General features: G+C 40.7%; 200 protein-coding genes, 3 tRNA genes and 1 other RNA gene (1 of these 204 cut by a window edge). 98 read left to right on the forward strand and 106 right to left on the reverse strand.

Annotated features, from left to right (window positions below; all coding sequences use genetic code 11):
• Positions 1–1,436 precede the first annotated feature (1,436 nt).
• Positions 1,437–1,898 (forward strand): hypothetical protein, encoded by a 462-nt coding sequence (locus H3V00_RS01020; protein ID WP_198206656.1) that lies wholly within the window; start codon positions 1,437–1,439, stop codon positions 1,896–1,898.
• Positions 1,899–2,004: 106 nt separating this feature from the next.
• On the opposite strand, the gene H3V00_RS01025 is transcribed toward H3V00_RS01020, so the two are convergent.
• The 7 genes from H3V00_RS01025 to H3V00_RS01055 form a co-directional block, all read right to left on the reverse strand.
• The gene (locus H3V00_RS01025) at positions 2,005–2,628 is read right to left on the reverse strand and encodes a riboflavin synthase subunit alpha (protein ID WP_198206655.1); all 624 of its coding nucleotides are present in this window, start codon (positions 2,626–2,628) and stop codon (positions 2,005–2,007) included.
• A 20-nt stretch (positions 2,629–2,648) separates the two neighbouring features.
• Positions 2,649–3,146, reverse strand: a complete 498-nt coding sequence (locus H3V00_RS01030) for an acyl-CoA thioesterase (RefSeq protein WP_025330379.1) — start codon at positions 3,144–3,146, stop codon at positions 2,649–2,651.
• Between the two features lie 81 nt (positions 3,147–3,227).
• Positions 3,228–4,304, reverse strand: coding sequence for a magnesium/cobalt transporter CorA (gene corA / locus H3V00_RS01035; RefSeq protein ID WP_198206654.1), 1,077 nt, complete (start codon positions 4,302–4,304; stop codon positions 3,228–3,230).
• A 25-nt stretch (positions 4,305–4,329) separates the two neighbouring features.
• Positions 4,330–5,829, reverse strand: a complete 1,500-nt coding sequence (ppx, locus tag H3V00_RS01040) for an exopolyphosphatase (protein WP_174831374.1) — start codon at positions 5,827–5,829, stop codon at positions 4,330–4,332.
• A 351-nt stretch (positions 5,830–6,180) separates the two neighbouring features.
• Positions 6,181–7,599, reverse strand: a complete 1,419-nt coding sequence (glnA, locus tag H3V00_RS01045; RefSeq protein WP_025330382.1) for a type I glutamate--ammonia ligase — start codon at positions 7,597–7,599, stop codon at positions 6,181–6,183.
• Positions 7,600–8,030: 431 nt separating this feature from the next.
• Positions 8,031–9,161, reverse strand: coding sequence for a P1 family peptidase (locus H3V00_RS01050; protein ID WP_198206653.1), 1,131 nt, complete (start codon positions 9,159–9,161; stop codon positions 8,031–8,033).
• Positions 9,162–9,234: 73 nt separating this feature from the next.
• Entirely contained in the window at positions 9,235–10,710 is a 1,476-nt protein-coding gene (locus H3V00_RS01055; protein ID WP_198206652.1) for an MFS transporter, read from the reverse strand.
• Between the two features lie 463 nt (positions 10,711–11,173).
• Here H3V00_RS01055 and aroE point away from each other — a divergent pair, with 463 nt between their 5' ends.
• Both aroE and mtgA read left to right on the forward strand, forming a co-directional pair.
• Positions 11,174–11,983: a shikimate dehydrogenase gene (gene aroE / locus H3V00_RS01060; RefSeq protein WP_198206651.1), complete on the forward strand. Its 810-nt coding sequence runs from the start codon at positions 11,174–11,176 to the stop codon at positions 11,981–11,983.
• Entirely contained in the window at positions 11,980–12,675 is a 696-nt protein-coding gene (gene mtgA, locus H3V00_RS01065; protein ID WP_084547417.1) for a monofunctional biosynthetic peptidoglycan transglycosylase, read from the forward strand. Before aroE ends, mtgA begins: the two co-directional genes overlap by 4 nt.
• Before the next feature lie 34 nt (positions 12,676–12,709).
• Here mtgA and H3V00_RS01070 read toward each other — a convergent pair whose 3' ends face one another.
• Positions 12,710–12,976: a chaperone modulator CbpM gene (locus tag H3V00_RS01070; protein ID WP_078475325.1), complete on the reverse strand. Its 267-nt coding sequence runs from the start codon at positions 12,974–12,976 to the stop codon at positions 12,710–12,712.
• Positions 12,977–12,991: 15 nt separating this feature from the next.
• Complete coding sequence (locus H3V00_RS01075; protein WP_198206650.1) at positions 12,992–13,960, reverse strand: DnaJ C-terminal domain-containing protein; 969 nt, start codon at positions 13,958–13,960, stop codon at positions 12,992–12,994.
• Between the two features lie 951 nt (positions 13,961–14,911).
• Here H3V00_RS01075 and aceE point away from each other — a divergent pair.
• From aceE to H3V00_RS01105, 6 genes are all read left to right on the forward strand, one after another.
• Positions 14,912–17,620 carry a pyruvate dehydrogenase (acetyl-transferring), homodimeric type gene (gene aceE / locus H3V00_RS01080; protein WP_370385963.1) on the forward strand — a complete coding sequence of 903 codons (2,709 nt, stop codon included), beginning with the start codon at positions 14,912–14,914 and terminating at the stop codon, positions 17,618–17,620.
• 109 nt (positions 17,621–17,729) lie between these two features.
• Positions 17,730–19,370, forward strand: coding sequence for a dihydrolipoyllysine-residue acetyltransferase (aceF, locus tag H3V00_RS01085; protein WP_198206649.1), 1,641 nt, complete (start codon positions 17,730–17,732; stop codon positions 19,368–19,370).
• A gap of 112 nt (positions 19,371–19,482) precedes the next feature.
• Positions 19,483–21,234, forward strand: a complete 1,752-nt coding sequence (lpdA, locus tag H3V00_RS01090) for a dihydrolipoyl dehydrogenase (protein ID WP_025330390.1) — start codon at positions 19,483–19,485, stop codon at positions 21,232–21,234.
• A gap of 273 nt (positions 21,235–21,507) precedes the next feature.
• Positions 21,508–22,635 (forward strand): AI-2E family transporter, encoded by a 1,128-nt coding sequence (locus H3V00_RS01095; RefSeq protein ID WP_198206648.1) that lies wholly within the window; start codon positions 21,508–21,510, stop codon positions 22,633–22,635.
• Positions 22,636–22,756: 121 nt separating this feature from the next.
• Positions 22,757–23,023 carry a 30S ribosomal protein S20 gene (rpsT, locus tag H3V00_RS01100; protein ID WP_025330392.1) on the forward strand — a complete coding sequence of 89 codons (267 nt, stop codon included), beginning with the start codon at positions 22,757–22,759 and terminating at the stop codon, positions 23,021–23,023.
• Positions 23,024–23,055: 32 nt separating this feature from the next.
• Positions 23,056–24,009 (forward strand): bile acid:sodium symporter family protein, encoded by a 954-nt coding sequence (locus tag H3V00_RS01105; RefSeq protein ID WP_198206647.1) that lies wholly within the window; start codon positions 23,056–23,058, stop codon positions 24,007–24,009.
• 150 nt (positions 24,010–24,159) lie between these two features.
• On the opposite strand, the gene recX is transcribed toward H3V00_RS01105, so the two are convergent.
• The 4 genes from recX to H3V00_RS01125 all read right to left on the reverse strand — a co-directional run bounded on the left by recX (position 24,160) and on the right by H3V00_RS01125 (position 27,863).
• On the reverse strand, positions 24,160–24,630 hold the full coding sequence (gene recX / locus H3V00_RS01110) for a recombination regulator RecX (protein ID WP_037391581.1): 471 nt from the start codon (positions 24,628–24,630) through the stop codon (positions 24,160–24,162).
• The gene (locus tag H3V00_RS01115; protein WP_100125302.1) at positions 24,627–25,334 is read right to left on the reverse strand and encodes a phosphoglycolate phosphatase; all 708 of its coding nucleotides are present in this window, start codon (positions 25,332–25,334) and stop codon (positions 24,627–24,629) included. The genes recX and H3V00_RS01115 overlap by 4 nt, the downstream gene beginning before the upstream one ends.
• 158 nt (positions 25,335–25,492) lie before the next feature.
• Positions 25,493–26,563: an aldose epimerase family protein gene (locus tag H3V00_RS01120; RefSeq protein WP_198206646.1), complete on the reverse strand. Its 1,071-nt coding sequence runs from the start codon at positions 26,561–26,563 to the stop codon at positions 25,493–25,495.
• Complete coding sequence (locus H3V00_RS01125; RefSeq protein ID WP_084586654.1) at positions 26,550–27,863, reverse strand: replication-associated recombination protein A; 1,314 nt, start codon at positions 27,861–27,863, stop codon at positions 26,550–26,552. Before H3V00_RS01125 ends, H3V00_RS01120 begins: the two co-directional genes overlap by 14 nt.
• A gap of 168 nt (positions 27,864–28,031) precedes the next feature.
• On the opposite strand from H3V00_RS01125, the gene H3V00_RS01130 reads away from it, so the two are divergent.
• Both H3V00_RS01130 and thrC read left to right on the forward strand, forming a co-directional pair.
• Positions 28,032–28,379 (forward strand): hypothetical protein, encoded by a 348-nt coding sequence (locus tag H3V00_RS01130; RefSeq protein WP_198206645.1) that lies wholly within the window; start codon positions 28,032–28,034, stop codon positions 28,377–28,379.
• 38 nt (positions 28,380–28,417) lie between these two features.
• Positions 28,418–29,833 carry a threonine synthase gene (thrC, locus tag H3V00_RS01135; RefSeq protein WP_198206644.1) on the forward strand — a complete coding sequence of 472 codons (1,416 nt, stop codon included), beginning with the start codon at positions 28,418–28,420 and terminating at the stop codon, positions 29,831–29,833.
• A 65-nt stretch (positions 29,834–29,898) separates the two neighbouring features.
• On the opposite strand, the gene H3V00_RS01140 is transcribed toward thrC, so the two are convergent.
• Together H3V00_RS01140 and H3V00_RS01145 are read right to left on the reverse strand one after the other, a co-directional pair.
• Positions 29,899–31,401 carry a sodium:proton antiporter gene (locus H3V00_RS01140; RefSeq protein WP_078475313.1) on the reverse strand — a complete coding sequence of 501 codons (1,503 nt, stop codon included), beginning with the start codon at positions 31,399–31,401 and terminating at the stop codon, positions 29,899–29,901.
• Positions 31,402–31,505: 104 nt separating this feature from the next.
• Positions 31,506–32,444 carry a Dyp-type peroxidase gene (locus H3V00_RS01145; RefSeq protein WP_198206643.1) on the reverse strand — a complete coding sequence of 313 codons (939 nt, stop codon included), beginning with the start codon at positions 32,442–32,444 and terminating at the stop codon, positions 31,506–31,508.
• A 332-nt stretch (positions 32,445–32,776) separates the two neighbouring features.
• On the opposite strand from H3V00_RS01145, the gene H3V00_RS01150 reads away from it, so the two are divergent.
• Positions 32,777–34,507 carry a cation:proton antiporter gene (locus tag H3V00_RS01150; protein ID WP_198206642.1) on the forward strand — a complete coding sequence of 577 codons (1,731 nt, stop codon included), beginning with the start codon at positions 32,777–32,779 and terminating at the stop codon, positions 34,505–34,507.
• 135 nt (positions 34,508–34,642) lie between these two features.
• On the opposite strand, the gene H3V00_RS01155 is transcribed toward H3V00_RS01150, so the two are convergent.
• The 11 genes from H3V00_RS01155 to H3V00_RS01205 form a co-directional block, all read right to left on the reverse strand.
• Positions 34,643–36,028 carry an MFS transporter gene (locus tag H3V00_RS01155; RefSeq protein WP_232335902.1) on the reverse strand — a complete coding sequence of 462 codons (1,386 nt, stop codon included), beginning with the start codon at positions 36,026–36,028 and terminating at the stop codon, positions 34,643–34,645.
• Between the two features lie 95 nt (positions 36,029–36,123).
• Complete coding sequence (gene cyoE, locus H3V00_RS01160) at positions 36,124–37,014, reverse strand: heme o synthase (RefSeq protein WP_084585577.1); 891 nt, start codon at positions 37,012–37,014, stop codon at positions 36,124–36,126.
• A gap of 9 nt (positions 37,015–37,023) precedes the next feature.
• A complete protein-coding gene (cyoD, locus tag H3V00_RS01165; RefSeq protein ID WP_025330405.1) occupies positions 37,024–37,356 on the reverse strand; it encodes a cytochrome o ubiquinol oxidase subunit IV in 333 nt (110 codons plus the stop codon).
• Positions 37,353–37,964, reverse strand: coding sequence for a cytochrome o ubiquinol oxidase subunit III (locus H3V00_RS01170; RefSeq protein WP_025330406.1), 612 nt, complete (start codon positions 37,962–37,964; stop codon positions 37,353–37,355). The genes cyoD and H3V00_RS01170 overlap by 4 nt, the downstream gene beginning before the upstream one ends.
• Positions 37,964–39,949, reverse strand: coding sequence for a cytochrome o ubiquinol oxidase subunit I (gene cyoB, locus H3V00_RS01175; RefSeq protein ID WP_198206641.1), 1,986 nt, complete (start codon positions 39,947–39,949; stop codon positions 37,964–37,966). The genes H3V00_RS01170 and cyoB overlap by 1 nt, the downstream gene beginning before the upstream one ends.
• Positions 39,950–39,968: 19 nt before the next feature.
• Positions 39,969–40,859, reverse strand: coding sequence for a ubiquinol oxidase subunit II (cyoA, locus tag H3V00_RS01180; protein ID WP_174831361.1), 891 nt, complete (start codon positions 40,857–40,859; stop codon positions 39,969–39,971).
• Positions 40,860–41,878: 1,019 nt separating this feature from the next.
• Positions 41,879–42,886 carry a porphobilinogen synthase gene (gene hemB / locus H3V00_RS01185; RefSeq protein WP_078475310.1) on the reverse strand — a complete coding sequence of 336 codons (1,008 nt, stop codon included), beginning with the start codon at positions 42,884–42,886 and terminating at the stop codon, positions 41,879–41,881.
• A gap of 365 nt (positions 42,887–43,251) precedes the next feature.
• Positions 43,252–43,854 carry a LysE/ArgO family amino acid transporter gene (locus H3V00_RS01190; protein ID WP_198206640.1) on the reverse strand — a complete coding sequence of 201 codons (603 nt, stop codon included), beginning with the start codon at positions 43,852–43,854 and terminating at the stop codon, positions 43,252–43,254.
• Positions 43,855–44,086: 232 nt separating this feature from the next.
• Positions 44,087–44,842 (reverse strand): endonuclease/exonuclease/phosphatase family protein, encoded by a 756-nt coding sequence (locus H3V00_RS01195; protein ID WP_038648768.1) that lies wholly within the window; start codon positions 44,840–44,842, stop codon positions 44,087–44,089.
• Positions 44,843–44,864: 22 nt separating this feature from the next.
• The gene (gene nudB / locus H3V00_RS01200) at positions 44,865–45,308 is read right to left on the reverse strand and encodes a dihydroneopterin triphosphate diphosphatase (RefSeq protein ID WP_038648771.1); all 444 of its coding nucleotides are present in this window, start codon (positions 45,306–45,308) and stop codon (positions 44,865–44,867) included.
• Positions 45,295–46,734 (reverse strand): mechanosensitive ion channel family protein, encoded by a 1,440-nt coding sequence (locus H3V00_RS01205; RefSeq protein WP_198206639.1) that lies wholly within the window; start codon positions 46,732–46,734, stop codon positions 45,295–45,297. Before H3V00_RS01205 ends, nudB begins: the two co-directional genes overlap by 14 nt.
• 318 nt (positions 46,735–47,052) lie before the next feature.
• On the opposite strand from H3V00_RS01205, the gene rpsF reads away from it, so the two are divergent.
• From rpsF to mltB, 5 genes are all read left to right on the forward strand, one after another.
• Positions 47,053–47,436 (forward strand): 30S ribosomal protein S6, encoded by a 384-nt coding sequence (gene rpsF / locus H3V00_RS01210; protein WP_025330414.1) that lies wholly within the window; start codon positions 47,053–47,055, stop codon positions 47,434–47,436.
• Positions 47,437–47,455: 19 nt separating this feature from the next.
• A complete protein-coding gene (priB, locus tag H3V00_RS01215; RefSeq protein ID WP_037394077.1) occupies positions 47,456–47,752 on the forward strand; it encodes a primosomal replication protein N in 297 nt (98 codons plus the stop codon).
• Between the two features lie 5 nt (positions 47,753–47,757).
• Positions 47,758–47,988, forward strand: a complete 231-nt coding sequence (rpsR, locus tag H3V00_RS01220) for a 30S ribosomal protein S18 (RefSeq protein WP_025330416.1) — start codon at positions 47,758–47,760, stop codon at positions 47,986–47,988.
• Between the two features lie 15 nt (positions 47,989–48,003).
• Entirely contained in the window at positions 48,004–48,459 is a 456-nt protein-coding gene (rplI, locus tag H3V00_RS01225; protein ID WP_025330417.1) for a 50S ribosomal protein L9, read from the forward strand.
• 116 nt (positions 48,460–48,575) lie between these two features.
• Positions 48,576–49,655 (forward strand): lytic murein transglycosylase B, encoded by a 1,080-nt coding sequence (mltB, locus tag H3V00_RS01230; protein WP_025330418.1) that lies wholly within the window; start codon positions 48,576–48,578, stop codon positions 49,653–49,655.
• Between the two features lie 348 nt (positions 49,656–50,003).
• On the opposite strand, the gene H3V00_RS01235 is transcribed toward mltB, so the two are convergent.
• Positions 50,004–51,161: a hypothetical protein gene (locus H3V00_RS01235; protein ID WP_025330419.1), complete on the reverse strand. Its 1,158-nt coding sequence runs from the start codon at positions 51,159–51,161 to the stop codon at positions 50,004–50,006.
• A 675-nt stretch (positions 51,162–51,836) separates the two neighbouring features.
• On the opposite strand from H3V00_RS01235, the gene dnaX reads away from it, so the two are divergent.
• From dnaX to recR, 3 genes are all read left to right on the forward strand, one after another.
• A complete protein-coding gene (dnaX, locus tag H3V00_RS01240) occupies positions 51,837–53,795 on the forward strand; it encodes a DNA polymerase III subunit gamma/tau (protein WP_198206638.1) in 1,959 nt (652 codons plus the stop codon).
• A 57-nt stretch (positions 53,796–53,852) separates the two neighbouring features.
• A complete protein-coding gene (locus H3V00_RS01245) occupies positions 53,853–54,194 on the forward strand; it encodes a YbaB/EbfC family nucleoid-associated protein (RefSeq protein ID WP_025330421.1) in 342 nt (113 codons plus the stop codon).
• 386 nt (positions 54,195–54,580) lie between these two features.
• Positions 54,581–55,186, forward strand: coding sequence for a recombination mediator RecR (recR, locus tag H3V00_RS01250; RefSeq protein WP_025330422.1), 606 nt, complete (start codon positions 54,581–54,583; stop codon positions 55,184–55,186).
• Positions 55,187–55,347: 161 nt separating this feature from the next.
• On the opposite strand, the gene ilvA is transcribed toward recR, so the two are convergent.
• On the reverse strand, positions 55,348–56,880 hold the full coding sequence (gene ilvA, locus H3V00_RS01255; protein ID WP_025330423.1) for a threonine ammonia-lyase, biosynthetic: 1,533 nt from the start codon (positions 56,878–56,880) through the stop codon (positions 55,348–55,350).
• Positions 56,881–57,079: 199 nt separating this feature from the next.
• On the opposite strand from ilvA, the gene H3V00_RS01260 reads away from it, so the two are divergent.
• Positions 57,080–58,222, forward strand: a complete 1,143-nt coding sequence (locus tag H3V00_RS01260; protein ID WP_232335901.1) for a D-alanyl-D-alanine carboxypeptidase family protein — start codon at positions 57,080–57,082, stop codon at positions 58,220–58,222.
• A gap of 135 nt (positions 58,223–58,357) precedes the next feature.
• Here H3V00_RS01260 and H3V00_RS01265 read toward each other — a convergent pair whose 3' ends face one another.
• The 16 genes from H3V00_RS01265 to purL form a co-directional block, all read right to left on the reverse strand.
• On the reverse strand, positions 58,358–59,650 hold the full coding sequence (locus H3V00_RS01265; RefSeq protein ID WP_198206637.1) for an adenylosuccinate synthase: 1,293 nt from the start codon (positions 59,648–59,650) through the stop codon (positions 58,358–58,360).
• 36 nt (positions 59,651–59,686) lie between these two features.
• Positions 59,687–60,838, reverse strand: coding sequence for an ATP phosphoribosyltransferase regulatory subunit (locus H3V00_RS01270; RefSeq protein ID WP_100125313.1), 1,152 nt, complete (start codon positions 60,836–60,838; stop codon positions 59,687–59,689).
• A 151-nt stretch (positions 60,839–60,989) separates the two neighbouring features.
• A complete protein-coding gene (locus H3V00_RS01275) occupies positions 60,990–61,808 on the reverse strand; it encodes an undecaprenyl-diphosphate phosphatase (RefSeq protein ID WP_198190153.1) in 819 nt (272 codons plus the stop codon).
• A 98-nt stretch (positions 61,809–61,906) separates the two neighbouring features.
• A complete protein-coding gene (locus H3V00_RS01280; RefSeq protein ID WP_025330427.1) occupies positions 61,907–62,602 on the reverse strand; it encodes a thiol:disulfide interchange protein DsbA/DsbL in 696 nt (231 codons plus the stop codon).
• A 29-nt stretch (positions 62,603–62,631) separates the two neighbouring features.
• Positions 62,632–63,342: an SPOR domain-containing protein gene (locus H3V00_RS01285; protein ID WP_025330428.1), complete on the reverse strand. Its 711-nt coding sequence runs from the start codon at positions 63,340–63,342 to the stop codon at positions 62,632–62,634.
• A 98-nt stretch (positions 63,343–63,440) separates the two neighbouring features.
• A complete protein-coding gene (locus H3V00_RS01290; protein ID WP_198206636.1) occupies positions 63,441–64,937 on the reverse strand; it encodes a YifB family Mg chelatase-like AAA ATPase in 1,497 nt (498 codons plus the stop codon).
• Between the two features lie 11 nt (positions 64,938–64,948).
• Positions 64,949–65,254 (reverse strand): accessory factor UbiK family protein, encoded by a 306-nt coding sequence (locus H3V00_RS01295; RefSeq protein WP_078475299.1) that lies wholly within the window; start codon positions 65,252–65,254, stop codon positions 64,949–64,951.
• Between the two features lie 89 nt (positions 65,255–65,343).
• Positions 65,344–65,784: a hypothetical protein gene (locus H3V00_RS01300; protein WP_198206635.1), complete on the reverse strand. Its 441-nt coding sequence runs from the start codon at positions 65,782–65,784 to the stop codon at positions 65,344–65,346.
• A gap of 87 nt (positions 65,785–65,871) precedes the next feature.
• Entirely contained in the window at positions 65,872–66,663 is a 792-nt protein-coding gene (locus H3V00_RS01305; RefSeq protein WP_198206634.1) for an NUDIX domain-containing protein, read from the reverse strand.
• Entirely contained in the window at positions 66,660–67,046 is a 387-nt protein-coding gene (acpS, locus tag H3V00_RS01310) for a holo-ACP synthase (RefSeq protein WP_025330433.1), read from the reverse strand. The genes H3V00_RS01305 and acpS overlap by 4 nt, the downstream gene beginning before the upstream one ends.
• Positions 67,047–67,075: 29 nt before the next feature.
• A complete protein-coding gene (pdxJ, locus tag H3V00_RS01315) occupies positions 67,076–67,807 on the reverse strand; it encodes a pyridoxine 5'-phosphate synthase (RefSeq protein WP_084551631.1) in 732 nt (243 codons plus the stop codon).
• Positions 67,808–67,886: 79 nt separating this feature from the next.
• Positions 67,887–68,198 carry a class I ribonucleotide reductase maintenance protein YfaE gene (gene yfaE, locus H3V00_RS01320; RefSeq protein ID WP_025330435.1) on the reverse strand — a complete coding sequence of 104 codons (312 nt, stop codon included), beginning with the start codon at positions 68,196–68,198 and terminating at the stop codon, positions 67,887–67,889.
• A gap of 55 nt (positions 68,199–68,253) precedes the next feature.
• The gene (nrdB, locus tag H3V00_RS01325; protein ID WP_025330436.1) at positions 68,254–69,387 is read right to left on the reverse strand and encodes a class Ia ribonucleoside-diphosphate reductase subunit beta; all 1,134 of its coding nucleotides are present in this window, start codon (positions 69,385–69,387) and stop codon (positions 68,254–68,256) included.
• Between the two features lie 86 nt (positions 69,388–69,473).
• Entirely contained in the window at positions 69,474–71,753 is a 2,280-nt protein-coding gene (gene nrdA, locus H3V00_RS01330; protein ID WP_025330437.1) for a class 1a ribonucleoside-diphosphate reductase subunit alpha, read from the reverse strand.
• Between the two features lie 386 nt (positions 71,754–72,139).
• Positions 72,140–72,646 (reverse strand): S-ribosylhomocysteine lyase, encoded by a 507-nt coding sequence (gene luxS, locus H3V00_RS01335; protein ID WP_084563444.1) that lies wholly within the window; start codon positions 72,644–72,646, stop codon positions 72,140–72,142.
• Between the two features lie 19 nt (positions 72,647–72,665).
• Positions 72,666–76,601: a phosphoribosylformylglycinamidine synthase gene (gene purL / locus H3V00_RS01340; protein ID WP_198206633.1), complete on the reverse strand. Its 3,936-nt coding sequence runs from the start codon at positions 76,599–76,601 to the stop codon at positions 72,666–72,668.
• Between the two features lie 166 nt (positions 76,602–76,767).
• Here purL and H3V00_RS01345 point away from each other — a divergent pair, with 166 nt between their 5' ends.
• Entirely contained in the window at positions 76,768–77,106 is a 339-nt protein-coding gene (locus H3V00_RS01345) for a P-II family nitrogen regulator (protein ID WP_078475291.1), read from the forward strand.
• Positions 77,107–77,209: 103 nt separating this feature from the next.
• On the opposite strand, the gene H3V00_RS01350 is transcribed toward H3V00_RS01345, so the two are convergent.
• From H3V00_RS01350 to dapA, 12 genes are all read right to left on the reverse strand, one after another.
• Positions 77,210–77,797: a biotin transporter BioY gene (locus tag H3V00_RS01350; protein WP_198206632.1), complete on the reverse strand. Its 588-nt coding sequence runs from the start codon at positions 77,795–77,797 to the stop codon at positions 77,210–77,212.
• Between the two features lie 87 nt (positions 77,798–77,884).
• Positions 77,885–79,222 (reverse strand): ATP-dependent protease ATPase subunit HslU, encoded by a 1,338-nt coding sequence (gene hslU / locus H3V00_RS01355; RefSeq protein WP_198206631.1) that lies wholly within the window; start codon positions 79,220–79,222, stop codon positions 77,885–77,887.
• Between the two features lie 57 nt (positions 79,223–79,279).
• Positions 79,280–79,813: an ATP-dependent protease subunit HslV gene (hslV, locus tag H3V00_RS01360; RefSeq protein WP_025330443.1), complete on the reverse strand. Its 534-nt coding sequence runs from the start codon at positions 79,811–79,813 to the stop codon at positions 79,280–79,282.
• A gap of 231 nt (positions 79,814–80,044) precedes the next feature.
• Positions 80,045–80,593, reverse strand: coding sequence for a hypothetical protein (locus H3V00_RS01365; RefSeq protein WP_025330444.1), 549 nt, complete (start codon positions 80,591–80,593; stop codon positions 80,045–80,047).
• Between the two features lie 257 nt (positions 80,594–80,850).
• Positions 80,851–81,669: a symmetrical bis(5'-nucleosyl)-tetraphosphatase gene (locus H3V00_RS01370; protein WP_198206630.1), complete on the reverse strand. Its 819-nt coding sequence runs from the start codon at positions 81,667–81,669 to the stop codon at positions 80,851–80,853.
• 60 nt (positions 81,670–81,729) lie between these two features.
• Positions 81,730–82,116, reverse strand: coding sequence for a RidA family protein (locus tag H3V00_RS01375; RefSeq protein ID WP_025330446.1), 387 nt, complete (start codon positions 82,114–82,116; stop codon positions 81,730–81,732).
• Positions 82,117–82,146: 30 nt separating this feature from the next.
• Positions 82,147–83,346: a radical SAM family heme chaperone HemW gene (hemW, locus tag H3V00_RS01380; protein ID WP_198206629.1), complete on the reverse strand. Its 1,200-nt coding sequence runs from the start codon at positions 83,344–83,346 to the stop codon at positions 82,147–82,149.
• Positions 83,339–83,950 carry an RdgB/HAM1 family non-canonical purine NTP pyrophosphatase gene (rdgB, locus tag H3V00_RS01385; RefSeq protein ID WP_084563437.1) on the reverse strand — a complete coding sequence of 204 codons (612 nt, stop codon included), beginning with the start codon at positions 83,948–83,950 and terminating at the stop codon, positions 83,339–83,341. The genes hemW and rdgB overlap by 8 nt, the downstream gene beginning before the upstream one ends.
• Entirely contained in the window at positions 83,943–84,182 is a 240-nt protein-coding gene (locus H3V00_RS01390) for an NGO_0222 family membrane protein (RefSeq protein ID WP_025330449.1), read from the reverse strand. Before H3V00_RS01390 ends, rdgB begins: the two co-directional genes overlap by 8 nt.
• 192 nt (positions 84,183–84,374) lie before the next feature.
• Positions 84,375–84,617 (reverse strand): hypothetical protein, encoded by a 243-nt coding sequence (locus H3V00_RS11360; protein ID WP_025330450.1) that lies wholly within the window; start codon positions 84,615–84,617, stop codon positions 84,375–84,377.
• A gap of 745 nt (positions 84,618–85,362) precedes the next feature.
• The gene (gene bamC, locus H3V00_RS01395) at positions 85,363–86,511 is read right to left on the reverse strand and encodes an outer membrane protein assembly factor BamC (RefSeq protein ID WP_198206628.1); all 1,149 of its coding nucleotides are present in this window, start codon (positions 86,509–86,511) and stop codon (positions 85,363–85,365) included.
• Between the two features lie 46 nt (positions 86,512–86,557).
• Positions 86,558–87,433: a 4-hydroxy-tetrahydrodipicolinate synthase gene (dapA, locus tag H3V00_RS01400; protein ID WP_025330452.1), complete on the reverse strand. Its 876-nt coding sequence runs from the start codon at positions 87,431–87,433 to the stop codon at positions 86,558–86,560.
• Positions 87,434–87,657: 224 nt separating this feature from the next.
• Between dapA and H3V00_RS01405 the strand changes: the two genes are divergently transcribed.
• Entirely contained in the window at positions 87,658–89,052 is a 1,395-nt protein-coding gene (locus tag H3V00_RS01405; protein ID WP_037394020.1) for a nucleobase:cation symporter-2 family protein, read from the forward strand.
• A 252-nt stretch (positions 89,053–89,304) separates the two neighbouring features.
• Here H3V00_RS01405 and H3V00_RS01410 read toward each other — a convergent pair whose 3' ends face one another.
• From H3V00_RS01410 to H3V00_RS01445, 8 genes are all read right to left on the reverse strand, one after another.
• Positions 89,305–90,705 carry a DHA2 family efflux MFS transporter permease subunit gene (locus tag H3V00_RS01410; RefSeq protein WP_198206627.1) on the reverse strand — a complete coding sequence of 467 codons (1,401 nt, stop codon included), beginning with the start codon at positions 90,703–90,705 and terminating at the stop codon, positions 89,305–89,307.
• A 784-nt stretch (positions 90,706–91,489) separates the two neighbouring features.
• Positions 91,490–92,236 carry a phosphate/phosphite/phosphonate ABC transporter substrate-binding protein gene (locus H3V00_RS01415; RefSeq protein ID WP_025330455.1) on the reverse strand — a complete coding sequence of 249 codons (747 nt, stop codon included), beginning with the start codon at positions 92,234–92,236 and terminating at the stop codon, positions 91,490–91,492.
• Position 92,237: 1 nt separating this feature from the next.
• The gene (locus H3V00_RS01420) at positions 92,238–92,735 is read right to left on the reverse strand and encodes a PAS domain-containing protein (protein WP_025330456.1); all 498 of its coding nucleotides are present in this window, start codon (positions 92,733–92,735) and stop codon (positions 92,238–92,240) included.
• A 445-nt stretch (positions 92,736–93,180) separates the two neighbouring features.
• A complete protein-coding gene (locus H3V00_RS01425) occupies positions 93,181–93,543 on the reverse strand; it encodes a roadblock/LC7 domain-containing protein (protein WP_025330457.1) in 363 nt (120 codons plus the stop codon).
• A 608-nt stretch (positions 93,544–94,151) separates the two neighbouring features.
• Positions 94,152–96,128: a DNA topoisomerase IV subunit B gene (locus H3V00_RS01430; RefSeq protein WP_198206626.1), complete on the reverse strand. Its 1,977-nt coding sequence runs from the start codon at positions 96,126–96,128 to the stop codon at positions 94,152–94,154.
• A gap of 127 nt (positions 96,129–96,255) precedes the next feature.
• Entirely contained in the window at positions 96,256–96,795 is a 540-nt protein-coding gene (locus H3V00_RS01435) for an RNA pyrophosphohydrolase (RefSeq protein WP_025330459.1), read from the reverse strand.
• A 1,277-nt stretch (positions 96,796–98,072) separates the two neighbouring features.
• The gene (locus H3V00_RS01440; protein WP_157785008.1) at positions 98,073–98,213 is read right to left on the reverse strand and encodes a hypothetical protein; all 141 of its coding nucleotides are present in this window, start codon (positions 98,211–98,213) and stop codon (positions 98,073–98,075) included.
• A gap of 297 nt (positions 98,214–98,510) precedes the next feature.
• Positions 98,511–99,842, reverse strand: a complete 1,332-nt coding sequence (locus H3V00_RS01445; RefSeq protein WP_198206625.1) for a DEAD/DEAH box helicase — start codon at positions 99,840–99,842, stop codon at positions 98,511–98,513.
• A gap of 425 nt (positions 99,843–100,267) precedes the next feature.
• On the opposite strand from H3V00_RS01445, the gene H3V00_RS01450 reads away from it, so the two are divergent.
• The 5 genes from H3V00_RS01450 to hisC all read left to right on the forward strand — a co-directional run bounded on the left by H3V00_RS01450 (position 100,268) and on the right by hisC (position 106,208).
• Positions 100,268–101,215 carry a class I SAM-dependent methyltransferase gene (locus H3V00_RS01450; protein ID WP_198206624.1) on the forward strand — a complete coding sequence of 316 codons (948 nt, stop codon included), beginning with the start codon at positions 100,268–100,270 and terminating at the stop codon, positions 101,213–101,215.
• Between the two features lie 28 nt (positions 101,216–101,243).
• Positions 101,244–101,834: a ricin-type beta-trefoil lectin domain protein gene (locus H3V00_RS11615; protein WP_198206623.1), complete on the forward strand. Its 591-nt coding sequence runs from the start codon at positions 101,244–101,246 to the stop codon at positions 101,832–101,834.
• A gap of 480 nt (positions 101,835–102,314) precedes the next feature.
• The gene (locus H3V00_RS01460; RefSeq protein ID WP_198206622.1) at positions 102,315–103,502 is read left to right on the forward strand and encodes a 5-(carboxyamino)imidazole ribonucleotide synthase; all 1,188 of its coding nucleotides are present in this window, start codon (positions 102,315–102,317) and stop codon (positions 103,500–103,502) included.
• A 30-nt stretch (positions 103,503–103,532) separates the two neighbouring features.
• The gene (locus tag H3V00_RS01465; protein ID WP_198206621.1) at positions 103,533–105,068 is read left to right on the forward strand and encodes a SulP family inorganic anion transporter; all 1,536 of its coding nucleotides are present in this window, start codon (positions 103,533–103,535) and stop codon (positions 105,066–105,068) included.
• An 81-nt stretch (positions 105,069–105,149) separates the two neighbouring features.
• On the forward strand, positions 105,150–106,208 hold the full coding sequence (hisC, locus tag H3V00_RS01470; protein ID WP_198206620.1) for a histidinol-phosphate transaminase: 1,059 nt from the start codon (positions 105,150–105,152) through the stop codon (positions 106,206–106,208).
• A gap of 75 nt (positions 106,209–106,283) precedes the next feature.
• On the opposite strand, the gene H3V00_RS01475 is transcribed toward hisC, so the two are convergent.
• Entirely contained in the window at positions 106,284–107,252 is a 969-nt protein-coding gene (locus H3V00_RS01475) for an FAD:protein FMN transferase (RefSeq protein WP_198206619.1), read from the reverse strand.
• A gap of 24 nt (positions 107,253–107,276) precedes the next feature.
• Positions 107,277–110,054 carry a flavocytochrome c gene (locus H3V00_RS01480; protein ID WP_198206618.1) on the reverse strand — a complete coding sequence of 926 codons (2,778 nt, stop codon included), beginning with the start codon at positions 110,052–110,054 and terminating at the stop codon, positions 107,277–107,279.
• Between the two features lie 470 nt (positions 110,055–110,524).
• Here H3V00_RS01480 and H3V00_RS01485 point away from each other — a divergent pair, with 470 nt between their 5' ends.
• From H3V00_RS01485 to sbmA, 5 genes are all read left to right on the forward strand, one after another.
• Positions 110,525–111,775, forward strand: a complete 1,251-nt coding sequence (locus tag H3V00_RS01485; RefSeq protein WP_078475273.1) for a lipoprotein-releasing ABC transporter permease subunit — start codon at positions 110,525–110,527, stop codon at positions 111,773–111,775.
• Positions 111,768–112,463: a lipoprotein-releasing ABC transporter ATP-binding protein LolD gene (gene lolD / locus H3V00_RS01490; RefSeq protein WP_025330469.1), complete on the forward strand. Its 696-nt coding sequence runs from the start codon at positions 111,768–111,770 to the stop codon at positions 112,461–112,463. Before H3V00_RS01485 ends, lolD begins: the two co-directional genes overlap by 8 nt.
• A 35-nt stretch (positions 112,464–112,498) precedes the next feature.
• Positions 112,499–114,280, forward strand: a complete 1,782-nt coding sequence (gene recD, locus H3V00_RS01495) for an exodeoxyribonuclease V subunit alpha (RefSeq protein ID WP_084564710.1) — start codon at positions 112,499–112,501, stop codon at positions 114,278–114,280.
• Between the two features lie 145 nt (positions 114,281–114,425).
• Positions 114,426–115,154 carry a 5'-methylthioadenosine/adenosylhomocysteine nucleosidase gene (locus H3V00_RS01500; RefSeq protein WP_084551613.1) on the forward strand — a complete coding sequence of 243 codons (729 nt, stop codon included), beginning with the start codon at positions 114,426–114,428 and terminating at the stop codon, positions 115,152–115,154.
• A gap of 482 nt (positions 115,155–115,636) precedes the next feature.
• Positions 115,637–116,839 carry a peptide antibiotic transporter SbmA gene (gene sbmA, locus H3V00_RS01505; RefSeq protein WP_100125337.1) on the forward strand — a complete coding sequence of 401 codons (1,203 nt, stop codon included), beginning with the start codon at positions 115,637–115,639 and terminating at the stop codon, positions 116,837–116,839.
• A gap of 199 nt (positions 116,840–117,038) precedes the next feature.
• Here the strand turns inward: sbmA and H3V00_RS01510 are convergent, their stop codons facing one another.
• Entirely contained in the window at positions 117,039–118,808 is a 1,770-nt protein-coding gene (locus H3V00_RS01510; protein ID WP_198206617.1) for a sodium:proton antiporter, read from the reverse strand.
• A gap of 371 nt (positions 118,809–119,179) precedes the next feature.
• Between H3V00_RS01510 and fumC the strand changes: the two genes are divergently transcribed.
• Positions 119,180–120,568, forward strand: a complete 1,389-nt coding sequence (fumC, locus tag H3V00_RS01515; protein WP_025330473.1) for a class II fumarate hydratase — start codon at positions 119,180–119,182, stop codon at positions 120,566–120,568.
• Between the two features lie 135 nt (positions 120,569–120,703).
• On the opposite strand, the gene H3V00_RS01520 is transcribed toward fumC, so the two are convergent.
• From H3V00_RS01520 to H3V00_RS01545, 6 genes are all read right to left on the reverse strand, one after another.
• Positions 120,704–121,138 (reverse strand): META domain-containing protein, encoded by a 435-nt coding sequence (locus H3V00_RS01520; protein ID WP_080690442.1) that lies wholly within the window; start codon positions 121,136–121,138, stop codon positions 120,704–120,706.
• Positions 121,139–121,228: 90 nt separating this feature from the next.
• The gene (locus H3V00_RS01525; protein ID WP_198206616.1) at positions 121,229–122,071 is read right to left on the reverse strand and encodes an RnfABCDGE type electron transport complex subunit B; all 843 of its coding nucleotides are present in this window, start codon (positions 122,069–122,071) and stop codon (positions 121,229–121,231) included.
• 145 nt (positions 122,072–122,216) lie between these two features.
• Positions 122,217–123,611, reverse strand: a complete 1,395-nt coding sequence (locus tag H3V00_RS01530; protein ID WP_198206615.1) for an efflux transporter outer membrane subunit — start codon at positions 123,609–123,611, stop codon at positions 122,217–122,219.
• Entirely contained in the window at positions 123,608–124,867 is a 1,260-nt protein-coding gene (locus H3V00_RS01535) for an HlyD family secretion protein (RefSeq protein ID WP_198206614.1), read from the reverse strand. Before H3V00_RS01535 ends, H3V00_RS01530 begins: the two co-directional genes overlap by 4 nt.
• 17 nt (positions 124,868–124,884) lie before the next feature.
• A complete protein-coding gene (locus H3V00_RS01540) occupies positions 124,885–126,618 on the reverse strand; it encodes an MFS transporter (RefSeq protein ID WP_198206613.1) in 1,734 nt (577 codons plus the stop codon).
• A gap of 442 nt (positions 126,619–127,060) precedes the next feature.
• Positions 127,061–127,136 (reverse strand) — tRNA-Thr (locus H3V00_RS01545).
• A 201-nt stretch (positions 127,137–127,337) separates the two neighbouring features.
• Between H3V00_RS01545 and H3V00_RS01550 the strand changes: the two genes are divergently transcribed.
• Positions 127,338–128,558, forward strand: a complete 1,221-nt coding sequence (locus H3V00_RS01550) for a uracil-xanthine permease family protein (protein WP_078474813.1) — start codon at positions 127,338–127,340, stop codon at positions 128,556–128,558.
• Positions 128,559–128,866: 308 nt separating this feature from the next.
• Here H3V00_RS01550 and H3V00_RS01555 read toward each other — a convergent pair whose 3' ends face one another.
• Positions 128,867–129,070: a cold-shock protein gene (locus H3V00_RS01555; RefSeq protein WP_025330479.1), complete on the reverse strand. Its 204-nt coding sequence runs from the start codon at positions 129,068–129,070 to the stop codon at positions 128,867–128,869.
• Between the two features lie 226 nt (positions 129,071–129,296).
• Here H3V00_RS01555 and clpS point away from each other — a divergent pair, with 226 nt between their 5' ends.
• Positions 129,297–129,602, forward strand: coding sequence for an ATP-dependent Clp protease adapter ClpS (gene clpS, locus H3V00_RS01560; protein WP_025330480.1), 306 nt, complete (start codon positions 129,297–129,299; stop codon positions 129,600–129,602).
• A 145-nt stretch (positions 129,603–129,747) separates the two neighbouring features.
• The gene (gene clpA / locus H3V00_RS01565; RefSeq protein WP_198206612.1) at positions 129,748–132,042 is read left to right on the forward strand and encodes an ATP-dependent Clp protease ATP-binding subunit ClpA; all 2,295 of its coding nucleotides are present in this window, start codon (positions 129,748–129,750) and stop codon (positions 132,040–132,042) included.
• Between the two features lie 222 nt (positions 132,043–132,264).
• Here clpA and H3V00_RS01570 read toward each other — a convergent pair whose 3' ends face one another.
• From H3V00_RS01570 to H3V00_RS01580, 3 genes are all read right to left on the reverse strand, one after another.
• On the reverse strand, positions 132,265–133,848 hold the full coding sequence (locus H3V00_RS01570) for a phosphoethanolamine transferase (RefSeq protein WP_198206611.1): 1,584 nt from the start codon (positions 133,846–133,848) through the stop codon (positions 132,265–132,267).
• 7 nt (positions 133,849–133,855) lie between these two features.
• On the reverse strand, positions 133,856–134,857 hold the full coding sequence (locus H3V00_RS01575; protein ID WP_084585835.1) for a 2Fe-2S iron-sulfur cluster-binding protein: 1,002 nt from the start codon (positions 134,855–134,857) through the stop codon (positions 133,856–133,858).
• A gap of 183 nt (positions 134,858–135,040) precedes the next feature.
• Positions 135,041–135,838 (reverse strand): basic amino acid ABC transporter substrate-binding protein, encoded by a 798-nt coding sequence (locus tag H3V00_RS01580; RefSeq protein WP_198206610.1) that lies wholly within the window; start codon positions 135,836–135,838, stop codon positions 135,041–135,043.
• A 243-nt stretch (positions 135,839–136,081) separates the two neighbouring features.
• Here H3V00_RS01580 and panC point away from each other — a divergent pair, with 243 nt between their 5' ends.
• The 3 genes from panC to H3V00_RS01595 all read left to right on the forward strand — a co-directional run bounded on the left by panC (position 136,082) and on the right by H3V00_RS01595 (position 141,812).
• On the forward strand, positions 136,082–136,921 hold the full coding sequence (gene panC, locus H3V00_RS01585; RefSeq protein WP_037391876.1) for a pantoate--beta-alanine ligase: 840 nt from the start codon (positions 136,082–136,084) through the stop codon (positions 136,919–136,921).
• A 53-nt stretch (positions 136,922–136,974) separates the two neighbouring features.
• Entirely contained in the window at positions 136,975–140,661 is a 3,687-nt protein-coding gene (locus H3V00_RS11375) for a DNA translocase FtsK (protein ID WP_232335900.1), read from the forward strand.
• A 773-nt stretch (positions 140,662–141,434) separates the two neighbouring features.
• Positions 141,435–141,812, forward strand: a complete 378-nt coding sequence (locus tag H3V00_RS01595) for a DUF805 domain-containing protein (RefSeq protein WP_198206609.1) — start codon at positions 141,435–141,437, stop codon at positions 141,810–141,812.
• 362 nt (positions 141,813–142,174) lie between these two features.
• Here H3V00_RS01595 and H3V00_RS01600 read toward each other — a convergent pair whose 3' ends face one another.
• The 3 genes from H3V00_RS01600 to H3V00_RS01610 all read right to left on the reverse strand — a co-directional run bounded on the left by H3V00_RS01600 (position 142,175) and on the right by H3V00_RS01610 (position 143,724).
• Positions 142,175–142,516, reverse strand: coding sequence for a hypothetical protein (locus tag H3V00_RS01600; RefSeq protein WP_198206608.1), 342 nt, complete (start codon positions 142,514–142,516; stop codon positions 142,175–142,177).
• 469 nt (positions 142,517–142,985) lie between these two features.
• Positions 142,986–143,339: a hypothetical protein gene (locus H3V00_RS01605; protein WP_198206607.1), complete on the reverse strand. Its 354-nt coding sequence runs from the start codon at positions 143,337–143,339 to the stop codon at positions 142,986–142,988.
• 10 nt (positions 143,340–143,349) lie between these two features.
• Positions 143,350–143,724, reverse strand: a complete 375-nt coding sequence (locus H3V00_RS01610) for a tlde1 domain-containing protein (protein WP_198206606.1) — start codon at positions 143,722–143,724, stop codon at positions 143,350–143,352.
• 202 nt (positions 143,725–143,926) lie between these two features.
• Between H3V00_RS01610 and H3V00_RS01615 the strand changes: the two genes are divergently transcribed.
• From H3V00_RS01615 to tssE, 20 genes are all read left to right on the forward strand, one after another.
• On the forward strand, positions 143,927–145,858 hold the full coding sequence (locus H3V00_RS01615; RefSeq protein WP_198206605.1) for a histidine kinase: 1,932 nt from the start codon (positions 143,927–143,929) through the stop codon (positions 145,856–145,858).
• A 17-nt stretch (positions 145,859–145,875) separates the two neighbouring features.
• Complete coding sequence (locus H3V00_RS01620) at positions 145,876–146,529, forward strand: response regulator transcription factor (RefSeq protein WP_174830023.1); 654 nt, start codon at positions 145,876–145,878, stop codon at positions 146,527–146,529.
• 189 nt (positions 146,530–146,718) lie between these two features.
• On the forward strand, positions 146,719–147,942 hold the full coding sequence (locus H3V00_RS01625; RefSeq protein ID WP_084564566.1) for a nitrate/nitrite transporter: 1,224 nt from the start codon (positions 146,719–146,721) through the stop codon (positions 147,940–147,942).
• Positions 147,943–147,954: 12 nt separating this feature from the next.
• Positions 147,955–149,325: a NarK family nitrate/nitrite MFS transporter gene (locus H3V00_RS01630; RefSeq protein WP_198206604.1), complete on the forward strand. Its 1,371-nt coding sequence runs from the start codon at positions 147,955–147,957 to the stop codon at positions 149,323–149,325.
• 98 nt (positions 149,326–149,423) lie between these two features.
• On the forward strand, positions 149,424–153,119 hold the full coding sequence (locus H3V00_RS01635) for a nitrate reductase subunit alpha (protein ID WP_198206603.1): 3,696 nt from the start codon (positions 149,424–149,426) through the stop codon (positions 153,117–153,119).
• Positions 153,120–153,132: 13 nt separating this feature from the next.
• A complete protein-coding gene (gene narH, locus H3V00_RS01640) occupies positions 153,133–154,686 on the forward strand; it encodes a nitrate reductase subunit beta (protein WP_037488730.1) in 1,554 nt (517 codons plus the stop codon).
• Positions 154,687–154,695: 9 nt separating this feature from the next.
• On the forward strand, positions 154,696–155,331 hold the full coding sequence (gene narJ, locus H3V00_RS01645; RefSeq protein WP_037488732.1) for a nitrate reductase molybdenum cofactor assembly chaperone: 636 nt from the start codon (positions 154,696–154,698) through the stop codon (positions 155,329–155,331).
• A gap of 12 nt (positions 155,332–155,343) precedes the next feature.
• A complete protein-coding gene (gene narI / locus H3V00_RS01650) occupies positions 155,344–156,033 on the forward strand; it encodes a respiratory nitrate reductase subunit gamma (protein ID WP_025330500.1) in 690 nt (229 codons plus the stop codon).
• A gap of 553 nt (positions 156,034–156,586) precedes the next feature.
• Positions 156,587–157,345 carry a DUF3304 domain-containing protein gene (locus H3V00_RS01655; RefSeq protein WP_198206602.1) on the forward strand — a complete coding sequence of 253 codons (759 nt, stop codon included), beginning with the start codon at positions 156,587–156,589 and terminating at the stop codon, positions 157,343–157,345.
• Positions 157,346–157,368: 23 nt separating this feature from the next.
• Positions 157,369–161,772 carry a DUF2235 domain-containing protein gene (locus H3V00_RS01660; protein ID WP_198206601.1) on the forward strand — a complete coding sequence of 1,468 codons (4,404 nt, stop codon included), beginning with the start codon at positions 157,369–157,371 and terminating at the stop codon, positions 161,770–161,772.
• Between the two features lie 536 nt (positions 161,773–162,308).
• Positions 162,309–164,738 (forward strand): type VI secretion system Vgr family protein, encoded by a 2,430-nt coding sequence (locus H3V00_RS01665; RefSeq protein WP_198206600.1) that lies wholly within the window; start codon positions 162,309–162,311, stop codon positions 164,736–164,738.
• A 3-nt stretch (positions 164,739–164,741) separates the two neighbouring features.
• On the forward strand, positions 164,742–165,515 hold the full coding sequence (locus H3V00_RS01670; RefSeq protein WP_198206599.1) for a DUF4123 domain-containing protein: 774 nt from the start codon (positions 164,742–164,744) through the stop codon (positions 165,513–165,515).
• 13 nt (positions 165,516–165,528) lie between these two features.
• The gene (locus H3V00_RS01675) at positions 165,529–166,167 is read left to right on the forward strand and encodes a tetratricopeptide repeat protein (RefSeq protein WP_025330509.1); all 639 of its coding nucleotides are present in this window, start codon (positions 165,529–165,531) and stop codon (positions 166,165–166,167) included.
• On the forward strand, positions 166,154–167,275 hold the full coding sequence (locus tag H3V00_RS01680) for a hypothetical protein (protein ID WP_084585987.1): 1,122 nt from the start codon (positions 166,154–166,156) through the stop codon (positions 167,273–167,275). Before H3V00_RS01675 ends, H3V00_RS01680 begins: the two co-directional genes overlap by 14 nt.
• A 21-nt stretch (positions 167,276–167,296) precedes the next feature.
• On the forward strand, positions 167,297–170,539 hold the full coding sequence (locus H3V00_RS01685) for an ImcF-related family protein (RefSeq protein WP_198206598.1): 3,243 nt from the start codon (positions 167,297–167,299) through the stop codon (positions 170,537–170,539).
• The gene (tssA, locus tag H3V00_RS01690) at positions 170,529–172,106 is read left to right on the forward strand and encodes a type VI secretion system protein TssA (protein ID WP_198206597.1); all 1,578 of its coding nucleotides are present in this window, start codon (positions 170,529–170,531) and stop codon (positions 172,104–172,106) included. Before H3V00_RS01685 ends, tssA begins: the two co-directional genes overlap by 11 nt.
• 9 nt (positions 172,107–172,115) lie before the next feature.
• A complete protein-coding gene (tssF, locus tag H3V00_RS01695; RefSeq protein ID WP_198206596.1) occupies positions 172,116–173,876 on the forward strand; it encodes a type VI secretion system baseplate subunit TssF in 1,761 nt (586 codons plus the stop codon).
• On the forward strand, positions 173,873–174,835 hold the full coding sequence (locus H3V00_RS01700; RefSeq protein WP_198206595.1) for a type VI secretion system baseplate subunit TssG: 963 nt from the start codon (positions 173,873–173,875) through the stop codon (positions 174,833–174,835). The genes tssF and H3V00_RS01700 overlap by 4 nt, the downstream gene beginning before the upstream one ends.
• Positions 174,836–175,555, forward strand: coding sequence for a type VI secretion system lipoprotein TssJ (tssJ, locus tag H3V00_RS01705; RefSeq protein WP_025330515.1), 720 nt, complete (start codon positions 174,836–174,838; stop codon positions 175,553–175,555).
• Positions 175,556–175,683: 128 nt separating this feature from the next.
• Positions 175,684–176,091, forward strand: a complete 408-nt coding sequence (gene tssE / locus H3V00_RS01710) for a type VI secretion system baseplate subunit TssE (protein ID WP_198206594.1) — start codon at positions 175,684–175,686, stop codon at positions 176,089–176,091.
• A gap of 75 nt (positions 176,092–176,166) precedes the next feature.
• Here tssE and H3V00_RS01715 read toward each other — a convergent pair.
• The 9 genes from H3V00_RS01715 to thrS form a co-directional block, all read right to left on the reverse strand.
• Positions 176,167–176,243, reverse strand: a tRNA-Pro gene (locus H3V00_RS01715).
• Between the two features lie 35 nt (positions 176,244–176,278).
• Positions 176,279–176,605, reverse strand: a complete 327-nt coding sequence (locus H3V00_RS01720; RefSeq protein ID WP_025330517.1) for a hypothetical protein — start codon at positions 176,603–176,605, stop codon at positions 176,279–176,281.
• Positions 176,589–176,891 carry an integration host factor subunit alpha gene (locus tag H3V00_RS01725; protein WP_025330518.1) on the reverse strand — a complete coding sequence of 101 codons (303 nt, stop codon included), beginning with the start codon at positions 176,889–176,891 and terminating at the stop codon, positions 176,589–176,591. The genes H3V00_RS01720 and H3V00_RS01725 overlap by 17 nt, the downstream gene beginning before the upstream one ends.
• A gap of 102 nt (positions 176,892–176,993) precedes the next feature.
• Positions 176,994–179,351 (reverse strand): phenylalanine--tRNA ligase subunit beta, encoded by a 2,358-nt coding sequence (gene pheT, locus H3V00_RS01730; RefSeq protein WP_198206593.1) that lies wholly within the window; start codon positions 179,349–179,351, stop codon positions 176,994–176,996.
• Positions 179,352–179,693: 342 nt separating this feature from the next.
• Positions 179,694–180,683: a phenylalanine--tRNA ligase subunit alpha gene (gene pheS, locus H3V00_RS01735; protein WP_078474578.1), complete on the reverse strand. Its 990-nt coding sequence runs from the start codon at positions 180,681–180,683 to the stop codon at positions 179,694–179,696.
• A 276-nt stretch (positions 180,684–180,959) separates the two neighbouring features.
• Positions 180,960–181,316 carry a 50S ribosomal protein L20 gene (gene rplT, locus H3V00_RS01740; RefSeq protein ID WP_025330521.1) on the reverse strand — a complete coding sequence of 119 codons (357 nt, stop codon included), beginning with the start codon at positions 181,314–181,316 and terminating at the stop codon, positions 180,960–180,962.
• 12 nt (positions 181,317–181,328) lie between these two features.
• Positions 181,329–181,526, reverse strand: a complete 198-nt coding sequence (gene rpmI, locus H3V00_RS01745) for a 50S ribosomal protein L35 (protein WP_025330522.1) — start codon at positions 181,524–181,526, stop codon at positions 181,329–181,331.
• A 287-nt stretch (positions 181,527–181,813) separates the two neighbouring features.
• Positions 181,814–182,332, reverse strand: a complete 519-nt coding sequence (infC, locus tag H3V00_RS01750) for a translation initiation factor IF-3 (protein ID WP_096765434.1) — start codon at positions 182,330–182,332, stop codon at positions 181,814–181,816.
• A 22-nt stretch (positions 182,333–182,354) separates the two neighbouring features.
• Complete coding sequence (gene thrS / locus H3V00_RS01755; RefSeq protein ID WP_025330524.1) at positions 182,355–184,262, reverse strand: threonine--tRNA ligase; 1,908 nt, start codon at positions 184,260–184,262, stop codon at positions 182,355–182,357.
• 240 nt (positions 184,263–184,502) lie between these two features.
• On the opposite strand from thrS, the gene tgt reads away from it, so the two are divergent.
• Together tgt and argH are read left to right on the forward strand one after the other, a co-directional pair.
• Complete coding sequence (gene tgt / locus H3V00_RS01760) at positions 184,503–185,618, forward strand: tRNA guanosine(34) transglycosylase Tgt (RefSeq protein WP_198206592.1); 1,116 nt, start codon at positions 184,503–184,505, stop codon at positions 185,616–185,618.
• Positions 185,619–185,741: 123 nt separating this feature from the next.
• Entirely contained in the window at positions 185,742–187,124 is a 1,383-nt protein-coding gene (argH, locus tag H3V00_RS01765; protein WP_084552748.1) for an argininosuccinate lyase, read from the forward strand.
• A 169-nt stretch (positions 187,125–187,293) separates the two neighbouring features.
• On the opposite strand, the gene H3V00_RS01770 is transcribed toward argH, so the two are convergent.
• From H3V00_RS01770 to H3V00_RS01790, 5 genes are all read right to left on the reverse strand, one after another.
• Entirely contained in the window at positions 187,294–188,028 is a 735-nt protein-coding gene (locus H3V00_RS01770; protein WP_084552749.1) for a hypothetical protein, read from the reverse strand.
• A 234-nt stretch (positions 188,029–188,262) separates the two neighbouring features.
• The gene (locus H3V00_RS01775; protein WP_198206591.1) at positions 188,263–188,511 is read right to left on the reverse strand and encodes a hypothetical protein; all 249 of its coding nucleotides are present in this window, start codon (positions 188,509–188,511) and stop codon (positions 188,263–188,265) included.
• Between the two features lie 395 nt (positions 188,512–188,906).
• The gene (locus tag H3V00_RS01780; RefSeq protein ID WP_078474571.1) at positions 188,907–189,128 is read right to left on the reverse strand and encodes a hypothetical protein; all 222 of its coding nucleotides are present in this window, start codon (positions 189,126–189,128) and stop codon (positions 188,907–188,909) included.
• Between the two features lie 443 nt (positions 189,129–189,571).
• Positions 189,572–190,249, reverse strand: coding sequence for a LexA family transcriptional regulator (locus H3V00_RS01785; protein WP_078474570.1), 678 nt, complete (start codon positions 190,247–190,249; stop codon positions 189,572–189,574).
• Between the two features lie 680 nt (positions 190,250–190,929).
• Positions 190,930–191,547 (reverse strand): LexA family transcriptional regulator, encoded by a 618-nt coding sequence (locus H3V00_RS01790; RefSeq protein ID WP_084552753.1) that lies wholly within the window; start codon positions 191,545–191,547, stop codon positions 190,930–190,932.
• Positions 191,548–191,925: 378 nt separating this feature from the next.
• On the opposite strand from H3V00_RS01790, the gene H3V00_RS01795 reads away from it, so the two are divergent.
• Positions 191,926–192,354 (forward strand): hypothetical protein, encoded by a 429-nt coding sequence (locus tag H3V00_RS01795; protein ID WP_084549689.1) that lies wholly within the window; start codon positions 191,926–191,928, stop codon positions 192,352–192,354.
• 490 nt (positions 192,355–192,844) lie between these two features.
• Here the strand turns inward: H3V00_RS01795 and H3V00_RS01800 are convergent, their stop codons facing one another.
• Positions 192,845–193,435, reverse strand: coding sequence for a LexA family transcriptional regulator (locus H3V00_RS01800; protein ID WP_084549710.1), 591 nt, complete (start codon positions 193,433–193,435; stop codon positions 192,845–192,847).
• Positions 193,436–193,797: 362 nt separating this feature from the next.
• Here H3V00_RS01800 and H3V00_RS01805 point away from each other — a divergent pair, with 362 nt between their 5' ends.
• From H3V00_RS01805 to H3V00_RS01820, 4 genes are all read left to right on the forward strand, one after another.
• Entirely contained in the window at positions 193,798–194,700 is a 903-nt protein-coding gene (locus H3V00_RS01805; RefSeq protein WP_198206590.1) for a phage antirepressor N-terminal domain-containing protein, read from the forward strand.
• Between the two features lie 302 nt (positions 194,701–195,002).
• Positions 195,003–195,491, forward strand: coding sequence for a hypothetical protein (locus H3V00_RS01810; RefSeq protein ID WP_078474179.1), 489 nt, complete (start codon positions 195,003–195,005; stop codon positions 195,489–195,491).
• Between the two features lie 3 nt (positions 195,492–195,494).
• Positions 195,495–195,836, forward strand: a complete 342-nt coding sequence (locus H3V00_RS01815) for a hypothetical protein (RefSeq protein ID WP_078474178.1) — start codon at positions 195,495–195,497, stop codon at positions 195,834–195,836.
• Between the two features lie 53 nt (positions 195,837–195,889).
• A complete protein-coding gene (locus H3V00_RS01820) occupies positions 195,890–196,324 on the forward strand; it encodes a M15 family metallopeptidase (RefSeq protein WP_078474177.1) in 435 nt (144 codons plus the stop codon).
• 466 nt (positions 196,325–196,790) lie between these two features.
• Here H3V00_RS01820 and ssrA read toward each other — a convergent pair.
• Positions 196,791–197,151: a transfer-messenger RNA gene (ssrA, locus tag H3V00_RS01825) on the reverse strand.
• Between the two features lie 311 nt (positions 197,152–197,462).
• Here ssrA and H3V00_RS01830 point away from each other — a divergent pair.
• The 24 genes from H3V00_RS01830 (at position 197,463) to H3V00_RS01940 (ending at position 215,044) form a co-directional block, all read left to right on the forward strand.
• The gene (locus H3V00_RS01830) at positions 197,463–197,861 is read left to right on the forward strand and encodes a BPSL0067 family protein (protein WP_198206589.1); all 399 of its coding nucleotides are present in this window, start codon (positions 197,463–197,465) and stop codon (positions 197,859–197,861) included.
• Positions 197,848–198,204, forward strand: coding sequence for an STY0301 family protein (locus tag H3V00_RS01835; RefSeq protein WP_198206588.1), 357 nt, complete (start codon positions 197,848–197,850; stop codon positions 198,202–198,204). Before H3V00_RS01830 ends, H3V00_RS01835 begins: the two co-directional genes overlap by 14 nt.
• Positions 198,205–198,266: 62 nt before the next feature.
• Entirely contained in the window at positions 198,267–198,614 is a 348-nt protein-coding gene (locus H3V00_RS01840; RefSeq protein ID WP_198231789.1) for an STY0301 family protein, read from the forward strand.
• Positions 198,615–198,706: 92 nt separating this feature from the next.
• The gene (locus H3V00_RS11620; protein ID WP_370570094.1) at positions 198,707–199,027 is read left to right on the forward strand and encodes an STY0301 family protein; all 321 of its coding nucleotides are present in this window, start codon (positions 198,707–198,709) and stop codon (positions 199,025–199,027) included.
• A gap of 62 nt (positions 199,028–199,089) precedes the next feature.
• A complete protein-coding gene (locus tag H3V00_RS01845; protein ID WP_198206586.1) occupies positions 199,090–199,440 on the forward strand; it encodes an STY0301 family protein in 351 nt (116 codons plus the stop codon).
• 945 nt (positions 199,441–200,385) lie between these two features.
• Complete coding sequence (locus H3V00_RS01850; protein ID WP_198206585.1) at positions 200,386–200,883, forward strand: DUF1841 family protein; 498 nt, start codon at positions 200,386–200,388, stop codon at positions 200,881–200,883.
• A 111-nt stretch (positions 200,884–200,994) separates the two neighbouring features.
• Positions 200,995–201,450 (forward strand): DUF441 domain-containing protein, encoded by a 456-nt coding sequence (locus tag H3V00_RS01855; RefSeq protein WP_037475441.1) that lies wholly within the window; start codon positions 200,995–200,997, stop codon positions 201,448–201,450.
• A 67-nt stretch (positions 201,451–201,517) separates the two neighbouring features.
• Positions 201,518–201,608, forward strand: a tRNA-Ser gene (locus H3V00_RS01860).
• Between the two features lie 256 nt (positions 201,609–201,864).
• Positions 201,865–202,242: a hypothetical protein gene (locus tag H3V00_RS01865; protein ID WP_198206584.1), complete on the forward strand. Its 378-nt coding sequence runs from the start codon at positions 201,865–201,867 to the stop codon at positions 202,240–202,242.
• A 248-nt stretch (positions 202,243–202,490) separates the two neighbouring features.
• Positions 202,491–202,997 carry a Gp37 family protein gene (locus H3V00_RS01870; protein ID WP_198206583.1) on the forward strand — a complete coding sequence of 169 codons (507 nt, stop codon included), beginning with the start codon at positions 202,491–202,493 and terminating at the stop codon, positions 202,995–202,997.
• Between the two features lie 8 nt (positions 202,998–203,005).
• The gene (locus H3V00_RS01875) at positions 203,006–204,409 is read left to right on the forward strand and encodes a phage tail sheath subtilisin-like domain-containing protein (protein WP_025330544.1); all 1,404 of its coding nucleotides are present in this window, start codon (positions 203,006–203,008) and stop codon (positions 204,407–204,409) included.
• Positions 204,410–204,418: 9 nt separating this feature from the next.
• Positions 204,419–204,934 carry a phage major tail tube protein gene (locus tag H3V00_RS01880; RefSeq protein WP_025330545.1) on the forward strand — a complete coding sequence of 172 codons (516 nt, stop codon included), beginning with the start codon at positions 204,419–204,421 and terminating at the stop codon, positions 204,932–204,934.
• Between the two features lie 121 nt (positions 204,935–205,055).
• Positions 205,056–205,340, forward strand: a complete 285-nt coding sequence (locus tag H3V00_RS01885; RefSeq protein WP_025330546.1) for a phage tail assembly protein — start codon at positions 205,056–205,058, stop codon at positions 205,338–205,340.
• Positions 205,282–205,488 (forward strand): GpE family phage tail protein, encoded by a 207-nt coding sequence (locus H3V00_RS01890; protein ID WP_078474951.1) that lies wholly within the window; start codon positions 205,282–205,284, stop codon positions 205,486–205,488. Before H3V00_RS01885 ends, H3V00_RS01890 begins: the two co-directional genes overlap by 59 nt.
• A gap of 165 nt (positions 205,489–205,653) precedes the next feature.
• Positions 205,654–208,179 (forward strand): phage tail tape measure protein, encoded by a 2,526-nt coding sequence (locus H3V00_RS01895; RefSeq protein WP_198206582.1) that lies wholly within the window; start codon positions 205,654–205,656, stop codon positions 208,177–208,179.
• Positions 208,179–209,075, forward strand: a complete 897-nt coding sequence (locus tag H3V00_RS01900) for a phage tail protein (RefSeq protein ID WP_078474949.1) — start codon at positions 208,179–208,181, stop codon at positions 209,073–209,075. Before H3V00_RS01895 ends, H3V00_RS01900 begins: the two co-directional genes overlap by 1 nt.
• 2 nt (positions 209,076–209,077) lie before the next feature.
• Positions 209,078–209,299, forward strand: a complete 222-nt coding sequence (locus H3V00_RS01905) for a tail protein X (protein WP_025330549.1) — start codon at positions 209,078–209,080, stop codon at positions 209,297–209,299.
• Positions 209,287–210,384 carry a phage late control D family protein gene (locus H3V00_RS01910; RefSeq protein ID WP_198206581.1) on the forward strand — a complete coding sequence of 366 codons (1,098 nt, stop codon included), beginning with the start codon at positions 209,287–209,289 and terminating at the stop codon, positions 210,382–210,384. The genes H3V00_RS01905 and H3V00_RS01910 overlap by 13 nt, the downstream gene beginning before the upstream one ends.
• Complete coding sequence (locus tag H3V00_RS01915; protein ID WP_037475427.1) at positions 210,368–210,997, forward strand: phage baseplate assembly protein V; 630 nt, start codon at positions 210,368–210,370, stop codon at positions 210,995–210,997. The genes H3V00_RS01910 and H3V00_RS01915 overlap by 17 nt, the downstream gene beginning before the upstream one ends.
• Before the next feature lie 82 nt (positions 210,998–211,079).
• Positions 211,080–211,451, forward strand: a complete 372-nt coding sequence (locus H3V00_RS01920) for a GPW/gp25 family protein (protein ID WP_198206580.1) — start codon at positions 211,080–211,082, stop codon at positions 211,449–211,451.
• Positions 211,448–212,593, forward strand: coding sequence for a baseplate J/gp47 family protein (locus tag H3V00_RS01925; protein WP_100125632.1), 1,146 nt, complete (start codon positions 211,448–211,450; stop codon positions 212,591–212,593). Before H3V00_RS01920 ends, H3V00_RS01925 begins: the two co-directional genes overlap by 4 nt.
• Entirely contained in the window at positions 212,586–213,164 is a 579-nt protein-coding gene (locus H3V00_RS01930; RefSeq protein ID WP_100125631.1) for a phage tail protein, read from the forward strand. The genes H3V00_RS01925 and H3V00_RS01930 overlap by 8 nt, the downstream gene beginning before the upstream one ends.
• Complete coding sequence (locus H3V00_RS01935) at positions 213,164–214,390, forward strand: phage tail protein (protein ID WP_198206579.1); 1,227 nt, start codon at positions 213,164–213,166, stop codon at positions 214,388–214,390. The genes H3V00_RS01930 and H3V00_RS01935 overlap by 1 nt, the downstream gene beginning before the upstream one ends.
• Before the next feature lie 9 nt (positions 214,391–214,399).
• Positions 214,400–215,044 (forward strand): hypothetical protein, encoded by a 645-nt coding sequence (locus tag H3V00_RS01940; protein WP_198206578.1) that lies wholly within the window; start codon positions 214,400–214,402, stop codon positions 215,042–215,044.
• A gap of 354 nt (positions 215,045–215,398) precedes the next feature.
• Here H3V00_RS01940 and H3V00_RS01945 read toward each other — a convergent pair whose 3' ends face one another.
• Positions 215,399–216,721: an N-acetylmuramoyl-L-alanine amidase gene (locus H3V00_RS01945; protein WP_078474941.1), complete on the reverse strand. Its 1,323-nt coding sequence runs from the start codon at positions 216,719–216,721 to the stop codon at positions 215,399–215,401.
• A 3-nt stretch (positions 216,722–216,724) separates the two neighbouring features.
• Positions 216,725–217,195: a tRNA (adenosine(37)-N6)-threonylcarbamoyltransferase complex ATPase subunit type 1 TsaE gene (gene tsaE / locus H3V00_RS01950; protein WP_198206577.1), complete on the reverse strand. Its 471-nt coding sequence runs from the start codon at positions 217,193–217,195 to the stop codon at positions 216,725–216,727.
• Between the two features lie 235 nt (positions 217,196–217,430).
• Between tsaE and murI the strand changes: the two genes are divergently transcribed.
• From murI to upp, 6 genes are all read left to right on the forward strand, one after another.
• Positions 217,431–218,240, forward strand: a complete 810-nt coding sequence (gene murI, locus H3V00_RS01955; RefSeq protein WP_100125627.1) for a glutamate racemase — start codon at positions 217,431–217,433, stop codon at positions 218,238–218,240.
• A gap of 23 nt (positions 218,241–218,263) precedes the next feature.
• The gene (gene purN / locus H3V00_RS01960; protein WP_198206576.1) at positions 218,264–218,905 is read left to right on the forward strand and encodes a phosphoribosylglycinamide formyltransferase; all 642 of its coding nucleotides are present in this window, start codon (positions 218,264–218,266) and stop codon (positions 218,903–218,905) included.
• Between the two features lie 17 nt (positions 218,906–218,922).
• Positions 218,923–219,597: a DUF3108 domain-containing protein gene (locus H3V00_RS01965; protein WP_146207619.1), complete on the forward strand. Its 675-nt coding sequence runs from the start codon at positions 218,923–218,925 to the stop codon at positions 219,595–219,597.
• Between the two features lie 9 nt (positions 219,598–219,606).
• Complete coding sequence (locus H3V00_RS01970; protein ID WP_198206746.1) at positions 219,607–220,869, forward strand: RsmB/NOP family class I SAM-dependent RNA methyltransferase; 1,263 nt, start codon at positions 219,607–219,609, stop codon at positions 220,867–220,869.
• Between the two features lie 22 nt (positions 220,870–220,891).
• Complete coding sequence (grxD, locus tag H3V00_RS01975) at positions 220,892–221,203, forward strand: Grx4 family monothiol glutaredoxin (RefSeq protein ID WP_025330563.1); 312 nt, start codon at positions 220,892–220,894, stop codon at positions 221,201–221,203.
• Between the two features lie 75 nt (positions 221,204–221,278).
• Positions 221,279–221,911: a uracil phosphoribosyltransferase gene (upp, locus tag H3V00_RS01980; RefSeq protein ID WP_025330564.1), complete on the forward strand. Its 633-nt coding sequence runs from the start codon at positions 221,279–221,281 to the stop codon at positions 221,909–221,911.
• Between the two features lie 267 nt (positions 221,912–222,178).
• Here the strand turns inward: upp and H3V00_RS01985 are convergent, their stop codons facing one another.
• From H3V00_RS01985 to arsC, 6 genes are all read right to left on the reverse strand, one after another.
• Positions 222,179–223,588: an ATP-binding protein gene (locus H3V00_RS01985; protein ID WP_198206575.1), complete on the reverse strand. Its 1,410-nt coding sequence runs from the start codon at positions 223,586–223,588 to the stop codon at positions 222,179–222,181.
• On the reverse strand, positions 223,564–224,226 hold the full coding sequence (locus tag H3V00_RS01990) for a response regulator transcription factor (RefSeq protein ID WP_084551581.1): 663 nt from the start codon (positions 224,224–224,226) through the stop codon (positions 223,564–223,566). The genes H3V00_RS01985 and H3V00_RS01990 overlap by 25 nt, the downstream gene beginning before the upstream one ends.
• A gap of 128 nt (positions 224,227–224,354) precedes the next feature.
• Positions 224,355–224,615 carry a hypothetical protein gene (locus tag H3V00_RS01995; protein WP_198206574.1) on the reverse strand — a complete coding sequence of 87 codons (261 nt, stop codon included), beginning with the start codon at positions 224,613–224,615 and terminating at the stop codon, positions 224,355–224,357.
• Positions 224,616–225,049: 434 nt separating this feature from the next.
• Positions 225,050–226,339 (reverse strand): glutamate-1-semialdehyde 2,1-aminomutase, encoded by a 1,290-nt coding sequence (hemL, locus tag H3V00_RS02000; protein WP_084586295.1) that lies wholly within the window; start codon positions 226,337–226,339, stop codon positions 225,050–225,052.
• Between the two features lie 400 nt (positions 226,340–226,739).
• On the reverse strand, positions 226,740–227,399 hold the full coding sequence (locus H3V00_RS02005; RefSeq protein WP_025330569.1) for a YdcF family protein: 660 nt from the start codon (positions 227,397–227,399) through the stop codon (positions 226,740–226,742).
• Positions 227,400–227,756, reverse strand: coding sequence for an arsenate reductase (glutaredoxin) (gene arsC, locus H3V00_RS02010; protein WP_025330570.1), 357 nt, complete (start codon positions 227,754–227,756; stop codon positions 227,400–227,402). It lies immediately after the preceding gene.
• Positions 227,757–228,024: 268 nt separating this feature from the next.
• On the opposite strand from arsC, the gene H3V00_RS02015 reads away from it, so the two are divergent.
• The gene (locus tag H3V00_RS02015; protein ID WP_084586296.1) at positions 228,025–228,543 is read left to right on the forward strand and encodes a TlpA disulfide reductase family protein; all 519 of its coding nucleotides are present in this window, start codon (positions 228,025–228,027) and stop codon (positions 228,541–228,543) included.
• Here H3V00_RS02015 and nadB read toward each other — a convergent pair.
• Together nadB and nadA are read right to left on the reverse strand one after the other, a co-directional pair.
• Positions 228,538–230,076 carry an L-aspartate oxidase gene (gene nadB, locus H3V00_RS02020; protein ID WP_084586297.1) on the reverse strand — a complete coding sequence of 513 codons (1,539 nt, stop codon included), beginning with the start codon at positions 230,074–230,076 and terminating at the stop codon, positions 228,538–228,540. The two genes, H3V00_RS02015 and nadB, sit on opposite strands and share 6 nt — an antisense overlap.
• A protein-coding gene (gene nadA / locus H3V00_RS02025) for a quinolinate synthase NadA (protein ID WP_084586298.1) crosses the window boundary here: on the reverse strand, positions 230,048–230,686 show its 3' portion. The gene runs 585 nt beyond the window's last position; the window shows 639 of its 1,224 coding nt (coding positions 586–1,224); its start codon lies beyond the right edge, outside the window; it ends in the stop codon at positions 230,048–230,050. Before nadA ends, nadB begins: the two co-directional genes overlap by 29 nt.

A 230,686-nucleotide genomic window follows, 5' to 3' on the forward strand; every position in this document is an offset into this window, starting at 1 on the left:
AAAGCAGACTCATAAATTAATTCTGCATGTTCAGATTAAAGTGGAAATTTTTTGAAAGTAACGACAGAATGGTATGGTAAATAATGTTACGTGGTATATAAAAAGATGTTTATAAAGGTTTCTGCTTATGATTGCATGAGTATATGGCGGAATATCTCTATAAGATGTTTTGAAAACTGATTGATTGTAGAAGGGTAGATAAATACAGACTTGGCGGAATAGCTTTTATCATCGAGATAAAATAATATTTAATTATATTTTCTATTCTTTTAATTAAATATCTTGTAGACAAGGATTTTTTTAATCAGCTGCACTATATGGAAAACAGTTTCGGGAATAAATTTTGAGCCAGATTTTACCTGATAGATATCTATACAAAACCAGTGATTGACTCATTTGATTTAATTCGATATCAATATTATTTCTGAACTTTAATAGTATAGATTTTTTTAAATTTGCTTTCCATACACATCGTGCCGTAAGCAATATCTGCAAGCTCAATAGTGATTGTCCCAGTCATTTCTTATTTATATAGTCAGAATAAATAAATCTTATAATTACAAAAAATAAAGTATCCGATAAATTTGTTAGCTATTAAATTCAATTTTTTAATAAAAATTTTATTCCAGATATAAATTGTCTGAATATATGTATGTATCTAAAAAAAATTAATCTGGATTTGTCTGAAATAATAAAAAATTAAATTGTAGTTTTTAGAATAAAAAAATTGAAAATCTAAGTTATTAAAGTTATAATTTGTTTATAAATGTAAAGAAAAGTTTATTTATGAAAATATAGGAATAGTAATGAGCTCTTTTACACCAACAGTATTTTTTTCGCGTTTATGTTTTTCTTTAGCAATTATAATTTGCTATGGATATCCAATATTGTTGTATATCGGATTAATTTATAAGGATAACAAAAATAATGATTTTATTCTGCTTTTGTTATCAGTCTACTTTATACTTACTATACTTGTTTTAATGATTTTAGGATGGGCTTTTAACTGTAAATCAAATATTTGGATTAAGACAGTTGTGATCATCGCGTCATGTTGTGCTATTCCTCATTTATTATTCAGTTTGGTATTTTTGCTAGGTATTTTATGCCTCCCTTTATACATATTTACTTATTACCTAGCTTATTGGTATTTGAAAGGTGGTGCAAATTACCAGCCCACAACAAAGCCAAAGAGAATTAGATTAAAGGTAATCAGCTAAAATATGTCATCAATAAAGTTATAGTATGATTTAGTTTTTATATTTAAAAAATATCTATTAAAAAAATATAAAATATCAGTATGATAAATGGCCGTAAAATATTTCATTAATTAAAACTAACTGTCACATCTGCTCGTATTGAGTTTGTTAAATAAGTTAATAAATTTAATAAATATATTGTATTTTAAATCAATATTATTACAGAGGATAACTATTATGGATAAAGAATATACTATGGCTACATTTCTACGTCGTTTTATTATTTCTGTCATGTGTCTGATTATAGGGTTACCATGTTTCTTTCTAGGTATTGTAGGTGAAAATGAAGCATTTCCGTTTTTACGTTTATTGCATATTATGCCTATGCCGGAAAATATGAGCGGTAGTGAGGTTTTTTATTTCACATTGGGAGTAATGGCTTTTCTAGCCACAGTAATATTATTAATTATGATGTTCGGATGGATATTTGATATTTCTACTAATCGTTTTCTGAAAATATTGGTGCTTATTGGCTTTTGCTGTGGTTTTCCTAACACTGTATTGTGTTTGAGTTTTAGTGACCTGCTAGGAATAGGATTATTGATTTTACCTGCAACAATATTATCTATATATCTGTCACTTTGGTACTTTAATATTTATGATAAGACTCAGTTTAAAGATAAAATTAATAACTTATAATTATTTATAGCCGAATATTTTGAAACTGATTAATACTTATTTGGATAAATAGTAATCAGTTTCTGTATATTTATATAACATATTTTGTATATAAGCAAATTTATAATTAATTTTTTACTTTATTTATATACTGTTGCATATATTTCTGCGCGGTATCAACAATTGCCTGTGTCTGAGCATCCACTTCGAGATTGATGCGATCATTTACCTGACAGCTTCCAAATAAAGTCCGGTTCATGGTTTCGGGAATCAGATGAACGTTAAATTCAGTAGTGGTTACCTCGCCGATGGTCAGGCTGCAACCGTTCAGCCCGATAAAACCTTTAGTAAGGATATAAGGGGCTGCACTTTCAGGGAGATTAAACCAGACAGTACGATTATCAGGGGTGTCTTCAATTTTATTAATGGTGGTCGTAGTAAAAATATGACCACTCATAATATGACCGCCAATTTCATCCCCATAGCGTGCAGCACGCTCAATATTTACCGCATCACCTACTTGTAATTGTCCTAAATTGGTTTTGGCCAGACTTTCCGCCATGACATCAAAACATACTTCATCACCTTTAATAGCTGTAATGGTCAGGCAGCAGCCATTATTGGCAATAGAAGCACCGATAGTCAAGTTGTCACAGGCTCCCTCAGGAAGACGTACCTGTATTGTGCGCAATTGTTCATACTCTTGAATAGAGGTAACGGTACCTAAACCGCAGACAATTCCTGTAAACATTTATATTCCCTTTAAACAGATCAGGCAGATTGTGTATGTCTGGTTTTTGCAGCCTTTAACCGGGCTTCTTTGCGAATGGCTCCTTCCTGAAAACGACGAGCCTCTTCTTCGCTGGCAATACATAGCGGCGGTACAACTGTAGGTTTGCCGTTTTTATCTACAGCAACCATGCTGAAATAACAGCTATTAGTGTGACGTGCACTGCGATGCTGGATATCCTGTGCTTCCACGCGAATACCAACTTCCATTGAAGTTCGGCCGACATGGTTGACTGACGCATAAAAAGTAACGAGTTCGCCCACGTGAATTGGTTCTTTGAATATTACCTGATCAACTGATAATGTTACTACATATTCGCCAGAATAACGACTGGCGCAGGCATAGGCTACCTGATCCAGTAGCTTGAGTAAATCTCCGCCATGTACATTTCCGTGAAAATTTGCTAATGCTGGAGTCATAAGTACAGACATGGAAAGCTGATGCTGCGCACCTTGCGGTGGTAAAGGTGTAGGTTTCATGGACTAGCCTCTGATGTGTGTTTCTGTGTTAATTATTGTCTTTCTATGAAGACTGATTGTTATTATAGAAGCTATTGATAGTTATAACCAGCGACGTCTGTAGAAATAAATTAATAAGCTAATAATTATAGTCGCCATAAGACCGAGTACCACAAAATAACTATAATGCCAGTGTAATTCAGGCATGTTATCAAAATTCATCCCATAGATACCGGTAAGGACATTCAGTGGCATGACGATGATAGTGATAACGGTAAGCATGCGCATTTGTTCATTCAGATGGTTTGACTGATAGGATAAATGCACATCCATCATGCCCATTACAGTATCTCGTGCACTGTCGAGCGTTTCCATTAATTGCTGGGTATGGTCATACACGTCAAGTAAATAAACATGGGTGTTCTGACTGAACATGGAAAATTCTCCATGTACAATTCGGCCGACAATATCACGAATAGGGGAAAGGGTACGGCGCAGATTACTGGCATCACGTTTTAACTGATGGATCAGAATCAGTAAGTTTTTATTACTGTTGCTAAACAGGCGTTTGTCAACACCTTCAACCCGATTGTCAAATTCATCTACAGTAACGAAATAATCATCAATGATACGATCCAGCAATGAATACGCCAGAAAATCAATTCCTTTGCGGTAGATATCGCTGTAATTATGCTGAATATATTTACGGATAATATGCAGTAATCCGAGCGGTTCAAACTGGAAAGTAATAATATAACTCTGACCAATGATGATATAAATCTGGTTATATTGCAGTTTTTGTTTTTTATAAACAAAAACTCGTGCGGCTACAAACAGATAATGTCCGTAGTCTTCAATTTTCGGACGCTGCTTGCGACTAAGCATGTCTTCCATGGCCAGTTCATGGATATTAAAAGGCTGTAATAGCTGATGCAGCTGTTCGTTATCAGTAATACCAATCAGGTGAATCCATGTAAGACAGTCTGTATCAGGTGCCGGTATGTTTTTACTGCATATATCGTCGCCGGTGAAGCTATGATTGATTAGTTGCTTTTCTTTAATCCGGATAATAGTCATGGATTGTGCCGGCATGTTGCTGACATTGCTGCGATGTACCAGACTAGGCAGATTATGGGTCTGAGCCAGTTTGTTACTGGAAACATTCGGCGTTGTACTCATGGGACATCCTTGACTGAATTATGGTTTACATGGCTTTGATTTCTAACTGTAATCCAATTTTCTGCCATAAAACAGATTCCTGCAATAAGACACTATCTGTAAGCGGATTGTGTTTTAACCATTCTTTACTCAGGCTGATGGTCAGTTTCCTTAACTGTTGGTCATAGTGAATGTCACAATGATTTACCGGTATCTGAATGTCTTGCCGTGCCCGGCAGAACAGTGCAGCCAGCCGTAATGACAATATACCCAGCCAGAGCATTTCCTGCTGACTGAATTCGGCTATTTTCCGTAGGTCGCCGCGCTGTCCTAATACCATTGTGGCCAGAATATGCTGTTCTTTACGTGAAAAACCGGGCATATCAGCCTGATCGAGGATATAGGCTGCATGCTTATGAAAACCAGTATGGGAAATATCCAGACCAATTTCATGTACCAGCGCAGCCCAGTGTACATATTGCTGCCATTGTTCCGGATGATCAGGAGAGACGGAGGCGGACAGATGATTGAATATCATTTGAGCCAGCACGGCTACCCGTTCTGCCTGGATGGTGTCAACATGATAGCGCTGCTGAAAATCAGCTATAGTCTGGTTGCGCATATCATCACCAAGTTGTCGTCCGATCATGTCGTAAAACACACCATCCCGCAGTGCGGCATCGGTTACTGTCATTTCGCTGATATTCAGTTCGGCAAAGGCGGCGATCATCACAGCCAGTCCGCCGGCAAAAACCTCTGTCCGGTCTGATTTTAAGCCTTCCAGTTTGGCTTTTTTGGTGCTTCCGGCTGCAATAATATGATTGGCAATTTTGTGCATTTGTGTTGCGGTAATTGCATCAATGGTTGTGTCGCCGGCTGCAATCACATCGCGAATAGAGCGGGCAGAGCCGGAGGTACCAATAGCGTGATGCCAGCCAATATTTTTGAGTGCGACGGAAATACGCTGAATTTCTGCCCGTGCATTGTTGACTGCGGCCTGAAAATTTTTATGGTGTATTTTACCGCGCGGGAAGAACCGCATACTGTAGGAAACACAGCCAAGATTCAGGCTTTCAGTAATGGCAGGCTGTAAATCCTGTCCGATAACAAATTCAGTAGAGCCGCCGCCAATATCTATTACCAGCATGTTTTCACCCTTAGGCGGTAAGGTATGAACCACACCGGTATATATCAGTCTGGCTTCTTCGCGTCCGGCAATAATATCAATCGGAAAACCCAGTCTGGCTTCGGCAAGCGGTATAAACTGGCTGATATTTTTGGCAACGCGAAAAGTATTGGTTGCAACAACTCTTACCTGATCGGGATTGAAACCACGCAGCCTTTCTCCGAATCTGGCCAGACAATCCAATGCGCGTTGCTGAGAATCCTGATCAAGATTTTTTTGTTCGTCCAGTCCTGCTGCCAGCCTTACCATTTCTTTGATGGAATCAATAACCTGTAAATGGCCGTTCTGATTGTGGCAAATCTGGAGACGAAAACTGTTAGAGCCTAGGTCTACAGTAGCGAGCATGTCTTGCGTGGTCATAATAAATATTTTTTAGTTCAGATAGGCATAATGTTACCGTATCCCTACCACAACTGCCATGAATGGCTGTTTTACCGAATACTGTCGGCGAAAATGATACACAAGTAACAGTGAATTTTATTTTTGGATAAAAATAAAAAGGGGAAATTTGCGATTGAATGGACTTAAGTATTTCGGCAGAGCTGAATACTTTACATTGCCATTATGCTGACAGATTGCCACAGTGCATAGAATTTGAATCAGCTGAAATCCGGATACAATTCAGACCGCTGTATCTGTGGGATAAATTTTGCCGGTATGGAAGATTTATTCACAGATAAGCGGTCTGAGAATCAGCTTGAGACTAATATTTTACAGACTGTAATACATTTCAAATTCAAGCGGATGTGGTGCCATACGGATGCGTTTTACATCATCGCTCTTGAATTCAATATAGCTGTCGATCCAGTCCTGACTGAATACACCGCCACGGGTTAAAAATTCGTGGTCTGCTTTCAGTGCTTCCAGTGCCTCTTCTAAAGAAGCACATACGGTTGGTACCAGAGCATCTTCTTCCGGTGGTAAATCGTACAGATTTTTATCTGAAGGATCGCCCGGATGAATTTTATTCTGGATGCCGTCCAGTCCCGCCATTAACAAAGCGGTGAAAGCCAGATAAGGATTAGCGGTTGGATCCGGGAAGCGAGCTTCGATACGGCGGGCTTTTGCACTGGCAACGTACGGAATACGGATAGAAGCTGAACGGTTTTTGGCAGAGTAGGCCAGTTTAGTCGGGGCTTCAAAATGCGGTACCAGACGTTTGTAAGAGTTGGTTGACGGATTAGTCAGCGCATTCAGTGCTTTAGCATGTTTAATGATACCGCCGATGTAGTACAAAGCCAGATCAGACAAGCCGGCATAGCCGTCACCGGAAAACAGATTTTGTCCGTCTTTCCAGATAGACTGATGTACATGCATACCGGAACCATTATCACCCAGAATAGGTTTTGGCATGAAAGTAGCAGTTTTGCCAAAGTTGTGCGCAACATTCTGGATGACATATTTCATATCTTGTGTCCAGTCAGCACGGCGCACCAGTGTATTGAAGCGAGTACCGATTTCCATCTGACCGGCTGTGGCAACTTCGTGGTGATGTACTTCTACCGGAATACCGATAGCTTCCAGTGTCTGGGTGCAGGCTGAGCGTAAATCCTGACCGGAATCAACAGGTGCTACAGGGAAATAGCCGCCTTTAACGCCCGGGCGGTGTCCGGTATTCTGACCGTCATATGATTTACCGCTAGACCATGCGGCTTCTTCAGAATGAATTTTGTAACGGGTACCGCTCATATCGGTTTGCCATTCTACGCCGTCAAACACGAAAAATTCCGGTTCCGGACCAAAGAATGCAGTATCACCGATACCGGTTGATTTCAGATAAGCTTCGGCACGTTTTGCGATGGAGCGCGGATCACGGTCGTAACCCTGACCATTGGCCGGATCGATAACATCACAGGTTAAAACAACTGTGGTGTCATCATAGAAAGGGTCAATAAATGCTGTCGATGCATCTGGTCTCAGAGTCATATCGGAAGCCTGAATTCCTTTCCAGCCGGCGATGGAAGATCCATCAAAAGCCTGACCGTTTTCAAACCATTCTTCAGGGTCTTCCAGCACAATTCTGGCTGGTACGGATACGTGCTGCTGTTTGCCTTTTGTATCGGTAAAGCGCAAATCAATGAATTTGGCATCATTTTCTTCAATCAGGCTAACTACTTTTTTTATTGACATATTTAATGCTCCCATTAAGGTCTGGAGAGTGACAAACTCTCCGGCAAGTTAAGGTGATTCTGCCACATTCAATTTGTAAAAAAAACGCATTGATGTAAAAAAAGCTGGTTTTTTATAACGGATTAAATTAATTTATTTAAAAACATGTTGTTATATATATCTATTCTGGTTTATATCAGAATTTGTGAACTATCAGATTTAGATATTCACTACAGAAAAATTTAATAAATCAAATATTGTCAGGAAATAAGGAAGAGCCAGGTTGATGTATCAGGCAGAATATTACCGTAAATAAAAGGCGTTATTTCAAATTTTCTTATGTTATTGATTCAGAATGCTGATATTTGAATCGAATCGTATTGATTTGTTTCAGCCCGTAAGTTGTCTATTAACTCATAATTAACGGGCTGAAATTAATAAATATTAGTTATTTATTTGATTTTTCCGTATTTTTTCAAAATTGCTAACAGTTGATCCTGCGGTAGCGCCTGAACCAGATTGTGATCACGACCTTCCATGGTTTCAGCTGCACATAAAGCATTTAATACTGCTTCTTCAACTGCTTCTACTGTGGCAATATAAAGCGGATCAATAATTTCATCGCTCAGCATATCAATTTTGCTGATGCCCAGACTGTAAGCATTTTCATTAGCGGTGGAGAAAGCCAGAAAAATGTCGCCGGAACCGTTATCACCATAAGCGCCGAGTAAGCCGATGCCAATAGGGACACGTTTGGTGAGTTTACTCAGTTGCCAGGGAAGTAACGGGGCGTCGGTAGCCAGAATCACAATGATAGATCCTGTTCCCGGCTTGGGGGCAAAAGTATTAATTACAGGCATGGTTTCAGGACCAAATTCATCTTTCAGCGGAATACCGCAAATTTGAAAAGTATCACGCATCCCATGGTTGGCCTGTACCAGTACACCCAGAGTAAATTCACCGGCTTCTGTGCTGACTATACGTGATGCGGTGCCGGTACCACCTTTGAAATCATGGCAGATCATGCCGGTGCCACCACCGACGTTACCTTCAGCAATGGCACCTGCGTGTGCATTATTTAAAGCCTCAAGTGCATGTTCAGGTCTGATATGAAAACCATTAATGTCGTTTAATAATCCGTCCCATGTTTCGCCCACTACCGGATAAAAATATCCTACGCCGTCTACAGGCTGACCATTGTTAACATATGGAAAATAAAAGTGATTATCTATCATCCATTTGCTGGTGGTATCGCGTACAATACCTACGCTGTTAGTATTGGTGATGAGTACCGGACCATGCATTAAACCTGAATCATCCAGCCAGTGTGTGCCGGTTAATTCTCCATTACCGTTTAAATCATGCCTGCCGACAAATACAGCACTACGTTGTTTACCTCTGGGCAAAATAGCGGTTACACCAGTACGGGCAAAGGCTGAACCCGGACCTGTATATTCATCCGGTGTACCATAGATAACAGTACTGTAGCCAACTTCAATGCCGCATACATCGGTTATCGCATTGTTTTTGCCAGTGGTGCCGGTTAGAGGAATTCCTAATTCCCGTGCACGTTTCTTAGTCATAATATTTCTCCTTTTTACATGTATCATGTTGTTTATCTTGATTATATTGTAAATATCAGCTTTTGCAGCATTTTTACAATAATTGTTTGAAATTACTGGTGGTGTACGGCTGCTGCTCTTTTTTTGCTTTAAGAGCGGTAAGTAATGCCTGGTAACGGCTGCGGGTCAGTGGATAACCAATGGCACACAGTGCAGCAATAATGCCGGCTAATGCATGAATCCATGTGTTTAATTCCAGAATAGCCTGTTGTGCCAGTGGTGGCTGAATAATGGTTTCCTGACCTGTGGATGATATATATCCATGTTTCTCCAGATAAAAACCAATAAACCAAATGGCCAGTGCACTACCGAATTTTTGTAAGAATGACATCAGGGCTGTAATTGCTCCTTCTCTTCGTTTGTTGTTAATAAAATCATCCAGCTCACTAATGTCGTACATCATGGAATAATATATAGTCCAAAAATAACTATTACCAAGTTGCAGCAGAATTAAAAAAATTATCAGCATAGTTCTGTTAGGAAATCCGCAAAAAAAGAATACGCCTGTACCTATTGAGCTGATGAGCATAGACAGATAATAGACATTTCTTTTATCAAATTTCTGTGCGGTATAATTTACAGCGGGAAGCCAGGCAAGAGCCAGTGAGCTATAAATCAAAAAACAGATCGCAGCATCTTTTTCGCTGTATGCCATGTTGTTTAAGAATAAATAATATAAGGCTCCGGTACTGAGCGCGTAAGCAGCCGACCAGAAAAAAACTGATGCGCCAAGAAATTTACTTGATGAAAGACGCCAGATTTCAATCATGTTACTGATAACTTCGCGAATAAAAGCCAGAAGCCGGTATCTGCTGTGTATTCGGCTTGTTTTATGCCGGACAGGCAGTTCATAACCACGCGTCAGAAACCAGCAGGTGAGTCCGCTCAGTAAAGTCAGAACAGCAAATATAACACTCACGCCGTGCCAGCCGCTGCTGACACTGAATCCATGATCTACAATCCATTTAACAATCAGCGGCGGAGCGCAAGAAGATACAAGAACGGCTGCATTAAGTGCATAACCCGCCCATACCCGAACCGAAGTACGTTCATCAAAGTTATTGGTCATTTCTGCACCTAAAGTGTAGAAAGGTATGACGTAGATTTTGTAAGCAGACCAGAACAGAATGGCAATTATGGTGAAATAAACCGTTTTCTGATTGGTGCTGAGAGATGAAATATCAGTATAGAGCAGTAACAATAGCAGGGTATATGGCAGAATAGCTGCCAGCATTAATGGTCTGCGCCGCCCCCAGTGTGAACAGATATTATCTGAAAACTGACCGACCAGCGGATCAGCCACAGCATCCCAGATAACAGCAATCAGAACAATGGTACCTGCCTGAGTAGCAGGAATGCTGGCAACGTTTGTCAGAAAAAAAAGATAAAAAACATAAAAAAGATTATAGGCGAGTGAATCGGCCATTTGTCCGATGGCATATCCCAGTTTAACGTGTAAGGGTAATTTTTTATTGAATGTGTGAGGAACGACAGGCCGGCGAGTATGCATGATTCATCCTGATAAAAACTATATCAATTGGCATTGCAATATGCATTGCATAAAAATTAGAAATTTTTACTTCAGATGCTGGCCTGATATCAGATTATTTTTGAACGTGCTGATTGAATGCCAGCTGATTGATAAGTAGTTTTGTGTTTACCTGGATGTAATCAGGTTTTATTACGGTTAATCGATAATCCGAAAATTAAAGAGTAAGCGTGAGTAAATCATACGGTAAATTGAAGTAAAATAAAAATAAATTTTTACAATTGTTGCTAATTGGTTTGGTTTTCAGGCTAAAAAACTAATTTTATTCAGTCAGAAATTTATTTAGCGACCAGATATGCATGCGTATGAAAGCCAGCGTCTGCTTATCATGAAAGAAAAATTAATGGTTTTATGATAGGGTTTTGCCTTTGACCGGTGTAGTCTGGATAATGGCGACAGTTATTTACATAGCAGAGGGGAGTCAATGAGTATATTTGCAGTATTGGGTAATCCTGTAGCGCATAGTCGTTCTCCGCAAATTCATCAGGCTTTTGCTGCTCAGCACGGTCAAAAGTTAATTTATGAGCGGCGTCTGATTGCTTTAGATGATTTTGCTGTACAAGCCAGAGAATTTTTTAAAGCCGGCGGAACCGGGGCTAATGTTACTGTGCCTTTTAAGCATGAGGCTTATATTCTGGCTGATGTGCTGACTGAACGGGCTAAAGCAGCAAAAGCTGTTAATACTTTATTCTGGCGCAACGGACAGTTGCTGGGAGATAATACTGACGGTATTGGTCTGGTGCGGGCAATTGAAGAATTATTGTCTTTTTCTCTGAGTAATAAACATATATTACTGCTGGGAGCGGGTGGAGCAGCGTGTGGTGTCATTCAGCCACTTTTACAGCAACTGCCGGCTTCGCTGACCATTGCTAACCGCTCAGCAGAAAAAGCGCAGCTGCTTGCTCAGGAGCATAATGTAAAGTGGTGTGCGGTAACGCAGATAAAACCAGAATATGATGTCATTATCAATGCTACCTCAGGTAGTTTACACGGGCAGAAATTATCTGTGTCTGCGCCAGTACTGGCCAGAGCGCAACTGGTTTACGATATGATGTATTCGGCAAAGCTAACCCCTTTTTTGCTTCAGGCTCATGAAGCAGGGTGCCGGAATCTGGCTGATGGTCTTGGTATGCTGGTAGCGCAGGCAGCAGCCTCATATGCATTGTGGCATGGTTTTAATCCTGATATCCGACCGGTAACCGAGCAGATACGTAAAGAAATGGAACAGTCATGAAAATCGTGCGTAATTTGTTAATTGTGCTCGTTACGCTGTTTTTGCTGTTTAATGTTTATATTTATGGCAGTCTGTTAATCTATCGGACAGTGGCGCCGCACCGTACCATGTTTATGTTGTTACGTATGCATGAGCTGGCTGAAACCCGCCCGGATACGCAGTTGAATTATCAGTGGGTAGCTTACAACCGTATTTCGCCCAATCTGAAAAAAGCGCTGATTGCCTCAGAAGATGCGCGTTTTGCCGAACATGACGGTTTTGACTGGAATGGTATCCGTACAGCAATTAAAAAAAATGAACGTCAGGGTAATATTAAGGCTGGCGGTTCAACCATCAGCCAGCAGCTGGCTAAAAATCTGTTTTTATCTGAAAGTCGCAGTTACTGGCGTAAAGCAGAAGAAGCAGTGATTACTTCGCTGCTTGAAGCTACAACCAATAAAGACCGGATTTTTGCGCTATATCTGAATGTTATTGAGTGGGGATATGGGGTATACGGGGCCGAAGCGGCCAGTGAAACGATTTATGGACGAACCGCCATGCAGTTGTCTCCGCAACAGGCAGCCAAACTCGCTGCGCGTGTACCCAGACCGCTTTATTACATTGATCATCCGCGAGATAAAGAAATTCGCCGTAAAGCCAACGTTATTTTACGGCGAATGGGTTCTGCACAATTGCCGGATAATGACCAGTAGCTGCAAAGAGTATTGGTAAATTAGTCACTCCGGATTAACCGCGTCGGCGTAAATCTTCTACTTCATCCAGTAATTGCAGAATCAGTGCAGTGGCACTCGCGCTGGCATCAAAATCACGATGAATACGCCATGCACGGCGGGCAATAGCCATATGATAGCCACTATAGCGCGCCAATTGCGGTTCCTGTTCAACAGGAATAACGCTTTCAGCAATCAGGCTTAATATCCAGTTACTCTGATTGTCACAGGCACGAACCAGATCATCAAAGCTTAATTCAATATCTTGTTGATTTTTATTCATTCTTCGCTCCTGTTATCAAACATGATTCTGGGGTTTAAAACCGGCATAATGCGTGGCAAGTGCCTGCCATGCGGCACGGTCTGCTTCATTACTGGCTTGTGGCAGCACAATATTTATCAGCAGATACAAATCACCGGCTGCTTTTGCCGGTATACCTTTACCTTTCAGGCGCATTTTCTGCCCGTTGTGGCTGTTGGCAGGAATATTGACACTCAGTTTGCCGGCCGGAGTAGTAATATCTGTTTTACCGCCTAATGCAGCAGTCCAGGGAGCGACGTTGATACGCTGGTAAACATCTTTACGGTTCTGGACATATAAATTATCCTGATTACGGAAACTGATTTTTAAATATAAATCTCCGGATGAACCACCGTTAAAACTAGGTAATCCCTGACCGCTAAGCCGGATTTGCTGACCTTCAGTAATCCCTGCCGGAATTTTTACATTGAGTGTTTTACGCTCATAATCCATTTGCCCCTGAGCATTCAGTGTAGGCATATCCAGGGATAAATTACGCTGTGCTCCCTGATAGGCTGCGGCAATATCAATAACCAGCTCAGCATGCTGGTCTTCTCCGCCTGCCGGACCGCTTCGGCGTTGTTGAAAGCCTTGTCTTGCACTGCTGCCGAAAGCAGAGAACAAATCGTCAAAACGAAAATCGCCATTGCCAAAAGGGCCATTCTGGCCAAAATGACTCGGGTCAAAATCATACTGCTGATAACTGTAATCACCCTGGTTGCCTCCAGCCTGCCGGCCGCTATGCCGGAACGGATTGTTCAGCATTTCATCATATTCAGCCCGCTTTTCCTTATCATGTAAGGTTTCATAAGCAATATTGATTTCACTAGTTTTGGCTACGGCATCAGGATCTTTACTTACGTCTGGATGATATTTGCGAACCAGTTTACGATAGGCTTTTTTGATATCGTCTTCGCTGGCCTTTCGATCAACACCCAGAATTTCATAATAATTGCGTTCAGCCATATTTTATCCTTCGCTGAAATTTCTATTCGTTTTCAAAATACTATTTAAATCAAAATAAGGTCAAATGATTAAGATTTAAAGTGCTTATTTTAGGTAGTAAAAACAATTAATAAAATGTATATTCGTGTTTTAATTATAGATAAATAAAAATGAAATGATTAATTTTTGAAGTCTGAAAGAAATTAAAACTTGATTTAATAATGCGGTAAAGAAAAATTGAAATAATGCTGATAATATAACATTCTTGTGTTAATGAAATTGGAAATCGAGTTTAAAAATAACAGAAAGTAAAATAATTTTATGATACTAATCTATGATAATAAATTAATATTAAGCCATAAACAGGATTCTAAAGGACAAATTTAAGATAAAAAATGAAGAAAATTTCATTTGTCTGAGTAAAACGGTATTAATAACTTGATTTTAGTTTGGTTGTTTAAAGCAGCGAATAAACAAATATAATTGTCTAATAATATTGTTTGTATAAAATAGAATTTAATTGTTAATAAATATTTATAAATGTATAAAAATTTAAAATAAATTTTAATCCTGAATCTATTTATAAAAAATAGTTTCTGTTAATGATAATTACGTATTTGTTATTACTATAACTTATTATATTTACTTTTGTTTTATCTAATTACCTGTTCTTGGCATAGTAAAAATCATTTACCAGGCTCTGATAAACTATTTTGTGATGATTTGTTTACTTGTTTTAAATCAGAAAATTGGTGTAAAAATACATTGCTGTTTAGGTATTACACTGGTACGATTTAAACGAAAATACAGTATGTTGCATCACAATAATATATGCTTTTATTCAACTAAGATTATGCAGATTTATTGTAACTTGTTTGAATTTATATGTATTTCTTTTAATCAATTTGGTAAAGCATCTGGTTAATAAAGAAAATGATAAATGAAATAGCAACAACATAAAGTATTTTGTTCATGACTCAATCCCAAATGAAAGAGGATATTGCTATGTCTGCTGACTTCCATGATCAAGATATCGATCCGATTGAAACCCAGGAATGGCTGGATTCACTCAGCTCGGTGCTGAAAGAAGAGGGACCTGAACGTGCGCATTATTTAATGGAAAGCCTGGTGCGCTATATCCGCCGCCGAGGCATTTATATGCCGTTCAGTGCCACAACGGCCTATCTGAATACTATTCCTGTTGGTAAAGAAAAAAAATCACCGGGTAATCATGAATTAGAGCACCGAATCCGATCACTGGTGCGCTGGAATGCAGCAGCACTGGTATTAAATGCCAGCAAAAAGAATCTTGAGCTGGGCGGGCATATTGCCAGCTTCCAGTCTTGTGCTACTTTATATGATGTTGGTTTCAATCACTTCTGGCATGGTAAAACAGATAATCAGGAAGGCGATCTGGTATTTTTCCAGGGTCATAGTGCACCTGGTTTCTATGCACGTGCATTTGTTGAAGGCCGCTTAACTGAAGAACAAATGAGTAATTTCCGTCAGGAAGTACATGGTAATGGTCTGTCTTCTTATCCTCATCCATGGCTGATGCCTGACTTCTGGCAGTTCCCGACAGTATCTATGGGGCTGGGACCAATCCAGGGTATTTATCAGGCCCGTTTGCTGAAATATCTGGAATCCCGTGGTCTGGCGAAAACTCAGGGCCGTAAAGTATGGGTATTCTGTGGTGACGGCGAAATGGATGAGCCGGAAAGTCAGGGCGCAATTGCACTGGCTGCCCGTGATGGATTAGATAACCTGATTTTTGTTGTTAACTGTAACTTGCAGCGTCTGGACGGACCGGTACGCGGTAACGGTAAAATTATTCAGGAACTGGAAGGCAACTTCCGCGGTGCCGGCTGGAATGTACTGAAAGTAATCTGGGGCAGTAAGTGGGATGCACTGCTGGCTCAGGATAAAGATAATCTGCTGAAAAAACGCATGGAAGAATGTGTTGACGGTGATTATCAGATGTATAAATCACAGAATGGCGCATATGTGCGCGAACACTTCTTCAATACGCCTGAACTGAAAGCCATGGTGGCTAATATGTCAGACGATGAAATCTGGTCACTGAACCGTGGTGGTCACGATCCGCATAAGGTGTATGCCGCTTACTATGAAGCAGTTAATAATCCGGATGGACGTCCGACTGTAATTCTGGCTAAAACCATTAAAGGTTATGGTATGGGTGCTTCTGGTGAGGCACAGAATACTGCTCACCAGGCTAAGAAAATGGATATGAAATCTTTGAAACAGTTCCGTGATCGTTTCCAGATTCCGGTAACTGATGAAGAGATGGAGCATACTCTGCCATTCTTCCGTCTGCCTGAAGACAGCGAAGAAATGAAATACATGAAAGAGCGTCGTGCTCAGCTGGGTGGTTTCCTGCCTTACCGTCATCCTGATTCTGAGCAGCTGCCAATTCCGCCATTAAGTGAATTTGAAGCTCAGCTGCAGGATAGCGGAGACCGTGAATTCTCTACAACAATGGCCTTCGTACGTATTCTGAGTACACTGCTTAAAGATAAAAATATCGGCAAGCGGATTGTGCCGATTGTGCCGGATGAAAGCCGTACATTCGGTATGGAAGGTCTGTTCCGTCAGTATGCTATCTGGAATCCAAAAGGTCAGATTTACACCCCGCAGGATCACGACCAGCTGATGTTCTATAAAGAATCTAAAAATGGTCAGATTTTCCAGGAAGGTATTAATGAGCCGGGTGCAATGAGCTCATGGATTGCTGCTGCAACAAGCTATTCCAATAATGATTGCCCGCTAATCCCGTTCTATATTTATTATTCAATGTTTGGTTTCCAGCGTATCGGCGATCTGGCCTGGGCTGCCGGTGATCAGCGTGCCCGTGGCTTTATGCTGGGCGGTACTTCCGGCCGTACAACTCTGAACGGTGAAGGCTTGCAGCATCAGGATGGTCATAGCCATATTCAGGCTGAGCTGATTCCGAACTGCATTTCCTATGATCCATCCTTCTCTTATGAAGTTGCTGTCATTATTCAGCATGGTATGCAGCGCATGTATGTAGACCGTGAAGATGTGTTCTATTACATCACTTTGATGAACCAGAACTATAAACATCCGGCTATGCCGCAGCGTGAAGGAATCGAACAGCAGATTCTGAAAGGTATGTATCTGTTGCAGGAAGGTGGCAGCGGTAAACTGAAAGTGCAGTTAATGGGTTCCGGTGTTATTTTGCAGGAAGTGATTGCTGCAGCAGAACTGCTGAAACAAGATTTCGATGTTGATGCCAATATCTGGAGTGTGACTTCATTTAACGAACTGTACCGCGATGGTATTGATATCGAACGCTACAACCGTCTGCATCCGACCGATACCCAGAAAGTACCTTATGTGACTCAATTACTGTCTGGTCATGAAGGTCCGATTGTGGCTTCAACCGATTATGTACGTCACTTTGCTGACCGTATTCGTGCTTATGTACCACAGGATGTGTTCACAGTTCTGGGTACAGATGGCTTTGGTCGCAGTGATTCCCGTGACAATTTACGTGAGTTCTTTGAAATCAACCGTTACCACGTGGCTGTAGCTGCTCTGAATGGTCTGGCTGATGAAGGCAAGATCAGTAAACAGGTGGTACAGGATGCCATCAATAAATATGGTATCAAGGCTGATGTAGAACCGAGCTGGGCACGTTAATAAACCCAATGCCTGAAGTTCATTCGGATTTCAGGCAGGTTTTACTGGCTGTGCAAGCTAATGATTGTCGGACGCAGGCTTAAGCCTGCTGTCATCAAAGGACATAATGATGAGTCAGATTGTAGAAATAAAAGTGCCTGATATTGGTAATTATACCGGTGTCGATGTTATTGACGTGGCGGTCAAAGTTGGCGATAGCATTGCGGTAGACGATACCCTGATTACGCTTGAAACAGATAAAGCCACTATGGACGTTCCTGCTGATAAGGCTGGTGTGGTGAAAGAAGTTTTGGTTAAAGTAGGTGATAAAGTATCTGAAGGTAATGTGATTGTGAAAGTAGAAACTTCTGCTGCCGCAAGTGCATCTTCATCTGCTGGTACCACTACTGAAGCTCCGGTTAAGGCAACAACTACCGAAGCAGCCGGTACAGCTGCTCAGTCTGTTGCTGTGAAAGTGCCGGATATCGGTAATTTCTCGAATGTTGATGTAATTGAAGTAGATATTAAGGTTGGTGATGATGTGGCTGTTGATCAGACACTGGTTACCCTGGAAACTGATAAAGCGACGATGGATGTACCGTCTACTGTTGCCGGTAAAGTAACGGCTGTACATGTAAAAGTTGGCGATAAAGTATCAGAAGGAAGTGCTCTGATTGAAGTGGCTGTTGCTCCGGCAAGTGCTACTGCCGCACCGTTAACGCCGGAGCAAAAAGAAGCTTCTGAAATCAAAAAACAGGTTGCTGCCACACCATCTGCTGAAAATAACGAATTACGTGCCGAAATCAAAAGCCACGTGCCTCAGGCTTTTGGCAGCTCTGATATTGATGAGAAAGGTTTTGAAAAAGCCCATGCCAGCCCGTCTGTACGCAAACTGGCTCGTGAACTTGGCGTAGATTTAGGACGTGTGAGTGGTAGTGGACGTAAAGGGCGCATTACCCCTGTTGATCTGCGTGAATTTGTTAAATCGGTTATGCAGAAGGTTGAGCAGGGTGGTAGTGGTGCTTCTCTCGGAGGCGGGCTGGATTTATTGCCATGGCCTAAAGTAGATTTCAGCAAATTTGGTGAAATTGAAGTTAAAGAACTGTCACGAATCAAGAAAATCTCTGGTCAGAATCTGGCTCGTAACTGGGTAATGATTCCTCATGTTACTTTGCATGAAGATGCAGACATGACAGATCTGGAGGCTTTCCGTAAACAGCTGAATAAAGAATGGGAGCGTGCCGGTATTAAAGTATCTCCGCTGGCTTTCATTATTCTGGCCTGCGTGAAAGCATTACAGGAATTCCCTGAATTTAATTCTTCGCTTGATGGTGATAACCTGATTCTGAAGAAATACATTCATATCGGTTTTGCCGCTGATACGCCGAATGGTCTGGTTGTGCCGGTTATTAAAAACGCTGACCAGAAAGGTCTGAAAGAAATCACGCAGGAACTGGCTGATATGAGTAAGCGTGCTCGTGAAGGCAAGCTGAAACCTCAGGAAATGCAAGGCGCTTCTTTCACCATTTCTTCTTTAGGCGGTATTGGCGGTACAGGCTTTACGCCTATTGTTAATGCACCGGAAGTGGCTATTCTGGGCGTTTGTAAATCACAGATCAAACCGACCTGGAATGGTAAGGAATTTGAGCCGCGCTTAAAATGCCCGCTGTCTCTGTCTTTTGACCACCGTGTGATTGATGGTGCGGCCGGTATGCGTTTTCTGGTATTTATCAGCCAGCTGCTGGCTGATTTCCGCCGTGTATCTCTGTAAGTTTTTAAATAACAGGCTGCCTGAAAACAGATTGGTTTCTGGCAGCCTGTATACATGAAATACAGGCAATTACTGTTGTATCTAATGCAACAGTCAGGCAAAAGGTAAGACCATGAGCTTAATTGAATTGAAAGTACCGGATATCGGCAATTATAAAGATGTCGATATTATTGCGGTAGAAATCAAACCGGGCGATACCGTTGCGGTAGATGACACACTGATTACGCTGGAAACAGATAAAGCCACGATGGATGTACCGGCAGAAACAGCCGGTGTGGTGAAAGAGGTTAAAGTTAAAGTTGGTGATAAAATTTCTGAAGGTGGTGTGATTGCAGTAGTAGAAGCTACAGCTAAACCGGCAGCAAGTGCTCCTGCGGCTGAAAGTGCACCGGTAGCAGCGCCTCAGGCAGCCAGTTACTCCGGCAGCAGTGATGCTGAGTATGATGTTGTTGTACTTGGCGGCGGCCCGGGTGGGTATTCTGCAGCTTTTGCCGCAGCTGATGAAGGTCTGAAAGTTGCCATCGTGGAACGTTATGCAACTTTGGGCGGTGTTTGTTTGAATGTCGGTTGCATTCCATCCAAAGCTTTACTGCATAATGCAGCTGTAATCGATGAAGTTAAAGAACTGAAAGCCAATGGCATTGAGTATCCGGCACCAAAAATTGATATCGACCAGTTGCGCAGCTACAAGGAAAAAGTAGTAGCGAGAATGACCGGCGGTCTGGCCGGCATGGCTAAAACCCGTAAAGTTGATATTATTCGCGGTAATGGTCGTTATATCGATCCGCATCATATTGAAGTCAGACTGACCTCAGGTGAAGGACGTGTTGAAACCGGTGAAACCAGAACACTGGCTTTTAAAAATACCATTATTGCTGCCGGCAGTCGCGTAGTTAATTTACCATTTATTCCTGAAGACCCGCGCATTGTTGATTCAACAGGTGCTCTGGCACTGAAATTCGTGCCGGAAAAAATGCTGATAATCGGCGGTGGTATTATTGGTCTGGAAATGGGTACAGTGTACAGTACACTGGGCGCACGTCTGGATGTAGTAGAAATGATGGATGGTCTGATGCAGGGTGCTGACCGCGATATGGTCAGAATTTGGCAGAAGAAAAACGAACATCGTTTTGATAATATTATGCTGAATACCAAAACCACAGCTGTTGAAGCTAAAGAAGATGGTATTTACGTGACATTTGAAGGCGCTAAAGCTCCGACACAGCCGCAACGCTATGATCTGGTTCTGGTTGCAGCCGGTCGTGCACCCAATGGCAAACTGATAGGCGCAGAAAACGCCGGAGTGGCCGTTACAGAACGCGGATTTATTAATGTAGATAAGCAGATGCGTACTAATGTACCGCATATTTTTGCCATAGGTGATATTGTGGGTCAGCCGATGTTAGCGCATAAGGCTGTACATGAAGCCCATGTGGCTGCTGAAAATTGTGCCGGTCATCAGGCGTATTTTGATGCACGTGTTATCCCTGGGGTGGCTTATACCAATCCGGAAGTTGCATGGGTAGGCATGACAGAAGATCAGGCGAAAAAAGACGGGGTAAAAATCACTAAATCTGTATTCCCTTGGGCTGCTTCCGGCCGTGCTGTAGCCAATGGTTGCAGTGAGGGTGCAACTAAGCTGATTTTTGACGCCGACAGTGGACTGATAATCGGCGGTGCAATTGTTGGTCCGAGTGCTGGCGATATGATTGGTGAAATCTGTCTGGCTATTGAAATGGGTTGTGATGCAGATGATATCGGTCGCACCATCCATCCTCATCCGACGCTGGGTGAATCAATAGGTATGGCGGCTGAAGTCGCTATGGGTACGTGTACTGATCTGCCACCACAGCGTAAAAAGTAAGAACTAAAATTCTTATGTCACAAGCTGTCCGATTTTTCCGGACAGCTTTTTTATTGGAAAAAGGGTAAATTCGGAAACAATTGATTAAATCAGCTGGTTAAATTGAATAATATTTGCAAAAAAATATCAGTATCTGATACGTAAGTTACATTTAGACATTCCAGTACTGCGCTTATTCAGCTATTATCAAAATAAATATGCTGATAAATCACTATCCGTGTATTGCTGTGAGCTTATATTTTTATTAATCAGTATGAGTGTAATTGAATGAATATGAACAGCAAAACCTCTTCTGGTATTGCCCCCTGGATTATAGGAGGGTTGGTACTGCTGGCAACCATCGGTCTATTTATAGGGCTAAAACCGATTTTAATGCCTTTTGCCGCAGCCGGAGTACTGGCCTATATTTTAAATCCGCTGGTAGTAAAACTGCATAGTCTAAAAATTTCCCGCTCGCTGGCAGCAATGCTGGTGATGTTTCTGGGACTGAGTGTTATTGTGATTTTGCTGTTGATTGTGATACCGATGCTGATTAATTTGCTGGACAGTATTTATGAGAAACTGCCCGCATTTCTTGACTGGGTGCATCACCGGCTTGTTCCATGGCTTAATCAGACATTTCATATCCGTATCCGCTGGGATGCGGATTATATGTCCAAGTATGTAGCACAATGGATTCAAACTCATAATGCCAGTATTAAAGATGCCGCTTCAAAAGTTTTACCTGTAGTATGGCAGCATAGCAGTGGTATGGTAGAGTGGGTGACCAATCTGCTGTTACTGCCTTTTCTTTTATATTATTTTCTGCTGGACTGGAATCGCTGGACCTCCGGTATCCGGCATCTGATTCCGCGCCGTGCCTTACCTACTTATAATCGTATCGCTACCAATATGGATACGGTACTGGGCGAATTCCTTCGCGGCGAACTGCTGGTAATGGTAATTATGGGCATGGTTTATGGTCTGGGGCTGGCATTGGTAGGGCTGGAATCCGGATTTGCCATAGGTATGGTTGCCGGTTTGCTGGTGTTTGTACCTTATCTGGGTGCTTTTACCGGTTTGCTGCTGGCCACGCTGGCAGCATTGTTGCAGTTTGATGGCTGGACAGGACTATTACTTGTCTGGGGTGTGTTTGCCATTGGTCAGTTTCTGGAAAGTTTCTTCGTCACTCCGAAAATTGTAGGCGACAGAATTGGTCTGTCTCCGTTCTGGGTTATTTTCTCATTGATGGCATTCGGGCAGTTACTTGGTTTTGTCGGTATGCTGCTGGCGTTACCACTGGCTGCAATATGTCTGGTATTGATTCGGGAAGGAACTCAGGCGTACTGGAGAAGTGATTATTTCCGCAAATTGCCGGAAAATAGCATAATCAAGGATGAAAAAACACAGCAGGACAGGTAATCTTGGCTTCTTGTTTTTATATGTTGCCTGCTGAAAAAACAACACCGGTACTTGCATTTATGCTGTGAAGTCATTAAAATTCTGCGTTTCATGATTTGTATATGTATGTTAGGAGATATTGATGGCCAATAGTGCACAATCTCGTAAGCGCGCCCGTCAGGCACTGAAACAACGTGCCCATAACGCTAGCTTGCGTACCGCTTTTCGCACTGCGGTTAAAAAAGTATTGAAAGCCGTTGAAGCTGGTGACAAAGCAGCTGCTCAGGTTACCTACAGCGAGAGCGTTAAAGTGATTGATCGCATTGCTGATAAAGGTGTTTTCCATAAAAATAAAGCTGCACGTCATAAAAGCCGTCTGGCTGCCAAAATCAAGGCTATGGCTGCTTAAGCTGATTTTTGTCATTGCATGAGACGATTCTCATGATTGCTATTATCACGAGGCTGTTCCCATTGTGGGCAGCCTTATGTTCTATCTTTGCCTATTATAATCCTGCCGTTTTTACTCCTCTGAAATCTTATATTTCTGAAATGCTTATGCTGGTGATGCTATCCATGGGCATGACGCTGAGAATTGAGGATTTTACCCGGGTATTGAAGCGGCCGGCACCTATTGCGGCAGGTATTGGTCTGCATTATCTGATTATGCCACTGGCGGCATGGCTGATTGCCAGATTGCTGAACATGTCGCCAGAATTGCAGGCAGGAATGGTGCTGGTAGGGTGTGTGGCCAGTGGTACTGCTTCGAATGTGATGGTGTTTTTATCCAAAGGTGATGTTGCACTGTCTGTCACAATCAGTGCCTTGTCTACTGTAGTGGGCATTTTTGCTACACCACTATTGGCAAAACTTTATATAGCAGCATCAATTGAAGTACCTGTCGTAAATATGCTCAGGGAAATTTTGCTGATTGTTGCCTTACCTATTGCTATAGGGGTAAGCATTAATTATTTTGCGCCGAAACTGGTAAAAAAAATTATACCTTCACTGCCACTGATAACGATGTGTATGATTATTATTGTGCTATCAACTGTAGTGTCATTAAGTAGCGATAAAATCGGAATAAATACCGTAATTGTTGTTATTGGTGTGATTTTGCATAATGCTTTGGGGCTGATTGGCGGTTACTGGGGTGGACGGTTGTTTGGTTTTGATAAATCCATCTGTCGCACACTGGCTCTGGAAGTAGGGATGCAGAATTCTGGTCTGGCAGCAGTATTGGGATCTGAATTTTTTGGTTCGATGGCTGCTTTACCGGGCGCAATATTTTCATTATGGCATAATATTTCCGGTTCGTTTCTCGCCAGCTACTGGTCGGGAAAGCCTACAGGTACAAGTAACGACCATGTAAAATGTGAAGATGTCAGTTTACATTAATTAATTTGACATACCCAAAAAGCCCGGTTATGAGTCCGGGCTTTTTTATTGAATAATGCTTTGCTGAATTAAATGTACAGGTATTGATTTTGTATGTATATAGACGAAATTTTGTATTTTAGGATGTGCAGTCAGTACCTGGCATTATAATCAGTATTCATCTTCGTCAGGCAGCGAAGTATCAGCCCAGGCCTGCCGGATAGCTGAGTGAATAATATCCATACTAAAACCACGGTAAGCAAGAAAATGCATACATTTATGTTTTTCTTTTAAGTCAGCGGGAGGCTGGCGATATTTTTTTTGCAAAACAGCTATAGCATTATTTGTCTGTTGTTCTCTGTCTGGTAAATAATCTGCAATCAGAGCTGCATCAACACCTTTTTGCTTCAGGCTTTGCTCTAAACGCAGATTGCCATGCAGCCGGCTTTTACTATTGATATAAGTTTCCGTATATCGCTCATCTGATTGCCAGTGCTTTTGTGCCAGTTCATCCAGTAATGCTTCAAGATTGTCGTTTTCATCTGCATAAGGATGCAGTTTACGTGCCAGCTCAGCTCTGCTGATTTCCCGCCGTGCCAGTAGGGCAATGGCACGGGCACGTAAACTGATTTTTTGCTTCATGCGCGGATTTCGCTGTTAGCATGATGACGTATGCCATCATCAATCTGAGGCAGATGATCAACAATAATGTCTGGTTTAGTCTGGGTGTTTTTTGCCAGCTGTGCCATATCTGCATAACCCCATGTGACGCCACAGCTTAAAGCTCCGGCTGCTTTAGCTGCCAGAATATCATTAGCAGAGTCACCAACCATCAGTAAATTTCCGACGGGTACGCCTAATACTTCTGCTGTGTGCAATAAAGGCATAGGAGAGGGTTTTTTTTCAGCCAGTGTATCACCACCCACAACCAAACTGAATGAATCAGCCAATCCAAGCTCACATAATAATTCCACTGCCAGAATTTCATTTTTATTTGTGATTACTGCTAAAGGCAAACCACGGGCACGGAATAATGCCAGTGCGGTTTCTACTTCAGGATAGGGGCGGGTGTGAACACTCAAATGAGTACGGTAATAGGAAATAAAAGCAGTAAATCCCTGTGTCCAGATTGTTTCATCCACCAGACCGTCCCGATTACCACTGAGAGCCCGGTGTACAAGGCTGGATAAACCGTCACCTACATAGGTAGTCAGTTCAGATTCTGGCAATGATGGCAGTCCTAGTTCCGCGCGCATATGATTGGCAGCAGCACATAAATCGGCGATTGAATCGACCAGGGTACCATCCAGATCGAATGCTATGGCATGAATATCATTCCATTTCATGATTGGCTTATTGATTGGGTAAAAGACATGTTTATTTTATCATGTTCAAATAACCAGTAAGGCTGCCGGTAGCAGTATATTTACTCTGTTTAGCAATTTGGTATTATTTAGGTTCAGACATAGCTGGATAAAACTACAGGCAATTCATCCGGTTGCAGTTAGTTTATAACTGACTGAATGGGATCACGGCTGAATATATAAGCTATATGCTGTTTAAACTTTGTATCGGCATGCAGAATATTATTCGGAAATGCATGGTGATTCGGAGCATCTGTATAGCCTTGTGGTTCAAAACAGATTGCTGCAAATGGCAGAAGTGATTTACGTGCCGGTATTTGCTGCTCAGGCAGATTTTGGGCATTATAGACCACCATTACAGGCGCATCTGTTTTTACCGCCATGGACAAACCGGTATCCGGAGCACTTAAGCGCGCAACAATGTTGTTTGCTGAATTTGGAGGTAATACATACGCAGTATCAATAATACTGCTGCCTATGGGACGTGCTGAATGGAAATCAAGCGTTGCCGGTGCTTTATGAATAACACCAGTTGGTATCATATCTTTATCAGTCACAATGATTTCTTGCGGTAACAGCCATAACTGATGTTCGCTGATCGTGCTTTCTCTCAGAGCCAGATTAAAATAACTATGCTGAGTCAGATTAATTAAAGTATCACGATCTGATTCAGCGCTGAAATCAATATTCAGTTCGTTATTTACTGTCAGGGTATAGCATACCTGTACATTCAGGTTACCCGGATAGCCTTCTTCACCATCGGCACTAAAAAGATGCATGGTAACCGAAGCGCAATGTTCATCACTGTGGGTAGCACATACTTTCCACCATTTCTGATCAAAACCAGTATATCCGCCATGCATATGATGTTCTCCCTGATTAGCAGTCAAGTGGAGCAGTTCATGGTTGAGCGGTGCATGGGCAAAGCTGATGCGTCCGGCATGCCGTCCGATTACAGCGCCCAGATGGGGATTGTTGACACGATAACTGATGCTGGCATAATCCTCAGCATTATTGAAACCCAGAACACATTGCACAGGATTACAATCTGTGTCAGACATGATGATCGAGGTAACTATGGCACCGAAATCCATAACAGATACCTGCATCCCCTGACTGTTTGTCAGTGTCCACAATGTAGCACTTTCACCGTCTACCAAACCGAATGGCTGAGTACTAATCGTACATAATGAATGTTCATTTGATTTCATTCTGTCCGGCCTCTTCATCAAGATTATGTAAGAACGCCAGTTTTTCGGCGATTTTAATTTCCAGCCCGCGAGTTACCGGTTGATAGAATGCCGGTTCATCCATCCCTTCAGGCATGTAGGTTTCTCCGGCCGCATAGGCATTAGGTTCATCATGGGCATAGCGGTATTCACGCCCGTAGCCCAGCTCTTTCATTAACTTAGTCGGTGCATTGCGTAAATGAACCGGTACTTCATTAGACGGATGTTTTTTGACAAAAGCACAGGCTTCGTTATACGCAAGATAACCGGCATTGCTTTTTGCTGCACACGCCAGATACAGTACTGCCTGCGCCAGAGCCAGTTCCCCTTCAGGGCTGCCAAGTCGTTCAAAAGTCTGCGCTGCATCATTGGCTATTTGCATCGCTCTTGGATCAGCCAGACCAATATCTTCCCATGCCATACGGATTATACGTCTTGCCAGATAGCGGGGATCAGCACCACCATCCAGCATCCGGGTAAACCAGTACAGAGCGGCATTCGGATGAGATCCGCGTACTGATTTATGCAGTGCAGAAATCTGTTCGTAGAAGCTGTCGCCGCCTTTATCAAAACGGCGTAATTGCGTGCCAAGACTGCCGGCAGTTAACTCTGCGCTGATTTCAGTTTGCTGCTGTGCTTGTGCGGTATGGATCAGTTGTTCGAGTAAATTCAGAAAACGCCGGCCATCACCATCAGCGCTGTTAAGGATTAATGTCTGTGCATCCGAACTGATACTGAATGATTGAAACTCAGGCAGGCTGAAAACTTTATTTTGCAATTGTTTCAGTTCTTCAATGCTGAGTGAGTGCAAGGTATACACCTGTGATCGGCTTAGCAGTGCCGGATTAACCTCAAAAGAAGGATTTTCTGTTGTAGCGCCTATAAAAGTAAATAAGCCGTTTTCGACATAAGGTAAAAATGCATCCTGCTGTGATTTATTAAAGCGATGTACTTCATCGACAAAAAGTATGGTGCGTTGTCCCTGTTGTAAAGCCAGCTGAGCTTTTTCAACCGCAGTACGGATTTCTTTTACTCCGGAAAAAACCGCTGATAAAGGAATAAACAGAGCATTAAAGCTTTGTGCCAGAATCCGTGCCAGAGTGGTTTTACCCACGCCGGGAGGACCCCATAACAGCATGGAATGCAGATGTCCGGTTTCTACAGCAACACGCAGAGGTTTACCGGCACCAATCAGGTGTTGCTGCCCGATTACTTCGTCCAGATTTTTCGGGCGTAACTGTTCTGCCAGTGGTGGTAAAGGTTTCTGATTAAATAAATCCATAACGTGTCATTCAGTACACGATAATTCGTGTAATATATTGTACCTGATTATGTAAACTTTGCAGGGCTGATAACCATTGGATTATAGGTATAATCAGTATGGTTATATATTGTATAAATAAGAAAAGTTGTATTCTAGACTTAAATTTAATCCAGCTGAAGAAATTATATGAGTAAAATATTGTTTTTTCTGGTTTTTATAGTTGTAGTGATAGGGGCTTATATAAATTATGACAGAAAATCAGAATACGGGCTGATATCTGGTATTGGCAGATATATGATCGATCAGGAATGTCAGCGTCAGTTTGGTCAATCGGTAAATAAACAGTTGACAGAATTATTTATCATCAAAAGAATCAGTCAAAAGGATTGTAACTGTATTGCAGTACATGCAAGTCGAAAACTCAGTATTAAAGAAATTGCAAAAATGGTCGATCCGCAGGTTCGTCAGCAAAGAGTGCGTGAATTTACTGTATCTCAGGCCAGAGTATGCAGGATAAGATTACAGCGTTATTAACTATAGCTCAAATATGATTAAATCATACGGGAGAAACAATGAAATACACTAGTACCAGAGGGCAGACCGCGCCAAAAAGTTTTAGTCAGGCATTAATGGCAGGTCTGGCAGATGACGGTGGTTTATTATTACCACAAAGCTATCCGCATATTGATACATTTACTCTTCATGAGTGGCGGTCATTAAGTTATGCTGAACTGGCTATGCAGATTATCAGTCTGTTTGCAACTGATATTCCCAAAGCAGATTTACAGAAGATAGTTAATAAGACATATACAAAAGAAATATTCGGAAGTAATGAAATTACTCCGGTCAGAACTTTGCATGATGGAATTCTGATTGAAGGACTTTCAAATGGTCCGACGCTGGCATTTAAAGATATGGCCATGCAATTATTGGGTAATTTGTTTGAGTATGTGCTGGAACGTGAAAACCACTTTCTGAATATTATCGGCGCCACCAGTGGTGATACCGGTTCTGCTGCTGAGTATGCTCTGCGCGGCAAAAAACGGGTAAATGTATTTATGTTGTCGCCATATGGAAAAATGAGTGATTTCCAGCGTGCTCAGATGTATAGCCTGAAAGACAGTAACATTTTTAATATTGCTGTTAAAGGCATGTTCGATGATTGCCAGGATATTGTAAAAGCGCTGCAGAATGATCATGCTTTTAAGGCACACTATCATTTAAGTACAGTTAATTCTATCAACTGGGGTCGTATTGTTGCGCAGGTGGTGTATTACTTTAAGGGCTATTTTGCGGCTACCAGCACAAATGAACAGAAGGTTTCATTCTGCGTACCCAGTGGTAATTTTGGTAATGTGCTCGCAGGGCATATTGCACGAAGCATGGGGCTGCCTATTCATCGCCTGATTGTTGCTACAAATGAAAACGATGTGTTGAATGAATTTTTCAATACTGGGCATTATCGTCCCCGTGATGCGGCACATACATTTGTTACTTCAAGCCCGTCTATGGATATTTCCAAGGCTTCCAACTTTGAACGCTTTGTTTATGATTTGCTTGACCATGATGGTTCCCATGTGCAAAAACTCTGGCAGCAGGTTGCAGCTGGTGAGGGATTTGATTTAAGCCATATGCTGAATAAAATTCAGCATCAGTATGGTTTTGCTGCTGGTAAAAGTACTCGTACTGATCGTTTGCAAACCATTGCTCAGGTGTATCGGGAAGACAATGAATTGATTGATCCGCATACAGCAGATGGCGTAAAGGTAGCGCGACGGTTGCGCGAAGCCGGCGAAATCATTGTGTGTCTGGAAACTGCTCTGGCAGCTAAATTTGCACAGACCATTCATGAGGCAGTTGGAAGTGATGTAACCATACCGCGCCCTGATAATCTAGACGGACTGGAAGATTTACCACAGCATGTTACCGTGATGGATAATGATGCGGCTGCGGTTAAACGGTTTGTGGAAACACAATTAGGTAAATAAAAGTAGATGTAAGCATTTTTAAATATTAAAGGCCGGCATGGTTATGCCGGCCTTAGTTTTTCAAATTAGAAATTATCCGGATTTTCCAGTTTATCTACTTTCTGTTTTAATTCTTCAGGAGTCAGTGCAATTTCTTCACTTGGATTAGCGGCCGCAGTGGCTACTGCAACAGGATTATAGACAGAAATGTATTCTGATCCGTCAGAACGATCCTCAATAGTGTACATCACTCCGCTGCGGTTGAAACGGTGGCACTGGCGCTGATACCAGCCCCGGAACCCGGTTTTAGGTTCATTCGGGTTGTAATAGAATGCGTTGAGTATTTCAGGTAAGCCAAGGCCACATACCACACCGGAAAGCAATACACAGATAAATGTATAACCAACCAGAATATCGCTGTATTTAGCTAATGCCGGCATATTGGCTACAGCCAGTATCAGGGCGAGAGAGATACCACCGCGTACACCGCCCCAGGACAAAATGGTAAGGCTGCCATGGTAGCTTTTCTTATATACTTTCGGAAACAACATAAATGCCAGTATGTTTCCGGCAAAACGGCTCAGATGCAGTAATACGAAAGCTATAATACCGCCGATAACCAGAGTTTTACTCATATCAACGATAAAGAGTTCCAGACCGATTAAGGTAAACAGAAATGAATTGATGATGCCTTCTACAGCGTGCCAGAAGTTATTAACATCATCTATTTCTTTTTTCTGTAAAACTTCCTGCCATTTATTTCCAACGATCAAACCGCCGACAACACAGGCAATCGGACCGGACGCATGAGCGAAATAAGCCACCAGATAAGAACCGGAAGCCAGCAAAGCTGTTGTCAGAATCAGTGATTCATTTTCATGTTTGCCATGCAACAGGCGCAATGCGCCAATGCCGAAAATAAACCCGATAATAACGGCAACAACAATTTCATAGAAGAAATTTTCAATAACACCTAAAGGAGATACGTGCTGACCATTAATCAGAGTAAGAATGGTCATAAATACAACGATACACATGGCATCATTAAATAATGATTCACCTTCCAGTTTAACCATTAAATGGCGTGGGGTACGTACTGAGCTCAGTACGCCTTTAATACCGATAGGGTCTGTTGCGCCCAGAGCAGATCCCAGTAACAGCAGAACCAGTAAAGGAACATGATCGCCAACCAGAAACTGAAACCCATATAGCAGACCGCCAAACAGCACTGAGCACAGCAATAATCCTAAAGTGGCCAGAATCAGAATTTGTCTCCAGTAACGCTTTAAATCAGAAATCTTAAATTTAAGAGCAGAGGAGGTTAGGATAAAGCAGATTACGCCGTTTACCAGAAAATCATAAAAATTAATATGACTTACGGCTGCCTTTAACGCCATGATATCTACATGGATAAAATGATTGCGTCCGAATAAATTCATGCCCCATTGCAGTGCAAATACCAGAATGGCTGAAACAATCGGTACGCCAATGGCCTGCGGCATATCAAATAAGCGTTTATTTAATAATGTGGTGACAATAGACAGTGAAAAAATAACCGTTATTGCCTGTAAAAAAAGTACACTACCCATGCAAACAGTTTTCCTTTATTTAAGTATTGTAATAAGTTGCTGATGAATCGAATCTGTCGCAGTTTGTAGCAGGTTCCCCTTGAATCAAGACTTGCAATAATAACTTACGAATCAAATTCATCCAGTAAATCAGGTGTTGGAATAAAATAGAGACTGCCGCTTACCGGTGTGCTGAAATCCAGCAGACGGTCTACGTGACCTTCGTCATTTCCGGTAAACATATGCTGCAGCATTTGGCGTGTTACTGCAAATGAACGTGCATAACCGATAAAAAACGTACCGTACTCATTTTTTGACGGATGAGCAAACGCTACATTGGCACGAATAATTTTCAGTTCATTGCCTTGTGCATCATAAGCCTTACTCACGTTACTATGCGCAGTTTTCGGCTTTTCTTCATCAGAAAGCTCAATGTCATTAAAACGGCGCCGGCCAATGACTTTTTCCTGTTCTTCTACTGATAATTGCCGCCATGCCTGCATGTTATGCAGATATTTCTGAGTGAAAGCATAACTGCCGTTGCGGAATAACGGGTCTTCATCACCCACCAGAGCATATTCTGCTTTGGATACATCTTCCGGATTTTCTGTACCGTCAACAAAACCGATGATAGCGCGACCATCCAGATAGCGGAAACCACTTACTTCATCAATGGAATAAGTCGCATCAGCCAGTAATTCATCAATCATTGCGGCCATTTCATAACAAATATCCTGACGATCGGCACGGATATGAAAGAAAAGATCGCCTGCTGTCGCTACGGCAGTATGTTTTTCGCCTTTAATAGCAGTAAAAGGAACCAGTTCCTTAGGCTTTGGTTTACCTGGCCGCAGCTTGTCCCAGGCTTCCGAACCAATCCCCATTAATGCATTAAAATTTTCATCATGAAACCGGCCATGCATACTGCGTACTAACGCTGAAAAACCAGTAATAAATTCGAGTACCTTGGTAATCGCTGCCTGATTATTCTGTATCCCTAACGTAATAAATAAAGCACTTTTACCCGGATAAGCTAATACTGAAGGTGTTCTGTATATTGTCATTAATAAATACTTTCCTAAACCATTATTATAATGAAATCAACGTACATTATTAAGTACAAACTGACATGAATTTAAATATTTTTAACTATGTCATAAAAAATCGCCTGTAAATACGTTCAGCACAGTAAACCGAACCGAGTAATAAATCCGGCTTTTCTCACTGCCTGTATTAGTAACGCAATTAGTAAATGGGGATACTTATACATAAGATATGAAAATTATCGATAAAATATGATAATTATAACCTAAAAGCGTATAAAAGCTTTTATTTGCTGATATTTTTCCGCTAGTATAGATTACTTACTATTATTTACTATTACCCTGAGAAAGCAATGCATCACTCATTTCCACTGGTTGAAACCATCGTAGGTGGTTTATTTTTCGCCTTTGTGCTCGGTTATATCGCACATAAGCTGCGGATGCCCCCGTTGGTCGGCTATCTGCTGGCCGGCATAATTGTCGGACCGTATACCAAAGGATTTACTGCTGATATGCATTTATCACAGCAGTTGGCCGAACTGGGCGTGATTTTGCTGATGTTTGGGGTGGGGCTGCATTTTTCCATTCGCGATTTACTTGCAGTTAAGCGGGTAGCGATACCGGGTGCACTTATCCAGATTGTTCTGGCTACCTTACTTGGCTGGTTGCTTGCCTATCTGGCCGGCTGGACAACAGGTGCGGGTATTGTCTTTGGATTGGCTCTATCTTGTGCTTCAACTGTTGTCTTAATAGCGGCTTTACAGCGCTGGCATTTGGGGGATTCTACACAGGGGCGAATTGCTACCGGCTGGCTGATTGTTGAAGATATTGCCATGGTGTTTGTGCTGGTGATGATTCCGGCTCTGGCACCGGTTTTATCAGGAGAGGGTGCTGTTTCCAGTGCAAATCTGCTTTATTTACTGGGCAAAACCGGAGCACAAATCATTGCATTTATACTGGTTATGCTTTTTCTTGGTCGCAGAATAATTCCATGGTCTTTACAGCGTGTAGTGAGCACAGGAAGTCCTGAGTTGTTTCGTCTGGCTGTCATTGCTATTGCTTTAGGCTGTGCCATACTGGCCAATTATTTCTTCGGTGTGTCGTTTGCTCTGGGTGCTTTTTTTGCCGGAGCCATCATCAGCGAAACCAGTATGAATCATACTGCTGAAGAAGCATCCGGCGGCTTACGTGATTTTTTTACCGTACTTTTTTTTGTTTCAGTGGGTATGCTGTTTGATCCTAGTATTATTGTCCGTAACCCACTATTACTCTTAGCCACTTTATTGGTGGTAGTAATAGGTAAAAGTGCGGGAGCATTTTTGATTGTGCGTGTATTCGGCTATCCGCCTCAAACTGCACTAACAATTGCTGTTGCGCTGGCTCAGATCGGTGAGTTTTCCTTCATGATTGCCAGTCTGGGCGCGGTATACAATATTTTGCCGCAATTAGCCAGTGATCTGATTCTGGGTAGTGCACTAATATCCATAATCTGTAACCCGTTTTTATTTGTCTGGCTGAACCACTATCTGGAAAAACAGTCACAGCAAAAAACTTCTGCTACAACCATTGTGTCCGAGAGTAATCGATTATCGGATAAACCTCATGCAAAAGTAGCTGCACCGATTAAGCCGGTTTCAATCTATTTTGTAGATGAAGATATGGCTATTGCTCCTGAGGTGAGCGATCATACGGTGTTGGTGGGTGCAGGCCCGGTCGGACAAGAAATAATCAAGCATTTGCATGAACGCAATGAAACAGTTTATGTGCAGGAAAATCGTTTAGAAGTTGTTACCGAGTTGCGTGCACGTCAGATACCCGTTGCCTATGGGCATGCATTATCAGATGGGATGCTGGACGCTGTATTTGTCGCTCAGGCTAAAAATCTGATTATTACTATTCAGAATAAAACTGAAGTGATATCAATTATAAAGGCTGCCATCGCACTTAATCCGCAACTGCACATAGTCACATTCAGCAGATATGAACAGGACAAACAGTTGTTTATTCAGGCAGGGGCAACCAAAGTTGTTGACAGTCAGCTCGTACTGGCCAATGAAATTATGCAAGCATTCGGACAGGTCTGAAAACTGACATTGATTCCAATAGAAAAATATAATTTTTTATTAGTTTTTAAAAATAATCCAGTATCCTGAAAATGATATTTTTTGAAACAAGCGTAAATCGATAATTATCTAATATTGGTTTGCGCCTGTTTTGGTTTAATTACTTATAGTATCGATGAATACTTCCAGTTGTTCACGGTTAGTAATTTTGCTGTCTATTTTGATATATATACTGTGTTCTTCAGGAATAATTAGTACCTGATGTGCACCAGCCTGTTCAAGTAATTGTTGTCGGGCATTGTCAGGTAAAACACGACCCTGTTTCAGGATAATGCGCAGACTGGCCAAATAGGGTGGTTCGTGCATTGTCAGGCTCAGCAGAAGCCAGATAAAAGTTAATCCTGTGCCAAAGATAAAAACACTATGTGCACCGGTATGTGCAGCTAGCCAGCCTCCGATTGTTCCTCCGCAGGCTACGCCCAGAAACTGCCCGGTTGCATAGATGCCCATTGCAGTGCCTTTATAACCTGCCGGTGCTTCTTTACTGACCCATGAAGGCAAGAGTGCTTCCATCAGATTAAAAGCAATAAAGAATAATAAAACACCTGTGACAAGCGGCCAGAAAGAAATATTAGCCAGCCATAATACACTTTCAGCAATTAGCAGTCCGGTAACACACAAGATAAACACTTGCTTCATTTGCCGTTTGCTTTCAGCGTATATAATTGGTGGCAGAACAGTTATGAAAGCAATCAGCATCGTGTATAAATAAATCTGCCAATGTTTGGCTGCCGGAAAGCCTGCCTGTTCCAGTTGTATAGGCAGTGCAACAAAAGTTGACATAAGCAGAAAATGCATGCAGAAAATACCGATGTTCAGCTTAAACAGGGCAGGGTTGCGCAGTACAGTACCAAAACTGCCGCGTACAATGCCTGATTCACGGTTAAGTATATGAACAGTACTGTCGGGTACAAAAAACAATGTCAGGCCGATAGCAGCCAGTGCCAGTATCGCAATAACCCAGAATAATCCGTGTAAACCTATTGCATGTGTAATGATAGGGCCGCAGACCATGGCAATTGCAAAAGTGATACCAAAGCTAATACCAATAAAAGCCATGGCTTTGGTGCGGTTTTGTTCGCGCGTCAGGTCAGATAACAATGCCATTACAGCTGCTGCGATAGCACCACTGCCTTGTAATGCACGTCCCAGTATGATTCCCCAGATAGAGGATGTTAAAGCAGCAATAATGCTGCCCAGAGTGAAAATCAGCAAGCCGCCTACAATTAAAGGTTTACGCCCGAAACGGTCAGACCACAAACCAAAAGGAATTTGCAATATAGCCTGCATCAGACCATAAATTCCGATTGCCAGTCCGATTAGGCTTTCACTTGCTCCCTCTAATTTCATACCATAAGTAGTCAGAACAGGAAGAACCATAAACATGCCCAGCATGCGTAGCGAAAAGACTGCCCCTAACCCCCAAGTTGCACGCCTTTCGGCAAGATTCATGTGTGTATCGGTGTTGTTCTTGGAATTCATGTTTAATACTGCTTATAAGAAAAACCTGCCTATTGTAAAAGAAACAAAGGCAGGTTGGGTTGGTTTGCGTATTGTTATATATTTATGTCACGGTATCAGCCAGCAAAGCTTAATACAGTTTGTGAGGCCGGAGTCATAAAATCTACCGACATCATTATGCTTAAGGTAGTGATAGCAATAATCGAAAACACAAACAGTTTGCGTGCCCATATACGATCATTATTCTGTGCTTTATAGCCAGATAATGCCATACACAGCCACCACATGCTGACAGCCGCAGCAACGACCAGATATTTGTAGCCGGCGTAGCCGCCTATTGACAGCATCAATGTTGCAAACATAAAGGCAATAATATAAAACGTGATATGGTGTTTTGCTACTGCAATGCCTTTTACTACCGGTAAAACCGGAATATTAGCCGCCTGATAATCCTTAAAGCGGTAAATCGCGATTGCATAGGAATGCGGCATCTGCCAGAGACTGAAAATCGCCAGCAGAATAAGTGCACCAGCATCAAAATTATTGCTTACAGCGCAATAACCGATTACTGGAGGTGCGGCACCCGACAGACTGCCAATTAAAGTTCCGTAAACTGAATGCCGTTTCATATAGAGACTGTAAATCCCTACATAAACCACAAAGCCCATTACAGATAACCACATGGCTAAGGGATTTGCGCCAAAATAAAGCACAATAAATCCGGCAATACCCAGTATCGTGGCCAGTGCAAATGTTACACGGGCAGATGCTAAGCCCCGCACAAGCACACGATTCTTAGTACGCTCCATTTTCGGATCAATATCACGGTCAATCAGATTATTAAACGCACAGCCGGAGGCTACTACCAAAGACACGCCCAGCAGGGTAAGGATTAGCAGGTAGCCGTTTATGCTGCCTTTTGACGCCAGCAAAAACCCGCCGACAACCGAAATCAGGTTGCCGACGATAATACCTGGTTTTGTTACTTGCAGGTATGGCTTAATCATGAACTGCCTTTAACCTAACACCATGTTTGCGTTGAGGCTCCACATAATCCAGATGGAAAGACCTACCAGCAATACAATCACAATAGCAGTGAAGATAAATGAAATCAGATTCCAGCGTTCTTCAGGATTACTGCCCAGATGCAAAAAGCATACCAGCTGAACAATAAGCTGCAAAACGGCAGTAATGACAATCACAGCAAACAGAGTTTGTTTGTCAGCGGACTGATTCATTACCATCATAAATGGAATCAGAGTTAAAACTACAGACAGGATAAACCCGATAATGTAGTTTTTAGCACTGCCATGTTGTGGGATATGGTCTTGATGGTTTGACTGACTCATAACGCTACCCCCATCAGATATACAATTGAGAACACGCAAATCCACACGATGTCCAGAAAGTGCCAGAACAGGCTCAGGCAGTTGATGCGCATGCGGTTAACACTGGTAAGACCGCGTGAAGCTACCTGAATCATCATTACAGCCATCCAGATTAAACCAGCAGTAACGTGCAGACCGTGGGTGCCGACCAGAGCAAAAAAGCCAGAAAGATAACCACTGCGGTCAGGACCCATACCACTTGTAATCAGGTGATGAAATTCATACAGCTCCATCCCGATGAAGCATGCACCGAATACAAAAGTAATCACCAGCCATAATAAAACCTGACTCTGATTATTGCGATTCATTGCCAGCACGGCAAAGCCGTAAGTAATGGAACTCAATAAAAGAGCAAAAGTTTCTACCAGCACAAAAGGCAGCTCGAAAATGTCTTTGCCGCTTGGACCACCTGCTGTGCCCGGCAGGAGCACGATATAGGTGGCAAACAGACAGGAGAACAAAATCAAGTCACTCATCAGGTAAATCCAGAACCCGAATACCTTCAGTGAACCGTTGTCGTGGTGAGCGTGCTCATGCGCACTACCGTGAATCAAGGTTTCAGTTGACATTATTTCAGTCCTGCTTTAGTTAATTCATTAAAACGTTTGCTTTCAATAGCTTCGATTTCAGCAACCGGAACGTAGTAATCCACATCCGTGTCAAAGCTCTTGACAATAATGCTGATAATCATGCCGGCAAAGCCAACGATAGCCATCCACCAGATATGCCAGATCAGGGCAAAGCCGCAAATCATTGAGAACACTGCAATCACCAGACCGGCAGCAGTATTTTTCGGCATATGAATTTCTTCATATTTGGCTGGTTTCTTGTAAGCAATACCTTTTTCTTTCTCATCCCAGAATGCATCACGGCTTTCAACCTGTGGCTGCACAGCGAAATTATAGAAAGGTACAGGGGAAGAAGTAGACCATTCCAGAGTACGACCATCCCACGGATCACCCGTAACATCAAGGTTTTCCTTACGATGCAGGCAGGAAACTACAACTTGAATCACCATGCATACTACGCCCAGAGCGATAATGGCAGCACCACTGGCAGCAACACACAGCAAATTATGGTAAGCCGGATCAATGTGCTGACTCAGACGGCGGGTCATACCCATGAAGCCCAGTGCATATAAAGGCATGAATGCTACAAAGAAGCCGATAAACCAGCACCAGAAAGCCCGTTTGCCCCATTTTTCATCCAGCTTAAAGCCAAATGCTTTCGGGAACCAGTAGTTAAGTGCTGCAAACAATCCAAACACTACACCACCGATAATGGTGTTATGGAAGTGAGCGACTAAGAACAGACTGCCATGCAGTACAAAGTCCGCACCCGGTACAGCAAGCAGTACACCGGTCATACCACCTACAGAGAATGTAATGATAAAGCCTACAGTCCACAGCATCGGCACATGGAAGGAAATACGACCTTCATACATGGTAAACAGCCAGTTGAAGATTTTTACCCCGGTCGGGATAGAAATAATCATGGTTGCGATACCGAAGAATGCGTTGACATTGGCACCTGAACCCATGGTAAAGAAGTGGTGCAGCCATACGATGAAAGACAATATGGTGATACACACAGTTGCCCATACCATTGAAGTATAGCCAAACATGGTCTTGCGTGCGAATGTAGCTGTAACTTCTGAATACACACCAAAGATTGGCAGTATCAAAATATATACTTCCGGATGACCCCATGCCCAGATCAGGTTGATGTACATCATCATGTTACCGCCCAGTTCATTAGTAAAGAAGTGGGTGCCGAGGTAACGGTCTAATGTCAGCATGGCAACAGAGGCTGTCAGGATAGGGAAGGAAGTCAGAATCAGAATATTGCTACAGAAAGATGCCCAGCAGAAAATAGGCATTTTCATCATAGTCATGCCCGGGGCACGCATTTTCAGGATAGTAGCAATAAAGTTAACAGCACTAACTGTTGTCCCGATACCTGATATCTGCAAACTCCATATCCAGTAATCAACACCTACCCCCGGACTGAATTCCAGACCAGACAGCGGCGGATAGGACAACCAGCCGGTTTGTGCAAATTCACCGATTCCCAGTGATAAGTTAACCAGTACCACACTTACAGCAGTAAACCAGAAACCCAGATTATTCAGGAATGGGTAGGCCACATCGCGCGCACCCAGTTGCAGCGGGATGACAAAGTTCATCAAGCCGATTACAAAAGGCATGGCAACAAAGAAAATCATGATTACACCGTGAGCGGTGAAAATCTGATCGTAGTGATGTGGTGGCAAAAAGCCGTCACTGGTACCTGATGAGGCTAAAACCTGCTGACTACGCATCATCACTGCATCGGCAAAACCACGAACCAGCATCACAATAGCGACAATGATATACATGATACCGATGCGTTTGTGGTCAACTGTAGTAAACCATTCTTTCCACAGATAGCCCCATTTATGAAAATACGTAATTGCACCTACCAGCGCCAGACCAATGACGATGATAGCTGTAATCGTTACCATGACAATCGGTTCATGGAACGGTATCGCATCTAAAGATAATTTTCCGAACATTGTTTATTTCCTCGCAAGCTTACTCAGCACTGCTGGCTGCACTGGCCTGTAGAGCAGCAGGCATATTGTGATTGGCAAATTTAGCAATCACGTTGCCGTACAAACCCGGATTTGCGCTGGAGAAATATTCCACTTTATGGAATTGACTAGGCGCAGCCAGTTTGTTGAATGAAGCCATGTCATTAAGTGTATTGGGCGACTGTTTCACCTTATCCACCCACTGATTGAAGCTGGCTTCATCCGGTGTCGCAATGGCAGTAAATTTCATGCCAGAGAAACCGGCACCGCTGTAGCTGGATGAAATACCTTTGTATTCACCTGCTGTATCAGCAACCAGATGTAATTTGGTTTGCATACCAGCCATAGCATAAATCTGGCTACCCAGCTGCGGAATAAAGAATGAATTCATCACTGTATTGGAAGTGATTCTGAATTCCACCGGGGTATCTTTCGGAAAAGCAATTTCATTAACAGTGGCAATACCCTGTTCAGGATAAATAAACAGCCATTTCCAGTCTAATGAAATTACTTCGATTACCACCGGTTTTTTATCACTTTCCAGCGGACGATAGGGATCCAGAGAGTGAGTGGTTTTCCATGTGATTGTTCCCAGAATGAGAATAATCAGGATAGGAATACCCCAAACTACGGCTTCGAGTTTGTTGGAATGCGCCCATTTCGGTGAGTATTTGGCATTACTACCCTCTCTGTATTTCAGAGAGAATAAAACTGCCATGATAATCACCGGAATTACGACTATCAACATCAAGCCTAAGGCTGTCAGTATCAGTGTGCGTTCTTCCTGACCTATATGGCCTTTAGGGTTTAGCAGAGCTGCATCACAGCCGCTTAAAAAAAGCGAACCGATCAGCATCGTCAATACTATCCCTGAGAGCTTACTTAATTTCATGTAACGACCTCAACATTACGGGAAACACGATTAACGTTTGTAAAAAACGGGTGCTACTATTTTAAGACAATGTTGCTGAACTGTATATTGCAGTATTCAACACATTATTAAAAAACATAGCAGAATAAATAAAAAATTTTAAATATATTTGTAATTATTTATTATATAAAACAAATATGTATATTTAAAATTACTTTATATTTGTTTGTCGTGAAGATGAGAATGCTGCTTTGATTTCCGGAAATAATCCGTTTATTAACATATAAATGTCATCATGAAAGTTTGTTTAATATTTAAATTTATCATGAATAAGCTTAAGTTTTTATTAAATTTAAAATACTGATTTATATAAATAAATATAAGATATATGTTTTGAGAAAAAATCAGTAAGCTTTTTTCTGAAAAAAAGAAGATAAATGTTAAAATTCTAAAAAGGTTAATCTGTATCAATTTTGTGTGAAATTTTTTAAAAAATAATATTTTTTAAAAAATTTCACACAATAATTATAAGCCCGATTGTTCATTTGTTGAATTTAAGGCTTTGTATTATATGATTTTTTAACAACTTATTTTGAAATAAACAAATATTCGGGTGTTGTAAAGGTATCGACTGAAATAAAATATTGATTGATTTCTTTTTGCAACATGGTTTAAATAATATAATTAAAGTAAACAATCTAATTCAAATTAGATAATTATTATCTTTATTGTTTTTATGCTTATTTTCCTTACTTGTTAACATTTGAGTAAATGTTTAGCAATTTTCATACCATTTTGCATATTTTCTGTATTGAATTCATATTTATTGTAATTTCTCAAAATAATCATTAAGTGTTTTAACTATCTGATTATCTATATTGTTAATGATATTTGTATGATGGTATAGAAGAATCAGTGATCAAATTCAAAATAAATCAGCATGCATTCAAATATAAATATATAAATGCATCAGTTTGCTTTCATACCGGCTGGGTTGTTTGCAAACTGATGCATTCCTGATGGCTATATATCTTTTTATTCTAGCTATTTTGTTGTAATTGCTGCGCTGCTTGCAAGGCAAAATAGGTCAGAATACCATCTGCACCGGCTCGTTTAAATGCAAGCAGGCTTTCTAAAATTACTTTATCAGCCTCGAGCCAGCCATTACTGATGGCTGCCTGCAGCATGGCGTACTCACCAGATACCTGATAGGCGTATGTAGGAACGCCAAATTCATCTTTAACCCGTCTGATTACATCCAGATAAGGCATACCCGGTTTAATCATTACCATATCTGCTCCTTCAGCTATATCAAGTGCTACTTCATGCAGTGCTTCATTGCTGTTAGCAGGATCCATCTGATAAGTATATTTATTACCTTTACCCAGATTACCGGCACTGCCTACCGCACTGCGAAACGGACCGTAAAAAGCTGAAGCATATTTGGCAGCATAAGACATAATCCGGGTATGAATAAAACTATTTTCTTCCAATGCTTCGCGGATAGCTCCGATACGTCCATCCATCATATCGCTTGGAGAAAGAATATCCGCACCGGCTGCTGCATGTGAAAGTGATTGTTTGATAAGCGCTTCTATCGTTTCATCATTTTTAATATAACCATTTTCATCCGGCAGGCCATCCTGTCCGTGGGTTGTATAAGGATCGAGAGCCTGATCTGCCATTACACCCAGCTCAGGAAAACGGGATTTCAGAGCACGGATAGCACGCTGAATGATACCGTTTTCATCCCATGCCGCCCGTCCGTCAGCGGTTTTGCTATCAGGATTGGGAACACCAAATAAATCCAGAACCGGTACGCCCAGTTTTAAAGCCTGTTCCGCAACTTTTAATAATTCATCAATAGATAAACGTTCTACTCCGGGCATGCTGTCAACAGGCATACGCCCAGTTTGTTCATGCACAAATACCGGCAAAATAAAATCATTGGCTGTCAGTATGGTTTCACGCATCATTCGCCGTGAAAAATCATCACGTCGCATACGCCGCATACGTGTATTAGGCATAATTCGAGGAGGAAAGTTCATAATAGTAATCCTGATTTTTAATAATTACAGCCAGCCACCTATAAGCTGGCTAAAATCACGGCCTGTAAAGCTTAGTGAAATTCGGATTGTTATTCTAAACCCTTTCAGGCAGGACTTCTAATGACATAATTCTGTACTGATTATTAATAAAAACTATTAAATTCTGGTTTGTAATTAAAAATGTATTTATAAGATGTAATTAGGAAAAAGCATAATTGCTTTTAAAGTTCCTTGTGTTTAGTATTTATTTAAAATTGATAAGCAGTAAATGTTTGAAACAAAGTCTGACTGAGTTAATTAATAGAATAATTTTTTGCTGATAGAAAAGAAAAGTGATTTTTTAATGAATTTAGCGTTCAATGCGATTATTTAGTGAAAATCAGGCTAAAACTTATACTCCACATAATAACGCTTATAACTAAGTCTAATATCTTCCATGAAAGATTTTGATTAAATAAAGGAGATAAAAATTTTGCACCATAGCCTAATGAAAAAAAGAACAGCCATGAGGCAAGCATAACTCCAAGTGTAAATAGATGAAGATTATCTTTGAATGATACCGATATCGAACCAACTAAAATCACTGTATCCAGATACACATGTGGATTTAACCATGTAAAAGTCAGACATACTCCAATAACTTTCATTAAGGAACTTTTTTCAATCAGGCTTGGTTTCAGCGCTGAATTTTGATTCAATGCAAAATAAAAACTTCGTATGCCATAAATAAATAAAAAAGTAGCACCAAAATATTTAGCATAAATAATGATTTCCGGATAGCGGTTAAGTACTTTAGCAAATCCGGCTACCCCTAAATAAATCAGAATAGTATCTGATACTGAGCAGATCAGGCATACCCAGAAAATATATTGCTGCTTTAAACCTTGCTTTAAAACAAATGCATTTTGGGCACCAATGGCTATAATTAATGAAAAGCCAAGGCCTAGTCCTGATAGTGAAGCAAACATTGAATTTAACCTATTAACCTATTGAAATGTAAAATAATTAACGCAATTTCTATTACTTGTTATATTAAAGTATATTTATAACAAGTTTATTTTATTAATAATTTTGCTGAAAGCTTTATTAATTCAATAGATACGACGGTTTTTAAAATTATTCGGAAAATGTCTGGATAAAAATAGCTTAGATGAAATCCAGCTTAGGAATAATGATTTAGATTCATTTGAAAACAGGTTATTAAGTTTTACTCAGAGGGCTGACAACTGCGTACAAAGGCAGATGGTCGGAAAGTTTTTGCCATGGCAGACCTGTTAATGGTTTTGCTTCATGTATTTCCAGATGGCGGGTAAAGATTCTGTCGAGACTTAAAATAGGCAGGCGGGCTGGAAAAGTTTTCGGCGCATGGCGATAAGCATAAAATGCATCATGCAAATTTAATTTTAAGCCTAAAGTATTGTGGGAACGCTGGCGCCAGTCGTTGAAATCACCGGCTAAAATTAATGGATTGGCCGGATCTATTTCACTTTGGATATAGTCATAAATAGTCTGATACTGTTTTATTCGGTCTGGTTCACGTAAGTTTAAATGGGCACACAGGCATACCAATGGTCGTGTCCAGTGCGGGGGCTGAATTTCACAATGTAGCAGTCCGCGCTGCTCAAAACTGTTAACACTGATGTCCAGATTATGGCAGGTTACGATCGGTAGCTGACTTAAAATAGCATTACCATGATCACGAAATTTATAACGAGCATTGCGACCATAACTGACATTATAGGCTAGTTGTTCGCCGAGTACCTGGTAATGGGGTTTTTTGGGAAAATCCGGCATATTTTCTGCCCGTTTACTATTGATTCCTTGTACTTCCTGTAAAAACAGTATGTCTGGTGCCAGCTGATGCAGTGCTGCCGCCATTTGAGGAAGCTGAACTTTTTTATTAAGTGCTGACATGCCTTTATGTATGTTATAGGAGGCAATAGTAATTTTATTCATGAAAATGGCCGGTGCTTTTAAATTACCAGTGGTGGGTTAGTTCCAGTATTGCTGAACGGTTTGATGGCGAAAATACTTTTTCCGCAGCCTGTTCAGGCGAACACCATATATAGTCTAAATGTTCGCGTGGTGACAGAAGAATAGGAGTTTCTGCTGTAATACACAGGGAAAAAATATGCTCGGTATTATGAGTAACTCCGGGAGCATAGCGATGACGCCAGTGCGGATAAATTTCGTAGATACTGGATTGCTGCCAGTTAAGAATATCATTGCTGTAAATGCCGGTTTCTTCTGCCAGTTCTCGTTTTGCAGTCTGCTCAATTGTTTCTCCCGGTTCCAGACTGCCGGTTACAGATTGCCAGAAACCCGGCTTATCTGCGCGTTCCAGTAGCAGTATCTGCCGGTTGTTATTATAAATAACAACCAGTACAGATACAGGTTGTTTATATGGTTTATTGCTGATCATGATGCTGTTGATGAGCTGAGCGATAAGATGAAACGCTTAATGCTGTGGGTAAAGGCTCTGGATAAGCTGAAGCAGTTTCTGTTTTTACTGAACTGGTTATGGTATCGCAGGCAATCGGATCTGCTTTATCATTGAGAATACGTATTTCCTGCTGCGGAAATGGAAATTCTATACCAACTTCTTTAAAACGATTCCAGATTTCCAGCAAAATTGTAGAATTGATACTTAGAAAACCATTTTCCGGATCACGAATCCAGTAATTAACATACAGATTAATGCCGGAATCAGCAAAGCCGGTAACATAACTGTTTGGTTTAGGATCATCGCATACTCTTGCCTGTTTGGCTGCTGCCTCTTTTAGTATTTCCAGAGCCTGAGGCAGATCAGTATTGTAGGCTACCTGTAAGGTCAGGTTGTTGGACATGATTTTACTGGAATAAGAATCATTGATAACTGTATTGGAAACAAAAGTATCATTCGGAATCAGGGCTTCTGAGCCGTCACTGCTGCGTAGTACTACAAAGCGGGCAGTTATCTTGGTTACATAGCCGGTGAAATTATTAATATTCAGTCTGTCACCAGGACGCACGGAATGGTCTGCCAGAATGATAAAACCGGATACATAGTTGCTGGCAATTTTCTGTAAGCCCAAGCCAAGACCAACACCCAGAGCACCGCCAAAAACAGAGAGAATAGTTAAGTTAATTCCTACCATTGGCAGGGCAATCAGTACGGCAACTACAACCAGTAATGTTTTGACAATTTTTACCAGTACATAACGCAGATTGACGTCGAGTTTTTCTGCTTTAAGAATGCGTCTTTCGGTAAATCGGGACAGCCACATGGCAATAATGATGGCAATCCCGACAATAATACTGCCGGTAATGACGGTATACAGGCTCAGACTGGTTGAGCCTATGGGCAGAGCCAGTGACTTGAGCAGGCGGACAATAAAGGTATCCAGACTGGTGAGCCATAGAATAAAACATACCCATAGGAATGTGGATAGTGAGCGCTCATAATGCTCATTAAAACGGTTATTCGGGATTGCGTTGTGCAATACGGCCATAATGATGCGAATCATCAGTAACCAGCGCGCGGTAAATGTGGTTATTTGCAGCCATAATACTGATTCGCCTGTACAGGCCCTCCAGATAATCATTGCGATAATAGTGCAGATAAATAGCAATACAGGCCATAGCAGGCGTGTAAACAGGTGGTACAGAAACGGAAATTTAATGTTGTTCTGGTTTTCAGTACGTTTGGATACGGCCGACAGCATTTGCAGGCTGAGCCAATAAGTACCAATCATAATCACCACTGCACAGGCCAGTTCCAGCCAGCCGGTAGTGGTTTTTAAACTATGTACTATCAGGCGTGCCAGAAATTCTTTGCGGGCAAACATGGAGTCAAAGTAGTTATTCATGGTAGGGCAAAGAAAAAATTTTAAAATTGACCTAATAGTAGGCGTTTTAATAGGTTTCTGTAAACTGTCGTTATTAAAATTATCAAATATAGATAACTAAGCTGTGCATATGATAGTGGTGAATAATACTTCTAAGAATGATGGTTTATTTAAAATTGTTCATAAAAACATATTTTTGTTGTGATTTTAATAAATCAGCTTAAGCAGGCAACTTATTATTTGATTCTGAATACAAAGATGCTTATAATAGTCGGTTTTCCAACCTTGCCCTTTGCACTTTCGCATGGTAAAGGGATCGATTAGCCACAAGGAGTACTCATGCGTCATTATGAAATCGTGTTCATTGTCCATCCGGATCAAAGCGAACAGGTCGGTGCTATGGTTGAACGTTACAAAACCATGATTACCGAAGCTAACGGTAAAATTCACCGTCTGGAAGATTGGGGCCGCCGTCAGCTGGCTTACCCGATCAATAAAATTCATAAAGCACACTACGTGTTAATGAATATTGAAACCACACCTGAAGTGATTGACGAAATTGAAACAGCATTCCGCTTTAATGATGCTGTATTGCGTCATCTGACTGTAAAAATGGACGCAGCAGTAACTGAAGCTTCTCCAATGATGAAAGACGAGAAGTCTAAAAATCTGTTAGCCGGTAACAGCACTGAAACTGCTTCAGAAGAAGCAGCTGAAGCCTGATTAATTTACTGAGGCCGGTTTGCTGAATCAAATATGCCTGTGTGCACAGATTAAAAGTCTGGACAATTTACGCTATACGCCAGCCGGTTTGCCGGTTCTGACCATGTGGCTTACCCATGAGTCATGGCAAACGGAACTGCAGCAGCAGTATCTGGCAAAAGTGGAAATTCAGGCGAAAGCACTGGGCAATTTGGCTGAAAACTGGTCGTATCAGCCGGGAAATATGGTCGAAGTCAGCGGATTTCTCAGCCAGAAAGGTATATACCACTCCCGTCCGGTACTGCATATCCAACAAATTCGTGAATATAAAGGTTAAACGACATGGCTCGTCAATCATTCAAACGTAGAAAATTTTGCCGCTTTACTGCGGAAGGTATCAAACAAGTAGACTATAAAGCAGTTGATTTGTTAAAAGATTTTATTACTGAAAATGGTAAAATCATTCCGGCACGCATTACCGGAACCAAAGCACATTACCAGCGTCAGCTGTCTACAGCGGTAAAACGTGCCCGTTTTCTGGCTTTGCTGCCTTACACCGATCAACATAAATAATAAGGAAGAGTTATTATGCAGATTATTTTGTTAGAAAAAGTCGGTGGCCTGGGCAATCTGGGTGATCTGGTTAATGTAAAAAATGGCTATGCCCGTAACTTTTTGATTCCTCAGGGTAAGGCTCAGCGTGCTAATGCTGCCAATCTGGCTGCATTTGAAGAAAAACGTGCTGAATATGAAGCACATCAGGCTGCTGTTCTTGCTGATGCTGAAGCACGTAAACTGAAACTGGATGGTCAGAACATCAGTGTAGCGCAAAAAGCTGGTGTTGATGGTCGTCTGTTTGGTTCTGTAACGACTCATGATATTGCAGAAGCTATTAAAACTGCTATTGGTGTTGAAGTAGTTAAAGCTAATGTGCGTTTGCCTAATGGTCCTTTGAAAGCCATTGGTGAATATGAAATCGAAGTAGCTCTGCACAGTGATGCTGTTGCTGCTATCACAGTAACTGTTGTAGCTGCTGCAGAATAAATATAACTGACACACATCAGGAAAGCGTAAGCTGTTCGGGTTAATCCGGACAGCTTTTTTGTTATTGATGGTAAAATTAGTTTAAACTGTGCATGAAGCATATGCTAGGAACCATAATAATGAAATTAGTCAGGATGATAAGTGCAGCTTTGTTTCTGTCTGCTTGTCAAAGTACCCATCCAATTCAGGAAAAACCACTTCAGCCTACTGCTACAACCAGTGTATCGTCACCAGCTGATAATAAAGTGTTTGCTTTGACGGACAGTGGAATAGATTTACTGAAACGTAATGATGTAAATCGTTTTATTGATTTTGAAGTTAAGCGGGGACAATATAGCAGGGCTCAATTGGAAAATTTTTTCCGGCAGGTAAGCTACCGGCCAAGTATTGTTCGTGGTATGGATAAACCGGGAACATCCTTACCGTGGTATACATTTGTACAGAATAATGCCAATAATGTTCGTATTAATACCGGAAATATCTTCTGGAAAAATAACACCGGAATAATTCAGGCAGTATCAAAACGTTATGGAGTAGCGCCGCAATTGCTGGTGGCGATTGTTGGGATTGAAACCAATTACGGCAATACTATGGGCTCATATCGGGTTGCTGATGCACTGACAACATTGGGCTATCACTATCCACGGCGGGCTGAATATTTTCAGCGTGAGCTATCTGAATTTTTGCAACTGGCTTATGAAGAAAAGCAGGATCCATTAAGCTTTAAGGGCAGCTTTGCCGGGGCAATGGGTATGCCACAGTTCATGCCATCCAGTTTTCGCCAGTTTGCCGTTGACTGGGATGGTGACGGACATCGGGATATCTGGCGTAATTCCGGTGATACACTGGCCTCAGTGGCCAATTATATGAAACAGCATGGCTGGCAGTCCGGAGCGCCGATTGCCGTTCCGGTAAATATGCAGCCAACACCGCGATTACAGCAAATCATTGATGAACCTACTTCGCTTAAATACACCGCAGGTCAGTTGCGTCAGTTAGGCGTAATCATTCCCGTGCAGATTAAAGATCAGGAAAAGGGTATTTTATATCGTCTGGAAAGATCTCCCGGCGAATATGATTACTGGTTTGGTCTGAATAATTTCTACACTATCTGGCAATATAATCATAGCCGGCATTATGTGGCAGCCGTTCGTCAGATTGCGAATAATCTGGCAGATGCCAATGCTAATTTATAAATGAGTATTCATTTGCAATCATCAGCCATCTTGTTATACAGATGGCTTTTATCTTGCTATGGTAAGTAGTGATTGATTAAAATAATTATTAAAAAATTTAAATAAAGATGAAACTAATCTGGTGTAATTCTTACCTACATTAATATTGCAGGATATTCAATTAAACCATAGTCAGATTTATCATTGAAATGAAGATGAATGTCTGATTAATTATTATTAAATTAGTTATAATAGAAGATATTAATATTAATTTATGTGTTCAAATAAGTTTTTATCTTTCATTGCAGATAACTCCGATTTAAAATTTATCTAAGTATGGCTATTCGTGTTTATTAGATAATGAGTAATCTAGTGATTTACCTGCATTTCCTCGATAACACTTTCTATAATCTGATAAGCCAGTTTAGCTGCATCTAATTTTTGATTGATAGAATTTTGATCATCATTATCAGGATTATTCTTATAATTAATTGTAAAAGAGTATAAGTAGGAAACTTTCCAATTATTAGTAAAATCATGAGTTATATAGCATTTTAAATCATAATCAGTCGGGCAATTAATAACAAGAGGTTCCGTTACAGATGGTAACCAACCGGGATTGGGAACGGTTATGACATTATAGTAGTGATCAAAAAACTTAAACATTTGTACTTGATTATCAAATTTTAAATTTTCAATCAATTCAGTGTGATGATTCACTATTTCATAATTTAATTTTTCTTCTTTAGTATAAATATATTTATTATTCAGATCGTCTTGAAATTGTTGCCATGGACTTTTAGTATTCTTATCTTTTTTTATCAGTTCGAATTCAAGCCATTCAAATTTTATTTGTCTGGTTGCCGGATTTTCGCAATAGCTGGCCATTTTTTTTGAAACCGGATGTTGGCATAAAGTATTTAAATCAATATTTATTTTACCAATGGAGTCGATTAAAGTTGGTTGAGAAGCTGAAAATTGCCTGCAAAAATTCTTTTCAGCAATATTAAAAATATAATCTTCTAACTTAGGAGCAAGGCTTCTAATCCAAAATGATGGATATTTGGAGATCGGGTAAATACGTAAGTTAATATCTTCTGATAAAGCCACTAATCGGCCATTTTGTTTGCATTCACTGTCTGGACGGTTTTGCCAGTATTCTATTAACGCCGGAGCAACAAGATAGGCTGGCCAGAAAAAGGTACATAAGAATGGCAAAACAATATAAACAATAACAGAATAAAATTTTTGCTTAATGCCTTGAAAATGAGCCGTGAAGGACTGACAGTAGCGAAGAATAACTGGAAAAAGTGCTCCTGTTATTGAAAATAAAAAAACATAGAAGTCAGCAAATATCAGGCTGAAAACTAACCATCCGGCAATAATAATGGCAAAGCCTATTTTGATAAATTTATAAATTTTTCCATAAACAATTATCAGGGTAGGAAGAAAAACGATGTAGAAAAAAGGCAGTATAAATATCCATACAAAAACATAACTATCAGTGTGATAATAAGGATGATCCATGTACAGGCTCACTAAAAATATCTTTTTAAAATTATATTGACCCTGTTATTAATATAAATTAATTATTTTATTTAAAACAAATAATATTGATATATTGTGTATTTATATCAAATTATTGGTAGGTTAATTTGTAAATATGAACTCTTTTGACAAGGATAAATAAATTTCTGGTAATTTTTTTACTCATCCAGATGCTTAGATTAAGAGTAAAAATATTTAATATTGGAATAATGTGATTGTTAAACGCAGCTGCTCAAGTAATGTTATATATTTCATAAATTAAGATTGATTTATAATTAAGCATACAGACTAAGTGCGTGGTTACATGTATTCAGATAGTTTTTCATGTAGCAAATGACTTTTTATTTCTTTTTGTTTTTATTTTCGCGTAGTTATATTTACTAAGAGCGATTTGTGTAAAATATTTGTACTTTAATTTATTATTGATGATTTAAGCATATTAAATATATATTCTGTAATTTTAACTATTTAAAGTAATAACAACAGATGTTAAAGCAAGTTGAGGTTGTTTCATCTGATTGTTTCACCTGGTTTGTGGCTTTGGTATAACCTTTTATGCTGGTTTTTAGTTACAATAAAGTGCTTGTTTAGATTGCACTGAACAAGATTTATTTTGCCTTTAAGTTTTGCTGTGGCTGGCAGTTGCGGATGGTTATGACTTATCAAGTATTGGCACGAAAATGGCGACCAAAAAAGTTTGCCGATTTAGTAGGACAGGAGCATGTAGTCAGGGCGTTGTTAAATGCGCTTGATAAAGGACGTTTGCATCATGCTTATATGCTTACGGGGACTCGGGGTGTAGGTAAAACCACCATTGCCCGTATTCTGGCCAAAAGCCTGAATTGCCAGCATACTGAACATGGTGAGCCATGTAACCAATGTGATTCTTGTCGCCAGATTGATGCCGGCCGTTTTGTTGATGTGCTGGAAATTGATGCTGCTTCCAATACAGGAATTGATAATATCCGCGAAGTACTCGAAAACGCACAATATGCGCCAACGATGGGGCAGTATAAAGTCTATATCATCGACGAAGTGCACATGTTGTCGAAAAGTGCTTTTAATGCCATGCTCAAAACTTTAGAAGAGCCGCCTGAACATGTGAAATTTATTCTGGCGACAACAGATCCGCAGAAAGTACCGATTACGGTTTTAAGCCGGTGTCTGCAATTTGTCTTGCGCAATCTGAATAGTACTCAGGTACATGATCATCTGGTTTATGTATTACAGCAGGAACAAATTGCTTATGAAGATCCGGCATTATGGCTGTTAGGCCGGGCTGCTGCCGGCTCAATGCGTGATGCACTCAGTTTGCTTGATCAGGCTATTGCCATTGGTTCAGGAAAGGTGACTGAATCTGATGTGCGGAATATGATTGGTGCGGTTGATAAAAGTTATTTGTATGCGCTTTTGGAAGCCTTGGCTGTACGGGATGGTCAGGCATTACTGGCTAAAGCGGAGGAAATGGCCAGTTGCGCGGTAGGATTTGATAGTGCGTTAACTGAGCTGGCTCTGTTATTACAGCGTTTAACAATACTGCAATCTGTTCCGTCAGTCGGCGCTGATGATCCTGAGTATGCGGCTTTAACCCGTTTTGCGGGTTTGTTTTCAGGAGAGCAGATTCAATTATATTATCAGTGTGTATTACGAGGTAAGGCAGATTTGCCGCTTGCTCCGGATGAGAAAGCCGGGTTTGTCATGACCTTATTGCGGATGCTTGCATTTGCACCTCTGGCTGCACTGAATGCACAACGTTTGCATGGACAAATCGACGGTACACAGTTGCATAATGTGTCAGTAAATAATAAGCAGATGGATAATATACCAACTGTTTCTGAAGAAAATAGTCCAGTTTCAGTATCTGAAGCACTGTCAGAGACAGCATCTGATGCAACTACTGAAGTACCGGTAACATTAGAAACTGAAATAATCGAAAAAAAATCTTCGTCGATAACAGTTGCTGATAGCAAGATATTAAATGATTCTTCACCTGCTTTGCAGGAATCTCAGTCTGTAACGATTAGCGATGAGCCTCCGCCACCCTGGGAAACAGGTGTTGATGACATATCCTGCAGGGCTGTGAGTGTGTTTGAGTCTATAGAATCAGTCAATGCAAATGCGGTAGAAAAGTATGATAAAAATACGGATATATCCGCAGAAAAGCCCAGAGATGATCAGAATTTATCTCTGGTAAAAAAGGCTTTTCCGCCATTGACGGCAGAGAACTGGCCGGAAATTTTAACTATGCTGGCACATCGTCTCGGTGCAGTACAGTTGTTCAGTCAGCATACGGCGATTGTTGCTTATGATGAAAATAGTGGTGATTTAACTATTGCTCTGGCTGAGCAGGGTGAGCCGACAGCCAATCGTGAGTTACTAAACCGGCTGGCTGAATCGTTGTCAGAAGTTTATCAACGGCCGATACATCTGCATACCTGTAGCTGGCAGGAACAGAGTATGCCGGAAACACCGCAAATGCGTCAGCAGCGATTACATGCAGAACAACAGCAGCAGGCAAAGACAGTGTTAGAAGCCCAGCCCGCTGTAAAAATGCTGATGGAAACTTTTAATGCAGAATGGATACCGGAAAGTTTACATCTGGATAAAGAATAATTGCCATTATTTGTTTAATTTTTTCTCTCTATTTAATTGACGTGTAAGGAAGATATTATGTTTGGAAAAGCAGGTTTGGGTGGTTTGATGAAGCAGGCGCAACAGATGCAGGAACGTATGAAAAAGGCGCAGGCTGATCTGGCTAATGTAGAGGTGGAAGGTGAATCTGGGGCTGGTATGGTTAAGGTAACCATGAATTGTCACTATGGAGTAAAACGTATCCATATTGATGACAGTTTGCTTGCAGATGCTGCTGATGACAAAGAGATGCTGGAAGATTTGATTGCAGCTGCGGTTAATGATGCCGTACGTAAAGCTGAATCAACTTCTTCAGAACGTATGAGTCAGTTTACTCAGGGTATGAATTTACCAGCAGGTATGGGAGATTTATTTAAATAATTACGCCAATAAAAAAGGGTAACGGTTACGTTACCCTTTTTTATTGTTTTTAGTTTAAGTTGTTATCATTAAAACCTTTGTTATCTGCTTAGTAATGAAACTAAGCAGATAAAATGTTATATTAAAGTTCAGAAGTCAGTATGATAAGTGATCCGGATTAGTCTGATGGTAATCTTACATGGTATACAAATGTCAGGTTGGGTAAGGTGAAGATATTTGGTCTGAGTTGGTAAAGCCAGTTCCGTTTCTTCCGGCCTGATGAGAGCTTAAATACATGAGAACTATATATAAAATAATCTATAGTTTTTATGGAATAGATTCGGGCAGTCAATCAGTGAAAACGGGCTGGTTTTATATATGACTTAAGAGTTTGTTACAGGTAAATAATGAGTACAAAACAAGTGGACGCATTTAGCCGCTTAACCAATGCATTAAAAGTATTGCCTAATGTTGGTCCTAAAACAGCGCAGCGCATGGCTTATGAATTATTACAGCACCAGCGTCAGGGCGCAGAAGAGCTGGTGGAAGCAATTCAAGCTGCTTTATTACAGGTACAGCATTGTCGTTTATGTAATACTTTTTGTGAAGGTGAATTGTGTGCAATTTGTTCTGATGAGCAGCGTGACACCAGGCGATTAATGATAGTACAAATGCCGGTAGATGTAGCCAGTATGGAATCAGCACATTGCCATGATGGTATGTATTTTGTATTGATGGGACAGGTTAGTCCGGCTCAGGGAGCAGATTTGCAGGCCATTGCTTTGGATAAACTGGTAACGCGATTACAGCATCATGAAGTAGATGAGATTATTATTGCTACCAATTTTACTGCTGAAGGAGATGCTACTGCGTATGTGTTGGCACAATTACTGGCTGAGTTTCCGGCAAAAGTTACGCGTCTGGCGCGAGGTATGCCACTCGGAGCAGAACTGGAATACATAGATGCGGGTACTCTGGCTCAGGCTGTTTATGAACGCCGTAATGTAAAGTAAACAGTATAATTTACAGATAAAATCGGCTTAATGGCAGAATGGAGAATAAAAATATCACTAGGAAAGATTAAGCCCGTTACAGATTCATTTAAAAAATTAGACAGAGTAATTTTAGCAATTACTCTGTCTGTTGTTTTGTGGTTGTATTTCTGATTTATTTATCAGGCGGTGGCGGATTCGCTTAGAAATAGCTGATAAGCGGCATTGTGAGTTTGTTCCTGATAGATATAACCCACATTATCCAGAAATGCATAGAATTTTACTGCATCAGCCGGTGGAATATTCAAACCAACCAGTACGCGACCGAAATCGGCTCCATGATTGCGATAATGGAACAAAGTAATGTTCCAGTCGGATTGCATATGTATCAGAAAACGTCTCAGAGCACCCGGTCGCTCAGGAAATTCAAAACTAATCAGACGCTCATTAGCAACTTTGCTGGTACGACCACCTACCATATATCGGATATGCAGTTTGGCCATTTCGTTATGGGTGAGATCTAGAGCCGGTAAACCATTGTTGTTCAGTTCCTGTACGATAGTCTGTAAATCAGCAGTATCATTGCTTTGAATACCAACAAATATATGGGCTTTCTGGTCATCACCATAGCGATAATTGAATTCGGTAATATTTCTGTTACCGATTAAATCAATGAAAAAACGAAAGCTACCGGGTTTTTCCGGGATGGTTACCGCAAAAATTCCTTCATGTCCCTCTGTCAGTTCACAGCGTTCAGAGACGTGGCGCAGTTGATGGAAATTCATATTTGCACCGCTGGTTACTGCGATTAGATTTTGATGCTGACATTGATTCCGGGCAATATAGGCTTTTAATCCGGCAAGAGCCAGTGCACCGGAGGTTTCAGTAATACTGCGGGTATCATCGAAAATGTCTTTAATTGCTGCACAAATACTATCGGTATCTACAATAATAATGTCATCCAGTAAGTCTTTGCATAGTGTGAATGTTTCTTCACCTACCAGTTTAACTGCAGTACCATCCGCAAACAAACCTACTTCTTTAAGTTCTATGCGTTTGCCAGCAGCAATAGATTGCTTCATAGCACAGGCATCTTCAGTTTCTACGCCGATTACTTTGACCTCCGGACGTACATTTTTAATGTACGCTGCCACTCCTGCAGCCAGCCCGCCGCCGCCAATAGCAACAAATACAGCATCAATAGGTTTTGGGTGCTGGCGTAATATTTCCATACCGATGGTACCCTGTCCGGCAATGACATCCGGATCATCAAATGGTGGAATATATGTGAGGCCACTTTGGGCAACCAGCTGCATGGCATGGTTGTAGGCATCATTGTAGGACTCACCGGCCAGTACTACTTTGCCACCGCGTTTTTTTACAGCATCGATTTTAATTTGTGGTGTGGTCTGAGGCATAACGATAGTTGCTTCACAACCCAGTTTTTGTGCTGAAAGCGCTACGCCCTGAGCATGATTGCCAGCCGAGGCCGTGATGACACCTTTTTCCAGGGCATTTTTATCCAGCTTGGCCATTTTGTTATAGGCCCCGCGGATTTTGAAAGAGAATACTGGTTGTAAATCCTCCCGTTTCAGCCAGATGTGATTGTTGAGTCGATCTGACAGATTAGCAGCATAATCCAAGGGTGTTTCAATGGCCACATCATATACTGCGGCAGTAAGAATGCGGGTAAGGTAGTTTGTGTGATTGTTCATAATGTAGAATGAAATAACTGATTTTATTTTGCAGATTATCTGCTTAACTGAATTAATCAAAAATTAACGATAACGCGGCTGTTTTTTTTATGCAAGTAAATTTGCCAATATTGCTTCTCTTGTGCAGACTACTGTTTATAATAAGCGGTTATGGAAATGATTAATTGCGGTTAATTCAGATTTAAATTAGATAATAGAAATGATGAGAAATTTTTTTCGCTGGCTCGTTACAGCTTTACTGATGTGCATTTTATTACCGGCACATGCTGTAACTATGCCTGAAATTAATGCTGCTGCATATGCAGTGGCAGATCAGCAAAGTGATACAGTTCTGGCTAGCCGTGATAAAGATGCCCGGATTGAACCTGCTGCACTGACAAAGCTAATGACAGCTTATCTGGTATTAGATGCTTTGCATACGGGTAAACTGAAAGCGCAGCAACCGCTGAAAGTTTCCGCTACCGGCTGGCAGGTAGATGGTAGCCGGATGTTTTTACAGCAGGGTGTTCCGGTAAATGTGGAAACGGTTGTGCAGGGTATGCTGGTTATCTCAGCTAACGATGCAGCAATTACGCTGGCTGAAGCTGTGAGCGGAAACGAAAAAGCTTTTGTGCGCAAGATGAACGCTGAGGCGCAAAAAATGGGACTGACAAATACCAATTTTGTCAATTGCACCGGATTACCGGCAGAGGGACAATATAGCAGTGTGGGGGATCTGCTGCTGCTGGCTCAGGCTTTGGTGCGCGATTTTCCGCAATATCAGAGCTGGTTTGCTAAAAAATCTTTTGCTTATAATGGTGTTACTCAGTTAAACCGTAATTTGCTCCTATTCAGAGATGATCAGGTAGATGGTCTGGCAGTCGGCTATACTATACATGGTGGTTACAATCTGGTTGTAAGCAGTAAACGCAATGAACGCAAAATTGTAGCTGTACTTGTAGGAGCTGACAGTAGTGAGGCCAGAGCAGCAGAGGGAAGTAAATTATTAAGCTGGGCTCTGACTAATTTTAATACGGTCAGATTATATCCGGCCGGACATAAAGTAAGTGATATCACTGTTTATAAAGGTGCACACAGGAAAGTAGCAGCAGGTTTTTTAGGTGATGCTTATGTCACTTTGCCTTCTGGTAGTGCTAAACAATTATCTGTAGAGCTGGAGGCTGTTCAACCAGTGGTAGCTCCGGTGTATAAAGGCCAGAATATCGGAACTTTAAAATTGCTCTCAGGTAAACAGGAAATTGCCCGACAGAATGTTGTGGCACTGGAAAATGTGGGTGAAGCAAGCGGGTTTGGTCGTTGGCTGGATGGTATCGCCATGTGGTGGCATAACCTTTTTAACTGATAAAGCCGGCTGCTTTTTGAGAGATAAGCATTTATCTAAGCGGCTAATTAATCAGTTTAAAGGTAATATGTGCTGAATTGATTGATTTGTTTTAAAAATAAACCCATCAGCTGATGGGTTTATTTTTAATTTCAGTTATTCATATGGATGACGGAGCAGAATAGTTTCTTCTCGATCAGGACCTGTAGAAATCATGGCAATCGGAGCACCGCAAATTTCTTCAATACGTTTCAGATAGGCTTTAGCATTGTCTGGTAGTGCATCGTATGATTTCAGACCAAAAGTGCTTTCCTGCCAGCCCGGCATTGTTTCATAAATAGGCGTACAGGCAGAAACGGCGTCGGAACCACAAGGCAAAATATCTATTTTTTGCCCGTTATAATCATAACCGATACAAATATTAATGCTATCCATGCCGTCCATAACGTCCAGTTTAGTTAAACATAAGCCGGAAATACCATTTACCTGGATAGACCGTTTCATCAGAGCAGCATCAAACCAGCCGCAGCGGCGCGGACGTCCGGTTACTGCACCAAATTCATTGCCGCGTTCTGCCAGACCTTCACCCACGCTATCGAAAAGTTCGGTCGGGAATGGTCCGGAACCAACTCGTGTTGTGTATGCTTTGACAATACCCAGTACGTAATCAAGTTTAGTCGGTCCTACACCAGAACCGACAGCTGCCGCTCCGGCAATGCAGTTAGAGGAGGTGACGAAAGGATAGGTACCGTAATCAATATCAAGGAAAGTACCCTGAGCACCTTCGAACAGCAAGGATTCACCACGGGCATTCATGTCGTTCAGTTCACGGGAAACATCTCCGACCATTGGTTTTATCTGATCGGCCAGTTCCAGAGTCTGCTGGTAAATTTTTTCAGCATCAAGTGCTTCCTGACCATACAGGCCGGTAAGCTGGCAGTTATAAATGGCTACTGCATCTTTAATTTTCTGCTGTAAAACATCAGGATGGAATAAATCCATAATACGAACTGCACGCCGGGCAATCTTGTCTTCATATGCAGGTCCGATACCGCGACCGGTCGTACCGATTTTCTTATCGCCTTTAGCTGCTTCACGGGCATGATCCAGAGCGATATGATAGGGAAGAATTAAGGGACAGGTCGGTGCAATAGTTAATTGTTTGATTACATCAATACCAGCCTGCTGTAATTCAGCCATTTCGCTAAGCAGAGCTTCTGGTGATACGACAACGCCAGAACCAATAAAACAACGTTTACCTGTATGTAAAATACCACTGGGAATCAGGCGCAAAACAGTTTTTTTGCCATTGACCACCAGAGTATGCCCTGCATTATGTCCGCCCTGATAACGTACCACGCCGGAGGCACGTTCAGTCAGCCAGTCTACAATTTTACCTTTGCCTTCATCACCCCACTGGGTGCCGACAACAACGACGTTTTTTGCCATATGGTTTTACCTGCTCATACTAAGGGTTAATTATTGCTACAAAGGAATCAGCTGCCAATGTTGGTTTTGCCATACCAGCTGGCGGTCACATCCTCTGATATCGTTACATTCGGGAGTGTAATCAATAATGACACACTCACCGGCTGAACGCAGTTGCTCTATTTCGGTTTTTGCAGCAGAGGCATCTTGTACGCTGACTTTTATGCCGCGCAGTTTTTCTACCGGAGGCAGATGCCCGATTAAATCACGTAAATCAAAACTAAAGCCGGAAGCAGGGCGGTTACGGCCAAAATATTTACCCAGACCATTATAACGTCCGCCTCGTGCCAGTGCGTCCGGCCAGTCTTCGCTATAGGCGGCAAACAGCAATCCGGTATGGTAGTTGTCTACCCGCAATTCACTTAAATCAATAAATATATTATGGTTTGCAAATGCTGTGCAGATTTGCCGGAGCTGCTGTAATGCTTCACTTATTTCCGGCAGGTCTGGCAGACAGTCTGCGGCAGTCTGCAATACTGTCTGGGTTCCATATAATGCAGGTAAAGCGACGAAAGCTTTAATCCACTGCTCAGAAAGCTGCCATTGTTGTACACACTGCTGAACTGCGGCTGCATCTTTAGCCTGCATCAGCTGTAATAAAGTTGCCGCTTGTTGTGTAGTCAGGCTGGCAGCATTAGCCAGTGTATGAAAAATACCGATATGTCCAAGTGAAAGTGTTGGTTTGGGTACTTTGACAATGGCCAGGCTTTTGAGCATTAAATCAATAAGTTCGATATCGGCTTCGATACCCGCATATCCATATAATTCAGCGCCGATCTGTAAAGGCTCCCGGGTACTTAAAAAGCCGTCAGGTCGTGCATGTAAAACCGGACCGGCGTAACACAATCGGTTAATCCCGCTATTGGCTGACAGCAGATGAGCATCTATACGGGCAACCTGGGGTGTGATATCTGCGCGCAGACCAAGCTGCCGGCCACTAAGCTGATCGACAACACGGATGGTTTTTAGTGACAGCCCTTCATCAATACGGGTAAGTAAGGACTGGCTGTATTCAAGTAAAGGGGGGCTGACAAGTTCGTAGCCATGGACGCGATAAAGTGCTAACAGCTGTTCTTTGGCGCTTTCAAGCTGGCGCGCCGCTGAAGGTAGAATGTCGGCAATATATTCGGGCAATTGCCAAGACTGCATTGGGATTCCTCACAAAATACAAGCCACACTGACCCTGACGGAACAGTGTGACGTGGACGTGGAAAGGCAGCTGAATGTTGTGCCTGAGGTCTTTTAAAATATCACTTTATCACAATTTAACGTTTTTATACCAGAGACAATTAGATTCTGATTACCATTTTACCCAGCCTGTAGCCCAGGTAACTAAAATGATACCGCCAAATATAATTCGGTACCACGCAAAAGGGATATAATTTTTATGAGCAACAAAGCGCAGTAATGCTTTCACTGCTACCAGGGCAGAAAGAAATGCGGCAACAAAACCAATAGCAATCAGCAATAAATCATCCCGGGTAAACTCATGCAGATGCTTAAGCATGTCGTAACCGGTGGCAGCAATCATTACTGGTACGGCCAGAAAAAAAGAAAACTCTGTTGCTGCTTTGCGCTCAATCCCCCAAAGCATGCCGCCCATAATCGTACTTCCTGAACGAGATGTACCGGGAATTAATGCCAGAATTTGCGCCAGTCCGACGATAAGTGCATCGCGAGGCCGCATGTTCTCAACAGTTTTAACTTTCGGTTCGGTACGGCTCTGACGTTTTTCAATCCAGAGAATAAGTAAACCGCCTATTACAAGTGCTGTAGCAACAGTAATTGGATTAAACAGATAATGCTTGATTTGTTCACTGAACAGTAAGCCCATGATGGCTGCGGGAATAAAGGCTATAGCCAGATTAAGAACAAAGCGGTTGGTAGCCGGTTCTTTACCAATATGGGTAATGATATGAGCAAATCGGTGTTTATATTCAAAAACAATGGCAAGAATTGCACCAAGCTGTATCGTAATGTCGAATACTTCACCTGTAGTCTCAAATTTCAGCAGATTACCGACTACTATCAGATGTCCGGTACTGGAAACAGGCAGAAATTCGGTCAAACCTTCTACAATGCCCAGAATCAGGGCTTTTAAAAACAAGACAATATCCATTTTATTTACTGTATTTGTGTATTTAAGCCATGAAATTTATACAAAACAATAGTGTGTTTAAGGTTAAACACACTATTGTTTTGATCGAAGACCAGAGTCTATCGATTGGCAGAGGCTGCTAGTGAAGCACCTATGCTTTTAGGTAGTTTACGTGTGCTTGCAGCATGTGCGCTATTCTCATTGCGTACTTTTTCAATTAGTTCATTCATTGTTTTCATTCCTGCTGCAAATCCTTTCGGAAATTTAAGTACGTATTTGCCGCCTACAATAACAGTAGGTGTTGACGTAATGTTGTATTTTTCGCCCATTTTACGCATGCTGGTGGCCGTAGCTGAATTTTCCAGACTGTTATAGGCTTTTACCAGTTTTTGCCCGTCAAAAGCAGTTTGTTTTATAGCCCACTTGTTAAATACATCAGGTTGCCATAATTCGATGTGTTTATTAAAAATAGCATCAAAGATTAGCGGGTCTGCCTGTAATTTCATTCCGGTACTGTTTACTGCGGCAGCAACACGGGCAAGATTGAAATAAACGTCATCATCCCAGACAACATGAACGGGACGCAGATAGGTATCAGGCGCAAAAGATTTCATTTCTTTAAGCATAAAGGGCTCGAGATGTGAGCAGTGTATACAGCTGTAGGAGAAAAATTCCAGAACTTCTACTTTGTCTTTATGCAGTTGCGGAATGGGTTTATCCAGTACATCATAATCTATTTTTACTATTGCTGCCTGTGCTATGCCAGTGACAAAAGCCATTGCTGTCACCATGGTAGTAATGATTTTTTTTAGCATGTTAATTTCCTGTTATGAAACTGGCTGACTCAGGATGCTGTTCTGGTCAGGCTGTCGATATTATGCTGCTGTAAAGTTTGTTTAATCTGTTTTGCCTGATTCTGACTCAGATTATCAGTCTGAACACGATATTTGATTGTACCGTTCACTTTAGCACTATGTACGCTGCTGTTAATTCCCAGCATCACTAGTTTGGCACGCTGGGCATCAGCATCAGTACGGTTGTTATATGAACCGATTTGTAAAAAAACTTTGTCTTCACTATGCTGCTTTGCTGCTGCACGCTGAGCTTTTTCAATACTACCGTTATTCAGAATTTGTTCCGGAGTTATATCTGTATGACTGACTGGGGGTGCTTTTCTGGGTGTTTTTTCTGGTGTTTTATGTGGTATGGGTGGTTGTGTTGTCGGTGTGTGTTCAATAGTAATGTCATTTTCAATCCCTCCCATATTGACCGGTTGTGAAGCTGGTATAGTCTCCGGGGTTTCAACGGTGGTTCCTGAAGACGCAGGAGTATCAGGAGTAAAGATTTGAGAAGATGCTGTTGTACTATTGGCCGGAGTAAGTATTTCGGGTTGTGGCGGAACAGAAGCAGCGGGATTATCAGGAATTTTAAAATCTGATTTGCTTTTATTCAGGAAGAATAGGATACAGGCAATGATTAAGGTTGCAAGAAGCAAACCTATTATAAAGCTGACAAGCCCCTTACCTGCCTGACGAAGTGGTGTGTACATATGCATGTTAAAAGCCTTTATGTTTGGCATTATATACGGCAAATTCTGTTCAGAACTGGAAGTTATCTATATAGATAACATTATCAATTTCAGTTCTGCTGATATTATAAAGCACGGCGGAAGCTTATGGCGCGTAAAATGTGGCTGGTTTCAACATCATGTATATCATTCATATCTGCTAATGTACGTGCAATACGTAAAATACGATGAAAACTGCGTGCTGACAGCGACAATTTTTCCATCACACTGGCCAGGGTTTGTTTGGCTTCAGGGGTGATTCGGGCTATATCATCCAGTTCACGGTTGCTCAGTTGAGCATTGATTTTACCCTGACGCTGATACTGGCGCGAGCGTGCTGTTTTGACACGCTCACGAATACTGCTGCTGTTTTCACCGTTTGCCTGCTGTAACAGATCACTGGCAGGTAAACTGGGCACTTCAATTATCAGGTCTATACGGTCAAGCAGCGGACCGGAAATTTTATCACGGTAACGGGTTATGGCTTCGGGCGTACAGCGACATGGTTTAACTGGATGTCCGAGATAACCACAAGGGCAGGGATTCATTGCTGCTATCAGCTGGAATTCAGCCGGATAAGTAGCCTGACGTGCTGCGCGTGATATATGAATTTCTCCGCTTTCCAGTGGTTCTCGCAGAACTTCAAGAACTTTCCGGTCGAATTCCGGCAGTTCGTCCAAAAATAAAATACCATGATGTGCCAGTGAAATTTCACCAGGTCGGGGATCGGAGCCACCACCTACCAGTGCAACAGCCGAAGTACTATGATGGGGTGAGCGAAATGGCCGGTTCTGGCGGTATTTTTGCTGTTCGTGAGGCAACAATGACTGTAATGACCAGACACTGACGAGTTCTTTGGCTGTAAGTGGCGGTAAGATACCGGGTAGACGCTGTGCCAGCATAGATTTACCGGTTCCAGGCGGTCCGGACATGAGGATACTGTGACCGCCGGCTGCGGCGATCTCCAGTGCCAGTCTGGCTGTTTGCTGCCCGCGTACATCGGCCATATCAGGATAGTTTGTTTCATCAGGCTGTTGTTGTATAGATTGTACATCAACAGGGGAAAGTGGTTGGTCCTGATTAAGATGAGCTGCTACAGCCAATAATGTATCGGCGCCATAAACATGCGCATCGGGTAACAGGGCAGTTTGAAAAGCATTATCTGAGGGCAGAATAAATGAACGCTGGTGCTGTCTGGCTGCTTCTGCCATGGCGATAGCCCCGCGGATAGGCCTGATCTGACCGGACAGGCCAAGTTCTCCGGCCAGTTCATACTGATGCAGATTGGTACCATCAATCTGACCGGATGCTGCCAGTATGCCGATAGCTATCGGTAAATCAAACCGGCCTGATTCTTTGGGTAAATCAGCAGGTGCCAGATTAACGGTAATTTTTTTAGCCGGAAAGTCAAAACCGGACTGAATAATAGCCGCTCTTACCCGATCTCTGCTTTCTTTAACTTCTGTATCCGGCAGACCAACAATGCTGAATGCAGGTAAGCCGTTGGCCAGATGAGCTTCTACCTCTACAAGTGGTGCTGCCATGCCAGCCAGAGCACGACTATAAACAACTGCCCATGACATGGCGTAATTCCTTAGTCAGACAAATCAGTATGATTATCTGTCGGAGCAACCGGATCGGTGGTTTCATGGTTGTTATTATTTTGTGCTAACAACGCTTCCAGCGCGATCACTCTGCTTTCCAGCTCAGCCAGTTTTTCCCGGGTTTTTAGTAAAACCTGTTGCTGAATATCGAATTCTTCACGTGTAATCAAATCCATCCGGTTAAAAGCACTGCCAAGCATGGATTTAACATTTTTTTCCATATCTTTGATGGGACTGTTACTGATGGTATCGCCGAGTTTATCGCTGATGTCTTCAAAAAATTTTTTGCTGATCATGACCTGAATCCTTTTAATGGCAAGGTAATCAATGTCTGTGATTGTACGGGTGAAACAGTCTGAGATGCAATGCTTATATGCTGTGCTGTTTACGGTGCAGTGAACACAATATTGTAATGCTTGCCGTCAACAGCTAAATCACCAAGAAAGTCATTACGTTCGTCAACACATACGGGCAATACGGCACGGTAAGCTGTCCATACCCCCTGTCCCTGCGGTTTGAAGTCGGTACGATTAAAACCCAGACTCATATTGCGCATGGTGAAATGTATGCTGATTCGTTTTACAGAAGCAGGTACTTTACGCAAGCTGATATCAAAAGGTTTAGTGATATCTGCCGGAGGCGTAAATTGAATGACAGCTCCTCCGGGTAATATGCAGCCGGTACGGACATTACAGTTACTGAGTGTGCTCAAAGCATCGGTACGGGTGTTATGCCAGAAAACTATGCCAATAATAAGCGGAACAGCTATGATAAAAATAATTAGTCCGATGATAACAGCAGTTGATTTTTTTGCGGGCTGATTCATGAGATTGGCTGACCAATATAAATTAAGAAAAATTATCTGGTAATTGCAGTACATGTGGTCGTGAATACACAGAGGTTGTAATACTTATTATTGTTGTTCCATTATGATGCCATGAACACCCAGAGTCATCCAGTCTGGCTGTGCGATGAGCTGAGCGTTTGTTTGCTGTAAAACCATAACGGGTACAGAGGAAGGCTGATTATGCAGCAGATGAAGCAGCAGCTGAATATCTTCATACTGGCCAACCGGCCAGATTATCGCCGCAGCTGCTTGTGCCTGTAGCCACTCTTCACTGTTATGACATATAGCCCAGATAGCGCTGACAGGATGCAGATTCACCAGTTGCTGTAGCTGATCTGCTGGTGTATAAATAATTGATCCTGCTGCTATTCCTGAGTGGTAAGGGTATATTTTTAAGGCAGGTTCCTGCTTTGACGCGGTATAAAAACCTGTATTTAAATTTCCGCTCATATAAGCAGGGATGGCTAATGCGGCCAGAATAGGTGCATTAGCAGGTAATATGGGGGTAACAGTAAGACAACCTGGCTGCTGCCAGCTCCAGCTTTGCTGTTCTCGTGCAGTTAGTTGTCCCTGCCACTGATCGGCAGCAATGCGATAAAATTGCAAATGTACGTGGGCATGTTCGTAACGATGAGTTTTGCTTATCCATGGTGTAGCTGAATTAACGGTTATGCCCAGTTCTTCGGCAAATTCCCGCTGCAATGCCGCCAGCGGACTTTCCCCTGATTCTACTTTACCGCCTGCAAATTCCCAGTACCCCGCATATGCTTTACCTGCCGGACGTGAACTAAGCAGAAATTCACCGCGCTGGTTATAAAGGACACCGGCAACTACTTCGATGAGATTATCCTGCGTCATTTAGCATACTCTGCTACAGCAAAAGCCACTATGTAGTCGTCTTCATCTGTGAGACTCAGATGGATACGGCCAATGTTTTTTTGTTTGAGCCATTGTGCTAATGGCTTTTCAACAATAAATTCAGGCCGGCCGAGTTCATTATGACCAATTCCGATATTGCGTAAGGTCACTGGACTGCGCAGACCGGTATGGACGGCTTTGGCAAAAGCTTCTTTAGCGGCAAAGCGTTTGGCCAGAAACTGTACAGGATGATTGGCTGAAGGCCACTCTAGTGCTTCAATCCGTGACAGCATTTTTGCTGCTACGGCATTGGCACCATAGGTTTTACACATTTTGGCAATACGTTCAATTTTAACTAAATCTGTACCTATGCCGTAAATCATGTTGTTCCTTTTGCTGGTAAAAGGTTAGGTTAATAAGGAAGGCTGCGTGCACGGAAAATAGTGGTCTTCATTTGTTCAATGGCTTGTGGTAAGCCGATGAAAATAGCCTGAGCAATCAGGGCATGACCAATATTCAGTTCGTTTATAGCCAGAATTTTAGCAATAGGGGTGACATTGTGAATATTCAGACCATGGCCGGCATTAACAATTATGCCCATTTCACTGGCCTGATGAGCTGCTTCTTCGATTCGTGTCAGCTGCTGCCGGCGCTGATGCATTTCAGGTGCATCAGCATAAGCACCGGTATGCAGCTCAATAACTGGTGCACCGACTTCCTGACAGGCCTGTATCTGCCGGCTATCAGCATCAATAAACAGTGATACGCGTATTCCCGCAGCTGTCAGTTTCTGGACATATTCTGCTACTTTATCCTGTTGTGACAGAACATCCAGTCCGCCTTCTGTGGTAATTTCCTGTCTTTTTTCCGGTACGATACATACGTCGGCAGGCTGAACAGCCAGAGCGTTGTCAAGCATTTCCGGGGTAAGTGCCATTTCCAGATTAAGACGGGTGCTGATGGCATTTTTTACGGCAAATACATCAGCATCATGAATATGGCGGCGATCTTCACGTAAATGCATGGTAATCAGATCGGCACCATGTGTTTCGGCAAGCAGTGCTGCTTCCAGCGGGCTAGGATAGATACTGCCGCGAGCGTTACGTACTGTTGCCACATGATCTATGTTTACGCCAAGTAACATAAGTTTTTACCTAGTGCTGAGTTAAATGGATATCACGATACTTTACCTTTTTCCGGCGGTAAAGATAACCGGTTTAACTTTATTTATCTGCAAATAAATCGTTGTCAAAAAGGTCTGGATTGTGTTCCGGTGTATCGGTTCGAAGATGGCAGACCAGATGCAAATCGGTTTTTACCTGACAGCAGCAGGGAAGTATCTCTCCCGGGGCGATAAAGGCCAGCGGCTGTTCTGCATAACTGACCTGCCCGGATAGCAGTTTGAGCCGGCATGAACCACAATAACCGCTGCGACACTGATATTCAACTTCATGTCCGGTACGTTCCAGACCTTCCAGCAGGGTTTCATCCTGCTGAAGAGTGAATGTTTTGTCGCAGGTGGTGATTAAGCTCATTTTAGCTGAAGCTGCTCCGGTAGGTTTTGTTGAAAACTGGGTTCAGACAGAAATTTTAAAGTTCAAAATCGCTTAAGTCGTCTTCATTAAGTTCGGCATCAATCTGACCAACCAGATATGAGCTGACTTCTACTTCCTGTGGTGCTACCTGAACATTGTCGGAAGACAACCATGCATTAATCCACGGAATGGGATTTTGTTTGGCATGTTCAAAAGCCGGCGGTAAGCCTACAGCCTGCATACGCAGGTTGGTGATATATTCGACATACTGACCAAGAATATCTTTGTTCAGACCAATCATGGATCCGTCTTTAAATAAATATTCTGCCCAGTCTTTTTCCTGTATGGCAGCACGACGGAAAAGCCGGAAACATTCTTCTTCCGTTTCAGCCGCTATCACCGCCATTTCCGGATCATCTGCACCGGTACGCATCAGGTTAAGCATTTGCTGAGTGCCAGTGAGGTGTAAAGCTTCATCACGGGCAATCAGTTTGATGATTTTGGCATTGCCTTCCATCAGTTCGCGCTCAGCAAAAGCAAAGGAGCATGCAAATGAAACATAAAAGCGGATTGCTTCCAGTACATTGACACACATCAGGCATAAATACAGCTTTTTCTTCAGTTCATGTAAATTGATTACAATGGTTTTACCGTTAATCTCATGTTCACCTACGCCCAGTAAGTTGTAGTACTGGGTATATTCGATTAAATCATCGTAGTAACAGGCAATTTCTTCAGCACGGGCAATAATGTGCTTGTTTTGTACAATATCATCAAACACAACCGAAGGATCATTCACGATATTGCGGATAATGTGAGTGTAACTGCGTGAATGAATGGTTTCAGAAAAAGACCATGTTTCAATCCATGTTTCCAGCTCAGGAATAGATACTAGAGGCAGTAAGGCAACATTAGGACTGCGCCCCTGAATGGAATCAAGCAGGGTCTGATATTTCAGATTACTGATAAAAATATGCTTTTCATGCTCTGGTAAATTGGCATAATCGATGCGATCACGCGATACATCTACTTCTTCAGGACGCCAGAAGAATGAAAGCTGTTTTTCAATCAGTTTTTCGAATATATCAAATTTCTGCTGGTCATAACGGGCTACATTAACCGGCTGTCCGAAGAACATCGGTTCTGTCAGGGCATTATTCGGTTTTTGACAGAATGTACTGTAATTCATAGACAGATGTTCACAGGCCATGGCGATACTCTTTATTTAATTAATGTAGAAAAAGGAGATAAGGGTGCTGATGCCCCCTTGTTTAATCAGATTTTGCAAGCACCGCTGGCGCAACCGTCATCCTGAATACTGGTTTGCATATCATCGGCACCATCACGGGTATTCTGGTAATACAAAGTTTTCAGACCAAATTTATAGGCTGTCAGCAAATCTTTGATTAATTGCTTCATCGGGACTTTTTGTCCTTCAAAACGCTGCGGATCGTAATTGGTATTGGCGGATATCGACTGGTCAATAAATTTCTGCATAATACCGACTAAATGCAGATAACCTTCATTATTTGGCATATCCCAGAGCAATTCATACTGGTTGTGCAGACGTTCGAATTCCGGTACTACCTGTTTAAGAATACCATCTTTGGACGCCTTGACAGATACCAGCCCGCGCGGTGGTTCAATACCGTTTGTAGCATTGGCAATCTGGCTGGATGTTTCTGATGGCATAAGTGCCGTCAGAGTGGAATTACGCAGACCGTGTTTAACTATATCGGCACGCAATGATTCCCAGTCCAGATGCAAAGGTTCCTGACAGATTTTATCCAGATCTTTTTTGTATGTATCAATCGGTAATAAACCCTGAGCATAAGTAGTATCGCTGAATTTAGGGCATGCTCCCAGTTCCTGTGCCAGTTTGACAGAAGCTTTCAGCAGATAATACTGAATGGCTTCAAAAGTCCGGTGGGTAAGGTTTATGGCAGAACCATCACTGTATTTAACGCCATTTTTGGCCAGATAGTATGCAAAGTTAATGACACCAATACCTAATGTCCGCCGGTTCATGGTAGCCAGTTCAGCTGCTTTGATAGGGTAGTTCTGATAATCCAGCAAAGCGTCCAGAGCACGGGTAGCCAGCTCGGCCAGTTCTTCGAGTTCTTCCAGACTTTCCAGTGCACCCAGATTAAATGCTGAAAGGGTACAGAGAGCTATTTCTCCCTCAGGGTCTTTAATGTCATTTAATGGACGGGTAGGTAAAGCAATTTCCAGACACAGATTTGACTGACGAACCGGAGCCAGCTTCGGGTCAAACGGGCTATGGGTATTACAATGGTCGACATTCTGAATGTAAATGCGTCCGGTACCGGCACGTTCCTGCATTAATAATGAAAATAAATCCACTGCTGGAATACTGCGGCGATTGATGCTGTTGTCTTTTTCGTATAAAACATAAAGACGTTCGAATTCGTCCTGATCTGCAAAAAATGCATCATATAACCCCGGGACATCTGAAGGCGAAAACAGACTGATATTTTCACCTTTAATCAGGCGGGTATACAGCAGGCGATTAATTTGCACACCGTAGTCAAGATGCCGTACGCGGTTTTCTTCAACTCCGCGGTTGTTTTTCAGTACCAGCAGATTTTCTACTTCCAGATGCCACAAAGGATAGAACAGGGTAGCAGCACCACCGCGGACACCGCCTTGTGAGCATGATTTCACAGCTGCCTGAAACATCTTGTAAAATGGAATACAGCCTGTGTGCTGTGCCTCTCCGCCACGGATTTCGCTGCCCAGTGCACGGATCCGGCCGGCATTAATGCCAATGCCTGCGCGCTGAGAAACATACTTCACAATTGCACTGGTAGTAGCATTGATGCTATCAAGACTATCATCACATTCAATCAGCACGCAGGAAGAAAACTGACGGGTCGGGGTGCGAACACCTGACATAATTGGTGTTGGCAGGGAAATTTTAAAAGTACTGATGGCATGATAGAATTTTTTTACATAAGTCAGTCTTGTAGCCTGAGGGTAACGGGCGAACAGGCACATTGCTACCAGCATGTATAAAAACTGCGGACTTTCAAAAATTTGTTTGGTAACACGGTTCTGAACCAGATATTTGCCTTCTAGCTGTTTAACTGCAGCATATGAGAAAGTTAAATCACGGTTATGTTCGATGCAGTCATTCAGTTCATCAAATTCTGTACGAGAATAATCTTCTAAAATATGTTTATCGTACTTACCTGATTCTGTCAGCTTACTCACATGATCATACAGGTGAGGCGGCTCAAACTGGCCGAAAGCAATTTTACGCAGATGAAAGATAGCTAAGCGGGCTGCCAGATACTGATAATCCGGTGTTTCTGTGGAAATCAGGTCGGCTGCTGCTTTAATAATGGTTTCGTGAATATCGTCAGTACGAATACCATTATAAAATTGAATGTGTGAGCGCATTTCGACCTGAGATACGGATACATTATCCAGGCCTTCTGCAGCCCAAGTAACGACCTGATGAATTTTATCCAGATTGATGTCTTCCAAACTACCATTACGTTTGGTTACTTTAAGGTTGGCAACCGCATTCATGAGTTATTCTTTCTAGCATAATTAACGCAGAAAAAAACAGTGCCAACACAAAATGTAGTGGTCAACTGTTATTCCAGACACAATATACTGGTTTTTTGCTTTAAAAAAAAGACTTGTCAAAACTGACTATATCCGCTTCTTGATAATGGTTGGGTTAAGTGAAGTAATGATTTTTGTTGATTGACAAGTAGTTTGCTTTGATTTGTCTCAATTTGAATAAAATTGTAAAAAAAATTATTAATTTTTTTGTTTTATTAGTTTTTTTATATCAGGGGATAAGTTTATGCTGTATATATCTACATTTACAGGAAAAAAGAAAAACTGCCTAAAATATAAGCTCAGCACAGCTTTGTTTAATTTCAGGCAGCAATGACAACGATTAGTATCTAGTGTTGCAATAGTGACTCATCTAGTTTTAAATCATTGTTATAATTGATACTAATTTGATTTTCAAGAACTGTTCGGGCAATGGACTTGGCTTCTTCGAGTGAGTGCATGGTATAGCTGCCACACTGGTAGCGGTTAAGTTCAGGTATGCGGCTCTGATCAGTTACCGCAAGCACATCCTGCATAGATTCCGCCCAGGCTTTGGCCACAGTTGCTTCATCTGGTGTTCCGATTAGACTCATATAAAAACCAGTGCGACAACCCATTGGTGAGATATCAATAATTTCCACTTGATCACTGTTAAGATGGTCGCGCATGAATCCGGCAAACAAATGTTCAAGAGTATGCATGCCTTTTTCAGGCAGTATAGTCTGATTCGGTTTGCAGAAGCGTAAATCAAATACAGTAATATCATCTCCTTTAGGTGTGGTCATATTCTTAGCCACACGTACTGCCGGAGCGTGCATACGGGTATGGTCTACAGTAAAACTGTCGAGTAATGGCATGATGATTCCCTCGTAATTATCAGTTTAAAATTTTTCGTGCATTGGCAAACAGCCGGTACCAGCCGGACATTTCCCGCCAGTCACGCGGAGCCCAGCTCATTTGCGCTGTCTGGAATACCCGTTCAGGATGCGGCATCATAATGGTGACGCGGCCGTCCGTACTGCTGACACCGGCAATACCGGCCGGAGAGCCATTCGGGTTGAGCGGATATATATCCGTTACCTGATTCTGACCATCAACATACTGGAGTGCAACAGAAAGATCTGCCGGTATGGTTTCATTGGTCAGGTGAGCAAAATCTGCACGTCCTTCTCCATGACTCACTACTACCGGTAAACTACTGCCGACCATATCAGCCAGAATTAATGATGAGGAAGCCGGAATAGTGACCATACTCAGGCGAGCTTCAAACTGTTCTGAAATATTGCGCCGAAAGCGTGGCCAGTTATCTGTACCCGGGATGATTTCAGCCAGATTACTGAGCATCTGGCAGCCGTTACACACGCCTAGTGTCAGGGTATTCTGTCTGTCAAAGAATTCTGCAAACTGTTGTCGCAGCTGTTCATTAAACAGAATACTTTTTGCCCATCCTTCTCCGGCGCCCAGTACATCACCATAGCTGAATCCGCCACAGGCAGCCAGCAGTTGAAAATCACTTAATTTAACCCGGCCGCTTAGTAAATCACTCATGTGAACATCGTAAGTTTCGAAATTAGCGCGGGTAAATGCAGCCGCCATTTCTAATTGTCCGTTGACGCCCTGTTCACGAAGAATGGCAACTTTAGGCTGCTGATGCCGATGAATATAAGGTAAAGCAATATCTTCTTCCGGATTAAAGCTCAGGCTGGCAAATAATTCTGACAGCTGTTCCTGCTCCAGTAAGGCAAATTCACTGTCTGCACAGCAAGGATTATCGCGTAAGCGTTGCATTTGATAGCTGGTTTCACTCCAGCTCTTTTGCAATTCAACACGGTTTTCATTGAGTAAAACAGTATTACCATGCTGAACCATTAACCGGTCAGTTGTATTGATGTGACCAAGCACATGTAAAGTTTCAGCTATGCCGGCAGAGGCAAAAGCATTCTGAATGCCGGCAAGGTCATCATTGTGTACCTGAATAACCGCACCAAGCTCTTCTGTAAACAGACTGCGTACAGCAGCATCTTGTAGCTTCTGATTCTGGCTGTGCTTATTGGTTTGCCGGATTAGAGATGCAATATCAATAGTCACCCCGATATGGGCAGCAAACATCATTTCAGCCAGTGTTATTACTAATCCGCCATCACTGCGGTCATGATAGGCCAGAATTTTATGTTCCTGAATCAATGACTGAATAAGTGTGAAAAATTTAGAAATGATTTCGGGATTGTTGATATCCGGAGCTAAACCGCAGAGATTTTTCCATACCTGCTGCAAGGCACTGCCACCCATTCGGCTGTATCCCTGACCGAGGTCAATGGCCAGCAGGGTAGTATCTGCAATATTCTGTAGCTCAGGTGTCACAGTGTTGAGCACATTCTGAACCGGTGCAAAGGCTGTGATGACAGCAGATAAAGGCGAAACTACCCTTTTTTCTTCACCGGCATCATGCCAGCGTGTTTGCATTGATAATGAATCTTTGCCTACAGGTATACTGATTTGCAGTTTCTGGCACAGTTCGGATACGGCTTTGACAGTCTCATACAGACGGGCATCTTCTCCGGCAAAACCACAGGCAGCCATCCAGTTGGCAGAAAGTTTAATTTTGCCCATTTCTCCGATGTCTGTGGCAGCAATATTGGTTAATGCTTCACCAACTGCCATACGCCCTGAGGCTGCACCGGAAAATAAGGCTACAGGTGATTTCTCACCCATACTCATGGCTTCGCCACGTAAGGTATTAAAGCCCATTTTGGTTACAGCAACGTCTGCAACCGGTGTCTGATATCTTCCAATCATCTGATCGCGATGCGTAAGACCACCAACACTGCGGTCGCCAATAGTAATCAGAAATTGTTTGCTGGCTACAGCAGGCAGACCAAATACTCTGTACAGACTTTCACGAATATCCAGTTTACTTCCGTCAAAAGGAGGAATCTCTTCAATAACAGCAGAATCTGTACGGGTCACTTTAGGTGGTTTGCCCAGTAACACGTCCAGAGGAATATCTACCGGGTTGTTATTGAATAATTCATCACGTAATTGCAGCTGACCATCATCAGTAGCTGTGCCGACAACAGCAAACGGACAACGTTCACGCTGGCATATGGACTGAAATATTTCCAGATTCTCAGGCTGTACTGCCAAAACATAGCGTTCCTGAGCTTCATTACACCAAATCTGCAACGGATTAAGGCCATGTTCTTCAAGTGGTATGCGGCGTAACTGAAAGATTGCCCCGCGGCCGGCATCGTTGACCAGCTCCGGAAAAGCGTTAGATAACCCACCTGCACCAACATCATGAATGGATATAATCGGATTTTCTGAGCCAAGTTGCCAGCAACGGTCAATAACTTCCTGTGCGCGTCGCTCAATTTCAGGATTCCCACGCTGTACTGAGTCGAAATCCAGATCAGCATGATTTACTCCGGTACTCATGCTGGAGGCTGCTCCGCCACCCAAACCGATCAATAAGCCCGGTCCGCCCAGCTGAATAAGTAATGCACCTGCGGGAATATTGTCTTTGAAAACCTGCTGTGCCTGTATATTACCTAGTCCGCCTGCAATCATAATAGGTTTATGAAAGCCGCGCATAGTACCACTGAATAATTCTTCAAAGGTACGGAAATAGCCGAGCAAATTAGGACGACCAAATTCATTATTAAAGGCCGCGCTACCGATTGGGCCATCCAGCATGATATCCAGCGCACTGCTGATATGTGCTGGCTTACCGTATTGATTAAGTGTAGTTGTATATTGTTCCCATGGCTGGATAAATTCGGGAATACAAAGATTAGAAACACTGAAACCGCTTAAACCTGCTTTAGGACGTGCGCCTTTTCCTGTAGCGCCTTCATCACGGATTTCCCCGCCAGAGCCGGTTGCAGCGCCGGCAAATGGTGCGATAGCGGTAGGGTGGTTATGGGTTTCCACCTTCATCAGAATATGTGTTTCTTCTGTGCTGAACTGATATTTCTGCTGTTGATTTGCCTGTGGGTAAAAGCGTTCTATACTGGCACCGGCAATGATTGATGAATTATCTTTGTAAGCGACCAGTGTACCTTCAGGATGCGCCTGATGCGTAGCCCGAATCATGCCAAACAGAGATTCAGGTTTGGCTTCATCATCAACAATAAATTGGGCATTAAATATTTTATGTCTGCAATGTTCTGAGTTTGCCTGAGCAAACATCATCAGTTCTACATCGGTAGGATTACGTTGCAGTTGCTGATAATTTTCAACCAGATAATCTATTTCATCTGCGGATAATGCCAGCCCCATTTGCTGGTTAGCTGCTTGCAGAGCGGTTTTGCCATTTGCCAGTATGTCAATACTGGTAAAACTTTTTGCCGCAGTTGTGTGAAACAGTTGTGCAGCGTCCGCTACAGCAGTTAGTACACTTTCTGTCATGCGGTCGTGTAGTATGGTTTGCCAGCTATCCTGTTCCTGCTGACTAAGCTCGCGCGAAAATGAATACAGGATGCCGCGCTCAATGCGCTCAATTACGTTTAGTCCGCAATTGTGTGCAATATCGGTTGCTTTGGATGCCCACGGTGAAATAGTGCCCAGACGGGGTGTAACCAATAATTGCGTGCCTGTCAGAGTATTGCTGTTCTGATGGGTAGCACGTAAAAGTTGAAGCAGTTTTTGCTGTTGACCAGAATCAAGTTCGGTGGCTGAAGCCACAAAATAGCGATATTCGCTGTTGATCTGAATATTACAATCCAGTTGTAATCTGGCTGCCTGCTGTAACAATTTTTCGATACGAAACGGGGATAGTGCGGCCTCGCCGCACAGTGACAGAACAACTGACATGATGAGAGTAGCTCACTTTAGTAGTGGGTTTTGGCTGAAACGCAATTTTACGCGAAAAATAAGTGCTTTGCTTAAATTTATGTTATTAAATCATGGTAGTTTGAGTTTCAGATAAGGATATGGTAGTTTTTAGCACTGTGGATACAGTAAAAAGGAACATGGCGGCATGAAAAAAATTGAAGCAATTGTTAAACCGTTTAAGCTGGATGATGTACGTGAAGCTTTGTCTGATGTGGGTTTCAGCGGAATGACTGTATCTGAGGTCAAAGGTTTTGGTCGGCAGAAAGGACATACAGAAATTTATCGCGGTGCTGAATATGCAGTAGATTTTCTACCCAAGGTAAAAATTGAGCTGGTATTACCGGATGACAGAGTAGAACAGGCGATTGAGGTAATTATTGCTGCTGCTCATTCCGGCAAAATCGGAGATGGTAAAATTTTTGTATTGCCGGTAGAAAGCGCTATTCGTATTCGAACCGGAGAGCGGGACGATACGGCAATTTAAAAAATAATCAGAATAAATAGAAAACCGTTTGAAAATAGCAGTGATAATATGACTCGAGTATGTTAATACGTTGCTTTCATACGGTTTTCTTATCTTGAAGATATTAGCTTGGTTTTTTACCAAGTTGCCACAGAGCGAACATAATAGTCGCAGCAATAAAAAATTTAAGTAAATCAAAACCGGCAAATGGCAGATAGCCTAATTGCAATGCATGATAAATACTGGTATGTAAATAAAAAGCCAGATAAAAAACACCAAAGACAAATATAATCTGATGAGCAAGTGCAAAGGCGCATAATCCGCTGAAAAAATGTCGGTCATAGCCTCTTTCAGCAGCCCAGCCGGCGATATATGCACTGAATATGAAACCGTACAGATAACCGGCAGAGGCTGATGCCAATACATTTATTCCGCCATGCCCACCTGCAAAAAAGGGCAGACCGCAGGCGCCGAGCAGCAAATACTCAAGTATCGCTAATACAGCGAGCTTTCGCCCTAAAAATGCACCAAGCAGTAAAACTGCCAGCGATTGCAGCGATAAAGGGACGGGGTGCAGAGGAATGCTTATATTGGCTGATATAGCCATTAATAATGCTGCTAATGTAGTAGCAAGTAATTGGTGCGACCACTGGGTTAACCTATAGTGCTGCAAAAGATAAGGCTGATAGGTTCGCGATAAAATTGAGGTCATGGATTGGTTATATTTAGTTGAATATCAGGGAGAAAAAAAGAGGTTCGTAATTAATAAAAAAGCGGCCGAAGCCGCTTGAATATAGAATTACAATACGTAACGAGCCAGATCCTCACGTTCAGCTATATTCTGTAAACGCGCATCAACGTAAGCTGCATCAATGGTTATATCGCCGGCTGGCGCATCAAAGGAAACTTCTTCAAGTAATTTTTCCATAACCGTATGCAATCGGCGTGCACCAATATTTTCGGTTTTTTCATTTACTTGAAAAGCGATTTCAGCAATACGGGCAATGCCGTCATCAGTAAATTGCAGATTGACATCATCAGTAGCCAGTAAAGCAGAGTACTGTTCAGTCAAATTAGCATGGGTCGTTGTCAGAATGGCTTTAAAGTCATCTACACTCAGATTATCCAGCTCAACACGAATCGGAAAGCGCCCTTGTAATTCGGGGATTAGATCACTGGGTCGATTAAGATGAAATGCGCCAGATGCAATAAATAAAACATGATCAGTTTTAATCATGCCATACTTAGTTTGTACAGTTGTCCCTTCAACCAGCGGCAGTAAATCACGCTGCACACCCTGACGTGAAACATCTCCGCCATGGCGACTGCTGTCAGTAGCAATTTTATCGATTTCATCCAAAAATACGATGCCATTTTGTTCAACTGACTTAATTGCCTGTTCACGTAATTCTTCTTCGCTTACCAGTTTAGCTGCTTCTTCATCCAGCAGTAATTTCATGGCAGCGCTTACTTTCATTTTCTGAGCTTTGGTTTTACCATGTCCCATGCTGCTGAACATATCTTGCAACTGATTCGTAAAGTCTTCCATTCCCGGAGGACCCATAACAGACATGGTCGGAGAAGGATTAGCGGCAACCTCAATCTCGATTTCCTTATCGTCAAGCTCGCCTTTACGCAGCATCTGACGGAATTTCTGCCGGGTATGATTTTCCGGTTGAGCTTCCTGTGGCTCACCGGCAAAACCGACGCTGCGCGGCGGAGGCAGCAGGGCATCCAGAATACGGTTTTCTGCGGCATCCTGAGCACGGTCGCGGTTTTTAGCAATTGTCTGATTGCGAATGTTTTTCAGGGCAATTTCAATCAAATCACGAATAATACTGTCAACATCACGGCCTACATAGCCTACTTCAGTAAATTTGGTAGCTTCTACCTTAATAAAAGGTGCGTTGGCCAGACGGGCAAGTCTGCGGGCTATTTCAGTTTTACCTACACCAGTAGGCCCGATCATCAGAATATTTTTCGGAACGATTTCGCTTTGTAAGGGTTCGGCAACGCGACTGCGGCGATACCGGTTTCTCAGCGCTACTGCTACTGCACGTTTGGCCTGAGTCTGCCCGATAATATGATTATCTAATTCATGAACGATTTCGCTCGGGGTCATTACAGATGTACTCATCTTGTTCCAATCTTGAGATATGACCGTTTTTAAATACAAATTAAACGGCCAATAAAATTACAAGGTTTCAATAGTGTGGCTCTGATTTGTGTAAATGCAGATGTCACCGGCAATCTCGAGGGACTTTTTAACCACCTCAGCCGGCTCAAGCTCGGTATTTTCCATTAATGCACGTGCTGCCGACTGGGCAAAAGCACCACCGGAACCAATAGCTGCAATGCTTTGTTCCGGTTCGAGCACATCACCATTTCCGGTAATTACCAGTGTGTTTTTTTTATCTGCCACAATTAACATTGCTTCCAGACGGCGTAATGCGCGATCGGTACGCCATTCTTTAGCCAGCTCAATTGCAGCCAGCATCAGTTTACCCTGATGTTTTTGCAATTTACTTTCAAATAGTTCTATCAGGGTAAATGCATCAGCGGTACCCCCGGCAAAACCGGCCAGCACCTGATTGTTATACAGTTTGCGTACTTTGCGTGCAGTCCCTTTAATAATGGTATTACCCAGTGTCACTTGACCATCTCCACCGATGGCGACGTTTTCACCGCGGCGAACGGAAATAATGGTTGTACCGTCGAATTGTTGCATGTCTCGTGATCCTTTGCTGACCGGCAGCCGGATAGCTGCCGGAGAAAATAACTGCATTTAAATAAGGGCAGTTATTACCGCTTTCAAGTTAAACCATGATTTATTCTGATTTATTAGAATTCGTCTGTCACTCCGGCTGGCTAGTGCAGATACTAAGCAGGAGAGTTTTTTATTCATATATAAAATAAAAACGGCAACCTGAAAGGTTGCCGTTGTTCAAAACACAATCAATTATTTTTTGTGTTTGTATACTTTTTTGGTAGTAACAGTTTTGGTGGTTTTAACAGTTTTGGTTTTAGCCGGAGCTACTGCCACTGTACCATTATCTATTACGCAGTTCTGGGTAACGATTTGCGGAACAATTTTTTCCTGACCGTTAATTACCTGTTTGCTTGGCTGTAACAGACCCAGAGCACCAACTTTATCTACAGTATCGCTGTTGGCAATAGCGGTTTTCCAGGTAATGCCTTCGGGAGAAACGAAAGTATTGTAGTTAACATCACGTGCATCACGCATCATTACAGGAGAAAGTCTGCCCTGATAATTTACCTGAGCTGCCACGACGTTCTGACCTTGCAATCCATACATTACAGTCAAACGGTTTTTAGCTGCACCAGTACCGCACAAATAAGCTACTTCTTTACGCGCATCAATCTGTACATTCGCTGTAGTTGCTGCAGGTACGGCTACCTGTGTAGAAGGTGCTTTATGATGATGTTTTGATGCACAACCGGTAACAGCCAGCATCAACAATACAGCCGGGACAAGAACTTTTTTCATGACAACTCCTTATAAGCATTTATGAATAAATCTTCTGATAACATAAACCATCATACTTGGCTTAGGTAAAGATGCAATAGCTGTATCTTAGTCTTTTTTAGCTAATGTAGGGTAGTATTAAATAATACAGTTTAAACGTTATCGTTACTGTATTAATAGTACATGAATAAAAAATTCTTCACAACAACATGTTTCAAGTGAAATATTTGCATTCAAGGCCAACTATCAGTATGTGAAGGTCATTATTTTAACTGTATTTAATTTTCAATATTTAACTTTATTTCACTTGGTATCTGTACCACGCTTCTGTCATTCAGATTAAAAGCTGTTAGGCTGCCCCCCCATAAAGCACCGGTATCCACACATACAACATGATCGGCCTGATAAAAACCTAATGCCGACCAATGACCGAATAGAATGGTTTTATCGACATTTTGGCGGTGCGATGCCTTAAACCATGGAATATGATGCGCTGGTATATTAATGAGCGTCCCTTTATAATCAAAATCCATTGCTCCATCATCAGTCAGTGCACGCATCCGGGTAAAGCTGTTAGTGATAAAACGCAATCTCTCATCGCCACTGAGATTATTGTTCCAGCGAACAGGTTTATTTCCATACATTTGGGAAAAAAATTGTTCGGGAGTATTTTGCAATACGGTTTCCACTTCCTGAGCCAGTAGCTGTGCCTGATCGCATGTCCATTCTGGCCAGATACCTGCATGGACCATGACATAATTGTCCTGCTGGCGATATAAAGGCTGTCGGAGTAACCAGTCAATTAATTGTTTTCTGTCCGGCGCATTCAGAATGTCACTGATTGTATCTGCACGTTTGAGTTTGCCATAACCATAATGCAGTGCAAGTAAATGTAAGTCATGATTTCCCAGAATAGTCTGCATACAGCCATCATGCTGTTTTACCAGACGCAATGTGGCCAGTGATTGCGGGCCCCGGTTTACCAGATCTCCGGTAAGCCATAAGGTATCAGTACCAGGATTAAAATTCAGTTTGTCCAGCAGTTTTTTAAACTCTGTCAGACATCCCTGTAAGTCACCAATCACATACTGTGCCATGTTCATCTCCCGAGAAATCGGGATAAACCTAATCAAACTGGTTTGTCCCGATTTGTCTGTTTACTTGTCCAGTACCAGAATGGCTTCAGCTTCAACCAGAGCACCTTTAGGTAATGCAGAAACTTCAACAGCAGCACGAGCTGGATAAGGAGTTGTAAAGTATTGCGCCATAATCTCATTAAACGTAGCAAAATTACTCAAATCAGTCAGATAGGCATTTACTTTTACCAAATCATTCAGACTGCCTCCGGCTGCTTCTGCAACTGCCCGGAGATTTTTAAACACCTGATGTGCTTGTTCAGCAAAACCACCATCAACGATTTGCATTGTTTCAGCTACTAACGGAATCTGACCGGAAAGATATACTGTATTGCCAGCACGCACTGCTTGTGAATAAGCACCGATAGCGGCCGGTGCTTTCTCAGTATGAATAATATTTTTTCCCATGTTTTTACTCCTTGGTATGAAAAGGGGTTATCAGTCTTTCAAAAATAAAGCCAGTAAATCGTTCAGAAAAGTACGTCCGAGTGCAGTCGGACGTAGGTTTAACGGATCTGGATCTATTAAACCTCTCTCTACGGCCTGAGTAATCGCACATTGAATGGAGGTAACAGGCAAGCCGGTACGCTCGCTAAACCATGTAGTAGGAACTCCATCAGTTAATCTCAGAGCATTCAGCATAAATTCAAAAGGTAAATCCTGTGCAGAAATTTGCCGGCGGACAATAGCACACTGAGGTTGCTGCTGCATCGCTTGCAGATAATCTTTCGGATGCCTGCACCGAGTAGTGCGCTCAATTGCCTGAGCACTGGATATCTTACCATGAGCGCCAGCTCCGATACCGATATAATCACCAAATTGCCAGTAATTCAGATTATGCCGGCATTGTTGCAGAGGCTGGGCGAAGGCAGACGTTTCATAATGATGAAAACCTGCCTGTGACAGTGATGTATGTACAGCTTCTTCTATATCAGCAATATGGTCATCATCTGGTAGCTTCGGAGGAGGTGAATGGGCAAAAGGTGTATTGGGTTCCAGTGTAAGCTGATAAGCACTAATGTGCCTTACGCCAGTTGCAATTGCTGTATTAATATCTTCCTTTGCCTGTTCGACAGTTTGTCCTGGTAAGGCATACATCAAATCAATATTGAGTTTAGGAAACAGGATTAAGCCTGATTCAATGGCATTTAGTGCTTCATTGCGGTTATGAATTCTTCCCAGTACAGCCAGTTTGTCATTGGCAAAACTTTGTACTCCGATGGAAAGCCGATTTATACCAGCTGCTGCATAATCTGCAAAACGATCGCGTTCAAATGTGCCCGGATTGGCTTCAAGGGTAATTTCTGCTGTGGGTAACAGATTAACCCGTGCACGAATGCCGCTTAAGAGCTTTTCAAATGCAGATGCGGAAAATAGACTGGGTGTTCCTCCGCCGATAAAAATTGTGTGAACAGACCTACCCCAGAAATAAGGCAGTTCAGTTTCCAGATCAGTTAATAAGGCAGCAATATACTTCTGCTCATCCAGTTCCTGCTTAAGCTGATGTGAATTGAAGTCGCAATACGGACATTTGCGAACACACCATGGAATGTGAATATACAGAGATAGTGGCGGTAAACTGGTCAAAGCTGGCGTAACAGAATGCGGTATTTGCAGAGAAACGGGAAACTCAGACATGAGTATTCAGGCCATACTGCTGACGCAGTTTATCCATTAAAATATTTAATGCCTGAGCACGATGACTTATCCGGTTTTTTTCTTCCTGACTCATTTGTGCAGCAGTCAGTTTCTGGTCTGGAACATAAAAATGCGGATCGTATCCAAAACCATTGCTTCCTGCAGCAGAGGATTGCCACAGCCCAGACCAATTGGCTTCAGCAATTAATGGCTGTGGATCATCAGGATGACGCACTAAAACCAGTACGCATACATAAAACACACTTTTGTCATCACAATTGCGTAATTCATCATCCAGCTTGGCATTATTGGCTGTATCTGATTTCGGTTCTGTACCTGCATAACGTGCTGAATGGACACCAGGTTTACCATGCAGTGCATTGGCACAAATACCAGAATCATCGGCCAATGCCGGTAAGCCACTATAACGGCTGGCATGACGTGCTTTAGCGAGTGCATTTTCAACAAATGTGATATAAGGTTCCGGGCACTCAGGAATATTAAATTCAGACTGCGGAACAACTTCGATATTTAAAGAATTAAACAGGCGGCTAAATTCAGCCAGCTTGCCCTGATTATTACTGGCAAGAACAATTTTATTCATGGTTTACATCATTTGAGGATAACACTTGATTAATTTGCCGGTATGCACGTTCACGCAAAGTAAACGCCAGCGCAGCAAATTGCCCCAGTACACTAATGAAAGCGAGTAAACAGCAGATTATCGCAATAGTGTGCTGTTGATGTACCCAATAATAACAGCCCAGCACAACCCAGCCAATAAACATAAATGTACATGAAGCCAGAATGAGTAATAAAAGTTTGAGTTTCGTCATTCGTAAATGCTTTAAAAAATATAAATTGGCTGGGCAGATTGGTTAATTAAGAAAGATACAGCTATTTACGATTATTACTTACAGCCGGAATAAAATAAATCAGTTTATAAATCAATTTTAAGTAAAAAAATATGAGTTATTTATAAAATACAGATTAATATTAATTATAGTGATTTCATAAACTGAAAAATTTTATTTTTTTCCCAATGAAGTAAAATCTGTAGTTGTTTCAGATTTCTGCTGATTTTCTTGTTTCATTTTGGTTAGTTTAAAGGTCAAAGGCATTTCTCCGATGGCCATAATTGCACCTAGGATAAAAAATGTTTTACTATAAATTGTCAGTTGCTGATCTTTATTATAGAGAAAAAATCCGATACCGAGAAAGATTACAAACATAAGGCTTGTGCAGATATGCATTATAATTAATTTTTTCATTAGTCTGATATCATAAAAGGTTAAAGAAGAAATTACGACCAATTATATACAGAAAATCTGTTAAATGAAAACTATTGTAAATATTTAAACAATAAATATTTACAGCTTACGGTTAAAAATATGCATATAAAATAAATTGATATTATTTACAATGGATATTGAATTAATTTAAATTTCGATTAATTTTAATTATTTTAATGGTAAATGGCGTTAGTATTATTAAGCCGAAAGCAGCAATAATAAAACAGGTGATACTATACCATAATGGATAACGTATATCCGCAAAGAATATTGTACCGATAACCAAAGCCGCAATTACGGTCATTGAAAGAAAACAATAGCTAACAATTAATTTTTTCATATTTGACACTTCAAAATTTTTTATTTTCTATCTTTAGAATCTGTTTATCTGTCTAATAAACAAGAAAACCGGTTTTATAATAAACAGATTGGACAGTAAAAAAGATTGTATAAAAATAATTTTATTTTTAAAAGATATAAATATTAAGTCGTTAGTATGTAATTTAAAAAAGTATTTGATAAGCAATTTAATTGAACCCTGAAAGCAGCATAAAACAAAAATCCGGTGCCAGTTAAATTAATCTTAAAGTAATTGATTAGCTTTGAATACAAATCAAACAATCCATTTAATCCAAATGAATTCTAATTATTTAATTATGCGATCTGAATAAAAGTCTGGGTAGTTGTTTGGTTTAAAAAAGCCTGCATAAGCAGGCTTTTAAAGTTAGCGTAATTGCTGATCCAGTTGCTGAAGCCATTTTGTGGCATCTTTTCCGGTATATATTGTGCCATCTTCATTGGCCAAAGTGACACGTGTTCCGCCATCCTTGAGAGGTATAGCCAGTACCATCAGACGAGGTTGCTGTTTTGGCTGTTGCTGTTGTTCAGCTTTTTTGCTGCGCCCGAACATACGTCCGAATAATCCTGGTTTTTTATGAGAAACAGAAGAGGCTTCTGCAGCAGCTACTTCAACCAGATAAGCATATTGACTCTGGTTTTCTCCAATTACATTCAGACCAACACGATCCAAAGCCAGTGCAACACGACGCCAGTTACGTTCCTGAGGCCCAAGCAGGTAAATACTATTGCCATCAATTTTGGCTAAATTGTATTCATTCGAGTTTTGTTTTTGGGCAGCTATCTGTTGCTGTACCTGTTTGGCATCTGCACCAAGATATTGCATAAAGCGTGCAAGAAATGCTGCTTCCAGCTCAGGCTCATTAGGTCTTGGCTGCCATGCAGTGCTGTCACCATCTTTGCTGGTATAGACTTCTTTCATACCTTTCTGGCTGAAGAATACATCTGTACCGCCTTTGCTGTTACGTTCCAGACGGATAGTAAACATATCCCGCTCGCCGCTGGAGTAAACACCACCCAGACCTACTTTTTCGAATATACCGCGAATCACATCAGATGGTAGTTTGGCACGGTTTTCTGCCCAGTTGGTTTGCATCAGACCAATAGATGGTTCTTCACGCTCGATAGTAAAGCCCTGTTCCTGCCAGAATGCTCTGAGCAGCGGCCATAATTCAGCAGCTTGTTTGTTATCGATAGTCAGCCAGCGAATACTTCCATCACGCTGCAAATGAATATTCGGTACCTGAGTCAGTACCTGTGCATTCGCATTATTCTGAGTTTTGCCCGCTTTTTTGTTCATGTCACTGGCACGTACAGCCCCATTAATCAGTGTACTTCCAGGTGCACTAAAGCGGTTCCCCTGATTCGGATCAGTCAAATCAGGAGGTACATCCAGCTGAACAATTTTTTTATTGTCAGACTGATAATCCAGTTTAGGCAGGTTTTCTTTTTTGCTGGCACAGGCGGCAAGACTGGCTGCCAGCAGGGTTAGTGCAACGGTTTTACTTATATTCATATCGGCCACTTTCAGTGTGCATTACAATGACAATGTAGGCTTGTGTTTAAATTAATTCGGCTTCCTGCATGGCGGCTAACACGACAGCCTGTCCGGCAGGAGTTAATTCAGTAATAGGCAGTCGGCAAACCGGATTGATTTTACCCAGTTTAGACAGTGCCCATTTCGTTGGTGCAGGGCTTGGTTCACAGAAAAGATCACCATGCAGACGCTGTAATTTATCATTTAAAGCGCGTGCACCGGTAATATCTCCGCGCAAAGCTGCATGACACATATCTGCAAACAATTTCGGAGCAACGTTAGCAGTAACGCTGATCACACCATGACCACCGCACAGTAAAAATGCCAGGGCAGTAGGATCATCGCCGGAATAAACTGCAAAATTTTCAGGTACGTGCTTAAACAGATAACATGCACGGCCAATGTTGCCAGTGGCTTCTTTAATACCAACAATATTGTCAATTTCTGCCAGACGTAAGGCTGTGTCCGGTTGCATATCGGCAACAGTGCGACCCGGGACATTATACAAAATCATGGGGATACTGGTTGCTTCGGCAATAGTTTTAAAGTGGCGGTAGATACCTTCCTGATTCGGTTTATTGTAGTAGGGTACTACAGACAAAGTCATATCTGCACCAGCCTGCTGAGCCTCCTGAGCCAGATAAATTGCTTCATGAGTATTGTTGGCACCAGTACCGGCAATTACTTTCACACGTCCGGCTACATGTTCTACAGCAGTTTTGATGACATTCAAATGCTCATCCACGCTGAGTGTGGCTGATTCACCGGTTGTTCCCACGGCGACAATGGCATCGGTTCCGGACTCGATATGCCAGTCAATAAGCTGTTTGTATTGTTCATAATCAATACTGCCATCTTCATGCATAGGCGTTACGATGGCAACCAGGCTGCCTGTCAACATAATTCTACCCTTTACAGGTGAGCTAAAAATGTGATGATTGTAGCGTATTTTTTGCTTACATGGAAAACTGCCGGTATTCGAACCACTTTTGATAAAAGTAGTTTGCTTGTGTTAAAGATTCTATTCCTCAATAGTTTGCTCTAGATTAAACAGTGCCGTATCGCTTAAAATACGCTGCTTTATATACATTTCACACATGCATAAAGCAAATAAGGAAGGATGACATGGCCGATAATTCCTCTGTTCGTAAGCAGAATGAACACTCTGATTTGGTCTATGGTCTGGAGGAAAAACCTCCTGTTTTAAATGGTTTGCTCAGTGCATTAACCCATTTACTCGCTCTTTTTGTTCCTATGGTGGCGCCGGCTCTTGTGGTGGGCGGTGCGCTGAAACTGCCGGCTGACATGACTGCTTATCTGGTCTCAATGTCTATGGTAGCTTCAGGTGTAGGTACTTATATTCAGGTACACCGCTTTGGTGTTATTGGTTCGGGGCTGTTATCAATTCAATCAGTTAATTTTTCATTTGTCACTGTCATGATTGCGCTGGGGCTGGGCATGAAAGAAAGCGGGATGAATGAAAATACTATGATTTCAACTTTACTGGGCGTCTCATTCGTGGGCGCCTTTTTAGTAATCGGGGCATCATGGCTGTTACCTTTTCTGAAAAAAATCATCACACCTACTGTAAGCGGAGTTGTGGTATTGATGATAGGCCTGAGTCTTATTCATGTCGGTATTACTGACTTTGGCGGTGGTCTTACTGCAAAAGCAAATCATACTTTCGGTTCATGGTCTAATCTGGCTCTGTCCACATTTGTACTGTTTACTGTATTGTTATTTAACTGTTTTAAAAATGCATGGTGGCGTATGGCCGGCATTGCGGTAGGTTTGATATCAGGTTATGTAATTGCTATTTTTATGGGCATTGTAGATTTTTCCAATCTGCACGATTTACCCTTAATTACAATACCGATTCCCTTTAAATACGGCTTTGCTTTTGACTGGCATGCTTTTATGGTGGCCGGTACCATTTATCTTTTAAGTGTGTTTGAAGCAGTAGGTGATTTAACTGCTACCGCCATGATTTCTAATCAGCCGGTAGATGGTCCGTCGTACACAAACCGTTTACGCGGCGGGGTAATGGCTGATGGTCTGGTGTCGGTGATTGCTACAGCACTGGGTTCATTGCCGTTAACCACTTTTGCCCAGAATAATGGCGTTATTCAGATGACGGGAGTTGCTTCCCGGTATGTCGGTAAATATATTGCTGCTATTCTGATTATACTTGGCTTATTTCCATGGGTTGGTGCTATTTTTACCACTATTCCCAGTCCGGTTTTAGGTGGGGCAATGGTGGTTATGTTCGGTTTAATTGTTACTGCCGGTATCAGAATTATTATTACTGCCGGCATCCGACGCCGTGAAGCAGTTATCTGTGCTACATCACTGGGGCTTGGTCTGGGTGTGGCTTTTGAACCGGAAGTGTTTGCTCAGTTACCAATATTGTTTCAAAATCCGATTTGTATGGGCGGAATTGTAGCAATTATTCTAAATATAGTTCTGCCACATGATAAAAGTGAACCAGCTGTTTATTTAAGTGACGACATTCCGCATTAATTAATATCTGAAAAAAGGCTGCCGAAAATATTGGCAGCTTTTTTTATAAATTTAAAATAATGATTTTAAATAATAAGTTCTATTTTTATTTATGAATACTATAAGTTATATGGAAAATTTTAATTATCTGTAATTCTGAATGGTTTTAGCTGTGTATTAAAAAAGTACTTTTAATTTGATATTATCCTTTGATTTAATAACAATATCAGGTAGACAAGTAATTTTTTTGTCAAAATTCAGAAAATTGTTAATCTATGTATTTTCTTTTGAAAGCAGATTAGCACCGTCAGTTGAATGCAGACGGGCAAATATCCAGCTTGAAAGCAGAGTGAACACGCCGAGAATAATAAATGTAATTCGAAAGGCGGTAGTAATATTGTAATTGATAAAGCTGGCACGACTGAAAGATTGCAAAAGTAATGCGCCAATTGCTATACCGAAACTTAATGCCAGTTGCTGGTTAACAGCCATCAGACTGGTGCCGCTACTAACTTGATTAGGGCGTAAATCAGCCAGTGTAATGGTATTCATACCAGTAAATTGCAAAGAGTTGCAGGCGCCTAAAATACACAGATGTAATAATATCAACCATTGCGGTGTACTGGCACTGATTAAAGCGAGTGACATAATCAGTATACCGATAATACGTGTGTTCCAGGCAAGTGTATTACGATAACCAAAATGATTCATTAAAGGCTTCAGAAAGGGTTTGGCAAATATAGCTGCCAAAGCAAGAGGCATCAGCAGCCAGCCTGAATTTACCGCATCATAGTTAAAAGCAACCTGAAATAATAAAGGCAATAATAAAGGCAGGGCACTCATGCCAAGGCGGCTTACTAAGTTACCTGCCAGCCCCAGACGAAATGTACGCACCAGAATTAAATGCGGAGGATACAAAGCACGGTTGTTCTGACGTGCATGAGCAAGATAGGCAAATAAAGCGCCAATACCTGCAATAGCCATCATACAGCCAAATAAAATATTGTTAGCATGTGACATAGTTTCAAAAGTAAGCGTCATGCAAAAAGCAGATGCCGAAAACAGAAAGAAACCTAATCCATCAAAGTAATTTGCAGGACGGTTAAAATTGGGCATGATATACCAGGTAACCAATAATCCTAATAACCCTATCGGTACATTGAGTAAAAATATCCAGTGCCAGCTGGTATATACCACAAGATAGCCACCAATAATCGGTCCCAGTACCGGACCGATCAGGGCCGGCATAATGGCATAATTCATAACAGTTATGAGTTTAGAGCGGTCGTAGGCCTGCATCATGGTTAAACGGGCTACCGGTGTTAGCATTGCGCCACCTAAACCCTGAATGATTCTGGCCAGTACCAGCAAAGCCAGATTATTACTTGCAGCACACAGTACAGATCCAATAATAAATATGACCATAGAACCCATAAAGAGTTTACGAGTTCCTAATTTATCCGACAGAAAACCAGACAGAGGCATCATTATTGCTAGCGTTAGCGCATAAGCAATAATTGCTGATTGCATATTAAGTGGTGACTGCCCAAGATCGGCAGCCATTGAGGGCAGAGCAGTATTCAGGATAGTAGCATCCAGCTGCTGCATAAAAATGGCTATAGCCAACAAAATGGGCAAAAAGCGTGAAGGTTTACTGTCGTTAATAGAAGCCATAATTGTTGTTTATCAATAATGGATTCATTTATTATAACAGAATCATGTAATGCATTATTTTGTTAATATAAAAGCATAAATTTATGAAAGTATATTTTTTATATTCATAATTTTAAGATAATAAATGTATATAAGAAGTGTTTATGCTTTAAGGTTGATATATGTTTTATTATGGTAGATTAATAACGCGAAGCAGGCATGCATTACCAAATTCTGATAAGTAATTTTTTTATAAAATATAGGTTTGTTGAGTTTGTTTATAATGTTAGGATAATTGTATAGATAGATATTATTTTATTTTTTCTGAATTATATTTAAGTTTGTATATAAGTCTGGTGAAAAATGCCAGTATATAAATAACTTACGGTATAACTTTTATTTACATTTATTAAACTTATTTATCATAAGACACATTGCTTCACTACAATGGAAAAAGCTAACAAACATACAAAGTAATCATTATAAATTTAGTGTAAAAACAAAATATTTAGATGTTTTAAATAATATTCATTGTGTATATATATCATTATGAATATTAAATAAATTTATTATTGCAAATGCTGGTTAGTACAAGCTTGCTTTTAGTATCCAGTTTATAAAAAAATTTTTAGATAAAGGCGGATAATTTAAAAATGAGGAAGTAATGAATAAATCTCAAAAAAATTGATATGTGTTGTACTTGGATAATATCTACTCTGTTTATATAAAAGAAAAAGGTTAGACATAAAATAAACCGTGTTAGCTTAATAAAGCTAACACGGCCTAGAATGCAGTTATAATAGACTTACATACGTAATGTGTCTACAACATCGATCATGAATTCCATATCTTCTTCAGATAATCCGATAAAGCCTTCTGGAAAACTCAATGCTTTTACAATAGTAGCACCATCAGAGTCGTCTGCCATTTTGCATAATATCTCTCTCAACGGCTCTACTTTATCAGCTATATCTTTATGATATAACATGACATGAGATACTTCATTAATCCGGCTTTTCAGTAATACTTTTAACTGATCTTTGGTTACAGAGTTAAAGCTGTCATATACTTCAGCTTGAATAATGCCAATTTTTGCCTGCTGGCGGATAACGCTGGAAGCTACCATGAGGAAGTTATCTTTACGATTGATAACCAGCTCATCGTCGCTCAGATTAGCAGGTTCAAGCAAACGCAAACCAATAAAGTTGGCATCTTCATTATTGGAAAGAGCCAGTTCAACAGTACCTTTGAGCTCTTCAATAGCATTAATTTCTGAATCAGCAGCAGTAACAATTACAATCTCATCTGGTTGATTTTTAGGTTTAACCAGTGGTAAATAACCTTGTTCACGTACATAATTACCGGCAGCAAACGGATTAACAAAAAGCATAGAGACTTTTTCTTTATCTTGCTGTGCTTTTACTTCATCAAATGAAGGAGGCATAATCAGAGAAATATTCTGATCGCTTTTCTTTTGCAGGTAATTATTCAGCAAATACCAGGTGCTGAACTGATCAGGCAAATAATCGGGTACAACCATTAAACTCAGCATATTATTTTCCTTCCTGTTCAGTTTTCAGCATTTCTACATACTTGGCACTCATTTCGTTAACGCGTTCACGGCTTGGTTTGCGACGAATTGAGCTATAGCCAATCACTTTGCCTTGACGTAAGTTCGGAATTACAGTGGCGTATACCCAGTAATGGCCGCCATCTTTTCGTAAGTTTTTAACATAACCGTACCAGCGTTCGCCTCTTTGCAAGGTTTCCCACATATCTGCAAACGGAGCTTTTGGCATGTCAGGATGACGTAACAAACAGTGTGGAGCACCAATAATTTCATCACGTGTCCAGCCACTGATATCAACAAAGACGTCATTGGCATGCGTGATAATACCGTTAAGATCTGTACGTGATACAATTAAAGCACCATCAGGATAAGGAAATTCCTGATGAGTTACATATACTGTTGATTCTCCGTCTTGCTGATAATGCTTAATTTTATACTCTGAAAATTCACCTTCAGGCTTCGGCTGAATCCAACGACTCATATCCATATTTATCTGTCCTTCAATTTTGGTTTAATCTGATAAAGAATGAGTGTGCTTAATAGAAATGCATTTCAGATTTTTTATGTTTTTACAGTAGTTTATTCTTTCTGCTTTAATAAATTTACTGCTAATATAAATTTCTGGAAATGCATACAATCGGGATTTTTAAATATTACCCAATACATATATGCGATGCGTTTCAATATAGTTATAAAACATTTAAACGCCCTTTCATGCAATAAATTCAGTTTTAGCTTTAGTTTTCTTTAGGTTTGACTAACAGCAATTTAGTCAGAATTCAGAAAATATCCGGATATAAGGGTAGTGTCTGATTTTAAAGCTTATTTTTACAGTATTATAAACTGTAATAAAACGTGTTAATTTCAAATTTGCATGAGCGGGTATTTAAATAGCATTGCATATTTCAGATCAAGCAAATTGATTATTAACCAAAATGGTCAGCTAATTCTTTCAATGCCCGTTTAGCTTCAAACAGAATCAGACCTAATTTGGCTTCATGAGTGGTAGTAATGGTTAACAGAATAGCTTCAGAGGCCTGAAACAGCAGCATGTAGCCTTTATCAGTGTGAATAATGGTATTGTCCAGAGTACCTTTTAATACTTCTTTTGCAGAACGATTACCCAGAGACAGTAATGCTGCAGCCATTGCACCGATACGGTCTTCATCCATGCCACTCTGCAAAGCAGAAGCAATTGGCAAACCATCGGTTGAGATAACTGCTGAAGATGTAATGTCGGGTGTACTGTTCAGGGTTTTCAATACGCCTTCGATGAAATCATATTTCATGAAAATTCCTCTTAAATTGACTGTAACTTTGTCAATTATAAAGATGGGTGAATTTTTTTGCAAAAAAATGTTATTAAATTTTATTAATTATCTTTATTTAAGTTTTCTATTTTATTTACATTTCTTTAGTTTTCTTGCTTATCTATAATTATTCAGAGCAATGAAAACTATTGTTACAGTTTATTGAATTCTATTGAAATGCAAATAAAATTATAGCATTTTGAATAGGAGATTGCGAAATATAATCCGGTCTACTTAGCTAAAGTTTGATATTTATCAAATGTTATCTCATTTTTTATATTTTATATGCTATTGAGACTGCGACTATATGTTTAATTCTATGCTTAACTTAATGGTAAATGAATTGTTTTAAATAATAAAATCTTACTTTTTTAGTGCATATTAATATATAAATTAATAGTGTGTTGTAAGTTTGCTTATATATTTTACAAATTTAAATTAATGTTATTTATTAAAAAGACAATTAAGTGAAATTAGTGCCCTTATAGTTTGATAATGTTAATTATGTTTATTTTGTTGTTTAATATATAAATTAATTTAAACAGGTTGTTCTCAATATGATAAACAACCTGTTTGTTAGGTTAATTTCAAATATCGGCTTCTACTTTATCTCCTTCAGCTTCCATCCATACTCTTCTGGAAGCTGCTTCACCTTTTCCCATTAATTTGATAAAAATATTTCGGGTTTCACTGTTTTCTTCATCGGGAATATGTACTTGCAACAGACGGCGTGTATCCGGATTCATGGTAGTATCCTTGAGCTGATCAGGATTCATTTCGCCTAAACCTTTAAAGCGATTTATGTGATAAGTACTTTTTTCTAGTTGCAGTCTGTCTTTAATGCTTTCCAGTTCTGCCTCATCCTGAGCATAAATCTTGCGTGCAGGTTTGCTTTTACCCTGTGCATTTACATCTATACGAAAAAGTGGTGGTTGGGCTACATAAATGTGTCCGGTCTCTATCAGTCGCGGGAAATGGGTATAAAACAAGGTGAGTAATAGAACCTGTATATGAGCACCATCAACATCAGCATCTGATAAGATGGCTATTTTTCCATAGCGTAAGCCAGATAAATCAGGATTATCGTTTCTACCGTGGGGGTCTACTCCGATGGCAACAGAAATATCATGTATTTCTGCATTACCAAACAATTGGTCGCGATGAATTTCAAAACTGTTTAAAACTTTACCGCGCAATGGAAGAATTGCCTGAGTATTTTTATCCCGGGCCAGTTTAGCTGAGCCGCCGGCTGAATCACCTTCTACCAGAAACAATTCATTTTCTCGGATGTCTTCACTTTCGCAGTCAGTAAGTTTGCCTGGTAAAACAGCTACGCCAGAACCTTTTTTCTTTTCAATTTTTTTAGTTGAACGCATTCGCGCCTGAGCCTGACTAATAGCCAGTTCAGCTATTTTTTTACCTGTATCGATATTCTGGTTTAACCAGAGTTCTAATGGATCACTACATACTGTAGCTACCAGTTTGAGTGCATCACGACTGGTTAATTTGTCTTTTGTCTGCCCTTGAAACTGAGGATCGAGCAACCGTGCTGAGAGAACGAAGGCGACGCGTGAAAAAACATCATCTGACTGTAGTTTTACGCCGCGCGGAAGTAAATTATGATGATTGATAAAGTTGTTTACAGCGTGAAAAACTGCCTGTTTCAGCCCGGCTTCATGAGTGCCGCCTAACGCGGTAGGGATCAGATTAACGTAGCTTTCACTTGGTGTATGTCCGTCTTCCAGCCATGTCAGAGCGAAAGCTGCACCTTCACCCTGATTAAAGTCAGTTCCATGATTTGAGTTTAAATAATTTTCACTTGAGAAAATGGGTGTGGCAGTCTGGCTATCTGAAAGTAAGTCAAGTAAATAGCTTTTCAGGCCATTCGGATAATGCCAGTTTTGTGTCTGAGCTTCATCCGTAGCATTCTGGTAGCGGGTAAGGGTAACATTCACGCCGGGTAATAAAACAGCTTTAGCACGTAAATTGCGTTCCAGTTCCGGCAGATTGTATTGCGGATTATCGAAGTAATGTCCGTCAGGCCAGATACGAACTTCGGTACCACTGTCTTTAACGGCGCATTTGCCGGTTACAGACAAAGGTTTAATGACGTCACCACCAGCAAAGGCAATATGGTAAATATTTCCGGCTCTTTTGACAGTAACTTCAAGCCGGGAAGACAGTGCATTGGTCACGGAAACGCCTACACCATGTAAGCCACCTGAAAAAGCATAAGCACCGTCGCCGCTTTTTTTATTGAATTTACCACCAGCATGTAGTTGGGTGAAAACCAGTTCAATTACGGGTACTTTTTCGGTTGGGTGTAATCCGGTGGGAATACCGCGACCATTGTCTCTGACGGTAACGGATCCATCGGGATTCAGAGTAACATCGATATTTTGTGCATAGCCGCCCAGAGCTTCGTCTGCGGCATTATCAATTACTTCCTGAATGATATGAGTAGGGCTATCCGTTCTGGTATACATCCCAGGGCGTTCTTTAACCGGTGCCAGACCCTTCAGAACGGTGACACTGGATTCATCATAAGTTGTGGATTTGCTCATAATTTATTTTTAGATAAGTATTAATCGCAATATAAAACAAATTACCGTAAAAAATTTATTTTTTCGGTAATTTGTTTCAGATTCAGAATTTTGGCGGAATCTTCAATACAGAACTATTCACAGGCAATCATTCTGCCAGTGAGTATTTATCATCATGATTTTGTCGAGTTTGAACAAATTCAGTCCAGCTGGGCAGTTCGTGTAAAAAGCGTGAAAGCTCGTGTAATGCATTCAAATAGACATTTCTTTTGAATTCAATAACTTCATCAACTGGAGCCCAGTATTGGTGCCAACGCCATGCATCAAATTCAGGATGATGGGTTGCTCGCAGATGAACATCACTTTCACGTCCGGTTAGACGCAGCAAATACCAGATCTGTTTTTGGCCTTTATAAGAACCCCGCCATTCGCGTTTGATCCAATGTGTAGGTACATCATAACGTAACCAGTCCCGGGTGCGTCCGATTATTTTGACATGATGCGGCAGCAGGCCGACTTCTTCCATGAGTTCACGATACATGGCGGCTTCCGGGCTTTCACCCGGCTTAATACCGCCTTGCGGAAACTGCCAAGAGTGTTCATGTACACGCTTGCCCCAAAAAACCTCGTTATGGTCGTTAGTAATGATTATCCCGACATTGGGGCGATAACCTTCTCTGTCTAACATGGTAGTTCGCCCAGTAAATAAATTGAATTTTCGCACAAATCAGGCAGTGAGACTAGTAAGGATTAAATGTGAAATATCAAATTAAATTAAGTAAATTTTTATATTATATTGGCATATGGAAATTTTCAGTTAAAAATCTGGATTTAGCTATAAATAATATTGGTGAAATCTATTATTAATGATTAATTAGATATCTGGATGAGTTTTAATCATTCAGATTGGGTATTTAATTAGTCTTGTTATTAATTATTATGATTCAATTCGAACTGATGCATGAAAAATCCGGCGAAGTTTATTATTCATATAGAGTAGTGTATTTGTTTTATATTTTATTTATGGTTTTCAGAAACCAGATAATTGTGTAAATATTAAATCAGTTAAAAGCGTAAAAAAAACGTATCTTTCTTTATCTATCAATAGAATATCATTGGGATTATGTGGTCGTTTGGAATAAACGATATACGAAAATTATTTTTCCAAATATTTTCTCATTTCCAATATTTTAGACGAAAGATAAACTTTATGCTGATAAACAGGTAAATTATTATTTCTAATATTCTGCTTATTTTCATTTTGATATTTTAAAAAAGACAATTCTGTTAAATCTATGAATGATTGAACAGTTGGTAAGGGTATATATTAAATTGAAAAAATTATTAATATTAAGCAATTATCATAAAATTAATTGTCAAAAGAAAAGCAATATTGTAGTGAGGATAGTTGAATCTATACTATAGTGACTGGTATAGCTGATGATAATTAATATCGCCCTTGGGGCTTAATCCTGAAAAGGTTGAAATTGTGGGACGGTATATAAAAGATAAAAATGTCTATCTGGTCAAACTAAAGTCATTTACAAAATGAATGCAGATGCAGAGAAATTTAATATTTTTATTTTAGCGCAAAGATATTTAATTTTTGGACTGGGATATCTTGATATTTATTGTATTGTCAATCGTTTGATTTATAAAAAATTTTATTTAATTTAGTGTGGTTAAATATACTAAGGAATAACTGATTAAAAAATATTTTCATACCGATTTATAATAATTGAATCTGTACTCAATAATTGAATTAAAACAAATTCAGCTGAAAAAATCCACATTACTGCAATCTTTTTGTATTTGAAATTTTATTATAAATAAGATGTAATGAGTTTATAGGTATTTGATACTGGTAATAACTTTTCCGAAAATATTATTTATAGTTTTTATTAAAGAGAGCATATTTAAAAAGAGCCCTATCTCTGCAGATAGGGCTCTTTATTAGCAAAAATTTTATTGATGAACAGGTTCGAAATTGTGAATGGCTTTTTCATTTTCAGGAGTTTGCTCTTTGCCATTTACAGCCTGAGTATGTTGATAAAAAGCAGCGCGTTTAGCTGCCTGAAAAATTTGTAATCTACGACGATGTTGCATAGTTAAATCCTTTCTCGCTTGCTGGTGTGGGGCACCAACTGTTGTCATTTATAACTTGGAAGTATAAGTTTACTGATAAATTAATAATGCAGATCAGTTATCAGTTCGGATATTGTTTTTAACGTAATAATTTATTAGTTCATTAAACAATATATAAGATATAACAGAATATTGCAAGACAGTGATGTATGTTTGTCTTTAAATTGAGAGGAAATGATAAATAGAAAAACCGCAGAATTGTTAAAAGGTCAGGCCTGAATCAGTAGCCTGACCTTTTATTACGATAAAGTGAGGAGCTTATTGCTTGGGTTGGCTATTACTACGTCTGTTTGGCTGACTGTTTCTCTGACGGGCAGCCGGAATGTTCTGGCGGGAACGGTTTGGTTGCTGTTCGCCAGACTGACGGCGGTTTGCATTCCAGTTGCCATTTTTGTTGTGATTACCATAGGAGCGGCGACCTTTATTCGCTATTTTACCAGCACGTTTACGTGTCGGTTCCATACCGGCAATAGTTTGCTCAGGTAGTTTGCGGTTTAGGTAGCGTTCAATTTTATGTACTTTAATATACTCGTTTACTTCAGCAAAAGTAATGGCCAGACCGGTTCGGCCAGCACGGCCTGTACGACCGATACGATGTACATAGTCTTCAGCCTGCTTAGGTAAATCATAATTAATGACATGTGTAATGGTTGGTACATCAATACCACGTGCGGCAACATCAGTAGCCACTAGTATTTTAATCCGGCCTTTGCGTAAATCCATTAATGTACGGTTACGCCAGCCTTGTGGCATATCGCCATGCAGACAGTTAGCCGAAAAGCCTTTTTCATAAAGTTCATCAGCCAGCTGTTCAGACATAGCTTTGGTGGCAGTAAATATTACTGCCTGATCGATACTGGTATCACGCAACAGATGATCAAGCAGACGGTTTTTATGCCGGATGTCATCACAGTAATACAGTTTTTCATCAATTTTGCCTTGTTTTTCTTCCCGGGCAATATCGATTTTTTGCGGTTGATGTGTTAATTTTTCGGCAAGTTTACCTACCATACCATCCCAGGTAGCTGAAAATAACAGGGTCTGACGTTCAGCAGGAGTTGCGGCAACTATGGTCTCAATATCATCAATAAAACCCATATCCAGCATTCTGTCTGCTTCATCCAGAATAAGCACTTCAAGCCGGCCAAAATCAATGCGTCCCTGACGCATGTGATCCATCAGACGTCCCGGAGTAGCTACGATAAGATCAATCGGACGGGATAATGCACGGATTTGCTGACCGAAAGCTGTACCGCCTACCAACGTTACTGTGCGCAGCCAAGGCATGTTTTTACCATAAATCTGAGCGTTTTTTTCTACCTGTTGAGCAAGTTCGCGTGTAGGTGTTAATACAAGAGCACGCGGGCCTTTGCCTGGTTTTTCACTGCGTTTGAGCAGTTTTTGCAGTGTTGGTAATAAAAATGCGGCTGTTTTTCCAGAACCAGTTTGAGCGGAAACCATTAAATCCTGGTTATCCAGAACTGCCGGAATAGATTCAAGTTGTACTGGTGTTGGATTTTCGTAGCCGGCAGCAGTGAGTGCATTGGTGAGTTGTTTGTCTAGTTTTAAATCTGAAAAAGACAATGTCATGATTTTCCTTTGGTTAAACGACCAACCAAACGTGATAATCTAGTTTATTGATGTGAAATTAGATTACAGGGAACTGTTGCTAGCTTAAGCCAAAAAGAAAATAACAAAGGAAAGATAGCAATTGGTTGTCGTAAGCGTGTGTGTTTAGGTATTTTATACATCGACAACAACCAGACAACGTACGCATTGCTGCGAGTGTTGGGAGAGCGGCATTACATAACTATTAAAGTAATAATGAATTCGCCGTATTTAATAAGGTTGCAAACGATGGTTTCAAATATTATCTTTTTAATTATAAGAGATATGGTCTTTTTAAGCAAGAGCACTATTATATCTATATATGTAAATGTGCGAAGGTTTCTGTGGTTTTTTCCGTTACAATGTGACTGTTAGTGTATTTATTGCAGAAATGTAAAATTTTATTTATGAGTGAAGATATTGGTGCTTTTGTCAATCGTATGGGCAAAAATATTAAGCATTTACGTAAATGGGCACAACGTCAGGATATAGAGGCATGGCGTATGTATGACCGGGATATTCCACAGTATCCATTTGCTGCTGACATTTATGCCGATCATGTACATTTACAAGAATATGATACGGGCTGGTTGATGCATAAGACAGACTATGAAAAATGGTTGGCTGAAGTAGTGGAGGCTGTTTTATTTGTGACTGGTCTGCCGAAAGAACATATTCATGTGAAAAAAAGACAAAGGCAAAAAGGTAAAGATCAGTATGAAAAAACTGGTGTTACGGGTACGGATTTTGTAATTCATGAGCATGGGCGTGCATTCTGGGTGAATCTGGATAAATATCTGGATACAGGTTTATTTCTTGATCATCGTAATACTCGCCAGAAAATAGGCAATATAGCGGCGGGAAAACGATTTTTGAATTTATTTGCTTATACAGGCAGTTTTTCAGTATATGCTGCAACTGGCGGTGCTTTATTCAGCGAAACTGTAGATCTCTCGAATACTTATCTGCAATGGGCACAACGAAATTTTGAATTGAACGGGCTGGATATGCAGGCTCATCAGATTGTTCGTGCTGATGTATTTCAATATTTGCAGAAAGCTGTTGAAGATCACAAACAGTTTGATTTGATTGTAATGGATCCGCCAAGTTTCTCAAATAGTAAGAAAATGCTGGATATTCTGGATATTCAGCGGGATCAGGAAAAACTGATAGATGGTGCAATGCGTTTATTATCGAAACAGGGTAGTTTGTATTTTTCAAATAATCTGCGTAGTTTTACTTTAAATCCGGTTCTGGAGCAACGTTATGATGTAAATAATATTTCCAGAAAAACAATACCTGAAGATTTTCGCAATACTCGTATTCATCAATGTTGGGAAATCCGGCATCGTTAATCAAAAGGTCAATTTGCGGGAGATAAAAATGATTCGGGCTATACAATTATTTTTAGTTTTTGGTGTATTGAGTTTGTCAGAGTGGTTATTTTCTGTAGCTGAGGCCGCTGTTATCTACCATTCAGGTCGTGGCGAACGTCATGTTTATGTCGATTTACCCGTTTCATCAACTACAACCATTAATAAAACAGTACATATTAATGCTCCTGCCGGTGCAACAGTGATTTATACGGATACGCCGGTTTATCCTGCTGCACTTCCGTATCCTCCGGTTTATCCTATTGCATCCAGTATTAGTTTACGGCCGGTAAGCCATGGCTGTCTGCGTAATGATGGCATGTCTTCGGTCTGGCAGTCGGTAGCACTCGATTCCTGTGCCGGCGGTGAAATCAGCGAGGCTTTTTATTTTCATCAGGGGCAAGTGTGGCTGAATAATCGTTGTCTTGCGGTGAAAAATCATTCAGTAGGGACAGTTTTCTGTGAACCGGACAGGAACAATAATTGGTTGCTTACAGGCAGACAGATTCGTGACAGAAACAGTAATTTATGTGTAGATGGTTCACAAGGACATTTACAATTGCGGCCTTGCAGTAATGATAAAAGTCAGCAGTTTCATTAAATCTGTTTACAGATTTGTTAATATAATAAATATATCCAATAAAAATTATTGTTATATTTTATAATGCGAATCTATGTTTGTAATCTTTTGTTTAATGGATAAGTTTAGTAAAAGTAAACAATTTTAACTTAAATATAATTCTGCATGTTTATGTAATGTTATATTTTATTATGTTAAGATAATGCTTGATGAAATTGCTTTAAATTTTTGGAAAAATTTGTTTTTATATTCATAATCATAAATACGGACATTAGTTTTATTTATGTTTTACCTGTGTAAACTTTGCCTGTTTCAGTGGTTTCACTGGTGGAATAATAGCTGTTAAATAAGTAGTAATTAAGCTATTAATCTGATTTATCAGGTAGAAATATAACGAATATGTATGAGAAAAGGCGATTTCATACTGATGACTTTCATTGCAGGAATTTTTGATTTCAGCTAATTTTATTTATATTCTTGGTAAGGTAATTTAATACCACTATGTCTCGTTTTTCTTCCTGTATTCTGCCGCCGGCGATGCTGGGTATTCTGGGCGGCGGCCAGCTGGGTGCAATGTTTACGGTAGCTGCTAAAACAATGGGTTATCAGGTAACGGTTCTGGATCCTGATCCGAATGCGCCCGCAGCACAGTTTGCTGACAGACATTTATGTTCTGTATTCGATGATGCTGATGCTTTGCAGCATATGGCCAAATGTGCTGCTGTTACGACTGAATTTGAAAATGTAAGTGCTGATTCAATGCGCTGGCTGGCACAATATACGGTTGTATCGCCCTCGGGTGATTGTGTTGCAATTGCTCAGGACAGGCAACAGGAAAAAGAATGGATTGACCGCGCCGGTCTGGTTACCGTGCCTTATACTGTTATCAGCACGGAATCTGATATTAATGATTCTCTGAAAAAATTGTTACCGGGTATTCTGAAAACAGCCACTTTGGGTTATGACGGAAAAGGACAAAAAACAGTTGATTCTATCGCTGAATTGCGTGAAGCTTTTACTCAATTGCAGCATGTGCGCTGTGTGCTGGAAAAAAAAGTAGATTTACGTGCTGAAATATCAGTAGTGGTTGCCCGTCTGAATAATCAGTATGCAGTGTGTTTTCCGCCTGCAGAAAATCAGCATAAGAATGGTATTCTGGCGTACTCATTAGTACCGGCAAGGCTACCTCAGGCTATATTAAAGCAGGCTGAAAATATGGCTTTTAAGCTGGCTCAGGCCATGAATTATCAAGGGGTACTGGCAGTTGAGATGTTTGTTGTAGGCAATGATATGCAGTTGATTGTTAATGAAATTGCTCCCCGGCCGCATAATTCAGGTCATTACACTTTAGATGCCTGTATTGCTGATCAGTTTCAGCAGCAGGTAAGATTAATGTGTGGTTTGCCTCCGGCAGCCTCAGATTTATTAAAGCCCTGCTGTATGGCGAATATTCTTGGTGATGTCTGGCCTGAAAACGGCGAACCGGACTGGAATGCTGTTCTGAATCATAAAACTGCCTGTTTACATCTGTATGGAAAAAAACAGGTGAGACCCGGCCGTAAAATGGGACATTTTACTGTTCTGGCTGATAACCCTGATCAGGCATGGCAGACAGCACGCAATCTTCATCTTCACTTGCAAAACTCAGCTCAAAATTCTTGCTCGACTGCTTTAGATAAATCCTGTTGATATGGACAAAAGGATAATACCTTGAAACTGATGAGCACAAAACTGTCTCCATTGGCGTGGTTTTCTTCTGGCTGGAAATTATTGGGATATGTCCTGCCAATGGCTCTTGCCTGTGCTGGTATTGCCGGTTTACCTGTTTCTATGGCAATTGCAGGTGTGATGTGTGCTTTGTTATGCAGTCTGCTTTTGGGCGGTAGTAAAAAAATATTATTAACACCATCACCTTTTTCCGCACTAATGCTGATGGCGGCAATAGCCTATTATGCAGGTGTAGTCAGTGAACGTATTGCTGTGGCCAGTTTACTTATGCTGTTTACCGGTGGCTGGTTATTATTGATGTCACTGATATTACCCAAACATTGTCTGAACTGGATTGCACGGCCAGTCTGGCATGGTATTGGTTTGGGTATGACGCTGACTCTGATTGTCATGCTTTTTCCGATCATTTTAGGTGTGCAGGCCAATAATAGTTCATGGCAGGGAATGTGGGAACTGCTGATTGATTGGCAAGGCTGGAACTGGCCAAGTGTGGTTTTGGCCGGTTTATCATTTGCCTTGCTGGTATTATGGAGAAGTAAAACTCAGCCCAAGGCTTTATGGGTATTATTACTGGTATGGATTCTCAGTTATATATGGCCGTTTGCGCTAGTCGGAATTGCTACTCCGGTTCAGCAAAATGTTCAGCTCTGGCCATTTATGAATCCCGTACATGCTGACTGGCCATTATTGTTTTTTTTAAGTGCCACAATAGCACTATTAATATATATGGAAAGTTGTCAGTATTTATCTAATCAGTTCAGGCGTAATGTTGGCCTGGTTGGTTTTAGTAATATTCTGACAGCATTCACCGGAGGTATGGTAATCAGTTTAGGCTACATAGCTGATGAGGTTCTCAGGATTAAGCGTAATACGCTGATAGCAATGTTATTGCTTATGGCACTGATTTTTTGCTGGTCATGGCTGGCATATGTACCATTACCTGTGCTGGCAGTAATTGCGTTATATGTTATTTGTGTTCAGATTAACTGGTGTGAATTACGTTTATATTGCTGGCAATGGAGCGATTTATTGTGGCTGTGTATATCTGCCATACTGATTATTCTGTTTGGTGTCTGTACGGGTTTGTGGCTGGTGATTTCTTTTGCTCTGATAGTAATGTGCTGGTATTCACTCCGGATGCATGCCTGGCCGGTTTTATTGCCTGAAGTTCAGATTATTGCGCAAGAAGCGGTTATCATTTTACCGCAGATATTATTGTTTGCTAATGTCAGCACGCTGCTGAATAAAAGCTATCTTCTTATTAATACGCTGGATATTAAAAAAATATATCTGGATATGAGTGCAGGCTGTCATGCTGATGTGACTGTATTTTTTCATTTACAAGCTCTTGCCCGTAGATTGCATCAGCAGGAAAAAATGTTATTTGTATGTGGTCTGAATGAAAAAACATACCGTATACTTATTGCTAAAAAGCTGGATTATTTATCAGCCGAGCAATTCAGTACCCTCAGTGCTGAATCTTTGTTAATATGTCATAAATATAATAATGGTCCTGTAATAGCATGATTTGCTCAATATGATAATTGTTGATATGAATGTCAGTTCTGAGATTTTAATACTGAATATTTTATTCAGGCTGGAGAGAGAATGAGTAAATTCTGGAGTGAGAAAACCAGACAGCTGCAACCTTATGTACCCGGAGAGCAGCCCAAAATAGCTAATCTGGTTAAACTGAATACTAATGAAAATCCATTTCCGCCTTCTCCATTGGTATTAAAAGCAATGCAGGCTGCTACTGAAGATTTGCGTTTATATCCTGATCCGAATGCAGATAGATTAAAACAGACCATTGCTGATTATTATGGTTTGTCCAGGGAGCAGATTTTTGTGGGTAATGGTTCGGACGAAGTACTGGCTCAGGCATTTGCTGCTTTTTTTCAGGGAAAACAACAATTATTATTACCTGATATCAGTTATAGTTTTTATCCAGTCTATTGTCAGTTATATGATGTTGAGGCCCGTTACATCCCGCTTGATGAGCACTTCGCTATTAATCCGGTTGATTATTATGGTGCTCAGGCCGGAGTTGTTTTTCCTAATCCGAATGCACCTACCGGATGTATTTTGCCTTTGGCTCAGGTTGAGCAGATATTACAAGCCAATCCGGACTGTGTGGTACTGGTAGATGAGGCCTATATTGATTTTGGCGGTGAATCTGCGGTGGCATTGATTGCTGATTACTCTAATTTGCTTGTGGTGCAGACACTTTCAAAATCTCGTTCGCTTGCCGGTATGCGGATTGGTCTTGCACTAGGGCAAGCAGAGCTGATTGAAGGACTTGAGCGGGTTAAAAACAGTTTTAATTCTTATCCGCTTGATCGTTTAGCACAAGCTGGCGCTATTGCGGCATTCGAAGATGAAAATTATTTTCGCTCAACTTGTGCCAAAGTTATCGAAAACCGTATCTGGCTGACTAAACATCTGTCTCAGCTCGGATTTGAGGTTTTACCTTCGCAGGCCAATTTTGTCTTTGCAAGTCATAAAAATAAAACAGCTGTGGAAATTGCTGCTGAGTTACGCCGGCATGGTGTAGTGGTTCGGCATTTTCCTCAGGAAAGAATCAATAATTTTTTACGAATCAGTGTCGGAACACAGCAACAGCAGCAAAGGCTGATTGAAGTATTGGAAGAAATGCTGAATCCATAGACAAATATACATTTTGATTTTGCTAGTCTGGAAGATGCAAATTATCATCAAGATGTATTTGTTTGGTTGATGCAGTTAAGAATAGCTGATGAGCTGATAATCATCTGCTGTTAATTCAAATGTGAAATGCTGATTGGATTGAATGATTATTTTTTTATCCCGTGTTACGAATATGACTCCAAGATTTTGCTTTTTTTTCAGTTCACTCAACCCTTGTCTGATACCTAAGCCATAAAAAATAGTTGAATAAATATCTCCGGTTAATGAGTTATCAGATATGATGCTTACACTGTGCAACTCATTATTCAGAGGATAGCCGGTGTGCGGATCGAGGATGTGATGATATAGCTGGTTGTTAAAAATAAAATAGCGTTCATAAATGCCGGAAGTGACTACTGATTTGTCTTCGACATGTATGATTCCGAGCAGATTGTTTGCCTCGGCAAAAGGGCGTTTCAAACCAATATGCCATTGCTTATCAGCAGTAATTGGTGAGTAGCCGATTGTTAGCACATTACCTCCGCAATTGATAATTGCCTGAAAAATGTTATATTGAGCTAAGAGCAATTTGATAATGTCCGCAATATAGCCTTTGGCAATGGCTCCTAAATCAATTTCCATACCAGCTTTAGCCAGATATACAGTTTGATTTGTCCGGTTCAGATCAATGTGATTCGGGTTGGTCAGTGTTAATCTACGGGCTATTTCATCCTTTTCCGGAATACTGCGTCCGTTAAAACCTATTTTCCATAATTTCACCAACGGACCAATTGCCAGATTAAACTTGCTGTCAGGTAACAGGCTGGCTGCTTTAGCCTGACTGATTAAATCAAAAACCAGTTTGCTTACTGCTACCGGCTGTTTGCCGGCAGCATGGTTAATGCCCATCACCTCTGAGTGGTAGCGGTTTACCGTTAACTGAGCTTCCAGTTGCTCTATAGCGTTAAAAACGGCAGAAACTGCGGTTAGGTTTTCAACGAACAGTTTCAGGGAAACCGTTGTCCCCATTAACTGTTGGCTATAGGTGTAACTTGTACCAGACATAAGTGATGAGGTATTTATCTGTAATTAATGATTTTTAGCATATGCAGCAGCCTGATCACCGGCCTGAATACCAAAAATAATGATATCGGCAATGGCGTTCCCTCCAATGCGGTTGCCCCCATGTACACCACCGGCAACTTCACCTGCGGCATAAGCACCTTTAATAATCTCTGCATGAGTATCAAGAACTTCTGTTTTCGTATTAATGGTTACACCACCCATAGTATGGTGAATGCCTGGTGCAATGCGGATAGCGTAAAAGAATGGCTGGTTCAACTGGTGACGCATGCCGGTAGTACGTCCGAAATCTTCATCATCCTGTTGTTTTACAAAATGATTGTAGCGCTCTACTGTGGTAATGAGAGAATCCAGATTAATATTCAGCTTTTCTGCAAGTTCAGTCAGTGAGCCGGCTTTTACCGCTAGTCCATTGCTTATGTAGGTTTCTGCTGCTTTATTTTCAGCACAAATCTGTTCATCAAATAATATATAGGCATAATGTTCAGAAAGAGCAATGATGCTGTTGGATACTTTGTCACGTGTGTCCAGTTCATTGACAAAGCGTTTGCCTTTTTGCGATATCAGAATAGCACCTCCGCCACGAATGGATTCTGATATCAGATAAGCGGTATTTTGCTCTACTGTGGGATGAATCTGTATTTCGTTCATATCAACAGTGCCGGCACCAATTTTTTGTAATAAAGCAATGCCTGAACCGGTTGCTCCTTTATGATTGGTGGTGACAAAATCAGCTAAATCAGGGCGGTAATGGGTGACCATTTGCGCATTGGCTCCAAAGCCACCGGTTGCGATAATGATTGCTTTGGTGCTGATGCGTTGTTCATTTCCTTCTTCGTCGCGCACGATTACTGCGTTAATGCGCCCGTCCTTCATTTCAATATCCGTTACAGAGGTTTCCAGCATTACCTCTATCCCGCGGTCATTAATATTTTTCAGCAGACCGCTAATCAGAAAACCGCCGACTGCTGCACCATTATCGGGACGATGAGTGCGGTCTACACTCATACCGCCTGTGGTAGTCAGGTTATTTAACCGGATTCCTTTTTCATCCAGCCAGTCTATTGCAGCGGGAGCATGTTCGACAAAGTAGTGTAATAATTGCGGGTTATTTTTATTTTTACCGCCTTTCAGGGTTTCGTTATAAAACCATTCTTTATGGTCGGTAATTCCTGCCTGTTGCTGAAAGCGGGTTTCAGCCGCATTCATACCTGCGGATGCTTTGTTGGTATTGCCACCGATAACCGGCATTTTTTCAATAATAATTACTGAAGCCCCTTTATCATGTGCTTCAATAGCTGCGGCCAGTCCGGCACCGCCGCTTCCGACGACGACTACGTCACAGGATTTATCATCAGCATCACCGCCTTCTACAATTGTCGCTACTTTATATGAGGTTGATATGGCTTTGGTTACAGCTTTTTTAAATGCATCACATTGTGATGTAGCGCCACTGATTGCATCTACATAAGGGCTGTTGGCTGCCAGAATCCGTTCTTTAATTTCATTGAAATTACGTACAGAAACATGATCCAGTTTTTCGGCATTGACTAAAGACAAATCTTTGATAAAGTCTTGCCCCAGTTCTACATTTATGACAAATTGGTTATCAAAATCGTCGCTGACAGTTTGCTGATAGGTACCGGCATGGAATTTTTTGGTATTGATTTCTCTTACCATGCTATGAATAAGCGGAAAGCGCCATAATGGTTCGGGAATGTTCAGGTTAGTACGCTGATCGCTGTTCATGGATAGCTGTAAATCATTATGTTTCTGAATGCGTTCAGCCCAGTCAGGATAGGCCACACAGGCGCGCCCTGCAGCGATGAGATCATAGCCATGTGCCATTGCTGTTTCTGCGTCAGTTTTATTCACGACATTACCGACGCCGATAACCGGTATCTTAGCCAGTACGGCAGAACGTAATTGTATGTATTTATCAATTAATGGTGTTTCATCATTGCTGTCAATGATGGATGGCCGCAGTGTGGCAGCCATTGAAAAATGTATATAGTCCAGACCAATTTGAGCGAGCTTGTCTAGCAGGAACAATGAATCGTCAAAAGTAATGCCCGGCACTTCGAGTTCTTCCGGTGAAAACCGGTAACCGATAATAAATTCATTAGAAGCATATTTTTTAGCCATTTGCCGGCTGATTTCAAGTATGGCGAGCGGGAAGCGGGCGCGGTTTTCGCGGCTGCCGCCCCATTTATCCTGGCGCTGATTGGCGTGTGGTGAAAAAAACTGCTGGATAAGATAAGTATTGGCGCCATGTATTTCGATTCCGTCAAAACCCGCGGCAATTGCGCGCCTGACAGCTTCGCCGAATTTCTCAATCATATCTTCAACTTCGCCGGCTGTCATTGCTACAGGAACCGTTGCATTCGGACGAGGAATAGCAATCGCACTGGGGCCGACAGGTGTCTGACCGCCGATTAATTGCGGCTCAACCATTCGTCCGCCATGATAGATTTGTATAACAGCTTTGGAACCACGCTCTTTTATGGCTGTGGCTAACAGGCTCAGACCTTCGATACAATCATCATTATGAATGCCTATTGCTCCCGGAAAAGCCGGTCCTAAAGTATCAACATACGCGCATTCAACAATTACTGTGCCAATACTGCCGGCACGTTCACGATAATAATCAATCAGATTATCTGTTACAGTTCCATCATAAAAACCACAGCAGGTTGTCATTGGAGCCATAACTAAACGGTTTTTTAATACATTACCATTTGGTAACGTCAGCGGATTGAAAAGGGGCGAAGATAGCTTGTTCATATTTTGATACGAGTTCATCAGAACGGGATAAAAAGACTTAAATATATGGTAGCGTAAACGCTAATAATCATCTATTAAGCAAAAGGGTTATCTATTACAATGACATATATATAATATATTGCATTGATGTTTATCAAATTAAGCGGGTTAAATCGGGTAAATAATTTGTTTTGGGTCAGTTTTAAATACTTCTTTGACTATGAGTGAGATTGTTCACTACCACTCTTATATTAAACAGTTTGTACTGTATGCTGATTCATACAAGCCACATCCGGCTTTGCGGTTTTCATTATTGAACTAGATATTATCAGCAGAGCAAAATTAGTATTGGTTCTGAATATTATTTAACGTGCTGAAAAGATAAAAATTAATTTTTTACAAATATTAATAATCAGGTATTTGCTGTATAAGCATGACTTTGTCTGCTGCGCTCAGGTACAATCTGTTTTTTCTATTGAAATACAGTACTCATGGCATCTCTGGAAACATGGATTGGTTTACGTTATTTACGTGCCAGAAAACGTAATGGGTTTATGTCATTCATTACAGCAGTATCAATAGTTGGTATTGCATTAGGGGTGACAACATTAATTGTTGTTTTATCTGTTATGAATGGTTTCCAAAAAGAAATCCGCAATCAGCTCCTGAGTGTTGCTCCTCATGCTGAAATGGGATTTTATGAAAATAGTCTGGACCAGCACTGGCAGGATTTGCAGAAGCTTGTTAAAGGTAATCCGCAAGTACTGGGCTCAGCTCCTTATGTGGCTGATCAGGCTTTGCTTGCTAATGCCGGCGAAGTTCGTGGTGTGCAAATACGCGGAATAGATCCGGCACTGGAGGGTAAAGTTGCAGATTATGGTCAGGGTATGCCCAAAAATGGGTTTGCTGATCTAAAGGCGGGTGAGTTTGGTATTCTTCTGGGAAAAGATTTGGCCGATGCACTGGGTGCTAATATCGGAGATAAGATAACTGTTATTACCCCTGATGGCAATGTTACGCCGGCTGGTATGGTGCCACGGCTGAAGCAGTTTACATTAGTAGGTGTAGTTAAAACCAAAATCTATGAAGTGGATAATACACTTGCTTTAACTCATATTACGGATGCACAGAAATTGTACCGGCTGGGAAATAATGTAAGTGGATTGCGTTTAAAACTGGCAGATCCGCAGAATGCCCCGTCTGTCATTCAAAATATTGTGCCGGCAAAGCTTCACAATGAAATCTGGATTCGCGACTGGACTTTTCAAAATCGCAGTTATTTTGATGCAGTGCAGATGGAAAAACGGATGATGTTTATTATTCTGTTATTAATCATTGCTGTAGCTGCCTTTAATCTGGTTTCTTCTTTAGTCATGGCTGTTACCGAAAAACAGGCTGATATTGCTATATTGCGTACACTCGGTCTTTCGCCGGGCGGTATCATGCGTATTTTTATGATTCAGGGTGCCATAGCCGGATTCTTCGGTACGTTTTTCGGTGTGTTTTTTGGTGTAACACTCGGGCTGAACATTGGCCGGATCGTTGCCTTTTTTGAACATCTGACTGGTAAGCACCTGATTCCTTCGCAAGTGTATTTTGTAAGCTATCTGCCTTCAGATGTGGAATTTTCTGATGTTTGTATGATTGCTGTTATTTCATTATTACTGGCTTTCGTTGCTACTTTATATCCAAGCTGGCGTGCCGCCAAAACTCAGCCGGCGGAGGCTCTGCGCTATGAATAAACCAGAGTATGTTCTTGAATGTGAGCATGTCAGCAAAACTTATGATGACGGACATTTACAGGTATCTGTACTGGAGGATTTAGATTTCAAAGTCAGATGCGGTCAAAGTGTGAGTATAGTTGGTGCGTCCGGAAGCGGAAAATCTACTTTGCTGCATTTACTTGGCGGACTAGATACACCCAGTAGCGGTACTATACGTCTGATGGGACAAGATATTACTCGTCTTGGGCAGAAAGCCATAGGTCAGTTGCGTAACCAGTATCTGGGCTTTGTTTATCAATTCCACCATTTGTTGCCAGAGTTTACTGCGCTGGAAAATGTAATGATGCCTTTACTGATTGGACGTATACCGAAGGCTCAGGCAGAAGAACGTGCTAAGAAAATGCTGGATAAAGTAGGGCTTAAGCAGCGTATGATTCACCGCCCCGGCGAATTGTCTGGTGGTGAGCGGCAACGGGCTGCTATTGCACGTGCGCTGGTTACTCATCCCGCCTGTATATTGGCTGATGAACCTACGGGCAATCTAGATCGGAAAAATGCCGGCAATGTACTGGATATGATGCTGGATTTACAACATGAACTGAATACAAGTCTGGTAGTTGTTACCCATGATGATGAGCTTGCTCAGCGTTTTGATGAAGTATTGACGGTAGCAGATGGCAAATTATTACCATTCAATGTTCGTTGATGTATGAATGTATAGGTTGTATTGATTGATTAAATATGGCTGAAGCTATCAATCCGGCAGAAACTCAGGAACAGTCTGCACATCCGGCACTTGCTGCAATTGAGCATGTGCTTCGGGTGGTTGCCCAGCATGAGTGGGAAATTATTCAGCCATGGGCAGATAAGCTGTTATGGGCGCTTAATCGTGGCGACAGTTATATTATTGTTCCCCGACAGCATTCGGAGGCGCTTCGTAAATGCAGAATTCTTGTTGGAGCTGCTGGTACTTATACGCCATTTATTTTGCAAAGCAATCATTTATTTTTAGGAAGAATGTGGCAGCTTGAGCAGGATATAGCCGAGTCTATGCTGGCATTGGCCAGTATTCCGCCTGTTCATTTGAATGTGGATGTAGCCGCTGATCTGGCGGACTGGTTTCCTGATGCCGACAGTACCCAGCAACGTTTTGCTGCGGCACTGGCTCTTATTCAGCATTTTGTAGTGATTAATGGCGGGCCCGGAACTGGTAAAACGACTACTGTAGCCAAAATACTGGGTTTATTGCTGAAACATACCTGGCATCTATCGCGCCCGCCGCAAATTGCACTGGTAGCACCAACTGGTAAAGCAGCGGCACATATGGCGAATGCTTTACAACGAGCATTGGATAAGCTGCCATTATCTGATGACAGCAGACAATTGCTGGCGGATTTATCAGGTCAGACGGTTCACCGCCTGTTACAGTTACAGCCTCCATTATTAACAGGCCCATTTGATGCAGAACATCCTTTACCGGTTGATATACTGGTGGTGGATGAGTCTTCGATGCTGGATTTGTCTCTGTTTCGTGCACTGTTGCGTGCTTTAAAGCCTGATGTTCGTATCATTTTGCTGGGAGATGCTAATCAGCTGCCTGCTGTAGGCGCAGGAAATGTGCTGGCTGAATTATCCCAGCCGACAGTACTGTCTCCTGAACTGAAAAAACAGCTTACGGCTTTATTGCCCGAACAGTTTTTGCCTCCTGTCAGCGATAATGCCGGTATAGCTCAATATGTTGCAACTTTAACTCACAGTTACCGATTTGATGCGACACAGGGTATTGGTGCTCTGGCCTCCGCTTGTATCAACGGTGACGCGACGGCTGCACTTAATGCAGTAAACAGTTTTCCGGAGCAGTTACAACTGCACCAATTTGATATACAAGTACTGTGTCGCAAATTATATTCACAGCAACAGCTATGGTGGCAGGCAGTGGCTGAAAATAATATTACTCAAGTATTCAGCCATCTTACCGATATTATGGTGCTGACTGCATGGCGTACTGATGCAGAAGCATTTAATCAGCAATACCGAAGCTATTTACGGACTCAGTTACATCAAAATACAGATAGCTGGTTTGCTGGTATGCCGATTCTGATTACTCAGAATGATTATGGTGTGGGGCTGTTCAATGGTGATATCGGTGTGATTCTTCCTGAACAGAATAATAGCGGGCATTTACTCGCTTATTTTGCTGAAGGGACAAATTATCGCTCAATTTCTCTCAGCCGCTTACCACAGCATGAATCAGCCTTTGCCATAACGGTACATAAAAGTCAGGGATCAGAATATGATGATGTCTGGTTGCTGGCTCCGCAGTTGCGCGCAGCAGCTGATGATTCGTTGTTTAACCGTTCTCTTTTGTATACTGCATTAACCAGAGCCAGAAAACAGTTTACTTTTTGCGGTACGGCCAAACAGCTAGTACAAGGTATAAAAAATAACCAGCAGCGGCATAGCGGATTAGGTACAGCTCTGGTTCAATTATTGAGGAAACAGACGCAATTGTCTTTATTCTGAGCTGGCGGAATCTGAATTCGCATTGGTTGTTTTGTTCAAATAATTCATCTGTTAATCATTAAATTGTTGTGCATTACATCCATGTGGTGAATAAAATAAGATTATGCTATTCTGTTTGATTCTGTTACAGAATAAAGTTTCAATTATGCAAAAACCTTTAATTGCCATTATTGCAGCTATGCAGCCTGAGCTGGATTACCTGCTTGAACAACTGGATAACCGGCAGGATAGTCAGGCTGGTGCTGTTCATTTTCATCAGGGTGAAATTAAAGGCGTACCAGTGATACTTGCACTGAGTGGTATTGGTAAAGTCAATGCGGCGCTGACAACAGCAGTAATAATTGAAAGATTTACACCTGATTATGTTATCAATACTGGTAGTGCCGGTGGTTTGAAAGCCGGTATTCAGATTGGCGACGTTGTTGTAGGTTGCGAAATAGCTCATCATGATGTTGATGTAACTGTTTTTGGTTATGTGCCGGGGCAGGTACCACAATTACCGGCACGATTTAACGCTAACCAGTATCTTGCTGATGCAGCCAGAAAAGCCGCACACGTATTTACAGGTGCAGAAATCTATACTGGTTTAATTGTCAGTGGTGATCAGTTTGTTGGTACTGCTGAACAAAATCAATTGATTAAAGAAAAATTTTCTGATGTTGTGGCTGTAGAAATGGAAGCCGCTGCCATTGCGCAAACTTGCTATCAGCTTAATATCCCTTTTGTGATTATTCGTGCTATTTCAGATAATGGTGATGCAAATGCTTCTGTCAGCTTTGATCAGTTTCTGCAACAGGCTGCCGGTAATTCTGCACAAATGGTAATCAACTTAATTACTTCAGGATTGAATAAATCTGCCTTTGAAAACAAGTAAATTAGAGTAGTGATACTGAAAACAGAGTAGATATTCAGATAAATAAATATTCTGATACTGCTCTGTTTTTTTATTTCTTGCTCTGAATTGTCTTAATATAGTGTTGGGTACTGTCAATCTTTTGACATTTATTAGTCTTGGCAGAAAATAATAAATAATTTGGATTATCTGTGATTGAGCATGTTTATGCAGAAAATTTTCTTACAAGCATGACATTGCTAAAATTTAATTTTGCCGGTTTCTCAGATATCGAATTTGATACAGGTGCTGTGTGATTACATTAAATTTTTGTTTGAAAAAATTTGATTATAAACAATTTAAATATTATTAATTGACTTTGTAGACAAGCCACTATTTAATAGCTTCTTTACAATATAGCTGGTTATGTAATAACTGTATTTACTGTGCTGCCCGCAGCTATAGAAAATTAAGACTAATAATAGCTTATTTTTAACCGGCATTTATTTCATCAGGATGAGATTGTGTTCCATTCATTTTTTCCAAAGCCACGTTGGTTTTTTCCGTCTGCCATATTGTGGATAGGCCTGAATATTGCCCTCTGGTATTGTGGTGGGGAGAGTGCCGGAGAGTGGTTTGGCTGGCCGCAAGGCTATGCGGACAAACCTCTGACTATTGGTCTTTCGCGTTTCTGGTCGCCGGCATTTTTGTGGTTTTATCTCTGGTTTTTGCTGGCTACAATCATTTTTGCTGTTTTCTGGTCAGTAGTAGCAAAACATCCGTGGCAGCGCTGGTCAATATGGGGTTCTGCTTTAATTCTTTTTAATATCTGGTTTAGTGTACAGATAAACGTAACGATTAATGCCTGGTATGGTCCTTTCTGGGATATGATTCAGAAGATGCTCAGTAATGGGGGTGGGCCGATCAGTGATTTGTATCAGAATATACTAACATTTTTGCAGATTGCGATGGTTGCAGTAACAGTATTTGTATTAAATACTTTTTTTGTCAGTCATTATGTATTTCGCTGGCGTACAGCCATGAATTATTACTATATTGAAAACTGGTCGAAACTGCGTACTGTTGAAGGGGCTTCTCAGCGTGTTCAGGAAGATACAATGCGCTTTGCCACTATTGTAGAAGAGTTGAGTGTCAGTCTGGTTCGGGCGGTTATGGTATTGATTGCATTTTTACCTCTACTGTTTCAGTTATCCAGCCATGTGCCGGCATTACCAATAATTGGTGAAGTAAAATATTCACTGGTTTGGGCAGCACTGGGCTGGTCCTTGTTTGGTACAGTTTTATTAGTTGCGGTCGGTATTAAATTACCCGGACTTCAGTTTAATATTCAAAAAGTAGAAGCTGCATATCGTAAAGAGCTGGTATATGGGGAAGATGATAGTGAACGTGCTCAGCCGGCGACATTGAAAGAGCTTTTCGAACGGGTAAAGGTTAATTACTACAGACTGTATTTTCACTATGCCTATTTCAATATGGTGAGTATATGGTATTTACAGCTGGATGGTATATATGGTCTTGTTATGTTATTTCCATCCATTGCTGCGGGTACCATGACTCTGGGCTTAATCAATCAAATTCTTAACGTATTTAATAATGTTCGTGAATCATTTCAGTATCTTATTAATTCATGGAAAACCATTATTGAGTTGCTGTCAATTCATAAACGTTTGAAGGCTTTTGAATCTATACTAAATGACAAAAATTGATATCTGATTGTTTAGAAAATTCTATGGGTATTCAGCTCTGACCGGATACCCATTAAATTTTATCAGTTTGCTCCAATAATGGATGAATAGTGATAATGTAACCAAAAGTTACATGAGAATCTTATTGGGTATTTCACAAATTTAAATTTACAAGTTGTAATTAAGCAAAATAAATCTTGATTATATTTGCAGAGTTTTTTTATTGATAATCCAGTGCAATCAGTTTTTTATCTATAGCTGTTGAGGGTTGAAATTCAGAGCTGATGATATACAAAATGTTATTTTTATCCTGTAAAAAAAGCGGAATAGCCTGCGGATGATCATGACAATACTGATGATAATCATAGGTAGCGGTAATATTGGTAATTTTAATTTTTGTCTGCTTACCGAGCATATTTTCCAGCCTTCTGAAAGTCACATCTTTGCCAAAAAGCTGGCGGGAAACATATTGATACTGTTTTTGTGCACGCGATGTTAAATCCTGTTCTTCATTAAAACGGATGCGATATATATTCTGTTCGCCAAAATCATGCCGAAATTGCAGCTCACATAATGTATTCAGTTCTTTATCACGGCTAACAGCAAACAGATAGCCAATACCTATCAGGTCAAGCTCAGTTTGTGCATTTTCTGAAACAGGGTTGCCAAAATATGTACGTAACCCCTTCATGCGCGCACGGGCAATTTGTACATAGTGATAATCGGCAACTAAAACATCAATATTAAGCTGCTTAAGTGTTGTAGCCAGCATCAGGGCTACTTCATTACTGCCTACAATCAGTACACCGTTATTACCGGGTTCACGGACTTTTAGTATACCGGCAACGGTTTTGGCACCAAGTCCCTGTATCAGGACAGTACCAATAATAATCAGAAAAACCATTGGTGCCAGTAGTTCAGTACCGGATAAGTGTTGATTTTGCAGGCGTAATGCAAACAATGAAGCAATGGACGCAGCGACGATACCGCGCGGACCTATCCAGCTAATCATTATTTTTTCCTGGATACTTAGGCCGGAATTAAAAGAAGAGAACCATACAGCCAGAGGACGTGCAATAAACATTGCGATAAATAGCAAAGCCAGCCCACGCCAGCCTAAACCCAGTAACGCAGTAACGTCCATACGGGCAGCAAGAATAATGAACAGCGTAGGTATAAATAATAAAGTTAAAGATTCATTAAATGCGAGAATACTTTGACGAGGAAATTGCGGCCAGTTTGCCAGGGCGAGTCCTAAAATAGTAACGGTTAACAAACCAGACTGGCTTTCGAGATAATTGGATACGGAAAACAAAATTAAAACAAAGGCAAATGTTACGACATTGCGCATATATTCAGGCAGCCAGTAGCGTTTGATGGCATTGGCAAGAAATACTGCACCGAGACCACCGCAAATAAATGCTACCAGTACAATTTTGCTAAAAAGCAATAGAGAATTTTCATGTCCGTCAGAAACGATATATTCGTATACCAGTACAACTGCAATGGCACCTACTGGATCAATAATAATCCCTTCCCAGCGCAGAATATTGGCAATTTTCGAACGAGGACGCACACTGCGCAGCATGGGTGCAATAACAGTAGGGCCAGTTACACAGACAAGTGCACCAAATAACAGAGCTACCCGAAAATCCAGATTAAACAGCCAGTATGCCGCCAGCGATAATACGATAATAGTTATCACTGCTCCAAGCGTTACCAGATTCTGCACAACACGTCCGTGCTGGCTGATTTCATGAAATTGCAGGGTCAGTGCGCCTTCAAACAAAATAATGGCAACGCCAAGTGAAATAGAAGGAAAAAGTAAACTTCCCAGCACAGTATCAGGATGAAACCAGCCCAGAACCGGACCAATCATGATTCCGGTAAACAACAAAAAGAGTACGGACGGTTGTTTTAAATACCATGCCAGCCATTGAGCGCCCATGCCCAGAGCCAGTAATATCGATAACTGAAAAGCGATATCCATTGCTTATATTTGTGTAGTTCTCAGAATTGCTATTCTGCCACAAACTTGTTTCGCTATTATTATTTTTGATGAAGTGACGATTATGTATTAACTAAATGATATTTGTATTGACAGATTATCAAACTTAGACTGATTGTTTGGCAGGCAAATACATGTTAATGGAAATTAACATCTATATCTTTAGGTTATATTAATTTATGTTTATAAATACAATTAATTTGTAGCTAAATTGACTGAATCGCTGCACAATTATGCATGTTTATAATGGGAATTAAGTATATTCCGGATTTCTGTGAATGTAATTAATGCCTGCCTTGTGCACAAATTATTGTTTTTCATCAATAATACAAGCACACAATCATGGAGACGATATGAATACACGTATTGAACATGACAGCATGGGTGAAATCGCTGTATCTGAAAATGTTTACTGGGGTGCGCAGACGCAGCGCAGTCTGCAGAATTTTGATATTGGCGGCGAAACTTTGCCTCCGGCAATGATACAGGCAATGGCTTTGGTGAAAAAAGCAGCAGCTTTAACCAACCAGCAGCTTGAACGTATCAGCGGAGAATGTGCCGGTTTAATAGTACAGGCTGCTGAACGTGTTCTGGCTGGTGAACTGGCAGACCAGTTTCCATTGGTAGTATGGCAAACCGGCTCTGGTACGCAGAGTAATATGAACATGAATGAGGTTCTGGCTAATGTGGCCAATGAAATAGCCGGTCAGCCACGTGGCAGTTATAAACCGGTACATCCGAATGATCATGTTAACCATGCTCAGTCTACCAATGACTCATTTCCGACTGCTATTCATGTCGCTACAGCAATTCAGATTAATAAGCATTTGATTCCCGCTGTACAGGCTTTACGTGACACACTGGCTTCTAAAGCAGAAGCCTTTAAAGATATTGTTAAAATTGGTCGTACACACCTGCAGGATGCGACACCGCTGACACTGGGTCAGGAATTCAGTGGCTATGTCAGCCAGCTGGATCATGGACTAGAGCGTTTGCAGCAGGCATTACACTGGTTATATGAATTGCCATTGGGTGGTACGGCTGTAGGCACTGGTTTGAACAGTCATCCGCAGTATGCAGAAAAATCAGCAGCTAAACTGGCTGAGTTAACCGGTTTACCGTTTGTTAGTGCACCTAATAAATTTGAAGCACTTGCTGGACGTGATGCAGTGGTATTCGCTTCTGGAAGCCTGAAAACTCTGGCAGTTAGCCTGAACAAGATTGCCAATGATATTCGCTGGCTGGCCAGCGGACCTCGCTGCGGTATCGGGGAAATTACTATTCCGGCAAATGAACCGGGTTCAAGTATTATGCCGGGTAAAGTGAATCCGACACAGTGCGAAGCTATGACTATGGTAGCTGCTCAGGTAATGGGTAATGATACAACTATTACAGTAGCGGGTGCTTCGGGTAATTTTGAACTGAACGTATTTATGCCGGTACTGGTGTTTAATATTCTGCAATCAGTACGTTTACTGGCTGATGCATGCAATAGTTTCAATCTGCGTTGTGCACAGGGAATTGAGCCTGTAAAAGAGAAAATTGATGCCAATTTACATCATTCACTGATGCTGGTTACTGCGCTGAATCGTCATATTGGTTATGAAAAAGCAGCCAAAATTGCTAAAACTGCTTATGCACAGAATACAAGCTTGAAACAGGCAGCAATAGAGCTTGGATTTCTGACAGCAGAAGAGTTTGATAAATGGGTTATTCCTGAAGATATGATTGCACCACACTAATGGTGTAATCTGATTAAAAGCCGCATCGAATTAATTCCATGCGGCTTTTTTGATATTAAACTCAGTATTATCAGGTGTCTGATTAAACTATTGAAATTGATTACAATCTGATAATAAATTTTTTGTTTAATTTAGTTAGTTTGCTGTATTTTTAATTAAACGCGCTTCTAACCTTACATAGCGGTGTTTGTCCAGTAATTGCAGACGAACACCAGTAGTGTCATTGATTATACGCCATGATTTAACAAAACCTAGTGTACCGGTACCAGTCCGTTCATCTTCTATATTGGCACATAGTTTAGTGATGCCGAAAGGCTGACTTAATCGCAATGTATGACGATAGTCGCGATAGGTTCCATTTATATGATTACAGCCGAAATAAGCAAAATACTGGTGTGTATTCGGATCAAAACGAATGCGAGAAGAAGTATCTGGTGTGGGTTCACCATTCAGAGAACGGATTTCCCAGTTACCGGATAAAAATCTGGTATTAGGCTTATCTGCAAAAGCACAGGCATTAGTTATAAGCAAAACAGCCATACAGCCCAGAAAGAATGTTAGTTTCTTCATCTTTTAAATTTCATTTACTTATATAGCCAATTAATTTTGACATATTTTAGGATTTTAGCATTTTTATTCAATTTTGTCAGATTTTGCGCATTATTGTTCGGATTCGCGTTGTTGTTTATACAAACGTAACCATTCAAGAGCTTCTGCTTTTTGCTGATCATTCCCATATTGTAAATCTCGCATGGCGCGGCGGTAACCAGCCTGCTCCTGTGCCTTGGCAATTTGTTGCTGCTGAAAAGAGTCCTGATTATCAGGCACTCTTCTGTGTATCTGTTGCGTTTGTGCTTTAGCCATTGCTTTTGCAATCAGGGCAGCCGGATTAATTTTGCCGGCAGACTTTGCTGCAGAAGTTGTGGTTGTTGCAGGTTCTTTAGTTTTGCGTGCATGCAGTTGTTTCTCTTTTAAACGCTGCAAGCGTTGCAGACGTTCGGTACGATGCTGAAATCGCAGATTGGCCTGAGTAGCAGCGGCAAAACGGTCACTTTCTTCCTCATCGGTCAGTGTTCTTGCCTGTGGTAACCAGTGTTCAAGTACCGGCTGCATATCGATACAATCAACCGGGCAGGGGGCAATACATAATTCACAACCGCTGCATTCAGCGCTGATTACTGTATGCATTTGTTTGGTTGCGCCCATAATCGCATCTACCGGACAGGCTTTAATACATGCCGTACAACCGATACACTCGGTTTCATCAATTACAGCTATTGCTTTAGGAAGGGCAGCTTTAAGTGTATCAGCCGGAGGTAGAATCTGCACATTTAACAGTTTAGCCAGATCATTGATGACAGCAGTACCGCCCGGTGTACAGAGGTTAATTTCAGCTTCGCCGCGACTCAATGCCTGAGCATACGGCAAACAACCCTGATATCCACATTGCCTGCACTGCGTCTGAGGTAAAAGCCGGTCAATGTGTTCAGAAGCAATAGACATGATAAAACTACGTAGTTTTTAATACTTAAAGAACTATTCTAACATAAAGCTAAAACAGCAAATTTATACATATAAGCAGACTTTATTAAATATTATAGTCTGTTTATTCTGCTTTGTATTCAATCCTGTGCGGTTGTTGCTGAAATTATTTACCTGCAGGTGCTGTCCAGCCTCCGCCAAGAGCCTGATAAAGTGAAACCTGTGAAATCAGATAATCTGCTTTACTCTGAATCAGCTGACTTTGTACGCTCAGTAAATTGCGCTGGCTGTCCAGAACATCAAGATAAGGAGAATAACCTGCACGATAACGATTTGTTGCATGATGCAGGGCATTCGCCAGTGCATCTCTTTCCATTTCCAAAGCTTGTTCCTGTTCCTGCAGGCGATAGCTGCTGGATAATTGGTCTTCAACTTCCTTCAGAGCAGTCAGAACAGTTTTACGATAGTTCCAGACAGCTTCATTACGTTTAGCGACATTCAGATCAAAATTTGCTTTTAATTGTCCGCCTTCGAATACAGGTGCCAGAATACTGCCGCCTATACTCCATAAATTAACCGGTTCTTTAATTGGTGATGTGGTAAACAGACGGCCGAATGTAGCGCTGATTTTCACGGAAGGTAAAAATTGTGCCTGAGCCGAAGCCAGACTGGCATCACTGGCAGCTATTAATAGTGCTGACTGAACTATATCCGGACGATTTTTCATCAGATCAGAAGGCAGTATGTCAGGTATAGCCGGTGCATGCAGTTCCGATAAGGATAAACCGCGTTCAATGGTACGGCTGCTACTGCCTGTGAGCATACTCAGAGCATGTTCCTGCTGGCTGATACTGGATTGAACTATCGGAATCTGTTGCAGTGTGGCTGCATATTCAGCCTGTGCCTGATTCAGTTCCAGTTTGGATGTATAGCCGACATTAGCTTTAGATTGAGCAATTTTTAGCTCTCGCTGACGCGCTTCCAGAGTTTTTTGCAGTAAATTCAGCTTTTCATCAAGTGCACGTAAAGTGACATAAGATTTAACCGTAGTTGTAATGACACTTAGACGGGTCGCTTCTTCGGCAATTTCACTGGCTTGCCGGTTCAGACGACGTGCTTTCCATGCATTACGGTTCTGACCAAAAACATCCAGTTCGTATGCAGCCTGAAATGTTGGCTGTTCTACCCGGTTAATGGTAGCAATACCAAAAGCATTCAGGCTTTTTTGCCGTGAAGTACCGCCGCTGGCTTCCAGACTGGGTAGTAAGGATGCGCGCGAAGCATGTTCCTGAGCGAGTGCTTCCTGTATTCGTGTTTGTGCCAGAGCGATATCAATGTTATTAGCAAGTGCTTCACTGATAAGCCGGTTTAAAACCGGATCATTAAGCTGAGTCCACCATTGTGCATCTGCATTTTGAGCGGAGTGATGATACTGTTCATGCCACTGTACCGGAATCTCGACCCGCGCAGCTGCCGGAATGTTCGGAATTCTGGGAATACAACCACTGGCACTGACTGATAGAGCAATCAGGGTAAATAGTCTGATTAAAGGTGTTTTCATGCTTTCACTTTGGTTGTATCTATACTTACTACCACAGACATGCCCGGGCGCAGACGTTCAAAAAGATCATTACTGGTATCAATGCGTATACGGACAGCGATACGCTGTGGCACTTTAACGAAGTTACCTGTAGTGGTATCTGGTTTGATTGCAGAAAACTCACTGCCCGCAGCCGGAGAAATTTTTTCTACGGTACCTTTGACTCTGGCTCCGTTCAGGGCATCCACTGTAAACCATGCTGGCTGACCAACGCGGATATTGGCTGTCTGTGCCTCTTTAAAGTTAGCGACTACCCATTTGTGTGCGGGTACCAGAAACATTAATTGTGTTCCGGCATTTACCAGCTGACCATTTTTGACACTGATTTCACTTAGCCGGCCATTTTCAGGCGCCCGGACAACGGTATTGGATAAATCAATCTGAGCCAGTCCGAGCTGTGCATGTGCATTATCAACGTTTGCTTTCAGGCCGCTCTTGTTAACATGAGTGCTTTTCAGATCTTCCTGAGCAACCCGATATTGTGCTTTAGCTTCCGCAACTCCGGTTTGAGCCTGTTTTAATGCAGCTCTTGTCTGGTCGCGTTCACGTAAGGAAAGCGAACCATCAGCAACCAGAATATTTACCCGGGCCATATCAGCCTGAGCTTTTTCCAGTTGCGCCTGAGCATTGGCAATATCTGCCTCACGGGCTGCCAGAGTTGCTTCTTTACTGCGGCGATTCTGTTCGTAATTGGCTAAAGAGCTATCCTGTAAACCAATTCCGGCTTCAGCGGCTGCAACTTTTTGTTTGTAGATGCGGTCATCAATCTGTATGAGTGGCTGTCCAGCCTTAACGTCGTCAAAATCCTGAACATATACCTTAGTAACGTAACCAGTTACTTGAGGACTGATAATGGTAGTCTGACCACGTATATATGCATTATCAGTTGATACCATTGAGTTGCGGAATGGCGGTAATTTCCATGCACGTAAAATCATCAGGACACCAAGCATTAATACCAGTACCAGAATGGCTGTTACAAACCATTTTCGTTTAGGAGGCTGCCACTGACTGGCTGCCGGCTGAGCAGGCGAGGGATTAGCCTTACCGGCAGAAGCGGATGAGCTGCTTTGCTGATTTGTGCCCGCCTGATTCGTATTTAGCTGTGCTGATGTCTGTTCATTAGCGGTTTTGCTTGCTGCCGGAGCAGACTGTGCGGTTTGATTGCCGGTTGTTTTCTGATTTTGATCCGGATTGTTTTGTTGTGTGTCAGTCATTATTGTCCTTCTTTATTTTATTGTTTTGGCGGTTCTTGCATTGCACGCTGGCGGGCAGCCGCATAGTTTCTCAGTTCACGCCCGATAGGGTTGGTACCGTGTATCTGATGCCACCAGCGATGTGCGCCGACAACCAGAAAGCAGATTAACGAACCGATTCCCACCAAAACAAATAAATCATTGTAAGCAGCCACTTGTGCCAGCATGGTGTCCTGTTGAATCAGTTTACTGACACCATAGGCATGATTCCAGCTGCTATCAAAACTAAAACGCTGGCTGGCCAGAGCATTCTTCTGAATTGCCTGATTGACTAACGGGTCTGTCAGGTATGCACTGTCTGCGCTGTTAATCAGATGAATGCGTGTTCTGATCGTAATGAAAGCATTAAGTAATGCTGAACCGATTAGCCCGCCGACAGTTTGTGAAAAACCGAATACTGCCGAGAAACTCATGATATAGACAGGGTCTTTGGAAAGAGCTCGTATCAGTCCTTCCATCATAACCGGCCCGAAGAAAAACAGCGAAGCAAAGGCAATCATAAACTCGGGAATATAGAAGTTAACCGGTCGTGACCACTGATTCTGACCAACTTCCATAAAACTGGCCATGGCAATAATGGCAAATGAAATGACCAAAGGCAATTTAATATCAAGAGGGTTGAATGTTAATACACTAGTAAGCAATCCGAGTGCAGCACCACAGGAAACAACCGCATAAAAATGTATCATCTGGTCATTACTCAGGCCTAAAGCTGTCATCAGACCGGCCGCACCCATATTTTGTTCAGATAAGGCAACCCGTATCAGTGAACCGAAAATCAGTATCTGGAGCATGCCATTGGTATGCATCATCCATTTGATATCCAGCATCGGGCGTTTGCGGTTGTATTCAATAATCACGGAAAGCATACAGCATACGACGCCGGCTACAAACAGCCAGCCAATCCATTCTTTGTCCCACCAGACAATCCTGCCTTGTACCGCTCCTGCAGAAATAAAGGCAATTCCGGCAGCCAGCAAAGGGAAGCTTATCAGATCAATTTTTTCGAAAGATTTTTCCAGATAGCCAGAGGGAATAGGTAACAGCCATACTGCACCGCAAACCAGCAATGCCATACCTAACTGAAAGCTGAATACAAGCTGGAACTGTTCATGCTGTAATAGCAGGGGAGAAATAAATCTGGCAAGTGGCTGGCTGAGCTGAGTAAGCCCCAGCCCGAATATCATGCCTTTACCACGATGGATAGCAGGCATTGCCTGCATCATGTAATACATGGCCATACTGTTTAAACTGCCGCCTACCAGCCCGCTCATGCCACGGGCGAATAATTCCATATGATAGTCATGAAAGAAAAATTGGAGACAATTAGTCAGTATCAGCCCAAGAATGATATAGCCTACATAACGCGGCAACCCGAAATTCTGGCGGATTTTAAAAAGTAATACACTGATAATGGCGCTGAACATGTAATAGGATACCTGTATCCAGCCGCCCTGTTCAGGTGTCAGTCCCAAGTAGCCCTGAATTTGGGGAATGTTGGCCAGCATCATGCCATTGGTAAATCCGGCAGTTAAGCCAACGATTGTTCCAATGATGCCGTAGCATAATCGCCTTTTCCACGGATGGTCGGGAAATGACGGTGAGCCCGCCATCATGGGGCGTTCATGCGGTTTTAACTGATAGGTATTTTGAGACATGGATTTTTTACTGCAATATACATATGCTGATGCCGCTACAATTAAAAATGCCATCCAGTAATCCTGATTAACTCAGATGGATGGGCGAAAACGTTCAGCGTGTAAGTATTCTAAAACAAATTTTTGGTTTCTGCTAACAATATTTTAATATCTGTGATAATAACTCTGCTTTAGAATAACAGATATAAATTGTTAATTTTAAAAATTATTTATCATTGTATAAATATAAAACCATTGTGTCTGTAAATAAATCTCAAGTGATTGAGATAAATTACGATTACATAAATATACGATAATTAAAACAGACAAGACCGCATATTAGTTTAATGCAGGATAGGACGAAAGTTCAGTAATTACTGATTGATTTTTTAGAGGCAGACATGAGTGATAATCACTCATAAGTATTAACTTATTTTGTTAATAAAAATTCAGAAGAGTAGATGGTCGTTAAAAACAAAAAAGCATAATCCTGAGATTATGCTTTTTTGTTTTTAACTGGTGCCGGCACCAAGAGTCGAACTCGGGACCTTCTGATTACAAGTCAGCTGCTCTACCAACTGAGCTATGCCGGCGAAAGAGGAGCGCATTATGCGCAATAAAATTAAATCGTGCAAGCCCTTTTAGTGATTATTTTTTAAATTTACAATTAAACTGCTGTTTTAACGATTAATTAAAATATTCAAGTTTTAGCCTGACGGCGACAAACTATAACTATTTTTTATAACGTCCTATATTATAATACAGGGTTTTGTTTATTTATCGGGAGTGTCAGGGTGGGACACCATTTGAAACTCGCGCTTGCCGGCGCGCAAATTCTGTTTGTAGCATTTGGTGCTATGGTTCTGGTACCGTTGCTGACAGGGCTGAATCCGGCACTGGCATTAATGGGTGCAGGTATAGGTACTTTATTATTTCAACTTTGTACTAAACGTAAAGTACCGATTTATCTGGGTTCCTCTTTTGCGTTTATTGCACCGATTATTTATGCCATGCAGGAATGGGGACTGGGTTCAACTATGTTTGGTCTGTTTGCTGCCGGCTTTATGTATTTTGTTTTTGCCGCATTAATTAAATGGCGCGGTCTGGCTTCAGTACATCGTTTACTGCCACCAGTGGTCATTGGTCCGGTGATTATGGTGATAGGTTTATCGGTGGCTGTGGTAGCGAGCAGTATGGCTATGGGCAGATCCGGTGATAAGCAGGTGGTTGATTACGCTCATTCGTTGTTTTTGTCCGGTTTTACATTTGCTGTAACGGTTATTGTTACAGTATTCGGCAGCAAAATGATGCGGCTGATTCCGATTCTGATCGGTGTGGCTGCCGGTTATATTATGGCCTTATTTACCGGTATGGTAGATACCAGTGCCATGGCAGCGGCACCCTGGTTTGCTGTGCCCCATTTCGCTACGCCTGAGGTTAACTGGCAGGCTGCACTGTTTATGCTGCCCGTAGCTATCGCACCAGCTATTGAGCATATTGGCGGAATCATGGCGATTGGTAAGGTAACAGGCCACGATTATGTCAAAGACCCCGGTTTGCATCGGACTTTGCTGGGTGATGGTTTGGGTGTATGTGTGGCCGGTCTGATTGGCGGCCCTCCGGTTACTACTTATGGAGAGGTTACCGGCGCGGTGATGATTACTAAAAACAGTAATCCGGTAATTATGACCTGGGCAGCCGTTTTTGCAATTTTTATGGCTTTTTTTGGTAAGTTTAATGCATTTCTCAGCTCTATTCCGTTGCCGGTAATGGGCGGGATTATGTTGTTGCTGTTTGGTACTATTGCTTCATTAGGCTTGAAAACGCTGATTGATGCCAAAGTGGATTTGATGGAACCGCGTAATCTGGTGATTGTTAGTTCCGTACTTACTGTCGGTATCGGTGGTATGGTTGTGAAGATTGGTACGATGGCCTTTGCTGGTGTGGGTTTGTGCGCTTTACTGGCGATTGTGCTTAATTTGCTGTTACCGGCTAAATCATCTGTTCAGTCCTGATAGATTATTTAAACGATTTATCCTGTAAAAAACCGCAGCTTGTTTATTGCTGCGGTTTTTGTATTTGGATATTAATTCTGTCTTTTAAGATAGTTTCAGTAAGAAATATATCAATTCAGATACAGGAATTTCAGGACAAATTACGTGCAGGAATATTAACTGTTTGAATATCAACGGCCAGTTAAATAGAGATTAATGATACAGATAAATATTTAGGTCATTATCCTGCAAAAGACAATTTCTTCAATTTCAAACAGAAAATAGCGGCTTTTGCCGCTATTTTAGACTAACCGGACAACCGGCTAAGATTAAGCTGCCTGAATATTAGCCGCTTGTTTACCTTTTGGACCGGTGGTCACATCAAAAGATACACGTTGACCTTCTTTCAAGGTTTTGAAACCATTCATGTTGATTGCAGAGAAATGTGCAAACAAATCTTCGCCACCTTCATCTGGGGTAATAAAACCAAAACCTTTAGCGTCGTTAAACCACTTAACAATACCAGTTGCCATGAAACTTCCTATACATAAAAAACAAAATAAAGAACAAGTTTACGACACAAAAAGGCCAAAAAAATAGTGAACGACTGTACAACAGTTTGTCTGGCAGTCTATGTCTGACTTGTTAAGTAGTCTTTTTACATAGGTTAAGAACTAACGTCAAGCAAGCTTACCGAAAAATGATAAAATTATTAAAACCGTTACTAAAAACCCACAGATACATGTAGATTAATAGACAATGTCAAATTCGAAGATACAAATTGTTAGCCAGAGCCAGAAATCCATGATAATGCCGCCAAAGCGCTATAAAGTGGTTTTGCTGAATGATGATTACACGACAATGGACTTTGTAATTGCAATTTTAATGGATGTGTTTCATTTACCACATACGCAGGCCATAGCTATTATGCTGATGGTGCATGAATCAGGCAGCGGGATATGCGGTGTGTTTCAAAAAGATATTGCAGAAACAAAATGTAATCAGGTTTTGTCACGCTCGGAAGCAGCCGGTTTTCCTTTACAGTGTTTGGTAGAAGAGGCCTGAATTGCCTGTTTGGGTAATTACGGGTGAAATATTAGTTCTGCGGGCGCTACTTGAATTTTATCGTGTATGCTTCATGTTGTTTATACAAGTGAATAAAATTGGTTGCAGTCGCTATTGATAACGTTACTTTGTCAGGAGGTCGGATATGATTTCGGCACAGCTTGAAAAAATTCTGCAATATGTTTATGCCGAGGCTCGTAGCCGTGCCTTCGAATTTATTGGAGTGGAACATTTATTGCTCGGCCTGTTGCAACAAAGTGAAGATGTTAGTGAAGTATTACAGGCTGTGGGTGTAGACAATCATTTGCTGGCTAAACAGTTACAACAGAGTATTTATGAAAACACTCCGGTTTTGCCGGATAATGAGCTGGAACAGTCTGAATTACAGCCTACACTGGGTTTTCAGCGGGTTTTACAGCAGGCTATCGTGCATGTACGTGCGGCTCAGGCAAAAGGAGAGGTAACGCCGGTTGATGTATTGGTTGCGATAATGTCGGAAAAAGACAGTCATGCTGTCTATTTTATTGAATCGCAATCAGTAACCCGTCTGGATGTGCTGCGATATCTGACACTGGGTAATCATCGTTTTTCTCAGGATAAAAATACCGAGCAGAATAATGAAACAGAAGCAGCCAAAGCAGAGGCAAAAGCACTCGAACTGTATACAGTGAATCTTAATATGGAGGTAATGGCCGGACGTATTGATCCGTTAATCGGACGCAATGAAGAAATGCAGCGTCTGATTCAGACATTGTGTCGACGGCGCAAAAACAATCCATTACTGGTAGGTGAGGCTGGTGTAGGTAAAACTGCTCTGGCAGAAGGACTGGCTTATCTGCTGGTGAATGAAAAGGTACCTGAATCTATTAAGGGGTCAGTAGTTTTTTCTCTGGATATGGGCGCACTGCTGGCCGGAACAAAATATCGTGGTGATTTCGAAGCACGCCTGAAAGCAGTAATCAAAGAATTAAGTGAGCTGGATAAAGCTGTATTGTTTGTTGATGAAATTCATACCATCATCGGAGCCGGCAGTGTATCCGGCGGGACAATGGATGCATCCAATCTGCTTAAGCCCGCGTTAGCTAAAGGAAGTATGCGCTGTATTGGCGCCACTACGTATCAGGAATACCGTACTATTTTTGATAAGGATCATGCATTAAGCCGGCGTTTTCAGAAAATAGATGTAGTAGAACCTTCCGTACCGGAAACGGTACAGATATTGCAGGGCTTACGTCCGGCATTTGAGCACTTTCATCAGGTACGTTATACCCGTGCAGCATTACAGGCTGCTGCTGAGTTATCCGCACGCTATATAAACGAGCGATTTCTGCCTGATAAGGCGATTGATATCATTGATGAGGCAGCTGCTGCACAAAAAATTCAGCCGAAATCCAGACAGCGTAAAGTTATCGGACGGGCTGAGATTGAGGCTATTGTCGCTAAGGTGGCACGTATTCCGGAAACTGCTGTTTCTCATGATGATAAGCAGGTATTGCGTTTTCTGGCCGATAACCTGAAAGCGAAAGTTTTTGGACAGGATCAGGCTATTGATGTATTGGCTGCATCAATAAAAATGGCTCGTTCCGGTTTGAAACCGGCTGATAAGCCGATTGGCAGTTTTCTGTTTGCTGGGCCTACCGGCGTCGGTAAAACTGAGGTTGCCAGACAGCTGGCGCAGTTGCTGGATTTACCATTACTACGCTTTGATATGTCTGAATATATGGAACGGCATGCTGTTTCGCGTTTGATTGGTTCACCGCCTGGCTATGTTGGATACGAGCAGGGTGGATTGCTAACTGATGCGGTGAATAAACAGCCGTATTGTGTGTTACTGCTGGATGAAATTGAAAAAGCCCATCCTGATGTATTTAATGTGCTGTTACAGGTGATGGATTATGCCAAACTCACAGATAATAATGGACGTAGTGCGGATTTTCGTAATGTAATTGTTATTATGACTACCAATGCAGGTGCTGCCGAGCTTGCCAGACCGAATCTTGGATTTACCGGTCAGCGTGAACAGTCTGACAGTTTGATTGCCATTAAGAATACTTTTACTCCTGAATTTCGCAATCGTCTTGATGCTATTGTTCCATTTAAGGCGTTGGATGAACAAATTATTGCGAAAGTGGTTGATAAATTCTTGCTGGCTCTGGAACAGCAGTTATTGTCTAAACAGGTTGTGGCAGAATTTACACCAGCTCTGCGTGCTTTTCTGGCTAAAAATGGTTTTGATGCAGCAATGGGTGCGCGTCCGATGCATCGTCTGATACAGGAACGTATCCGTAAATTGCTGGCAGATGAATTACTGTTCGGCAGATTAAGTGAGGGCGGTGCCGTGCTTATAGATTATCTTACGCAGTCAGATGAAGTAGTACTGGATTTTGCAGCTTCGCAGGAAGCTGATCAGAACAAGTTTGAATCAGTAACAATTGAATAATTATGTTAAGAATGTCAAAATTAAGATAAAAAAAAGTGTGGCGAAGAGCCACACTTAAACACACACATCAAGAGGAAACCAATCAAAGTAAATTCATTATAATGTTTTTGTTCAGAAGTGTTTTGATTCATATCAAATGTAAAGCTTTAATCTGAAATTATTTGAAAAATTTAATCTCTCTGCTTTGTAAAAAAACAGAGAGATTGTTTTTTTATGTAATTGTCACTGCAATTGTGCAGGGAGAGGATCGTTTTGCAGCTTATCTACAGGTTGTAACCGCTGATTGAGATCCAGAACCTCTAGCTGAGTACTGTCCGTTTCACTGAAAAATTGTTTACTATACGGCAGTTGTGGGGTGCTGATTCCCAGCCATTGTGCAACTCCATCCAGCAATTCTAAACCGCTGCGCCGTGCTTTGTTACGTAATTGTCCGGTTTGATTACTGCTGATAATCACTAATGGAACATGATAGTTCTGATAGAAGTGATCATTATGACGAAGAATACTTTCAGAACGCACGATGCTGTTTTTTTCATAACTGTTTTTATCGTGACTTAAACCGTGATCGCTGAAATACAACATACTGAATGGCTGACCGCTGTGCTGTAATGCACTATATATCTGACTTAGTAAATTGTCTGTCTGCCGGATAGTGTCAATATAGCAGTTACTGTTGTTATTATCGACATAGTGATGCGCTGGTTGTGGAAGACGGTCGCACGGATTAGGATGAGAACCCATGATATGCAGCACAATCAGCCGTGACCGATTCGCAGGCAGTGGCTGATTTAAAACTTTTTGCAGCGGTGCAATAAGTTGATCATCAAAGCTGCGTATACCAAAATCGTATCCGGTTGTTTTCAGAAAAGTCACCTGATTTGCCTGATGAGCAATAGTGGAAATTGATGTATCGTATTGTCCGAGAGCCCCCTGATTAGATAACCAGACAGTATCCATACCGGCTTTCTTAGCCAGAGTAATAACATTATTCTGAATGCTGAAAGGTTTGCCATGGCTTAGCGTTAAGCCGTGTAATAATGAAATAGGCGTGTTGGGGCCGGCAGACAGCATATTATCCATAACAATATTGGCATGTTTATCCAGAAATGGTGTATCTGCATATTTAAAGCCATACAGATGCATATAGTCTGCACGTACACTTTCGCCGATAATCAGTACATAGTTACGATAAATCTGATGGCTGCTGCTGATTTGCCAGTTGTCAGGTTTGGCTAAATCCTGCTTCATTTTTGCCAGTGCAGCAAAATAGGCTCGTGGTTGCAGATAGGCATCTGCTAAAAATTCCACTGGTTGTGCGCGCAACGCAAAACCACCGGTTGTATAGCCCTTACGTGCTGTCTGTACTGTCATTATCATTAGAATCAGTACCAGCGGAATACTCCAGTAAAAGCGCCAGCGAGGTGCTGCGGCTTTACGATTAAAACGTACAATAAACAGCGGAACGGCAGCCAGTAAAATAGTAGCAAGGTAGGTGTGCCATGGAATAGCACCAATATATTCACTTGCTTCACTGGCGGTTGTGCTTAATAACGAAGCAACAATGCCGAAACTTGGCCGGCCGTATAAAGTAGCAGTAGGGTGGTATAAAAGAATAATAATAGCACTTAACCACATCAGCCAGCGCCATACGCTCGGGAAGAAACGCTGTAAAAGCAGCATAAGCAGCCAGGTTTCAATAATCCGGTTAGGATTCGGCGGATAAGCCAGCGCATAAATCATTACCAGACTGTAAATAAGTAATAACACAATCATCAGCAGATAATGTTTACGAGGTGTCAGTTTCATAAATAACTCAGGATGCAGGAGTAAAATTATCGGCAAAGAAAGCTGTTTCTGCCAGAGCAGTCTGTTTGAGGAATAAGGATTGTGCGCTGGCAATCATTTGCGGATGTCCGCATGCATATACTTCATGGTTGCTCATGTCTGGATAATCATTTAAAGCGATATCCTGTACATACCCTCGAGCTCCTTTCCAGGCTGATTCCGGACGGGACAGTACTGCAGTCCACTTTGCCTGAACCAATTTGGCGCAGAGATTGTCCAATAAGGCAGCATCGTACAAATTTTCTTCTGCGGCTACTCCCCAGTATACATGGATGGCCTGCCGGTATTGCTGTTCAGCCAGAGTATTCAGCATAGCTTCAATTGGTGCAATACCAGTACCAGATGCCAGCATAATTAATGGTTTTTGCTGTTTACTCAGTTGAAAGCTGCCTAAAGGTCCGTGAATGTGAATAATATCTTTTTGCTGAAGCCGTCCGTCAAATAATTGTTCAGAAAAAACACCACCCGTATGGCGGCGGACATGAATAACCAGCTGACGAGTATCGGTATTAAAACCGGCGATAGAGTAACTGCGGCGTAAATTATCAGCCAGAACAATATCGACATATTGTCCGGCTGTAAAGTTAAACTGTTTTTTTAGCGGCAGTTTCAGGGTAACAATGGCTACATTGGCACAATAGCGAATATCATCAATCCGCGCATTCAGCGTTTGAACCGGCTGATTATTTTTACCCTGATAATTGGGTAGATAAACTGTTATATCACTTTCAGCACTCTGACAGCATAATAAAATATCCTGCTGATTGCTGTCTTTACTGTTCAAGGCCGCCTGTGAATTGATTTCAGTAGTTTTGCCCTCGGTCAGTTGCGCCTTGCAGGCACCACAACAGCCACTTTTACAGGCATGCGGCAGCATAATACCGTTTTCAATAGCCGCATTAAGCAGTGATTCCCCTTGTTTTGCGTAAAAAGTTTCACTTGCCGGTAAAACAGTTATCCGATAACTCATATCTGTTTTATATTATTTTAAAGAAAACGGCTATTTTAGAACCTTGCCAGATAAAAGCCAAATCAGGAGGTAAAAAGTGATAATAAATGCCGCAGCGCAGATTACATTATTATTTAATGAAAAAAGCCTGTTATGTTAATAACAGGCTTATCATGAATACTGCCTGAAAAGGCAGGGAAAGATTTAATTAGAAAAGTATTTGGCGTAGATTTTGTCATACTCGCCACTGGCACGAATTTTTTTCAATGCATCATTCAGTTTTTCTACTGTGGCTGTATCACCTTTGCGTACCACGAATCCATAATGGTCTACACCAAATTCCGGTACCTTATTAATAGTAAATTTATCAGCACCGTTGGCTTTAACATAATTACTGATAACAGCACCATCTGAAACCATGGCCTCAACTCCGCCATTTTCCAGCTCTTTAATGGCTAAAGGTACACTATCAAAACGGGCAATTTTGGTACTTTGGGCACCAAGTATTTTCTGAACGGCCAGATCACCGGTCTGACCACTTGCAACAGCTACCCGCTGCATATTATTTAACTCTGCCAGAGAATGAAAGGTTTTTGCTTTCGGTGTCAGTACCATCATAGAAATATCAAAGTACGGATCGCTGAAAGTCATACTTTGTTTACGTTCATCAGTAATGGTTACCCCGGAAGCTACTATATCTAAATCGCCATTATTTAAACTGGCAAACAGACCATCCCAGGGCTGGTCTTTAAACTGTATTTTGAAATTACCGGCTTTAGCCATTGCGGTAAGCAAGTCAATATCAAAACCGGTAAGTGAACCATTAGCGGTACGTGACTCGAAAGGGGCAAATTCGGCATTTGTACCCACAATATAAGTTTTATCGGCACTAGACTGTGCAGGTGCAGATGCAGATTCTGAATTATTTTTACTTCCGCTACAGGCTGTTAGCACCAGTGCAGAGCACATGGCCGCAGCGGCGAACCAGTGTTTGATTTTCATAAATGCTCCTTAAGTTCAGATGGGTTAATTGGCTAAGGAAGATGTTCTATACAAAAATTTACATTTGATAATATGCATCCTTACTGCCATGTCTGGTTTGATAGTAACATATTTAAATGATGACACAAGCTTTACAGATACTCTGTAATGTAGGTTTGCAGTGTTATAATTTCACTCTCACATATACAAGACATTTATTAACAGTATATAAATTATGTGTGTTTTAGTTTTACAGGATAATTTATGCATATAATACATACCATTGCTGAAATGCGTTCATGGCGCAGGCAGGCTAAACGCGTAGCCCTGGTACCGACTATGGGTAATCTGCATGAAGGTCATTTGTCACTGGTACGTACAGCTAAAGCTTATGCCGATTCAGTGGTAGTAAGTATATTTGTTAACAGGATACAGTTTGGTGCCGGGGAAGATTTTGATAAATATCCGCGTACTTTAGAGCAGGATGCAGAAAAACTTAAAGCAGCTGGTGCCGATGTGGTATTTGCACCTGATGAAAGCGAGCTTTATCCAAATGGTGTGCAGAGTTATTTTGTTGAACCGCCGGCAATCCAGAATGAGTTATGCGGGCGCAGCCGTCCGGGTCATTTTCGCGGGGTGGCGACAATAGTAACTAAATTGTTTAATATTGTTCAACCTGATGTAGCCTGTTTTGGTAAAAAAGACTATCAGCAACTGGCTGTGATAAAAGGCATGGTTCAGGATCTGAATATGAATATAGAAATCATTCCGGTAGAAATTGAACGAGCACAAACCGGTTTGGCTTTATCCAGCCGTAATGGTTATCTTTCGGCACAGGAGCATGTACAGGCAGCACAGTTGTTTGCACAGTTACAAAATATTGCCGATGCAATTAAGCTGGGAAATACTAACTTTTCGGCTTTGGAAAATAGTGCCGCAACGTATTTGCAACAAAATGGATGGCAGGTTGATTATATTGAAATCAGACAGGCACAAACGCTGACAAAAGCTCAGATATCCGATAAAAATCTGGTTATTCTGGCTGCTGCAATCTTGGGAACTACCCGTTTAATTGATAATATAGAAGTCAATTTGTCGCATTAATAATAAAAATAGTCTGTTAACCAGATATTAACCATAAGGCAGCGTGAACACGTATGTGGTGGATTGTATTAATACTGTTAATTATTGCTATAGGCGCTTTATTCTGGTGGCGTAATATTCAGGAACGCAAATGGCAACTGGAATTGACCTATCTGACTCGCTATGAAAACCGGTTTCAGGCAGGTCAGTTTCCGGTATTGAAGGTTGCCAGACCCTCTTTGAAAAGCCGTATTTCTTATCTGGCGCAAAAGCTTGTACAGCGCAATCAGACAGTTCAGAGTTCAGCGCAACAAGAACAACCGTCAGAATCAGAACTGCAAGAGACTGAATCTGAAGCAATAGATACTGTAAATAATCATGAAGAAATTCACCCGGCTGTACCGGCTAATAGTACAGGTGAGAGCTGTCAGCCAGAACAACAGACTGAAAAATCGGAATCTGAACCGGTTACTCCTCAGATTACAGTTATTGAATCCGCCCCTATACCGGTAAAAAGTGAAACGGATAAAACAGTCAGTGAAAATGAAGATAGTTTACAAGACACAGTCGAAACTGATAATGAATTGCCGGTAATAAAGGATAACCCTTTGTTTCCGGTTAAATTGTTTAAATCTTTAAAAGAAGATACTGCCGAAAAAGAAGATGCTGCCGATGGTAATGATATTCATGCTGAAGCTGTGGCCGAAGAAAATATTTTGCCGGATACAGACGAAGAGACTGATATCGATAATGATGATCAGACAGATCAAAACATACTGATTACCAGTGATGAGCATGCTGAAACCGCTGTGGTGTTCCCTCCGGATAAAAATCTGGAAGTAATTACTCTGGCAGAAGCTACCCGTAAAGTGGCAACTCATCCGCTTACTGATACGGTTAGTGAACAGGCGCCTGCTCTTGAAGTTATTCAGCTTAAATGGCAGTACAAACCTTTAAACAGTCAGAATCAGCAGCGCAATCGCAATGCGAAAGAAATTACTGTCGATGATCCGATATTAAATAAAGTTCGTTCGCGTACAAAAGCCGAACAGGCTGCTTTGTTAAAAGCCCGGGCATTAAAAAATTTTGATTTGGATGATTTACAACAGGCTACCCATCACAAACTAGGTAATTCTGTTGGTGCTCCTTCGCACCTGCCGCATTCTGTAACTACTATTCCTGAGCAGTCAGTTCATGAGCATAGACTCGGGAGAGAACATAATGGTGTGCAAATTATTAACGAAGAAGATATTCGTTTGAATCTGCTGCGTCAGCGACTGGCAAGACAGCGCCATCACGAAAATGCCCAGCAGTTTAATTCTGGTTATAGCATACCAGTAATAGCTGAAGATGAAATATATGCGAATCTGGCCAAAACCGATTCACCGGTGAACAAACAGAAATTTCAGCGACCGGTAGTCAGAGAAAGTGTTATTCCGGCAGCTGCACGTATCGGTAAAAGCCATACGGTAAAAATGACGGCACCCGTAGCTGATATGTCTGCAGACAAAGGTTTTACCGATGCCGCCGGCAGTGCACAGGCACCACTGTCAACCAGATTTACACCTTTTCATTCCATGCCGCCAACATCTATTACTACAGTTGCGGCTGGAAATGCTCCTGTAGCAGAAAATTACACCAGCAGTAATGCTGACTATAGCGATTCTTTTAATCGGCAGCCAGTACGGCAGAATGAAAATTTCACTGAGAATCTGCGCCCGAGAAGAAGTCTGTTTCATTATTCTCAGGATATGCCAACAGTAAAGCAGGCAGTAACTGTCAATAATAATTCAGAAAATTCTTATTATGAGAATTCTGATTTTAGTATTGGAAACGCTTCCTATCTATCTGATGATAGTGATGGAGATGTTGCTGTGGCGGAAACTCCGGTATTGGCTACAGAAGATCCGTTTTTCGCTGAAATTGAAGAGCAGACAGAAACGTCAGATTATTTCCCTTTGCATGAACATTACAACGAAGAAGAAGCTAATACAGATATATCTGCATTTTTGCCAAAGGTTGAAACTCAACCGCAAGGCAGTTCGGAAGTTGTTAATCATGTCGAAGTCATTGAAAAAGATGAACAACAAACTGAATCAGTACCGGTTGTCGAAAGCGCCGGAGTAGTTATCCGAAATAACCGGCAGTCACTACCCACAGAACAAAAAAACTATAGTGCTCAGCCATCGCAAACTGCTATCGGTATGGCACTGCAAAAAGCTTTGCATAAGACAGCGGCCGTCACACCGGTGCATAAACCACAGTTAAAACCTATGCTGCCGGGGATGGATTTATTATTACCACCATATTATGATCCCGCGGCACAACAAAGTGAAGAAACCTTGCTGGAAAATGGTATCACCATCGAAGAAAAACTGGCTGAATTTAAAGTCAAAGTTCGTGTCATCGATGCATTTGCCGGCCCGGTCATTACTCGTTATGAAATTGAACCGGCACAGGGCGTTCGCGGAAGTCAGGTAGTTAATCTGGAAAAAGATTTAGCACGCAGTCTGGGCTTTGCTTCTATCCGGGTAGTCGAAACGATTCCGGGCAAAACCTGTATGGGGCTGGAATTACCTAACCCCAAACGACAGATTATCCGTCTTAGTGAGATCTTTTCAGCTTCGGTATTTCAGCAATCCCGTTCTAAATTGACGCTCGCTCTTGGTCAGGGTATTACCGGTCAGCCTGTGGTAACGGATTTGGCTAAAGCACCACATCTTTTGGTAGCCGGAACAACAGGTTCTGGTAAGTCGGTAGGTGTTAATGCCATGATACTGTCTTTGCTGTTTAAAGCCACACCTGAAGATGTACGCCTGATTATGATTGATCCGAAAATGCTTGAATTGAGCATATATGAAGGTATTCCTCATCTGCTGGCGCCTGTGGTTACGGATATGAAGCTGGCTGCCAATGCGCTGACCTGGTGCGTAAACGAGATGGAAAAACGCTACCGGCTGATGAGTCATGCAGGTGTGCGTAATCTGGCCGGATTCAATCAGAAAATTGCTGAACTGGGTGCACGCAATCAAAAACTGTTTAATCCGTTCTCACTTACGCCGGATAATCCTGAACCACTGGAAAAATTGCCTTTTATTGTTGTGATTGTTGATGAATTTGCCGATTTGATGATGACAGCCGGCAAAAAAATTGAAGAACTTATTGCGCGTCTGGCGCAAAAAGCCCGTGCTGCCGGTATCCATTTGATATTGGCTACTCAGCGTCCGAGCGTAGATGTTATTACCGGACTGATAAAAGCCAATATTCCAACCCGTATTGCTTTTCAGGTATCCAGTAAAGTAGACAGTCGTACCATTCTTGATCAGATGGGCGCTGAAAACTTGCTCGGACAGGGGGATATGCTGTTTTTACCACCGGGTACTGCCTATCCGGAGCGTGTGCATGGGGCCTTTGTCGCCGACGAAGAAGTGCATCGGGTAGTACATTATCTGAAACAGTTTGGTGAACCCCAATATATTGATGATATTTTAACTGCCGGGGTCAGTGATGATGATATGTTCAGCAATGCATCGTCACGCAGTAGCGATGATGAGCTTGATCCTCTGTATGATGAAGCAGTGGCGCTGGTAATCAAAACTCGTAAGGCAAGTATTTCTTCTGTACAAAGACAATTGCGCATCGGTTATAACCGTGCTGCGCGTCTAGTTGAGCAGATGGAAGCAGAAGGTATCGTGTCCGCTGCTGAAGGTAATGGCAACCGCACTGTACTGGCTCCGCAAAATAGCCATCTGGATGGATAGTCTTTTCAAATAAGTTTGTTTTGAATAGATTTCTTAAACGCATATTTGTATATGCGTTTTTTTATATCAATATGAAATGTAACCCTATATTATGTACAAGTATTTTATTAAAGTGATGATTTTAAAAAACAGTATTGCTGCATAATAGTTAATATCAGTATTCAGCATCTGATGAAAAATTTAATAAAATAATATTTAGTAGTAAAGTATGTTTAGTATCAATTTATAGTATTGAATATTTCAATTACTGATATGTAGATATTTATAAAATAAACGATAAATAGAAGATTTAAACTAAATTTTTCAGTCTGAATATTAAACCAATTAAGTATTTGAGTTAATTCTTTGTATTTATTTGTATGATTAAAATGAATTGATTGTAATAATGTTGTTTAATTTATACATTTTACAGCCTTTTTTTAATAAAATGTCATATTTATTAAGAATTGTCTGCTACGCTGAAACGCGGTCTATGCTTAAATAATGTCAAACAATTAATTAATTTTGATTTGTACGTATAAAAACGCAAATAAATATACAAATATATTAATTAAAGTATATAAATTCTCATAATTGATAAATTATAAAAATATATATATATCAATTCTCATTAATAAATAAATATTGTAAGTAATTGTTTTTAAAGTTAAGTTGTTTGAATCGTTTATAGATAAGTCTTAAGATAAATCGGCAATGTTTGAAATATAAATCCTAATTTCAAAATTTATATATTTATATAAATGAAAATATATTAATTATCTGGAGATGAATTTATGATTGAATCTTACAAACGGTTCTGGCATAACATTCTAAATTTTTCAGGGACTTCTAATCGTGCTGATTATTGGTGGCCGATTGTGATTAACTATGTTCTTGGAATAATTTTGACGTATGCAGTTGAAAAAATGCTCGGACATCCGATTAATGATATCTATACATGGGGCGACTGGACGATTGATTTTGTCTTTCTGGTAGTCTGCTTTGCTGTGTGGATAGCGACTTTGTCACTTCAGTTCAGACGGCTGCATGATACAAACCGTTCTGCATGGTGGATTCTGATTACTCTTATACCGATCATCGGGCAAATTTGGTTTATCATACTGATGCTGTTGCCGGGTAAGCCAAACCGTTTTGAGCAAAGATTATTCTAGTATTTTGCAGACATTCCCTCTGGAAAATAATAAAGACAAAACTAAAAGTTTAGTTTTGTCTTTATTTAGTCAGAGGGTTATATATATTATGATGATAAAAATAAACCACTAATTGAAAAATTTATTGCCATTGTAAAAAATGTCAACTATAAATTTTCATTTTGAATTATAAGAAGATAACAACAAGATTGGCAGGATGTAATAAATATTACATTTTTCTTATATTTTCATTTAAGTCTTAGTTTAAAAAATATTTAATTTATTTTAAATATTTATTATTTATGATGAAAATCATATATCTATTTTTTTAAATATATGATTTCCCTTAAAAAATATGTAACTAATGATAATATCTTATTTATTTACTTGTTTGAAACACTTCTTGATATTAAATAGACATCAGCAGCAGTCTCTGAACATTCTTCATAAGAAGCATCATTTTTAGTAATGGTTTCATAAGTATTTCCTGTTGTATCATAAAAAATAAAGTGATAAATCTGGGTATATAAGCCTTTTGCTTTTTTCTCAGATGCCAATAATGTTATCTTAGTTTTAGATTCATCTAAATTTATGTTATCAACTATACCAATTTTTTTTAACCAGCCTTCACTTATATTCATTGGCCAGGAATGGCAATCAGGCCCTTTAGCAAAGCTTAATATAGGTAAGACTGCTAATAGTGTTACTAGTAAAAGTTTTTTCACTTTTCTCCATCCTTAGATTTTATCTATAATGCTATTACTTCTAGAATTTTATCACCGCTGTTCCACATATCTTTTCGACACTTTTTATCTAGAATAATACAACCTTGAGATGCAAAACCGGAATGCTTTTTACTATCACCATGAATTAAAAAATTGGATCTACCACACATATTATTACCTGAATCAGGTTCTAACCTGATTACATATGTAACACGATGTAGATGTTTCAAGATAATCTTTAAAATGGCAAAATGTAATAAATATTACATCTTAATTATATATTTATTTGATACTAAGACTATATAAATTGCTGTAATCAAAATTTCACTATTCCAGAGCTAAATAAATGATATGATTTAAGATTTATTTTAAAAACATCTAATTTATTTTAAAAATTTATGAAGAAAATCATATATTTATTTTTAAATATATGATTTTCCTTAAAAAATATTTAACTAATGATAACATCTCATTTATTTACTCGTTTATTTATATAACTTTTTGATATTAAATAGACATCAGCAGCAGTCATTGAACATTCTTCATAAGAAGCATCATTTTTAGTAATGGTTTCATAAGTATTTCCTTTCATATCATAAAAAATAAAGTGATAAATTTGGGTATATAAGCCTTTTGCTTTTTTCTCAGATGCTAATAAAGTTGACTTAGTTTTAGATTCATCTAAATTTATGATATCAACTATACCCTCTCTTTGTAACCAGCTTTCACTTACATTCATTGGCCAGGAATCGCAATCAGGCCCTTTAGCAAAGCTTAATATAGGCAAGATTGCTAATAGTGTTACTATTAAAAGTTTTTTCACTTTTATATCCTTATTTTTCTATTACTTCTAGAATTTTATCTTTGCTCTTCCACATATCTTCCCGATACTGTCTGTCTAGAATTATACAACCATGGGAAGCAAAACCGGGATGCGTTTTACTATCACCATGAATTAAAAAACCGGATCTACCACACATATCATTACCTGGATCAGGTTCTAATCTGATTACATATGCACCACAGCTGGAATGTTTCAAGATAAGCTCTTTCATAATATATTTACCACTGGGCAGAGGACCAATATTACGCACACATTGTTTTAAAGGGTTGTTTTTCCCTTCCTTACCAAAACCTGCATACCCGATACAAATAAGTTTACCATTGTGTTTCAATTCAGCAGTTTTTTGTGCATAAGTCCAAGTCATAGCAATTCACTCCTTGTTTATAGTTAATAAAAATCTAAAATAGATTAAAATAAGTTACTTTATTATTTAAATTATTAAATATATTAAAAAATAGTAAATATATTATGTATTTTATTGGCAAAGATATCAATTTTTAAATGAATATCAAATCTGTATTTCGACTTTTGCGTTATAGTGCTGCCAGTTTTCTGATTGGAGTGTTATGAAAAATCTGTGGCAAAAGTTTGATCGGTCGTTTTTACGTGGACAGAAGTTATCTAAAGTCCTGGTTGTGCTGATTGCTGTATGGCTGTTTCTGGCTACCAGTCTGGTAGGGTTGTCGTTGAATACCTCATGGCGGCTGGAAGAGCTGGGAATGGCAATCAATGAAGCCGGCAGTCTGCGCAAGCGGGTGTTTTATATGGTACTGGTCACGAAAACACCGGGTGCAGAGCAGCAGTTTGCGGATGAAAAGCGTCAATTTAAGGAAATACTTGGTCATTTATACGAATTGCATGATACCGGGGTTATGAACGGCCAGCGCCATAAACAGTTATTAACTCAAGTTCAGGAAATTGAGGAGCAGTTGCAGGATTTTCTTGCTGACCGTGAAGCTTATTTACAGGGCAGACTAAGCGGAGAAGCTTTCCTTGCTCAGGCCAGAGAATTCACTGCGGTAATTGACCGGCTGGTTTTGCTTATTGAGCAAGATAATACGCACAATATTAGGCTGTTGCGCTGGCTACAGGCGCTAGTATTAATGATGGCTGTACTATCTGCGATTGTGTCTTTGCTGTTACTGCATCATTTGGTCATTTCGCCGCTATTACGTCTGAATCAGGGCATCAGTCAGATTGGTAAGGGTTATTTTGATACACGCCTGAAAGTGGGTACGGCCAATGAGTTCGGGCAGGTAGCACAGGGTTTTAATCTGATGGCCGCCAAATTGTATGAAGTATATGACACGCTGGAAAACCGGGTCGCTGAGCAAACGCAGGCAGTGGTTAAGCGTAATCGTGAGCTAGCGGTATTATATGCTATGACCTCATTGTTTCAGGAACAGCATGATCTGACGGTGCTGGTACAAATATTTATGCATAAAATGAAGGCATTCAGTGGTGCGGATGCCTGTGTGGTGCAGTTAAAAAATCGCCATTCACAGATGCTTGAAGTAGCCGGTTCGGACGGGCTGACAGAGGAGCAGGTAGATATGTTCCGTGATTATCGCTGTGATGGCGGGCGCTGTGTGCGGTTGCATCAGTCTGTGGTTAATTACAATAATCAATCGCTGGTCATTCATGAGGAAAATAATCATTGCTGTCAGATGCAGCAGGTTCTGCCGTTTTGTCTGACATTTGCAGTGAAATCAGTAGATGATGAAATCGGTATGCTGCATTTGTTTGCACTGAAGCCATTTGCACTGAGTGAAGAAAATCAACGTCTGATTTCAACTGTTTGCAGCCAGTTCGGGATAGCGATTGAAAGTATGCGCCTGAATGAACTGGATAAGCAGATGGCGATACTGGAAGAGCGTAACCTGATGGCACAAGGATTGCATGATAGTATCGCGCAGTCGCTTTCATTTATGAATATGCAGATACAGGTACTGGAAAAATCTCTTGCAGAGCAGAAACAAGAGCAGGCTAAACAGACTCTGGATTTTATTCATGAGGGTATTCAGCAATGCTATGATGATGTACGCGAATTATTGTCAAATTTCCGGGTACGTCTGGTTTCAGAAGGGCTAATCAGTTCGTTGCAGGAGGTGATGAAAAGATTTGAACAACAAACAGATATTGTTGCAGACTGGTCGGTAGAAGGCGATGTGTATGAGGTAGAGTCGGATGTACAATTGCAGGTAGTGTTCATTGTGCAGGAAGCATTATCAAATGTACGTAAACATGCGCATGCTGATGCTGTGCGGGTGAAGCTGGTATATCTGGCTGATCGCCTGAATCTCTGTATTGAAGATAACGGAATAGGTTTTGCCGAGGATACGCTCATTCAGAAGGGGCTGCACGGGCATGTGGGGGTACATATCATGAAAGAACGAGCCGGCAAAATTAATGGAGAATTAAAAATATTTGCACGTGAAAATAACGGGGTATGTGTAGAGTTGATGGTGCCGCGTCAGTATATTCATGCGCAGGAATAATTTTTGGGAATTTAATAATGCTTAATAAAAATAAGTACCGGATTCTGATTGTCGATGATCACACTTTGTTTCGGCGTGGTTTGCGTGCACTGATTGATAGTTGTGAGCGTTTTGAGGTGGTCGGTGAAGCCACAGACGGGCTTGAAGGGGTAAAAATGCAGCAACAGCTCCAGCCGGATGCTGTACTCCTTGATCTGGATATGCCGGTAATGAGAGGACTTGAAGCACTACCGCAGATGATAAATCATAATCCGCAGCAGGTGGTGCTGATGCTGACAGTATCTGAAGATGGTAGCGATTTACTCGAATGTATGCGGCTAGGCGCCCGCGGATATCTGTTAAAAAATATTGATACGGAATTTTTGCTGGATAGTATTGAAAAAGCGATTAGCGGTGATAGTGTGTTATCGCCTGAAATGACAAGTAAGCTGGTAACAAGGTTGCGCAGGCAGGAGCAGGCTGACGAGAAAATTACTGAACCACTGACACCGCGCGAACGGGAAATTTTGCGCTGGCTGGCACGTGGGAATAGTAATAAGGTGATTGCGCGTAATCTGGATGTGACTGAAAGCACTATAAAAGTGCATGTTCAGAATATTTTACGCAAATTAAATGTAGCCAGCAGGGTGCAGGCTGCTGTCTATGCCATTGAGCATGGTCTGGATAAATAAACAAATGAGTTGAGTATCGGATAATAGCTACTGAATATCAGAATTTGATAAAGGCCTATTGAGTTTGTCAATAGGTCTTTTTGCTTATTTGGCGTTGTGCTTTCTGATTAATGATTTTGCTTCGGATGACTAATTGGATATGAAAAGGTGATTACGTACACTAAAGAGAATTATTAATGGGGGTACAGAATGGATTCTGGTGTTAGAAAATCGGTAACAGTGCTTACTTCCAGCACGATTGCATTTATTGTCTGTTTTATGATCTGGATGATATTTGCTGTTTTGGGAATACCTATCAAAAAACAATTACAACTTAGTGAAGCTGAATTTGGTTTGCTGGTAGCGATGCCTGTACTGTCCGGATCACTTATCCGGGTGCCTTTAGGTATCTGGACTGACCGTTTTGGCGGCCGTATTGTATTTTTTCTGCTGATGCTGTCATGTGTTCCGGCAGTTTGGCTGCTTGAATATGCACACACATACAGTCAGTTTCTCTGGATTGCGCTGTGGCTGGGATTAGTAGGCGGCTCATTTTCTGTTGGTACTCCTTATGTGGCCAAATGGTTTCGTAAGGAACGTCAAGGTTTGGCAATGGGTATTTTTGGAGCCGGTAATGCTGGTTCTGCCGTAAATAAGTTTCTGGCACCTGCATTGATTGCAGCATATGGCTGGCAGGCTGTACCCCGCGTATATGCCGTAATTTTGCTGGTTATTACAGTGCTGTTCTGGTTTTTCAGTTATCCGGAGCCTAAAGCAGCTTCTGCTAAACAGCCAAGTCTGAAAGCTCAGTTGTTATTAATGAAAAATCCGCAAGTGCTGAAATACAGTCAGCTGTATTCGGTAGTGTTTGGTGGCTATGTGGGTATTTCGCTGTGGATGGTGAATTACTATGTTAACGAATATAACTTCGGCTTAGCACAGGCCGGGTTGCTGGCTGCATGCTTCTCTCTGCCGGGGGGTGTACTGCGTGCGTTTGGTGGCTGGCTGTCTGATAAATACGGTGCCTATAAAGTTACCTGGGCTGTAATGTGGATTTGCGCAATAGCATTCTTTCTGTTGTCTTATCCGCAAACACAAATGTCTATTCGTACAGTGAGCGGTCATCTGGATATGCATATTGGTTTAAATGCAACGATATTTACTGTGCTGCTGTTTGTGGTCGGTGTGGCTATGGCAATCGGTAAAGCTTCGGTATTCAAGTTTATTTCTGATGAGTTTCCGGATGACATGGGTACTGTGTCTGGTGTAGTAGGTCTGGCCGGGGGACTGGGCGGTTTTCTGTTGCCGATTATGTTTGGTCGGTTAGTAGACTGGACAGGTGTACGTTCTACCTCCTTCATGCTGATGTTTGGCACGGTATGTATCAGTTTAATCTGGATGCATTTTTCTCTGAAAAACCCTAAGCACCAATAAAGTGAGTTTGATATGGGTAAAGTTTTAAAAGATTGGCGGCCGGAAGATCAACAATTCTGGCAGTCTGGTGGTCGTGCAATAGCACGCAGAAATTTATGGATTTCCGTTCCTGCATTGTTACTGGCGTTTGCCATCTGGCAGGTATGGAGTGTGACTGTAGTAAAACTGCCACTGGTTGGATTTAAGTTCAGCAGCAATGAACTGTTCTGGCTGGCGGCCTTGCCGGCATTATCAGGTGCAACTTTACGAATTTTCTATTCATTTGTGATTCCGATTTTCGGTGGCCGGAAATGGACGACAATTTCTACAGCCAGTTTGCTGATTCCTGCGCTGGGTTTGGGCTTTGCTGTACAGAATCCGAATACTTCTTATACAACGATGTTCATTCTGGCACTTTTATGTGGTTTTGGCGGAGCAAATTTCAGTTCATCTATGTCCAATATCAGTCTGTTTTTCCCGAAATCGGAAAAAGGTCAGGCGATGGGGATTAATGCCGGTTTGGGCAATTTGGGCGTATCCGCAGTACAGATTGCTGTGCCACTGGCGATTACCAGCTGCCTGTTTGGTGCAATGGGCGGTGAGTCTCAGACAATTTCTACGCCACAGGGTTCTGCACAGGTTTGGTTGCAGAATGCGGGTTTTATCTGGGTACCGTTTATTGTGCTCAGTACGCTGGCTGCATGGTTTGGGATGAATGATATTGGCAGCATGCATTCCTCACTAAAGGAACAGTTTGTCATTTTCAAGCGGTTGCACAACTGGATTTTATGCTGGCTTTATGTGGGCACATTTGGTTCGTTCATCGGATTCTCGGCTGCTTTCCCGTTATTAATCAGCCATTCTTTCCCGCATCTGGATGCAGTTAAGTTTGCCTTTTTAGGTCCGTTCGTTGGTGCAGTACTGCGTGTGGTGGGTGGCTGGTTGTCTGACAAGATGTCTGCGGCAAAACTTACTGAAATCAGCTATGCCATGATGATTGTCGGGGTTATTGGTGTTCTGGTATTTCAGCCTATTGGTGGCAATGAAGGCAGTTTTGTTGGTTTTTTCTGTAGTTTTATGTTGCTGTTTGCCTTTAGTGGTATTGGTAACGGTTCAACTTATGCGCAGGTGCCGCGGATTTTCTCTCAGTTTCATCGTCATCTGCATCAGGGCGATGTTAAGACCTCAGAAGCTCATGCCACTAAAGAGTCAGCTACGGTATTAGGCTTTATGGGTGCAATCGGTGCCTATGGTGGTTTTCTGATTCCGAAAAGTTTTGGTTCTTCGATTGAGGCGACAGGCAGCGCATCAGTGGCTTTATGGGGCTTTATTGTTTTCTATGTAAGCTGTCTGATAATTAATTACTGGTTTTATGTTCGCAAACAATCAGTTACGAGTTGTTAATTTGAAGTGATCGCACCATTGTCATAGATAATGGTGCAGAAAAAATATAAATCAATAAGAAACTGTTTGAGGCTTTTGCCTCTATGGAGCACAAATTCATGAGCCATTTTTTAGACAGACTGAATTTTTTACGTAAAACCAAAGAAACATTTTCTGCCGGACATGGGGCAGTGGTGGCTGAGAGCAGAGAATGGGAAGATGCTTACCGCCAGCGCTGGCAGCATGACAAAATTGTACGTTCAACTCACGGGGTAAATTGTACCGGTTCTTGTAGTTGGCGCGTTTTTGTTAAAAACGGTTTGATTACATGGGAAATGCAACAGACAGATTACCCGCGTACTCGTGCCGATTTACCCAATCATGAACCGCGGGGCTGTCCGCGCGGTGCATCATATAGCTGGTATGTTTACTCTGCTCAGCGGGTGAAATACCCAATGATTCGCGCTTCTCTGCTGCGTATGTGGCGTGAAAAACGCCAGACTCTGAATGCAATTGAGGCGTGGCAGAGTATTACTCAGAATCCAAATCTGGCAAAAAAATACAAATCTGAGCGTGGTCAGGGCGGTTTTGTCCGTCTGGACTGGAAAGAGGCTTATGAAATTATTGCTGCTGCCAATGCATTTACAATTAAAGAGTTTGGCCCGGATCGTGTAATTGGCTTTTCTCCGATTCCGGCAATGTCGATGGTGAGCTATGCTGCCGGTTCGCGTTATCTGAGTCTGATTGGCGGTGTACCGCTGTCATTTTACGACTGGTATTGCGATTTACCGCCTTCCAGCCCGCAAACATGGGGTGAACAAACCGATGTTGCAGAATCTGCCGACTGGTACAACGCCAACTATCTGATGGTATGGGGCTCTAATGTACCCATGACACGCACTCCGGATGCGCATTTCTATACTGAAGTGCGTTATAAAGGTACAAAAACAGTAGCAGTTTCATCTGATTATGGTGAAATGGTGAAATTCAGTGATATCTGGATGGCACCAAAACAAGGGACAGATGCTGCACTGGCAATGGCAATGGGGCATGTGATTCTGAAAGAATTTCATCTGCAGAATCCGTCAGAATATTTTATCGATTATTGTCGTCGTCTGACAGATATGCCTAATCTGGTGGTGATTAATCAGGAAAACGGCAAACTGCTGCCGGGCTACTTCCTGCGTGCAAGCCAGATAGCAGGCGGGCTGGATGAAAGCAATCATCCTGAATGGAAAACACTGGTTATCGACGAAAATACCGGTGATATTGTTGCACCGAAAGGATCGATAGGTTTTCGCTGGGGTGAGCAGGGTAAATGGAATCTGCTGGCACAAAAATCCGACAGTACAGAAATCAAAGCGCTGATATCACTTAAAGATAATCATGATGCCATCATGGGTGTGTCTTTTGATTACTTCGGCGGGGATGATGCAGCAGAAGTCATTGTTAAAAATATTCCGGTTAAGCAGATAATTAATGCAGATGGCGAAAAAATACTGGTAACAACAGTATTTGATCTGATGTGTGCTAATTATGGTATTGACCGTGGTTTTGGCGGTGATGGCGTTACCGATGATTATCTGGCTGATGTGCCTTATACACCATTGTGGCAGCAGAAACATACTGGCGTGAAGCCGGAGCTGGTGATTCAGGTGGCACGCGAATTTGCCCAAAACGCACATGAAACACATGGTCGCAGTATGGTAATTGTGGGTGCCGGTCTGAATCACTGGTATCACATGGACATGGCGTATCGTGGCATTATCAATATGCTGATGATGTGTGGTTGTATCGGTCAGAGCGGCGGCGGCTGGTGTCATTATGTCGGTCAGGAAAAATTACGTCCGCAAACCGGCTGGGCACCTCTGGCTTTTGCTGCCGACTGGAACCGGCCTTCACGTCAGATGAATGGTACTTCTTTCTTCTATGCACACACCAGCCAGTGGCGGCATGAAAAACTCAAGATGTCGGAAGTTATTGCGCCCACTCATGCCGGTCAGATGGCTGATATGAGTCAGCTGGATTTCAACGTTAAAGCTGAACGAATGGGCTGGCTGCCTTCTGCTCCGCAGCTGGGACGTAATCCGCTTGATGTGACCCGTGATGCAGAAGCACAAGGTAAAGATCCGATTGCATTTGCTGTTGAGCAGATGAAATCGGGCGCACTGGATATGGCTTGTACTGATCCGGATAATCCGCAGAATTTCCCGCGTAATCTGTTTGTCTGGCGTTCCAATATTCTTGGTTCATCCGGTAAAGGGCATGAGTATTTCCTCAAGTATCTGCTTGGCACACAAAATGCACTGATGAGTGATGAAACTGATGCTATTAAGCCGATTGATGTACAAGTGCGTCCGGCAGCTGAGGGTAAGCTGGATTTACTTACCGTACTGGATTTTCGTATGTCTACTACCTGTCTGTATGCAGATATTGTGCTGCCTACAGCCACCTGGTATGAAAAAGATGATCTGAACACTTCGGATATGCATCCGTTTATCCATCCGCTTAGCGAGGCAGTAAAACCGCTTTGGGAAAGTAAAACTGACTGGGATATTTATCGTGGTCTGGCGAAAGCATTTTCCGAAACTGCCAAAGATTATCTGGGTGTACGTAAGGATCTGGTATTAACACCATTGATGCACGACAGTCCAGAAGAGCTGGCTCAGCCGTTTGACCCGAAAGACTGGAAACTGGGTGAATGTGAACCGGTACCGGGCAAAACCATGCCGAAAATGACCGTGGTTGAACGTGATTATGGTGCTATTTATGACAAATTCACTTCTGTAGGACCGTTGCTGGAAAAAATCGGTAATGGTGGTAAAGGTATTAGCTGGCAGACTGGTGCAGAAGTAGATTTACTGCGCAAACTTAACAACACCCAATCCGAAGGTGTGGCCACAGGCCAGCCGAAACTGCACACAGCTATTGATGCTGCGGAAATGATTCTGACACTGGCTCCGGAGACCAATGGCCATGTGGCAGTTAAAGCATGGGAAGCTTTATCAAAAAATACAGGTATCGACCATACTCATCTGGCCATTGCCCGTGAAGATGATGCTATCCGTTTCCGCGATGTGCAGGCACAGCCGCGCAAGATTATTTCATCACCCACATGGTCTGGTCTGGAAAGTGAAAAAGTCAGCTATAACGCCGGTTATACCAATGTGCACGAACTGATTCCATGGCGCACCTTAACCGGCCGGCAGCAGTTTTATCAGGATCATCAATGGATGCGGCTGTTTGGTGAGGGACTGGTTTCCTATCGTCCGGCTGTAGATCTGAAAACCACGCTGAATGTGAAAGGCCATCAAAGCAACGGCAACCCTGAAATCGTACTGAATTTCATCACACCACATCAGAAATGGGGTATTCACAGTACATATTCAGATAATTTACGCATGCTGACCTTATCACGCGGTGGTCCGCATGTGTGGGTTTCTGAAATTGATGCTAAACGTGCCGGTCTCGAAGATAACGACTGGGTGGAAGTATTCAATGTGAATGGTACGCTGACCGCACGGGTAGTGGTTAGTCAGCGAGTACCTGAAACCATGATTCTGATGTATCACGCACAGGAAAAAATTGTCAATGTGCCCGGTTCAGAGCTGTCCGGTAAACGCGGAGGTATTCATAACTCAGTCACTAAAGTGGTTATGAAGCCAACGCATATGATTGGTGGTTATGCTCAATTATCATGGGGCTTTAATTATTACGGTACGGTAGGTACCAACCGTGATGAGCTTGTCGTAGTACGCAAAATGAACAGAGTGGAATGGCTGGATCAACCGGCCAAAACACCGGTGACAGAATAAAAAGGACACAATCATGAAAATTCGTGCACAAATCGGAATGGTGTTAAATCTGGACAAGTGTATTGGCTGTCATACCTGTTCTGTTACCTGTAAAAATGTATGGACCAGTCGTGACGGGGTCGAATATGCCTGGTTTAATAATGTAGAAACAAAACCCGGTATCGGCTATCCGAAAAACTGGGAGGATCAGGAACAGTATAAAGGTGGCTGGGTACGTGAAAATTCAGGCAAGCTGAAACTGAAGCAGGGTAATCGTCTCAAAGTACTGGCCAATATCTTTGCCAACCCTAATATGCCGGCTATTGACCAGTATTATGAACCGTTTACCTATGATTATGAGCATCTGCAAAATGCACCACTGATGCAAACACCGCCTACAGCACGGCCTGTTTCGGTATTAACCGGGCAGAAAATGGATAAAATTCACTGGGGACCGAACTGGGAAGATGATTTAGGCGGTGAATTTGCCAAGCGTTCTAAAGATAAACTTTTTGATGGCATTCAGAAAGATATCTACGCTGCTTTTGAAAATACATTTATGATGTATTTGCCGCGTCTGTGTGAGCATTGCCTGAATCCAGCCTGTGTGGCCAGTTGTCCGTCCGGCTCTATATACAAGCGTGAAGAAGATGGGATTGTCCTGATTGATCAGGATAAATGCCGTGGCTGGCGTATGTGTGTTTCTGGCTGCCCTTATAAAAAGATTTACTACAACTGGGTGGCAGGCAAAGCGGAAAAATGTATTTTCTGTTATCCGCGCATTGAAGGCGGTCAACCGACAATTTGTTCAGAAACCTGTGTTGGCAGAATACGTTATCTCGGTGTACTCCTCTATGATGCAGACCGGATCAGTGAGAGTGCTGCGATAGAAAATCCTCAGGATTTATACGAACAGCAACTGGATATTTTTCTTGACCCGAATGATCCTGAAATTGCCAAAGAAGCACTGGCTCAGGGAATTCCGGCAGACTGGATACAGGCGGCTCAGAATTCGCCGGTTTATAAAATGGCGGTTGAATGGAAAGTGGCATTTCCGTTGCATCCAGAATATCGTACTTTACCGATGGTTTGGTATATTCCGCCGTTATCACCAATTCAGTCTGCGGTTGAATCCGGTGTTATTGGTCAGAATGGCCTGATTCCGGAAATAAAAGATATGCGAATTCCGATTGAGTATCTGGCCAATCTATTGACTGCCGGTAAAACCGAGCCAATTATTAATGCGCTGCAAACCATGATTGATATGCGTAAATACATGCGCAGCAAAAATATTTATTCTGAAGAGCAGGCATTACAGGAATTGTCCGGACATCGTTTGAGTGCTGCGCAAATTGAAGAAATGTATCAGGTAATGGCAATTGCCAATTATGAAGACAGATTTGTCATTCCAAGTGCACATAAAGAACTGGTCAGCAATACTTTTGAGGAAAAAGCCAGTTGCGGATTTTCTTTTGGAGATGGCTGCCATAACGGTCACAGCAAAGAAAGCCTGTTTGGTACACGTAAAGCTTCACCGATTATTTTTCATGGACTGCGTAAGAAAAATAATCGTCAGTCGGCCTCATAGGACAGACAAATGTATAAAATTTTATCCATTTTACTAAGCTATCCAAGGCAGGAATGGTTAGACCATACGGATGAATTGCATTCAATTCTGGCCGATCAGTTATCTGCTAATCAGATTTCGGTATTACAGCCATTTTTTGAACATTTACGCACGCATGATGAAATCGATCTTCAAGAAGTATATGTAGCTACTTTTGATCGCAGTCGCAAACATGCTTTACACATGTTTGAACATCTGCATGGAGAAGATCGCATCCGTGGTCAGGCGATGGTCGATTTACTGGCAGAATATCAGAAACACGGCTTTGAACCTGCCGATAATGAATTGCCGGATTATCTGCCTTTATTTTTAGAATTTTTGTCTCATGTTGCCGAAGATGAAGCCAAAAATTTACTTGCTGATGCAGTCCATGTGATTGGCTATATAGCTGACAACCTGCATCAGAGTAAATCAGTATATGCACCGGTTATGGATGCAGTTGTCGCTTTATCTCCAGTTAAACCACAGCCATTACAGGCTGCACCAGTACGCAATATGGACGAAGCTCTGGAAAAATTCGGACCAACAGCAGAAGGACTGGAACCGTTATTAAATCAGCCGTCTGTGCAGGAAGTGCAATTTTTCCGCAATAAAAAATTCAGTTAGCCGGGAGACAGCATGTATTATCTTAATCAATTTATTTTCGGCATTTTTCCTTATATTGCCGCCAGTATTTTTTTTCTGGGCAGTTTGATTCGTTTTGATACAAATCAGTATTCATGGAAGTCTGAATCAAGCCAGCTGCTTTATCCGCGTCTGCTGCGAGTTGGCAATATTCTGTTTCATATTGGTGTACTCGGACTGTTTTTCGGACATCTGGTCGGTTTGCTTACGCCTGTAGTAGTTTGGGATACACTTGGTGTTACTCATGAAGCCAAGCAGCTGACAGCAATGATTGCCGGCGGAATAATGGGTACACTTGCTTTAATCGGATTACTGATGCTTATTTACCGGCGTTTCAGCTGTGCACGTTTACTGGCTAACAGTAGCTGGCGCGACAAACTGGTATTAATCTGGTTGCTGATTACGCTTTGTCTGGGGCTGGGTACTATCCATGTTTCCGCTCATCATCTGGACGGAGCAGAAATGATTAGTCTTATGCAGTGGGCTCAGCATATTGTGACATTCAGAGGCGGTGCAGCGGATATTATTGCGCATGTCAGCCCGATTTTTAAATTACACCTCTTTATGGGTATGAGTGTATTTGTAATCTTTCCATTTACCCGTCTGGTGCATATCTGGAGCGGATTTGGTACTTTAGTCTATCTGAAGCGTAAAACACAGCTGGTCAGAAGCAGACGTTATTAAATAGTTTCTAAAAAAGAAAAAGGCAGTACTGGTATTCAGTACTGCCTTATTTATAATTTAAAAATCAATCTAAAATTTAACCTGCTCATTTGCCTCTACAGCTTAAATTTCATTTTCAGAAAATCTTTGGTTTTTCCTGTCTTCTTACTATTATTAAAATTTACCTATATTTTTTTAAACTGGTGGATAGAATTACTAAATCAACATTTCCGCCTGAAATAAACTTACTCGCAAAAGAATCATTTAACCATATAATTTCAGCAACGTGAGTATCGGTGTCAGCTACACCCAGTCATTAAATCAATAGCAGATTATCGTCGCAATAAAGCCAGAACAGATGCATTGAAAACACAGCGTAAAAATATTCTGCAAGTAATCTTACTGCGTGATATCTGTCAGCTTGAAAAAATTGCCGGTAACGACACATAAATAAAGATTAATAAAATAAATATTGACGAAAAACAAAGTTAATTCATTTTTATAATAATAGGATATTGATAGATAAAATTTGTACAATTCAACAATAACTATAAATATCAAAAAGGTTAGGGTGATGAAAAAAACATGGGCATGGCTGGCGATGCTGGCAGCAATCGAATTAATGGGTTGTTCCAATCATTTCGAACCTTTTGTCGGCATAACCTCAGGTAAAAACCGCATGTATGCAGCACCGGTAGAAGCCTATGAATACAATTATGAAAATATGAGCGGGGGTAGTATCGGAGGAGGATGTATTCCGGGTACACCAGGTGTTGATGATTATGAAGTTGGTAAAAGACGCTATGGAGGAGGAGCTACCTGTGGTGCAGCAGCATTAAGAGCAAAATGGACACCTGGTATGACTATGAAAATAGAATGGGAAGTTTTACCTTATCCGGGATGGAAACCGCATATGTTAAATACTGCAGGAGTAAATATAGATAAAAAAGAAGTACAAATAATTGATCAGTATGATGAATATTATTCAGCAGAAATACCCCTACCGCCACCACCACCTTCAGCCGGTGATGATTTTGGTAAAGTAGCAAATATTACGGTACATTTTCTTGCATGCAATCAGTTGTTTATCACTTATGGGACGATAGAAGAAGGTCGTAATACACCAATGCATTACAAACTGTTTGCCGAAAGCCAGAAACTGTGTACGCCACGCCCGAGCGTTAAATCGATGGCAGATTATCGTCGCAACAAAGCCAGAATGGATGCAGTGAAAGCGGAACGTAAAAATATTCCGCAGGTAATCTTACCGCGTTATATCAAGCAACTGGAAGCAGAAGGTAAATTACCGGTAAGTGGCAGTAAAGCACAATAATTTTATTAATAAGGGAGATTATTATGACTGATAATGCAAAACAGCCTGATGATAGTAAACCAAAAGCCAATGGCAGCTCTAAATCTTCAAATATCGATAAGCAGTTTAATTTGGGACATATAATAGAAGATATATTGGGTTTAAACCCTCCCGAAGTCAATACCGACGACCCGAATGATAAACCCAGTGCTATCGGAAAAGTAATTAATAAAGCCGGTAAAAAAATAGGAGAGATTGGCACAGGTATAGGTGAGATAGCTCAAAAAGGCATAGATGCAGTTCAGGGGGTACTGGATGAGCTACCACCATTGAAAGATGTTGATTTTGACTGGCCGGTTATGCATAAGCCACAGGTTTTTCCAACTGAGCCGGGCGGGCGCCTGCCGGCTTCAATTGAGGTAATTCAGGAAAATAGAGGTGATTGCTTTTATAAAGGTCCTAAAGAGGACAAGCCGTGCCAGAAAATCATTAAAATCAGTTTTTTCTTTGATGGTACCAATAATCATGAAAAGGCGGATAAAGTAGTCAGCGGTGCCGAAGCACCTACTGAAGAGGAGCTGAAAAAACAGGACAAAGCAGCACCGCAAGCCAAAATGATTGCTGCGTATACCTATCCTCGTACCAGTAATGTAGCACGTTTATTCCATGCCTGTATGGGAGCAGGAGGAACACCGGGTGAGGTTAGCTATAGTTCGCCTATGATAGAAAATGGTTGGTTTAAACATTATATTCAAGGCGTGGGAACGCGTTTTGAAGAAATCGGTGATTTGGATCCGGGTTTCAGTGGTGAGATGTTTGCACGCTATGGGCAGTCGCGGATTAACTGGGCACTGACACGCTTATGCGCCACACTTGGTCTATGTAAAGTTTTTAATGAAAAGCCTTTATTATTAACAACAGCGCAAAAAATGATTAAAGGCATGGATTCAAAAATTGGCCGTAAAAACCAGCTTGATGAGTATATAGACTCGCTGGTTTTTGCCAACAGTAATCAGCCATTACCACAGGCAATCAAACTGTATGTAATCGGATTTTCACGCGGAGCGGCTGAGGGACGTACTTTTATTAACTGGCTGCTGGAATACTTGCTGGAGCGTCCGGAGAATGCCGATGCAAAAAAACAGCTGGAAAAATTGATGGAACAGCGTCGCCAGCAACGAAAAGAATTACGCGAGTACTATCGTAAATATCCGGAAGCAAAGGCAGAAGCTCAAAAGCAGGCGATAGAAGAGGAAAAAGCGGCTAGCAGTGGCGTTAAACAGAATACAACACAGAACGGAGCCAAGCCGGGACAAGGGTCGCAGTCAGCGCCGCCTAAAGCCCCGGGCAATAATACGGGTAATCAGCAAAACAATAATAATGGTACGAATAAAAATTCAAACAACAGCGGTCCGGTTAACGGAGCCAATACCACGGTCAGTCTGAATCAGTCTGCCAATATCAATGCCAATCGCAAGGATGATAAGAAGACTGAACCTAAACCTGAATTTATCTATCTTAAGCTTAGAGGTATCCCGATCTATATCGAAATGGCTGGTTTGTTCGATACGGTAGCCAATGTAGGTATGTCTCCGCTAACTTCCTTGATTAGTGGTCATTTCGGCTGGGCACATGGCACCATGTCTTTGGAACAGGCAGCGGCTGCACGTTTTGTAAAAAGCTGCTATCACTTTGTGGCCGGGCATGAGCAGCGCAGAAGTTTTTCCGTTGAAAGTATCTGTATTGACGGCGGTTATCCGCGTGGTGGCGGCGCTGAGTTTCGTGAATATACTTATCCTGGTGTCCATGCGGATATAGGCGGCGGCTATCCGCCGGGTGCGCAGTTTAAAAGTAATTTTGGGATGGGGCATGTGATAGCCCAGATAACTCTGCATGATATGTATGCACGCTGTTGGCAACATGGTATGCCATTACAAATAATGGATATTCATCCATTGTTAAAAGCTCAAATGAAAAAAACACCTAAATTTAAGCTGAAAAACTATGAATCAATGGATAAAAAAACTATTAAGGAATTTGATATACAACCAGAAATGGTGCAGCGATTTAATGCCTGGCTGGAAACAACAGTTCTCGACAATATCACGAAGAGTTTGCAGAAGCAGGTTCATCATATTACGGCCTGGCGGATTCTGCGCTGGGTTAAAGACGGAATAGATGGCTATGCTACATTTCTGGGGCTGTCCATTACACGCAAAAAAGGATCTGCCGGAGAAAAAGAAGATGCTGAACAGGTTAGCGCACGGGAAAAAATCATTGCTCAGGGGCGCAAAGAGGCAAATGAAAAACTTTCTAATGCATCCGGTGGTTTAGTGCCGGCATCATCTGATTCAATTGCAGATGATGATAAATTATGGCAGCAGGCCGGTTTGGGAGACATACCGGCAGAAAAACGCGATGATTTTTTAAATGGCATGATTAATAAAAATTATGATCCGGTGAATGATGGTTGGGATATGCTGGAAAGTGCCAAAGAATTCAAAGCAGATTATCTGCATGAATTTCGTTTTGAATCTTTCCTGTCATTAGGATTCTTAATGAAAACTTTTGCCGGCAGTATTTATATGCTCAATAATGTCGATGAGGCGGCTGAGTTTAAAGATATACATGAAGAAGGCGATAAGCTTTATTTTGGAGATCCGGCAAAAAATGAAAAAAAAGCTCCGCCTCCGCCTCCTTCTCAGGATGATGGATTTGAAGGTGATCCGGTAGCAACGGGAGCAACACCGCCGATAGCACCACCCAATAAAAAGGATAAGTCTGGTTCTATTTTTGACGGGCTGTTTGAAAATCTGGATATTGGCGCTGTAGCTACAGGCATTATATTAGACAGAGTAAAAGATAAAATTAATAAGGGTAAGAAAAAAGCAGAAGCCGCAAAAGATAAGTCTGGCAAAAAGCCGGAAAAGGTATCCGGCAAGGATAATGCTCTGGCAATTTTATCCAGCGTTTGGGAGCGACTTAATAGCAAAGATAAGCGTGATGTAACGGTATTAATGGATAAAATTAAAAAAACACCGGAGCAGTATTCCAAAACATTCGGAAAAATAGTTACGCTGTTTGACGAACAGATTCATGATTCGCGTGCCAAATACATGCATTCAATATTGAATGACCGTGAACCATTTACCAGTTATTTTGCACACCGGCTTGTATTCAGTGGTTCAACGTCTAATAAACAGATTACACCGCTAATGTTGCAGAATAATCTTATTGGTATCGCCGGTCTTGCTCGCAGTGCTTATATGTCTATCCGCTATGGTAATCCGGCCTATATTTTGTTAGGACTCAATAACCCTGAATTTTTTGTAACAGAAAATGAACGCAAAGCATATGAAGCACTGATTAACGGATTTGATGCGATTGCAGTCAATCCTGATACCGGTAAAATTATACTTAACGGTAAAAATATTAAAAATATTTATAATCTGTATCAGAATTCGCAGCAATCAATTCAGAAAATAAAAGAAGCCCATGAAAAACTAACTGAATGGAACGGACGTGATTTTGCAGATAAGATTACTCAGGAAATAGCAAAATATGGCGATGAAACAATAAAAAATCTACAGCAGATTCGCCAGCTGCTGGAGGAACAAAAGGCTGCGCTTAAAGCAGCTGCCGAAGCTGAAAAACAAAAGAAACAGGCTGAATTAACACAAAGCCAGGCAGCAGCAATGGCTAAGGCAAGCGAAGCACAAGCCAATGAGGCCGAGGCTGGCGGTGCCGAAACAGCCGCTCAGCTTGAACAACAGCTAAATACAATGATTAGCAAAATTGATAAAAATATTAATCAGCTGCAATCATTACTGGAATCGTCGGGTAGTAGCGGGGACGCCAGTGCGCTGGAGCATGCTCAGGAATTACTCAAACAGCTTGATCCGCAACTGGTGAATGGATTAAATCTAAACAATCTCAGTAATCTGGATAAAGCCCGTCAGGCTTTAAATGGAGCTCAAAATGCCATACAAGCCGGAAATATAACGGTTCCGAATGGCAGTCCGGTAAATGTATTACCGGCGCAACAGCAACTGGCGGATATTAATCCGCAATCTATGGCAGATTACCTGAGTAATCAGATTGCCCAATATCAGCAAAATCTGCTGCAGCAGACTCAGGCTACCGTATCGCTTATGCACAATGGCGTCAATGATCCGCAGACGCTTGCACAGGTTTTTTATCGAAATGCGCAGGGTGATATTGCTGATCAAGTAGTAAATAACATCAGCAAAACCACACTAAGCAGTATGGGAATGTCGGATCTGGAGCTGAATGAATTCTTACCGGAAAATATTGCTAACCGCAGCCAGACAGAAATTATTCAGCTGGTACAGCAACTGCGCAGCGGAAATGTTCCGGCTGAATTGCAATCATTACCGAAATACCGTTTGCAGCTAATGGCCAAAGTGCTGGAAAGCTGGCTTGTCTGAGGCTTACGACCGGCATGATTATTTCTCTGCCGGTCTGATAAAACTGTGCAAAGGTGAAAGTATATTATCTGATTTGGTTTTGAATCATAAAAAGCAAAAATGATGAATAGTGTTGCACAAATAACTGAAAAGTTGATTTATATATAAAATAAGTATTTTTGTGTTAAAATTATTAAATCAGTTATATGTAAATTTCAAAAATATTTACATCTTATAATCCTGAAAAGTAATTTCAGATTCAAATCGGATTTGGCTGGCTGCTGTGAAAACTAACCGAATCTGTGAACAAGTGTAGATTGAATCTGATATTATATTTTTGTTTTGCTTTTAAATTTTATGCGGGAATATAGTTGGCAGTATACGGCAGACTGGACTGTATATAAATTGAGTAAATATATATTTTAAATTGTATTGGTTTTTTAAATTTTGTAGCCAGCAACCTGTATGCGGGAATATTTTTCCGTATCAGCACTATATCGGCTGATACGGAAGCAGAACTGTCAGTCATGTATAAAGGTTTAATAAAGGGTGATTAAATGCAACAGCGTTATTATCTGAAACTGAACGCAAATCTGGCTAATTTTGACCAGTTTTCGGTGCGAAGATTCAATCTGGAAGAAAAGCTGGATGATTATTACGTGTTACAGCTTGAAGCAACGCATATGGCTGCTGACTTACCTCTGGAAAATTTTATTCATCAGCGTGTAATGTTTGAGATGGCTCCGGATATTGACTGGAGCGGAGTGATGCAGGTATCCCGGCAGCAGCTCGATGATTCTGACAACCGGCGCTGGCATGGTGTTATTCAGAGTGCGGAACAAATAGCAACCAGTGCTGATGAAACCTGCTATCGATTTACTATTGTGCCCCGCCTGGCTTTACTGAACCGTATTACTACCACAAGGCTGTTTCAGAATGAGACGGCACTGAGTATTGTTGAGAAAATTCTGCGTCATCATGGTTTTGCCAGTGAAGATTTTCTGCTGAAATCATCCCGTTCGTTACCGCGCTATGAACATCGCATGCAGTATCGGGAAACCGATTATGCATTTATTAAGCGTGTACTGGCTCGTGAAGGATTATGGTTTACCTTTACACAGACAGCTTCCAATGAAGTAATTTCTGTAGCTGATGATGTAAGCCATTATATTCAGCTGCGGCAGCAGGCATTACCATTCAAACCGGATGCTGGTTTAGAAAGTGATCTGGAGGGGCTGGAAAGCAAACTGGAAGCGCAGCTCTCATTTGATGTGAATGCTACGGCACAGGGTATCAAGGATAATTTGAAACAGCAATTAATGCAGGGGCTGATGGCAAAATATTCTGTATCCGAATTTCATGTTCGCTATAAAGCTCAGTATGAAAGTGTACAGATTAAAGATTATAACTATCGGGATGCTAATAACAGTCTGCTAGGCAAAGCCGGCTTTAATGAGCAGCAGCCTGCAGCATTTGGTCAGCCTTATATCTACGGATTTTTTCATCATAAAGATAGCGGGCAGGCGCAGGAATATGCCCGAATTCTGCATGAGCATTCTGTATCCCGCCATATTCTGGCCACTGGTAAAAGTAATGTTCAGAGCTTTGCTCCCGGTTTTACCATGGGATTTTCCTCTGATGCCAGAGTAGGCAATATTCGTCAGTGGCTGCTGGTCAGTGTTCATCATTCTGGTGCGCGCGATGAAGATTACATTAATTCATTCTCCGCTATACCCTCAGACAGCCAGTGGCGTCCGGAGCCGATTAAACACCCGATTATAGACGGAACGATACCGGGAACCATCTGTGATGCCGGCCAGGGGCCGTATGCATGGGTTGATGAGATGGGGCGTTACATCGTTAAGTTTAATCTGGATATGGATGGCTGGCAGCCGGGTGGTGAAAGCAGACCCATCCGTCTGGCTAAGCCTTATGCGGGCGGGCAGTACGGGCAGCATTTCCCGCTGCACGTAGGTACAGAAGTACAGCTGGCTTTTCAGAACGGTGATCCCGACCGGCCGTATATTATTGGCGTTTTGCATACCAGCACTCAGCCGGACCATGTTCCGAATACATGGCGTACCCGTAATGTAATTCGTACCTGGGCAAATAATAAAATCCGCATGGAAGACCTCAGCGGTCATGAACATATCAAAATGGCTACTGAGTACCATAAAACCCAGCTTAATCTGGGGCATCTGGTAGACAGCGGACGGGATAAGCGTGGAGAAGGTTTTGAGCTGCGAACTGATGGCTGGGGAGCTTTGCGTTCAGCACGAGCATTATATCTGACTACTGAAAATCAGGCTGCCGCCAACGGCATGCAAATGGATCGTACGGTAGCAGTCAAAGAAATTGAAGGTGCACTCAGTCAGGCCAGTCATCTTGCTGATGTGACTGCAAAACATACTTCACTCAAACCCAGACTCGAGACATTATCTGATTTAGGTGAAAGTTGTGCTTATCTGGAAAAACCGGTTATTTTAACCAGTGCAGTGGCCGGAATGGCGCAGGTTTCACCAAAATCTATTCTTAACAGTGTTGGTCAGGATATTCATCAGCAGGCGGGTAAAGATGTGTTTACCGGTGCCGGTGAAAACATTACACAAACAGCCGTCAAATCTGTACAGGTACTGGCTCAGACAGAAGATTTAAATCTGGTAGCCGGTAAAAAAACAGCACGTCTGGCTTCACATGGTAGCGCAGTGGAAATTACTGCGGCGAAAAAAATCTCTGTTCAGTCTGTAGGTGATGAGGTTCTGGTTAATGCAAAAAGCGGTATCAAGCTGGCCAGCGGGGGTGCTTATATAGAAATTAAAGGTGGAAAAATCAGTCTGTATAGTCCTGGTCCGATTGAATATAAAGGTAATCATCAGTTTCAGGGGCCTCAGGGCGGTAATTTCCCGTTACCGGAATTACCCGGTTCGGTTTGTCTTGAGTGCTTGCGCAAGGCACGTGCACAAGGTGTTGGCATTGTAGAGAGATAATCAATGAATACTTATCGTGACGTGCTGGCACAATTTATCAATTTTACCAATGAGACTGATGAAAAAACTCTTTTTCTGATTATTGATTTATGTACTTGTGACTATCCTCTTTTGGCTGCCATAGAAAACTGGCAGCCGGCATTGCAGTATTCTCTGCTATTTGAGCAAACACCCGAATCTCATATCAAGGAAGAAGGGCCGCTATTGCTGGCTCTTGATATCAGAAATGAAAACCATCGGGAAATACTGGAAAAAATATGTGAAATTACTCATATGAATAATCGCTTGCTGGCTTTCAACAGCAGCTATCCTTTTGGTACCTTAGAAGTTCATCTGCGCCGTGCCATGCAAGTGAAATGGGGTAAAAAAGAAGGATTACTTCGATTTTATGCACCAGATATGTTTGATCCGGTTAACATGGTGTTAACAAATTCACAAAAAAACTGGCTGCATCAATATATGTTGCGCTGGTTTTTTGTTGATGATTCCAGAGAGTGGGTAATTTATCAGGCTGATTATCCGCAGTGTGATCAGAATGAATTTGATGTAAATGGTTTTGTTTTTACTGAAAAACAGTATGATACTTTGTTGTTATGGGCTGATGCATATAATTACCGGCGCAATTATGGTATTGCTTTGGATGCAGATGAGTATGGCGGTGAAAGGATGTTAATTAACCAGCTATATGTCCTTGCTGCGGAAGCTGATACCAGATTGATTTTAAGCCAAGAAGAACGCGTTCAGTTTTTTAGGAATAATTTGCAGAAAATTATATAGGAAAGGCTGAAAGATGTTACGACGTATATTGACAGCATTTTGTTTATGCTTTGCTTTGATACAAATGGCCTGGGCGGGTACATATGATGATGCCGCTGCTGCTGCTCAAAACCGGCAATATGATAAAGCCTTAGTTTTATTTCAGAAAGCCATTAATGAAAATGATGATGCACGGGCATATAACAGTTTGGGTACGCTGTATGAAATGGGTTTGGGTGTACCGCAGGATTATGCTACCGCAGCAAAATATTATGAACAGGCTGTAAAAAAAGGCAATGTAAAAGCCAATGGTAATCTCGCCGTATTGTATGAGCGCGGATTAGGTGTAAAAAAGGATTGGGGCAAGGCGATGGGCTATTATTTTAATGGTCTGAACAGAGGTGACGGCAAATCCATGAACAATCTGGGGGTGATGGCCCTTAATGGCGAAATTCTGCCTAAAAATATTTCTGTTGCATGGGCTTTGTTTGCCAGTGCTGCGATTCTTAAAGACAGAGAAGCACCGCATAATCTTGCTGTAGTTGAAACCAAAATGACCAAAGCGGAAATTGAGCAGGGTAAAGTGGTTTTTAAAGCCCTGCATCAGGTAAAGAGTAAAAAACCGCCTATGGATATTATGTTAGATTATTTAGGCTGGCATGATTACGAATAGTATACAACGTCAGACTACATGGCTGCCGCCAAGACCAGTTCGCTGGCTTGCGTGGCTGGCCTTATATGCTTTGGCAATTGGTATTAATAAAAAATATGCAGATTCAATTATTACCCATTTCGGACTGGAAATCACAGTACACTGGCAAAAGTGGATGATATCTGTAATGCCGGCAGTTGTAATAGTAACTTTACTTCTGCTGGTGCGCTGTATCTGGTATCAGTTATGGTTAATTTACCAGCGTAATAATCAGTTTGTTTATAATGAAAAAATTTTGAATAATCAAAAGTACTGGTCGGAATATATGGTACTGGAAGAGGTAATATTGCACTGCGGCCAGTTAAATCATGCTTCCGATTTTTATACATATCTAGGACTGTCTCCAGAAGAGCGGCAGAAATCTGTATTTGAATCAATGAGTATGGAAATACCGGTTCAGAGCAATTCTTCTGTTTATTCTGACCGTTTGCATATTGTTTTATCACAACTGGTTCAGATATTATCTTCAAAAGAATATTTTACTGAACAATATACACAGTATTTATGGCTATGGGCAGCAGACAGAGAAAGCTGGCTGGTATTTAGGGAGCTTGTTATTGCTGAAGGCGGATATTGTCCGGCGGTACCGGATTATTATGTTAAGTTTGAGGATTTAAACTGGATTATTGACCGTTTTCAGGAAGAACTTTATCAAAAAATTCTATTACTCGGGTTTGAGTGTCAGCCTGAGTTTGAATTGTATCTGGCAATGATTTTTGCCCGAAAAGGAAAAATAGCAAAAATACAGCGAGCTTTTGATACACAAATGTGGCGTATGGATCAGGATTATTTTTTTACAGCCATGACTGAAAAAGTTTCTGGTTTCCAGATTGAAAGCCATACACAAGAAGTAACTCAGCCGGAAATAAAAGAATTGACTGAAGATTTAACTGCAAAAGATTATGAAATCTTGCCGTATAGTATAGATAAACCGGATTTTTTTCAAAAATTACAGTATACGAGTGACTGGATGCAATTGCTGCTGGCAGTTTATCAGGCGCATAAACATTCCTATGTAGTACTATTTAATCATAAAGAAAAGATAATACCTGCTTCCCAGGTTAAGTAAAATTCAATTACAGGCGCGTTTATGTTAAGGTGGAACCCGTTAAGACAATTCAGTTCACGTGTAAATAGCCAATTATCCAAATTAGCGCAGGTGAATCAGAAAATTACCCAGCGCCCTAAAATTCTCAAATTATGGTTATTATGCAGTTTCCTCTGGTTGATACTTATCTGCGGATTAACTGCATTTTTATATTGGTATTATGATAAAAAATGGCTGCAAAATCATAAATTTCATTTGATAATACTGGCACTGGCCGGTTTATTTCTCTGCATTATACTGCCATTATTCTGGCGTATTTTTGTGGTTATTGACGGGCAGGAACGGACAATCCGCTTTATTGAGCGTTCGAAATATACACGTGAAAGTCCTGCACAGCAGAATTTGGTGGCTTTTCAGAATTATTTGGATCAGAAATATCCTTTATCTATTTTAAATCGCTGTTATATTCTTGCAGTACATGGTGAACCGGATGCTTTCAGCGACGTGAGTGAGCAGCTACAGCGTACAGGGTGGGTACAGGTTGACAATGTTTATCTGGTATTGATTAATGATGTGGATGAAATTGAATCCATACCGGCTTTTCGCGGCAAATATCATTGTCCTTTTGATGGATTAATAATATTGCGTGATATGAAAAGTAACAAAACTCCGGTTACTCACGATACTACTTCAGTCTGGCTGGAAAAATTTTATCAGCTGTTAAACTGGAAAATTCCGTTTATCCATGTATTTCAAAGTGAGATTGATTTAAATAAATTTCCTCTTAATCAGGTTTTTACCTGGTCATTGCCAACAGAAAATATTGTTTCAGATATCAAAATTAAAGCTGAGGATTTATTTATTCAGGCTTTTTTAAAAAGCCGGGACAGACAGTTTTTGTCTCTGATTGATACCATTGCTATTACTAAATTAAATCCGGCTGAAAATTATTCTGAACAGCAGCAACCCTGGTTTACTGGTATGGCTATACAGGCTAAACAGAGTAACTGGTGGGAAACATGGGCGATGGTGGCAGAGCAGTTAAATCAGCAACCTGCTAAATTGATTCTACAGCCCGCTACTCAGCGACTGGCCAAAGCCGGTCTGGTAATCTGTACTGTAACCTTTTTAATGATTCTGTATGCTTTTACCAGTAATTACAGGCAGGCACAGTCATTCCGAAACCAAATCACCAGCGTGAATAAATCTTCGGGCAGCAACAATGCGATCAATTCTATACTCAGTTTACAACATCATATTGCATTGATAAATAATGTTCCGAAACCATTTTACCGTCGTCTTGGATTCAATCATGATGATATTTTGCTGAATAAAGCATTTGTAACTTATGGTAAGGCTGCAAAAAAATGGCTGATAAAACCCGCTGATCAACAGATTATTCTGGTTCTGAGTTCTTTACAGCAGCTTCAGACTTTACCTAACGTAATTGAAACAAATGCGGCGGAAACAGAGAAAATTGCAGAACAAACCAGTAATGCAGTTGCTTTGGACGAAGGTTTTAATGCTCTGAAAGCATATTTAATGTTACGTCGACCTAAACGTCTGGATAATATTTTTCTAAGTGATTATTTATCACGCCTGTATCGGACACAAGGCTTACAAAAAGCCGATGCTGCTCAGAATATATTCAGATTTTATACCCGGAATATGATGAAACATCGAAGCTGGTTTCTGAATGAAGATTCTGCTTTGGTGGCAGAAAGTCGGGGAGTATTGAATAATATTGTTAATCAGCAGCAGGAAGATGTTGTTATTTATCAGAATATGCTGGATTCTGCATTAGAAAAATATAGGGATATTGATTTAGTGCAGCTGGCTGGCAAAGATAGCACTCAATTCTGGACAAATAAGAATAAATTGCATGGTGCATTTACTGCACGTGCATGGAACGAATGGTTTAAACCGGAAATTGATAAACTTAATCCTGAGCATTTTAAAAATGGTTCATGGGTGCTGAATGAGTCTGAACAAAGCAACGAAAATACGGATATCCGTAAACAGATAATGGCATTGTACAAGCAGGATTATTTTGAAGCATGGACAAAATTTTTATCTGGTATACAGTGGGTACCGGTTACTGGTCTGAATAAACAGATGGATCGTTTGAAAAAATATTCAGATAAAAAGAATTCAGTACTTGTTAAGTTACTAACAGCCATTCAGTTTAATGCCAGTATCGGATATCCGGAAGACCGGACTGAAAAAGGCAAAGGAGTTTTACAGGAATTTGAACCAATTGTAGATTTGATTAAAACAGTTGAAGATAGGAATAAGCAACCCAGCCGTAAACTGGATCAGTATCAGGAAAATCTGCTGGCTATGTATCTTGAAGTACAGAAAGTTCAGGGAGCTAATAATCAGGCCTCTGCTTCACAACTTTCTTTCAATACTATTTTGAATAGTGATGATGGTTCTAATCTGGCTAAAGCTGAAGAATCTATCAACTTACAAGTAGCTAATCTGGGAGAGGAATGGCAGGATATCGGGCACACTTTACTTACTTATCCTTTTGCTGATGCTAAAAAAGCAATTTTGCTTCCGGCTTTAAACAATATTAATGCATTGTGGCAGCAGATGGTGGTTTCGCAATGGAATTCTCGTTTTGCTAATCGTTATCCACTGAATCCTTCCAGCAATCTCGATGTCTCTTTGCCTGAATTACAGAAATTTATTGATCCGCAAAAGGGTGTTGTTGCACAGTTTAATCAGCAATATTTAAATAAAATTCTGAATCTTGTTGGTAATCAGTGGATTGTTAATCCTGCTGTAATGGATCAGGTTCAGATTGATGATCAGTTTGTAACTGGTTTAAATGAATTAAATCAGTTACTAGAATTTGTTTCAGATGGCTCAAATACCGCTTCTTTTGAAATAATGCCATTGCCAACTCCCGAAGTTAAACAGATTACATTTAATTTTAATAAACAGAAAATTCAATTTTATAATGAAAAATCTTTCTGGCATAAAGTGAATTGGTCTGTTAGTGATAGTACCGATAAAAAGGCTTCAATTCAGTGGTCTGATGTGACAGATAAGACTGCTCAGCTTGAAGTAGTTGGTGATTTGAGTATTTTGCGTTTACTTGAAAAGGCTCAGGCACGTAAAAATGATGATGATACTTATCATCTTAAGTGGATAATAAAAAATAGGGTTGTAGAAATGAATCTGAAGAATTTACAAACTAACGACCTGATTACATTATTGAAGTTAAAAGGGGCAAGTTTGCCGCAACAGGTTTTCAAGGTGGATCAAAATGCAAATTAGTGCAGCACTGAAAGTTCTCCAGAAGCGGAAAATCTATGAAGATATAAAACCTTTATGGGACAATATTGAATATCTTCTGGCTCCAGTGGAGGGAGAACCGGAAGATGTTACACATCATGATTCTTTTCTTGATATCCGGCAGGAGTTGGAAAAGGTCAGCGATATTCAGTTGAGTAAAATTGAAGACGCAGCTAATTATCTTTGCCAGAACGTAGGTAAAGATATTCGCGTAGCTGTATATCTGACTTATGTATTGTTTCGTCGTGAAGCCTTTCAGGGACTGATTAAAGGTTTATTATTAATATATGGAATGCAGGCAATATATACGCCTACTTTTCAGCCCCAACGTATCACCCTTATTAAAACGATGTTTCGCTGGCTGGGCGGCACAAAAATGGAAGATGCATTTTTATTGTGCCAAAGTACATTATCATCAAACGAATATCAGGTAATTACCATATTATGTGAGCTGATTCAGGAAAATTTTTCTGCACAATTTGAAGCGACAGTAGATGAGCTCAATGGCTTACTCAGCTTATTACCTGTGCCTGCTGGTGAAACTCAGGCAGCTATTAGTCAAGCTGATTCAGTAACTACTGATAATAATTCAAACCAGAGTAATAGTACTGATAATGATGAAGTAATTTTACGTTCTTTTCAGGATTTGATGCAGACAATGAAAACTGTAGGGCAGTTCATTGCCGATAAAGAGCAGAAACCCTATGCATCATACAGATTATTGCGTCAGTTCCGATGGGATATGCTTGAGCAGTTACCTTTGCATCAGGACGGACTGACAAAAATTCCTCCTCCGAGACAGGAACTGATAAATCGCTTACAGACATTGTATCAGCGTAAAGAGTGGAACGGATTATTAGAACAATGCCATGCCGGTTTTATGGAGGCTTCCAATCACTTTTATCTTGATTTGCAATATCTGAGCTGGAATGCAATGCAGCATTTGGCACCTGAAGCAAATGTATGGGCTGATATGCTGTGCAGTGATATGGCTTTTCTGCTTAACCGTGTACCCGGACTCGAAACATTATCCTTTAATGATAATCATCCTTTTGCTTCCGGTGAAGCTTTAGACTGGATTGCAGTTCATGCACGTTTTCAGCAGCAAAATGTAGAAGAAATGCAATTGTCTTCCGATAATAAGCTTACATCAACCGAAGATATTGACGCACAGGCATTTGTCATTCTGGCAGAGCAGGGTTTTGATAAAACGATGGAATGGCTGTCTACTGTGCAATTTGATGAAGGGCTTGAGCAGTTATACTACAAACAATTTTTACTTGCCCGATTAGCTATTAAAAGTGGCAAAACAGAATTTGCAATATCTCTGCTGGAAAAGCTTAATCAGCCCTTTTCACAACAACCATTATTTGAATGGAATAAAAAATTAACTTTTCAGATCAAACAAGAGTTGTTAAAGCTTTTACAGCAAAAATTTATCACTATCAAAGGTAATAATAAAGAGTTTATAGCTGGACAAATTGAAGAGCTGAAAAAAGAACTGGTGTTACTCAATCCGTTTCTGGCGCATCAATTGTTGTATAGGTAAATGAAAAATATGGAAAAAAAAGACAATATTCTGCGTTATTATGAAGCGGAAATGCGTTATCTGAAAGAGGCCGGTGAAGCTTTTGCTGAGGTTCATCCTGATGCAGCACAGTATTTAAAAATGCAGGATTCCCTTGAGCGGGATCCGATGGTGGAGCGATTATTTGAAGGATTTGCTTTTTTAGCTGCAAAATTGTATCAAAAAATTGATGATGATATGCCAGAGTTAACTGAGAGCTCTGTAGCATTACTATGGCCACATCATCTTCAGCCTATTGCTTCTATGTCGATAGTGCAATTAATGTTAAATGAAGAGATTTATACGAATGATCAGCATATTCCTGCCGGTTTGATACTGCAAACTGCTGTTGATACCAATACAGGTATATCGTGTGAATACCGGACAACTCAATCAGTTGATATCTATCCTGTTGAAATAAATGATTTCCGCCTTGTACATAATGATATCGGACAATCTGTCATCCAGTTACGTTTACAACTTCGTCAAACGAATGCGGGTCAGAATATTCGTTTACCAGACAATTTTTCACTCAAGTTTCATCTTGTTGGTGAAATAGAAACCAGACTGAGTATTTATCATTATCTGACAAATTATTTGTCACATATTACTACTGATGAAGATTTAAACATCATAAATCATAAGCTAAAATTACAGCGAACACATTTTAATTATGATTCAGTTACATGGTTACAGAACCGGCAGGCAAATGAACATGATTTAGTGATGGAATATTTCCTGTTTAAAGAAAAGTTTCTTTTTTTTGAACTAAATAATCTAAGTGAAAAAGATTTTAATAATGATAAACATGAGCTATTGGTAAATTTTCATTTAAAACGGGATTTTCCGCTGGAGCTAGTGTTTAACCGCAATTATTTAAAACTGTTTTGTGTACCTGTAATTAACTTGTTTGATTTAGAGGCAGAACCGGTTGTGCGTTCTCCATTACATACTGAATACAAATTGTCACCCACGTTTTCAGTTAAGGATCAGGTAACGGTATGTGCAGTTACTGAGGTGGAATCATTCAGCCAGATTAGTGGTAAAAGAAAATATTATTTGCCTTTTAATGAGTTTAAGCATAGTAAACGTCAGCTCAATATATTTGATAAAGACAGACCATATTATTATATCCGCTCACGTCAAGGTATCGGCAATCATTATGATAATTTTATAAGTTTTAGTGGTGAAATCCAACCTGATGAAGAAGAGATTTTTTCAATCAGTATTCTTGGCGCTAATGGTAATCTACCACGCCAGATTACTAAATATAACAAAATACTCAGTCTGCATTCGCCTGTACTGGGTGTAAAAGATGCTCAAATGGTAATGGTACCTACAGCTTTACATTACCCGCCGGATTATAAGAATCAGCAATGGCAATTATTGTTTGAGATGAGTAATAATTATCTGGCTACCTTAGATACCGGTACTTTGAAAAATAGTTTGCGTTTATTGAATTGGTCGACAGCAGCGGCAAATGAAAAAAATATAGCAGCTATTCACTCTGTTCAGACTGAAATTCAACATATTATGCATCATGGTATGATGATTAGATGTTTGGTAATCGATATCGAACTGGATAGTACTGGATTTATCAATGAAGCAGATGCTGCTTTATTTGCTTATGTTCTAAACTGTTATTTAATAGCTTATGCACAATTAAATCTGGCTATAAAGGTAAATGTCATATTGCAGCCTGAAGCTATTACATTGAGCTGGCCAGTCAGTGTGGATGAAAAAATTTTATGAATGTCAGTTTATTTAACAGATTAATGCTGGCTCCAGAGGCATATAATTTTTTTCAGTTTTGTCATTTACTGGAGTCACATCAGGTTAATTTACGCGTACCTGACTTGCAAAGTGACAGTGAACTAACTCTTCAATTTTGTGCATGGCCATATCTTGGTTTTCCTGCAAGTGAGCTAAAACAGTCTCTGCCTGAATCTGTATATGATTATAAATTACCGATTGTGTTTACTACCTTTATGGGCTTAATCGGTACAGATGGTGTCATGCCAAACTGGCTCATAGCAGAAAGTGCAGAAAAAAAAGACGGGATGGAAAATCTGTTAGCCTTTCTGGATATGTTTCATCACCGTATGATGACTATGTTTTACCAGATATGGAAACGTTTTCATTATGATTTTCAATTTCGTCCGGATGCTTCAGATCGTCTTTCACGGGCATTACTGACACTGATTCATGGTAAGAGCAAATTAGATATTGATCCATGTTATTATCTTGGTGTAATTAAAAATTTAAATAAAAAAAATAAAAATATATTTGGTTTAAAAGAGATTGTTCAATATGTTATTCCTGCTGCCAGAGAGGTAGTCATAGATGAGTTTATTGCTGTCAAATATGCCGTGCCTCAACGATCTATAGGTACTGGAATAACTTTTGATACGGCTGTGCTAGGCCGGTTTTTATATGATGCCAATAGCAGAATAAGGATATCTTTGAAACTTAATGATTATGCAATATTAAGTTTACTTTATGAAAATCAGCCTGTGCGAACGGTTTTAAAAACTTTGGTCAGGAAATATGTGGGATGCGCTCTGGATGTTGAGCTAGTGGCAAAAATCAGTGCTGATTTATTACCTCAGGCACAATTAAATGGCAGTAACCCGCAGAAAATCAAAGCTGGCGTTACTGCAGGGCAGCCAGAAGCTGGTGCACTATTTTCGATTTTTCTCGGAGTGCTATAGATGAATTATCGTTTCTTGTCTGTATTAATTTTACTAACAGGATTATCTGGTTGTGGATTATTGCAACAAGGATATGAGGATGTACGCAAAACAGGAAAAGAAGCAATTGAGCTAAAACATTATCATTATGATTTCAGGGTGGTTTCTGCGCATCTTTTAAACCAGACTGATAATTCGCAGCAAAATACCTTCAGAATGGTAATTTTTCAATTAAAAAGTAATAATCTATTTAATCAGGCCAGTTATTATGATTTACTTACTAATGCAGACAATGCTCTTGGTGATGAACTGGTTAAACAAGATATACGTATGATTTATCCTTTTGATACACAGAATATAAAAGGAGATATAGATAGTAAAACACAATATTTGGGATTAGTGTTTTTCTTTAATCAGCCAGAGTCTGACAATAAAACCTGGAAAATACTAATTCCTATAGATGATTTAAAATTATTTAGGAATAATTATATTTTGGTGGAGGGGGCACAGGCTCAGTTAAAATCTAAAAAACAGGTTAAGGATTTAAGCAAACAACAAAAACAAGCGGAGAAGGCACAGAAAAAAGCATCAAAAGAGAAGAAAAAACAGGAAAAGATAGCTAAAAAAGCTCAGCAGGCTATGCAGGAGCAGATGGATAAATTACAGCAGCAGGGTATGCAGAAAGCTCAGGATAAAGTAGCGAAGAAAATAGAAAAAGTATTACCTGATAAGAAAAAATAGAGTATTGTCTGATGATATCAATAACCGGACTACACAATTTATCATGGCTAAAATATTCTGATGGTAAATAGTTAAATAATTAAACTCAAATAATTATTACATATTATGAAGGTGTAAATAAGTTTATTATGATTGATGCGTCTTTATTAGAGAAAATTACTCTGAATTTTTCTGGAGATGTTCCATTAATTACTCTGGATCTTAAAGAACGCTATATTTATAGCGTTATGAATAATATTGAGCGTATTTTAAACACTCGGCGTGGTAGCGTTAAACATATACCTGATTACGGATTACCAGATTTAAGCATTATTTATCGTCATTTGCCTTCCAGCTTGTCTGTATTACAGAAATATATTACTTTTACTTTATTAAAATATGAACCACGCGTACAGGCATTACAAATTCAAATAGTTGATAATAAATCTACTGATTTTATTATTGCTTATGAATTATTATGCCAATTAAAAGAGGTTGGTTATATTCGATTTTCAACCACATTTGATGGGCATGAAGCTGTTAAGGTATTCAGATAATCGATTTTTAGTATTGAATGATGTTTATTATTCATAAGAAATAAAAATACAGCCATTTTGGCTGTATTTATTTTTTGGTCGGAGTGAAAGGATTCGAACCTTCGACCCCTTGCACCCCATGCAAGTGCGCTACCAGACTGCGCCACACTCCGACTTTGTAAAGGAAGCGATTATAAAAGTAATCGTATTACTTAGCAAGTACACTATTCAGGTTATCTACTACTTTTTCAATTTGCTGACGGGTTTCCAGTGCATTAATGACGGGATTACCATCAGCATCTACCTGATTACGTGTAAATGAGTCTATATATGGTGTAAAGCTGTCGCGCAATTGTCTGACTTTAATCACATCAGCACGGGTATAGTGCTTACCGCCATAGCCTACAATAATGCCATGTGTCTGTTGCCAGACAGAGAATTGCTCGGCACTGATGTCTGCAAGGCGGCATAGCTCTTCGAGGGTAAAATACCGCTGTGCTGGTATGGGTAACAACTGCTTAGGCTTGTTTTCCATTATAGTGATCAACCATACCTTTTAATTTTTGTGATGCGTGGAAAGTAACAACGCGTCTGGCAGAAATAGGTACTTCTTCCCCGGTTTTTGGATTACGTCCCGGGCGTTGCGGTTTGTCACGCAACTGGAAATTACCAAAGCCGGAAATTTTAATTTGTTCGCCCTTTTCAAGAGTACTGCGAATTTCTTCAAAGAATAGTTCAACAATTTCTTTGGCATCATGTTTGCTCATGCCGGCAACTTTTTCAACCAGAATATCAGCAAGTTCAGCTTTTGTCAGCGTCATATCAGAATTTCTTTCATTAAAGAGGGCATTATTATCCCTAAATTAGTTTTTGTTTTCAAGTATGTAAATTTTTAACTAGGTAAATTGCCCAGTTTGAATTTTTTAAGTACGTAATTGTGCACCAATTGTGGCTGCTGTATCAATGAGTTTTGTCATTATTTCTTCAACTTCTTCATCAGTTAAGGTTTGTTCTGTACTTTGTAAAATAATTTTGACCGCCAGACTTTTCGTATTTTCCGCCATGCCTTTACCGCGATAAACATCAAAAACAGATATTTCCTGAATGGCTGGATGTTTCACTGCAGACAGCGCATTGATCAGCTCTTCAGCAGTAGCCTGTTCGGAGATGATAAAGGCCAGATCACGCCGTACCGGTTGGAATTTAGATACTGGCTCATAAGTAATCCTGGCTTGTGCCAGAACAGCACTTAAATCAAGCTCAAATAAAACAGGCGACAAGGGCAGGTCGTATTTTTGTGTCCAGCGCGGATGCAATTCACCAATAACACCAACTACTTTATTATCAATGATAATCTCAGCAGTTCTGCCCGGATGAAGTGCAGGGTGCTGTGCTGCGCGATAATTTACTTTATGCGCACTTAACAGGCCTGCAACATCATTTTTGACATCATAGAAATCGGTGTTGCGAGTGGGTACTGCCCATTGCTCAGGATACACAGAACCATAAGCCAGACCGGCAATTTTTGTGGTTTGTGTATATTGCTGATTTTGTTTTTGAAATACACGTGCTACTTCAAATAATCTTACTCTGTTTTGTTTACGGTTCAGATTATTGTGTAATATTTCAATCAGGCCGCCAAACAGAGTAGAGCGCATAACGCTGAGCTGACTGGCTATCGGATTTAGTAAATGAATCGGATCAGTATTACCGGCCAGATCGCGTTCCCATGCTTCTTCTACAAATGCGTAGCTGACTACTTCCTGATAGCCGCTATTAGCCAGTTGATGGTAAACACTAAACAGTGGCTTTTGTGTTTCCGGCAAAGCTACCATATTCAATTTGCCATTGGTATGATCATTGGGAATATTTTCATAACCATACACGCGGCCAATTTCTTCTATCAGGTCAGCTTCGATTTCAATATCAAAACGGAAGCTGGGTGAGGTAACAATAAAGCCATCTTCACAAGCTTGTGGCTCCAGTCCTAAATGCTGCAGGATAATGGCAATTCTGGCTGAATCAATGGCAACGCCTAATACTTTTGCTACTCTTGCTGTACGTACTTTTACCTGTTTAACTGCAGGCAGATTACCGGTTGCTTCTGTAATTGCACCAATTTCACCGCCACAGATTTCTTTTATCAGCGTAGTTGCCCGTTCAATAGCTTGTTGTTGTAAATTAAAGTCCACTCCGCGTTCAAAACGGAATGATGAATCTGAACCGAATCCATACTGCCGTGCTTTTCCGGCAATGATATCCGGGGTAAACCATGCGCTTTCAATCACAACATTACGCGTACTGTCTGTTACTGAGCTGTCAACACCACCCATTAATCCGGCAATACTCAGAACCTGTTTTTCATCAGCTACTACCAGTGTGTTACTGCTTAGAGTTACGGTTTTATCATTGAGACATTCCAGTGTTTCACCTTCATGGGCACGCCGCACGATCAGTTTGCCGGAGATTTTATCTTCGTCAAACATATGCATTGGCTGGCCCAGCTCAAGCATGACATAGTTACCTATATCAACCAGAGGATTAATGCTACGCAGGCCACTGCGTTCGAGCCGCTGTTTTAACCATGCAGGCGTTACAGCATTAATATTAATTCCGCGAATTATCCGGCTGATAAAGCGGCCACAGTCTTCCGGTGCTTCGATGGTGACAGGCTGGCTGGCATCCAGTGTTGATGGATTAGTAACAATCTCTATTGGATTTTGTGGTTTCTGGGTTAAAGCACCTACCTCACGTGCTATGCCTTTTATACTCAGGCAGTCTGCTCTGTTAGGTGTGATTTTTAAGGTTTGCAGAGCATCATCCAGATTGAGATAATCGCGGATATTATTGCCGACTGGTGCGTCGGCAGGCAGAATCAGTAAGCCGTTTACTTCATCTTGTAAACCTAATTCTTTGGCAGAACACAGCATTCCGTTAGAGACTTGTCCGCGCATTTTTGTTGGTTTGATTTTGAAATCACCCGGTAAGACAGCACCAGCTAATGCACAGGGTACTTTGATTCCCGGTTGTACATTAGGAGCACCGCAAACGATTTGTATCAGTTCTCCTGTGCCGGCATCAACCTGTGTAATATTGAGACGGTCTGCATCCGGATGTTTGATTACAGATTTAACTTCGGCGATGACCACTCCTTGAAATGGAGGGGCAGCCAGGGTGGTTTCCTCTACTTCCAGTCCGGCCATGGTTAATAAATGTGCCAGCTCTTGTGCAGATAATTCAGGGTTAATCCATGAATATAACCAATTTTGAGAAAATTGCATGATGCTTCCAGTATATATTCTGTTTCGGTTTAATCCAAAAGTTCGGAGGCTGATTCAGGCATGCTCAGTGACACGATTATAAAGCCTTACAGACGCTTTTTTTTACTTTTGGAATTGATATCTTTGATTAATGAAATTAGTTCAGGTTACTTAATTGGACTAAATAATTTTCTGGCAGTTTCCGGTAGGTTAAATCTGAGAAATTCATTTTTAATGCGGTGTCCGGTATTCTGTACAATCAGTAATTGATAACTGGCTGAATGTAAAATCTAACTATTTAATCGCTATATTTACGGGTTTTAGTCCGCTCAGTATTACCTGTCAGTTACATAATCAGTAATCTTAATCCTGAAATTGTTTAAGAAAATTCAGGTCATTATCAAAAAACAGGCGTAAATCATTAATGCCATAGCGAAGCATGGCAAAGCGATCCAGACCGATGCCAAAGGCAAAACCTGTATATTTTTCTGCATCTATATTGACATTTTTTAATACATTGGGGTGTACCATGCCGCAGCCGCCTACCTCCAGCCAGCCGCGTTCACCCATGATGTCAATTTCTGCTGAAGGTTCTGTAAACGGGAAGAAGGAAGGGCGAAAACGTACCTGTAAATCATCGCGCTCAAAGAAACGGCGAATAAAGTCTGTAAAGACTGCTTTCAGATCGGCCATAGTAACGCCTTCTTCTATCCATAATCCTTCAGCCTGATGGAACATGGGAGAATGTGTTGCATCTGAATCGACGCGGTATACACGTCCGGGAGCAATAATGCGAATCGGAGGCTCTTTTTTATCCAGCATGTAACGAATCTGGATAGGAGATGTATGGGTGCGAAGTACGTTACCATTTTCTACATAAAAAGTGTCCTGCATAGCACGGGCCGGATGATTTGGCGGAATATTTAAAGCCTGAAAGTTATGAAAATCATCTTCTATTTCCGGTCCGTCTGCTACAGTAAAACCCATGCTATGAAACAGTTCTACTATACGCTGCAAAGTAAGGGTAACCGGATGCAAACCCCCGAGATTTTGTCCGCGTCCAGGCAGGGTGACATCCAGCGCTTCTGCCGCCAGTTGCTGCTGAAGTTTTGCCTCATTTAATGCATCACGTTGTCGGTTGTATGCGTCCTGAAATTGGTTTTTACACTCATTGATATGTGCGCCAGTTGTTTTGCGTTCTTCTGGCGACATTTTACCCAATGTTTTTAATAAAGCATTCAGTTCACCTGTTTTACCGAGATAGCGGGCTTTTACTAATTCTAATGCAGGTAAATCAATGGCTGAATTAACAGCAGCGATGCCTTCGGCAACGATGCGGTTGGCATTTTCCATAACAAGATTCTTTACTTAAAATATAATGAAAATATGTTTTGATGCTCTTTAGTTTTGCTGAATATGGCAGCTGTATTTTATCGATTACCGTATATCAGATCTTAAATGAGCTATATAACAATTTATAATAAAATATGTACTAAAAGATTATTTTAGCGCGAAATTCATCTGTTCAACAATGCTAAATATTGATGGAACAATGATGGAAATTTTTTACTAAAGCAGAAATACAAAAAAAGGAAACCGAAGTTTCCTTTTTGATAAGCTTTTTGTCTGTTAGGCCAAAGCAGCTTTTGCCTGTGCTGCCAATTGAGCAAATGCAGCCTGATCGAATACAGCCAGATCAGCCAGTACTTTGCGATCAATAACAATGGCAGCTTTTTTCAGGCCATTCATGAATTTGCTGTAAGACAAACCATTCTGACGGGCTGCTGCATTAATACGAACGATCCACAACTGACGGAACTGACGTTTACGCTGACGACGGTCACGGTAAGCATACTGACCGGCTTTCATTACTGCCTGTTTGGCAATGCGATAGACGTTTTTACGACGACCACGATAGCCTTTGGCTAACGCTAAAACTTTTTTATGACGTGCACGAGCGGTAACACCACGTTTTACGCGAGGCATAATTTAAACTCCTTAAGCGTAGGGTAACATTTTATGAACAGAAGCCATATCGCGTTCATTCACCATAGAGGTGCCACGCAATTGACGTTTGTTTTTGGTGGTTTTTTTCGTCAGAATGTGACGTTTGAACGCATGAGCGCGTTTTACACCACCGTTACCCAATACTTTAAAGCGTTTTTTCGCGCTTGATTTGGATTTCATTTTCGGCATGGGAAAACTCCATTGTTGTTTGATCAGGCGAGGGGTGGCTGAATTCAGCACTTTAACCCGCACACCACGGTTTTTGCCGCTTAAAATTTGATTCATGCACAGCGGCGATGCACAAGAAGCGGATTATAATATATCTGTACTGCTAAGACAATATAGCGTTAATAACTTATGACCAGATATATCCGGATTTGTTAAGTTATTATTTGTGTTTTTAATAAAATGAAAAGTCTCATTTTACTGAGATAAAATGAGACTTTTTTAAGACAGGCTGAAATTCCGGTTAATGATTATTTTTTCTTCGCTGCAATAATCATTACCATCTGGCGACCTTCCATTTTTGGAAACTGCTCAACGGTACCAATTTCGATTAAATCAGCCTGAATACGCTTGAGTAGTTCTGTGCCCAGATGCTGATGTGCCATTTCGCGTCCGCGGAAACGTAAGGTAACTTTTACTTTATCACCGTCAGTCAAAAAGCGAACAATGTTACGCAATTTAATCTGATAGTCACCTTCATCGGTACCAGGCCGGAATTTAATTTCCTTAACCTGTACCTGTTTCTGCTTTTTGCGTTGCTCGTCGCGTTTTTTGGATTGCTCGTATTTGAATTTACCGAAATCCATTAATTTGCAGACGGGCGGTTTGGCGGTGGGGGCAATTTCCACCAGATCCACATCGTGCTCTTCGGCCAGTTTCAGGGCTTGCTGAGTCGATACTACACCCAACTGTTCTCCAGTTGGACCAATCAAACGCACTTCTTTAATGGTGATTTCACCGTTGATGCGTGCTTCGCGTTCTTGAGCGATGGTCGTACTCCTTATTCACGGTTTAATGAAGAGACAAGGCTTCTTGTTTCAGCTGGCTAATGAATGTTTCAATATCCATCTGACCAAGATCTTCACCGCCGCGTTTGCGAACGGCAACCTTGTTGTCCTGTTTTTCTTTCTCGCCTATAACCAGTTGATAGGGTAGGCGTTGCGTACTGTTATCTCGGATTTTGTATCCAATTTTCTCATTACGCAAGTCTAAATGCACGCGGAACCCTTCTGCGGTTAATCGCGTGGCAAGTTGCTGACAATATTCGGTTTGTGCTTCAGTAATATTCATAATTACCATTTGTACAGGTGCCAGCCACAGTGGAAATGCACCTGCATGATGTTCAATCAGGATGCCGATAAAGCGTTCCAGTGAACCCAGAATGGCGCGATGCAGCATTACCGGACGGGCTCGTCCGTTTTCTTCTGTTACATATTCTGCACCCAGACGTTCCGGAAGAACGAAATCCAGCTGAATGGTACCGCATTGCCATGAGCGGCCTAATGCATCCTTAATATGGTACTCTACTTTAGGTCCGTAGAAAGCGCCTTCTCCGGGCAGTTCTTCCCAGGTTACACCACAGGCTGTCAGTGCATCACGCAGTCCTTGTTCAGCTTTGTCCCAGATGGCGTCAGAGCCAGCGCGCTTTTCCGGACGCAAGGATAATTTAACCGCTACATCATTGAATTCGAACTGACGGTAAATACGCATTACCAGCTCATTGAATGCTTTTGCTTCACTGACAATCTGATCTTCGGTACAGAATATATGCGCATCATCCTGAGTAAAGCCGCGTACGCGCATCAGGCCATGCAGGGCACCGGAAGGTTCATTACGATGGCAAGAACCAAATTCAGCGAGACGCAGCGGTAAATCACGATATGAGCGCAGCCCCTGATTAAAAATCTGGATGTGACCAGGGCAGTTCATGGGTTTTACAGCATAAACACGTTTTTCTGATTCAGTAATAAACATGTTTTCTTTGTAGTTATCCCAGTGACCGGATTTTTCCCATAATGTGCGATCCATAATCATGGGTGTTTTGATTTCCTGATAGCCGGCAGCAGACAGCTCGCGACGCATATGCTGTTCAATAACCTGCCACAGTGACCAGCCTTTGGGATGCCAGAATACCATACCCGGTGCTTCATCCTGCAAATGGAATAAATCCATTTGTTTTGCCAGTTTGCGGTGATCGCGTTTTTCTGCTTCTTCAATACGCTGGATGTAAGCATTCAGATCTTCTTTACTGGCCCAGGCTGTGCCGTAAATACGTTGCAGCTGTTCATTTTTAGCATCGCCGCGCCAGTAGGCACCTGAAAGCTTGGTCAGTTTGAAATTCTTGAGGAAGCGAGTATTAGGGACATGTGGTCCGCGACACATATCTACATATTCCTGATGGTAATACAGACCCATAGCTTTTTCATCGGGCATATCTTCAATCAGGCGCAGCTTATAATCTTCATGACGCTGCTTAAATACATTAATTACCTCTTCGCGAGGGGTAACTTTTTTAATTACATCATAATTTTGTGCAATCAATTCTTTCATGCGAGTTTCAATTGCAGCAATATCTTCGGGTGTAAATGGGCGCTCGTACCAGATGTCATAATAAAAGCCGTCTTCAATTACCGGCCCGATAACCATTTTGGCTTCCGGATACAATTGCTTAACAGCATGACCAACCAGATGTGCACAGGAGTGACGAATGATTTCGACACCTTCTTTATCTTTGGCTGTAATAATGCTGACTTGTGCATCTTCTGTTACCTGATCACATGTATCTACCAGTTTACCGTTAATTTTACCGGCAATTGCGGCTTTGGCTAAGCCTGCACCTATGGAAGCGGCAATGTCAGCTATGCTTAATGGCGCTTCAAACTGACGGACAGAACCGTCAGGCAGGGTGATGTTCAGCATGCATACTCCACAAACAACAGACCAGACTCGCTTGATACAAGTGAGAAAATCAAATGGCTGCTTTTGATTATATTTATAAGGGTAAATAGAAGCCAAAGTTACTTAAGTGCACTTTTGCTTCTGTCAAATAATTTATTTTAGCGATTTGGATTTTGCTTGGCAATGCTTGGTCGGCGAAATGTGGTGCTTTAGGCTATAATAATATATTCTGTCATAATTTTTGCCTCTGAATTATTTAATATGCTGAAATTTTCTTTAAAGCGCACGGATGGCTTTGCGCGTCGTGGTACTCTGGAGTTGAATCATGGTACGGTGGAAACACCAGTATTTATGCCGGTAGGAACATACGGTTCAGTTAAGGCTATGTCGCCGCGTAATCTGGAAGAAATCAAGGCACAGATTATTCTGGGCAATACTTTTCATCTGTGGCTCAGACCCGGACTCGATGTTATCCGTGATTTTGGCGGGTTACATGATTTTATTGGCTGGAACCGGCCAATACTGACAGACTCCGGTGGTTTTCAGGTATTTTCACTGGCACAAATGCGTAAGTTAACAGAAGAAGGCTGTACTTTCCGCAGTCCTATTAATGGCGACAAGCTGTTTTTGTCTCCTGAAATTTCTATGCAGATTCAGACGGTACTCAATTCAGATATTGTCATGCAGCTGGATGAGTGTCCTGACGGAAATGTAGATGCCAGAGAAGCCGAAAAATCTCTGCAAATGAGTTTGCGCTGGGCTGAACGCAGTAAAAATGAGTTTGAACGCCTGAATAATCCGAATGCTTTATTCGGTATTGTTCAGGGTGGAATGTACGAGGATCTGCGCGAACAATCACTGGCCGGACTGGAGGAAATTGGTTTTCCTGGATTATCTGTAGGCGGGCTGTCTGTGGGTGAGCCAAAACCTGAAATGTACCGTATTTTGCGTGCTATCGGACCTAAACTTCCGGCACATAAACCACATTATCTGATGGGAGTAGGTACACCTGAAGATTTGGTATACGGTGTGGCATGCGGCATTGATATGTTTGATTGTGTTATGCCTACCCGCAATGCGCGTAATGGCTGGCTGTTTACCCGTTTTGGTGATGTAAAAATCCGAAATGCCATATACCGGCATGACCAGCGTCCGCTGGACGAAAGCTGTGACTGTTACACATGTCGCAATTTCAGCAGGGCTTATCTGCATCATTTACAGCGTGTGGGTGAGATTTTGGGTGCACAGTTAAATACGATACATAATTTGCGCTATTATCAGATACTGACTGCAGAAATGTGTCTGGCTATTGAAGCTGGTAAATTCGAAGATTTTCAAACACGCTTTCATGCTGAGCGTGCCCGGGGTGTATTGTGATCAGAAAAAGCACGGTAGCGACTATTGTCTTTATATGATAGAGGCAAATGATGTCAGGCTAGTGGTTATAATCTGCAGTTAGTAAATTTTTTGAATATTGTTGAGTTATAGTGGAGAGCAAGTATGAGTGAAAAAGCCTGGTCAGGCCGTTTTCATGAACCGGTAAGTGAACTGGTTAAACAGTACACAGCATCAATAACTTTTGATAAACGTTTGGCACAATGTGATATTCAGGGTTCTCTGGCGCATGCACAGATGCTGCATCAGTCTGGCGTGCTTAGCGCAGAAGATCTTGCAGCAATTAAAACCGGTATGCAGGAAATCTTGGCAGAAATTGCTGCCGGTAAAATTGACTGGTCAGTAGATCTGGAAGATGTTCATATGAATGTAGAACATTTACTGACTCAGAAAGTAGGGGATGCCGGTAAACGTTTACATACTGGACGTAGTCGTAATGACCAGGTTGCTACAGATATTCGTTTGTGGCTGCGTGATGAAATAGACAGTATTGTTCTGTTAATTAAAGATTTACAATCTGCTTTGGTTGATCTGGCCGATAAAAATGCAGAGGTGGTGATGCCGGGCTTTACTCATATGCAGGTAGCTCAGCCTGTAAGCTTCGGCCACCATATGCTGGCATATGTGGAAATGCTGGGGCGTGATAGTGAACGGATGCTGGACTGCCGTCATCGTGTAAACCGTATGCCATTGGGTGCGGCTGCTCTGGCCGGAACGACATTTCCTATTCAACGCGAGATAACTGCTCAATTACTTGGTTTTGAAGAAATTTGCCAGAATTCTCTGGATGCAGTGTCTGATCGCGATTTTGCCATTGAGTTTACTGCTGCAGCATCCATTCTGATGGTACATCTTTCCCGTCTGAGTGAAGAATTAATTTACTGGATGAGTCCGCGTTTTGGCTTTATTGACATTGCCGACCGGTTCTGCACTGGTTCCAGTATCATGCCGCAGAAAAAGAATCCTGATGTACCTGAGCTTGTACGTGGAAAAAGCGCAAGAGTTGTAGGACATCTGATGGGGCTGATTACTTTAATGAAATCACAGCCACTGGCATACAACAAAGATAATCAGGAAGATAAGGAGCCGCTTTTTGATACAGTTGATACTTTGACAGATACTTTGCGTATTTACGCAGAGATGATGCGCGGTGTTAGCGTTAAACCTGCAAATATGCGTGCGGCAGTTTTGCAAGGTTTTGCAACAGCAACAGACCTGGCTGATTATCTGGTTAAAAAAGGTTTACCTTTTCGCGATAGTCATGAGGTCGTTGCACGTGCTGTCCGACTGGCAGAAGAGCAGCAACGGGAATTAAGTGAGTTACCGCTGGATATATTACAGTCTTTCTCCGGCTTGATAGAAGAAGACGTTTATCAGGTACTTTCTCCTGAGGGCAGTCTTCTTGCCCGTAATCATATTGGCGGTACTGCGCCGGTTCAGGTACGCGCACAGGTTGCTCGCTGGCGTCAGTATTTGCAGGCGGTTTAGCGTTTGTTAAACCAGCTTAGCTGGTTATGAGGATATTAAAAAACGGGTCAGATATTTTTGTCTGATTTATATTATTGGATTTAAATTCAGATTATCTCCTCTGAATAATTTGTCAGGATCAAACAGCCGGTATGCAGTGCATACCGGCTTAAAGTATTAATTCAGATAATTATATTTTTTTGGCTCTGAATACTATTGGTACAATTATTTTTATTGGTTTGTTTATATTTTTGATTTCTATTTGAATCTTAATACGATAGCTTATACTAATGAATTTTCCGTTTGAATCAAAATAGAAATCGCTTACCATTGGAAGAAATTGATATTCGAATTGATCTGAGTTATTTATAAAAAAATTATTTCTATCAGATAATGAAGCAGCTATATTCTTTACAGCAGCGTCTAACTCAAGTTTATATTTACTATCAGGATATGCTTTGTATAACCTTTCTTTTAATATCGTAGAAATATTCAGGTTATCAAGATATGTAGTATTATGTTTCAAGCTTGCAATATTATCTGTATTCAGCTTGAGCTGATATTTTGCCTTTAGCCTTTTGCCGTACTTGTCAACATTTACCTTTTTGAAAGCATTGGGATTAATTGCTGCATAACTGTCATAAATATTTACTTTTTTGAAGACACCTCGATCGGCGGCGTAGCTATCAGATGTATAATCGGGTAAATTTTTTAATAAATCTGATACAGAGATATCAGATATGGTTTCCTGTGAAATTGGTGGTTGAATATCCTTGTTATTTATCATCCGTTTATTGTCAGGTATGGTATCTGATGCATGAGTAGATGATTTTGTATCTAGTGAGTTTTCAATTATATGGCTACATGAAGTAACTATTTCTACAACTGCGAATATTAAAAAACATTTTTTAAATTTCAGCCACATAGAAATTCCTTTAAATTAAGAAGAATTCTGACAATTAATAAAACATATTATCATTATTTATATAAATTTTGCTTATATAATTTATTATTATATTTAAGATCAACAGTAATTAGTCTTATATCATGGATAGCATTTAATCAGTTGGGTTTATTTCATAGAAATTTACGATTATGTCATAAAGAATTTTAGCAGCTGATACAATGAATGTATTCATATATCTTTTTATTTATTTTATTATTCAATATTAGGGTAAAAGTAGTTGCGTAGTTGGGCAAGCATATTCAGATCTGCTATTAAAGCACTACAATCTGCATAGCCATATTGCTGTAATAGCAGCGGATTTATCCAATTCAGACGATTATCCAGGCGTTTACAAAGTTCTGTTTCTAAACAGGTGTTGGTAAATTTTTCACTATTTTGCCATACATAGTTAATCAGTTCCTCGTCTGTAAAATGGCGTAAAGTTATTTTATTGTTAATCATTACTATGCCTCTCATATAACAGCGCTTATAGGATTATATTCTTTACTGTTCATAACTTTTTTCTTATTTTTTTCCTCGTTTGATTTCCTCATGTTTCTCTTTATTAAATACTGACTATCACAATTTTTCAGATGATTAAAAGAATTTGATACTGATAAAGGTAGTCAAAAAATTAACCTACATGATAATCAATAATTTATCAATGTTTCTCCTTTGTAGACCTGCTTATGTGTTTTGGCAAATATACTATTTCATCATGCTTTTATTAATTAATAAATTAATATTTTTATGTATTTATTTAAATTCTTATTTATGTTTTAATCAAAATAAGGCAAGTGTATTAATTTTATTCAAATCTAATTTTATTATGTTCTCAGTACTTATAACAGTTGATTTTAGCCAGAAATGGTTATATCGATTGGTTCCCAATCATCACTATTTTTACAAGATAACCAACTAAGAGATGTGTCGCCGATGTTGTACTCATTTTCTTCAGTTGTAGAAATAACTACTCCATGGCTTTCAGAAAAAAATAAAACAATAAATCCATATTCCGGATCTCTGCGAGCTACCGGATATGTAATTCTCTCGCTTGAAGGTTTGACAATTTCCAACATAATTAGCTCCTTGAAAATATGATTAAGTGGTAGTAATAAAAAATTTGCTATTACCAAGTTCTAAAAACTGAAACATACTTATATGTGACAAATATGCTGTAGTTTTTAAACTCACTTTAATTCTGTTTTGGCTAAAGTCTATTTAGAAAATAATTAACAAATAAAATATACAAAAGTTATTTAACCTAAGTTTATGAAAAAGAGTAATTAGTTCCGTCATAAATTTCTTCCTTTTTAAAGTTTTGTTTAATGTTAAAGCCATTAGTTTCTTAACTTTTTCCATGTGTATATATTACAATTGTAATTAAATATTTGCAATCATTTTTGTGATAATTTAAGTGTAAATTTTATAATTATTTGATTATTATATGTTTTAAAGATTAATTTTGTGATTGAATGACGTAAAAAAAACCGCTATTGGATAGCGGTATGAATTTAGACTTTTAACCTCCTCGCCAGACCATCTTACCAAGCACTTTGAATTGATCATATGTTTCCTGTGTAACATGCATAGTTTCATAGTCACGATGATAGCTAATAATATCTATACCATTTTCTGTGTTGCGTAATTCTTTTATATATAATCTGTTTTTATAGATTATTGCATATACACCGCCATCTACAATTTCCAGATCATTTATGTTTAACAAAATTGTATCCATGTCATAGAGTAATGGCTCCATAGATTCGCCACGGACATACATTGCTTTAAGAGATGACTCATCAAGCCCCTTTCTTTGTAACCAGCTTTCTCTGAAAAGCAATTTATCTTGAGTATCACGAACTATCCAGGTTGCGTTACCCATACCTGCAGATAAACTAATATCATAATATGGAATCTTCACATATGCCCCAATACTGTTACTAATATTTTTGTCAGAATAACTACCAATTTCAGAGGATAACGGAACGACGCTTAAGTCCTTTACACCGTTTAATAAGTAATTCGGTGTGGTATCAAGAACCTCTGCAAGCTCTATGATTTTTTTGGTGCTTTTATTTCTGCCTGTTTCAATTTGAGCTATTGTACTTTGTGGAACGCCTGCCATTTTTGCTAATTTAGCCTGTGAAAGATTTTTACCCTCACGAAGCTTAGCCAGACGTTCGCCGAATGTGGTCATGGATCACTTTCTGAATAAAAGTCAAAATTTATCACATTTGTAATAATGCTTCAATAGCCTAATTTTATCATTTATTTAATATAAATTTATATGAAGATTTGTTTATAATTCATCATAAATGAGCGGTTATATTATATTTTAAAGTGTTATCGAATTTATTATAGGCTTCAGATTTGTTATCAAATATTGGCTTAATTATAATCCCATCACATTTTATTAAAAATAGTAACAACTATGCTATATGCTACTATTAATATTTAGAGCTATATATTAACTAGTAAAGTATTAAGAGTTAATTAGAGCTAGTATGGTCATAATTACGAATAAAAAACGCTGCACAAATTTGTTATAAATAATTCAATTCTTAAGTGATAATTGGTTCATTTATTTTGCTATAAAAATAATATTTTGATTTTAAATATTTATTGTAAAATTAAAATTTATTAACACATAATAAGTCGGAATTAATTTTACGCATTGTGCTGATTTATATTAAACTGATTTGCAGAAAATATGAATTTATATGAATAAAATTCATTTTAATTAATCTTGATTTTTTCAGAATGGTAGGGGATAATTCCCTTGGTTCCAAAATATCTAAGTTAGTAATAAATATTTTTCTATGTTTATTCATTTAATGCTATAAGTATTCAAAAACTAGCAATAAACAAGTCAAATTCTTAGACATATATTTTAAATTTTTCTATGACAACCCCGCAAATATAAAAGTTATCAGACATTTTAATAATCGGGTAGCGATTATTAAGTGGTTTCAAATAATGATAGCTACCCTCACAGATATACTGCTTAAACATGGCTTCGTTGTCATTTTCACGCACAATAACAAAACAGCCATCTTTTACAGAATGCTCTGGATCAACAATAATTCTGTCGCCTGCGGTAAATTCAGGTTCCATGCTGTCACCTTTAATTTCAAGTGCAAATGCATGATTGCCGGGTTTGCGTAGTGTCGGTACCCAGATAATATTGCTTTCTGTTAAAGCATTTTTGTCCAGCTGTTTGGTAGCATCTATCCATGATAGTAAAGGCACTTTATAACCATTAAACAAAATTTCGTTAGTTTCAAATGAACCAATACCAAAATGCTCAGGTTGAACAACATCGGCAAAATATGAAACCAGCTTGTCAATATGTGTTTTATCTACACGACCAGTCTGGATCCAACTAGTTACTGAAGGCGGCTTGATTCCAAATGCACGAGCTACATCCGCTTTGCGGACACCTTTGAGTTCAATCGCCGATTTAATAGCCTCACCTAATTTTTTACCAGTATACATAATTAACCCTTAGTTTTTACCTAATCTTATTTAGTGGTTGCATAATTAGGCAATGATTTGCATTTTATTAGTTATTGGCTTATTATTATGACAATTTTGATAGATAATTACGGTTTTTATTAATCATAATCAATTTTATGTAAGGCATAAGCAAAGATATTTATTAAATTATATGAAAATATAAATGCATAATCTAATCAATAAGGAATATTTATAATATAAAAGAGGAATCAAATGATTTTGCAAAAAAATTTTTAACCAATATTTAATCTGAGAATATATTTTAAATATTAATGCCTAATTAAAAATATATAATAAATTAAAATATTTATTATAAAATTAAATTAATTAGCATATTTATTAAATTAAGGTATATCTATGAAAGACTATAAATTTGAAGTAGATCTGGCGGAAAATGTATTGCGTGCTTATGAATATTGCATGAGAGATACAATCAAAAAAGGACATTGCCGAAGTATAGAGTGGAAATATCAGGCACAGACATCTAAAAAAAATGTTCAGCAGACACTTTATCCTACTTATCAGCCAGAAGTGTATGATATGGTAAAAGCATCTATGGGAAATCTGTTTTACAAGAATCGTGAAGCTTTTGCTTTATTATCCAGTAAGTACTGTAAATTAAGTCCCTTATATAAACGCCAGAATCAAAATACAATCAAACGTAATCAGCGTAGACGTTATTCCAGTAAGGACTGGAATGAGTCAATTGAACAAAGTTTGTGGCTTTTTTGGCAAGAAATGAAAACACAACCAGATTTTGAAAAATATTTTCGGTTTTCTTCTTGACAATTATATTACAAAGATTATAATACATTTATATTTTATAGGTATGCTTAACCTTAAACAGCTGATGATTAAAGTTCCCGAAAGGGAGCTTTTTTGCGTCTTGAGATAGTGTTTTTCACTTCCTTTTACTATTAAGATAAATTTTATATTTCATTATTGAATGAGTAAAATTAAAGCAGGTTTATAGCTCAGTTTATATTTTAATTTTAAATTATTATTTAATTAATCATTTTTGTATTCAATTTTAATTTTACATTTATATATTAATAAATTGAAATTAAATATTTTTAAATAGATTAAATTCCTGTATTTTAGAGTGTATGGTATATAAATGTTGAAATTTTCAATTTATTAGTAAATTATAAAAATTTACTTGTTAATATTTTTAGAATCTTATATTTATATATTAAGTCAAATGCACATTTCTGGCACTCGACTTAATATCTGATGAAAGCATTTATTATTGATATTGAGGTTGTAATTAAAGAGTTTATAAAAAGCCTCCTCTGTAAATGATTTGGCCGATTAATTCGATATCTTTTAATGTTACAGTTTCATCTGGATATTCATAGGAATTATAGCTTTTAATACGTATTCGCTGTTCAGGTAGGTTTTGCAGAATTTTGATTCTGAATAAATTACCTTGATTAAAAGCATAGATTTTTCCATCTATTAATTTTTTCTGCGAAGTATCAACTATGAGTTTATCTCCATCATTTAAAAGATTTTGCATTGAATTACCACTCATGATGACATAGAACAGATTATCCATATGAAATTTATGGGCAGTTATATCAGTTTTTAAAATAGTAATATGAGTATTCTCTGAATTTGCAGTTTGTTGAAATAAAGGTGGTATAGTTAAATAACTATTTTGATTATCTTTAGAAGGCGCTAATGATTCAATATTGTGAAAATCAAGTATTTTCATAATTTTATTCATTGTATCTACCCTGGGTATAACTTTGCCCAGCTCATATCTGGATATTAAAGACGGGGTAATACAGGCTTTTTGAGCCAGTTCTTTTTGGGAAAGTCCCGCAGCCAGTCTGGCATTTTTTAGTTGATTAGCAAATTTCATAATATAAGCATAATTGATTAATAGTGGAAAAATAATAATGAATGATAAAATATGGCACTAAAAGACCATAAAGTGCTTGTAATTATCTTTTATAAATTTTAATATAGCCATATATGGTTATTTTGATAACCAATTAAGGTTATATTACCTTAAACTTACATAGAGTTAAAACAGCTATTCAACTTATTATATAGCTTTTGTAAATATATTTTATTAAGTATTGGTTAATTTGTATAAGGTTAAAATTGAATAAATTAAATTTAGATACATAGAATTTATTTTTAAAAAGGAAAATACCTCAAAGGCTGCCACCTATGAGGTATTAGATAAACAAAACCCAAGACTAATTTAAGGAGTTTTGAATGGATAATAATATCACATTTGTTTCTTTTCATGGGAGTAGTTTGGCCACTGTCAAGGTCAAAAATACTATTTACGTTTGCATGAAATCCGTGGTGCAGGGGATTGGACTGGATTGGTCAACCCAGCATCGTAAATTAAAAGGCTGCTACCAAAAATATGGTTGTGGATTTTTATCTATACCAATCAAAAGCGGCACAAAAAAAATTCTGGTTATTCCGTTAAAAAAACTGACAAACTGGTTGCAAAGCATTAATCCGAAAAAAGTAAAAGACAGTTTGAAGGAATTGGTTGGGGTGTATCAGAATGAGTGTTCTCAAGCCATTCATTCACATTGGCGTAAATCAAGAGTAGCTAAAAAGCGTGGCCGACCTGGATTAGTTAAAGAAAATGGCGCTTCTGGATTGTTGCCGGCACAGATTACCATGATCAAGACTTTGCACAAACAGCTGGTAATGTCTGTTGAACCTGAAAAACAGACTGAACTGGCTATGACATTATGGCAGGCTGTACGCACACGTTATGGTGTCAGCTATGAAAAAGTCCCGTCATCTAAATTTATTGATGTAATTTGCCTTTTAAGCCGGGTCGCTGTTAAAAAAGTTAATTTTAACAGTAAGGAAGTTACTAAAGATTGTTCAGATGAAATTCATGTTTCGGTGCAAAGTCTGATAAATTTATATGAATCATTTGTTTGTTCTCAGAAAATGCGTTTGATGTATGAACATTTATTACCTGCTTTCCGTATCCTGGGTAGTAAATATGAATCTCAGATTCATGAATTTGGCTATGGTATGGATAGCATTTTTAATAAATGTCATAAAGCTTTCTTACCTTTATTTGAAAAAATACCGGATTCTCCTGCCAAGGAATCAGCACGGGAATACCTGGCTAAATTGATGTAAACATTCAGGCTGAAGAAGTATTTTAATTTTTACTGAGTTTTAGCCATGCTTTATAAAATTAAAGGTATGGCTAATTTGCTGTTAAAGATATCTCGCAATATTACAAACGATTTAAATCAGAATTATGAATATAAAATATAGTTTTATATTATTTAATTGTATTTTAAATTTCATAAAAGATTAAAAATATATTGGAAGATATTTGTTTATATTTATGATTATAAATAGATATTTATAAATTATTGGTATTAAAGCCGGCTTTTAGCCGGTTTTTTTGTTTTTGAGGATTTGATGGAAGATTTATGAAAAATGTGGAATTGGTATTTCAATTACTTTATTCACTGTTAGATTTAAGATTTTTACCAGATAAATTACAAAGATGGTTGTTTGATACAGGTACAAGAGTGATTACTGTTACCAGTGCGCTGGTTATGATAGGTTTTGCTGGCATATTTATTTTGGGTGGCAGCGAAGTTTTTCATTTGAAACTGTATAAAGGTTTTTTGCTATTGCATCCTTTAACTCTGTCTGTGTTGCTGATAGGTGTGGCTTTAACACAGCTGGTTATTGCAATATTTAAGTCTAATCGGTGCAGTGTATTGTCTGGATATTTGCTGATTTTTTCAGCACTAATATGGGCTGTAATTTCAGCTACTTTCTGGGCCTCTTATCCACCATTAACAACTGGGATGACAACTTATCCTGTGCTGGCTGTGGTATGTGCTCTGGCCGGGAGAAATTTGATCAACTACGCTAAACGGATTGAAGATTCTAAATATAAAGGACGATAAAGTATGGAGTTTTTAAAAGATGCTTTTTCCGTCTGTATTTTATTTGCGCTGGTAGGTGGGCTGGCTGGTTCTTTACTGGTTACAGATTACAAACGTTATGGTTGGTTTATGACAATTTTATTTGTCTTGTTGGGAATGATTTTTGCAGCGGCAATAACTGATTATTTTTTTCCACAGAATCATCCATGGCTTTTTGCCGGAGTTGGTGTATTTGCAGGAATGTCAACTACATCGTTTCTTGATGCATTTAAAGCTGCTGCACCGAAACTGGCACAACGCATAATGAATATTGTTAGTAAAAAAGCAGAAGAGTTTGTTGGTAGTGATAAATCAACAAAAGAATAAACATAAATATAAATTAAGCAGCCTTTGGGCTGCTTTTTTTTTGGGTGATAAATATGTATAAATTAAGTAATCGATCCTTACAGCGTTTGTATGGAGTCAATTGCAGCCTGACCAACGTGGTAAAGCGGGCTATACAGATAACAAATCAGGATTTTATGGTAACTGAAGGGGTGCGTTCGCGTGAGCAATGTTGTATTAATTATGGTAAGGGGCGAACCGCACAACAATGCAGCCAGAAAGGAATACCGGTAAAATATGCTCAGCCAAATTTAAGTAAGGTGACCTGGTTAAATAATCCTTATGCCAGTAAGCATGTTACAGGCAAAGCTGTGGATCTGGTTCCATATCCTGTTGACTGGACTGATTTGAACAAATTCCAGACTATTGCGCTGGCAATGAAGCAAGCGGCTGCTGAACTTGGAGTGAAGATAATCTGGGGCGGAGACTGGAAAACCAGTAAGGATTATCCTCATTTTGAAATTTTATAAATATTTTTATAATTATAGCGATAATTTATCTGATTTAAATTATTTTTTGCTTTTATAAGATAAAAAGATCAGATTAAATCAGTTGATTAAAGTCTTTTGTATATAAAAATAATTATAAACGATATATTTTTTTGGTAACAGTAAGTCTATTTTTGTTTAATAATATAATTTTGTTTATTAGTTTATTGGATAAAAGGTTAGCAAGATTAATTATATAATTTATTTTTTTAAAATTACCAATAATAATTTTTAATTAATTAAAAATTATTATTGACTAAATCTTAAAATATGTTATAATTATTAAAAATTAACAGGTATGCTTAACCTTAAACAGCTGATTACACAAGTTCCCGGAAGGGAGCTTTTTTGCATTTTAAAGAAATGAAATTTTATGTTTATATTTTTTGACAGGTTGTTATACAGATGTTTAGAAATTAGAAAGAATTTGAAATAAAAAAAGAAAGATTGGTGGAGGCGGGGGGGATCGAACCCCCGTCCGAAAGTCCTCTACAGAGCGATCTACATACTTAGTCTTGCCAACTTCGAATCTTATTCACAAACCGCCGACAGACAGGCTGTTTGTAAACCAGTTGCCATAAATCTTATTTAATGTCAGGCAACACGACATTAAACCAGCCAATGTGAATGTCGTTGCGGTGAGTTTCCTCACACGGCCCATTGGCGAACCGCTGCAACGTTTAGCCTTAAGCGGCTAAAGCGTAAGTTTCGTCGTTTGCGACTATATAAATTCAGTGTTTAACGGGAATCTGAGACCCCGGTATGCACGCATCTGCTTTGCAACCCCCGTCGAAACCAAGGTCGCCCCCAGATGGTTTGGCTATTATACTTTTTTTTGGTGATTTTGCATAGTCATCTATGCTATCGGTTCTTTTCCCTGGAAAATAATCTTCACTTCAAAAAAAATGATAAATTATATTGATAATTTTTATTATTTAATAAAACAACAATCTAAGAAACGTTTATTCTGTGTTATTCTTATAAGTTAAAGATTCAAATTTTCAAATATTAAAAAATAACAATATATTGCAATATAATTACTTTACCAATATAATTAGAAAAGTATTGAAATATTTTGTAAATTAACAAAAATTACGAGAATATATTTAAAGGATTATATATGCCTTATATTGTTGCGAATCTGAATGAAGTTAAGGAAATTGCTGATAAAAATAATAAATTAAAAGAATCGGAGATTAAGAAGCTTGGTAAATGGGTTGGAGAATCACGTGAATGTGTTGCTGTAGTGAAATATTTTGCAAAAGCACCTCATACTTCTCTTTGGAAAAAAGGCGCCAGAGTTAAAGGAAACACTAGTATTAAACCTGGTACTGCTATAGCAACATTTAATAGTAACGGTAAATTTAAAGGTCATGCGGCAATTTATATTAGTCAAACAGCTACCGCTATTAATGTTTATGATCAATGGAATACCGTACCTTTACATACTCGCCCGATCGAATTTAGAGGCTGGGGCTATCCTTCTAATGACGGGGATCAATTTTATGTTATTGAATAAACAAAAAAATGCGATATTATTTTCAATCTATTTTCTTGGTCTAATTTCGTTTAATTGCTATGCCCAGACTCCTGTTGTGAGTTGTCCGTCATCTTTTTCTGACGCACATGGTGTTCATAAGCTTGATGAAGTTTATGCATATGATGGTCCAGTATGTATGAAGGTATCATTAGTACCTGAGTATAAAAAAAACAAACAAGTATGGGATTTAGATGCATTAAGGGATCCTTCGTTAGTTTGTACGTATGAAAATACTGAACATTACGTTGTTATTAATGCGAAGGGGGCAGCTTATTGTGAAAAAACAAATGCACCAGTAGAAGTAAAATGTATGCCTAGATAATTTTTATAAATCATCAAAGAAGTCTTTAAGATTTACTTATGATTAGCATGAATTTTATACTATTGAATACTCGAAAATTGCCTCAGTATTTTTTGGCTTTATTTTTTAATATTTTATCAATTTATTGTCTAGCTCAGACTCCTGTTGTGAGTTGCCCGTCAACATTTTCTGACGGGCATGGTGTTCATAAGCTTGATGATGTTTATGCATATGATGGTCCAGTATGTATGGATTTATCATTAGTACCTGAGTCTAAAAAAAATAAAGAAATATGGGATTTAGATACATTAAGGGAACCTTCATTAGTTTGCACGTATGAGAATACCCGTCATTACGTTGTTCTTAATGTGAAGGAAGCAGCTTATTGTGAAAAAACAAATGCACCAGTAGAAGTAAAATGTATGCCTTGATAATTTTTATAAATCATCAAAGGCTTTAAAGATTTACTTATGATTAGTATGAATTTTATACTATTAAATAATCGAAAATTGCCTCAGTATTTTTGGCTTTATTTTTTAATATTGTATCAATTAATTGTCTGGCCCAGACTCCTGTTGTGAGTTGTCCGTCATCTTTTTCTGACGCACATGGTGTTCATAAGCTTATTAATGTCTATGCATATGATGGTCCAGTATGTATGAAGATGTCATTAGTACCTGAGTATAAAAAAAACAAACAAGTATGGGATTTAGATGCATTAAGGGATCCTTCGTTAGTTTGTACGTATGAAAATACTGAACATTACGTTGTTATTAATGCGAAGGGGGCAGCCTATTGTGAAAAAACAAAGTCACCAGTAGAGGTAAAATGTATGCCTAGATAATTTTTATAAATCATCAAAGAAGTCTTAAAGATTTACTTATGATTAGCATGAATTTTATACTATTGAATAATCGAAAATTGCTTCAGTATTTATTGGCTTTATTTTTTAATATTGTATCAATTAATTGTCTGGCCCAGACTCCTGTTGTGAGTTGCCCGTCAACATTTTCTGACGGGCATAATGTTTACCGGTTTAAGAATGCCAGAGTATTCGATGGACCGGTTGAATTAAATGCTGAACTAAAGCCAGAATTTAAAAAAGATAAACAATATTGGAAGGTGTTTGGAACGAAGTATGACCCTTTTTTAATCTGCACATACGCTAAAGCTAATCATTATATTGTTTTTGATGCAAAGGGCGCGAGCTTTTGTGAAGTTACTGATAAACCTTTACAGGCAAGATGTATGCCTTAATCATTTAATATAATCCTGATTAGTTTATCGGATAGAAATAACTTAGCTGCATCTTTTTGGATTTGGAATATAACTAATCATGGCAGATTATTTAAGCTAAAAAGGAGTGTCGATTCAGTGAATAATGAAATAGTAGATTATGAAAGTGATGCGATTTTGAGTTTGAAAAATTAATGCTTGTACTCAAAATGAAAGATATTAATTTATATGTTATCAAATAATAAAGAAATATTAGCATTATTTATTAGCACGTTACTTGGCGTAGTATCAATTAATTGCTATGCTCAGACTCCTGTTGTGAGTTGTCCACCAACATTTTCTGACGGACATGGTATTCATAAACTTACTGAAGTCATGGTATATGATGGTCCAGTATGTATGAAAGCATCATTAGTGCCTGAGTATAAAAAAAAACAAAGAAGTATGGGTTCTGGATACATTAAGGGATCCATCAGTAGTTTGTGCGTATGAGAAAATCCCTCATTACATTGTTCTTAATGCGAAGGGGGCAGCTTATTGTGAAAGAACAATGGCACCAGTACAGGTAAAATGTATGCCATAGACATTTAGTGCAAACAGTTATCTCATATCGTAAGTTATTTGCCAGCTTTTTATAAAGTTACGGTACTGGCAATCTGATAATGCCAATTGATAGGATGAGTCAGGCTTATAAGAAAATAAAAAATCGATGATTTGTTTATTATTTCAGCTACGGTAAGGCTAGCAGTAATTACTGTATGCATCAGCTAATTTTTCTTTATTTTGATTGATATACAATTTAATGAATAGTTATTGATGTCCGGTTATTAATCCATTTTGAAAATATGTGCTGTTACAGAAATAAGGATTATTAAGAAGAAACTGGTTGCGATAGAAGTAATAAATTATCAGTAATAAGGTCATTGTTTTATAATTTGCATTATTTTGTCTGCAATGAGTGCTGTTATGTATGATGTCAATACTAATGATGTACGTCATTTTTTTGCGGATGTATGGCGTAAACGTCAGCAGCCGCAGTTGCTGGATGCACTGCAACAAAAAGCGTTAAGAATTATTGCTGCACACTCTGAATATGCACCTTATCTGGAAAATATCGAGCAGTATTTAACCCGGGTATGGCGGCCTGAAGAAGGAGAAACTAATCCGTTTCTGCATTTATCTTTACATTTGTCTGTACAGGAGCAGGTAGCGATAGATCAGCCTTTCGGGATTGCTGCTATTCATCAGCGTTTGTGTCAGCAGTATGCAGGCGACTGGGTAAAAGCGGAACACGATATGATAGAAGTTCTGGCTGAAATTTTATGGCAGGCGCAACGATATGGTCAGGGGCTGGATGTTAATGATTATATGACACGTTTACGCAGTCTGGTCGGATTGGGGCAGGAAGATGAGGCTCGTTTAAACCCTCATGAAGTCGGAAAAATTTCTGATATACAAGCATGAATTGCTCAGGCTTTGATTATGGTTTATTGTTTTGTACATTTGTATCAGTTATCCATGTTGTTGCAATGGGATTGATACGGGTATTTATTTTCAATAATCTTAAATCAGGGGATGAATATGTCTTTCTGGGCAAGTAATGCAAATGCTTTGCTGCTATTATTGTTTGTGGCTTTGGGTATTATCGGGCATAACCCTTCTGTAACCATTTCTGCACTGATTATTTTGCTGGTGCAGCAAACGCCTTTGCTTAAATATGCGCCTGTACTGGAAAAATACGGTGTGCAACTGGGTATTATGTTACTTATGATAGGGGTACTGGCTCCTTTAATTACTGGTAAGGTTCAGCCCGCACAAATTGCAGCTTTGGTAACCAGTTGGAAAACCATGGCTGCGGTAGTGGTAGGTATAGTGGTGGCATGGTTGGGCGGACGCGGTGTTCATTTGATGCAGGTTAATCCGACCATTGTCACTGGTTTAATGATTGGCACTATTATTGGTGTGGCTTTTTTACGCGGAGTACCGGTCGGACCTCTGATTGCGGCAGGATTGTTATCGCTGATTTTATAGTAGCCGGATTGCGAAGTTCTTGCCAGAAAGATACGCTCTCGTTATAATGCGCGCATTCCATTCTCACGGAGAGGTGGATGAGTGGTTGAAGTCGCACGCCTGGAAAGCGTGTATACGTGAATAGCGTATCGAGGGTTCGAATCCCTTCCTCTCCGCCAGATTTTAGATTAAATCCGCTTTGAAATAAGCGGATTTTTTTATGGGTATAAAAATTGCAATTATATATTTATTTAATATTGATAAATTAAGATCAATATTAATAATACTTATTTGCTAAATTGCGGTTTTCGCGTGATTTTATACTCATATTTATGGAGGTTGAAATTTAAATTACATAGCAGATAACTAAGAAAAAATCTTGCTACGTAATTTTAACTAAAACATCCGTTTGAATTTTTATAAAAGGATTGAATTATGGAGAATAAGCTGGACATGACTACCATTATAAATAGTGAAGAACAAAATGATTTTCCAAAACCGGATTTCAAAAATAATTCCACAGGTTATAAATATGGTTATTACAGTATATCTTACAATGATGGAGCCACATGGATACAGAATGGCTTTTGGTGGGCACCAATAAGTGGAAATTTTGCATTTCCTAAAGTTGGATCGTTACTTAAGCGAACAGATATTATTGATAAAAATCATAATATTATTTATTCAATTTGTGCAAAAGCAAACGAAAAAATTAGTGGTTTTGGTGGAGGATATCCCTTAACACAAGAATTTTATATTAACAATAAAGATAAGTTTGAACGTAATATTTGTTTATTATCTAAAGCTGAATGAAATTTAATTAGATGTTTTAAAATACAATAGTTTATTGTTGATATGCAAGCTGCCTTGAATTTATGGTAGCTTTTTTTAATTTTAAGATTTTTGATTAATTTTATTTAATATATATAAAACTAACTTTCAATAATTTTTCATTGAACATAACTATTCAATATTTTTATATCAATTTAAATGAAATGAACGGGATGAATAGGGAAGATTGCTTAAATTTTGAAGCATGATCATTAAAGAAAGGTATGTCAATGGCTGTAACAAGGGCTCTTCTGAACCATATTCTGATACATATTCAGCAGGCTCTGCCGGATTATTCGGTACAGCTGATGCCTAATAGTTTAAAGAATTATCAGTTTGTTCATTCGCTGGGTACGGTCTTAATCGGTTATCAGCGCAGTAAATTTAAAAAGCCGCGCAGTACGGATCTGATTGTACAGGAGAGGCATTTGCAATTGCGTTTTACTGTTTTTGCACGTGCTTTGGATGGTGAAAACGGTGTTCTGGATTTACTCGATTCTTTACGTCTGGCATTAGTGGGATTCCAGCCTGAACATTGCCAGCAAATCCGATTGTTGAGTGAGCGCTTTCTGGGTGAGGCCGACGGAGTCTGGCAATACCGGTTACGCGCTCGCACCGAGACACTTCAGGTGGAGCAGCGTCCGGTGATTAATCAGCAAAATTTGGTCAAGTCTATACCAACTCGTGGTGAGATTAAGGCCAGAGCTATTTCACATTCTGTAATTTCGAAGGAGTAAAAATCATCATGGCAGCAGCCTATTTGCATGGTGTTGAAACAATTCGTATTGATGGTGGCAGCAGTCCTGTCTATACCGTAGACGGGGCAATTACTGCAATTGTCGGTACCGGTATGTCTGGCCCGGTTAATGAGTTAACTGTATGTCAGACTGTTAAAGATTTCAGTCAGTTCGGTTTGCTGACTGGTGCAGGTTTCACTTTACCTGATGCGGCCAATATCTGGACTCGTTATCAGTCTGGTGTTGCTTATGTAGTGAATGTACTGGATCCGGATAAACATAAAACGGTCGTTGATTCTGAGTTACTGGTTATTGACGGTGATACGCTGACTGCGAAAACAGCACATCCGGCTGTACAGGCAGGTTATACAGTTCTGGCTGGTAATCAGACATTATCAGAGGGTACTGACTATGCTTTGAATAATGAAACAGGTGAGCTGACTTTTGTTCAAATGCGTTCAGATGTATCTATTAGTTATACTTATCTTGATCCAAGTAAGGTAACTTCAAAGGATATTATCGGCGGTTACGAGGCAGCTACCGGTAAACGCAAAGGGATGGAGCTGCTTACGGAAGGTTTTACCCGGCTGGGAGCAGATGCAAAAATTATTATTGTGCCTCAGTTTGATGCGGAAGCGACTGTGGCGGCAGCTATGGTTACTCTGGCTGATAAGCTTGAAGCTATTGCCTATATTGCTGCACCGAAAGGAACAACGCTTACCCAGGCTGTTCAGGGGCGCGGTTCGCTCGGTAATATTAATTTCCAGACGTCTTCGGATCGGGCGCAATTATTTTATCCCTATGTTACCGGTACCAGTGGTGAGTTGGAAAGTCTGGCTACTCATGCAGCCGGTTTACGGATGCGAACTGATGTTGAACAGGGTTATTGGTTCAGTATTTCCAATCGTGAACTGTCCGGTGTAACGGGTATGGAGGTTTCGCTGACTGCACGTATTGATGATCCGCAGGCAGAAACCAATCGTCTGAATGAAAAGGGTATTACGACGGTATTTAACAGTTATGGTACTGGTTTCCGCTTATGGGGTAACCGTCTGGCCTGTTTCCCGACAGTAACACATATTAAAAACTTTGAAACTGCACAGCGTACCGGCGATTTGATTAATGAATCAATTCGCCGTGCTCAGTTACAGTATATTGATTTGCCGATTGATGATGCGCTGATTGACAGCCTTCTGGGTACGGTGCGCACCTATCTGGGTACGCTGAAGAGTATTGTTGGTTTTAGTGTCAGCCTGGATTATGACTATGATCTGGCTGATGCTTTCAGTAAAGGGCAGGTACCAATTAAGTATGACTATACGCCTAAACTGCCTGCAGAACGTATCACTAATACCAGTGTGATGACCCGTACTTATCTGGCTAATTTGATTAGTAACCAGTCTGCCGCTTAGGAAACAGTTATGACAGAATTTAATGCAATTTATAATGCCAATGTTTATGTTAATGGTAATAGTCAGTTAGGCCGTGCCAGTCAGTTTAAATTACCGGATATTTCTGTTGGTCAGACAGAAACTAAAGGTCTGGGTCTGGTAGGTTCAGTAAAACTGCCTAGCGGGATTGAGGCACTGGAAGGGGAAATCACCTGGAATAGCTTTTATCCGGATGTGTTTACAAAAGTATATAACCCTTTCAAAGCTTGTCAGCTAATGGTTCGGGCCAATGTACAGGCATTTAATGCTTCTGGACTTGCAGCTGAGGTTCCGATGGTTGTGACGGTAATGGCAACTTTCAGCAAAAATCCGTTGGGAACTTATAAACCGAAAGAAAAAGCTGAATTCGCCAGCACTTTTCAGGCTACCGAAATTCATCAGACAGTAGCTGGTCGTGAAGTGTTGTATTATAACGCATTTACCAATCAGTACCGGGTAAATGGTGTGGATATGCTGGCGCAGATGCGTGCAAATATTGGTATGTAATTTTTATTTGTATTGATGTATTTGAATGCTCACTCTGATTACCGGAGTGAGCTTTTTTATGGTTGAAGTATTTTTATATGCTGAATTGATTCAGTAATTATTGATTAGTCGAGGAATAAATATGGCACAAACTGAAGCGCAAAATCTGCAAGAACAATTGGGTACAGGCAAAGTAATTAAACTGGCGGAACCACTGCAAACACCAAGTGGTGCGATAACGGAGCTGACATTGCGCCGGGTACGGGTTAAAGATTTTAAACGTGCTGCAGAACAGTATCCTGATAATGCAGTATTACAGGAAGCTCAGTGTCTGGCTATGGCATCTGGTCTGCAAAGTGAAGATTTTGATGAGTTGTCATGGGAGGATTACACGCAGGTGCGTCAGTTTTGTCTGGGTACTCACTGATTGGGATAGTTTTTATCAGGCAGCTGCGGATTTAGCGTGGTGGTTTGGTTTTTCTCCGGCAGATATTGATGAAATGTCTCTGGAGGAAATTTTGCAATGGCAGCAACAGGCTAACCGGCAGATTAAAGCCAAATACAGCAAACTATAACTGGTTGCTGTCTGAAGTAACTGTGCTGTTAACTTGTTGTAAGCTTATAAGCGTGGTTATGAAGTGATAATAAGTTGACAGTCACAGTAATCGAAACAACAAATAATATAAATAAGTAGATTCCAATACAGTTAGGTAATTGGAGAAAAATATATTGGTGCCGTTATGGATAATGGATTCGTTTCTGATTTTGGTGAGGTGCACCGTTCTGTAAAGGCTTTTGGCTTTGCTATCAGTACAGCGACCCGGCATGTTGAGGAGATGGGAAAAGCTTTACAAGGTTTACATGGACAAATTCGCTCTATTGATAGTTTTTCAGCAGCGACGGCTAAAGCGGGTAATGCTCAGGATAAATTAACTCAGGCAATTGAAAGACAAAATAAGGTTCTGGAGCAGCGCACTAAAATCGGTAGTGAATTAAGCAAAACTAAGAGCACGCTGCAAGCTTTGATGAAACCAGCTGAAAAGTCTGTAAAAATTTATATGGAGCGCGAAACATCTGAAACCGGGCTGAAGCAGGCTATGATGCAAAATGATGGCAGATTAGGCGGATTTGATCAGATTAATGCCCGAACAGCACAGCTAAGCCTTGAGCAGCGGGGAAATAAAAATGATTTTACCAGTCTTGCCACTAATATGAAGATGGCTAATATGTCTGATGATTCGCTACTGCAGGGAGGTATGAAGTCAATAGCCAGTTTTAATGCATTATTCGGTAAAAAAATTGAGGATATTTCTGTTGCCAAAGGGCTGATGCAGACTTATAAGCTGAAAGATACTGAATTATCAGCCGGTCTGGACGCTGTACAGAAAATGGCTTATTCGACCGGAATGAGTTTGGAAGATATAGAAAAATTTCAAAGTGCAATGGCCTCTCCTTTGCAAAGGCTTCATCTGACCGGTTTACAGAACCAGCAAAAAATATATGCTTTAGAAGGTATGGCAATACAAGGCGGTATTAGTAAAGCTGTGGCCGCAGATGGGATGGAAGAATTTCTGAATAAGCTGGCGCAGGGACCTAAAGCTATGCATCTGGCTACGTCAGCTATGAATGCGGAAATGCGCCAGATGATGCAGAAATCCGGTGTAAAGTTTGATTTATTTAATAAAGACGGTTCACTTAAAGACATGCGTGTGGTTATTGGTGAGCTGGAAACGAATTTTAAAGCTGTTAAAACTAAGTATGGTGAACGCGCTGCACTGAATATGATGGATGCTGTGTTTGGCGGGAAGGGCGGACAAGTTGCTTCAGCCGCGGCTAAAGGTGGTCATACCGGTTATCAGGCCATGCAAACTAAAATAAATCAGCAGCCTTCTCTTGATCAGCGAGCAGAACTGCAGACAAATACGCTGGCTGTCAGTATGGAAAATCTGCAAGATTCGGTTGCTGAAGTCGGGAATGCTTTTGGTGCTATTCTGGCACCGGAGATTAATACTTTCGCTCAGGTGGCTAAAGATGTGCTGCTTAATACTGTATTGCCTTTTATTCAGAAACATCCAACGCTGATTAAATCTGTAGTGGCTTTTGGTATTGGAATGGCAGGCTTACGGATGGTATTACTGACTGTTCGTTATACGATTACTATGGTTACCGGTCCGCTGGCTGTTCTGCGTACTATTTTTGCCCGTTTTCAGGTGGCACGTGAGCTTAAGCAAAGTAGTTCTGTATTTAAGCGTCTTCGAACTGCAATTTCCTCAGTAGGAAAATCTGCAGGTTCATTGCGTCAGAAACTCATGTCTTTTGGCAGTAAGCTGTCCGGCATTGGAAAAAAGTTTGCTGTTTTTAGTAAAGGTCGCGCTGCATTAAGTTTATTGCAAAAAGCATTTGGTGCAATTGGTCGTGCAGCAATGGCTCCCATCAGAAAAATTGTGCAGTCTTTTGGTCTGATTTCTAAGGCGGTGAGACCTCTGTTTTCGGTTTTTTCGAATTTGGGGAAGGGGTTTAGTGTTTTAGGTAAAGGCAGGTTTGTACTTAATTTGCTGCGTCAGGGAATTATGGCAGTAGGCCGGGCCTTCTTGATGTCACCGATAGGCTGGGTTGCGCTGGCAATTGGTGTGGCCGCCTTATTGATTTATAAATATTGGCAGCCAATCAAGAAATTCTTTATTGGTTTATGGAATACGGTTAAGACCAAATTTGAAGCCGGTATGAATTTTTTCAGAGAATTACCTGCTAAATTCAGTGAATTCGGGCGCAATATTATTGATAGTCTGGTCCGAAGCTTTACTGAAGGTATCAGTAAAGCTGTTAATGCTGTAGGTGAGTTTGCCAGTAAAATTATTAATAAGGCTAAATCAGTATTGGGTATTAATTCCCCCAGCCGGGTATTTAAAAGTATCGGCAGCTCGCTGATGGAGGGAATGCATCTGGGAGTTGATCTTGGGGCGGATAAACCTGTTTCGGCGATAGGTCAGGTAGCTGAGCGTTTACAGCAGAAATTTAAAGCCGGTTCCGGAAAGCTGACTGCACAGTTAAATGAAAAAATGCAGCTAAATGCAGCAGAGTTTGCACAGAACCGTTATCCGGCCGGACATGATTCAAGTGCTGTAACCATTAATTTTAATCCAACAATTCAGGTTAATGGTAATGCTGACCGTTCAGTCATTCAGCAGGCGCTTGCACTGAGCCAGCGTGAATTTGAACAGATGTACCGGCGCATGATGCAGGCAAAAGAATTGAGGAGTTACTGATGTATGCAATGCTAGGGGATATTCGCTTTGAAGTGCTGGATAGTTTCACCAGTTATGAAGAAACGCACAGTGCTGTTTTTGCCAAACATGATGTATTGGCCGGGCGACCGCGCCTGCAGGCTACCGGTAATGATTTGACTACGATACGTTTTGGTATGCTGCTGCATTGGAAACTGGCTAATCCGGATAATGCCTATAATGCGCTGATTAGTGCTAAAGAAGCGCAGCAGGCGCTGGCACTGGTGTTCGGTTCCGGGCGGTTTGCGGGCTGGTTTGTGATACAGCAATTAAGCAGTACAACTTTAATCCAGGATGCTAAAGGGCGTACGGCGGCGCGCGAAATTAGTGTTGAATTGCTTGAATTTGTTGGTGATCCGAATAATCCGTTACCAACACCGGGAATCATGACCGGACAGAATCCGCTGCTTGCTCTTTTACCGGAATCGGTTAAAGGCGCGGTTAATAAAGTTTCCGCAGCGGTTCAGACTGGTGTGCGTATTTATCATTCTGTTGAACAGAATATTACTGATATTCAGAACCTGATTACGCGCGCGCGTACTGTTCAGCATAATACTGCGGGCTGGATGGGGTTGATTGCAGATGTATTGTCTATAGGTGGTCAGACTCTGGATAAACTGAATACTTTACCTGAGATTGGTGAATGGTTCGGAAATCTGGCCGGAGCAGCAGATTTTCTGTCTTACACGGGTCAGGCAGCCTGTCAGCTGCAAACATGTATTAATTTAATACAAACCGGTTACGATAGCGGAGAGTGGGGCGACTGGCTGAATACCAGTGAACAAGTGTTAGCAACGGTAGAAGACAGTATTGGAAATGCGACTGCAGGTACTCAGTCATTGACGGCGTGGCTGGCAGCAAGAAAAGATGAGGTCTGATTATGGTTGATTCAGTCTTGCAATATCAGACCAGTGAAGGGGATCGCTGGGATTTGATTGCACATAAATACTATGGTGATGCCACGATGATTGACAGGCTGATTGCGGCCAACCCGCATTTAGCGCTGGCTGAACAGTTTACGGCAAATCTGACTGTACTGATTCCGGTTATCCGGTCTGATACTCATGCTGCTCAGGAGGATATGCCACCATGGATGCGTTAAATATGCTAAAAGGATTATCCGGCTTAAGCAAAACACATCCGGTTACTATGCCGGATTTTATTATCGGATATGAAAAAAAAGACATTACATTAGCAATTAAGCCTTATCTTATCAGCATTAGTTATACGGATTATCTGGGTGAGCAATCAGATGAGCTGTCTGTGTCGTTTGAAGATACAGATGGCAGATGGTTGCGTAACTGGTATCCTGAACAGGGTGATTTGCTGTCGTTTTCTCTCGGTGATCAGTTTACCGGTCTGGTGAATCTTGGTAATTTTGAGATTGCGGATATCGATTATGCATTTAAACCAAATGTGATTACTCTGAAAGCGCTTTCTACGGGAATTACTTCGGCCAGCCGGACTTTACAGCCTAAGGCGTATGAAAAAACCACTCTGGAAAAAATTGTACAGACAGTAGCCGCACGATTACAACTGGTGGTTAAAAATCCGATTGCCAAGCTGGAAATTGAACGTATCACACAGTATCAGGAAAGTGATGTTGAATTTCTGGCGCGACTAGCAAAACAGTTTGGCTATACTTTTAAAATTGTTGATAAGACTCTGGCTTTTATTGCTAATACGGAATTAACTGCACAGGAACCGGTACTGGTGTTGCTGCCAGAAGATATTGAGTCTGCCAGTTTTCGCGATCAGATCAAAGGCGTTCCTAATGAAGTTGTTGCTTCCGGCTACGACCCTAAGGCTAAACAAGTACGTACGGTTAAGCGTAAAGGACAGCCGTTACGCCCGCAAAGTAAACAGGGGGCAAGCGGTGACCAGCTGAAAATTGTGGCCAATAAAGGGGAATCACAGCAGCAATTAGCTGCACGTGCAGATGCTGCATTGGCCGATGCACGCAAGTGTCAGGTAACCGGCACTCTGGATCTTTTTGGTAATGTCAAGCTGGTAGCCGGTCAGATTATTCGTCTGAGCGGTTATGGAAAAATGTCCGGAAATTACCAGATTAAGCAGGCAAGCCATAATTTGAGCCGCAGTTCAGGTTATGTAACGTCTCTGGAAATAAATATGATTGAATATATTGCTGATGACGCAGATGGTGATAAACATGCAGAAACTGTATGAATTTGGTGCGACTTTACAGTTTGGTATTGTTGAATCCATAGATGCCGGACGGCATATGCTTAAAGTCAGTTTACCGGCATTAGAAAATATTCACACTGACTGGCTGCCAATGCTGACTGCTGCTGCAGGCGGAAACAGTTTTTATTCACTGCCTGACAGAGGGGAGCTGGTCGCCTGTATTCTGGATGCACGAGGAGAAAATGGTGTGGTTTTGGGAGCCTTATACAATCAGGCTGATAGCACACCGGTAAATAATAATAATGTCTGGATGAAAAAATTCAGCAATGGTACGGTGATCAGCCATAATCGCAATAGTGGTGAAGTATGTGTTCAGACTGGCGGAGCAGTAATTGTAGAAGCTGATACGGTACTGGTTAAAGCAGGTGATATTACTCTTGATGCACCTACTACTACTGCTACTGGCAGCTTACTGGTACAGGGGCAACTGACCTATCAGGGCGGAATGGCCGGTTCCGGCGGTGGTGGTACGGCAGCCTCAATAACCGGCACAATTAAGGTTGAAAACGGAGATGTGGTAGCCGATGGTAAAAGTCTTAAGAGTCATACTCATCCTGATCTGACTTCAGGTGGAAATACGGGCAAACCAAACTGACATTCAGCGAAAAGCTCTGCTAATTCTTATTTTTTATATCCCTGTTCATTCTGACAGGGATTTTTATTTTTGGAAAACCGCTATGACCATAACACCGCGTACCCGCCACTGGCAGCTAGCGCCACTGGATAGTGGCTGCGATATTGTTACCGGTATTGATGATATTAATCAATGTATTTTGAATATTTTAATAACCCGTAAAGGGACAGATGTAACCCGGCCGACTTTTGGTTCAGACCATCTGGACTATCTGGATACACCAGAAGATGTCTTTATTCCGGGTGTAACCCGTGAAGTGATTCTCGCTATTCAAACCTGGGAAAAGCGTGTGGTAGTGGAGCAGGTCTCTTTTAGAGGTCACGCACCTGAACTGACGATAACTGTTCATTGGCGAATCGCAGAAGAGGTAGCCGGTGAAATTTATCAAACAAATATTGGGTTGGTACAAAAATGACAGATTTAACTAAGCTTTCACGAACAGATGTAAAAATAGTTGAGGACGATCTGGCAACGATTCTGGCCGATACCATAAATGATTATCAGAATCGTACGGGCAAAACACTACAGCCGGCGCATATTGAACGCTTACTGATTAATACTTACGCCTATCGTGAGGCATTAACCCGTCAACAGGTAAATGAGGCTTACAGGCAGCAGCATGTTCGTTTTGCTACCGGCCTGATGCTGGATTTATGTGGTGATGATGTTAACACTCCGCGATTACAGGCCCAGCCGGCACAAACAACACTACGCTTTCAGGCTGTACTAAAAGGTAAAGAGCAGATTGTGATCCCGAAAGAAACCAGAGTTACAGTGGATTCGCTGATATTTACTACTACAGCAGCAGGTATGCTTACCGCAACCACTCCCAGCATTGAGCTCAATGCTGTCTGTCAGGCAACGGGAATCATAGGAAATGGCTGGTCACCAGGCCAGATAAACACTTTAGCTGATCATTTGACCGATATTGCTGAAATTAAGGTCAGCAATGTCACGACATCAAGTGGTGGAGTAGATGTTGAAAGCGATGATGCTTATCGGGTACGTATTCTGCTTGCTCCTGAATCATTTTCAGTTGCCGGACCTGTAGGAGCCTATGAATATTTTGCCAGACAGGTAAGTCAGGACATCATTGATGTCTATGTAAGCAATGATACTGATAAACAAGGTAAACCCTTGGGAGGTGTTGTTGCAGTGACTTTACTTACAAAAACCGGCTTGCCCTCAGCAGAACTAGTTAATCAGGTCCAGACAGCTTTGTCTGATGAGCGGATACGTCCACTATGTGATCAGGTGATTGTACGGGCTCCGAAAACGTTTACTTATCAGGTAAATGCAATATTAACTTTGTATATTGGTGCTGATGCAAGAACTGTGCTTGCAGCAGCCCGAACTGCTTGGCAGCAATATCAGATTAGTCAGGAGCAACGACTCGGAGTAGATGTAGTTCCGTTAGTTATACAGTCATTATTAAAAGTTGATGGTGTTTATAACGTTGCCACAATGGATTTAGCGTTGACTAAGGTTGCTGCTGATACATGGGCACACTGTACTGATCTGATCCTGAGCATAGCTGAGGAGGCAGTGGATGGCTAAGCTGACCTATGCTGCAGTAATTGAGCGTGATCAGCGTATGCGGGCACTGGTTGCTCTGGGATTACGTCTTGATTTGGTGTCTACACCACAGCTTATGCCCCGGCTAGTAGAACTGGTATTGGCCGATCATCTTGAACTTCTGGCTGAAAGCCATTGTATTCTCGGAGTAAACGGATACTGGCTGGCAGAAAGTGATCAAGCTAAAAGGCAATTGATTAAAGGTGCATACGAGCTTCACCGTAACAAGGGAACGCCCTGGTCGTTACGGGAGATTGTCCGCCGCCTTGGCTTTGGTGAAATAACGATTATTGAAGGGCTTAATCACCAGCGGCACAACGGTAATATTCAGCGCGATGGTATGTATGTACGCGGACATAATAGTTACTGGGCGCATTACCGTATCTTACTGAATAACCCGATTACTAATCAACAGGCAGCTTTATTACGTCAAACTCTGGCTGCTTTTGCTCCGGCACGCTGTGTGCTTTCCAGTCTCGACTATACTGCTGTACCACTACAGCATAACGGACAGGCACAGCGGGATGGCTCATTTAACAAAGGAACTGCTTAATGGCAAATTTAAAAGAATCTTCGTTCTGGGAAGAAGGTATTTATCAATGGGAAACATCCGATCCGGTATTGGGCGGGGAAAATGGTATCGATAATGTACCGACACGACAGCTGGCCAACCGAACCAAATGGCTGAAAGACAATAAACTGGATAAATCAGCTACCGCTGCCAGCGCAGATTTGGCTAAAAAAGCACAGGTAGCTGACAAACTTAGCAAAGCCAGAAATGTGGGTGGGGTCGCATTTGATGGTTCAGCGGATATTGATTTACCCGGAGTAAATAAGCCTGGAAATCAGAATACTTCTGGAAATGCGGCTACAGCCTCGTATGCAGCTCAGATAGCAGCCAGAAAAATTGGTGGCGTTATATTTAATGCCAAAACAGATATAGATTTACCTGGTGTCAATATCAAGGGTAATCAGGATACATCGGGAAATGCTGCTACTGCATCTAAATTGCAAGCAGCATGTAAAATTGGTGATGTGCAATTTGATGGTACAGCGGATATTGATTTACCCGGAGTAAATAAGCCTGGAAATCAGAATACTTCCGGAAATGCGGCCACAGCCTCGTATGCAGCTCAAATAGCAGCCAGAAAAATTGGTGGAGTTATATTTAATGCCAAAACAGATATAGATTTGCCTGGTGTTAATATTAAAGGTAATCAGGATACATCGGGAAATGCTGCTACAGCTACCAGATTGCAAACAATATGCACAATAAATGGTGTGTCATTTGATGGTAGTGCAGATATTAATGCTACCCCAGCAGGAGCCATACAGTTTTTTGCCATGGAAACTGCACCTGTTGGCTGGTTAAAAGCTAATGGTGCAGAAGTATCACGTACACTCTATGCAAATTTGTTTGCCGCAATTGGTACTACATTTGGTGCAGGAGATGAAAAAACAACATTTAATTTACCAGATTTGCGGGGTGAATTTCTACGAGGTTGGGATGATGGTCGTGCTATTGATGATGGGCGGATATTGGGTAGCTGGCAAATAGGTACGCCTATTAGTCATGATGATACTCAAGGAATAGGAAGTTTTAATCCTACAAATATGTGTAGAAATGTGCGGGAATATGGTGATAATTGGAATTTTGATTATTGGCCAGAAGGATATTACTCAGCACCCTATGGTGGTGTAATGAAAACATATTGGAATGGTTTTTTTACTATGACACGCCCACGAAACATTGCTTTATTGGCTTGCATTAAAATTTGAGGATTAAAAATGAATACAATTATATCTATCACGATTCCTGTTTGCCAATTAGATGAGAGTAACTGCTTTGTTGGGATGACTATTGCAGACTTAGACCCTCTGGCAAATAATGGTCATTATTTGATTCCCCGATTGTGTGTTCAGACTGAACAGCCAGAGTTCAAACCTGGATATGTTGCTCAATGGACGGGTAAAAAATGGAAGTATATTGAAGATCATCGCGGAGAAACCGTTTATAGTAAGAAAACCGGAGAGGTGGTGGTAATCAATGAATTGGGCGTATTACCAGCAACTGTAACTACAATACCTTATCCTGATATTTATCATCAATGGTCTGATAAAACAAATAACTGGATAGAAAAAGCGGATGCTGAACAGTTACGCTTGCAGGATAAACGCAATAATGCCGGTTCACTATCCCGCACACAAATGCTTTCTCAATTGGAAATCACTCTGGATAAAAATAAAGAAGCATTAGTGAAAGATGCAGAAGATGTGTTAAAGGGAATTGATTTAATCAAGATTCGCAATTACATTCTGGAAACTCAGTTTTTTGCTTTAAACGATGATAACTGGTGGAAATATTTAACTGATGTTTTGCATCTGGGTGAAAAGCAAATATTTGATATATGGAATGAAGCCATTAATATTTAACTGAATTATTTTTAATAATTTAATCTATAGTTTTGTGATAAGTTCATCGTTATTAATAGCTACGAAATATTATCAAGTTTATTAAATAAATTGTTTTTTGTTATTTTAATAATTATATTAATACTTTCTAATTTTCAATTATTACAGAATATTGATTGTTGGCGGAATGAATAACCACAATCAATATTCTGTATTTCTTTTTATTTGATACCAATTTGTTCAAACTTTAAATTTATAAAATAAATTATTTTGATATTTAGGTATCCGATTTGTCTTGATTATGTCTATATAATATTGATTGATTAAAATTAATATCATTTAGTCATTTTCTTTTTGTTTTTCCGAAGATTCTTATCAGCGGCGCGCCAGCACTGCTGTAGACAGATAATCCTTAATTCCGCTGCTAATTGAGTTTGCAACTTTTTTTCTGAAATCGCTGTTAGATAGTAAGCGTTCTTCAGTCGGATTGGAAATAAAAGCTGTTTCAACCAGAATTGATGGGATATCCGGTGCTTTCAGGACGGCAAAATTTGCCTGGTCGACACTGCCTTTATGCAGGTTGTTGATTTTGGCCAGTTGATTCAGTACGTCTTTACCGAGTTTCAGACTATCATTGATGGTAGCTGTCTGAGTCAGATCAAATAGTGTGTTGTTGACATTTTTATCAGTTGAATAATTTACCCCGCCAATCGAATCAGCTGCATTCTGGGTTTGTGCCAGATATTTGGCTGCTGCACTGGTGGCGCCTTTGGGATTAAGTGCATACACACCAGTACCTTTTGCTGACGGATTGGTAAATGCATCTGCATGAATGGAAACAAAAACATCTGCTCTGAGTTTACGCGCTTTGGCTACACGTACACCCAATGGGATAAAAATATCTTCGTTTCGGGTCATATAAGTTTTATAACCATACGAATCCAATATTTTTTTTACTTCACGCCCTATAGCGAGTACTACATCTTTTTCACGCAGACCAGACGGACCTGTGGCTCCGGGATCTTCACCACCATGTCCGGGATCAATCATGATTACAGGCTGGCGATTCAGTTTATTTGGCGTACCGGATGGTTGAGGAGGCTGCTGAGTTACTGGAGGTTTATTTTCAGGCAGTTTTTTTACCGGAGGTGTGGAGGCTGTAGCCTGAGGACGAGTAGTGCCGTCACTGTTTACTTTACCGTGACTGTAATCCTGTAATAGAGCCATTAACGGATCGTTTTTTTCCTGTTCCATGGCTACGGTTGCTGTAGGGTATAAATCCACTACCAGTCTATTTTTAAAGTTGGCAACCGGAGCAAGCGAAAATACCTGAGGATTAACGGTGGTTTTCAAATCCATCACGATACGGATGGTTTCAGGATTAAATTGTCCGACGCGGACACTGGCAATATAGGGATCCATTGGGAGAACTTTATTGCTCAGTTCACGTAAAAACTGATTGGTGGCTGACCCCTGAATATCAATAACCAGACGGTCAGGATTCTTTAGTTGAAAATATTTAAACTGGATGGGTGTTGTAGATTCTAATGTCATCCTGGTATAGGCCGTGGCCGGCCAGATGCGTGAAGCCACAATATCAGCCCCTGTCTGGGCTGCGCGTGCAAATGGAGTCAGGCTGATTAAAAGCGTGCCGGTAGAAGCAATTAATAATTTCCGGCGACTGATGTGGTTGGACATAGTTTATTCTGTAATTTTATTTAATGTTTTTGTTCCGTTTGTAGTAACGGCATTTATCTGTACTGTGCGGCCACTACCATTGATGGTGGTGTTTAAGATAATGTCAGCCGGAGGTGCCAAATCACCGCCGAGCTGTGGCCATTCAATCAAAATAATGCTGTCTGCTGTAATCAGTTCATCCAGTCCTGCATCCAGCCATTCTTCTGGATTTTGAAAACGGTATAAATCAAAATGATGCAGGTTAAAGCCTTTAAACGGGTAAGTTTCAACTATATTGTAGGTAGGGCTTTTAACTGCACCGTTGTAACCAAGAGCGTTGAGTAAGCCTCTGGTAAAAGTTGTTTTGCCCGCACCCAGATCACCTTCCAGCCAGATAATCAGAGGAGGGCTGATAAGCTGTGCAAAACGTTCGCCCAGTTTCAGGGTATAGTTTTCATCAGCCAGAAAAATTTCACGGACTTCAGTGGCAGACATGGTGTTTTTAATTAATCAAAACGGGGTTATTATGCGATAAAGTTTGTAATAACGAAAGTAATAAAATTCAGTCTGTCTGTCTTGTTTCCGGATTCAGGCTTCTTTTATGTACATTTGTTGTGTACTAAGCTATGAGTATATTTCCGGGTCAATGCTATAATCACAATAATGACTGATATTCGATTAATTCAGTTTATGCTGAACTGAGTTGTCATGGTCAATAATGAAGAGACAAATGACTGCAATACAACAACAACCTATAGGTGTATTTGATTCCGGGGTAGGCGGCCTGACAGTGGTTCGCGCACTGATGGAACGGCTCCCTAATGAAAATATTATTTATTTTGGTGATACGGCGCGGGTTCCGTATGGTGTGAAATCCAGACATACAATAGAAGTTTATACTGAACAGATTGTATCTTTTCTGCTTGAGCATGATGTTAAGGCGCTGGTTGTGGCCTGTAATACTATAGCTGCGGTGGCAAGAGAAAAAGTAAGGCAGCTTGCAGGCACAATGCCGGTGCTGGATGTAATTGCCGCAGGTGCACAGGCTGCGCTGGAAACCACTCAGAATAATCACATTGGTGTAATAGCCACCAGTACTACTGTTAACAGTAATGCTTATGCCCGGGCGATTCACAATCAGAATGCACAAACGCGTGTTTTTTCACAGGCCTGTCCGTTGCTGGTGCCGCTGGTGGAAGAAGGCTGGCTGGATCATGAAGTTACCCGCTTGACAGCACGGGAGTATCTGAAGCCGATTCTGGCAGAAGAAGTGGATACGCTGGTTTTGGGATGTACTCATTATCCGTTATTGAAGCCTTTAATCCGTCAGGAGGCTCCTGATCTGAAATTAGTTGATTCAGCGATTACGACTGCTGAAGCCACTGCATTGGCACTGGAACAACATAATCTGATTAATCCTGATCATTCAGGTGCGCAATACCGCTTTTATGTCAGTGATATTCCGCTACGTTTCCAGACAATTGGTGAGCGATTTCTGGGGCGAAGTCTGGAGCAGCTGGAAATGGTTTCTTTGGGCTAGGTATTTTGGTTGACAGGTGAGAGATGAGCGCTAAAAAAAGAATTGTGATTCTGATTTCCAGTCGTGGCAGCAATATGCAGGCTCTTGCAGAAGCTGATATTGCGCAGGCAGAAATTGTGGCAGTAATCAGTAATCGGGCTGATGCTGCCGGTTTACTGTGGGCTGCGCAACACGGGCTGACAACTGAGGCAATCAGCCATCATGATTATCCAGGCCGTGAAGCATTTGATGCGGCATTGATGAAGCATATTGATGCTTATCAGCCTGATTTGGTGGTACTGGCTGGCTTCATGCGCATTTTAACGCCTGAGTTTTGTAGGCATTATACGGACAGGTTAATTAATATTCATCCGTCATTATTACCGGCTTTTACCGGACTGCACACTCATCAGCGTGCACTGGATAGTGGCTGCCGGGTTGCAGGCTGTACGATTCATTTTGTCACTGCCGAGCTGGATTGCGGTCCGATTATAGCGCAGGGTGTAGTACCTGTTCTGAACGGGGATACTGCCGATACTCTGGCACAGCGGGTATTAAAGATTGAACATCAGCTTTTACCAAAAGCAGTAGCTGATTTTGTTGCCGGAAATCTGGTAGTTGAAGGGAACAGGGTAAAAAATCTTGCTGATGCTGTTACGAATAATGTGGCCTGCCTGAAAAACTGAGATGTTATGAGAAAAATATGAAGTTGAAAGTATATTCAGGTTTGATATTTGTCTGGATAAATTTGCTGTTCATACCTATGGTACAAGCAGCAGACCTGCCTCAGCAGGCACAATTGCAGTTTGTCGACAGTTATGGTTTGCCGGTAAATATGGATTTTGTGCAAAAGGATGGTCAGTATCAGATTAATACGCAAATTAATTTGATTTTTTACCAGATGCAGTTTGTTTCGTCCGGAACCGTAAAAGACTCAGTTTTAAATCCGCTTTCCTACACTGACAGCCGCTTTGGCAAACCATATGCTCAGGCACGTTTTTCTGAGCATGGGGTTGATTATGGTAAGGTTTCCGAAGCAGTTAAACATATCTCGGTGAACGGACCGGTATATGATATGTTTGCTCTTGGCTGGCAGCTGGGCTTTAATCAAGGTAAATTGCCCGCAAATACTTATCTGACTAATGGTAAAAAAGTGTACCAACTGGATGCAGTTAACAGCCGTGGTAGTGATCAGCTGATGTTAAACGGACAGCAAATTGAGATAAGACAGTACAGTATCAGTCGTGGCGATGATGTAGTGGAATATGCATTCGCTCCCCAGCTTGAAAATATTCCGGTACGGATTAGCTATGTGGACAATGGTAAAGTATATACATTGCAACTGAAAGGCGGCCGGATTAACGGGAAGGTTTTTTAAGAAATTATGATAAATGCACAACAACTTGATTTAACTACTTCTGCGCTGGCACAGGTGTTAACATTCAGACAGCCTGCAGATGTTGTGCTCTCAGCTTTTTTCCGGCGTGAGCGCAAGCTGGGTATGCGTGACCGGCAGGAAATAGCTGAAACTGTGTTCGCTACTATCCGTCATTTGCAGAAAATTCAGAAGATGCTGCCAAAACCGCATCAAAAACCACGTCGGGCAGCTTTGGCTGCATTGATTTTAGGACGAGGAATAAGCGTACACGGTGTAGAATCACTTTGTGACTCAGAAGAAAAGCAGTGGCTGATTGATGTTAAAGAGCAAAAGTCTGCTTTTGCTTCCGATCTGACAACAGCTGCTGAGCTGCCTCAATGGTTAATTGAGTGTTTGCAACAGCAGGGCTGGGATGATAATCAGATTGCTACTTACGGTCGCAGTGTTATGCAGCCGGCGCCGCTGGATGTACGGGTAAATACTCAGAAAGGCAAACGTGATAAGATTCTGTCTGCGTTACAGGCAGAAGGATTGCGTGCTGAAGCTACGCCTTTTTCGCCATGGGGAATCCGGCTATTTGATAAACCGGCTTTAAACAAGCATCCGCTGTTTTTAGACGGTGTGCTGGAAGTTCAGGATGAAGGCAGTCAGCTGCTGGCGTTGCTAACAGGCGTTAAACGCGGTCAGATTGCTGTCGATTTCTGTGCCGGAGCCGGTGGTAAAACACTGGCGATGGGGGCAATGATGGCTGGCAGCGGACGGCTGTATGCTTTTGATGTGGCTGAAAAACGTTTGGCTAATATGAAGCCGAGAATGGTTCGGGCAGGTCTGACTAATATTCATCCGCAGCGGATTGATAATGAGCATGATGCCCGTATTGCCAGATTAAAGCATAAGGCAGATTGTGTGCTCGTTGATGCGCCCTGTTCCGGCATGGGCACCTTGCGCCGTAATCCTGATTTAAAATATCGTCAGAATAATGACAATATCCGGACGTTGCACGAGCAGCAACAATCAATTTTACAGTCAGCTTCTGAACTGGTACGTCCGGGCGGGAGGCTTGTGTATGCAACTTGCAGTATTCTGGAAACGGAAAATCAGCAACAGTTAAATAATTTTCTGGCAGCCAATACAGGCTGGCATATAGAACCGGTGCAGACTTTGCTTAAAAGTAATGTCTTACCTGATATGCAGGGTGACTATCTGCAGCTGAACACCGGTGAACATCATACAGACGGTTTTTTTGCCGCTGTGCTTACACGCATTAAATAAAGTGATATAAGAAGGAATGTACATGAGTACTCAGGAAAGAATTAAAACGCTTGTTACTGAACATCCGGTTGTGTTGTTCATGAAAGGCACTAAGCAGTTTCCACAGTGTGGTTTTTCATCCCGTGCTGTACAAATATTGCAAGCTGCCGGTTTAAAAGAGTTCTATACTGTTAATGTGCTCGAAGATGAAGATATCCGTCAGGGTATCAAGGAATATGCAGACTGGCCGACAATTCCGCAATTGTATGTAAAAGGTGAATTTGTCGGTGGTTCTGACATTATGCTGGAGATGTACGAAGCAGGTGAATTGCAGACTTTGCTGGCGTCTGTCTGACAGAGTTTTGTTCGGAAATATTTTCCGGTAGCTGTTTTATTCAGGTTTTATAGCAATTATTTTTTGGAACTGGCTATGAATATAAATGTGATTGACCATCCTCTGGTGAAGCACAAGCTGTCATTAATGCGAGAAGAAGATTGCAGTACTTATCGTTTTCGTACGCTGACTAAAGAACTGGCACGCTTAATGGCTTATGAAGCCAGCCGTGATTTTGATATAGAAATTGTCAAAATGCAGGGCTGGTGTGGTGAGATTGATGCTTACCAGATTAAAGGCAAAACGGTTACTATTGTACCGATTCTGCGGGCAGGGCTGGGTATGCTGGATGGCGTATTGGACTTAATTCCTACAGCTAAAATCAGTGTAGTAGGTTTACAGCGCGATGAAGAAACGCTGGAACCGGTACCTTATTTTGAAAAATTTGTCAGTCAGATGGATAAACGCCCGGCATTGATCATTGATCCAATGCTGGCAACAGGCGGATCCATGAATGCAACTATTGAGTTACTTAAGAAAAAAGGTTGCAAGGATATTAAGGCATTGGTTCTTGTAGCAGCTCCGGAGGGGGTAAAGGCTGTCAATGAAGCTCATCCTGATGTGACTATTTATGCAGCGGCTCTGGATGATCATCTGGATGATAATGGCTATATTATTCCTGGTCTGGGCGATGCTGGTGACAAGATTTTTGGTACCAAGCACTGGTAATTTAAATTCAGATTATTTCATGCAGTCTGATTGCTGAAAGAATCTGTTAATAAAAAACACAGAATTTTCTGTATGGAAGATTCTGTGTTTTTTATTATGCTGTATTAAATCCAGATTTGTTTTTAAAAATGGATATGGGTATCAGATAAATACTCTAAATAGAATTGGCTGGTCGGATAAGAAATAAATTTTTGTTTATAAAATGATAAATCGAATATTAGCCGGTTAATTACAATTTAATGCAATCATTTTGTAAGATTTAAGATGTTATTTGTTTTGTGCTTGCAGCTTATCTGGGCTGAATATCAGGCTTACAGCCAGTCCTGCTTTCTGTTCTGAATTTCGCAGGCCAGAGTCTGCCAGACTGATACTGATGTGCCACTGATCACACAGGGTCTTAACGATTGCCAGCCCGAGGCCGCTTCCGCTTTCATTGTTGCCCAAAATACGGTAAAACGGTTCAAATACTAGCTGGCGTTCAGTTTCAGAGATTCCCTGACCATTGTCTTCTATAAGTAAAATCGTTTTGTTATCTGTGGTTGGTCTAATGCCAATGCATATTTGCCCATCAACAGGAGTGTATTTGATGGCATTACTCAGTATATTTTTCAAAATAGTATATAAATCATTACTGCTGACAGGCAGATAAACATCTTCGCTAATGTCGAAACTTAAATTTTGTTTTTTTTGTTCGGCCAGCGGCAATAATTCGGCAATTAAATCTCGCAGTAAGGGCATTAATGCAGTTTTCTGAGCATTGTTCGCTATCAGATGTTGCTGCTGCTGATGCTGTGCTCTGGCCATAGATAATAACTGGATAAGCAGCTGTTCGGTTCGTGCAATACCTGATTTGATTTGTTCAATCAGTTTGTGTTGTTCCTGAATAGTTAATTCCGGTTCATCAAAACGGGCTATTTGCAGAGTAAGTGCGGTAATTGGTGTACGTAATTCATGTGCTGCATGACTGATAAATTTTTTATCATGCTCCATCGCAGCCTGTAGCTGACTGAACAGGCGGTTAAGTGCGGTAATGAAAGGGCGGATTTCTGTCGGTACGTGCCTGGTATCCAAAGGTGATAAATCATTGGCGTTGCGTGCGGTTAATTCGCTACTCATTTCCTGCGTTGCCCGAAACAGGCGGCGAATCCAGATAGCTGTAAATAGCCATAGAATAGGCATTAAAATAAGAAATGGCCAGACTACACTTAATGCACTGTCTTTAGCTATATGATTTCGGTATGCTGTACGCTGAGCAACAATAATTCGCTCACGTTCACGGGTGAGCAGGTAAACCCGCCAATGACGGGCTACCGTAGTAAAGTTATGAAAACCATCAGGTAATTGCTGAAGGTTCTGCACAGCATTATCATCTCCCATCAGAATATTGAGATAGGGTGAATCTAGTGTCTGTGCCAGCACGCGCGGTTTGGGCAGCGTTCTGGCGCTTTCAGGAAAATTGAGATCTTCCTGTGTATCTCTGCGCAGTATGGAACTGCGCGGATCAAGTAAATGGGCTATCTGCTCCAGCTGAGCATCTTGTAAATCCTGTGTTTCCCGAAAAGCAGTCTGATAGGCAAGAATGTCACCAATAATAGCGATTGAAGTTACTACGATGGTTAAAACCAGTAATAAGCGCCACTGTAGTGATGAGACTATCCGCGTCGGTCTACCAGCCATCCCAGTCCTCGTACATTTTTAATCACATTACTGCCCAGTTTTTTTCTAATTCCGTGAATAACTACTTCTACGGCATTGCTTTCTACTTCTTCATTCCAGCCGTATAGCTTTTCTTCCAGTTCCTGTCGAGACAGTATCGTGCCGGGTTGGAGCAATAAACTGTACATCAAAGCATACTCTCGTGCTGATAGCCGGGTAACCTGTCCGTTGGCACTGACTTCACGAGTAGCAGGATTCAGGGTAATGGTGCCATTGCTTAGTATAGGAGTTGCATGTCCGCTACGGCGGCGTAATAAAGCCCGGATACGCGCCAGTAATTCGGAAGGCGAAAAAGGTTTAATTACATAGTCATCGGCACCGCTGTCCAGACCATTAATGCGTTCTTCCACTGTGTCTCGGGCAGTAATCAGAATAACGGGTAAATCACAGTTTTTTACACGCAAGTGGCGTAAAACACTTAGACCATCCTGTCCGGGTACACCAATATCCAGTAGGGCAATATCATAAATTTCTGGTTGCAATGCATTTTCAGCTGCAATACCGTTAGCAACACAATCAACGGCAAAACCAGCAGCATGCAGCATATCACTTAATGCCTCTGCAATCATTTTGTCGTCTTCAAGAAGTAAAATTCGCATGAGTTAACATTTTTCCGCATAGACTTGTAAACCAGTCTGTATTGTTTCAGACTGTGAGATATCTATGATAACAAAAACCGTTTCAGGATTCCTGAAACGGTTTTATTCAAACGTTAACCAGCGACTGATTAGTTAGTTTCAGTAGTGATAGTAGTTTGTTTAGTTGTAGTAGTACTAGCAGCTGCTTTTCTGGCATGTGCTTTTTTAGTATGTACTTTTTTTGCTGGTGCTTTTTTAACAGCTGGTTTTACAGTTTTAGCACTGGTGTTTTCAGCTGTAGTGGTTGTAGTAGTGGTGGTAGCTGTAGCTGGTTTAGGGGGAGTAGCAAAGGCAGCAGCAGCAGTTAAACCAAAGATAGCACTTACAACAGCAGCAGTGATTTTTTTCATGACAGATCTCCATTAAAAGTAATTAAAGACAATAACCATCTCGGTTCTTGTTGATGCACAGTATGGCTTTAAATACTTAGGCAAAACTTAGCTAAATGTTGTTTATTGTTAATTTAATGTAATTAAATGTTATTATTTAGAGTAAGTATAGATTCGCTTATTAGTTTAAAATTTAAAATAATATGCATTTATAATGGTTTATGTTTGATATATTGAATAAAGACTATTATTTATATGCTATTGAAATCTATTCGTTAATAAAAAATAAATGAGATTTTTATAGAAAATGGAACTTAATCTTGTCTTAATATGTGACTGCTAAAAGTATAAATATAAAGATATTTAAATTACGTGATTATTAGTTCAGAGTTGATTATTATCTATGATACCAGTGTATGTTTTACTTTTGACATACACTGGTAAGAATAAATGTCTCAGACAGTGCGTGCAATTTCCGTAAATGCTTCGGCAGCTAAACCCAGTGTATCTGCAATGATTTCACTGCTATGAGCAGCTGAAACAAAACCCGCTTCATATGCTGATGGTGCAAATGCAACACCGCGTGACAGCATGGCATGGAAAAACTCTTTAAATAATATCTGATTGGTATTTTGCATATCTGCAAAACAGGATGGCAGATTATTAGTAAAGTAAAAACCAAACATTCCGCCTTCACTGCGGCTGCTGAAAGGGATATTGGCTTCACGTGCGATTGCCGTCAGACCATTACTCAACTGTCGGGTATGTTTGCTGAGTGTAGTGTAAAAATCCGGTCGTTGTATGATTTCCAGTGTTTTTAGTCCGGCTGCTACACATACCGGATTACCAGAAAGGGTACCTGCCTGATAAACAGCACCTAAAGGCGATATACAGGCCATAATGTCTGCACGGCCACCGAAAGCTGCTACTGGCATGCCTCCGCCAATTACTTTGCCAATTGTCGTTAAATCAGGCTTAATACCATGGATAGATTGTGCCCCGCCCAGAGCAACGCGAAAACCGGTCATTACTTCATCGTAAATAAGAACACTTCCGTACCGTTCTGTAAGTTCACGCAATGCCTGAACAAACTCTGTTGTGGCGGGTATCATGTTCATATTACCGGCAATTGGTTCGACAATAACACAGGCAATACTGTCGCCCTTGCTGGCAAAAGTTTGTTGCAAAGCCTCAACGTCGTTATAAGGTAATACCAGTGTATGGCGGCTGAAATCTTCAGGTACGCCGGCAGAGCTGGGATTACCAAAGGTTAGCAGACCAGATCCGGCTTTAACCAGCAGACTATCTGAATGACCATGATAACAGCCTTCAAATTTAATGATATTGTCCCTGCCGGTAAAACCTCTGGCCAGACGGATTGCACTCATGGTTGCTTCTGTACCTGAACTGACCAGTCGAATCTGTTCCATGCTGGGCATGATATGGCGTATTTCTTCAGCAATGCGGATTTCATTTTCTGTCGGTGCACCAAAAGATAAGCCATTTTCGGCCGCCTGACAGACTGCCTGAACAACTTCAGGATGTGCATGACCGACAATGGCTGGTCCCCATGAACCGACATAATCTATATAACTGGTTTGATTTTCATCCCATACATAAGCTCCCTGAGCTTTGTTAATAAAGCGGGGTATGCCGCCGACACTGCCAAAAGCCCGTACAGGAGAATTTACTCCGCCGGGAATAATGGTTTTTGCCTCTTCAAAGAGCTGCTGGTTTCTATCCATGATTATGACCTCTGCTTTATTGGAATATCAGATAACTTGCATTCAGGGATTAATCATACTATCGATTACCCTTAAGGTTAATTGTCTTTAGCTTTTCGAACGGGAATCCGGAAGATAAAATAAAATATCAGGGTAGCAGTAAGTATTTTTAATGGTGAAATAATTGATTTATTAAATATTAATATGTAATTTTTTACTATTGATAATTGATTAAGTAAAACTTATCTATTTTCTGAGAAATAAAAATAATCTATAGCTGATTGTAAAATCGTAAGTCTCACATACATAAAGACGGAGCTAAGATTTCAGATTTAAAATCTTATAGCTATATGAAATTTATGTTTTTTAGCTAAAATAATGGACTGAGTTCTCAGATTCTGGGGCAACTGGAGGAAAATTATTAAACTAGTGTACGTAGCATACGAATAAAACGCGGAAATTTTGATAAATGCTGCACCCACTGATAAACCATTAAAGTATAGCTTTCCTGCGCAATAAAGCGTAATTTCGACTGAGTTGCGGTGTAGCGGGTAGTCGGAGTAGGCGAAAGCTGTACATTTAAACCCAGATCACGTGCCATAAAGCAAGCACGTGCCAGATGATATGGATCGCTGACAATAATAAAGCTGTTTAGATCATTATCATCAGCTATGGCTTTTGCATTAACCAGATTCTGCCAGGTATCGCGCGAATGATTTTCATAAATAATATCATTGGCATCAACACCGTTACGGATAGCATAGCGACGTCCGACGGCTGCTTCCGTCATGAAACCGGCTCTGGGGCTGCCACCAGTAAAGAGAATTTTTTTTACTATGCCGGCACGATACAGATTAATGGCATGATTGATACGTTCACGGAAAACTGGTGAAGGGCGCTTATCCCATGCGGCTGCGCCAAGCACGATAGCGGCATCGGCTTCTGTCGGTACTTGCTGCGGATGGCTGAGCTGGTAGACTGTAGCAACACTAAAAGCATAGTTGGCACCAACAAATAGGCTGCATCCGGCAATTACAGTGCGCAGACAATACCAAAAACCTAAACGTGTGCCGGAGCTCATTTATTGTTCTAGTAAAGCTTCAATATTCGTTAACGGGCGACCTATAGCGGCATGTTCGCCGTATACAGCTATCGGTCGTTCAATCAAAATCGGATGTGCAGCCATTGCGGCAATCAGAGTATCTTCATCTGCTTCAAGCAGATTCAGTTGTGTGAACAGATCATCTTTACTGCGCATCATTTCCCGTGCTGAATTGATGGCCAGTTTTTGTTTCAGTGAACGAATTTGTGCTTCGGATAAAGGCTCGGTCAGGTAGGGAATGACTTTGGTATTAATATTGCGTACTCGGAGTAAAGACAGGGCAGCGCGCGACTTAGAGCAATTTGGATTATGGTACAGTATGACGGTGTGTGTCATGATTATCCCTGAACTTCTATAAATAAAAAATCTAAATTGGAAGTGTGGACGAAACTTCAAATTTTGACAAGTATTATTAATTATTCTAAAGCTAAAGCTGAATTAATGTGTCGGATGTAAATAAATTATCTGCTTTTAAATATGCATTTCAATTAATTTATACAAAATAAAAATAAATAACCCCCTTACCTGCTAATGTTTTTGCGGCAAAATTGTATATGAATTATTCTATAATAATTGCTATTAAAGGTAATATTAAGGTAATGATATGTTTCCGTCTGCCCAAGTCTTAAAAAAAATATTTTTAATTAGCGTACTGTTTCTGAGCTGTATTTGTGTGCATGCTGCAGAATTACAAAACTGGCCTCAGCGTACACCGGCTACTTTACCAACTAATTCCCAAATAATGGTGGTTAATGTCTGGGCAACATGGTGTAAACCTTGTCGTAGTGAAATAGCTATGCTTTCGCGCTGGTATCAGCAACAACGAAATTCAGGAAAGAAAACCATTGCTGTCGTTGGAGTATCTTTAGATAATGATGCAAATTTACAACGCTTTACTCAGCAGGTGTCAGTACCGTATCCGTTATACCGTTATACAGGTTCGGATAGCCGCGCATGGATGCAACGTTTAGGCAATAATATTGGCGGAGTACCTTTTACTCAGGTTCAGGCACCTAAATGCGGTTTTCAGCGGGCATTGATAGGTACACTGAGTGAAATAAAGCTGAATCAAGTGATTGCTGAAGCCAGACTGCAGTGTAAACAGCACAACGTTCGTTTATAGATTTTCCTGTAGGTCAAGATTAAAGTGTGTGCCACGGTTTATTTGCTGATTCAGTCCGTCCTGTAGCATTAATAGCGCAGTTACCAGTGACAGCTTATGTTGCTGATTAATGGTTTGCCGATACCAGTATTGTAATATTTTATGCAGCGTGAGCATTTCATCAGTTTGCCGGCAAATTCCAAAATAACGGCTCATGGAGTGTTGCAGTGCTTGCATACTGAAAGAAGGGATATTCTGAGTCGGATGAGGTTGTTCCGGAAAAATAATTTCCTGCCAGGTCAATTCTGATGAATTCACCTGTTGATTGATTGGCCATGTTTGCGGATGTTCTTTAGAAGCAACTATCGATGCCGCGGCATTGCGTCCGGTTACGACACATTCAAGTAAAGAATTACTCGCCAGACGATTGGCTCCATGCAGCCCGGTACAGGCAGTTTCACCTATAGCATACAACTGAGCCATATCGGTACGCCCATCGGTGTCTGTAACAATGCCGCCACAGGCATAGTGTGCTGCTGGTGCTACCGGAATTAATTCACGAGTGATATCCAGACCCTGTTGCAGACAATGCTGGTGAATTTGCGGGAAATGTGCGCGGATAAAGCTTTCAGGTAAATGAGTGATATCCAGATACACACAGTGATGGCCGGTTTTGGCTATTTCACTGGCAATGGCGCGTGCAACAATATCACGCGGAGCCAGCTCGGCACGGTTATCGTATTCAGGCATAAAGCGCCGGCCTTGCTGATTACGTAAAATACCTCCTTCACCGCGTACAGCCTCAGAAATCAGAAAACACGGATTTTCAGGTAAGGCAAGTGCTGTGGGATGAAACTGTACAAAAGCCAGATTCTGCGTTCTGCAACCAGCCAGAGCCGCTAAAGCAACTCCTTGTCCATTTGCTGTTACCGGATTAGTGGTCAGAGTGAATAATTGTCCCAATCCTCCGGTTGCCAGTACTGTATGTTTAGCCTGAATAGTTACGGCCTCATCAGTTTGTGCCATCTGTACGACTGCTCCGGTACAAACTGAATTTTCATGCACTAAATCGATAACACAGCTATGCGGCAAAATAAGAATATTTGGTCGTGCTGATAGTTGTTGCTGGAGTGTATGAGTAATACTGTGACCAGTATGATCAGCCGCATGTACGATACGCCGCCGACCATGTCCGCCTTCACATGTCAGATGCAGGCGACCATTTTCATGGGTAAATTCCACGCCATGGGCGCATAACCATTCAATAGCACTACTGCCTTCAGCCAGAATCTCGGCAGTCTGTTTTTCATTACAGCAGCCGGCACCAGCTATAAGCGTATCCTTAATATGTTCGGCTACACTGTCTGCCTGATCAATAACGGCTGCTACTCCGCCTTGTGCCAGATTACTGGCACAGGTTGATAAATCTTCTTTTGCCAGCAAAGTAATGTGAAAATTTTCCGGTAAAGATAAGGCTACCGTCAGCCCAGCCAAACCGGCACCAATAATCAAAACATCGGTAGTATTAACAGAGCAGGGTGTGATATTGGTCATGTTGGCTAATCCAGTGAGCAAAAATATCGGGAGAATAGTTTTCTGTATGGTGAGGATTGGTCTTATCAGTATGAAATTCCCGCCATGCAGTTGAAAAATCAAGCATACGCTGTATGGAAATACCAGCCTGTTTACCTAAAGCAGAAGGTAAATCAATTTTATGCTGTTCTGGTTTGCTTAAAGCATCTATACAGGCTTGTAATCCGTTCATAGCCATCCAGGGGCAGAAAGCACAAGACTTGCAGGTGGCACCATTGCCTGCAGTAGGCGCAGCCAGAAAGGTTTTTTCCGGAGCATGTTTATGCATTTCATGTAATATGCCCTGATCTGTCGCTACAATAAATGTATCTGCCGAATCGTGAATTGCTGCCTGCAGCAGACGGCTGGTAGAACCTACTACATCAGCTAAAGCAACTACAGCAGCCGGTGATTCAGGATGAACCAATATTTTGGCATGCGGATAGCGTGCTTTCATTAAAGCCAGTTCCTGACCTTTAAATTCATTATGTACCAGACAGGAACCCTGCCAGAGCACCATATCTGCACCAGTCTGATTCTGAATATATTCTCCAAGATGTCTGTCCGGACCCCAGATAATTTTTTTTCCCTG

This window comes from Snodgrassella sp. W6238H11 (assembly GCF_016100525.1).
Classification (GTDB): domain Bacteria; phylum Pseudomonadota; class Gammaproteobacteria; order Burkholderiales; family Neisseriaceae; genus Snodgrassella; species Snodgrassella alvi.

Bases quoted from the DNA above. Each gene is read 5' to 3' on its own strand.
- H3V00_RS01830 (WP_198206589.1), top strand. From the start codon at position 197,463: ATGCCTTATATTGTTGCGAATCTGAATGAAGTTAAGGAAATTGCTGAT.
- H3V00_RS01150 (WP_198206642.1), top strand. From the start codon at position 32,777: ATGCATCACTCATTTCCACTGGTTGAAACCATCGTAGGTGGTTTATTT.
- H3V00_RS01475 (WP_198206619.1), bottom strand. From the start codon at position 107,252: ATGTCTGGTACAAGTTACACCTATAGCCAACAGTTAATGGGGACAACG.
- H3V00_RS01125 (WP_084586654.1), bottom strand. From the start codon at position 27,863: ATGGATTTATTTAATCAGAAACCTTTACCACCACTGGCAGAACAGTTA.
- mtgA (WP_084547417.1), top strand. From the start codon at position 11,980: ATGAAAATCGTGCGTAATTTGTTAATTGTGCTCGTTACGCTGTTTTTG.
- tssF (WP_198206596.1), top strand. From the start codon at position 172,116: ATGGAAAAAAAAGACAATATTCTGCGTTATTATGAAGCGGAAATGCGT.
- H3V00_RS01865 (WP_198206584.1), top strand. From the start codon at position 201,865: ATGGAGAATAAGCTGGACATGACTACCATTATAAATAGTGAAGAACAA.
- H3V00_RS01130 (WP_198206645.1), top strand. From the start codon at position 28,032: ATGAGTAAAATATTGTTTTTTCTGGTTTTTATAGTTGTAGTGATAGGG.
- H3V00_RS01815 (WP_078474178.1), top strand. From the start codon at position 195,495: ATGGAGTTTTTAAAAGATGCTTTTTCCGTCTGTATTTTATTTGCGCTG.
- H3V00_RS01430 (WP_198206626.1), bottom strand. From the start codon at position 96,128: ATGAGCAAATCCACAACTTATGATGAATCCAGTGTCACCGTTCTGAAG.
- H3V00_RS01895 (WP_198206582.1), top strand. From the start codon at position 205,654: ATGGATAATGGATTCGTTTCTGATTTTGGTGAGGTGCACCGTTCTGTA.
- nrdA (WP_025330437.1), bottom strand. From the start codon at position 71,753: ATGAATGCGGTTGCCAACCTTAAAGTAACCAAACGTAATGGTAGTTTG.
- H3V00_RS01870 (WP_198206583.1), top strand. From the start codon at position 202,491: ATGGCTGTAACAAGGGCTCTTCTGAACCATATTCTGATACATATTCAG.
- H3V00_RS11615 (WP_198206623.1), top strand. From the start codon at position 101,244: ATGATTCGGGCTATACAATTATTTTTAGTTTTTGGTGTATTGAGTTTG.
- pheT (WP_198206593.1), bottom strand. From the start codon at position 179,351: ATGCAATTTTCTCAAAATTGGTTATATTCATGGATTAACCCTGAATTA.
- H3V00_RS01290 (WP_198206636.1), bottom strand. From the start codon at position 64,937: ATGTCATGGGCAGTTGTTTATAGTCGTGCTCTGGCTGGCATGGCAGCA.
- H3V00_RS01635 (WP_198206603.1), top strand. From the start codon at position 149,424: ATGAGCCATTTTTTAGACAGACTGAATTTTTTACGTAAAACCAAAGAA.
- H3V00_RS01485 (WP_078475273.1), top strand. From the start codon at position 110,525: ATGGCATCTCTGGAAACATGGATTGGTTTACGTTATTTACGTGCCAGA.
- H3V00_RS01905 (WP_025330549.1), top strand. From the start codon at position 209,078: ATGGTTGATTCAGTCTTGCAATATCAGACCAGTGAAGGGGATCGCTGG.
- H3V00_RS01595 (WP_198206609.1), top strand. From the start codon at position 141,435: ATGATTGAATCTTACAAACGGTTCTGGCATAACATTCTAAATTTTTCA.
- H3V00_RS01170 (WP_025330406.1), bottom strand. From the start codon at position 37,964: ATGTCAACTGAAACCTTGATTCACGGTAGTGCGCATGAGCACGCTCAC.
- nudB (WP_038648771.1), bottom strand. From the start codon at position 45,308: ATGATCAGCAATAAACCATATAAACAACCTGTATCTGTACTGGTTGTT.
- H3V00_RS01350 (WP_198206632.1), bottom strand. From the start codon at position 77,797: ATGACCTCAATTTTATCGCGAACCTATCAGCCTTATCTTTTGCAGCAC.
- narI (WP_025330500.1), top strand. From the start codon at position 155,344: ATGTATTATCTTAATCAATTTATTTTCGGCATTTTTCCTTATATTGCC.
- aroE (WP_198206651.1), top strand. From the start codon at position 11,174: ATGAGTATATTTGCAGTATTGGGTAATCCTGTAGCGCATAGTCGTTCT.
- H3V00_RS01945 (WP_078474941.1), bottom strand. From the start codon at position 216,721: ATGTCCAACCACATCAGTCGCCGGAAATTATTAATTGCTTCTACCGGC.
- H3V00_RS01120 (WP_198206646.1), bottom strand. From the start codon at position 26,563: ATGAAATCAAATGAACATTCATTATGTACGATTAGTACTCAGCCATTC.
- H3V00_RS01985 (WP_198206575.1), bottom strand. From the start codon at position 223,588: ATGGCTGGTAGACCGACGCGGATAGTCTCATCACTACAGTGGCGCTTA.
- ppx (WP_174831374.1), bottom strand. From the start codon at position 5,829: ATGACCACGCAAGACATGCTCGCTACTGTAGACCTAGGCTCTAACAGT.
- purL (WP_198206633.1), bottom strand. From the start codon at position 76,601: ATGTCAGTTGTTCTGTCACTGTGCGGCGAGGCCGCACTATCCCCGTTT.
- H3V00_RS01685 (WP_198206598.1), top strand. From the start codon at position 167,297: ATGTTAAGGTGGAACCCGTTAAGACAATTCAGTTCACGTGTAAATAGC.
- H3V00_RS11375 (WP_232335900.1), top strand. From the start codon at position 136,975: ATGTGGTGGATTGTATTAATACTGTTAATTATTGCTATAGGCGCTTTA.
- H3V00_RS01570 (WP_198206611.1), bottom strand. From the start codon at position 133,848: ATGAAACTGACACCTCGTAAACATTATCTGCTGATGATTGTGTTATTA.
- H3V00_RS01855 (WP_037475441.1), top strand. From the start codon at position 200,995: ATGAATATGTCTTTCTGGGCAAGTAATGCAAATGCTTTGCTGCTATTA.
- H3V00_RS01260 (WP_232335901.1), top strand. From the start codon at position 57,080: ATGATGAGAAATTTTTTTCGCTGGCTCGTTACAGCTTTACTGATGTGC.
- H3V00_RS01930 (WP_100125631.1), top strand. From the start codon at position 212,586: ATGGCTAAGCTGACCTATGCTGCAGTAATTGAGCGTGATCAGCGTATG.
- H3V00_RS01245 (WP_025330421.1), top strand. From the start codon at position 53,853: ATGTTTGGAAAAGCAGGTTTGGGTGGTTTGATGAAGCAGGCGCAACAG.
- arsC (WP_025330570.1), bottom strand. From the start codon at position 227,756: ATGACACACACCGTCATACTGTACCATAATCCAAATTGCTCTAAGTCG.
- bamC (WP_198206628.1), bottom strand. From the start codon at position 86,511: ATGAATATAAGTAAAACCGTTGCACTAACCCTGCTGGCAGCCAGTCTT.
- H3V00_RS01295 (WP_078475299.1), bottom strand. From the start codon at position 65,254: ATGATCAGCAAAAAATTTTTTGAAGACATCAGCGATAAACTCGGCGAT.
- H3V00_RS01525 (WP_198206616.1), bottom strand. From the start codon at position 122,071: ATGTCTATTGCTTCTGAACACATTGACCGGCTTTTACCTCAGACGCAG.
- H3V00_RS01020 (WP_198206656.1), top strand. From the start codon at position 1,437: ATGGATAAAGAATATACTATGGCTACATTTCTACGTCGTTTTATTATT.
- rpsR (WP_025330416.1), top strand. From the start codon at position 47,758: ATGGCTCGTCAATCATTCAAACGTAGAAAATTTTGCCGCTTTACTGCG.
- pdxJ (WP_084551631.1), bottom strand. From the start codon at position 67,807: ATGTTACTTGGCGTAAACATAGATCATGTGGCAACAGTACGTAACGCT.
- H3V00_RS01555 (WP_025330479.1), bottom strand. From the start codon at position 129,070: ATGGCAACTGGTATTGTTAAGTGGTTTAACGACGCTAAAGGTTTTGGT.
- aceE (WP_370385963.1), top strand. From the start codon at position 14,912: ATGACTCAATCCCAAATGAAAGAGGATATTGCTATGTCTGCTGACTTC.
- H3V00_RS01770 (WP_084552749.1), bottom strand. From the start codon at position 188,028: ATGTGGCTGAAATTTAAAAAATGTTTTTTAATATTCGCAGTTGTAGAA.
- nrdB (WP_025330436.1), bottom strand. From the start codon at position 69,387: ATGAATTACAGTACATTCTGTCAAAAACCGAATAATGCCCTGACAGAA.
- narJ (WP_037488732.1), top strand. From the start codon at position 154,696: ATGTATAAAATTTTATCCATTTTACTAAGCTATCCAAGGCAGGAATGG.
- H3V00_RS01615 (WP_198206605.1), top strand. From the start codon at position 143,927: ATGAAAAATCTGTGGCAAAAGTTTGATCGGTCGTTTTTACGTGGACAG.
- H3V00_RS01790 (WP_084552753.1), bottom strand. From the start codon at position 191,547: ATGTATACTGGTAAAAAATTAGGTGAGGCTATTAAATCGGCGATTGAA.
- H3V00_RS01105 (WP_198206647.1), top strand. From the start codon at position 23,056: ATGATTGCTATTATCACGAGGCTGTTCCCATTGTGGGCAGCCTTATGT.
- H3V00_RS01655 (WP_198206602.1), top strand. From the start codon at position 156,587: ATGAAAAAAACATGGGCATGGCTGGCGATGCTGGCAGCAATCGAATTA.
- H3V00_RS01940 (WP_198206578.1), top strand. From the start codon at position 214,400: ATGAATACAATTATATCTATCACGATTCCTGTTTGCCAATTAGATGAG.
- H3V00_RS01910 (WP_198206581.1), top strand. From the start codon at position 209,287: ATGGATGCGTTAAATATGCTAAAAGGATTATCCGGCTTAAGCAAAACA.
- H3V00_RS01795 (WP_084549689.1), top strand. From the start codon at position 191,926: ATGAAAGACTATAAATTTGAAGTAGATCTGGCGGAAAATGTATTGCGT.
- H3V00_RS01535 (WP_198206614.1), bottom strand. From the start codon at position 124,867: ATGACTGACACACAACAAAACAATCCGGATCAAAATCAGAAAACAACC.
- H3V00_RS01990 (WP_084551581.1), bottom strand. From the start codon at position 224,226: ATGCGAATTTTACTTCTTGAAGACGACAAAATGATTGCAGAGGCATTA.
- hemL (WP_084586295.1), bottom strand. From the start codon at position 226,339: ATGGATAGAAACCAGCAGCTCTTTGAAGAGGCAAAAACCATTATTCCC.
- H3V00_RS01285 (WP_025330428.1), bottom strand. From the start codon at position 63,342: ATGCATATGTACACACCACTTCGTCAGGCAGGTAAGGGGCTTGTCAGC.
- H3V00_RS01850 (WP_198206585.1), top strand. From the start codon at position 200,386: ATGTATGATGTCAATACTAATGATGTACGTCATTTTTTTGCGGATGTA.
- rplT (WP_025330521.1), bottom strand. From the start codon at position 181,316: ATGCCTCGCGTAAAACGTGGTGTTACCGCTCGTGCACGTCATAAAAAA.
- H3V00_RS01540 (WP_198206613.1), bottom strand. From the start codon at position 126,618: ATGGCATTTTTAATTGTAGCGGCATCAGCATATGTATATTGCAGTAAA.
- H3V00_RS01610 (WP_198206606.1), bottom strand. From the start codon at position 143,724: ATGACTTGGACTTATGCACAAAAAACTGCTGAATTGAAACACAATGGT.
- clpA (WP_198206612.1), top strand. From the start codon at position 129,748: ATGATTTCGGCACAGCTTGAAAAAATTCTGCAATATGTTTATGCCGAG.
- H3V00_RS01725 (WP_025330518.1), bottom strand. From the start codon at position 176,891: ATGACGCTGACAAAAGCTGAACTTGCTGATATTCTGGTTGAAAAAGTT.
- pheS (WP_078474578.1), bottom strand. From the start codon at position 180,683: ATGGAAAATGCCAACCGCATCGTTGCCGAAGGCATCGCTGCTGTTAAT.
- H3V00_RS01665 (WP_198206600.1), top strand. From the start codon at position 162,309: ATGCAACAGCGTTATTATCTGAAACTGAACGCAAATCTGGCTAATTTT.
- H3V00_RS01095 (WP_198206648.1), top strand. From the start codon at position 21,508: ATGAACAGCAAAACCTCTTCTGGTATTGCCCCCTGGATTATAGGAGGG.
- recX (WP_037391581.1), bottom strand. From the start codon at position 24,630: ATGAAGCAAAAAATCAGTTTACGTGCCCGTGCCATTGCCCTACTGGCA.
- H3V00_RS01145 (WP_198206643.1), bottom strand. From the start codon at position 32,444: ATGACAATATACAGAACACCTTCAGTATTAGCTTATCCGGGTAAAAGT.
- H3V00_RS02015 (WP_084586296.1), top strand. From the start codon at position 228,025: ATGTTTCCGTCTGCCCAAGTCTTAAAAAAAATATTTTTAATTAGCGTA.
- cyoE (WP_084585577.1), bottom strand. From the start codon at position 37,014: ATGATTAAGCCATACCTGCAAGTAACAAAACCAGGTATTATCGTCGGC.
- H3V00_RS01050 (WP_198206653.1), bottom strand. From the start codon at position 9,161: ATGACTAAGAAACGTGCACGGGAATTAGGAATTCCTCTAACCGGCACC.
- narH (WP_037488730.1), top strand. From the start codon at position 153,133: ATGAAAATTCGTGCACAAATCGGAATGGTGTTAAATCTGGACAAGTGT.
- H3V00_RS01875 (WP_025330544.1), top strand. From the start codon at position 203,006: ATGGCAGCAGCCTATTTGCATGGTGTTGAAACAATTCGTATTGATGGT.
- cyoB (WP_198206641.1), bottom strand. From the start codon at position 39,949: ATGTTCGGAAAATTATCTTTAGATGCGATACCGTTCCATGAACCGATT.
- H3V00_RS01520 (WP_080690442.1), bottom strand. From the start codon at position 121,138: ATGAAGAAACTAACATTCTTTCTGGGCTGTATGGCTGTTTTGCTTATA.
- rpmI (WP_025330522.1), bottom strand. From the start codon at position 181,526: ATGCCGAAAATGAAATCCAAATCAAGCGCGAAAAAACGCTTTAAAGTA.
- H3V00_RS01055 (WP_198206652.1), bottom strand. From the start codon at position 10,710: ATGCATACTCGCCGGCCTGTCGTTCCTCACACATTCAATAAAAAATTA.
- tssE (WP_198206594.1), top strand. From the start codon at position 175,684: ATGATTGATGCGTCTTTATTAGAGAAAATTACTCTGAATTTTTCTGGA.
- H3V00_RS01190 (WP_198206640.1), bottom strand. From the start codon at position 43,854: ATGTTTGCTTCACTATCAGGACTAGGCCTTGGCTTTTCATTAATTATA.
- H3V00_RS01935 (WP_198206579.1), top strand. From the start codon at position 213,164: ATGGCAAATTTAAAAGAATCTTCGTTCTGGGAAGAAGGTATTTATCAA.
- H3V00_RS01680 (WP_084585987.1), top strand. From the start codon at position 166,154: ATGATTACGAATAGTATACAACGTCAGACTACATGGCTGCCGCCAAGA.
- glnA (WP_025330382.1), bottom strand. From the start codon at position 7,599: ATGTCAATAAAAAAAGTAGTTAGCCTGATTGAAGAAAATGATGCCAAA.
- H3V00_RS01140 (WP_078475313.1), bottom strand. From the start codon at position 31,401: ATGGGTAGTGTACTTTTTTTACAGGCAATAACGGTTATTTTTTCACTG.
- H3V00_RS01415 (WP_025330455.1), bottom strand. From the start codon at position 92,236: ATGCTGAGTTTAATGGTTGTACCCGATTATTTGCCTGATCAGTTCAGC.
- thrS (WP_025330524.1), bottom strand. From the start codon at position 184,262: ATGCTGAACATCACCCTGCCTGACGGTTCTGTCCGTCAGTTTGAAGCG.
- hemB (WP_078475310.1), bottom strand. From the start codon at position 42,886: ATGAACTTTCCTCCTCGAATTATGCCTAATACACGTATGCGGCGTATG.
- H3V00_RS01835 (WP_198206588.1), top strand. From the start codon at position 197,848: ATGTTATTGAATAAACAAAAAAATGCGATATTATTTTCAATCTATTTT.
- H3V00_RS01390 (WP_025330449.1), bottom strand. From the start codon at position 84,182: ATGACGAAACTCAAACTTTTATTACTCATTCTGGCTTCATGTACATTT.
- H3V00_RS01275 (WP_198190153.1), bottom strand. From the start codon at position 61,808: ATGGATATTGTCTTGTTTTTAAAAGCCCTGATTCTGGGCATTGTAGAA.
- lolD (WP_025330469.1), top strand. From the start codon at position 111,768: ATGAATAAACCAGAGTATGTTCTTGAATGTGAGCATGTCAGCAAAACT.
- fumC (WP_025330473.1), top strand. From the start codon at position 119,180: ATGAATACACGTATTGAACATGACAGCATGGGTGAAATCGCTGTATCT.
- H3V00_RS11360 (WP_025330450.1), bottom strand. From the start codon at position 84,617: ATGAAAAAATTAATTATAATGCATATCTGCACAAGCCTTATGTTTGTA.
- H3V00_RS01205 (WP_198206639.1), bottom strand. From the start codon at position 46,734: ATGAATAACTACTTTGACTCCATGTTTGCCCGCAAAGAATTTCTGGCA.
- lpdA (WP_025330390.1), top strand. From the start codon at position 19,483: ATGAGCTTAATTGAATTGAAAGTACCGGATATCGGCAATTATAAAGAT.
- upp (WP_025330564.1), top strand. From the start codon at position 221,279: ATGAATATAAATGTGATTGACCATCCTCTGGTGAAGCACAAGCTGTCA.
- H3V00_RS01720 (WP_025330517.1), bottom strand. From the start codon at position 176,605: ATGGAAAACAAGCCTAAGCAGTTGTTACCCATACCAGCACAGCGGTAT.
- rpsT (WP_025330392.1), top strand. From the start codon at position 22,757: ATGGCCAATAGTGCACAATCTCGTAAGCGCGCCCGTCAGGCACTGAAA.
- H3V00_RS01675 (WP_025330509.1), top strand. From the start codon at position 165,529: ATGTTACGACGTATATTGACAGCATTTTGTTTATGCTTTGCTTTGATA.
- H3V00_RS01810 (WP_078474179.1), top strand. From the start codon at position 195,003: ATGAAAAATGTGGAATTGGTATTTCAATTACTTTATTCACTGTTAGAT.
- H3V00_RS01995 (WP_198206574.1), bottom strand. From the start codon at position 224,615: ATGAAAAAAATCACTGCTGCTGTTGTAAGTGCTATCTTTGGTTTAACT.
- yfaE (WP_025330435.1), bottom strand. From the start codon at position 68,198: ATGAGCTTAATCACCACCTGCGACAAAACATTCACTCTTCAGCAGGAT.
- H3V00_RS01465 (WP_198206621.1), top strand. From the start codon at position 103,533: ATGAGCACAAAACTGTCTCCATTGGCGTGGTTTTCTTCTGGCTGGAAA.
- H3V00_RS01625 (WP_084564566.1), top strand. From the start codon at position 146,719: ATGGATTCTGGTGTTAGAAAATCGGTAACAGTGCTTACTTCCAGCACG.
- H3V00_RS01460 (WP_198206622.1), top strand. From the start codon at position 102,315: ATGTCTCGTTTTTCTTCCTGTATTCTGCCGCCGGCGATGCTGGGTATT.
- H3V00_RS01890 (WP_078474951.1), top strand. From the start codon at position 205,282: ATGAGTTGTCATGGGAGGATTACACGCAGGTGCGTCAGTTTTGTCTGG.
- H3V00_RS01805 (WP_198206590.1), top strand. From the start codon at position 193,798: ATGGATAATAATATCACATTTGTTTCTTTTCATGGGAGTAGTTTGGCC.
- H3V00_RS01580 (WP_198206610.1), bottom strand. From the start codon at position 135,838: ATGAAAATCAAACACTGGTTCGCCGCTGCGGCCATGTGCTCTGCACTG.
- H3V00_RS01775 (WP_198206591.1), bottom strand. From the start codon at position 188,511: ATGATTAACAATAAAATAACTTTACGCCATTTTACAGACGAGGAACTG.
- H3V00_RS01900 (WP_078474949.1), top strand. From the start codon at position 208,179: ATGTATGCAATGCTAGGGGATATTCGCTTTGAAGTGCTGGATAGTTTC.
- hslV (WP_025330443.1), bottom strand. From the start codon at position 79,813: ATGCAACAATTCGACGGTACAACCATTATTTCCGTTCGCCGCGGTGAA.
- H3V00_RS01575 (WP_084585835.1), bottom strand. From the start codon at position 134,857: ATGAGTTATCGGATAACTGTTTTACCGGCAAGTGAAACTTTTTACGCA.
- hisC (WP_198206620.1), top strand. From the start codon at position 105,150: ATGAGTAAATTCTGGAGTGAGAAAACCAGACAGCTGCAACCTTATGTA.
- H3V00_RS01420 (WP_025330456.1), bottom strand. From the start codon at position 92,735: ATGAGTCGTTGGATTCAGCCGAAGCCTGAAGGTGAATTTTCAGAGTAT.
- H3V00_RS01280 (WP_025330427.1), bottom strand. From the start codon at position 62,602: ATGCTAAAAAAAATCATTACTACCATGGTGACAGCAATGGCTTTTGTC.
- H3V00_RS01425 (WP_025330457.1), bottom strand. From the start codon at position 93,543: ATGAAATATGATTTCATCGAAGGCGTATTGAAAACCCTGAACAGTACA.
- H3V00_RS01265 (WP_198206637.1), bottom strand. From the start codon at position 59,650: ATGGCAAAAAACGTCGTTGTTGTCGGCACCCAGTGGGGTGATGAAGGC.
- H3V00_RS01530 (WP_198206615.1), bottom strand. From the start codon at position 123,611: ATGAAAACACCTTTAATCAGACTATTTACCCTGATTGCTCTATCAGTC.
- dapA (WP_025330452.1), bottom strand. From the start codon at position 87,433: ATGTTGACAGGCAGCCTGGTTGCCATCGTAACGCCTATGCATGAAGAT.
- H3V00_RS01070 (WP_078475325.1), bottom strand. From the start codon at position 12,976: ATGAATAAAAATCAACAAGATATTGAATTAAGCTTTGATGATCTGGTT.
- H3V00_RS01450 (WP_198206624.1), top strand. From the start codon at position 100,268: ATGAGTGAAGATATTGGTGCTTTTGTCAATCGTATGGGCAAAAATATT.
- purN (WP_198206576.1), top strand. From the start codon at position 218,264: ATGAGCGCTAAAAAAAGAATTGTGATTCTGATTTCCAGTCGTGGCAGC.
- H3V00_RS01195 (WP_038648768.1), bottom strand. From the start codon at position 44,842: ATGAATAAAATTACTATTGCCTCCTATAACATACATAAAGGCATGTCA.
- H3V00_RS01800 (WP_084549710.1), bottom strand. From the start codon at position 193,435: ATGAAATTTGCTAATCAACTAAAAAATGCCAGACTGGCTGCGGGACTT.
- rdgB (WP_084563437.1), bottom strand. From the start codon at position 83,950: ATGAATAAAATTGTTCTTGCCAGTAATAATCAGGGCAAGCTGGCTGAA.
- recD (WP_084564710.1), top strand. From the start codon at position 112,499: ATGGCTGAAGCTATCAATCCGGCAGAAACTCAGGAACAGTCTGCACAT.
- dnaX (WP_198206638.1), top strand. From the start codon at position 51,837: ATGACTTATCAAGTATTGGCACGAAAATGGCGACCAAAAAAGTTTGCC.
- aceF (WP_198206649.1), top strand. From the start codon at position 17,730: ATGAGTCAGATTGTAGAAATAAAAGTGCCTGATATTGGTAATTATACC.
- cyoD (WP_025330405.1), bottom strand. From the start codon at position 37,356: ATGAGTCAGTCAAACCATCAAGACCATATCCCACAACATGGCAGTGCT.
- murI (WP_100125627.1), top strand. From the start codon at position 217,431: ATGACTGCAATACAACAACAACCTATAGGTGTATTTGATTCCGGGGTA.
- nadB (WP_084586297.1), bottom strand. From the start codon at position 230,076: ATGACCAATATCACACCCTGCTCTGTTAATACTACCGATGTTTTGATT.
- acpS (WP_025330433.1), bottom strand. From the start codon at position 67,046: ATGATTTACGGCATAGGTACAGATTTAGTTAAAATTGAACGTATTGCC.
- clpS (WP_025330480.1), top strand. From the start codon at position 129,297: ATGTCAAATTCGAAGATACAAATTGTTAGCCAGAGCCAGAAATCCATG.
- H3V00_RS01155 (WP_232335902.1), bottom strand. From the start codon at position 36,028: ATGAATTCCAAGAACAACACCGATACACACATGAATCTTGCCGAAAGG.
- H3V00_RS01025 (WP_198206655.1), bottom strand. From the start codon at position 2,628: ATGTTTACAGGAATTGTCTGCGGTTTAGGTACCGTTACCTCTATTCAA.
- H3V00_RS01440 (WP_157785008.1), bottom strand. From the start codon at position 98,213: ATGCAACATCGTCGTAGATTACAAATTTTTCAGGCAGCTAAACGCGCT.
- panC (WP_037391876.1), top strand. From the start codon at position 136,082: ATGCATATAATACATACCATTGCTGAAATGCGTTCATGGCGCAGGCAG.
- ilvA (WP_025330423.1), bottom strand. From the start codon at position 56,880: ATGAACAATCACACAAACTACCTTACCCGCATTCTTACTGCCGCAGTA.
- H3V00_RS01620 (WP_174830023.1), top strand. From the start codon at position 145,876: ATGCTTAATAAAAATAAGTACCGGATTCTGATTGTCGATGATCACACT.
- cyoA (WP_174831361.1), bottom strand. From the start codon at position 40,859: ATGAAATTAAGTAAGCTCTCAGGGATAGTATTGACGATGCTGATCGGT.
- H3V00_RS01235 (WP_025330419.1), bottom strand. From the start codon at position 51,161: ATGGATCATCCTTATTATCACACTGATAGTTATGTTTTTGTATGGATA.
- H3V00_RS01820 (WP_078474177.1), top strand. From the start codon at position 195,890: ATGTATAAATTAAGTAATCGATCCTTACAGCGTTTGTATGGAGTCAAT.
- tssA (WP_198206597.1), top strand. From the start codon at position 170,529: ATGCAAATTAGTGCAGCACTGAAAGTTCTCCAGAAGCGGAAAATCTAT.
- H3V00_RS01630 (WP_198206604.1), top strand. From the start codon at position 147,955: ATGGGTAAAGTTTTAAAAGATTGGCGGCCGGAAGATCAACAATTCTGG.
- H3V00_RS01965 (WP_146207619.1), top strand. From the start codon at position 218,923: ATGAAGTTGAAAGTATATTCAGGTTTGATATTTGTCTGGATAAATTTG.
- H3V00_RS01405 (WP_037394020.1), top strand. From the start codon at position 87,658: ATGGCCGATAATTCCTCTGTTCGTAAGCAGAATGAACACTCTGATTTG.
- H3V00_RS01785 (WP_078474570.1), bottom strand. From the start codon at position 190,249: ATGACCACATTCGGCGAACGTCTGGCTAAGCTTCGTGAGGGTAAAAAT.
- H3V00_RS01925 (WP_100125632.1), top strand. From the start codon at position 211,448: ATGACAGATTTAACTAAGCTTTCACGAACAGATGTAAAAATAGTTGAG.
- H3V00_RS02005 (WP_025330569.1), bottom strand. From the start codon at position 227,399: ATGAGCTCCGGCACACGTTTAGGTTTTTGGTATTGTCTGCGCACTGTA.
- H3V00_RS01270 (WP_100125313.1), bottom strand. From the start codon at position 60,838: ATGCAGTCTTGGCAATTGCCCGAATATATTGCCGACATTCTACCTTCA.
- H3V00_RS01305 (WP_198206634.1), bottom strand. From the start codon at position 66,663: ATGACGCAGGATAATCTCATCGAAGTAGTTGCCGGTGTCCTTTATAAC.
- H3V00_RS01410 (WP_198206627.1), bottom strand. From the start codon at position 90,705: ATGGCTTCTATTAACGACAGTAAACCTTCACGCTTTTTGCCCATTTTG.
- H3V00_RS01700 (WP_198206595.1), top strand. From the start codon at position 173,873: ATGAATGTCAGTTTATTTAACAGATTAATGCTGGCTCCAGAGGCATAT.
- hemW (WP_198206629.1), bottom strand. From the start codon at position 83,346: ATGTCTGAGTTTCCCGTTTCTCTGCAAATACCGCATTCTGTTACGCCA.
- grxD (WP_025330563.1), top strand. From the start codon at position 220,892: ATGAGTACTCAGGAAAGAATTAAAACGCTTGTTACTGAACATCCGGTT.
- H3V00_RS01915 (WP_037475427.1), top strand. From the start codon at position 210,368: ATGCAGAAACTGTATGAATTTGGTGCGACTTTACAGTTTGGTATTGTT.
- H3V00_RS01375 (WP_025330446.1), bottom strand. From the start codon at position 82,116: ATGGGAAAAAATATTATTCATACTGAGAAAGCACCGGCCGCTATCGGT.
- tsaE (WP_198206577.1), bottom strand. From the start codon at position 217,195: ATGTCTGCCACTGAAGTCCGTGAAATTTTTCTGGCTGATGAAAACTAT.
- rplI (WP_025330417.1), top strand. From the start codon at position 48,004: ATGCAGATTATTTTGTTAGAAAAAGTCGGTGGCCTGGGCAATCTGGGT.
- luxS (WP_084563444.1), bottom strand. From the start codon at position 72,646: ATGCCATTACTCGACAGTTTTACTGTAGACCATACCCGTATGCACGCT.
- H3V00_RS01920 (WP_198206580.1), top strand. From the start codon at position 211,080: ATGACCATAACACCGCGTACCCGCCACTGGCAGCTAGCGCCACTGGAT.
- H3V00_RS01660 (WP_198206601.1), top strand. From the start codon at position 157,369: ATGACTGATAATGCAAAACAGCCTGATGATAGTAAACCAAAAGCCAAT.
- rpsF (WP_025330414.1), top strand. From the start codon at position 47,053: ATGCGTCATTATGAAATCGTGTTCATTGTCCATCCGGATCAAAGCGAA.
- tssJ (WP_025330515.1), top strand. From the start codon at position 174,836: ATGAATTATCGTTTCTTGTCTGTATTAATTTTACTAACAGGATTATCT.
- H3V00_RS01445 (WP_198206625.1), bottom strand. From the start codon at position 99,842: ATGACATTGTCTTTTTCAGATTTAAAACTAGACAAACAACTCACCAAT.
- H3V00_RS01365 (WP_025330444.1), bottom strand. From the start codon at position 80,593: ATGAAAAAAGTTCTTGTCCCGGCTGTATTGTTGATGCTGGCTGTTACC.
- thrC (WP_198206644.1), top strand. From the start codon at position 28,418: ATGAAATACACTAGTACCAGAGGGCAGACCGCGCCAAAAAGTTTTAGT.
- H3V00_RS01075 (WP_198206650.1), bottom strand. From the start codon at position 13,960: ATGGCTGAACGCAATTATTATGAAATTCTGGGTGTTGATCGAAAGGCC.
- tgt (WP_198206592.1), top strand. From the start codon at position 184,503: ATGCTGAAATTTTCTTTAAAGCGCACGGATGGCTTTGCGCGTCGTGGT.
- H3V00_RS01030 (WP_025330379.1), bottom strand. From the start codon at position 3,146: ATGAAACCTACACCTTTACCACCGCAAGGTGCGCAGCATCAGCTTTCC.
- H3V00_RS01510 (WP_198206617.1), bottom strand. From the start codon at position 118,808: ATGGATATCGCTTTTCAGTTATCGATATTACTGGCTCTGGGCATGGGC.
- H3V00_RS01670 (WP_198206599.1), top strand. From the start codon at position 164,742: ATGAATACTTATCGTGACGTGCTGGCACAATTTATCAATTTTACCAAT.
- H3V00_RS01435 (WP_025330459.1), bottom strand. From the start codon at position 96,795: ATGTTAGACAGAGAAGGTTATCGCCCCAATGTCGGGATAATCATTACT.
- corA (WP_198206654.1), bottom strand. From the start codon at position 4,304: ATGAGTACAACGCCGAATGTTTCCAGTAACAAACTGGCTCAGACCCAT.
- H3V00_RS01480 (WP_198206618.1), bottom strand. From the start codon at position 110,054: ATGAACAAGCTATCTTCGCCCCTTTTCAATCCGCTGACGTTACCAAAT.
- H3V00_RS01115 (WP_100125302.1), bottom strand. From the start codon at position 25,334: ATGAAATGGAATGATATTCATGCCATAGCATTCGATCTGGATGGTACC.
- H3V00_RS01370 (WP_198206630.1), bottom strand. From the start codon at position 81,669: ATGGCACAGTATGTGATTGGTGACTTACAGGGATGTCTGACAGAGTTT.
- H3V00_RS01300 (WP_198206635.1), bottom strand. From the start codon at position 65,784: ATGAATCAGCCCGCAAAAAAATCAACTGCTGTTATCATCGGACTAATT.
- H3V00_RS01880 (WP_025330545.1), top strand. From the start codon at position 204,419: ATGACAGAATTTAATGCAATTTATAATGCCAATGTTTATGTTAATGGT.
- hslU (WP_198206631.1), bottom strand. From the start codon at position 79,222: ATGAGTACATCTGTAATGACCCCGAGCGAAATCGTTCATGAATTAGAT.
- argH (WP_084552748.1), top strand. From the start codon at position 185,742: ATGAGTGAAAAAGCCTGGTCAGGCCGTTTTCATGAACCGGTAAGTGAA.
- H3V00_RS01780 (WP_078474571.1), bottom strand. From the start codon at position 189,128: ATGTTGGAAATTGTCAAACCTTCAAGCGAGAGAATTACATATCCGGTA.
- H3V00_RS01885 (WP_025330546.1), top strand. From the start codon at position 205,056: ATGGCACAAACTGAAGCGCAAAATCTGCAAGAACAATTGGGTACAGGC.
- H3V00_RS01345 (WP_078475291.1), top strand. From the start codon at position 76,768: ATGAAAAAAATTGAAGCAATTGTTAAACCGTTTAAGCTGGATGATGTA.
- recR (WP_025330422.1), top strand. From the start codon at position 54,581: ATGAGTACAAAACAAGTGGACGCATTTAGCCGCTTAACCAATGCATTA.
- H3V00_RS01500 (WP_084551613.1), top strand. From the start codon at position 114,426: ATGCAAAAACCTTTAATTGCCATTATTGCAGCTATGCAGCCTGAGCTG.